A 230,686-nucleotide genomic window follows, 5' to 3' on the forward strand; every position below is an offset into this window, starting at 1 on the left:
AAACGGTTGTTAATCGACCAATTGTCGTCACCTGTAAGATGGGAAGAATCTGTTCGTCAAATGCTTGACTTAGGAGTAACGCAGTTCATCGAGTGTGGCCCCAGTAAGGTGTTGAGCGGGCTTGTTCGTAAAATCGATAGAAGTGCAACGGTTTGGCCAGTATACGATGAAGAGACACTGAATGCAGTCGTAGAAGCGTCGAAGGAGTGGTCATAATGGGGAAATTTACAGGGAAAACAGCGGTAGTGACAGGTGCTTCCAGAGGGATTGGACGTGAAGTTGCATTGTTACTGGCTCGTGAAGGAGCTAATGTGACGGTTAACTACAGCGGAAGTCAGGAACGAGCGGAGCAAGTAGTTCAAGAAATCGAAGCGAATGGTGGAAAAGCGATTGCATTCCAGGCGGATGTGACATCTGCTGATAGTGTCAAAGCTCTTATGGAACAAACCCTTGAAACATTCGGCTCGATTGATCTACTCGTCAATAACGCAGGAATTACGAAAGATAATTTGCTCATGCGGATGAAAGAAGACGAGTGGGATGCTGTTATTGATACGAATTTAAAAGGTGTTTTCTTATGTACAAAAGCGGTTTCCAGACAGATGATGAAGCAGCGTGCAGGGCGTATCGTGAATATGGCGTCAGTTGTAGGAATCGCAGGGAACCCAGGTCAAGCAAACTATGTAGCAGCGAAGGCTGGCGTGATCGGGCTTACGAAAACGACAGCAAAAGAACTTGCGTCTCGCGGAATCACGGTCAATGCAGTCGCACCGGGATTCATCACAACAGACATGACAGATGCATTAGGCGACGATATGAAAAATCAGTTGCTCAGTGGGATTCCGTTAGGATCGCTAGGACGTCCTGAAGACGTCGCAAAAGCCGTTGCCTTCTTCTTATCCGATGACGCGTCCTATGTAACTGGACAAGTGCTGAATGTAGATGGCGGCATGGTGATGTAAGTTGGACGTGTTTCAATATGTAGAATTGGAATTTTTCAACTTGAACCTAGTTTATTGAAGTGGAAGGTGGCGACTCCGGAGGGAAATGCGAAGATCGAAGACCCCGCAAGGAGCCATGCGACTGAGGAGGCTGATATCAAGCCCCTCGGAAAGCGTCCACCTGAAATGGAAATCAACGGCGGGCAGGGGCACGATCCAGCTCCGGTGGCCAGAGGCTCGGGGTCGCTTCGGAATATGAAAACAGGACAAAAAGCGTCCTGTTGTTCAATTCCTCCAGCGCCCGTCGCCTCTACCCGGCCACCTGCGCTTTTCTTATAATCCAGCTCCGGTGGCCAGAGGCTCGGGGTCGCTTCGGAATATGAAAACAGGACAAAAAGCGTCCTGTTGTTCAATTCCTCCAGCGCCCGTCGCCTCTACCCGGCCACCTGCGCTTTTCTCTTAATCCAGCTCCGGCAGCCAGGGGCTCGGGGTTGCTTCAGAGAAACCGACAAGGTAAAGAGCACCTTGACGGTTTCTCCTCCAGCACCCGTCGCCCCTAACCAGGCTGCCTGCGCTTTTTACTTGATCCAGCTTCGGTGGCCAGAGGCTCGGGGTCGCTTCGGAATATGAAAACAGGACAAAAAGCGTCCTGTTGTTCAATTCCTCCAGCGCCCGTCGCCTCTACCCGGCCACCTGCGCTTTTCTTATAATCCAGCTCCGGTGGCCAAAGGCTCGGGGTCGCTTCGGAATATGACAACAGGACAAAAAGCGTCCTGTTGTTCAATTCCTCCAGCGCTTGTCGCCTCTACCCGGCCACCTGCGCTTTTCTCTTAATCCAGCTGCGGCAGCCAGGGGCTCGGGGTTGCTTCAGAGAAACCGACAAGGTAAAGAGCACCTTGACGGTTTCTCCTCCAGCACCCGTCGCCCCTAACCAGGCTGCCTGCGCTTTTTACTTTGAAAGGAGGTGAAATACAGTGGCTACAGTCTTAGAGCGTGTTACAAAGGTAGTTGTCGACCGTTTGGGAGTCGATGAAAGTGAAGTGAAACCAGAAGCTTCTTTCACTGATGATCTTGGTGCAGACTCATTGGATGTTGTTGAATTAGTTATGGAACTAGAAGACGAATTCGACATGGAAATTTCTGATGATGATGCTGAAAAGATCAGTACAGTTGGAAGTGCTGTCTCATATATCGAAGAAAAAACTAAATGAGTTTAGCGCAGAGACTCTTTCGACCTTTCAAAAAGGTCGGGAGTGTCTCTTTTCCATTTTGCACTACGCTAGCAGACAGGGTAGAATAAAGAAGAACTTGTTATAGAAGGGCGGATTTAATGAATGACAACGAATAAAAAAGTAAACGATAAGCCGGCGAAGACCGTGTTACCAGTAGCGGTCCGGAAAAAGTTTGAGGAACTGCAAGAGCGACTTGAAGTGCGCTTTGAGAATGTATTCTTGCTGTACAATGCATTTACCCATTCATCTTATGTAAATGAGCATCGGGGTAAGAAATACTCGGACAATGAACGGTTGGAGTTTTTAGGAGATGCCGTCCTTGAACTGGCTGTGTCACAATATTTATTTGCAACTGAACCGAACAAAAGTGAAGGAGAACTAACGAAATTGCGGGCCGCTATAGTTTGTGAACCGTCTCTTGTGACATTCTCTACCGAACTTAACTTTGGAGAGTATATCCTTTTAGGAAAAGGCGAGGAGTTGACTGGTGGACGAACACGACCTGCCCTACTAGCAGATGTGTTTGAAGCATTCATCGGAGCCCTATATCTTGATCAAGGATTTGATGTGTCAATTGATTTTCTAGAACGTACGGTATTCCCGAAAATTGGACTTGGAGCTTTTTCGCATGTGATGGATTACAAAAGCCGATTACAAGAAATTGTCCAGCAGACAAATCATGGACAGCTTAATTATCGGATTGTAGAAGAATCAGGTCCTGCACATGCGAAAAAGTTTCTCACATACGTTCAACTTGGAGACAAAAAAATAGGTGAAGGTATCGGGAGATCGAAAAAAGAAGCAGAACAGGAAGCGGCTCGTCAGGCGATCCAGCAGTTACTGGATGAGCATACGAAAGAGGAGAGCTGAACGTGTTTTTAAAACGTCTTGAAATTATTGGATTTAAATCATTTGCCGAAAAAGTATCTATTGAATTTGTGCCAGGTGTCACAGCTGTTGTTGGACCAAATGGAAGCGGCAAAAGTAATATCATCGATGCTATTCGATGGGTACTAGGGGAGCAATCTGCCAAATCGCTGCGAGGAGCGAAAATGCAAGATGTCATTTTTGCTGGCAGTGATTCTAGAAAAGCTTTGAACTTTGCAGAAGTGACATTGATTCTAGACAACACAACAGGTCTGTTTCCGCTTGATTATACTGAAATCAGTGTAAGTAGAAGGGTCTTCCGGTCAGGCGAAAGTTCGTTTCAACTGAATGGGCAGGCATGTCGATTAAAAGATATTAACGATGTCTTCGTAGACTCGGGTCTAGGAAAAGAAGCTTTCTCAATCATCTCACAAGGACGAGTTGATGAAATTTTAAATAGTCGACCTGAAGATCGGCGAAGCATATTTGACGAAGCTGCTGGTGTTTTGAAGTATCGAATGCGCAAAAAGAAAGCCGAATTCAAGCTTATTGAAACAGACGATAATCTGGATCGAATTTTAGATATCTTGAAAGAATTGGATGACCGGATGGAACCACTCGCTGCTAATGCTCTCGCTGCTGAACGGCATGGGAAGCTTGTGACTGAACTAAGAGATTCCGATGTCCGTCTTCTTAACGTTGAAGCATCACAGTTGCAAACGGAACTGTTGAATAACAAGATAGATATGGAAAACAAGTCGAAACATAAAGTAGAGCTGGAAAAAGAAGCGAATACTGCTGAACAACAGGTCCAACAAGCTAAAGCCTTACTCACTTCACTAGATCAAAAGATATCAGAGCTTCAAGAACAACATGTAATATCAAGCTCTGAAGTTGAAAAGTGGGAAGGTCGACGACTTCTCTCGTTAGAAAAGCAACGAAATGTTAAAGATCGCTCCAAGCGTCTTACAGAGAATTTGGAAAGCTTGAAGCATACGCTTGGACAACTGGAAGCCAAAAGAACAGAACTCACACAACATAATCATGAAACGGAACTTCAATTATCAAGGAAGACGGAAGAAATGACGTCGATTTCTAGAAAGTTGAAACGCTCACTTGCAGAAACTGAACAAGAAATTGAAAATCTAAAATCGACTTATATTGAAGTCCTGAACGAAGAAGCCACCGTGCGCAATGAGTTGAAGCATATCGAAGAACGCCTAACAGGTGAGCAGTATTCATCTGAAAAGACAGATAAGCAAACTGAAACGCTGCGATCCAAACTGGATACACTTCATAAGTTGAGAGAACAGCAGACTGCTGAACTTGAAAAACTTAAGCGAAACATGGAAGAAGTGACGAAACAAGGAGCCGCGAATCGCACGCAACTTGAAAAAACAGAAACTCAGCTTGAAGAGACAAAAACAATGCATCAGCAAGCTGTTAATAAGCGCTATGAACTTCAAGGAAGACTGCGCGCTTTAAAAAGTATGGAAGCTGATTTCTCTGGATTTTATTCAGGTGTTAAAGAAGTACTTGTAGCAAAACAAGCCGGAACACTCCAAGGAATTGAAGGCGCTGTAGCCGAGTTGATTTCTATTGATAAAAAATATATCAAAGCGGTGGAGACAGCGCTCGGTGGGGCCATGCAACATATCATTGCGACAACGGAGCGGCATGCAAGAGCTGCCATCGGCTTTCTGAAAAAGAAGAATGCCGGTCGTGCAACATTTTTACCGCTCGATGTGATGAAGGCACGTTTTGTTCCGAAGGATGTTTTATCGAAAGTCAATCATCATCCTGACTTCGTTGGAACAGGTGACCAACTTGTAACGGTTCAACCAGCTTATCGAAATGTGACGGCAAATTTACTAGGGGCTTCCATTGTCGCAAAAACATTGAATGGTGCATCTGAGATCGCTAAACTTTCTGGCTATCGTTTCCGCATTGTCACTCTCGATGGCGACGTTGTGAATGCGGGGGGCTCGCTTACAGGCGGAGGTTCAAAAGTACAATCGACTGTATTCTCCCGAAAAGCAGAACTGGAAACATTGACGAGCCAACTTGACCAGTTGAATCATTCAATTGGTGCCGCTGAAGAAAAATTAAGTGCCATCAAACTGACGATTGCTGGTGAAATGCAAAAAACTTCCACTTCTGCGCAATATACGGATGAACTTCAGCTTGCGATTACTCGCCTGGACTCAAAACTTCGAGAGACTACCTTTGAGATCCGAACTGCTGAATCTGAACGAAAAACGATTGAAGCTGGACGAAAAGGTTCAGAGGACACGCGTAGTTCATTGCTTGAAAAACGAGAGGAACTTCATAAGCAACGTGAACGTTTGTCAGCACAACAAGAAGAAATTCAAACTTCTGTTGCTTCTCTGGAACGCCTCGCTGCAGATCGTCGCAACGAAGAGCAGGCGCTTCGAGAGCGCTATAGTGAACTACGTGAGGAAACAGCAATTTTACGTGAACAAGTTACCAATCGGTCTTCTCTAGCTACAACAGCAGAACAAGAACTTCAAGATGCAAAACGCAAATATGTTCAAACGGAAGATGAACTTCAATTTTTTGCTAGTCAAGAAGAAGGAGAAGTGCTAACCCCTGAAGAAATTGAACAGCGTATAGCTGCAGAGACAACTATCGTTACGGAAGTGAAATCAGAATTACTCACTAAACGCACAGAACGGGGTCAGCTTGCGCTCTCTTGTGACGAGCAAGAGGCCTCATTAAAAAAGACTTCTGACAAAATCCGGATTGTCACATCTGAACTTGGCAATTTGAATGTCGCGTTTTCAAGGAATGAAGTGAAACTGGAGTCTGTTCTTATGCGTTTGTTGGAAGACTATGGACTCCATCCTGATAATGAAGTACCTGAAGAGTTTAATGCGACGGAAGTTCGAGCTCGTGTGGAGCAGTTGAAACGAGAGGTAGAATCCTTAGGCCCAGTGAATCCAGGAGCAGTTGAAGAGTACAAGGAAGTACTCGAAAGACACACCTTCCTAGCAGACCAGCGAAACGACCTACTTGAAGCAAAAACAACGTTAGAAGAAGCGATGTCCGAAATGGATATGGAAATGAAGACGAGATTCATTTCTACATTTGACGCTGTACAACAACGGTTCCGTTCCGTTTTCAAGGAAATGTTTGGTGGTGGTGAAGCGGACCTAGTTCTAACAGACCCAGAGAACTTACTTGAAACAGGTGTGGATATCATCGCTCGTCCACCCGGGAAAAAACTACAGAATCTGAGCCTTCTTTCAGGAGGAGAACGTGCGTTAACTGCAATTACGTTACTGTTTTCCATTATCGAAGTCCGTCCAGTACCATTTTGTATATTGGACGAAGTCGAGGCTGCTTTGGACGAAGCGAATGTCATTCGTTACAGCCGTTATTTGAAGAAGTTTTCGGAGGATACGCAGTTCATTGTCATTACGCATCGAAAAGGAACGATGGAAGGTGCCGATGTCTTGTACGGTATTACAATGCAGGAATCTGGAGTTTCCCGCCTCATTTCCGTAAAAATGTCCGAAGTTCCTGAAACTGTGTTAAGTACACCATAATTTGATAAAGGAATGTGAGAATGATGTCTTTTTTTAAGAAGATGAAAGAGAAAATCACGGGCACGAATGATTCGGTCACTGGTAAATTCAAAGATGGTTTAACTAAAACGCGCGAATCATTCACATCTAAAGTGAATGATTTGGTAGCCCGCTTCCGTGAAATCGATGAAGAGTTTTTCGAAGAATTGGAAGAGGTATTGCTGCAAGCAGATGTTGGATTTGAGACAGTGATGGAATTGATTGACCTGCTAAAAGTCGAAGTCCAACGTAAGAATATTAAAGATACAGCTGGGATTCAGACAGTTATTTCTGAAAAACTCGTTGAAATCTATAATTCTCAAGGTGAAAGTGACAACAGTTTGAATATCCAAGAAGACGGAATTACTGTTCTACTCATGGTAGGAGTGAACGGAGTAGGAAAGACTACGACAATTGGTAAACTGGCATCTCGTTTGAAAGCTGAAGGAAAGACTGTCATGCTCGCAGCAGGTGATACATTCCGCGCCGGAGCAATTGACCAACTAGTCGTTTGGGGCGAACGTGCTGGAGTTGAAGTGATTCGCCAGTCCGAAGGTTCAGATCCTGCAGCCGTTATGTTTGACGCTGTTAATGCTGCAAAAAAACGTAATGTGGATGTACTGATTTGCGATACAGCGGGACGATTACAAAACAAAGTAAACCTGATGAACGAATTGCAAAAAGTACATCGCGTTATTGGCCGTGAAATCCCTGGAGCACCTCATGAAGTGCTACTCGCACTTGACGCGACAACAGGTCAAAATGCATTGGTCCAAGCAGAAACGTTCAAAGAAGCTACAGACGTGACTGGGATTGTTCTTACGAAGCTGGACGGTACTGCAAAAGGTGGAATCGTTCTCGCAATCCGGAACAAGTTGAACATCCCCGTTAAGTTTGTAGGGCTAGGTGAAGGCATCGATGATTTGCAGCCATTCGACCCAGAGAAATACGTGTACGGCCTTTTTGCGGACGGGTTGGAATTGGAAGCAGATCAGGAAGCTGAAAAGGAATAAGACAAGTAAAATGCCTTGACGGAGGTTGGAGCAACAGCTACTATTAAGAGAAGGTCTGAGGAGGAATTGTGCATGCTAGAGAAAACGACACGTGTTAACTTCCTCTTTGATTTTTATCAATCGTTGTTGACGGATAAGCAACGCATTTATATGGAACTGTATTACCTCGATGATTTGTCACTAGGCGAAATTGCGGAGGAATACGGAGTGTCCAGACAAGCTGTCTATGATAATGTCCGCAGAACAGAAGCGATGCTCGAAGACTATGAAGCAAAACTAGGGTTGTTCAATAAATTCCAAGAACGCTCAACGTTAATCGAACAGATCGAACAGCGACTTTCCACAGAAAAAGCGCTGACAGATGAAGTGCAGATGCTACTACAGCAAATTAAAGAACACGACTAAGGAGGCTCTATGCATGGCTTTTGAAGGATTAGCGCAGCGCCTGCAAGGGACGCTTCAAAAAATCACAGGCAAGGGTAAAATTAGTGAAGCTGATGTAAAAGAAATGATGAGAGAAGTCCGCTTTGCGTTAATTGAAGCGGATGTCAATTTGAAAGTCGTTAAAGAGTTTGTGAAAACAGTTAGCGAGCGTTCGATCGGTCAAGACGTCATGAAGAGTCTGACACCTGGTCAACAAGTTGTGAAAATTGTAAAAGATGAACTCACAAAGTTGATGGGGGAAGAGCAAACGGGTATTCAATTTGCTCGGAAGGCACCAACAGTCATTATGATGGTCGGGTTGCAAGGTGCTGGTAAAACAACAACTTCAGGGAAACTTGCAAATTCCTTACGAAAACGCAATAACAAGTCTCCGTTACTTGTCGCCGCAGATGTGTATCGACCAGCTGCGATCCAGCAACTTGAAACCATAGGGAAGCAATTAACGATCCCAGTTTTTTCAATGGGTACGGATGTTTCTCCTGTGGAAATTGTTCGTCAAGCACTTAAAAAGGCAGATGAGGATCATAATGACGTTGTTATTATTGATACTGCTGGACGTTTACACATTGATGAAAAACTGATGCAGGAATTGAAAGATATACGAGAACTCTCATCACCTGATGAAGTGTTCCTCGTTGTCGACTCGATGACCGGTCAAGACGCTGTAAACGTGGCGAAGAACTTTGACGATTCGATTGGTATTACAGGTGTCGCTCTAACAAAACTTGATGGCGATACCCGTGGCGGTGCAGCGCTTTCAATTCGTTCCGTTACTCAAAAGCCGATCAAGTATGTCGGTATGGGTGAAAAAATGGATGCGCTTGAGCCGTTCCACCCTGAACGTATGGCATCTCGAATTCTTGGTATGGGTGATGTCATGTCACTCATCGAAAGAGCCCAAGAAAATGTAGATGAGGACAAAGCGAAAGAACTCGAACAAAAGCTTCGTACTCAGACATTCACGTTAGATGATTTCCTTGATCAGTTACAGCAAGTGAAACAAATGGGCCCGCTTGATGAAATTTTGAAAATGATGCCAGGTTTCAATAAAATCAAAGGTCTGGACAATGCCAAAGTTGATGAAAGTCAAATGGGGAAAGTGGAAGCAGTCATCTACTCGATGACAACACAAGAGCGCGCTACCCCTGAGATGATTAATGCAAGCCGTAAAAAGAGAATTGCAAAAGGATCAGGGACTTCGATTCAGGAGGTCAACCGATTATTAAAGCAATTTGAAGAGATGAAAAAAATGATGAAACAAATGACAGGTGCACAGCAACGTGGTAAAAAGAAGATGAAAATGCCTGGAATGGATGCTTTTTTTAAGTAATTCATTGAAAAAAATAAGGTGTTAAGAAAAAACACTTTACAAACAACAAAAAGCTTGATAATATACTATCTTGTGTGAAACTATTCGGAGGTGCAACTAAAAATGTCAGTAAAAATTCGTCTTAAACGTATGGGTGCAAAGAAATCACCTTTCTATCGTATCGTAGTAGCAGATTCACGAGCTCCTCGTGATGGCCGTCAAATCGAAACAGTTGGAACTTACAACCCGCTTACAAAGCCGGCTGAAGTGAAAATTGATGAAGCAAAAGTTTTGGATTGGATGCAGAAAGGCGCAAAGCCATCTGATACAGTTCGTAACTTGTTCTCTGAACAAGGCATCATGGAGAAATTCCATAACGCAAAACTTAGCAAGTAATCAGGAGGTGCGCTAGTGGAGCAGCTGATTAAGACAATCGTAAAACCGTTAGTCGATTATCCCGAAGCGATTCACATCGAACAGGATGAACAAGCGAATCGGGTTGCCTACAAACTTTCGGTTCACCCAGAAGACATGGGGAAGATCATAGGGAAGCAAGGACGTGTCGCAGGTGCGATACGGACAATTGTTACATCAGCTGCAGGCAGCCACCGAGGTAAACGAGTTTACCTGGATATCGTTGACTAACACTGCGTAAAGGGAGGAGCCTCGGTTCCTCTCTTTTTCTATACCACTGAATTCCTCAGCCCTATAAACGAACAAAGGAAGTGAATGAACCATGCAATGGTATAACGTCGGACAACTCGTCAATACACATGGAGTGCAAGGAGAAGTACGTGTCACACCTCGGACAGACTTCCCAGAAGAGCGATTCGTAGTCGGTAGTGAACTATCCCTGTTCATGCCAAACGAAACAACACCCATCAAACTTAAAATCTCTGGAACGCGCCGTCACAAAAACTTCTACTTACTCACTTTTGAAGATCACTACAATCTTAGCCATGTAGAAAAATACAAAACGGGTATGCTAAAAATATCAGAAGAGCAACTTGGTGAACTTGAAGAGAACGAATTCTATTATCACGAAATCATCGGTTGCGATGTGGTCTCACTTGAAGGAGAAACAATCGGCACTGTTACAGACATATTGGAAACTGGCGCAAACGACGTTTGGACAGTCACGCCAGCTCAAGGCAAACCGCACTATATTCCCTATATTGAAGATATCGTCAAAGAGATTGATATCGAAAATAAGAAAATCACAATTGAAGTCATGGAAGGGCTTCTTTCATGATGAATATCAGTATTCTCTCGTTATTCCCGGAAATGTTCGAAGGGGTCCTTCATACTTCAATTTTAAAGAAGGCGCAAGAGAACAATGCTGTCTCATTTTCAGTAATTGATTTCAGAAATTACTCTGAGAACAAGCACCATAAAGTCGATGATTATCCTTATGGCGGTGGTGCGGGGATGGTATTAAAGCCAGAACCCCTCTTCAATGCAGTTGAAGCTGTCACAGAGGGTGCTGCTAAGCCACCGCGAGTCATTCTGATGTGTCCCCAGGGAGAACGCTTCAACCAGGCTAAAGCTGAGGAGTTGGCGTCAGAGGAGAATCTGGTTTTCATATGCGGGCATTATGAAGGATATGATGAACGAATCCGCGAGCATCTCGTGACAGATGAGCTGTCCATCGGTGACTTTGTATTAACAGGCGGTGAAATTGCGTCGATGGCGATCATAGATAGCGTTGTGCGCTTACTGCCTGGAGTGCTTGGGAATAACGTGTCGTCCGTGGAGGATTCTTTTTCAACAGGATTGCTTGAGCATCCACACTATACACGTCCAGCGACTTATAAAGGTCATTCTGTGCCGGATGTATTATTGTCAGGCAACCATGGTGAAATTGACAAGTGGCGCATGGAGCAATCGCTTAAGCGGACACTCGAACGTCGTCCCGACCTGTTAGATAAACTAACGTTAACGCCTGAGCAAGAAAAGACGTTGAAGCGACTGAAATCTAACCGATGAGTATTGCGCTTAATGCAATTTTATGGTACTATGATATATGTGCTTCTATGTAGGCACATACTAAACTGATGTTCCGCTGCGATTACATATCGCAAGAGCCTCTAAGGATAGGAGAGAAAAAGTTATGCAACAACTAATTGCAGATATTACAAAAGATCAGCTTAAAAGCGATCTACCGTCATTCCGTCCGGGAGACACAGTGCGTTTGCACGTAAAAATCGTTGAGGGAACGCGTGAGCGTATTCAGCTATTTGAAGGTGTCGTTATCAAGCGTCGTGGAGGCGGAATCAGTGAGTCATTCACAGTTCGCAAAATCTCTAACGGTGTTGGCGTGGAGCGTACATTCCCTGTACACACACCAAAAATCGTAAAATTAGAAGTGACTCGTCGTGGTAAAGTACGTCGTGCGAAGTTGTACTACCTTCGCAACCTACGCGGAAAAGCTGCACGTATCAAAGAACTTCGATAAGCATAGAAAGATCAGGAGACCGTTTATACGGCCTCCTTTCTTTTTGCCTCTAAGTCGAATTGAAGGTACAATAGGTTTAATAGACTACAGGGGGCAATGGCATGAACGAAAAGAACAAGAAAAATGAAACCTTTGAATGGGTGAAAGCGCTACTTATTGCATTTGGAATCGCAGCGGTCATTCGTGTTTTTCTCTTCACGCCGATTGTGGTAGATGGAGTCTCGATGATGCCGACACTCGAAAACGGTGACAAAATGATTGTGAACAAAATCAGTTATACGATAGGTAAGCCGGAACGTTTCGATATCGTTGTATTCCATGCACCAGAACAAAAAGACTATATTAAACGTGTCATTGGGCTTCCTGGAGATACCGTAGAATACAAAGATGATGTTCTTTATATAAATGATCAAGCGTATCCGGAACCTTATTTGGATGCGTATAAAAAAGAAATTACAGAAGGTACGTTGACTGAAGACTTTACGCTCGATGAGAAAATTCAACAAAAAACCGTACCCAAAGGACACGTATTTGTAATGGGAGATAATCGAAGAAAAAGTAATGACTCCCGTCACATTGGTGTAATCGACATAGATGAAATTATAGGCACGACAAAATTTGTTTTCTGGCCGTTGAATGATATCGGGCTAGTGGATTGAGAAAGTAGGGGGAGCAAATGACCATTCAGTGGTTTCCCGGTCACATGGCGAAAGCCCGAAGAGAAGTAACCGAACAGTTGAAACTTGTAGATATTGTATTTGAACTTGTAGATGCACGACTTCCATTATCCTCTCGGAACCCGATGATTGATGAAGTCATTCATCAAAAGCCGAGAATATTAATTTTGAATAAGATGGATTTGGCTGATGAGCATGAAACGGCTAAATGGATACGGTTTTTCGATGAGCAAGGTATTCGTGCAGTTGCAATTAACTCGTTCGAAGGAAAAGGGTTGCAGACGGTAACTAAAGTAGCGAAAGAAGTGCTAGCGCCTAAAATCGAGCGGATGAAAAAACGTGGAATTCGTCCTGGGGCGATTCGCGCAATGATCGTTGGTATTCCAAACGTTGGGAAGTCCACTCTGATCAATCGACTTGCCCATAAGAACATTGCGAAAACGGGAAATAAACCGGGGGTCACAAAAGCCCAGCAATGGATCAAGTATGAAAAAGAATTGGAACTACTCGATACTCCGGGAATTTTATGGCCTAAGTTTGAAGATCCGGAGACAGGCCAAAAGCTTGCGTTAACTGGGGCCATTAAAGATACGATTGTGAACATGGAAGAACTAGCGATGTATGGACTAACATTCTTATCGAATCGGTATTCCGATCGATTAAAAGAACGCTATGGCTTTGCTTCTATCGAGAACAATACAGCAGAATTGTTTGAAGCGGTAGGTGCTCGTCGTAAAGCCTATACGACTGGCGGAGAAATCGACTATGATAAAGTTGCAGAGCTAATCATCCAAGATGTCAGGAATGGAAACTTTGGAAGGTTGACATTCGACTGGACAGAAGAACAGGAGTGACCTAGCCGGAGCCGGCACCCGGCTTCGGCTTTTGCATATCTAAAAGTCTATGGAGTGACCGATAAAAGAAATATGGAATTGACGAGGAATGGAAGGTGAGCATGTGAAAACAATACAAGCAATTAAATTACAACTAAAAGAAACGAACGAGCCTGAACCATGGATGGTAGAGTTGACTAAGGATTCACGTAAAGGCGTCCAACAAGCGTTAAACAGCTGGACTCGTACTTATGACAAACGATGTGCTTTAAAGGCTAGCCACATAGAGAAACAGCAGTTTGATGCATCATTTGCACCATATGAAGGTGCTCAAGTTGCGGGGACAGATGAAGCTGGGAGAGGCCCTTTAGCGGGGCCAGTTGTAACAGCAGCTGTCATTTTACCACTTGAAGCAGACGAGTTGATCGGTTTGGATGACTCTAAACAGATCCCGAAGAAAGAACGGGAACGTCTTGCAGAGATCATCAAACGCATCTCAGTAGCTTGGTCCGTGCATGTACAATCTGCTAAGCGAATCGATGAAATCAATATCTACGCAGCGACACGCGAATCAATGGAACAGGCGATTTTGACATTGCCTGTTGAACCCGTCCAAGTTCTTGCGGATGCGATGACACTGACTGTAAACTGCCCGTCTGCCTCCATTGTAAAAGGAGATGCTCAAAGTTTAGCGATAGCTGCTGCTTCCATACTCGCGAAAACGACGCGAGATCAGTTGATGGACGACTTACACAAGGAATATCCCATGTACCGGTTTGATAATCACGCTGGCTATGGAACGCCCGAGCACTTAAAGGCTCTTGAAGAGTGCGGTCCATCCATCCACCATCGTAAGACATTTGAACCGATTAAAACAATGCTTGCAAGAAAGGGGGACACCTTATGAACAATCCCTCTATAACTCCGAACCTTAGCTCAGCTAATTTAGGAAATATACAAACCACACAGCCCGCTCAACTAAGAGAAGGGCAACTTTTCCACGGGACCATCAAACAGCTATACCCGGGTGAAATGGCGGAAGTTCAAATTGGCAACCAGAAGCTGAATGCAAAATTAGAAGTCCCTCTAAAAGCAGGAGACTCTTATTACTTTCAAGTGAAAGCGACTGAACCTGAATTGCAGTTAAAACTAGTCTCTGGACCGCACGCGCAAGGAGAAAGTCAAAGTACGAAAATAGGTAGTTTGCTCGATACATTACAACTTACTAAGACACCTGAAATGCGTAAACTTGTGGACTTTTTCATGAAGCAGCAAATTCCGATCACACGGGAATCATTAATAGCTGGTGAAACACTTCTGAAGGAAACTTCACCTGGACAACAGCAGGAAGCGCTGCAATCTTTAGGGAAGCTAGTATCCCTTAAGTTACCCATAACTCCCCAATTATTTCAAGCAATGATGGGCATTGAAACGAAAGCTGGACTTCAAGGTGTTCTTGATACACTTCAACAGGCAGTCAACACAGACACTAAAATACCAGCTACTCAAAAGATGGATATCCAAACAATTCTTCAACAAATAAAACAGCCGCTACTGGAAAAAAATGGCGGCAACCTGTTGGCACAAACTCTTTCGACTGCACTAGACAAATCAGCTCCTCCCGAACTTCGATTCCAAGCCGTCCAACTTTTGAAGACAGCAGGAATATTACCTGCGCAAACATCACTAGCTAATCTGCCAGCCGTTTTAGCGAAACTTGTCAGTTCATCTAAAACAAACTATGACCAACAGCCGACAGTTGAAAAACAAATGACACAACAAACCAATGCTACTTCGGGTGCTACTGTATCACTGGAAAATGGACCTAAAATGGACGCGAAGCAAGTGATAACATCTCTTCTACAAGCGACAAATGGGGCAACTAAGCTGTCTCTAGGAGATTCCGTAGAACTCCAACGAATCATTCAACAATCGGAATTGCCTACAGGCGTGAAAACTCAACTAACAAATTTCTTAACAGTCCATTCCCAATCAAATGAGACTGCAAGTGCATTACTAGCCAAATTTAGTGAGACATTATTCAGTGAAGCTACAAAGCAAATGCTACCTAGTCAAAATCCTGCTCAGTCTATAGTGAATACTGACCCGAATCCACGGAATAACTCAGCAGTTGTTCCAAGCGCAACACCGAATTCAGTGCAAACTGGGATGCCTGCTCTATTGCAAGCGATACTCGATGCTCAAGAAGGACCGGACAAACTCCCTGCACTTGTTAAGCAAGCGATGCAGTCGGAAGCGCCGGTCATTCACTCTTTCTTAGCTGCAGCAGAAGCTGCGACAAGTGAAGAACTCTCAGGGAGCACGGTTAAACAAGCCATTCAATCTATATTGGCAAAAATGGGCGTTCACTATGAAGCAAGTCTTGTATCAAAAGATCCTCATATTGCGCAAATTCAGGACTCTTTGAAACCGCAGCTAGTCGCACTTTTGCAAGAAGGAGTGGCAGGAGCTCCACTTCGCGAAGCGGCAGAAACAGCCGTTTCGAGACTGAATGGTCAACTTTTGCAATCCACTGAATCAGGCGTGCAACAGCAGATAATCATGCAAGTACCACTCCAGTTGCAAGGGAAAAGAATTGACGCAACGTTGGAATGGAACGGCCGGATGAAAGAAGATGGAAAAATTGATCCGAATCATGCACGTGTCTTGTTTTACCTGGATTTAGAATCCCTCAAAAAAACTGTTGTGGATATGCAAGTACAGAACAAAGTCGTTACGTTGACTATTTTCAATGAAGATCCAACTTTAAAAATGGTAGGGGAATTGCTTCAAGACAAGCTATCAGAAGGATTGGATGCAGAAGGATATCAGCTATCGGCTGTCCGATTCAAACCATTCCAAGAAGAATTGATTACTCCGACTAAGTCTAACTTATCCACAGATAGTGGAACACAAGGAGTCGATTTCCGGATATGAGTGAAAAGCGATATAAGCGCAGTGAAGCAGTCGCATTGACCTATTTACCTGAACTCAATGAAGCACCGAAAGTGACAGCTAAAGGAAAAGGTCAAATTGCGGAGAATATACTCGAAAAAGCGCGAGAACATGGTGTTCCCATACAAGAAGACCCGAGTCTAGTAGAATTACTCGGCCAACTAGAAGTGAATGAGACGATTCCTGACCAGCTTTATCAAGCTGTGTCAGAAGTTCTGGCGTATGTTTACAGGTTAGACCGTTCTAAAAGTAATAAGTAAACAGGTTAAGTCTGTAGTAGTACAGAAATTTCGCGCTTAACGAGTACAAATATGGACATAGTATGACAAGTTTACTACAATAGAGTACGCAGTAAAGAATAGTTATCAGTTTGATTGGAGGATATAAGATGAATATCCATGAATATCAAGGGAAACAACTGCTTCGTGATTATGGAGTTGCAGCTTCAAAAGGGATTGCAGCATTTTCTCCGGAAGAGGCAGTAAAAGCAGCGAAAGAACTTGGAACTGAAGTATTTGTCGTGAAAGCGCAAATTCATGCAGGTGGTCGCGGAAAAGCGGGCGGCGTCAAAATTGCAAAAAGTCTTGACGAAGTACGCGAATACGCAAAAGAGCTTCTTGGCAAAACGTTGGTAACACACCAAACAGGCCCAGAAGGAAAAGAAGTCAAGCGTTTACTTGTTGAAGAAGGCGCAGATATCAAAAAAGAATACTATATTAGTCTTGTTGTTGACCGGGCTACTGACCGCGTTACACTAATGGGATCTGAAGAAGGCGGAATGGATATTGAAGAAGTTGCAGAAGCGACTCCTGAAAAAATCTTCCACGAAGTGATTGACCCAGTTGCAGGATTGACTGGATTCCAAGCACGTCGTATGGCATTCAACATGAATATTCCTGCGCATCTCGTTAACAAAGCAGCTAAATTCATGACAGGTCTTTATCAAGTATTCATTGAAAAAGATGCTTCTATTGTAGAAATCAACCCACTCGTTGTCACTGGTGACGATCAGGTGCTTGCACTTGATGCTAAATTCAACTTTGACGACAACGCATTGTTCCGTCACAAGGACATTGTTGAGTTGCGCGACTTTGAAGAAGAAGATGCAAAAGAAATCGAAGCATCTAAGTACGACTTGAGCTATATTTCTCTAGACGGCAACATCGGCTGTATGGTCAATGGTGCTGGACTTGCTATGGCTACAATGGATACGATCAATTACTACGGCGGATCACCCGCAAACTTCCTTGACGTTGGGGGCGGCGCGACTGCTGAAAAAGTAACTGAAGCCTTCAAAATCATCCTTTCAGATGAACACGTGAAAGGGATTTTCGTCAACATCTTCGGAGGTATCATGAAGTGTGACGTTATCGCTGAAGGTGTTATCACTGCAGCGAAAGAAGTCGGTCTCCAAGTTCCACTTGTTGTTCGTTTAGAAGGAACAAATGTGGACAAAGGTAAGGCTTTGCTTAACGAGTCCGGACTGAATATCATTGCAGCTGGCTCAATGGCAGACGGCGCACAGAAGATTGTTGAAATCGTAGGCTAAGAAAGGCAGGGACAAACGATGAGTATTTATATCGATAAAAATACAAAAGTAGTCGTCCAAGGAATCACTGGCGGGACTGCAAAATTTCATACCCAGCAAATGCTTGAATACGGAACGAAAATCGTTGCAGGGGTAACACCAGGCAAAGGCGGCATAGACGTTGATGGCGTTCCTGTATTCAATACAATGGCGGAAGCTGTCAAAGAAACTGGCGCTAATGTTTCCGTTATCTACGTACCAGCACCTTTTGCAGCAGATGCAATCATGGAAGCGGTAGACGCAGACCTTGATATGGCCATCTGTATCACTGAGCACATCCCTGTTCTTGATATGGTCAAAGTAGTGCGTTACATGGAAGGCAAAAAGACGCGTCTTGTTGGACCGAACTGTCCAGGTGTCATCACGCCAGGAGAATGTAAAATCGGTATCATGCCAGGATACATTCATACAAAAGGCCACGTCGGCGTAATTTCACGTTCAGGGACTTTGACATATGAAGCGGTTCACCAACTTTCTGAAGCAGGTATTGGTCAGACAACAGCTGTTGGTATTGGTGGAGACCCTGTCAATGGCACAAACTTCATCGACGTGTTGAAGGAATTCAATGAAGACGAAGATACTTACGCTGTTGTTATGATTGGTGAGATCGGTGGAACTGCTGAAGAAGAAGCAGCTGAATGGATCAAAGCCAACATGAAGAAACCGGTAGTGGGATTCATCGGCGGACAAACAGCACCTCCAGGAAAGCGTATGGGCCATGCTGGTGCCATCATTTCCGGAGGTAAAGGAACTGCAGACGAAAAGATTAAAGCACTCAATAACGCTGGTGTAGAGGTTGCAGAGACGCCATCTGTTATCGGAGAGACATTAATCAAAGTAATTAAAGAAAAAGGGCTATACGAAAAGTGTAAAACCCACTAAGATAGAAGATGCAGCGTATTCAATGGATACGCTGCATCTTTTCTATATAATGAGGAGGTACGTAATGAAGCTATCCGCACGAGATCATGAGCTTTTGAAACTTCACTATGCGTGGCCAGTCCCTTATAACCAACTTGCTAGATTGCTTGGAAATAACAATGGACACAAATACTTGCAGAATTTATCACAAAAACAGCGCACAAACCTGAAGATGAAACTTGCCCAACTATCCCCGATTCCACTCTTAGACTTGCTACTCGAAAAAGGAATCATCCCCATTCCTTTTACACATCCTGACTATCCCGACCAACTAAAGCAGTTAATAGATCCACCGGCTGTCCTCTATACAAAAGGTGACCCGAGCTTGTTGAAAAAGCCAAATAAGGTAGCGATTATTGGTTCCCGAAAAGCTGGGGATTATTCGATTAACGCAATGGACATGGTTGTTCCACCACTCGTTCAGCATGGATGTGTAATTGTCTCAGGACTTGCGAAAGGAGCAGATACGATGGCACACCAAGCAGCCATAAGATTTGGTGGTCAGACAATAGCGGTACTTGGACATGGCTTCCTTCATTTATATCCAAAAGAAAATGCGGAACTTGCAGCAATAATGGCTAAAGAGCATCTTTTAATAACTGAGTATCCTCCATACCATCCACCTGCTAAATGGACGTTCCCGATGAGGAATCGGATTATAAGTGGTCTGTCTAACACCATTGTCATTACAGAATCAGCAGTGAAGAGCGGAACAATGAGTACAATTGAGCATGCACTTGATCATGGAAAAGAAATATTTGCAGTTCCAGGACCCATTGACTCACCATTGTCACTCGGACCGAACAAACTATTAGATGAAGGAGCCCGACCGATTTGGAATGGCTATCAGATCATTGAATCTCTTGTCGAATCTTGACGAGAGAAATGTCTTTTTACTAAAATAGTTGCTTTTCTATGGAAACTGTTATACATTTTGCAACAGATATTCTTTTAGATGAATAAATACAAAGAACCTCTTTAAGGAGGGCATATTAGAATGGCAGATTACCTAGTAATCGTGGAATCACCAGCAAAAGCAAAAACAATTGAACGATATTTAGGAAAGAAATACAAAGTGCGTGCGTCCCTTGGTCACTTGAGAGACTTGCCTCGCAGTCAAATGGGCGTCGACGTTGAAAACAACTATGAACCGAAGTATATTACTATTCGGGGAAAAGGCCCGATTTTGCAAGACTTGAAAAAAGAAGCCAAAAAAGCGAAAAAAATCTTCCTCGCGGCTGACCCCGACAGAGAAGGGGAAGCAATTGCCTGGCACCTTGCGCATCAGCTCGGAGTGGATGAACATTCGGATTGTCGAGTTGTCTTTAACGAAATTACAAAAGATGCAATTAAAGAATCATTTAAAAATCCACGTCCAATCAATACGGATTTAGTAGATGCCCAACAAGCTCGTCGTATTCTCGATCGACTCGTGGGTTATAACATCAGCCCGATTCTATGGAAGAAAGTCAAAAAAGGCCTGTCAGCTGGCCGGGTTCAATCAGTTGCACTAAAACTAATTATTGATCGGGAAGAAGAGATTGAATCATTCATACCTGAAGAGTACTGGTCAATCGGCGCAGGATTCATTAAAAAAGAAGGCAATTTTGAAGCCTCTTTCTATGGGACAGCTGGTAAGAAAGTTAAGTTAACTGACAAAAAACAAGTAGACAAGATTCTTTCAAACATGGACGGAGATGATTTTAACGTCCACAAAGTAGTAAAGAAAGAACGTAAACGCAATCCTGCTGTACCATTTACAACATCTTCTTTGCAGCAAGAAGCAGCACGTAAGTTAAACTTCCGAGCTAAAAAGACAATGATGATTGCCCAACAGTTATACGAAGGAATTACAATTGGTAAAGAAGGAATCGTTGGTCTGATTACCTATATGCGTACCGATTCGACGAGAACTTCTGAGACTGCTCAAGCTGAAGCTAAAACGCATATTGAGACAATGTATGGAGAAGAATTCACACGTAAAACAAAAGCGGTAAGCAAATCTACCGCAACGAAGACACAAGATGCACACGAAGCTGTACGTCCAACATCTGTCTTGCGTACACCTGAAGCGATGAAAGCGTTTTTATCAAAAGATCAATTGAAATTATACAAACTCATTTGGTCGCGTTTTCTTGCGAGTCAGATGGCTCCTGCAATCCTTGATACGGTCACTGTCGATTTACTAAACAATGATATACAGTTCAGAGCAACAGGATCACAAGTGAAGTTTCCAGGATTCATGAAAGTGTATATTGAAAGTCATGATGATAAAGAAGAAGAGAAGGATAATGTCCTTCCTCCTCTAACTGAAGGAGAAACGGTCAAGTGTGCATCCATTGATCCGAAACAACATTTCACGCAACCTCCTCCACGCTATTCGGAAGCACGTCTTGTGAAAACGTTGGAAGAACTAGGAATAGGTCGACCATCGACATACGCTCCGACATTGGACACTATCCAAAAAAGAGGGTATGTCACGTTAGATGCAAAGAGATTTGTACCTACTGAATTAGGTGGAATCGTAAATGCAGCGGTCAATCAATACTTCTCTGATATTACTAATGCGGAATTCACGGCTAAAATGGAACAAAGTCTTGACCATATCGAAGTGGGAGAAATTCCGTGGGTAGCGGTCATCGACGAGTTTTACAAAGACTTTGAAAAGCATTTGAAAGTCGCAGATGAAGAAATGGAAAAAATTGAAATTAAAGATGAACCTGCTGGAGAAGATTGTGAAAAGTGTGGATCTCCGATGGTTTATAAAATGGGGCGCTATGGAAAGTTCATGGCGTGCTCGAATTTCCCGGAATGCCGCAATACAAAAGCAATTATTAAACCAATTGGCGTCACGTGTCCGCTTTGTAAAGAAGGGGAAGTCGTCGAACGAAAGAGTAAGAAAAACAGAATCTTTTATGGTTGTGACCGGTACCCTGAGTGTGAATACATTTCGTGGGATAAGCCGATTTCCAGACCATGTCCGAAGTGTGAAAGCACTCTCGTTGAAAAACGTTTGAAAAAAGGTTTGCAAATCCAATGTACGGAATGTGACTATAAAGAAAAACCACAAGAATAATCTACAAGCAAGAGAGAAGGGTTCAATGTGACACCAATTGTAAATGTCATCGGTGCAGGACTTGCTGGGAGTGAAGCGGCTTGGCAAATTGCAAGTCGAGGGGTGCAGGTTCGTTTATACGAAATGCGACCTGTCCAGCAAACTCCAGCACACCATACAGACAAATTCGCAGAGCTCGTTTGCAGTAACTCCTTGCGTGCAAACTCACTGACGAATGCTGTAGGCGTCATTAAAGAAGAAATGCGACGTCTAGACTCGCTCATTATAGCAGCGGCGGATGCTTGCTCTGTTCCAGCTGGAGGGGCACTTGCTGTGGATCGTCATGAGTTCTCAGCACATGTAACGGACAAAGTAAGAAATCATCCACTAATCGAAGTAGTGAATGAAGAAGTGACAGAGATCCCTGGAGGCATCACATTGATTGCGACAGGTCCTCTAACGTCTCCAGCGCTTGCTGAAAAAGTACGCCTGCTTACTGGTGAAGAATACTTATACTTTTATGATGCGGCAGCACCTATCGTTGAGAAAGACTCCATTGATATGGAAAAAATATACTTGAAATCACGTTATGACAAAGGAGAAGCGGCATATCTCAATTGTCCGATGAATGATGAGGAATTCGCTGTCTTTTATGAGGCATTAGTGAACGCAGAAGTTGCGGAACTTAAAGAATTTGAAAAAGAAGTGTATTTCGAGAGCTGTATGCCGGTTGAAGTCCTTGCGGGTCGTGGAGATAAGACGTTGTTATTTGGTCCGATGAAGCCTGTAGGATTGGAAGATCCTAAAACAGGTAAACTTCCAAAAGCCGTTGTACAACTTCGCCAAGATGACGCAGCGGGGACCCTTTACAATATCGTCGGTTTCCAAACGCACATGAAATGGGGCGCTCAAAAAGAAGTCTTGCGCCTCATTCCTGGCCTTGAAAATGTTGAAATCGTACGTTACGGTGTGATGCATAGAAATACGTTCATCAATTCACCAAGAGTATTACAACCGACTTATCAGCTAAAAGCCAACCCGAATTTGTTCTTCGCGGGTCAAATGACCGGGGTTGAAGGATATGTCGAGTCTGCAGGATCAGGTTTGGTAGCAGGTATGAATGCTGCTCGTCTGGCTTTAGGGGAAGAACTTTATGTCCTGCCGAATCAGACCGCATTAGGAAGCTTGGCGAGGTATATTACTGAAGCCGATCCAAAGAACTTCCAGCCGATGAATGTGAACTTTGGTTTATTCCCTGATTTAGGAGAGCGTGTCCGTTCTAAACTGGAGAGAGCTGAACGACACTCAAACCGGGCACTCGAAGTACTAGATAAGTTTAAGTTAGAGAACCAACTATAAAGAAATGAGTAAAGAAGGAAGGTATTCCCTTTCTTCTTCTTTTTCATTGTGTAGATGTGAACTGTGTGTGAACTTTTAGTGGCAATGTTGAAAAAGAATAACTAGAGGTCTGACTTCCTAGTGGCTCATAGTTGAAGAAATACCTGTCAATCGTGTATAGTAAATCGTGGATGAATTTGAATTTAAGGAGTAGTCGGCATTTTCAATTATTTTGGATAATCGAATACGCTATTTGCAAAGCGTTAAAATGATGGTTATTTATTCGTTTTCGGGAGGTGTTTATAATGGATGAAAAGACGTTCCAAATTCGTAATGAGTATATTACGTACGTTCGTTTGGAAAAAAACTATTCAGTCCACACTGTAACGGAATATGAAAGAGATGTAGATGAATTCCTTGAGTTCTTAAAAACCGAAGGCATTCTTACGATAGAGACCATTACATATCAAGAAGCACGACTTTTTGCTTCGCGTCTGTATGATCGCGAATTATCGAGAGCAACTATTTCCAGAAAGATTTCCTCAGTTCGTTCATTCTTTCGGTTTGCCAATGCTCGCTATGATATTAATGACACAGCATTCCGTTTGCTGCATCACCCTAAAAAGGAAGAACGTCTTCCTGCTTTTTTTTATGTCGAGGAACTCGAAAAACTATTTGCTGCTTGCCTTGGAGAAAAACCAAGGGATCGTCGAGATCGGGCATTACTTGAACTTCTTTATGCAACAGGAATTCGAGTGAGTGAACTCACATCAATTTGTTTAAGCGATATTGACAACGATCTTGGGATTGTCCGTGTTATGGGGAAGGGCAGAAAAGAGCGTTACGTCCCATTCGGTAGCTTTGCGCAGTCGGCGATCGAGCAATATATGGAAACAAGTCGCCCTTTGCTAATGAAAGCAACGAAACATGACCGGTTATTTGTCAATTTACGAGGGGGTCCACTTACTGAACGTGGAGTTAGACATATTCTAGACGCCATTGTCGAGCGAGCTTCCATTCAATCGAACGTCTATCCCCATATGCTACGTCATACGTTTGCGACCCATTTATTATCTGCAGGTGCAGACATGCGAACTGTCCAAGAACTTTTAGGGCACAGTGATTTGTCTTCGACACAAATATATACCCATACAACGAAAGAGCATTTAAGAAGAACCTATATGAATACGCATCCGCGTGCTTAGGAGGAAATTTAAATGGAATTTCATGCAACTACGATTTTTGCCATTCGGCATAAGGGAGTTTGTGCAATGTCTGGTGATGGTCAAGTCACCATGGGAGAAAGTGTAGTTATGAAACACACCGCAAAAAAAGTCCGCAGATTATTTAACGGAAACGTACTCGCTGGATTTGCTGGGTCTGTTGCCGATGCATTTACGCTGTTTGATTTATTTGAAGACAAATTGACAGAGTACAACGGGAACTTACAACGGGCGTCTGTAGAACTTGCGAAGGAATGGAGAGGCGACCAGATTCTCCGTAAACTAGAGGCAATGCTTCTTGTAATGAATGAAGAAAGTCTTCTTCTCGTATCGGGAACAGGTGAAGTGATTGAACCTGATGATGGTATTCTTGCGATAGGGTCAGGTGGCAACTACGCATTAGCAGCTGGACGTTCACTTGCTAAATATGCGGGGGAATCGTTGACTGCTGAACAGATTGCTCGCGCAGCTCTTGAAACGGCTTCTGAAATTTGTGTGTTTACAAACGACAACATTATCGTGGAGGTGCTTGGGGAATGACTTCACAACAACTAACGCCAAAAGAAATGATTACGTTTTTAAACCGGTACATTGTCGGGCAAGACAAAGCGAAACGTGCAGTGGCTGTTGCCATTCGAAATCGTTACAGACGTAACTGCTTAACGGATGAGGAAAAAAGTGAAATCATCCCTAAGAATATTTTGATGATTGGACCAACAGGAGTAGGGAAAACGGAAATCGCGCGTCGTATTGCGAAACTCGTGGATGCACCTTTTGTAAAAGTCGAAGCAACGAAGTTTACAGAGGTTGGTTACGTTGGTCGAGACGTTGAATCCATGGTGAGGGACCTTGTTGAGACGGGCGTTCGAATTGTCAAAGAAAAACAGCGCACTCAAGTGAAAGACCAAGCAGCCGTTCAAGCAGAAGAACGCTTAGTGGAATTGCTCGTTCCTTCAAAGAAAAAGAAGGGATCCATGCAAAACCCGTTTGAAATGCTGTTTGGTGGGCAAAAGAATGAGAGTGACGCTGATGAACTAGAAGAAGTAACTGAGCTAACCCGAAAGAAAAGTGAAATCGCTGAATTACTCAAACAAGGTAAGCTAGAAGACGAACAAGTAACTGTTGAAGTCGCTTCCCAACAGCCTTCCATGTTCGATGCACTCCAAGGTTCTGGTATGGAACAGATGGGATCGAATATGCAAGATGCTCTGTCTTCACTTATGCCGAAAAAAACAACAACACGGAAACTTTCTGTAAAAGATGCAAGAAAAGTATTAGAAGCGGAAGAAGCGGACAAACTAATTGATCATGACGAAATTGCGCGCCAGGCTGTCCAGTTAACCGAGCAATCTGGAATTATTTTCATCGATGAAATGGACAAAATCGCAAGTAAGAGTGGTGGCTCTTCTAGCGCTGATGTTTCCCGTGAAGGGGTTCAACGTGATATTTTACCAATTGTAGAAGGTTCAACTGTGACTACAAAATATGGAGCGGTGAAAACCGATTATATTTTATTTATAGCTGCGGGTGCTTTCCATATGGCAAAACCGTCTGATATTATACCCGAGTTACAAGGAAGATTTCCGATTCGTGTTGAATTAGACAAATTATCCAAAGAGGATTTCGTCAGGATTTTGAAAGAACCAGACTTCTCTCTTATTCGACAATATGAGAAACTTCTAGCAACAGAAGACGTCCTGTTAGAGTTCACGGATGATGCGATCGATAGAATAGCTGAAATTGCATTCGAAGTGAATGATAATACTGAAAACATTGGTGCAAGAAGACTTCATACAATTGTTGAACGTCTACTTGAGGAACTTTCATTTGAGGCTTCCGATATTGGACCTACAAGCATTAAAATCACACCTGCTTATGTCGATGAAAAGTTGCAAGGTATCGTAAAAGACAAAGATCTGTCACATTTCATTCTTTAATGAAGACACATTAGTTTATTTAACAATTAAAAACCTTTAGAATATTCTTATCAGTTCCGAAATAATAAGGAGGAAAATATAATGACACTGTTAGACAAAACAAGAAAGATTAATGCAATGCTTCAAGAAACTGCAGGTAAGCAAGTGAACTTCAAACAAATGGCGGAGCAGCTTAGTGAAGTTATCGATTGTAACGCATTTATCGTAAGCCGAAAAGGGAAGTTACTTGGGCTTGAAATCCATCACCAGATTGAAAATGAACGTATGAAGCAAATGTTCGTGGATCGTAAATTCCCTGAAGCTTACACTAAACAGCTTTTTGAAATTCGCGAAACCTCACAAAACATTGGAATTGATAGTGAATATACAGTATTCCCTGTTGAAAACCAAGAACTATTTAAAAATGGATTAACAACAATCGTTCCAATCATCGGTGGTGGCGAGCGTCTTGGAACACTTATCCTTGCTCGTCTAAGTGATGATTTTAAAGAAGACGATCTCATTCTTGCGGAGTACGGAGCGACAGTAGTTGGTATGGAAATCCTTCGTGAAAAATCTGAAGAGATCGAAACTGAAGCTCGCAGCAAAGCGGTCGTTCAAATGGCTATCAACTCACTCTCTTACAGTGAACATGAAGCAATCGAGCATATCTTTAATGAGTTAGATGGAAATGAAGGACTTCTTGTTGCTTCTAAAATTGCTGACCGCGTTGGAATCACACGTTCAGTTATCGTCAACGCACTTCGTAAACTTGAAAGTGCTGGTGTTATTGAATCACGTTCACTAGGAATGAAAGGTACGTATATCAAAGTATTGAACAGCAAATTCCTAGAGGAACTTGAGAAACAAAAATCATAATATGTCAAGTGAAAAACTAAAGTAAAACGAGTTAAAAGCGATTATCGCTTTTAACTCGTTTTTTTTATATAAGTAATAGTTGAACCATTATTATTTTAAAAAAACAAATAAGCATAATATAAATAAATTCAATAAAACAATAAATGATTCGGACTTTTGTAGATTGATCAAACAGGTTAATACTGCCTACTAATACTGGAATTTACTGTGAACAAATGAGAATATATGAGGAATATTTCTTTCTTTTTTATATTATTTGTATAGACAAAATGGTTCAACTTCCGATACAATGAGTATTAATTGTTGATTTTTAAGAGAATATGTCGAATTTAATATAATTCTAATGTTTAAACGAAGGAGGAGATTGATATGGACCTTTATGGAGGAACGATTTCCGCTTTAGAAAAAGGACTCAATTTCTCAGCAGACAAATCGAAAGCGATTTCGCAAAACGTGGCGAATGTTGATACGCCAAACTATAAAGTGAAAACACTAGATTTCAAGAGTTACTTAAATGAAGCCAAAACGACTCAATTAGAAGCGTATCGTACAGATCAGCGTCATATACAGTTTGCTCCTACAACTTCCGGTTCTGGTACTCACACCTATTCAAACTTTAAATACAATCAAAATGGAAATGGTGTAGATATGGATAAAGAGCAGGCAGACTTAGCGGCAAATCAAATTTACTATAATGCACTTGCGGACCGAATCAGCAGTAAGTTCAACTCTCTTAATAATGTCATCAAAGGAGGACGTTAATCGTGTCAATCTTCCATAGCTTGAATTCTTCAGCTTCAGCTTTAACTGCACAACGTCTTCGGATGGATGTTATTTCTTCTAATATGGCAAATGTAGATACAACACGTGGCAAGCTGGTAGATGGCGAGTGGCAACCATACCAAAGAAAATCGGTTTCGTTTCAACCGAAACAAGGACAGTTTTCAAACTTCCTGAATGTTGCCATGGGTACACGGGATAGAGGAGCCATTGGAAACGGAGTTATGGTTTCAAAAATCCAAGAAGATACTGAAACACCCTTCAAACAAGTCTTTGATCCTACACACCCAGATGCAAATGCAGATGGATATGTAGAAATGCCTAATGTCGATCCATTACGAGAAACAATTGATATGATGTCTGCGACACGTTCATATGAAGCAAACATCACTGTGCTCAATTCCAACAAAGCTATGCTCATGAAAGCTCTTGAAATCGGAAAATAAGAGGAAGAAAGGATGACTACTAATGGCGATATCTTCAATTTTAGCTATGGCACCAGGTATATCACCTGATGTAACGAAAACTTCACCTACAACATTTGAATCTCAACAAAAGTTTGGTAGCTTTTTAAAAGATGCGATCCAAGACGTGAATGCTTCTCAAGTTCAGTCGGACGTTATGACTGAAAAGTTGGTTCGTGGTGAGAATGTAGATTTACATAATGTAATGATTTCTGCGCAAAAAGCTTCAATTGCATTGAATGCGACAATGGAAATACGTAATAAAGTAATAGAAGCCTATCAAGAAGTTATGCGTATGCCAGTGTAAGAAAAATATAGCGTTATTCATCAGAAATAGTACGGATGACGTTTGCCGACCGGAGGATCAGAATGAAAGAGAGATTGACAAAGATCAAAAACGACTTACAAGAGTTTTGGTCAAACCGGACAAAAAAGCAGAAAATCTTGTACGTTAGCATCGCTGCCTCAATTATACTTGTTGCAGCTCTTCTGACTTTCTTCCTATCTCGTACAACATATGTCCCCTTATACAAAGATCTATCTAGGTCAGATATTGGTAGAATAAAAGAAGAACTAGATGCGCAAGCTGTCCCAAACCAAATTGCACCAGGTGGTACTTCTATATTAGTACCTGAAGAACGAGTTGATGATTTGCTTGTATCTATAGAATCACAAGGACTTGCAAACTCAGGTAGAATTGATTACTCGTTTTTCTCTGAAAATGCTGGATTCGGTACAACAGATAATGAATTTAACATGATCAAGCTTGCGACAATGCAAAACGAACTTGCTAAATTGATCACTGGAATTGAAGGTGTACAAGACGCAAAAGTCATGATTACCCTTCCGACTCAAGGAGTATTCGTCAAGGAAGATGTACAAGCAGCGAGTGCATCCATCGTTCTGAAGACAGAACCCGGTCAGCAGTTCAGTGACCAACAGATAAAAGGGTTATATAATTTGATCTCAAAAAGTATTCCAAACTTAGCACCGGAAGACATCGTAGTAATGAATCAGTATTTTGAGTACTATGACTTGAACCACGAAAATAATCAGTTTGGCACCAATGTTGCTGACCAAATGATGATTAAGAAATCGATTGAACGCGATCTGCAACGTCAAGTCCAAATGATGTTGGGCTCCATGATGGGGCAGGACAAAGTGGTTGTTTCTGTTACAACAGATATCGACTTCAAACAGGAAAATCGAGAAGAAAACCTTGTCACACCAGTAGATGAAGAGAGTATGGAAGGAATCGCACTAAGTGTACAACGTATTACAGAAACATTTACTGGGGACGGTGCAGTCCCAGGAGGTATTCCTGAGGGAGAAGATCCAACGGATAACCGTACAACAATTGTTGAAGGCACAACAGGAAACGGAGATTATGAACGGGTTGAGGAGACGATTAATAACGAAGTGAATCGAATTCGTAAAAACATTGTCGAAAGTCCTTATAAAATTCGGGACATTGGTCTCCAAGTAATGGTTGAGCCTCCGACTGCAGATGATCCTGGATCATTAGCACCAGGCGTTGAAGATGACATCAAACAAATTCTTGAAACAATCGTACGAACATCGATTGATAAAGTTTCTGTTGGTGAATTGACCGAAGAGCAACTTGCGCAGAAGATTGCAGTTTCCATTCAGCCAATACGTGGTAAACAAACTGATTTCGATGCAGAACGAACAGTGATTCCTTGGTGGGTCTATGTGGTTGGTGGAGTCCTTCTGTTAGTGATTATTGCCGTCGTGATTTTCTTTGTTAGAAAACGACGTAAAGATGCAGCACTTGCATTAGAAGAAGCGCGTGTACTGGAAGAGCAAATGGAAGCCCTTGAAGTTAGCGACATTAATGGTGAAGTAGAAACTGAAGGTACGGTGCGTAGAAAACAATTGGAAAAAATGGCGAAAGAAAAACCGGAAGAATTCGCTAAATTGCTACGTACTTGGATAGCAGAGGACTAAGGAGAGGTCAGACATGGTGAAAAAAGATAAAGATATGTCCGGGAAGCAGAAGGCAGCCCTCCTTTTGATTTCTCTCGGTCCTGAGGTGTCCGCTGCGATTTATAAGCATTTGACGGAAGAGGAAATCGAGCGCTTAACACTCGAAATATCCGGCGTCCGTAAAGTGGAATCATCCGTCAAAGAAGAAATCATAGAAGAATTTCATAATATAGCACTTGCACAGGATTATATTTCTCAAGGCGGAATCGGATACGCGAAAACGGTTCTGGAGAAAGCATTGGGTAAAGAACACGCACAAGCGGTCATTAACCGCTTGACTTCTTCCCTTCAAGTGCGACCGTTTGATTTTGCTAGAAGGACTGAACCGAGCCAGATTTTAAATTTTATTCAAAATGAGCATCCACAAACGATTGCACTTATTTTGTCTTACTTGGAAGCAGAACAAGCAGGGATGATCCTTTCTTCATTGCCCCAAGAAGTCCAGGCGGATATTGCTAAGCGTATTGCAACGATGGAATCGACTTCACCTGAAGTCATCAGTGAAATTGAAGCAGTTCTGGAGCGAAAGCTTTCCTCTACTGTTACTCAAGATTATTCGGATACAGGTGGCGTAGATGCAGTAGTAGAAGTTCTTAATGGAGTGGATCGGGCTACAGAGAAAACAATTCTCGATGCACTCGAAATACAAGATCCAGAACTTGCAGAAGAAATCAAGAAACGGATGTTTGTCTTCGAAGATATTATTACGCTCGATAACCGTTCGATTCAGCGCGTTATCCGAGATTGTGAAAATGAAGATCTCATTCTATCTATGAAAGTATCTAGTGAAGAAGTTAAAGATATTCTCTTCAAAAATATGTCACAGCGTATGGCTGAATCGTTCAAAGAAGAGATGGATGTTATGGGACCAGTCAGACTGCGTGATGTTGAAGAAGCACAATCGAGGATCGTTGCAACAATCCGTCGCCTGGAAGACGCAGGAGAAATTATCATTGCACGTGGTGGAGGAGATGATGTGATTGTCTAATATCTACAGACCTGAAACGGACCAAGTGACAGGTGTGAAGAAGATTGGAATTCGCAATCTCCGAACAGTGTCTGAGCCGACAGCTGAAGCTTCGACGTCTACCCAATTGAATTTAGCTGACGTCATAATGGAACGAGATCGTCTCATGAACGAAGCTCGCACACAATTGGGAATTGAAAAGGCTGCAGTTGACCATATGCGGGAAACCGCAAACGAAGATATCGATGCAATGCGGAATGCTTGGGAAACTGAAAATGCAGAACTTCAGCAACGAGCTTATGAAGAAGCATTCCAAGTCGGTTATGAAGAAGGTACAAAAAAAAGTATTTCAGACATGCAAGAGACGATCAAACACGCCAATGACACGATTGAACTGGCACAAAGAAATGGACAATCCTACTTGGACAATCAAGAAAGGTTAATCTTGGAGATAGCGATGAAATCCTCTGAACGAATTCTCGGCCATGCATTGGAAGAAAATTCGGAGTTGTATTTATCTATTGTCAAACGTGGGCTGAAAGAAGTGCGTGAGATGAGACAAGTGAAAGTCTATGTATCGCCTGAGTACTATAAACTAGTTTCAGATAGTCGAGAAGAGCTAGGTTCCATCTTCCCGCCTGACGTACCCATGTTGCTATTTGTAAATGATGAATTCGAAGCCACGGAATGCTACATCGAAACGAACCACGGAAGAATCGTTGTCAGTATAGACGAACAGTTAAATGAGATGAAAGAGCGCCTTGTGGAATTACTGGAAAGCGAGGGCTGATCATGAAAAAAGCTGAAGAACTTTCGAATAAGATAGCCAGCGTTAAAACATTTAAGAAGTATGGGCGTGTTGCAAGAGTTGTCGGCTTAATGATTGAATCCAAAGGTCCTGAAAGTTCGATCGGTGATCTATGCATCATCCACTTAAATCCGACAAGTACATCAGAGTCGAAAATCTTGGCGGAAGTAGTTGGCTTCCGCGAAGAAATTGTCATGTTGATGCCTTTTACAAATGTAACGGAGATTTCAAGTGGCTGTTTAGTTGAAGGAACAGGAAAACCTCTTGAAGTGAAAGTAGGTATGAACTTAATTGGCAAAGTGCTAGACTCCATGGGCAATCCAATTGACCAGTCAATACTGCCGAAAGGACTTGCTACGGTTCGAACGGAGCAAAGTCCACCTAACGTTTTAACTCGTCCAACCATAAATGATAAATTAGCGGTGGGGGTCAAAGCGATTGACGGAATGCTGACGGTAGGAAGTGGTCAACGAGTAGGTATTTTTGCTGGTTCTGGAGTGGGTAAAAGTACTCTCCTTGGCATGATCGCTCGAAATACAACAGCTGATATAAATGTCATAGCGCTCATAGGTGAGCGTGGTAGGGAAGTTCGGGAATTTATCGATAGAGATTTAGGTCCTGAAGGGTTAAGTCGGACGATTGTCGTAGCTGCAACTTCTGATCAGCCTGCACTTATGCGGATAAAAGGCGCATTTACGGCGACAGCTATTGCCGAATACTTCAGAAATAAAGGCATGAATGTCATGCTCATGATGGATTCCGTAACACGGGTCGCGATGGCACAACGAGAAATTGGGCTTGCTGTAGGGGAACCCCCTGCAACCCGAGGATACACACCTTCAGTATTTGCAATTTTACCGAAGTTGCTTGAGAGAAGCGGCACAAACGAATTCGGAGCGATAACTGCGTTCTATACAGTATTGGTTGATGGTGATGATATGAACGAGCCCATTGCGGATGCGGTTCGAGGTATCTTGGATGGACATATTGTGTTAGATAGAACACTTGCAAACAAAGGACAATATCCGGCCATTAATGTATTGAAAAGTGTCAGTCGACTCATGAATCACATTGCGGAACCTGAACATGTGAAAGCAGCGGAGAAACTACGTGAATTGTACTATACGTATGATAAGTCTGAAGATCTTATTAATATTGGTGCCTACAAACGTGGGACTTCTAAAGAAATCGACCAAGCCATTGAATACGAACCGCTCATTACAAAATTCCTGAAACAAGGATACAAAGATAATATATCGATGGAAGAAAGTATTGAAGAACTGATTGCGCTCGCTACTGGGGGCAGTCAAACATGAAACCATACCACTATCGATTTGACAAAGTCCTTACGTTTCGCGAGCAGGAAAAGAATGAGACGGAATCTGCTTATAAGGAATCCATCGAGGCCTTTGAAATGATTGCTACTCAACTATATGACCTTTTGAAAAAGAAAGAGGATATTTTAGTGGAGCAACAGGAGAAAATGACAAATGGATTTGCGGTGAATGAAATTCATCACTATGCGAGATTCATAGAAAGCTTAGAAGCAAGAATCCATTCCTTACAACAAAAAGTTATCCAAGCACGTAGCAAAATGAATTGGTACGAAGAACGTTTGCTTGATAAAACAATTGAAGTGAAGAAATACGAAAAGATGCGGGAAAAAGATCGGGATGCTTATCAAGAAGAGATGGAGCATAAAGAAGCGGAACGATTGGATGAACTTTCTACACTTAAATTCCGCAAAAATGAAAATGGGTGGTAAGCCGGTGAAACGTAAAAAGAATAAGACGCCAGACTCCTATAAAGAAGAGCGCAAGGCAGGCGGTTTCTTCCAAATGTTACTCGCATGGTTTGTAATTCCGCTTATTTTTGCGATAGCTGTTCTGCTTATTATTGCAAAAGTTGCCGATGTAAATGTGGTGGATAAAGCGAAAGAATGGACAGCTTCAGTTCCTGCGTTTGAACAGAAAAAACAAGACTCTTCGACAAAAAAAGATAAAAAAGTATTGGAAGAGCGCGTTGTTGTGATGAAAGAAGAATTGAAACAAAAAGAACAACAACTCATGGATATCCAAGAAGACTTGAAAAAGTCCAATTCAAAAAATGAGGAGCTAACAATAGCACAAGAAAAGCTGCAAGCTGAAATTTTAGTACTGAAACGAACTAACGATGATTCAAAAAAAGAATTCGGACAGCTCGTCTCGACTTTTGAACAGATGTCTGCGAAATCTGCAGCTCCTGTAATTACAAAGATGGACGATGCCCAAGCACTCCAGCTCCTATCGCAAATGAAAGCAAATACGTTGGCAGCCGTTCTCGAGAAAATGTCTCCAGAAGATGCTGCTAAATATACTGCTCTTTTAGCAAAATGATGATATAATCATAAAGTAATAGATTTCAACTTAGGAGGTGAAAAAATGAACATTGATTCAGTCTCAGTAGCAATGACCTCACCAACTGCTTTATCTGGAGCTGCAGTTCAAACTTCACAGAACAAAGGAGGGATGTTTGGTTCAGTGCTTGCGGGGATGACGAAAAGTGTAGAAACAGCGAAAACGTCTGCTTTGGGCAATCAGTTAGGCTCAGTAACAGAAACTATGGATGATATTTTAACTGCATCAACTGTCAGTGATCTTGCTACAGCGTTGGCAGAACTGACTAAGATTCCTCAAGAAGATATTTTAAATAGTCTTGATAAGTTAGGACAAGCGAGTTCGATTAAAGAATGGGCGAATGCTTTAGAAATTGATCCGGCAGAGCTTATGGAAACAATCAGCACATTGTTAGAGGATGCTGGTGTTTCAAAAGAAGAACTGGCGGAAGTTATGTATTCCAACGATCTCTGGACGCTTTTAAGCGCTGTAAATGAGCATGCGCCCAAACTATCTAGTGCGCTTGAAGGAATGCTGAATAGTAAAGATCAACCTTCTCAACAGCAAGCGACAAACATTTTAGCTTTGCTGAAAACTGTTGAAACGGTGCTCCCGACAAAAGACTTACTCGGTTGGCAACAAACTAGTTTGACACAACTAAGTGAACATCTAGAAGGACTTCAACAATTTGTTGAATCTAAGAGTACAACCACTGAAATTAAGTTTGCAGCGTTATTGACAACTCAGGTACCACCATCTGTACAAGTTCCCCAAACTGCACAAAATGAAACAAAAATCGGGAATCAGTCATCAGATAGTCAATCTATTTTGGATGAAATCATCTCATATGTGACAAAAGGTAGTACAGAACAAGGTTCACAAGAAGGAAAAAGTGAGCAAAATCAATCACAACATCTTCAAAACACAGGTGTTCAGCCGATAGTATCTAGGAATGTTTTTTCATTAGAGACTCCAGAAACACGACCGACGAGTCAATCTGAAGCAATGCTGGAAAAGTTACAAGGACTTTTCAAACAAACAAATTTTGGTCAACAGGGTGGCACAAATCGTTTGTTAGTTAAGTTGAACCCAGAACAACTGGGTCAAATCCGTATTGAGCTTATTCAGATTAACGGGGTTATGACTGCAAGAATACTTGCTTCAACTGCACTTGGAAAAGAGATGCTTGATAGCCAACTGCATCAGTTGAGACAGTCATTTAACCAGCAAAACATTCAAGTGGAGCGGATTGACGTAACACAAGCTGTTCAAGATCCTGCGCGTAACGATCGCAGTCAGAACTTTAATCATCAGCAGTTTAAAGGGAATGACGACCAGCAAGAATCTCAAGAGAACGATCATGATGAACAGCAATCATTCCAAGAATTTTTGCTGGACGTGGAGGTGTAACGAATGATAGATGGACAAAAACCTATAACGGATTCCATGTATCTTGTGAATAACCAAAGGGATGAGCGGAAAACCGGACAAGGAACATTGGGCAAAGACGACTTCATGAAGTTGCTGATTGCACAGTTGCAAAACCAGGATCCTACGAACCCGATGAAAGATAATGAGTTCATTGCACAAATGGCGCAGTTCTCTGCTCTTGAACAGACTATGAATCTCACAAAAGCTTTTGAGAAGTTCGCAGAATCACAAAACCAGAGTCAATTGATCGAATACAATTCATTTGTAGGTAAAGAAATTAAGTGGCACCAAGTGGCTGAAAAACCTGACGAGGATGGCAAACCTATAGTAACAGAAGGAACTGGGAAAATATCATCCGTTAAATATGTCAATGGATCTGTAGTTTTTACAATGGAAGACGGTCAAGAACTATCACCAGGCAATATTTCTGAAGTACTATCAGGTGGAGTAAACTCTAATAGTCTAGTAGAAGCCAGTATGCTAATTGGAAAAACAGTCGGTTATCTAGATGGTGAAACTGAAAAGACAGGAACTGTTACATCGGTTTCCAATAAAGACGGAAAACTTTTGTACATTCTTGATAATGGAGAAAAAATCGAAGGTAACAAATTTACTTCAATAAGCAACTAACTAGTTAGAACGGAGCGATTGTATGGAACAGCTCAACATTCAGCGTCTCCAATCGCAGCCGCAACTACGACCCGGACAATTGAAACAGTCCGTCCCGAAACAGTCATTCGTCGAACAACTGAACAACGCACTAGCACCACAACCGCTGAAAGTCAGTAAGCATGCGACAGAACGTCTGACGGAACGGAATATCATGATTTCTGAAGCCGAATGGGCTCATGTCACGGACAAAGTAAACGAGGCAAAAGCGAAAGGAATTCGCGACTCACTCGTACTGATGGATCAAGCTGCACTCATCGTCAGCGCTAAAAACTCCACAGTCATTACAGCAATGGATCGTACAGAAGCTAAAGATCAGCTTTTCACGAACATTGATGGGACGATCATTTTAAGCTAAATCATTAGCAAACGGCAGGACCTTGAAGCAAGGATGCCATCGTACTGCCGACCGACAGAGGCAGATACACTTTACAATCCGAAAGGGGAAAACACATTATGTTACGCTCAATGTATGCAGGAATTTCAGGACTTAAAAACTTTCAAACGAAATTGGATGTAATTGGTAACAACATTGCAAACGTTAATACTTATGGCTTTAAAAAAGGACGTACTGTTTTTAAAGATTTGTACTCACAGACAGTTGCTGGTGCTAGTGGCCCGGGAGGGAATCGTGGTGGTGTTAACCCAAAACAAGTAGGTTTAGGTTCACAACTTGCGGCAATTGATACTCTTCATACTGCTGGTTCTACACAATTTACTGGGAATACACTTGACTTAGCTATAGAAGGTGATGGCTTTTTTGTAGTACAAAATGGAGCAAAAGGTGAAAATCAATTTACTAGAGCTGGGAACTTTTATTTGGACCAAAACGGATCTTTAGTAGATGGTGATGGAAGATTTGTAATGGTAGCGGATAAAAAAGCTGACGGAGTTACTACTGATACAGCAAAAGGTGACTTGAAACAGGTCGATATCCCGTTGACCGCTACAAGTTTATCTATTGGTCAGAATGGGGTTATTAGCTATGTAGAAGGCGGAGTTTTGAAAGAAGCAGGGGTAATTCAAATAGCTAAATTTAATAATCCAGGGGGACTTGAAAAAACAGGTGGAAATCTTTATGTAGACTCACCTAACTCCGGGACAGCAGTATTTAATGAGCCTCAAGTAAAAGGAAATGGTTCAATAAAATCAGGCTCTCTAGAAATGTCCAACGTAGACCTTTCCGAAGAATTCACAGAAATGATCGTCGCACAACGTGGTTTCCAAGCCAACACCCGTATCATCACAACATCCGATGAAATCCTTCAAGAACTCGTTAACTTGAAGCGTTAATATTATATTCAAGTAGTTTACAATTAAGCTAGTTGTTTGAAGTGAAAGACGGCGACTCCGGAGGGATCAGCGAAGATTGAAGACCCCACAGGCGCGAAGCAACGAGGAGGCTGAAATCGAGCCCCTCTGAGTCGCCGTCTGAAGCGGAAAACAACGACTGTAGCTTACCTTATCGCAACACATAATCTGCTCGTCAAAGGAGGGTCGGGCCGGCTCTTGTGCCTGGCCCTTTACATATGATTCAATTGACACGCCTAAACGGGGCTGCATTCCACTTGAATGCACTCTACATAGAAAAAGTAGAATCGTTTCCCGATACGACGATCACGTTAACGACAGGAACGAAATACGTCGTTCTAGATCCTATCGACACCGTGAACGAACGTATCGTTAACTTCTATCAATCTGTTCAACTGTTGTCGAACCCACATTTGCGAGGTGAAGAAGATGAAGAATAAAGTGTTAACCGTTTCTCTAATCATTTTAGTTTGTATTACCCTCGTTGGTGTCGTGGGACTCATCTTAATGTTGCAACTCAACAAAGATGACAAAGCTGAAAAAGATCCATCAATTGATGAAATTCTTGAATCATCCGTTGATATCCCAGAGATCACTACGAATTTGAGTGGACGTCAATTTATACGAATTTCTCTTAAAATCCAAACCAGCAACAAAAAAGCAGCTGAGGAACTAACGAAACGTGATTTCCAAGTGAATAACATCGTCATACAGGAACTGTCCGAGAAGACAGCGAAAGATTTCGAAGGAAAAACAGGGAAGCAAGCGTTTGAAGACGCCATAAAAGCTCAATTGAACCCACTTATGAAAGAAGGAAAGATTGAGAAAGTCTATATCGTTTCCTATATTATTCAGTAACAGTTCAACCAATTAAGAGTGAGAAGGAGGTGGCCTAATGTCGGGAGATATTTTATCTCAAAACGAGATAGACGCACTACTGTCCGCCATTTCAACAGGGGAAATGACTGCGGACGAAATAAAAAAAGAAGATGAAACCAAGAAAGTAAAAGTATATGACTTCAAACGGGCATTACGATTTTCAAAAGACCAAATTCGTAGTTTGACGAGAATTCATGAAAACTTCGCACGATTGCTCACTACTTACTTTTCAGCTAAATTACGCACGTATATTCAAATTAATGTAGCGTCCGTTGACCAAATTCCGTTCGAGGAATTCATTCGGTCGATCCCGAACATGACGCTCCTCAATATTTTTGAAGTCCCACCACTTGAAGGAAACATCATCATGGAAGTCAATCCGAATGTAGCATATTCCATGCTGGAACGACTGATGGGCGGCTATGGAGAGAGTTCAGGGAAAATTGATAATATGACAGAGATTGAAACGAAGATTCTCACAGGGTTGTTTGAGCGATCCTTTGACAACTTGCGTGAAGCTTGGGCGAATATCGCAGACATCGATCCTTTCCTTGCTGAAATGGAAGTGAATCCGCAATTCCTTCAGATGATCTCTCCGAATGAGACGGTTGTTGTCATTTCATTCAACATCGTCATTGGTGAATCGAGTGGGATGATCAACATTTGTATTCCACACGTTGTTCTGGAGCCAATCGTTCCAAACCTTTCTGTTAGATATTGGATGCAGACGAATAAGAAAGAACCGACACCTGAGCAAAGTATTGTATTGGAAAAAAGAATTAAGAAAGCAGATTTACCAGTTGTCGCAAACCTCGGCGGAGGAGCGATGACTATAGAAGACTTATTGTATTTACAACTCGGAGATGTTATCGAACTGGATACCGCGTATGACGCACCACTCACTATAGAGGTGAGCGGTATTCCAAAATTCACCGCACAACCTGGCCATTTAAGAAATCGCATGGCTGTTCAAATACTAGATACCCTGATTGGAGGGGATGACGAAGATGATGAGTGACAATATCCTTTCACAGGAAGAAATAGAAGCCCTGTTACGTGGAGAATCCATTGATACTGGTGCTGAAGCAGAACAGGAGACAAAAGGCATTTCAACAGACGATTATCTTGATGCAATGGAGCAAGATGCTCTAGGTGAAATCGGTAATATTTCATTTGGAAGTTCAGCGACAGCGTTATCAGGTTTACTAGGTCAAAAAGTCGAAATCACGACACCGACAATTTCAGTTATTGATCGTAATGACTTAGAAACAGAGTTTGTTCATCCGTATGTTGCAGTAGGTGTTGAATATACAGTAGGACTTAGCGGGACAAATTTACTCGTTATTAAGCAAAGTGATGCTGCCATTATCGCAGATCTCATGCTTGGAGGAGATGGACTTTCCCCAAATGCAGATTTAGGTGAGATCCACTTAAGTGCGGTTCAAGAAGCGATGAACCAAATGATGGGTTCCGCTGCGACTTCGATGTCAACAGTATTCAATAAAAAAGTAGATATTTCACCACCGACAATTGAGCTGTTAGACGTCCAAGAAGATAAAGGTACGGGCAGTATTCCAAATGAAAATCTTCTCATCCGTGTGTCGTTTAACTTAAAAGTTGGAACACTCATTGATTCAAATATTATGCAGTTATTCCCGCTTGGACTCGGTAAAGAACTCGTTTCATCATTAGTAGGAGATTCCGCTGCAGAAGCAGCACCAACAGTTGCCGAACCCGCTCCTAAAGTGGAACCTCAACAGGAACAGTATCAAGAGACTCAACAACTGCCACCTGCACAAAATTATCCACAAGGTGAGCAGCAACATTCTGGCTATAGTGAACCGCAACACTTGCCGCCAAGACAGCAACAAAATCAGCATGCAAATGTTCAACAAGCACAATTTGCAAGCTTCGAATCACCATCTTTAAGTCAAGCTGAGGCTTCTAACTTAAACTTGTTGCTTGATATACCACTGAAAGTTACAGTGGAGTTAGGCCGTACAAAGAGATCCGTTAAGGAAATATTGGAAATGTCGAGTGGTTCAATTATTGAACTGGACAAACTTGCAGGTGAACCAGTCGATATTCTCGTGAATAACAGACATATTGCAAAAGGTGAAGTTGTTGTTATTGACGAGAACTTCGGTGTACGGATTACGGATATCTTGAGTCAAACAGAACGGTTAAACAATTTACGATAAACCTTGGAGGTCATGGAAATGTCAAAACGTATTCTAATAGTGGATGATGCAGCATTTATGAGAATGATGGTAAAAGATATTCTATCTAAAAATAATTTTGAAGTAGTTGGGGAAGCTGCTGATGGTGCGCAAGCTGTTGAAAAGTATTTCGAACTAAAACCGGATCTTGTCACAATGGATATCACAATGCCTGAAATGGACGGAATTGCAGCACTAAAGGCAATCAAAGAAAGAGATCCAAATGCGACAATCATCATGTGTTCAGCGATGGGGCAGCAAGCAATGGTAATTGACGCGATTCAAGCAGGTGCAAAAGACTTTATTGTGAAGCCATTCCAGGCAGACCGGGTTGTAGAAGCAATTGAAAAAGCACTTAGCTAAATTTCAAACGTTTGCAGTCATCTCTATGCTGTTGCTCGTTACACTTAGCATAGTCGCTAGTGTAACTCCTTTGACTGTTCAAGCAAAAACAGATTCATCGGTAACGGACTATCTTAATAAAGATAATAAGCAAGATGAAACTCCTGCTAAAGAGAGCAAGACACCTGAAGAATCAGATTTAAATCGGGACCCTTCACCCGTTGGTTTAACTGCTTGGGATTATATAAAGACCCTTTTAGCTCTGGCGTTTGTCATAGCGTTGATCTATGGCATGGTGAAGTTCATCAATACGCGAAACCGTGTGACCCAAAATGGTAAGCTTATGCAAAACATGGGTGGGTTATCACTTGGACAGCAGAAATCGATTCAATTAGTGAAAATAGGGGAGCAGTACTTCCTAATTGGTGTTGGTGAAGATGTTCGGTTACTAAAAGAATTATCTAATCCAGAGGAGATTGCTCAACTAGCTGCCTATTATTCTGAAGAAGATCATATCCTTCAGCAAAGTTTGCTCATGAAACTAGTGAATGGTGTAAAAAAGCGAAAGACCAATCCCTATCAGAAACAAGAAGAACCAGAGGATTTCGGGAACCTATTTAAACATAAGTTGACTGAAATCGAGAACGAGAGGAAACGCCAGCTCAATAAGCTGACGGAGAAGGAGCGCAATCGGAATGAATGACTTTATGCAATTTTTTTCGGATAGTGATCCGGGTGCAGTCTCGACATCCGTAAAGATGCTTCTTCTATTGACCGTTCTATCCTTAGCTCCAGCGATTCTGATCCTGATGACATCGTTCGCCAGGATCATTATTGTTTTATCGTTTGTTCGTTCAGCGTTGGCAACCCAGCAAATGCCGCCAAACCAAGTTCTCGTGGGACTTGCGTTATTTTTAACCTTTTTCATCATGGCGCCGACTTTTCAACAAGTGAACGATGAAGCATTGAAACCGTTGTTTGCAGAAGAAATATCATTGGATGATGCCTATGAAAAAGCAAGTGTTCCTTTTAAAGAATTCATGGGGAAGCATACGCGACAAAAAGATTTGGAATTATTTTTAAGATATAACAACGCAGATCGTCCTGAGACGATGGAAGACATTCCATTAACCATGATGGTACCTGCTTTTGCGTTAAGTGAAATTAAGACAGCATTCCAGATGGGATTCATGATCTTTATTCCATTTCTCGTCATTGACATGATTGTCGCTAGTATTCTTATGTCTATGGGGATGATGATGTTACCACCGGTAATGATTTCATTGCCATTTAAGATCTTGTTATTCGTACTAGTGGACGGTTGGTACTTAATCGTTAAATCACTGCTGCAAAGCTTTTAGGAGGGGTTCAGATTGACAGGAGAAATGATCATTGCTGTCGCCGAGCGATCGGTGTGGGTGATTTTAATGACAGCAGGACCCCTACTAATTGTGGCGTTAGTGACCGGTTTAGCAGTTAGTATTTTTCAAGCAACTACTCAAATTCAAGAACAAACCCTTGCGTTTGTTCCGAAAATTGTTGCTGTACTCGTCGCGATTGTCTTTTTCGGACCGTGGATGTTATCGAAAGTTACAGCGTATGCGGCTGATATCTTTGATAATTTATCCCGGTATATAGGGTAATTCCAATGGAAGCATTCTTGCCGTACGTTGCGACCTATTTATTAGTTTTAACCCGGATTTCTGCATTTTTTGTTACGCTTCCGTTGTTTTCATACCGTGCAATTCCACCCGTGATGAGAATTGTATTTGCGGCTCTACTTGCATGGGTGCTCGTATTTACATTGAACGTACCAGACCTTGAAATCAATGCAGCCTATATCATGCTCGTCTTGAAAGAAGCATTAGTAGGATTATCAATTGGTATTATCGCGTTTATGGTCATGTCAGCGATTCAAGTTGCAGGGGGCCTCATTGACTTTCAAATGGGTTTCGCAATTGCTAACGTCATTGATCCTCAAACTGGGACGCAATCCCCTTTAATGGGCCAGTTTTTCAATTCATTAGCATTGCTATTGTTACTTGCAGTGAATGGGCATCATGTTTTGTTGGATGGAGTATTTTACAGTTATCAATTTATCCCTATAGATCAACTATGGCCATCATTTGGAAGTGAACGTGTCGCTGAACACGTCTTAAAAACGATGGCAGCTGTATTCGGGATTTCCTTTCAAATGGCGATTCCTATAGTAGCTACATTGTTCCTGGTGGATTTAGCTCTTGGTATTACTGCAAGGACAGTACCACAGCTTAATATTTTCGTAATTGGTTTCCCGATTAAGATCGGGGTAGGATTCCTTGTGCTCTTCATCATGGGAGGCGTCATTGTTGCGATGATGCAAAAGATATTTGAAGTGATGGCGGTGAGTATGAGGGACCTGATGGTGTTGTTAGGAGGGGGATAAGTACATGTTGCACTTGGATCTTCAATTTTTTGCGGGTGAGAAAACAGAAAAAGCGACACCGAAAAAACGGGAAGATTCTCGAAAAAAAGGTCAAGTCTTAAAGAGTCAAGACGTGACCAGTGCAATTGTACTGCTATCAGTATTCCTCTTTTTGTTTTTTGCAGCAGGATTCATGAAAGATCGTTTTTATAAGTTTTTCAAGGAAACATTTCATACATACATAACGATGGGGAAGTTAGACATCGATCAGACCATGATGATTTACATGGAAGTCATTAAAGAAATGGCATTCATCATGCTTCCTGTCATGCTGATTGCGATGGTGGCAGCAGTTGCCGGTAACTTAATACAATTCGGATTGCTGTTCACAGGAGAACCACTGAAATTCGACTTAAAGAAAATCGACCCGATTAAAGGTCTTAAACGAATTTTTTCTATAAAAGCTATCGTCGAGTTACTTAAATCATTGTTAAAGATTTCATTTATCGGTGGCGTTACTTCTATAATCCTTTATTTTAATATCGATAAAGTATTGAATTTAGCTTTTAAAACACCCTCAGCGGTCATGAAGACCGTCGGTGAACTTGTTGCTTTGATGGGAATAACAGCTTCTTTTGTCTTATTGTTCATTTCCGTCCTCGACTTTCTATACCAGAAGTTTGACTACGAAAAAAACTTGAAGATGTCGAAACAGGACATTAAAGATGAATATAAAAACTCCGAAGGCGATCCGTTGATTAAATCTAAGATCAAACAACGGCAGCGTGAAATGGCTATGCGAAGAATGATGCAGGAAGTTCCACAAGCTGACGTGGTCATTACAAACCCGACGCACTATGCGATCGCGATTAAGTATACAGATGGTGAAATGGATGCGCCGGAAGTCGTTGCAAAGGGTGTCGATTTCGTAGCACAAAAGATTAAACTCATCGCGAAAGAGAACAATATTGTAACTGTTGAAAATCGGCCGTTAGCTCGTGCTCTTTATGCAGATACAGAGATTGGGGATCGAATTCCTGATCAATTTTTTAAAGCAGTTGCTGAAGTACTGGCGTACGTGTACCGGATTCAGCGCAAAATTTAAATGAACAACAGAAAGTGGGGATGACATGCAGTTTAAAGATATCGGTGTACTCGCATCCGTAATTATGATTGTTGCGATGCTTGTCATTCCTTTGCCTCACTGGTTGCTTAGTTTCCTTATTATCATTAATATCACACTTGCGCTGTTAGTGCTTCTTACAGCTATGAATATGCAAGAAGCATTGCAGTTTTCAATCTTTCCTTCATTACTCCTTTTATTGACACTCTTTCGACTCGGTCTTAACGTCTCCACTACTCGTGCGATTTTGAGTGATGGAAGCGCAGGAGGGGTCGTTGACACGTTCGGTTCGTTCGTAACCGGTGGCAACGTCATTGTCGGACTTGTGGTGTTCGTGATTTTGATTATTATTCAATTCATCGTTATTACGAAAGGATCGGAGCGTGTTTCGGAAGTTGCCGCTCGATTCACATTGGATGCAATGCCAGGTAAGCAAATGAGTATAGATGCAGATTTGAACGCAGGAATGATTTCTGATACACAAGCACGAGAACGCCGTGAAAAAGTAGGTAACGAGGCGGACTTTTATGGTGCAATGGATGGTGCGACAAAGTTCGTTAAAGGAGACGCGATTGCCGGTATTATCATTGTTATGATCAACTTGCTTGTTGGGATGATCATCGGTGTTGTGCAACTCGGTCTACCTTTTGCAGAAGCGGCAACAACGTTTTCTAAACTGACAGTAGGTGACGGCATTGTATCCCAAATTCCAGCTTTGTTAATCTCTACAGCTACAGGAATCGTGGTTACACGTGCTGCTTCAGAAGGAAACTTAGGTACGGATATTACGAGTCAATTACTAGGGCAGCCGAAGTTATTATATGTAGCAGCCGTAACGATTCTCTTGTTAGGACTGGCCACGCCAATCAATGATATTTTGACGATTCCAATTGCACTTGCACTTGCGGTTAGTGCCTTTATGATGTCACGCCCTAAAGATGAAGATCCGGATGAATTACTGGAACTTGAAGAAAGCGAACAAACAGAAGGTTTGAAGAGTCCAGAAAATGTCGTGAACCTATTGAATGTAGATCCCGTAGAGTTTGAATTCGGCTATGGGCTCATCCCTCTTGTCGATGCTTCACAAGGGGGAGACTTGCTCGATCGCGTTGTTATGATAAGAAGACAGCTTGCTTTAGAACTGGGTCTCGTCATTCCAGTTGTGAGGATTCGGGATAACATTCAACTTCAGCCAAATGAGTATCGGATAAAAATCAAAGGTAGTGAAATGGCAAGAGGCGAGTTATTACTCGACCACTACCTAGCCATGAGTCCTGGTGGTGATGATTCAATACCAGGTATAGATACTGTTGAGCCATCATTTGGCCTTCCTGCAAAATGGATTACCGAAGAAGTGAAGGAGGATGCGGAAATCTTAGGATATACCGTAGTTGACCCTCCAAGTGTCGTTTCCACCCACTTGACAGAAATCATTCGTGCAAATGCAGCAGATTTGATTGGTCGTCAAGAGACCAAGCAACTAATCGATCATGTGCATGAGTCGTACCCGATTCTTGTGGATGAACTTACACCAACACCGTTATCTGTTGGAGAAATTCAAAAAGTACTGTCGAAGTTGTTAAGTGAGCATGTATCGATTCGTAATTTGCCAATTATTTTTGAAACACTTGCAGATTCTTCGAAATATACATCTGACGTTGATCTGTTAACGGAGTATGCTAGACAGTCACTTGCACGTCAAATTACTGAACAATATACGCCTCAAGGACAAGCATTGAAAGTCATGACTGTCTCCGGAAAAGTTGAAAAACTAATTGCAGATAGTGTTCAACAAACTGAACAGGGCAACTACTTAACGATTGATCCACAAAACTCGCAGGGAATCTTAGAATCCATTGCAAGTGAAGTGGAACGTGTTGCATTACTCGACCAATCGCCTGTCATACTTTGTTCACCAGCAGTTAGAATGTATCTGAGACAAATCACGGAACGCTATTTCCCGCAAATCCCAATCTTGTCTTATAATGAGTTGGAAGCATCTGTGGAAGTACAGAGTGTAGGGGTGGTGGATGTCGCATGAAGATGAAAAAATATACAGCAGATACAATGGTTCAAGCGATGGAGAAAATTCGTCAAGATTTTGGTGAGGATTCAGTCATAATGAGTTCGACTATTGTCCAATCCAAAGGATTTCTAGGACTCTTTAAAAAGAAGAGCGTGGAAGTCGTTGCTGGATACGACGAACCGATCACAGTAAAAGAGAAATCGATACCAGCAGTTAGTGCACAACCGGATCCAGATCTTAGACAAGACGTTGTGATCCATGAAATGAAAAAAGAAATGAAGGAAATGAAACAACTACTTAAGATGAATCATGCTCCACTTGAATTTAACCAATATCCAGACGAAATGCATCCATTGATGACGAGATTGAGTTCACAAGAGCTGAATAGTGAAACAATCCAAAAGATCGCCAGTGAGATTTTCACTCGTATGAAGGCTGAAAAAGTAGATTTCACAGCAGATGAACAGGTTAAAATCGCACGTGAAATTTTGAAAGAAGAGCTTGCAGATTTGCCATTCGGCGGTGTTCATTTTAAAAAGAAGTATGTGAACGTACTCGGTCCAACAGGAGTTGGAAAAACAACGACAATCGCCAAAATCGCAGCGCGTTCACTCATTGAGAATAAGCGCAAAGTTGGTTTCATAACGACAGATACTTATAGAATTGCCGCAATCGAGCAATTAAGAACCTATGCGAATTTGCTTCAGTCTCCAGTTGAAGTTGCTTATAATGATACCGACTTCAAAGAGGCATTAGTGAACCTGAATACGAAAGATGTTGTGTTCATAGACACAGCTGGTCGTAATTATAAAGAGAAGAAGTTTGTAAATGATTTGAAACAACTTATTGATTTTGAATTAGAAATGGAATCTTATTTAGTCCTTTCCACAACAACGAAAGAATCAGATATGCGGGCGATTGTGGAGCAATTCCTAGAATTTCCGATTTCTCAATTCATCTTTACAAAGTTGGATGAAACTGAAACCATTGGGCCTGTCTTCAACTTGTTGAAAGATTATCATATGGGAATTGCATACATGACAGCTGGTCAAGAAGTTCCAGAAGATCTAGAAGAAGCGACTGTTGAAAAGATATTGACTCTCTTACTTGAGGAGGGCTCACATGCGTGATCAGGCGGAAGCGCTTCGACTGAAAATGATGAAAGCGGAAGGAACGGCAGCTCGTTCTATTGCTGTGATAAGTGGTAAAGGCGGAGTTGGAAAAACGAATTTCACAACGAACTTTGCAAGCAGCCTACAAGCGCAAGGAAAAAGCGTCATCATCGTAGACATGGACATCGGTATGGGAAATGTCCATATCTTGCTTGGGGCAACTGCTCCATATGGCTTGAAAGAATACTTGACGGGCGACCGTACATTGGATGAGGTCATAACAGTAAGTCCTGATGGATTAAGTTTCATTTCTGGAGGATCTGGTTTGGAAACTGTATTGGAATGGACAGAAGGCCGCTTTGAACGGCTCATTGAAGCATTTGAATCGTTACAGCAACAATACGACTTTATATTGTTCGATATGGGGGCGGGAGCTTCTGAGAGTGCAATTGAACTGATCGTGGCGGTAGATGAAATCGTTGTGATTGCGACATCTGAACCGACATCTATTACCGATGCTTATTCAATGATGAAATTTATTTGTCTGAGAGATCCTGAAAAAAAGTTTTTTATTGTAAATAATCGGGTGCATCCAAAAGAGGATGAAAATGAAGCCATAACACGTTTGCAATTTGCAATGAGGAAGTTCTTGAATAAAGAAACAACTTTGTTAGGGGCACTTCCTGAAGATGTTGTTGTACACAAATCAGTTGTTGCACAACAACCATTCGTAAAACTCTACCCGAATGCCCCGATTTCTCGAAGAATGAATGCAATTGCTACTAACTATATTTCATCAGGAACCGATATAGATAGTAAAGAGGGCAGTACGTTTCTTGGACAACTCAAAAAAATATTTGCGAGGGGACGTGGGTAACTGTGGACGTGAACGTTTCCAAGAGAGTACTGATCGCAGATGACTCTGCATTTATGCGCAAATTAATATCTGAAATTATTTCCTCCCACCCATCCCTAGAGGTAGTCGGTACAGCGAGAAATGGACAAGAAGCCGTTGACAAGGCTCGTCTATTAAAGCCGGACGTGATGACTCTTGATATTGAAATGCCAGTCCTAGATGGTTTAGGAGCACTTCAACTTATTATGAAAGACAACCCGCTGCCAGTCGTTATGCTGTCGAGTACGACAAAAGAAGGTGCTGAAAATACCATCCGTGCGATGGAATATGGCGCAGTGGACTTCATAACAAAGCCTGGTGGTGCAATTTCACTTAATTTACGTGATAGTGAGAAAGTTATTATTGAAAAAGTGCTCGATGCATCAAAAATTGATATGTTAAAAATCTTCCCCCGCAGAGCGACTGCAACATCATCTATACCTTCTGTAGCAACGACTGGAGCAAAACTGACGGTTTCACCTAAACGTTCGATTGTTCCTCCTACTGAAGGAGCACTCCCACGCTCTGCGGTAAAACAATTCATAATTATAGGTACATCGACAGGGGGACCAAGAGCCCTCCAACAAGTGCTTGTCACTCTTCCGAAAGACATCGGTGTACCAATACTTATCGTTCAGCACATGCCCGCAGGCTTTACGAAATCACTTGCAGACCGCTTAAACAGCTTGTGTAAGATTTCAGTAAAAGAAGCTGAAAATGGAGATTTGATTGAAAAAAATACAGCTTATATTGCTCCAGGCGGTAAGCATATGAAAGTGGCTCGTGTAGGTGTAAGTTATGCCATACGTCTTGATGACCAAGATGCTCCGCGGATGGGCCATCGCCCTGCTGTAGATGTCTTGCTGGAGTCAGTTTCAGAGTTACCTGAACTGCAATTTGTGACAACAATTATGACGGGTATGGGTCACGATGGTTTGCAAGGGATGAAAATACTTAAAGAAAAAAGCAAGACGTTTACGATTGCTGAGTCTGAAGAAACGGCTGTCGTGTACGGCATGCCGAGAGCCATTCAAGAAGCAGGGCTAGCGGATGTGTCAGCAAATGTACAAGATATCGGTAAGTTACTTACAGAACATGTAAAGTATTAAGGAGGCTTTTTGATGGATACAAATCAGTACTTGGAAATGTTCCTGGAAGAGAGTAAAGAACATCTCCAGGCGTGTAATGAACAATTGCTAGAACTTGAAAAAAACCCTGATGATCTTGCGATTGTCAATGAGATATTCAGAGCTGCGCACACGCTGAAAGGCATGTCTGCAACAATGGGTTATGAGGATATCGCCAATCTAACACACAAGATGGAAAACGTACTAGATGCAATTCGGAATTCTAAAATACGCGTTACGTCTGAAATTTTAGATGTTGTGTTTGAGTCTTCTGATGCGTTAGAAGAAATGGTAATAGATATCGAAGAAGGCGGTACGGGGAAAAAAGACGTTGAGAAATTAGTGACGATGTTAAATCAGATTGAAGCTGGGAAATCTCCGCTTGAAGCGGTTGTTGAGAAGACTGAACAGACAGAAACTGTAGAGGAATCTGCTGGACTCGTTTACGATGACTTTGAACAAACGGTAGTTTCGCAGTCTATTGAACAAGGCTTTCATGCCTTTGAACTAAAGGTCATTCTCCGCGATGATTGCTTGCTTAAAGCAGCTCGTGTATTCATGGTATTCGAGATTCTTGAAAAAGCAGGAGAAATCATCAAGACGTTCCCAACGGTAGAACGGTTAGAAAATGAAGAATTCGATAATCAATTTACTGTTGTGATTGTCACAAAAGAAGAAGCGGAAGAGTTGCAAGCAAAGGTTCATAAAGTGTCAGAGCTTGAAAAAGCTGAAATTCGACCGGTCCAATTCCAGTCAGCTGCAATGGAGACTGCAGTAACAACAGAAACACAAATTGCTGCTCCTGTTTCAACGCCTGCAAAACAATCTGCAAAAAAAGAACCAGCTAAAACAGAAAATGGCGCAGCGAAACGCTCAAATAGTACTCATTCTGCAAACAAGACGATTCGTGTCAATATTGACCGTTTGGATGTACTTATGAATCTATTCGAAGAATTGGTCATTGACAGAGGACGCCTTCAGTCAATTGCAGCAGAACTTCAAAATCCGGAATTAAATGAAACAACGGAACGGATGACAAGAATTTCAGGAGATTTACAGAATATCATTCTAAATATGCGAATGGTTCCTGTAGAGACCGTGTTCAATCGATTCCCTAAAATGGTCCGCCAGTTAGCACGTGATCTCGATAAAAAAATCAATTTAGAAATCATCGGTGCAGAAACAGAATTGGACCGAACTGTCATTGATGAAATTGGAGACCCATTAGTTCATCTAATCCGGAATGCTCTGGATCATGGCGTGGAAAGCCCTGCAGAACGCATTGCAGCAGGTAAACCTGAAGAAGGAACAGTAACGTTGCGCGCTTATCATTCTGGGAACCATGTATTCATCGAATTAGAAGATGATGGTGCAGGGGTGAATCGTGCCCGTGTTCTTAAAAAGGCAATTGAACGCGGTATCGTTACCGATGAGATTGCAGAGACATTGACAGACAAGCAAGTTGCAGAACTTATTTTGTCATCAGGTTTTTCAACTGCTGAAAAATTGACTGACGTTTCTGGACGCGGTGTAGGTTTGGATGTTGTGAAGAGCACGATTGAATCACTAGGCGGCCATATTTCAATCGAATCAAAAGAAGGTCAAGGTTCGCTATTCCAAGTACAGCTACCGCTAACACTTTCGATTATTTCGGTTATGCTCGTACAAATGCAAAAAGAAATCTTTGCTGTGCCATTGTCCTCCATCATTGAAACTGCAATCATTCAAAATGCTGATATTTTGAATGCACACAATCAGCGGGTCATTGATTTCCGAGGTAAAATCGTTCCACTCGTTGATCTTCGTGAAATTTTCGATACAGGTCTTCCAGAAGAACAAGAAGAGCTCAAATCGGTCGTTATTGTTCGTAAAGGCGAGAACTTGGCAGCACTAGTCGTGGATTCTTTCATCGGTCAGCAAGAAATTGTATTGAAATCACTCGGTAACTACTTACAGAGCGTTTTCGCACTCTCGGGTGCTACAATCCTCGGAAACGGTCAAGTTGCTCTTATTGTTGATTGCAACGCGCTCATTAAATAAGTAGGAGGAAATCCAATGACAACAGAATTAGAAAATAAAGTGATGAAAACGATTGTTTTTCAATTGCTTGATAAAGAGTATGCTATCGAAGTGGATGTCGTCCAGTCCATTGAAAAATTATTGCTCATGACGATTACGCGAATTCCAGGCGTCCCGTCATATGTTAAAGGGGTCATTAATCTGCGTGGAATGGTCACACCTATCGTTGACTTACGAAATCGTTTTGACTTGCCCGAAATGGAATACAATGACAACACACGCATCATTATCGTAAACCTTGAAAACTTTGACGTTGGACTTATCGTAGATGATGCAAATGATGTAATTGATATTCCTGTCAACGCACTTGAATCACAACCAGAAGTCGTTGGTTCAGTGGAATCTGAATTTGTTGCAGGAGTTGCGAAAATTGAAAAGCGATTGCTCGTTATGCTCAACTTGGATCATGTGTTGCGTCCGATTAGGAACGTGAATGCAGATGAAAACTGAATTTAACATATCAGATATGCATTTAGATGTACTGAAAGAGATTGGAAACATTGGTGCGGCTCATGCGGCAACATCGCTCTCTGAATTACTTCAGCGCAAAATCGATATGCATGTCCCGAAAGTTGCGCTTGTTTCATTTGACGACATGTTCGAACTTGCGGGCGGCAGTGAAAACGTTGTGGTTGGGATCTTCTTGAGAATCGAAGGAGACTTATCTGGAAGCATGTTCTTTGTGCTTCCAATCGATTCTGCCAACCGCTTCATACGGCGCTTAATTGGCGATCCTCACTTTGACTTTTCTAATCCTGAGTCAATTGGTGAAATTGGGATCTCTGCGATGCAAGAATTAGGCAATATCTTGTCAGGCTCATACTTATCTGCGCTGTCTGATTTTACGGGACTGAAGATTTTTCCTACAGTCCCTTCGCTAAGTGTTGATATGGTCGGTGCTATTGTAAGCTTTGGACTAATTGAAGTGTCTCACTACAGTGATGAGGTCATTGTAATCGATACGAAAATTGTTGAAGAAGATGAAAACGATAAAAGTGTAGATGGTCACTTCTTTTTACTTCCAGATCCACCATCTTACATGACCATCTTCAAATCACTTGGTGTGATGTAATATGGAAATGGTGAAAACAGTTGTACGTGTTGGCATTGCAGATATGAATATTGTTCGAGAGCCAGACACTATCCGTACATCAGGACTCGGCTCATGCGTAGGTGTTGTCCTATATGATGAACGTCGTAAGGTGGCGGGGATGGTGCATGTCATGTTGCCGGATAGCTCTTTAGGCAAAGGTGATTCCATTAATGTTGCAAAGTTTGCGGATACGGGTATTTACTCCCTTATGGAACAACTGAAAGCAGAAGGCGTCCGTCCCATGTCATTAAAAGCGAAAATTGCAGGGGGATCACAAATGTTCCAATTTGGTTCAAGTGATACAGTACGTATTGGTCCCCGTAATGTGGAAGCTGTGAAAAAAGAGCTTGCTAGACTTTCCATCCCATTGATAGCAGAAGATACCGGAGGATCAAACGGACGAACAATCGAGTTCGATCCTGCGATCGGCACACTGCAAGTTCGTACGGTGAACGCTGGGACTAAGGGGATATAAATTGATGGTGCAGTGGTTTCAGTAAGTGAAACTACTGTTTTTTTGTATGAAAATATAATAGATGTTCACTGTCTTTACTACCTAAACTTTGATATAATGACTAGTATGATAGTGTCGAAATATACATTGTTGCACGGAAGCGAGGGATTCTATGTCGAAAAAAGACATGTCGGAGGAGACATATTGGGACTTATGGTTAAACAAGCGAGATCCTGACGCAGGAGATGCGCTCGTCCGAAAATATATGCCGCTCGTAAATTATCACGTCCAGCGCATCGGTTCTGGATTACCGCGTAATGTTTCCAGAGATGACGTGAAAAGTCTAGGATACCAAGGGTTATTTGATGCGCTTACTAAATTTGATCCAAGTAGAGATTTAAAGTTTGATACATATGCTTCGTTTCGGATCCGTGGCAGCATCCTTGATGGATTAAGGAAGGAAGACTGGCTACCTCGGTCGTCTAGGGAAAAGTCGAAAAAGTTAGAAGAACAAATCAGTAAGTTGGAACAGAAACTGATGCGGACAGCATCACCTGAAGAAATCGCCGAACATACAGGTTTGAATGTGGCGGAAGTTTATCAGACTGTGCAAGAACATTATTTTTCAAGTGTACTTTCAATCGATGAACGGATGAATGATGATGAAGAGGATTCAGGGAAAAGTTTTGTGTTGAAAGATGAAAAAACAGTGACACCTGAACAGCACTCTGTAAAACGTGAACTATTGGGTGAGATGGTCCAGAAAATCAAAGACTTGAATGACAACGAACAACTTGTACTGAGTTTGTTTTATTCTGATGAAATGACGCTTACTGAAATTGGAGAGATCCTGAACTTATCGACTTCACGAATTTCACAAATTCATTCCAAAGCACTCTTTAAGCTAAGGAAGTTATTGTTGCCTGAAGTGCTGGATCGGGGTGTATTATGAGTTTAAAGTCTATAGAACTTCAAATTGCAATCCCAAAAACTTTTGATGCAGGAAAACTTACAGAACAAAAGAATCAGCAGTCTATGCTAAATCATCAGCAAGCAGCAGCTCAAACTGATCAACAAGTAGTTAAACAACGTAAAACAGTAATCGAGTCGGCAGAGTCTGAAAAAACCAAGAACACAAGAAACTCCTCGAATGATGAGAAGTCAGAGGATGAGGGTCAACAGGAAGAAACTAAACAAAAGGATCATAAAAACGCAAACCACCCTTATAAAGGTGGCTTCGTAGACTATACAGGGTGATGAAATGACAGCATTTTGGATTGCAGCTCTTTGCGTATTGCAGATTGGCGGATTTTATATGATCGCTTTGTTGTACGTACGAATTTCGAAATTGGACAAAACTGAAAAGAACCAACAGCAACTCATGAAAGAAATGGAAGATAGTTTGGCACTCTATATTACTGAAGTCAAAGAAGAAAACGATCGGTTAATCGACCAATTTATAAAAATTCAGCAAAACCAACAAACAACTGAAATGAAAGACGAAGCAAAAAGGTCACCCATCTTGCAAGAGGATGAAGTGGCTGCAACAGCTGTTTATTTTAACCCTTTGCCACCCACTTCGAAAGTTTTGGATTCCTACCGTACTCAGCAACAAGCAAGCGTAACAAATACTGTAGAGCCCATCATGGAACCGAAACAAGAAACTGAATTTGAAACGGTATACCGATTACAGAGTGAAGGATTGTCAATCGGGGCAATCGCAAGTCGACTTAAAAAAGGTAAAACAGAAGTAGAACTCATCTTGAAATTCAAAAGATAACTGTTGCGCACGCGCGTAGGCTTGTGTTATATTAGAAAGTGGTATTACTACACACGTGTATGGACGTTTAGAGATGGTGCCGAAAGGTCGCTCGGCGGATGAAGTATGCGGAGGAATCCAACCAAACAGGAGGAAATAATTATGTCAGTAATTTCAATGAAACAATTGCTTGAAGCTGGTGTGCACTTTGGACACCAAACACGTCGCTGGAACCCTAAAATGAAGAAATTCATTTTTGTTGAGCGTAACGGAATTTACATCATCGATCTTCAAAAAACAGTTAAAAAGCTTGAAGAAGCTTATAACTTCATGCGCCAAGTCGGTGCTGATGGTGGGAAAGTACTTTTCGTTGGTACAAAGAAACAAGCACAAGATGCTATCAAAGAAGAAGCTGAACGTGCAGGCATGTACTACATTAACCAACGTTGGTTGGGTGGTACTTTAACAAACTTCGGTACAATCCAGAAGCGAATCAGCCGTATGAAACAAATTGAGAAAATGGAAGAAGACGGTACTTTTGATGTTCTTCCTAAGAAAGAAGTTTCTCAACTTAAAAAACAACACGAACGTCTTGTCAAGTTCCTTGGCGGTATTCGTGATATGAAATCGATCCCAGACGTAATCTACGTAGTAGATCCACGTAAAGAGCGCATCGCTGTTGCGGAAGCGCATAAATTGAATATTCCACTCGTTGGTATCGTTGATACAAATTGCGATCCAGATGAGATTGACTACGTTATCCCTGCAAACGACGATGCAATCCGTGCGGTACGCCTTTTGACTAGTAAAATGGCGGATGCTTTGCTTGAGTCTAGACAAGGTGAAGACGAAGAAGCTGCTCAAGTAGAACAAACAGAAGCAGTTGCTGCAGAGTAACTGAAAAATCAAAGACGATAAGCGGCCAATCCCCTTATCGTCTTTTTTAGAGAAACAAACCAAAATCGAACGTTTTATAGGAGGAATATTTCATGGCAGTTACAGCTCAAATGGTAAAAGAACTTCGTGAAAAAACAGGCGCTGGTATGATGGATTGTAAAAAAGCGCTAACTGAAGTGAATGGTGATATGGATGCAGCACTAGACTTCTTGCGTGAAAAAGGTCTTTCTAGCGCGGCTAAAAAAGCAGACCGTATTGCTGCTGAAGGAACTACAACAATTGAAGTTTCTGGAAACGAAGCAATTATCCTTGAAATCAATGCTGAAACTGACTTTGTTGCTAAAAACGAAGGGTTCCAAACGTTGGTTAAAGAAATTTCAGAACACCTACTTACTACAAAGCCAGCAACTGTTGAAGAAGCATTAGCTTCAACTATGACTAATGGACTTGTTGTAGCAGACTATATTTCAAATGCGATTGCAAAAATTGGTGAGAAGATTAGTCTTCGCCGTTTTGAAATCCGTACTAAAACAGATAATGACGCTTTCGGTGCTTATCTTCACATGGGTGGACGTATTTCCGTTCTTACAGTACTTGAAGGTTCTACTGACGCTGAAGCTGCAAAAGACGTAGCAATGCACATCGCTGCTATGAACCCTAAATACGTTTCACATGATCAGATTTCTGAAGACGAAGTTGAGCACGAGCGTAAAGTTCTTACTGAACAAGCTCTTAACGAAGGCAAGCCTGAAAATATCGTTGCTAAAATGGTTGAAGGACGTCTACGTAAGTATTTCGAAGAAATTTGTGTACTTGATCAGCCATTCGTTAAAAACTCTGATCAAAAAGTTGGAGAATTCGTTACTTCCACTGGTGGAAAGCTAACAGAATTCATTCGTTACGAAGTGGGCGAAGGAATCGAAAAGCGCGAAGACAACTTTGCTGATGAAGTAATGAGCCAAGTGAACAAAGGGTAATTGATTTAACTCATACTAATGGTAGGGGACACATTTTGTGTTCCCTATTTTTAAGAAAACCAAGAAGATGGGGGATACATATGAACACACCTAACTATAAGCGGATCGTGTTGAAACTGAGCGGGGAAGCTCTCGCTGGAAAACAAGGATTTGGTCTTTCCCCAGAAATTATTAAATCCGTTGCGATTCAAGTCAAAGAAGTGCTGGATCTTGGCGTTGAAGTAACAGTCGTAGTCGGTGGCGGAAATATTTGGCGCGGCAAAGTCGGCAGTGAGATGGGGATGGATCGGACAACTGCAGACTATATGGGAATGTTAGCTACGGTCATGAACGCATTAGCACTTCAAGACGCAATTGAAAAGTTAGGTGCAGAGTCTCGTGTCATGTCCTCAATCGACATGCGTCAAGTAGCAGAACCGTATATCCGTAGGAAAGCCATTCGACATCTTGAAAAGAAACGCGTCGTCATTTTTGCGGCAGGTACCGGAAATCCATATTTCTCAACAGATACTACAGCAGCACTTCGTGCAGCTGAAATCGAAGCAGATGTAATTTTAATGGGTAAAAACAATGTAGATGGTGTTTATTCTGCAGATCCAATGATCGATAAAACTGCTGTGAAATATGATCAGTTGACCTACCTAGAGGTAATTAGCAAAGGTCTGCAAGTGATGGATGCGACAGCTTCTACACTTTGTATGGACAATGATATTCCACTCGTAGTATTCTCGATTATGGAAGAAGGAAATATAAAAAAGGCTGTATGTGGAGTAACCATCGGTACAGTCGTCGGGAGGAACTAAACATGCCAAAAGCAGTTATGGAACAAACTACCGAAAGAATGGATAAAGCAATCAGTTCACTTGGAAGAGAACTTGCTTCAATTCGTGCAGGGCGGGCAAATGCTTCGTTACTAGATCGTATTTCAGTTGAGTATTACGGTGCACCAACACCACTTAATCAAATGGCTGGAATTTCTGTACCGGAAGCTCGCCTTATGGTTATTCAACCATACGACAAGTCAACTTTAGGCGATATCGAAAAAGCAATTTTGAAGTCGGATATCGGAATTACACCTACTAACGACGGAAATGTTATTCGCTTAGCAGTACCCGCGTTGACTGAAGAGCGCCGTAAAGATCTTGTGAAAGAAGTTAAAAAAGACGCTGAAGAGTCAAAAATAGCAATTCGCAATATTCGTCGAGATGCCAATGAAGAGTTGAAAAAACTCGAGAAAGATGGCGAAATTACGGAAGATGAATTACGTCGTCATAACGATGATGTCCAAAAGCTAACCGATACGTACATCTCTAAAATCGATAGCGTTGCAGAGGGCAAAGAAAACGAAATTATGGAAATCTAAACATGAACTTTCTTTTTCGAAGGACGTCCTAATTTCAGGACGTCCTTTTTAACATGCAAATTTCCCTGTGTTTTGTTAGGATAAAGAGGATGAATGATTTGAAACGTCGTCGAGTGGAGGAAAAATGATGTTCGATAAACTACTACGAAAGAAGACGACGGCTGTCCCGTCGACATTACAAGAACGGCTCGCCATTGCCAAAGAGAAGCCGATGCCTGCACATGTCGCCATTATTATGGATGGGAACGGGAGATGGGCGAAGCAACGGAAACTTCCTAGAATTGCAGGTCACCACGAAGGTATGAAAACCGTTAGGAAGACCACTCTTTTTGCCAACGAACTAGGCATTCGGGTATTGACGTTATATGCATTTTCAACAGAAAACTGGAAACGCCCTAAACTTGAAATTGATTTCTTGATGAAGCTACCAGGTGAATTTTTAAACACGTATTTACCGGAGTTAGTCGAAAATAACGTAAAAGTAGAAATGATTGGTAGTGCTGAGTTATTGCCGACCCATACAAAAGAAGCAATTCAAAAAGCGATGGAGGCTACTGCACATAACGATGGGATGATTCTCAATTTTGCGATGAACTATGGAAGTCGTTTTGAAATCGCCGAAGCTGTAAAAAAATTAGCCCATCAGCTTTCAGAAAACACAATTCAACTCGATGAACTTACTGAAGAAACGGTATCCGGCGCAATGATGACATCTCATCTTCCAGATCCAGATCTTCTCATCCGAACGAGTGGTGAAGTTCGTTTATCCAATTTCATGCTCTGGCAATTAGCATACGCAGAGCTTGCATTTACTGACGTACTTTGGCCAGACTTTAATGAGGCGAGTATGCTTGGTGTTATAGAAGATTATCAAAAACGGAGTAGACGGTTTGGAAGTATTGAAGGGGATGAAATCAAGTGAAACAACGGATACTAACTGCTATTATAGCAGCTGCAGTATTCATTCCATTTGTTGTTGTTGGAGGGATTCCATTTACCATTTTGGTCTATGCAATGGCAACAATCGGACTGTATGAACTGTTGAAAATGCAATCAATCAAATTACTTTCTATTGAAGGCGCACTAGCATGGTTATTGTCAGCCATTCTATTATTGCCTAACCAAATTTCACTAAAATGGCTAGGGGCAGTCGGTTATACTAAATTAGAAGCCGCTTTTATCATTATATTGCTCTTATTGATCTATACTGTTCTTGTGAAGAATCGTTTTACGTTTGCTCATGCGTCTTTTTTAGTGATGTCAGCCTTTTATGTAGGTATGGGTTTTTACTATCTCACAGCTACTCGTGATGCTGGTTTAGTGTTCATAATCTATGCTCTTGTCATTGTATGGACAACAGATTCAGGCGCGTATTTCATTGGTCGTAAACTAGGAAAGAATAAGTTGTGGCCAGATATTTCACCGAACAAGACAGTGGAAGGTTTTGTAGGAGGAATTTTGAGTGCTGTCGTTTTTGCAGCAATTTTACAACGTATACAACCTGTCGCATCATCATTCTTAATTTTGATTGCTGTCACAATCGTTGCGTCCGTCATTGGTCAACTTGGAGATCTTGTTGAATCGGCGGTGAAGCGAAATTATAACGTGAAGGATTCGGGGAGTTTGCTTCCTGGACACGGTGGCATTTTAGATCGTTTTGACAGTTTGTTATTTGTTTTGCCGCTTCTTCATTTATTGCACTTTGTTAGTTAATGGAAAGGGATGTTTCTGATGAAAAAAAAGATCAGCCTTCTTGGCGCTACAGGTTCTATTGGGTTACAAACACTCGAAGTAATTGCAGCTCACCCAAATCAGTTTGAACTTGTAGCGTTTTCTGCTGGGCGTAATATTGAGAAAGTTAGAGAAATTGCCGCTTTCCATAAGCCGCCACTTATTTCAGTAATGGAAAAAATAGATGCAGAAACTCTGCAAGTTGAGTTTCCGGAGATAAGATTCCTTTATGGAGCATATGGATTGGAGGAAGTTGCAGCAAACACAGGTGCAGATGTCCTCTTAAATTCTGTGATTGGAAGTGTAGGATTAAAGCCGACACTTGCAGCCATACGTCAAGGAATCACGATTGCCATAGCAAATAAAGAAACACTAGTGGCTGCCGGCGATATTGTAATGTCTGAAGCAAAACGATGCGGTGTGTCTATTTTACCTGTCGATAGTGAACATTCTGCGATTTTCCAAGCGTTGAATGGTGAGCGATCCAAATCGATCAGCCGGCTCATTTTGACTGCTTCTGGAGGTAGCTTCAGAGATTTAACTCGCGATCAGCTGACTGGAGTTACATTGGAACAAGCGCTCGCTCATCCGAACTGGTCTATGGGGAATAAGTTGACCATTGACTCGGCGACAATGTTTAATAAAGGACTCGAAGTGATTGAAGCTCACCACCTTTTTAATATGCCTTATGACCAAATCGATTGTCTTTTACACAAAGAAAGTATTATCCACTCCATGATTGAGTTTGAAGATACAAGTGTCATGGCGCAATTAGGTTCGCCTGATATGCGTGTGCCGATTCAGTACGCATTGTCTTATCCAGAGAGAATTCCTATGAAAGATCCTCAACGCCTTAAATTGGAAGACATCGGTACGCTACATTTCGAGAAAATGGATCTAAGTCGTTTTAAAGCTCTTGCTCTGGCATATGAAGCGGGACGAATAGGCGGTACAATGCCGACAGCAATGAATGCTGCAAACGAAATGGCTGTCAGCCAATTCATGGCAGGACATATCCCATTCGTACAAATCGATGAATTTGTTGAAAGGGCAATGGAACAGCATCAACCAGTTTTAAAACCCAATTTGGAAGCAATACTGGAGACGGATATGCAAACTCGTAAAATCGTCTATTCCATGATAAAATAAGTTATTAAGTACAATAGCCAAGTAAGCTAAAAAGGTGGGTATAAATGGCGACGACAGTTATCTCGTTTATAATTATTTTCGGCTCATTAGTCTTTTTCCATGAGTTCGGACACTTTCTTTTTGCAAAAAGAGCTGGCATCATGGTTCGGGAATTTGCAATAGGAATGGGACCAAAGATAATCGGTATTCAAAAAGGTGAAACACTTTACACAATACGGTTACTACCGCTTGGCGGATATGTACGGATGGCAGGCGAAGATTTTGATACTGTGGAATTGTTACCTGGCTATCGTGTAGGGTTAATTTTAAATCCACAAGATGAAGTGACTAAGATTTATTTGAATTCAAATGTGTCGAATCCCGATGTGCTATTTCTTGAAACCGAAGAAGCGGATCTAAATGATAAATTGTTCATTAAAGGATACGATGATGAAGGAAGTCTTGTTCGTTTTCCAGTATCTAGAACTGCGGTTATATACGAAAAAGGGCAGAAGACCCTTATTGCTCCGAAAGATCGCCAATTCGACTCTAAACCTCTAATGGGAAGATTCCTTACGATTTTAGCGGGACCGGTCTTTAACTTCATATTAGCTTTTTTTGTGTTTCTTGCACTCGGCTTACTGAATGGCGTTCCGACAAACGAACCTATAATTACTGATGTTCAAGCAAACAGTCCAGCTCAAGCCGCTGGTATTGAAAAAGGTGACTTTGTAAAATCTTCTAATGGTGTTGAGGTAAATACATGGAATGAGTTTACAGAAACTATTCAAGATAACGCAGGGCAATTGATAAATCTAGAAGTTGAACGTAATGGAGAACTCGTCACTTTACAAGTAACCCCAAAGGTAACGGAAGAGGCGGGACAAAAACAAGGCCAGATCGGAGTGCTCTACACAAGTCCAGTGGAGAAAAACCCTCTGAAAGCCATTGTGTATGGTGCACAACAAACTTGGTTCTGGATAGCGAAAATTTTTGAACTGCTCGGTATGCTGGTAACAGGTAAATTCACATTGGATGCATTATCCGGCCCCGTAGGGATTTACAAGGCAACAGAGCAAGTCGCGCAGTATGGGGTTTTCAATCTTATGAATTGGGCTGCGGTATTGAGCATTAACTTAGGAATTATGAACCTTCTGCCACTCCCTGCACTTGATGGGGGACGGTTGTTGTTCTTCGTATTTGAAGCATTACGTGGGAAACCGATTGATCGTAAAAAAGAAGGTATGGTTCACTTTGTAGGAATTATGCTACTCATGTTACTCATGCTTGTCGTAACATGGAACGACATCCAAAAATTCTTTTTCTAGAAATCACGATCTTATCGATCAGAGAGTAATGGAGGCGACGCACGATGAAACAATCAGGAGTATTCATACCTGCGGCTGAAACTTCAAATAACTGTCTGGCAGATCAGCTTCTCACTCAATCTGGCTATGTTCAAGAAACATCGGAAGGGATGTACGCATACTTCCCATTAGCAGGTAAAGTTTTGGAAAATATTAAACGTGTGATTCGTGAGGAAATGGAATCAGCACGTGTTCTTGAAGTGGATCTCCCCTATGAACAATTTGAACATGCGACCGGAAAATCAGATGAAATGATTTTACTTTCGTTCATTGCACAAGAAGTCATTAGCTCTGAACAATTACCGATCTCTGTGTTTCATATAAAACAGAACGTCAGGCACGCTCGGAATCCCATTCAAGATTCAGGTCTTCTTTATGCAAAAGAGTATTCGTTGATAAGTGGATACTCTTTCCATACAGACACTATTGAAGCGAAAGAAAATGGAGAGGCTCTTTTATCGGTCTTTTCAACAATCGCGAATAGAATCGGAATCCCTTATCAGGTAATTAAATCAGAAAACGAAAAAGGAAGAACTGAATACGAATTTATTGCATTTTCCGAGTGTGGCAAAGAAACATTTGCACACAGTACGAATTCGTCTTATGTGTCAAAAGCAAACCTTGCAGAAGCAGTCCGGGAAGAACTTGAAGAATCCAAAAAACTGAAAAAAGCTGAGAAAATTAGTGGACATGGTAAAGGAATTGGTCCCCTTGCTGACTCACTTGGATTAGACTGCTCACAAACCATCCAAGCATTTCTTTATGACATTAATTCGGAGCCTGTCCTCATTCTTATCCGAGGAGATCACGAGCTGAACGAGCTGAAATTGGAGAAAGTATTTGGTACTTCAACGATCATTTTATTGGATTCAAAAGACATGAAAAAAATGTTAGGCGTTGAACTGAAAACAATAGGACCGGTACAATTACCATTTGGTCTACCGGTTTATGCTGATTTTGGTGTATCGTCTATTGTGAATGGAATTTGTGGAGCAAACGAAAAAGATACATTCTTACTGAATGTTAATCCCGATCGCGATTTTGCAGTCGATCATTACGTAGACATCCGACTTGTGAAAGAGGGAGAGTCTTCGCCTGATGGAAATGGTACGCTTACGTTTCGCCAAGGTGTCACATTTGCGCGCATTATTGAACCTGAACCAGTATTTAATAAAATCAACGTGCCCAACAAGGAATCCCTTGAAATCTTAACGGGATATTATTATATGGACTTGACACGTCTATTTGCAGCTACTGCTGAACATTTTAGTGATTCACTTGGTTTGAAATGGCCCATTCAACTTGCCCCCTATGACATACATTTATTGATTGAAGACACTAGGGATGAACATCAGCAGCAGCTAGCTGATGAAATTCACTCTGTCATGAATGGGTATCGGTATCGTGTGCTATTTGACGATCGGAATGTAAGTCCTGACAGTAAACGTAAAACCTCAAATCAGTTAGGTGTTCCTGTGAAAATAGTGGTTGGTGATGAAGCTGCTAACGGAATGGTCGAAGTGACTTATCGAATGATGGGCGAGGCCGTCAGCATGCGAAAAGAAGAAGTGACAGAAAAACTTCAGGAATTTTTCAGAACAGAGTAAAGACAAGGGAAGGCCGACTTACGGTCCTTCCCTTCTTTTTACGGAAAGGAGATACGTATGGACGCAAAAACTAAGATGTCAATGTTGCTGCAACAAATCGGATTAACGGAAGATGCATTTGTCATCCACTTTCAAAATGCTGAACTGGAACGGGTGGATATCTACAAAAAATCGAGAGTATGGCAATTCACCGCAACCCTTGAAAAACCATTGCCGTTCGACGTGTTTCAACTATTCCGTAAACGGGTCGAGCAGACTTTTGCTAATATCGCTGCAATACGTTTGCAGATTAGTACTAAAACAGAAGTACATGAGGCTGAAACGATACTTGCCTACTGGCCCGCGATTATGGATGAGTTAGGAGAAGTTTCCCCACCTATCCGTGAAGCACTTACATCACAAAAACCGGTTTTAACTGGAGAGAAAATTACAGTTTCTTGTGTGAATGATGTCCAACAACGGACATTGAAAAATAAGTATGGTCACCTAATTTCAAGTGCCTATGAGTCCTTTGGATTTCCAAGAGTCTATCCAGAGTTTACAATTTCCGATGCACCAGTTGAGGAAGAACAAGCACGTGTTGCATTCTTCGAAGAGCGTAAAGCAGAAGAGGTCGCATATGCTCAAAAAGCATTAGAGGCAATGCAACAGCGGGAAACTACTAAGAAAGATGGGGGTAGCGCACCGACCGGGCCGATTTCTTTTGGTACGCCAATACGTGCAGATGAACCACTTCTAGAAATCCGACAAATTCAGGATGAAGAGCGTCGTGTGACAATCGAAGGGTATGTTTTTGATGCGGAAGTGAGAGAGCTACGTAGCGGACGGTCATTGCTAACATTAAAAGTGACGGACTACACCGATTCCATCCTTGTGAAAATGTTCTCCCGTGACAACGAAGATGCGGATCTTATGAAAGCACTTACCAAAGGTAAGTGGGTGAGAGCTCGCGGTAGTATTCAAAACGATACATTCGTTCGGGACTTAATCATGATGGCGCAAGATATTATGGAAGTGGCCCCCGTTGTAAAGAAAGACAAGGCACCTGAAGGGCGAAAACGTGTTGAACTACATACACATACGAAACTCAGTCAGATGGATGGAGTCTCTTCTGCCGGTGCACTCGTTGCACAAGCAGCAAAATGGGGTCATCCCGCCATTGCAATTACAGACCACGCGAACGTGCAAGCTTTTCCGGATGCCTATAATGCAGGAAAGAAGCACGGCATTAAAGTGTTGTTTGGCTTGGAAGCGAATCTTGTAGATGATGGAGTTCCAATCGTGTATAACGAACAGCATCGGTTGCTGGAAGAAGATACGTATGTTGTCTTTGACGTTGAGACAACAGGGTTATCCGCTGTTTATGATACGGTAATTGAACTTGCCGCAGTTCGTGTCAAGAACGGTGAAATTATTGACACGTTTGAACGTTTTTCTAATCCTCATCATCCTTTATCGTCTATAACGACAGATTTGACAGGAATTACAGATGATATGGTGAAAGACGCGCCAGAAGTTTCAGAAGTGATGATTGACTTCATTGAGTTCATTGGTGATTCCATTCTTGTTGCACACAATGCTTCGTTTGATATGGGCTTCTTTTACGAGTCCTGTAAGAAAGCGGGAATTGAAACAGCAGATTATCCAACAATCGATACATTGGAATTAGCACGTCTTTTGTACCCTGATCTCAGAAATCATCGTTTGAATACATTAGCAAAAAAGTTCGATATCGATTTGACTCAGCATCACCGAGCAATTTACGATACCGAAGCGACTGCACATCTGTTTGTCAGACTGATGAAAGATGCAACTGAAAAAGGGATTACTTGGTTGGATGACTTCAACAAAAACGTTGGTGAAGGAGACGCATATAAGCGTTCAAGACCGAATCATTGTACGTTGCTCGCAACGAGTGATGAAGGTTTGAAAAACTTATTTAAGCTCGTTTCTTTCTCGCATATGGATTATTTCTATAGAGTGCCAAGAATTCCTCGGTCATTACTCGTAAAATACCGAAAAGGGTTACTTGTCGGTTCAGGCTGTGACAAAGGTGAAGTATTTGAAGCGCTTATGCAAAAGTCGATTGAAGAGGCGGAAGAAGTCGCTGGATTCTATGATTACTTAGAACTTCATCCGAAACCTGTATACAATCATCTGATTGAACTGGATCTCATTCGAGATGAATGGAATCTAGAAGATATTATGCGTAAAATGATCAAACTTGGGAAAAAGACAGGGCTTCCCGTAGTGGCAACGGGAAATGTACATTATATCGAAGAAACGGATGCTGCCTATCGTCAAGTATTAGTTCGTTCTATGGGTGGGGCAAATCCGATGAACCGTCATGAACTGCCTGCTGTCCATTTCCGGACGACGGATGAAATGCTTGAGGAGTTTGCATTTTTAGGTCCTGAAACGGCTGAACAAATCGTTATCGATAATCCTCTCGCTATTGTCGATCGAGTTGGGGACGTTAAGCCGATCAAAGACGATCTATACCCACCTGAAATTGAAGGTGCTGATGAAGAAGTACGTCAACTGACGTATACAATGGCGCATGAAATCTATGGGGAAACGTTACCGGACATAATAGAAGCTCGTATCGATAAAGAATTGAAATCAATTATCGGAAATGGATTTGCGGTTATTTATTTAATCTCCCATAAGCTAGTTAAGAAATCATTAGACGATGGATATTTAGTAGGTTCGCGTGGTTCGGTAGGTTCTTCACTTGTTGCAACGATGATGGAGATTACTGAAGTGAATCCCATGCCTCCGCATTATGTTTGTCCATCGTGTAAGCAATCCGAGTTTTTCTCAGATGGTTCTGTCAGTTCAGGATTTGACTTACCGAACAAAAATTGCCCGACTTGCGATGTCCCTTATACAAAAGATGGCCATGACATCCCTTTTGAAACATTTCTGGGGTTTAACGGCGATAAGGTACCCGATATTGACTTGAACTTCAGTGGTGAATATCAGTCGAAAGCCCATAACTATACGAAAGAGCTTTTTGGTGAGGACTATGTGTACAGGGCAGGTACGATCGGTACTGTTGCAGAGAAAACGGCTTACGGGTATGTCCGTGGCTATATGAATGATAATGATATCAATTTACGAGGTGCCGAAATTGACCGGCTCGTTCAAGGATGTACAGGTGTTAAACGAAACACCGGTCAACACCCAGGCGGTATCATAGTAGTTCCTGATAATATGGAAATCTATGACTTTACACCGATTCAGTTCCCTGCAGATGACGTAGGATCTAGTTGGAAAACGACTCACTTTGACTTCCACTCCATTGATAATAACTTATTGAAGCTCGATATTTTAGGACATGATGATCCAACGATGATTAAGATGTTGGAAGATTTGTCTGGGATGGATCCTAAAACGATTCCGCCTGACGATCCTGGTGTTATGGCGCTGTTCAGTGGAACAGAATCACTCGGCGTAACAGAAGAGCAAATTAACTGTAAAACCGGAACACTGGGTGTGCCTGAGTTCGGTACTCGTTTCGTCCGACAGATGCTTGAAGAGACGAAGCCTTCCACGTTTTCAGAGCTCATTCAAATTTCGGGATTATCTCATGGAACCGACGTTTGGCTAGGCAACGCCCAGGAATTGATTCAGAACAAAACGTGTGTGTTAGCAGAAGTAATCGGTTGTCGTGACGATATTATGGTGTATTTAATCTATCAAGGGCTGGAACCGGCCATTGCATTTAAGATTATGGAGTCTGTACGTAAAGGGAAGGGACTAACACCTGAATTTGAAGAAGAAATGATGAAAAATAAAGTTCCAGCATGGTACATTGCGTCCTGTAAAAAGATCAAGTATATGTTCCCGAAGGCACACGCAGCGGCATATGTTCTTATGGCACTTCGTATTGCTTATTTTAAAGTGCATCATCCAATTATGTATTACGCCACGTATTTCACAGTACGTGCGACTGATTATGATTTGGGAACGATGATAAAAGGACCGGCGTCCATCCGAGTGAAAGCAAAAGAAATCTATGACAAAGGTTTGGATGCTTCCCCAAAAGAAAAAAGTTTGGTGACTGTCTTAGAAATTGCATTGGAGATGTGTGAACGCGGATTTACATTTGCAAAACCCGACTTGTATAAATCATCCGCTACTGAATTCATCATCGAAGGCAATGCACTAATTCCGCCATTCAATGCCATCCCATCACTAGGTACAAACGTTGCGAACACAATTGTCGAGGTAAGAGATGATGGCGAATTCCTTTCAAAAGAAGATCTCCAGCGCCGGGGACGTGTGTCCAAAACAATAACGGAGTACATGGACTCACTTGGCTGTTTGGAAGGTTTACCGGAAATGAATCAGCTTTCGTTGTTCTAAATAATGAGAATTACGTTGATAGATATGTGCCTGAATTGAATGAGATACATTTGGATAATTTGCGCAGGCAATGAACGTATGGTATAATTGAAACAACTTTTGCTATAGTCTTACGCGAAAAGAGTGGGATTCCCCGCTCTTTTCTGTTGTCTGCCATTATTATGCAATCAAATTACAACCTGCAAGGGAGGGGTAAGATGAGTAAAATTACAGAAGAAGTAGAAACGTTAGTGCTCCCGATTGTCAATGAGTTAGCGCTTGAACTAGTCGACATTGAGTTTTTGAAAGAAGGAAGAGATTGGTTCTTACGCGTGTACATTGATACGCAGGAAGGGAACATCGACATACTTCAATGTGCACAAGTAAGTGAACGTTTAAGTGAAGAACTGGATCGTACGGATCCGATTCCACAAAACTACTTTTTGGAAGTATCATCTCCAGGGGCAGAGCGACCACTTAAAAGAGAACAAGATTACGAAAAAGCGGTTGGTCAGTACATTTACGTGAAAACTTATGAGCCGGTAAAAGATATGAAAGAATTCGAAGGACATCTTTTAGTCAATGAACCAGATGTTATTGAACTTCAAGTTCGTATTAAAACACGCACATTGACAGTCAGAATCGATAAGCAAAAGATTGCAGTTGCAAGATACGCAATCGACTTTTCTGCATAATTGAATAATCAGGAGTGATGAACATGAGTAGTGATCTTCTCGATGCGTTGACAGCATTGGAAAAGCAAAAAGGCATATCTAGAGAGGTACTAGTGGACGCTATTGAAGCGGCACTCGTAACTGCGTACAAACGAAACTTTAATCAAGCTCAAAACGTCCGCGTAGACTTGAATTTAGGAGTAGGAACTATTAAAGTCTATTCACGTAAAGATGTAGTACCAGAAGAAGTGGAAGAGAGTCTTCTACAAATTTCACTTGAAGATGCATTGCTTATTAACCCAGCATATGAAGTAGGGGACATCGTTGAGCAAGAAGTAACGCCACGCGACTTTGGTCGGATTGCTGCGCAAACCGCGAAGCAAGTCGTTACACAACGTGTACGCGAAGCCGAACGCGGACTGATCTATGAAGAGTATATTGATCGAGAAGACGATATCGTTAATGGAATAGTAGAGCGCTTTGACGCTCGTAATCTGTATGTTGGCTTAGGGAAAGTAGAAGCCGTACTTCCAATGACAGAGCAAATTGTATCTGAAAAGTATAATCCTCATGAACGCATCAAAGTGTACATTACAAAAGTGGAGCGCACTTCACGCGGACCACAAGTATTTGTATCCCGCACACACCCTGGACTTTTACGCCGTCTATTTGAAATGGAAGTTCCTGAAATCTTTGAAGGAATTGTAGAAATCAAATCGATTGCAAGAGAAGCTGGTGATCGTTCGAAGATCTCAGTCTTTACAACAAATGATGAAGTAGATCCTGTTGGTTCTTGTGTTGGTGCTCGTGGTGCTCGTGTTCAATCCATTTCAAATGAGCTGAATGGTGAAAAAGTGGATATCGTTGAATGGTCAGAAGATCCAGTTGTCTTTGTTGCTAACGCACTAAGCCCTTCAAAAGTCTTGGACGTTCAAGTTAAGGAAGAAGATCGTTCAACAACTGTTGTCGTACCAGATTATCAATTGTCATTAGCGATTGGTAAACGCGGTCAAAATGCACGATTAGCTGCAAAATTGACTGGTTGGAAGATCGACATCAAAAGTGAAACGGATGCACGTGAACTAGGAATCTTTCCGCGGATAGAAGAAGAAGTGGAAGTGGAGCACGGTGATGAGTCTGAGCAAGTGGATGTATATTCAGATGAAGAAACGACACTTGATTCTACTGAAGAGTCTGAAGAAATTACTTCAGATTCGATCGACTTGTATGCTGACGAACATCAATAAGTAGTTACGAAAGGGTGCATACGCATGGCAGTCAATAATCGAAAAGTGCCGTTGCGCAAGTGTGCAGCTACCGGCCAAATGTTTCCTAAGAAAGACATGATCCGCGTTGTCCGCACTAAAGAAGGCGAGGTATCAGTCGATTTGACTGGTAAGAAATCCGGACGTGGAACATATGTATCGAAATCTGAAGCAGCAGTAGAAAAAGCTCAAGCGACTCGTGCACTTGAGAGTCAACTGAGCAGTGCTGTTCCAGAACAAGTGTATGCTGATCTTTTGCATGCAATTCGGAGAGAGGCCATTAAATGATTTCAAATGAAACTAAAATTTTTCAATTGCTAGGGCTAGCAGCACGAGCAAGGAAACTTACAACAGGTGAAGAGCTCGTAGTCTCCGAAGTTCGAGCACAGAAAGCAAAACTTGTTATACTATCAGAAGACGCATCTGACAATACGAAAAAGAAACTGTCGGATAAATGTAATAGCTACAACGTTGAGAAGCATGTTTTTGGGAGCCGCGAAGCACTCGGGCATGCAATCGGTAAAGAGTCGCGGGTCGTCCTCGCGGTAACGGACAGCGGTTTTGCTAAAAAGCTGTCCTCGCTCCTCAACGAATTATAACGGGGGTGGGCTAATGACGAAAATACGTGTACATGAATACGCGAAGAAGGTTAACAAATCTAGCAAAGAAGTCATTGAAGAACTAGGTAAAATGAATGTGGATGTTACCAACCATATGTCGATGATCGATACTGGCTCTGCAGAAAAATTGGATAAGAAGTTTTCATCTACGAAAAGTGCTCCATCCAACAATCAAAATGCTCCTCGTCCACAAGGGCAAGGCGGTAATCGTCCACAAGGTCAAACTGGAACTCGTCCTCAGGGACAAGGCGGTAATCGTCCACAAGGCCAAACAGGCAACCGTCCTCAGGGTCAAGGTGGTAATCGTCCACAAGGCCAAGCGGCAACTCGCCCTCAGGGACAAGGCGGTAATCGTCCACAAGGCCAAACAGGCAGCCGTCCACAACAAGGACAAAGTACTACTCGTCCACAAAGCCAAACAGGAACTCGCCCACAAGGCCAATCTGCTACTCGTCCTCAAGGTCAATCTAGCGCACGTCCGGCAAGTGGCGGTCAAAACACAGCTTCGACAGGACAAAACCGTCCTAACCAAGGGCCATCTTCTCAAAACCGCCAAGGCGGTGGAGGAGGAAACCGTCGTGGCGGCCGTCCACCAGCACGAGGAATTAACCAAGGGCGCCGTAGACACCGTCCTGCGAACCCGATGCCTAAAGTGGAAAAGCCGTTACCGGAAAAAATCACATTTTATGAATCTGCCTCTGTTGGAGAACTTGCGAACAAGCTAGGTAGGGAACCTTCTGAAATCATTAAAAAGTTATTCCTTCTTGGTGTAATGGCGACTATTAACCAAGAGCTTGATAAAGATGCTATTGAATTAATCTGTGCAGAGTACGATGTGGAAGTGGAAGAGGAAATTCGCATTGATGTAACGGACCTTGAAATTTATTTTGAAGATCCTGAGACAGATGACGACGTAACTGAATCCGGAACTGGAGCAATCGAACGTCCACCTGTTGTTACAATCATGGGACACGTTGACCATGGTAAAACGACGTTACTCGATTCGATTCGGGATACGAAAGTTACTCAAGGTGAAGCTGGAGGAATCACTCAGCACATCGGAGCATACCAAATTAATTCCAATGGGAAAAAGATTACGTTCCTCGATACACCAGGACACGCAGCGTTTACAACAATGCGTGCACGTGGTGCGAAAGTTACTGATCTGACTATTCTGGTCGTTGCTGCAGATGATGGTGTTATGCCACAAACTGTTGAAGCGATTAACCACGCTAAAGCAGCAGAAGTTCCTATTATTGTTGCTGTCAACAAAATGGATAAACCTTCTGCCAACCCGGAACGCGTGATGCAAGAATTAACTGAACACGGTTTGGTTTCTGAGGCTTGGGGTGGAGATACAATCTTTGTTGAAATTTCCGCACTCAAAGGCGAAGGAATTGACCAGTTGATTGAAATGATTCTCCTTGTTGCCGAAGTTGCTGAATTGAAGGCGGATCCAGGCATCCGTGCTAAAGGAACAGTTATTGAAGCTCAACTCGACCGTGGTCGTGGTGCAGTTGCTTCACTACTCGTTCAAGATGGTACACTTCGCGTTGGTGATCCGGTTGTAGTCGGAAATACATTTGGACGTGTACGTGCGATGATTAATGATGTTGGCCGTCGCGTTAAAGACGCGGGTCCATCTGCTCCTGTTGAAATTACAGGTCTTAGTAATGTTCCTCAAGCAGGTGATCGTTTCGTAGTCTTTAAAGATGAGAAAACAGCCCGTCAAATTGGTGAGAGCCGTGCAGGAGAAGCGATCCAAGAACAGCGTACTGAAAAAACACGCGTTACGTTGGATAACTTGTTCGATCAGATGAAGGAAGGCCAAATGAAGGAATTGAATCTGATTGTCAAAGCTGACGTTCAAGGTACAGTGGAAGCAATGGCAGCTTCTCTCATGAAGATTGATGTAGAAGGTGTCAATGTGAAAATCATTCACACTGGTGCCGGAGCAATCAATGAATCTGATATTTCCTTAGCTGCTGCTTCAAACGCAATTGTTATCGGATTCAACGTACGTCCAGATGTCAATGCAAAGCGTGCTGCTGATGAAGAAGGCGTAGACATTCGTCTGCACCGCGTTATCTATAAAGTTGTAGAAGAAATTGAATCTGCAATGAAGGGGATGCTTGATCCTGAATTTGAAGAAAAAGTAATCGGTCAAGTAGAAGTCCGTGAAACTTTCAAAGTTACTAAAATAGGTACAATTGCCGGAAGTTATGTAACAGACGGTAAGATCACAAGAGATTCTAGCGTTCGTATTTACCGAGACAACATTGTTATTTTTGAAGGGGAACTCGATACATTGAAACGCTTCAAAGATGATGCAAAAGAAGTTGCAAAGGGATATGAATGTGGAATCACGATTAAGAACTTCAATGATGTTAAAGAAGGCGACATCATCGAACCTTACATCATGCAGGAAATTAAGCGCGTGTGATTGTCTACGCAGAGTGTTCGTTCATCATTCCAATGGCGGCTTCTCTGAAAGATAAACGCTCAGTACTTAAACGTATGATGGATCGTGTTAAAAATGGGTATAATGTTTCTATAGCCGAATTGGATCATCAAGATTTATGGCAAAGGACAACGCTAGGAGTTGTCGCAATTGCTTCATCAACTGAAGCCGCTGAGCGTGAAATTTATCGCGTTCAGCGATTTCTTGAGTCCAATCCGGAATGGGAACTAACTGAAATACAGATTGACTATCCAGGATAGTGAAGCGGGGTGAAACTCCATGTCAATGCGTGTTAATCGAGTCGCAGAACAAATGAAAAAAGAACTTGGTGATATAATCGGCCAACGTTTGAAAGACCCTCGTATTGGTTTCGTCACAGTGACCGATGTGGAAGTAACAGGTGACCTCCAACAAGCGATGATCTATATTTCTGTTCTTGGGAAAGACTCAGAGAAAGAAGCCTCTCTTGAAGGGCTTAAAAAAGCAAAAGGATTCATCCGCTCAGAAATCGGAAAACGGATCCGTTTGAGAAAAACACCAGAGATCGATTTCGCGTTTGATGAATCCGTCGCATACGGCAACCGAATCGAATCACTTCTACGTGAAGTGAAGGACGACGAGTCGGACAATTAAACAAAAGGGATCGGTATCCAATTGGATTTCCGATCCCTTTTGCTTTTTACATAGCTTTTGAATTGACATATAAAAGGAGGCGATGAAATGGATGGGATCCTGCCGCTGTGGAAAGAAAAAGGGATGACCTCACATGATTGTGTATTTAAATTACGTAAAATCCTTCGTACGAAAAAAGTAGGACATACAGGAACGCTTGACCCGAATGTAGAAGGGGTTCTTCCGATTTGTATTGGTGCAGCCACTAAAGTTGCTACATACATTACAGATTCAGGAAAAGAATACATCGCTGAGGTGTCAATCGGGACTGCGACTGAAACTGAAGACGCTGACGGAGCGGTCGTTGAGAATGATTTATCGAATAAGGTTATCACCCGTGAACAAGTACTACAGATTTTAGATTCTTTAACAGGTCAAATAACACAAATTCCTCCCATGTATTCTGCAGTTAAAGTGAATGGAAGAAAACTTTACGAGTATGCCAGGAAAGGAATTGAAGTGGATCGCCCAGAACGCAGCGTACACATCTATAAAATCGATTTAATGAGTGAAGACGAGCAATTCCAAGGAATCGAACCCCGATTTACTATAAGGGTATCATGTGGGAAAGGGACGTACATTCGGACACTTGCAGTTCAAATCGGAGAACAACTTGGATATCCTGCACATATGTCCCATTTAGTCAGGACGGCTTCCGGATCGTTTACGCAAAATGACTGCCGTACACTTGAAGAGGTACGCCACATGCAGGACTCAGGAATCCTTGAATCGTTTTTAAGACCTTTGGAATCAGCTTTAGACGGGATTGTTGAGGTACAATTAGGTGACAATGAGGAGTTGCTGACGAAAATTTTAAACGGTCAAGTACTTCCCATTCACCCGATATTCGAATCAGAACCTGAAGCACTATTTGTTGAACATGGTAGAGCTTTGGCTCTCTATGCACCACATCCGGAAAAAGCAGGACTGATGAAACCTGTAAAAATGTTCCTTGCTAATCGAGCAGAGGAGGGGAAAAACGATGGAAACAATTGAGTTGCGAGTTGATCGTGGCATTACGAAGATCATAGACAAAGAATTCTCGATAGCCATCGGTTTCTTCGATGGACTGCACAAAGGTCATCAGACAGTCATACAACAAGCGATTAGCACATCACAGAAGCTAGATATTTTACCAGCAGTGATGACGTTCAATCCACATCCATCTCATTTGTTCTCAGGTGAAATTGGAAAGATTGGTTACATCACTCCTTTGGAAGAAAAACAGAGGATCTTGAGCGAAATGGGGATCGATACTTTATTTATCGTTGAATTCGATCATAACCTTGCTAGCTTGACTCCAGAGGAATTCGTGGATCAAGTGTTAAGAAACTTGAATGTGCGCCATGTAACAGCTGGATTCGATTTCACATTCGGTGCAAAAGGTAAAGGCAATATGGAACAGATGGCTTCCTTAGCAAATGGAGATTATGGAACGACAATCGTCGAAAAAGTAGCTGAAGAAGATGATAAAATTTCATCCACACGCATTCGTAAGTTACTTGCGGACGGAGAAGTAGCGAAAACTGCATCATTACTCGGTCGGCCATTTCGTTCTATCGGCACAGTAATCGATGGGGATAAGCGCGGAAGACTACTTGGTTTTCCAACCGCTAATATTGTTCCAGGTACTGAGCTCATAGTTCCACAAAACGGAGTCTATGCAGTGCGGTTCACGGTAGATGGTATTCGTTATGATGGTGTTTGTAACATTGGCGTCAAGCCAACTTTTGATCATCGGGATGAAGCACGTAAAACGATTGAAGTGAATGTCTTTGATTTTGATGGGGATCTATATGGCAAAAAGGCGATTGTTGATTGGATAGATCATATCAGGCCAGAACAGAAATTCGATTCAATCGATATGCTGATCAATCAGATTGCCGAAGACAAGGAAACGGCAAAAAAGATTCTTTCTAAAAAAGACTGAAGGTTGCAGTCGTAAGATGTGCATGATATGATAGTCAAGTGTACAGTGTACACGAACCTTTCCTTGGCATGACGATTCACCAACGTATGCTTGGGACTTGGGGATATTACAGAATGGGAGGTGACTAGGATGGCTATTACACAAGAGCGTAAACATGAATTGATCAACGAATTCAAAACTCATGAAAACGACACAGGGTCTGCAGATGTTCAGATCGCTATCCTTACTGAAGAGATCAACAACTTGAACGAGCACTTGCGTTCACACAAGAAGGATAACCACTCACGCCGCGGTCTTTATAAGATGGTCGGTACACGTCGTCGTCTTTTGAAGTACTTGCGTGAAACAGAAGTTGCACGTTACCGTGATCTAATCGCTAAACTCGGCTTGCGCCGTTAATATTGACAACCGAAAAAGCGGGCTTTGCCCGCTTTTTTCTATGCAAACGGACAGTAATTCAAACGTTCGGAACTCCTAAATCCCATTACCTAATGAAATATTTCGCAAACCATTGCTTAATTTGATACACTATTACGTAATACATACTACGTATTCAAAGGATGTAAATCGAGAGGAGATCAATCATGACAGAACACAAAAAGTTTACAATGGATTGGGCTGGCAGAGAGCTCACCATCGAAACAGGACAACTCGCTAAGCAGGCAAACGGGGCTGTTCTTGTACGCTACGGAGAAACGACAGTACTCTCCACTGCAACGGCTTCTAAAAAGCCGAAAGCATTAGATTTCTTTCCACTTACAGTAAATTATGAAGAACGACTTTATTCAGTAGGTAAAATTCCAGGTGGATTTATCAAACGTGAAGGACGTCCATCTGAAAAAGCGATTTTGACGAGCCGTTTAATTGACCGTCCAATCCGACCACTATTCCCGGAAGGATTCCGTAATGACTTGCAAGTAATTTCGCTTGTAATGTCAGTTGACCAAGACTGTTCATCAGAAATGGCAGCCATGATAGGTTCATCGCTTGCGATTTCCATTTCAGATATCCCATTTGATGGTCCTATTGCTGGCGTTCAAATAGGACGTCTAAATGGAGAATTCATCGTCAATCCGACAACAGAACAGCTTGCAGCAAGTGAACTTGATCTTGTAGTAGCTGGAACCAAAGATGCAATCAATATGGTAGAAGCAGGCGCGAAAGAAGTGTCTGAAGATATTATGTTGGAAGCGATCATGTTCGGTCATGAAGAGATCAAAAAACTCGTTGCATTCCAAGAAAAAATCATTTCAGAAGTCGGTAAAGAAAAGATGGAGATCGAATTATTCCAACTCGATCAAGATCTCGTTGCAACGATTAAAGAGAGCTGTAACAGCGACTTAGTCCAAGCAATCCAGACGGAAGAAAAGCATGCACGTGAAGAAGCGATCACTGCTGTTAAAAACGAAGTGATTGCTCGATACGAAGAAAGTGAAGCAGATGATGCGACAATGAAACAAGTTCGTAACGTCTTGGAAAAACTTGTGAAAGACGAAGTACGTCGTCTAATTACAGACGAAAAAGTACGTCCTGATGGTCGTGGTCTTGAAGAAATCCGTCCACTATCTTCAGAAACAGGTATTCTTCCTAGAGCGCATGGTTCAGGTCTATTTACACGCGGACAAACTCAAGCTCTTAGTGTATGTACGCTAGGTGCCCTTGGTGAAGTTCAAATTATCGATGGTCTTGGATTAGAAGAAACAAAACGATTCATGCATCACTATAACTTCCCGAACTTCAGTGTTGGAGAAACGGGTCCAATTCGTGCTCCAGGACGTCGTGAAATTGGTCATGGTGCGTTGGGTGAACGTGCATTATCCACAATTATCCCAAATGAAAAGGATTTCCCATATACAATTCGTCTTGTTGCGGAAGTACTCGAGTCGAACGGTTCTTCATCTCAAGCGTCAATTTGTGCATCGACAATGGCAATGATGAACGCAGGTGTCCCGATCAAAGCACCGGTTGCGGGTATTGCAATGGGTCTAGTGAAAAAAGGGGACAACTACTCAGTACTGTCTGATATCCAAGGAATGGAAGATCACTTGGGAGACATGGACTTTAAAGTAGCAGGTACTGCAGAAGGCATAACTGCTCTTCAAATGGACATTAAAATTGACGGTCTTTCTCGTCAAATTTTGGAAGAAGCATTAGCTCAAGCGAAAATTGGTCGTATGAAGATTCTTGGTCATATGCTTGAAACAATCGCTCAGCCAGCTGAAGAACTTTCAAAATATGCTCCTAAAATCATTATGATCCACATCAATCCAGACAAAATCCGCGATGTTATTGGACCTGGCGGAAAAGTCATCAATAAAATCATTGAAGCAACTGGCGTGAAAATCGATACAGAACAAGATGGAACTATCTATATTTCTTCTCCCGATTCAGAGATGAATGACAAAGCTAAGAAGATGATTGAAAACATCGTTCGCGAGGCTAAAGTCGGAGAATACTACATGGCAAAAGTGAAACGTATTGAAAAGTTTGGTGCTTTCCTAGAGCTATTCCCAGGAAAAGACGGATTGCTTCATATTTCTGAGATTCAAGAAGAGCGCACGAAGGCTGTTGAAGATGTCATGAAATTGGATGACGAACTCTTTGTTAAAGTCATCGAAATCGACAATCAAGGCCGCGTAAACTTGTCACGTAAAGTTGTCATGAAAGAAGAAAAAGAAAAAGCAGAACAAAAAGGCGAGTAATCTAAATCGCAAGAAGCCTCCCTCCCACAGTTGTGAGAGCGAGGCTTTTTTGTTTACGTACAATAGGGAGGCACAACCATGATAACCATTCAAACACTAGAAAATGGCGTGACGGTCGTTAGTGAACCAATTTCTCACGCCCGTTCCGTATCTCTTGGGATATGGGTCAAAGTAGGATCCGCTGAAGAGTTGACCGGTGAGGAAGGCATCGCGCATTTCATAGAGCACATGCTCTTTAAAGGTACTACGTCCCTGACTGCAAAAGAAATTGCACAACAATTTGACCGCTTTGGTGGAGACATCAATGCTTTCACGACGAAAGAAGCGACTTGTTTCTATGCAACCGTATTAGAAGATCGCGCTGAAGATGCAGCTCGCATTTTAGCGGATATGCTATTGAATTCAAAATTAGATGAAACGGAAATGGCGAAAGAAAAATCCGTCATTATTGACGAACTGGCATCCGTTGAAGACTCGCCTGAAGAAGATGCGGATGAACGCTTATGGGCACTTATGTATCCTAATCACCCCATAGGCAGTCCAATTGGAGGCACACCTGAACGGGTCCAGTCCTTTACAAGGCAGAACTTAATCTCATTCATGGATCGCTTTTATACACCGGATAGGATTGTCATTTCGGTTGCAGGGAATTTTGACAATTCCTTGTTACCAGCGATTGAACAACTATTTGGTTCGTTTAGTAAACCCATTTCAAATGAGTCTCGGCCAGTGTTGGAACCGGCTATCTTCATAAGTGGAAAAGGAAGAAAAGCAAAAGATATCGAGCAATCACACCTTTTCCTAGGCTATCCTGGTCTACCTCTTAAGCATCCCGAAATATATAGCTTAGCGCTGCTCGATAGTATTCTAGGAGGTACGATGTCATCACGATTGTTCCAGGAAGTGAGAGAAGAAAAAGGGTTGGCGTACTCGGTATACTCTTACTACGCTTCTCATGCAGAAGAAGGGGCATTCGTCATCGGGTGTGCAGCATCTCCAGAGAACGAAATACAGTTATTTGACACTGTTCAATCCGTTATACACGAAATTATAGAGCACGGAGTTACTGCTGAAGAGCTTCGAAACGCAAAAGAACAAATGCGAGGAAGTTACTTAATTGGTTTAGAGAGTACAGAAGCAAGAATGCACCGTAATGGCAATAACGAATTGATCCTTGGAGAACACCGGTCAGAGGAAGAAATTATTGCTAAAATCCAAGCAGTGACGTCTAAGGATGTAGCAGATATGGCCAACAAGTTGTTAGGAAATGCACCTGCAGTCTCCATCCTTTCTCCAAATCAAGACTAATTAATTGGTTTGTCAGCTTTTCACTTGCTCAATCATAGACTAGTGGTAAAGAGACAAGGAGGAATGCATGTGTTGTTGTCTGAACTCGCTCAAAAAGAGTTGATTCAAGTGGAAGAGGGCATCCGGTACGGTTTTTTAGCGGATACAGATTTGTTATTCGATCGCTCCAGCGGTGCAATTATTGGATTTGAAATTCGTGATAAAACGAGTAAAATACCATTTCTGCAAAAGAAAGAAGCATCAAAGCAATATATTCCATGGAGCGAAATCGTATTGATTGGCGAACACCGTATTTTGTTTGGGCGTACTCACTTCCTGGATGGGGCAGAGTTTGATGAGTGAAATACGGTGGTTATTGATCGGTTCTGATCGTCGAATAGAAGAATGTGCAGATGTGTTCAAAGAAGAAGGTTTGAATGTTGCTGTTCACTTATATGATGAGGTTACAGATGAACTTACTAACAAGATTTCAGAAATTCATCCCACTCATATCGTGTTGCCGGTACAAGGGGTGCAGGGAAGACTCAACTCAAAGCTATTTTCACCAGGGACTGTATTTTTTACAGGCATTATTTCCGAATTGCAGAGAACAGAGTTAGAATCGGAAGGTCATATTGTATCTAGCTATTTAAGTGATGAACGATTTGTTTGGAATAATGCTCTTCTCACCGCAGAAGGTTTTGTGAAAGAATTTTATCTGGAAACGAACGCGCCGATTGCACGAACACATTTTCAAATAGCAGGTTTTGGGAGAGTCGGAAGAATGCTTGCGCATGTACTTGCGGCAGCGGGGGCGAAACTGACGATTTTTGCAAGATCAGAAGCTCAACTTGGAGAAGCGGAAGCACTTGGATTTGCAGTGGAAAAGTTATCTTCGGATGTTGAATTCAAATCGGGTTATTTGATCAATACCATCCCATCACAATGGCTATCTTTACAGTCAGAAGATTCTCTGCGTGTGTTCGATCTGGCATCTAAGCCCGGGTGCCTAAAGCCCGGAATGTCCTCTGCATACTATACGTTACACCTCGGACTGCCGGGAAAACATTTCCCTCAAAGAGCTGCAAGCTATTTGGCAGATACAATTTTGAGGATGTGCAGAGGAAAGGAGTAAAAAAATGCTTGAAAACAAACGTATTGGATTGGGGATTACAGCCTCCCATTGTACGTACGAAGAATTGATACCGATGATTACAAAACTTCAAGACGCAGGTGCAACGGTCGTGCCTGTCATTACTCATTCCGTCCTTACAGCTGCTACACGTTTTGGTACAGGAGAAGAATGGATTGAAAAGATTGAGGGGGCAACTGGAGAAAAAGTGATTTCTTCGATTGCAGGTGCTGAACCTTTTGGTCCATCCACGCCCGTCGATTGTATGATTATCGCTCCACTCACAGGGAATTCGATGAGCCGTTTTGCGAACGCTGCCACCGATTCTCCTGTTCTTATGGCCGCGAAAGCCACCTTGCGTAATTATTCCCCTGTACTTCTCGGGATTTCAACGAATGACGCACTAGGCTTGAATGCGGCAAATCTAGTCAAACTTTTGAATATGAAAAATGTGTTCTTTATCCCTTTTGGTCAAGACGATCCTTATAAAAAACCCAACTCCCTCATTAGCGACTTTTCATTAATTGTTGAAGCAGCAGCAGCGGCCATTGAAAAGGAACAGCTCCAGCCTCTATTAATACTTCATTCTTCTGATAAATAAAACTACCGACTATTCCTTGTTATGGTATAATTCCTGCAATACGAATTATCGGTACCCTCACTTTGTGTAGGGCACCGTGTTGGAGAAGGAGAATCATTATGCAGACTTATACGGTTGCGATTGTTGGTGCGACAGGTGCAGTTGGCGCCAAAATTCTTGATAAACTTATTGAGCGAAAGTTTCCATTTCGTTCAGTAAAGCTGTTAGCTTCTTCCCGATCAGCAGGTACGGTTATTCAAGCGGGTGGAAGATTATTCACTATCGAAGAAGCGAAACCAGAGTCATTCAATGGCGTCGATTTTGCTTTTTTCAGTGCGGGAGGAGCTATTTCAGAGCAACTAGCACCTGAAGCTACTCGTCGAGGAACTATTGTGATCGATAATACGAGCGCGTTTAGAATGGATGTGGAAGTTCCACTCGTCGTTCCTGAAGTAAATCCAAAGGCATTGAATACCCATAATGGGCTAATTGCAAACCCAAACTGTTCAACGATTCAGATGGTCGTTGCACTGAATCCTATAAAAGAAGCATTTGGCATTAAGAAAATCCTCGTATCGACCTACCAAGCGGTTTCTGGTGCAGGAGCAGATGCGATTTTAGAGTTGAAATCTCAAAGTGGACAATTTGACAGCAGAGCGGAAAATTCAGCGTCACAGCTACCGAGTGCTGGTGCTGATCGGCATTATCCAATAGCGTTTAATGCCATTCCACAAATCGATGCTTTTGATGATATGGGCTATACAAAAGAAGAGTGGAAAATGATCAATGAAACGAAAAAAATATTCAATGATCCTTCCATCGCAGTTTCTGCAACATGCGTAAGGTTGCCAGTCGTCACGGGCCATTCGGAATCGGTATACGTGGAGATTGATAAAGAGGGCATTACAGTAGAGGAATTTAGTCGGGCGATTGCAAGAGCACCGGGTGTAGTCGTTCAAGATAATCCAGCAACACAAACGTATCCAATGCCACTTTTTGCAGAAAACAAGGACGATGTCTATGTTGGACGGATTCGGAAAGATCCAGATCATCCAAGAGGCTTTCACTTGTGGGTTGTCGCGGATAACTTGCTGAAGGGCGCTGCGCTAAATTCTGTTCAAATTGCAGAGCAGCTTCTTAAGAATCGCGACACACAAAACAACTAGATAACTGAAAAGGAAGGGTGCGAATGAAGTTAGGTTCGGTTGGTACAGCGATGGTTACACCGTTTAACGATAAGGGTGAGATTGACTATGAAGTGACAACACTTCTAATTAATCACTTAATCGAAAACGGAACAGATTCGCTTATTGTCAATGGAACGACTGGAGAATCACCTACTTTATCAGAAGAAGAAAAAGAGCAATTGCTCGCTCATTCGATTTCGATTGCAGATGGGAGAATATCTGTCATTGCGGGTACAGGAAGTAATGATACCCAAGCTTCCATACGAGCGACAATACGGGCAGAGCAACTTGGTGCAGATGGTGTAATGCTTGTCGTGCCTTATTATAATAAGCCCGATCAAAACGGGATGTACGAACATTTTAAAACAATTGCAGAAAATACATCACTCCCGGTTTTGCTGTATAATATTCCCGGAAGATCTGGAGTGAATTTGTCCGCAGAAACAGTAATTCGATTATCGAAAATAACGAACATTGTAGCTGTGAAAGAAGCGAGCGGAGATTTGGCACAAATGGCTGCAATTATTGAAGGAACAGACGATGGATTCAGTGTCTACAGTGGTGATGATGCGTTAACATTACCGTTATTGGCAATCGGTGGTTCAGGAGTTATCTCCGTATCTTCACATATTGTCGGACTCGAGATGCAACGCATGATCTATGATTTTCATAACGGAAACACCGCCAATGCCGCAATGCTACATCTTAAACTTATGCCACTCTTTCAAGCTGTATTTTCAAAACCCAATCCAGTACCAATTAAATATTTCTTGAAAATGGCTGGGCTTCCGGTGGGAGATGTACGTCTGCCTCTTGTCGGAATTTCAGATGTGAATTCTTATTTGGACCTTACAATGCAAACGTTTAAACAGCAATTTGATTTGAAAATGGAGTAGCCGGCGAGACTGCCGGCTTTTTTTGTTTGTGCAGAACTGCTCTGTCAAGTATAATGAGAACTAGTCGTTTAGCGCGGGAATTTTATATAGGAGGAAACAATGTGACTATAGTCAAAAACGAAGTAATTAAAGTCATTCCGCTTGGCGGAGTGGGGGAATTAGGGAAATCGATGTATGTGGTAGAGATCGATGATGAATTATTTGTTGTCGATGCGGGTCTGATGTTCCCAGAGGAAGAAATGTTGGGAATTGATTTCGTAATTCCGGATATGACATATCTTGAAGAAAACAAAGATCGTGTCAAAGGAATATTTTTAACACACGGTCATGAGGATGCAATTGGAGCAATTGCGTATTTACTACAAAAAGTACAAGCTCCAGTTTACGGGTCAAAACTAACGCTTGCTCTTGCTAAAGAGCATTTGAAACTAATGCCTGCCCCAACAAATGTGAAGTTCTTCGAAGTATCTACGAAGAGTCGTATGAATTTTAAACGTACATACGTGACGTTTTTCAATACGACACATAGTATTCCAGATGCACTGGGTATTGTGTTTCATACAAGTGAAGGAGCCATCGTTCACACAGGGGAGTTCAAGTTTGATCAGGCAGCTAAAGGGCCTTACAAACCTGACCTTGGAAAAATGGCAGCTCTTGGTGAAGAGGGCGTATTTATATTAATGTCTGATTCAACTGAAGCTGAGCGTCCTGGGTATACTACGTCAGAAACTGTAGTCGAAACTCAACTATCAAAAACTTTCTATGGCGCAGAAGGAAGAATTCTAGTGGCAGTCTATGCTTCGAACTTCCTTCGGATTCAGCAAGTTTTAGACAAAGCTGCTGAGACGGGTAAGAAAGTGGCAGTTGTCGGCAAGAGTTTGGAAAGTTACTTTGAAGTCGGCGTAAAACTTGGCTATTTGACTGTTGGCGAGGGTATCGTCATTTCTGTTAAAGATATTGGGAACTACGATGATAGTGAAGTCGTTATTATTTTGACAGGGAACCAAGGCGAGCCTCTTGAAGCACTTGAAAAGATCGTACGTAAACATCATCGGGACATTCGTATTAAAGACACAGATACGGTATTGATCACTGTTACACCGTCACCGGGATCAGAGGTCTCTGTATATTCAATGATGAACGAACTTGCAAAAGCAGGTGCAACGGTTTTAACGTCTGCCCGAAATGTGCATGTGTCTGGACATGGTAGTCAAGAAGATTTAAAAATGATGCTTAATCTTATGCAACCTAAAAACTTTATCCCGGTAACGGGTGAATACAGAATGCTGATTGCTCACTCAAAACTTGCACAAGAGATCGGTATGCGCAAAAACCAAATCTTCATTGCAGATAAAGGCGATATCGTTGAATACAAGAGTGGTAAGATCCGGATGAGTGGTCGCGTTGCAGCAGGAAATATTTTGATAGATGGAATTGGTGTTGGAGACGTTGGAAATATCGTCTTACGTGACCGTAAACTCCTCTCTCAAGACGGGATCTTTACAATCGTCATTACATTAAGCCGTAAGCAAAAGAAAATCGCAGCAGGTCCTGAGATTGTCTCACGCGGATTTGTCTACGTTCGTGAATCAGAAGAGTTGCTAGAAGAAGCATCTAATCTCATCCGTAAAATTGTAGAAAAATATGTGAATAAAGAAACGTTTGAATGGACAAACATAAAACAAGAGATCCGAGACACGCTCAGCTCTTATTTGTATCAGCAAACGAAGAGACGACCAATGATCATTCCTATTATTATGGAGTACTGATCGAAAGATTCTTCTTAAGGATTTCCTTGCCGTCAGGCAGGAAATCCTTTTTTCGCAAAAAGGAGGTACAGCATGTCCAAGAAAGTATCAAAAAAGAAAAAGAAACGGGCACCTAATAAGAAAAAGGGGAAATCCCCAATAAATCCGCTTTTATTTGAAGTGATCGGTTTGACGATGCTTGCACTTGCAGTCATCATGATCTTCGAATTCGGCGTTGTGGGCAGAGGTCTAGGTTCACTTAGTCGATTCCTTTTCGGTAACTGGCATGTAGCTTTGCCATTCATCCTAATTGTTCAAGCGCTCCTATTTATGGTGAAACGAGGAGAACTTGGTTGGAAAAACCGAATTGTCGGGGGAAGTCTATGCATACTCGCAAGTTTGCTCTTATTCAGCCATATTTTATTATTCAAAGAGCTGTCTGCTAGTCGTGTCCTAATGTCGGATTCTGCACTAAAGGAAACTTGGAAAGTACTCATCTCAAATGGGGGGATTAGTACAAGAGCTGGGACGCTTGGCGGCGGCATGATCGGAGCCGTCCTTTTTGCAATGTTCTATTCGCTATTCGATTCTGCAGGTGCAGCTGTTGCGGGTGTCTTACTTTTAGTGACAGGGCTGATTCTTGTGACTGGGAAGGCTTTGGCTCCATATCTAGCTGAGTGGTTCCCGACAGCTTTTTCAACCGTTAAACAGAAGTTTAAAAGCATCAATTTACGGACTGCACCTAAAGCAGTTCAGGAAAAGAAGCCCAAATCGACTCGTACGACACGCTCAAGCAAGCATCAGAAGGAGTCTGATGAGGAAAAGAGTACTGCCTTACAACTTACGAATGTTAAAGTAGGTCCTGAAGAAGAGGAACCCTATGTCCAACCGATTATATCAGCATTTAATGAGCGGAATGATAAAATCGAAATGCCTACTCAAAAAGATTCAGAACCTGCACCACGTGTAGATACTAATGAGTCTGATTCAACTGAAGCACCTAAAGATCCCTATCAAGGTGTTTCAGGAGAAGAGGAGAACGAATCCTATCAGTTACCATCGTTTAACTTATTGAAACAGCCTCCTGAAAACGACCAATCAGGAGAGTACAATGCAATCCAAGCAAACGCGCAAAAACTGGAACGGACATTTCACAGTTTTGGTGTGAAAGCACGCGTTACACAAGTCCATTTAGGACCTGCAGTAACTAAATACGAAGTACTTCCAGATACCGGAGTAAAAGTGAGTAGAATCGTCAGTTTAGCAGATGATATTGCGCTAGCTCTGGCGGCGAGTGGAATTCGGATTGAAGCACCAATTCCAGGGAAATCCGCGGTGGGGATAGAAGTACCTAATAACACGGTTGCAATAGTAAGTTTGCGTGAAGTGCTAGAAGCAAAAGAGAATAACCGCCCTGATTCCAAACTGCTTATTGCATTAGGTAGAGATGTGACAGGAGAGGCAATGCTCTCGGAATTGAACAAGATGCCTCACGTGCTGATTGCTGGAGCCACTGGTAGTGGTAAGAGTGTCTGCGTAAATGGCATCATTATTAGTATTATTATGAGAGCTAAGCCGCATGAAGTTAAAATGATGATGATTGATCCTAAAATGGTCGAATTGAATGTCTACAATGGGATTCCTCATTTGTTGGCACCGGTCGTTACAGATCCAAGGAAAGCAGCACAAGCTTTGAAGAAAGTCGTATCGGAAATGGAAAGACGCTATGAGCTATTTTCCCATACAGGCACACGGAATATCGAGGGCTATAACGGTCATATCGACATTTGGAACGAAGAGAATGATGAAAAGCATCCTAAAATGCCTTATATCGTAGTCATTGTAGACGAGCTAGCGGATTTAATGATGGTCGCATCCAACGAAGTGGAAGATGCAATTACGCGCCTTGCTCAAATGGCTAGAGCTGCTGGAATCCATTTAATAATTGCAACACAGCGACCTAGTGTAGATGTCATCACTGGTATCATCAAGGCAAACATTCCATCTAGAATTGCATTTGCAGTCTCTTCTTCAATCGATTCCCGAACAATTTTAGATAGTGGTGGCGCAGAAAAACTACTGGGTCGAGGAGATATGTTGTTCCTTCCAGCAGGAGCTTCCAAACCTACACGGGTTCAAGGGGCTTTTGTTTCTGATCGTGAAGTGGAATCCGTTGTGGACTTTGTCATTCAACAACAAAAAGCACAATATCAGGAAGAGATGATTCCTACAGAAATCGAAGAAGTCCACCAGTATGACGAAACAGATGAGCTTTATGACGATGCAGTCCAATTAGTCGTCGAGATGCAAACTGCATCAGTTTCATTACTACAAAGGCGTTTTCGTGTAGGCTATTCACGAGCAGCACGCATTGTTGATCAAATGGAAATGCGTGGAGTCGTAGGTCCCCCAGAGGGAAGTAAGCCGAGACAAGTATTAGTAGGGAAAGATTCCACAGACATGTAACATAGGAATTTGTCCGATTTAGAACAAGATGCAAGTGTAGAAAATTATTTTTTTGAAACGATGTTTATTTTCTCTTCGTTAAATGTTATAGTATGGGTGAATCGATCGATGTTAAACATCAGAGGTCTGACCTCGGCCGGAGGGAGATGGGTTGATGATAAAGGCAGACCAAAGACATCTATATGTCCAAGTCATCGAGCATATTAAGCAGGACATTGAAGCCGGCGTTTTTAAAGAAAATGAAAAGTTCCCTTCGGAGTTCGAATTAGCTAGGACACTAGGAGTAAGTCGGGCGACATTGCGCGAAGCACTCCGTGTTTTAGAAGAAGAGAAAATAATTGTTCGAAAACATGGAGTAGGGACATTTTTGAAAGCGCGTCCATTGTTCACTTCAGGCATCGAAGAACTATCAAGTGTATCTTCAATGATACGGAATGCGGGTATGGAGCCAGGAACGATTTTTCTTGAAGTTTCAGACGCACTTGCAACGGATGAGAGTATTGAAAAGTTCGGTTGCAACCAAGAGGACTCCATTGTTACAATTAAAAGGGTTAGAACAGCAGACGGGGAACCCGTTGTATATTGTGTTGACCAAGTAAACGAGAAGAATCTTCAAACGGAAGCGTCAACTCTAATGAAGAATTCGATTTTTGATGCGCTAGAAAAAGATGGAGCCATCCATATTACCCAAGCGATAGCGCATATTGAACCTGTAGGATACGATCATGAAGCATCATCCATACTTAGGTGTGGTATGGATGTCCCGCTGCTTGTATTGCTACAAAAACACTACACGGAAACTGGTGAGATGGTCTTATTTTCTAAGAACTATTTTCGCGCAGACAAATTTAGCTTCCATGTAGTTCGTAAACGGGTATAAGGCGATTCTCGCCATAATCATACCAACATATAAATAGGGAGGTCACAAAATGAGTAAACGCAGATTTGGTCTTGCACTGTCCCTTGTACTTGCTGCAGGTACAGTTTTGGGAGCTTGTGGTTCAGACAAAGAAGATAGCAAGGGTAGTGACAAAGGTTCATCTTCTGACGGCGGCAATACATCTGAATTCTCAGTAGGAATGGTAACGGATGTCGGCGGTATCGACGACAAATCGTTCAACCAATCCGCTTGGAAAGGAATTCAGGAGTTTGGTGAAGGAAACAGCTTGAAAAAAGGCGACGGAGGATTTGATTATTTGCAATCACAAAGTGATGCAGATTATACAACAAATCTGAACGCGCTAGCTCGACGTGATTTCAACTTGATTTTTGGTGTTGGATTCCTAATGGAAGATGCAATTGATACAATTGCTCAACAACAAAAAGATACTGAATTCGCAATTATTGATGGTGTTGTTGAACAGCCAAACGTTGCAAGTGTGCTCTTTAAAGAACAAGAGGGAGCTTACCTTGCAGGTGTTGCTGCAGCTCTAATGACTAAATCCGATAAAATCGGTTTTGTTGGTGGTATGGAAATTCCAGTAATCGAACGTTTTGAAGTTGGTTTCCTTGCTGGTGTTAAAGCAGTTAAGCCGGACCTCAAAGTAGATGTTCAATATACAGGTGCATTTGATAAAGCAGAACTTGGTAAAGCAGCTGCTAACCGTATGTACTCTTCAGGCGTAGATATTATCTTCCACGCAGCTGGGGGAACTGGTAACGGAGTATTCAGTGAAGCAAAAGAACGTAAATCAGCAGACAAAGATGCATATGTATGGGTAATCGGAGTTGACTCTGACCAGTACGACGAAGGTCAAGTTGGAGACGACAACGTAACATTAACTTCAATGTTGAAGCGTGTTGACAACGCAGTAAACGATATTGCTAAGTTGTCTAAGGAAGGTAAATTCCCTGGCGGCGAAACAAAAGTTTACGGTTTACATGACGAAGGTGTAGCACTTGCAGATTCTCACGGTGCGATTCCTGAAGACGTACTTGCACAAATCGAGGAGTATGACAAAAAGATTTCCGAAGGTGAAATCGAAGTTCCAGGTGAAAAGTAAGAGAACTCTCTAAAAGAATAATGAGGGCCGGTTCATACCGGCCTTCGTTGTTTTTGTATACATAGTCAGACATCTGGAAATATAAATTGCCAGACTAAAAGGTTCTAGAAAGAATCTTTTATTGTGTCAATTTAACAAACAAAATTAGTGGAAACTATAAGCAAGGAAGTGAAATCAGTGGAATACGTCATCGAGATGCTGAATATTAAAAAGAAATTCGGCACTTTCTATGCGAATAACAATATCACTCTTCAGTTGGAAAAAGGCGAGATTCATGCGCTCCTCGGTGAGAATGGTGCAGGTAAGTCAACATTGATGAACGTATTATTCGGACTATATCAGCCAGATGGCGGTGAGATTCGAGTCAAAGGCAAAAAAGTCAACATCACAGATCCTAACGTAGCAAACGACTTGGGAATCGGAATGGTTCACCAACACTTTATGCTTGTTGAGAATTTAACAGTTACTGAAAATATTATCCTAGGTAGCGAACCTACTAAGATGGGGATGCTTAACATCAAGGATTCTGCAAAGAAAGTAGCGGAAATCTCTAAGCTGTATGGCTTGGATGTAGACCCATATGCGAAGATAGAAGACATATCAGTTGGAATGCAACAACGTGTGGAAATTCTGAAAACGCTTTATCGTGGTGCGGAAATTCTGATATTTGATGAGCCAACAGCTTCTCTAACACCACAGGAAATCGACGAATTAATCAGAATCATGCATAAGTTAATTGAAGAAGGAAAGTCAATCATACTTATCACTCATAAACTGCAAGAAATTATGTCAGTTTCAGATCGTGTAACTGTCATTCGTAAAGGGGAAGGGATAGGAACTGTTACAACAGCTGAATCGAATCCAGAAGAGCTTGCAACGCTCATGGTAGGGCGTCAAGTTACGTTTAAAACAGAGAAAGGTCCGTCCCATCCCACAGAAGAAATATTGAAGATTGAAAACCTAGTCGTGGCTGATTATCGTGGTATTGAAAAAGTGAAAAGCCTGAATCTATCTGTACGTCGAGGTGAAATTGTTGGTCTCGCTGGGATTGATGGCAATGGTCAGTCTGAATTAATCGAAGCGATTACAGGACTGCGCAAAGTGAAATCCGGTAAAATCATTATGGGTGACAAAGACGTTACGAATAAGAACCCTAGGCAAATTACAGAAAATGGATTGGGTCATATTCCACAAGACCGTCATAAACATGGTCTTGTCTTAGATTTTAGTGTCGGATATAATGCGGCATTGCAGTCCTATTACCAAAAACCTTTTTCTTCTAATGGTCTTATGAACTACAAGGAAGTAACGAAACATGCGAACAAGCTAATTGAGGACTTTGATGTTCGGACACAAGGTGAACACGAGCCAGCTCGTGCTCTATCTGGAGGAAATCAACAGAAACTTATTATCGGTCGTGAAGTAGACCGGAATCCGGATCTACTGATTGCGGCACTACCTACTAGAGGTCTTGACGTGGGCGCTATTGAATTTATCCACAAACGACTCATTGAACAGCGTGATCAGGGGAAAGCAGTCCTCTTAATTTCGTTCGAGCTTGATGAAGTAATGAACGTTTCCGATCAGATTGCTGTTATTTATGATGGAGCGATTGTTGATACGGTCATCCCTGCGGAAACGAGTGAACAAGAACTCGGTCTGTTCATGGCTGGGCATAACAAAAATGAAATTGTTGAAGGCAGTGACGGTGCTGTATTGAAAGAAGGTGAGGACGACCATGTCTAATCGATTAATAAACGTGCTCGTTCCTGTGATTTCAATTATCCTTGGATTACTAGTCGGAGCAGTTGTTATGCTTGTAAGTGGCTACGATCCAGTTGCAGGTTATACAGCACTTTGGAACGGTATATTTGGGGATTCATATGCGATTGGAGAAACCATTCGCCAAATCAGTCCTTATATTCTTGCGGGACTAGCGGTTGCATTTGCTTTCAGAACAGGTCTATTCAATATTGGAGTTGAAGGCCAGTTAATCGTCGGTTGGTTCGCAGCAGCTTACGTAGGGATGGCATTTGAATTACCGAAAATCATTCACTTGCCGCTTGCATTGTTAGCAGCAGCAGCAGCAGGAGCACTTTGGGGTCTGATTCCAGGTTTACTGAAAGCAACGTTGAAAGTCCACGAAGTAATTGTCACGATCATGATGAACTATATTGCATTACATCTTGTCAATGCGCTCATTAAAGTGGTGTCTAAAGGTGGATTTAAAACGGATAAAATTCATGATACTGCTTCATTACGTTCCGATTTCCTATCGGAGATAACAGATTTCTCAACGCTTCACTATGGAATCTTTGTCGCGCTCTTCATGGTGTTCATCATGTGGTTTATCCTGGAAAGAATGAAGCTAGGATACGAGCTGAAATCAGTAGGATTTAACGAAAATGCTGCACAATATGCTGGCATGAATGTTAAGAAAAATATAATCATGGCAATGGTCATTTCGGGTGCCTTTGCTGGTCTAGGTGGGGCAATGGAAGCTCTCGGGACATTTGGTAACATGTCTACACGAGCTGGATTTACTGGAATCGGATTCGACGGAATCGCGGTTGCCTTGTTAGGCGCAAATACTCCACTCGGTGTAGTTTTCGGAGCGAGTTTGTTTGGTTCGCTAAAATATGGAGCAAACAATATGCCGAATGCTGCTAATATACCGATTGAAATTGTATCAATTGTCATTGCTTTAATTATTTTCTTTGTAGCATCTGGTTATATCATCCGTGTTGGATTAAAACGAATTGGCAAGAAAAAGGAGGCGAAGTAAGATGGGTGGCTTTCTCGATATACTATATTTCATCGTGCCAATATCGATTGCTTACGCTGCGCCTCTAATTTTCACCGCAATTGGCGGTGTGTTCTCTGAACGCTCAGGTGTCATTAACATTGGACTCGAAGGACTTATGGTTATGGGTGCGTTCGTAGGAATTGTCTTCAATCTATTTTTTGTAGATACTTTCGGTGCTTGGACGCCATGGGTTTCAATTTTAGCAGCCATGCTTGTTTCTGCAATCTTCTCACTCATGCACGCAGTTGCATCGATTACGTTTCGTGCCGATCAGGTTGTTTCGGGTGTTGCAATTAACTTGCTAGGGATTGCAATTGCTTTGTTCTTAGTGAAAATGATTTATGGAAAAGGACAGACCGACTTTATCCAGGAAAAAATTCCTCGGTTCAACATTCCTTTTCTGCAAGACATCCCGGTACTTGGACCCATGTTCTTTAAATCGGTTTATGGATCCTCTATCTTAGCGATTGCAATTGCAATCCTTGCGTGGTTCATCATCTATAAGACCCCATTTGGCTTGCGTCTTCGATCAGTAGGGGAGCACCCGATGGCTGCGGATACTATGGGGATTAAAGTTAATCGGATACGTTATATTGCAGTTATCATTTCTGGTGGTCTTGCTGGAATGGGTGGTGCTGTCTATGCACAAACTATGACGAATGATTTTGGTCATGCAACAATTAATGGTCAAGGATTTATGGCATTAGCTGCGATGATCTTCGGAAAGTGGCATCCAATTGGGGCGATGGGAGCGGCGTTATTCTTCGGCTTCGCTCAAGCGCTCGCTATCAGTTCTTCAGGAATTCCATTCATGGAAAATGTTCCTTCTGTATATTTATATATTCTGCCATACGCACTAACGATTATTGCCCTTGCTGGGTTTATCGGAAAAGCGAATGGACCGAAAGCTCTCGGCGATCCATACGTCAAAGGATCTCGATAATCATTTACTGCCCGAAATGTCCTGATATGGACACTTCGGGCAGTTTTTCGTTGAAACCGTTCACTTGTATGAGTACGTTTGGAAATGTATAGTGAAGTTGGAAAGAAGCATACTAAATGAACACGCGATATGCGTGAGAATGTCAGCACATACTTATCCTATAGATTGAGGTGTTTTTTACATGTTCCTTAAAACCGAACTTCAATCTGGCGTGAATTTGTATACACGTCAGACTGCACAGTTTAAAACTGTGAGTGTTGCAATTAAATTCACGGCTCCTTTGACAGAAGAAAACGCAGCGTCGCGTACGGTGCTTGCCAATGTGTTAGAAGATTCATCTGCACAGTACCCAACCCGCACAAAGTTGCGACAAGCGTTGGAAGAGTTATATGGCGCTGTGTACTATGCAGACACAGGTAAAAGAGGAAATGAGCATATCTTTACGATTTATGCTGAAAGCGTCAACGAAGAGTATTTACGCAATCCTGAAGTGCCTGTTTTTGAGCAACTTCTAGCACTTGTCACAGAAAGCTTGTTTAAGCCCAATTTGACAGATGGCGTTTTTGACGAAGCGATAGTAGAGAGAGAAAAGCAAACGGTTATTGACCGGATCGGATCTGTTTATAATGATAAAACCCGATTTGCGAACAAGCGGATGCTTGAACTCATCCGTTCAGGTCAGCCCGCTTCTCAATCCGCTTCTGGAACAGAAAAAGCGCTATCTGCTATAACTAAAGAGTCGCTGAAAGCAACGTACGATCAGATGTTGAGTGAGGATACAATTGATATCTATATTCTCGGAGATGTCGATACGGATCAGCTGACAAATCGTGCGGAAACATTATTCCCTTTCACAAAAGAAATACGTAATTCTATACCTGTTACAGCAACGACAACGAGTGGGAAAGCCCCAACTGCAAAACATATCCGTGAAAGACAAGATATGAAGCAAGGTAAGCTGAATATGGCATTCAGTACGCCAGTCGGTTTTAATCATCCTGATTACCCGAAAATGCAAATGATGAACGGAGTATTAGGTGGATTTGCCCATAGTAAGTTGTTTATCAATGTACGTGAGAAAGAAAGCCTCGCTTATTATTGTTCAAGCTCGTATGCATCTCATTATGGATTGCTTTATATCATGTCTGGAATTGATGCAGAACAAGAAGAGAAAACAGCTGCGCTTATCAATCAGCAAATAGAAGCACTGCGGAATGGAGATATTTCTGATTTGGAAATTCGACAAACGCTTGCGCTATTATCAAATAGCATCCGGAGTTCATTCGATTCTGCAAAAGGGCAAATCGAAATATATGACCAATATAAATTATTGGATGAAAACTTTTCAGCAGACAAACTCATTAGAAATTGGGAGCGTGTGACGAAAGAGGATATCCAGGAGATGGCTACGTTATTGACGAAGGAAATCACGTATCTTCTTTCTGGAAGGGAGGCAATGGACCATGAATAAAATTCACTTTGACCAACTACAAGAAACGCTTTACCACAAGAAACTGGATAACGGACTCAATGTATATGTCCTCCCTAAAAAAGGTTTTTCAAAAACATATGTGACATTTACAACAAAATACGGTTCAGTGGATCGGACCTTCATTCCCCGTGGTGGGAATGAATTAGTAACCGTGCCAGACGGGATTGCACACTTCCTAGAGCATAAAATGTTTGAAAAAGAAGACGGGGATGTGTTCCAACAGTTTAGTGAAAACGCGGCTGCAGCGAATGCATTCACTTCTTTCACACGGACATCGTATTTGTTTTCTTCAACATCCGAATTATATGAAAACACAAAAACACTGCTCGATTTTGTTCAACAACCGTACTTCACTGAAAAAACAGTAGAGAAAGAAAAAGGAATTATCGCCCAAGAGATTACGATGTATGACGACCAGGCAGATTGGCGTCAATACTTTGGAACCATCGAGAACTTGTTTGAAAATCATCCAGTTCGAATTGACATTGCGGGAACAGTAGAAACGATTCAAGATATTACAGCGGAGCATCTGTATGAGTGTTATGAAACGTTTTACCATCCATCCAACATGGTGTTCTTTGCGGTAGGGAATGTAGACCCTGAAGAAATGCTGAGATTTGTGGAGCAAGATCAGCAAGAGAAGACGTTTGAGGCACCAGAACCTGTAGTTCGTAATTTCCCAGACGAGCCAGACTACGCTGCAAAAAAACGAGATGAGTTATATATGGATGTTTCCAAGCCTAAATTGATGGTAGGGACAAAGTGCCGCAACACGGATATGTCAGGAAAAGAAATGCTTAGCAGGGAATTGGCATCAGATGTAACCCTGGATATATTGTTCGGTAGATCTTCTGAATTTTTCACCCAGGCTTATAATGATGGGTTAATTGATGAATCGTTCTCTTATGAGTTCAATCTGGAAAACGGATTTGGGTTTGCGGCAATCGGATCGGATACTGAAAAACCTGAAGAACTGGAAAAACTGATAAAAAGTGTTCTAGATAACGCGAAAAATAATTGGTCAATTAGTGATGATCAGCTTGAGCGAATACGTAAAAAGAGAATCGGCTTATTTATGAGAGCTTTGAATTCGCCTGAGTATATTGCGAATCAGTTCACCCATTACAATTTCAACGACATGAATTTGTTCGACGTTGTGCCAGTGTTAGAAGGATTAACTACAGACCAATTGAAGGCAGCGTTTGATGATCTTTATTATGAAGACGGTCAAACCATCATGACAATCTATCCTTCGGAGCAAGCTAAGTGAGTACTGAACGCCGTGCACTTGTGCTCGGAGCGTCTGGTGGAATTGGTGAAGCCATTTGCAAGAAGTTAGCATCTGAAGGCTGGTCATTATATATGCATTACAACAGTGGACAACAGGCAGTAAAAAAGATTCAAATGGAACTCAGCGAGAATTATTCTTCTGCTGAGTTCAAATGTGTTCAAATGGATTTTGGTCAACTTGGTGCAGCTGAACGGTTAGCGGCTAAGTTGACTAGTATTCAAGCTATTGTAGTAGCGAACGGGCAATCGATGTTGAAACTTTTAACAGAAACAACCGAAGAAGAGATGGAATCATTATGGCGCGTACATGTACAAAACCCAGTACGCTTAATTAGCTTACTTTCTGCAGGCTTACGTTCCTATGCTTCTTCGTATGTTGTCTTTATCGGTTCAATATGGGGGAATACCGGAGCTGCTGGTGAAGTCATGTACTCAAGTGTCAAAGGAGCACAGCATGCGTTTGTTAAAGCTTATGCGAAGGAAGCTGCATATGGAGGTATCCGTGTCAATGCCATTGCGCCTGGATGGATTGAAACAAGGATGAATGAAGAAATTCCGAAAGATGAAAGGCAAATGGTGATGGAAGAAATTCCACTTATGATTCCTGGAAGACCTGCAGAAGTAGCTGATCTTGTCGACTTTTTAACGAGTGGTAAAGCCGATTATATGACCGGGGAGATTCTAAAGTTGAACGGCGGCTGGTATATCTAACCGGTTCGTTGCCGATTGGGTCTCCTTGTTTTAGTTTTTCGCTTTCACTCAAGCACTAATTCAGCTATTATAGAAACTAAGCTGTTGGTTTTTGCGTCCTATCCAATGAGTGGTGAACAGACGAAGGAGGGATTCCATTGGGTGAGTGGTATCTGGAATACAAATTGCAAGTGAATCGTCCCGGTCTCTTGGGGGATATTGCTACATTGCTAGGGATGCTCCGAGTCAACATTGTCACCATCAACGGAGTAGATGGCGATACACGTGGTATGCTTGTACGGACAGATGATGATGACCAAATTAGACGGTTTGAGCTAATTGCATCAACGATGGAACAAATTGAAATCCGTAAAATCAGAGAACCGAAACTAAGGGACGTTCTCGCTGTAAGACACGGACGATATATCCAGCGAACAGTTGATGATCGGAAAACATTCCGATTCCTTCGTAGTGAGTTGGGGGTCTTAGTCGACTTTATGGCAGAGATCTTTAAAACAGAGGGACATAAGCTAGTCGGGATTCGCGGGATGCCGCGAGTTGGGAAAACTGAATCTGTTGTCGCAGCAAGTGTTTGTGCAAACAAAAAGTGGATTTTTCTTTCGTCAACGATGATTAAACAGACGGTCCGCAACAGTTTAATGGGTGATGAATTTTCAAAAGATAATATTTTCATCTTAGATGGGATTGTTACGAGGAAGGCTGAAGATGAACGTCATATGCAATTAGTTCGTGAAATGATGCGACTCCCTTCGACTAAAGTTGTGGAGCATCCTGATATGTTCGTCCAACACTCCGAATATTCAATCGAAGACTTTGATTATATTATCGAACTGAGAACCACACACGATCAAGAGATTACATATGAGGTCATCCAAAACAATGGAATGATTTCTGGCCGTGATGGCGCGGGTGGTTTTGGGATGTTCAATTTTTAAAACAGGCAGGTGATAAAGTTGTCCGATTTAGGCAATCGTCTGAAAGAGGCGAGAAAAGCAAAAGGATATACCTTGGATGACTTACAAGCAATTACTAAGATTCAGAAACGGTATTTGGCTGGAATTGAAAACGAAGACTACAGTATGATGCCAGGTTCATTTTATGTCAGGGCTTTTATTAAGCAATACGCTGAAGCAGTGGGACTCGATGCGCAAGAAATGTTGTCTTTGTATCGCGAGAACGAATCCTCAGAACAAATGAAAGAAGAGGAAATTCAACGAAGTGCTCCCCAGCTATCACAAAAAGCAGGCTTTATGAAATCAGGTAGAATGAATGAAGTGCTCCCTAAAATCATAGCAGCCTTGTTCATCATCGTCATTCTTGCAGTCGTTATATTCCTTTATAAACACCAGGCAAATTCGCAGAAATCTGATGAAGTGGAAACATCCGACGAGATTACAGTAGATAAACACAAACAAGATGAGTCTAAAACAGAAGAAAAAAAAGGTGAGGATGGAAAAGATGCAGATTCTAAAGAAGATGCAGATAAACCAAACGAACCTGAAGAGGAGCCAGAAGAAGAACCAGCTCCTGAACAGACGCTTACACAAGGCGCTATAAACGGTGAAACAACATCGTTCACGCTGGAAAATGCAGACACCTTCAATTTATCCGTCAAAGTGAAAGATGGAGGCGAATCATGGATTGGAGTGACCAATCAAAATGGAGAAGAACTTCTTCCTAAAGGTGCAAGAGTAGTGAAAAATGGGGAAGAAGCTGAACTTGATTTAACGAACCAACAATCTGCCAGAATTCGTGTAGGGCGTACTCAATTTACAGAAATTCTTGTAAATGGTCAACCTCTTGCATATCCGAACGATGGGATAACCCAAAATATTGTGATTGAATATAAAAAATAAAAATAGTCATCTGCGAAGATGGCTTTTTTCTTTAAGCTCTGCTGAATGGCAGGGCTTTTCAAAGAGTAAAACTTAAGAAAAGAGGGTGCATTTTCCTGTGAATTTGCCAAATAAAATAACTGTTTCACGCGTCTTGCTGATTCCTGTTTTTATCGTGTTCATGCTAGTTGACTTTGGAATGGGTCATCTTACAATCGGTGGAGCTACACTTTCTACCGAACAATTCATTGGCGGTCTAATATTCATATTTGCTTCTGCAACAGATTGGCTGGATGGATACATTGCGCGGAAAAACAACTTAGTTACTAATATGGGGAAGTTTTTGGATCCTCTAGCAGACAAATTACTTGTATCTGCAGCGTTTATTATATTGGTTGAATTCGGATTAGCGCCTTCATGGGTAGTTATTATTATCATTAGCCGTGAATTTGCTGTTACCGGATTACGGCTTCTATTAGCAGGTGAAGGGGAAGTTGTGGCTGCCAATCAATTAGGGAAAATTAAAACAGTCACTCAAATTTTGGCGATTTCATCTTTACTACTGAATAATATTTTCTTTGAAGCGATTAACGTTCCATTTGGCACAATCATGTTATATATTTGTCTCTTCTTTACAATTTGGTCGGGCTTAGATTATTTTATGAAAAACAAGCATGTTCTTACGAAATCTATGTAAAAGGGGAGATCGTTCATGCGTGCAGAAATTATAGCGGTTGGATCAGAGTTATTGTTAGGTCAGATAACAAATACAAACGCGAAATTCATGTCATCACAGCTTGCTGTAATTGGAATCGATGTTTATTATCAGACGGTGGTCGGGGATAATCCTGCACGACTAGAAGAGGTAATCCAGATTGCAGAAGGTAGAGCGGATTTGCTAATCTTCTCAGGTGGATTGGGACCGACTAAAGATGATTTAACAAAAGAGACCATTGCCAGACACATAGGGGTTGAACTTGAATCCAACAATCAGGCGTTACTGTCAATTCAAGCGTACTTTGAACGGACGGGAAGGCCAATGACAGAAAACAATAAAAAACAAGCTTTAGTTCTCAAAGGATCGACTGTATTAGAAAATCGATTCGGGATGGCACCTGGAATGGCTCTTGCAGTAAACAATAGAACGTATATGCTTCTGCCGGGTCCGCCGCATGAAATGGAACCTATGTTTAGAGATGAAGCCCTACCTTGTTTACAGAGCCTCTCAGGCAGCCAAGAAGTAATTGTTTCTACTGTCGTAAAGTTTTTTGGGATTGGAGAAGCAGAGCTTGAATATAAAGTGCGTGACTTATTGGAAGCACAAACAAATCCAACCATTGCGCCTCTCGCTTCAAAAGACGCTGTTACACTTCGGATCACCGCTAAAGCCCAATCAGCGGAAGCTGCACACAGTTTGATAGAGCCTGTACTATCTGAACTGCACAAGCAAGTAGGTGAGTATATTTATGGAACTGATGAGGATACGTTGTCTTCCAAAGCAGCGTCATTACTAATCAGTGCGGGTCTATCAATTTCAGCAGCTGAAAGTTTAACCGCGGGACTTTTCACCGGATTGCTTGCAGAAGAACCTGGCATTAGTGCGTCATTAAGAGGCGGTATGACGGTTTATGATGTACAAGCGAAAACAGAACAGCTTGGACTAGATCCAAAACTAATCGAAACTTACGGTACGGTTAGCGCGCAATGTGCGGAAGGATTAGCAGAAAAAATCCGAGAATATTTCCAAACAGATATAGGAATAGGTTTAACTGGAGCTGCGGGCCCGGATACACATGATGGAAAACCTGCTGGGACAGTTTGGATAGGTCTTGCATTCAAAGATAGAACGAAAACGTATCAGCTTCGGTTATCCGGATCTCGTAATACCAATCGTTTGCGTGCAGCGAACTTCGCTCTATATTATCTTATTCGCGAGTTGGAGTGGGCCAAGAGTCAAAATTAAATTTTGCTTCGTATTCTCAATTAAAATTCAAATATAGGCTTTATTCTCAATTAAAATGAGAATATCCAATAAAAAGTAGAATGCTCGTTCGCTTTTTTCTTGTTTATTTTTCTCGTAAGGAGTATAGTAGAGACAGATAGAAAACACCTTGAAGGAGGAATTTTTTTTGAGCGACCGTAAAGCGGCTTTAGATCAAGCACTTAAACAAATAGAGAAACAATTTGGTAAAGGTTCAGTTATGAAACTTGGTGAGAAGACTGATATACAGATGCAAACATCTTCTACTGGTTCACTTGCACTTGATTCTGCACTTGGAGTTGGCGGTTATCCACGCGGTCGTGTTATTGAAATCTATGGACCTGAAAGTTCAGGTAAAACGACTGTTGCCCTTCATGCTATTGCAGAAGTACAAGCTGCAGGCGGAACTGCTGCATTTATCGATGCTGAGCATGCATTAGATCCTGTCTATGCTCAGAAGCTGGGTGTGGATATTGACGAGCTACTATTGTCACAACCAGATACAGGCGAGCAAGCACTTGAAATAGCTGAAGCGCTCGTACGAAGTGGAGCAGTCGAAATGATTGTTATTGACTCTGTAGCGGCACTCGTACCAAAAGCGGAAATCGAAGGGGAAATGGGTGACTCACACGTTGGTTTGCAAGCACGTTTGATGTCACAGGCTTTACGTAAGCTATCAGGCGCTATCAACAAATCGAAAACGATTGCGATCTTCATCAACCAAATTCGAGAAAAAGTTGGCGTCATGTTCGGAAACCCGGAAGTAACGCCAGGTGGACGTGCATTAAAATTCTATGCATCTGTACGTCTTGAAGTACGTCGTGGTGAAGCGATTAAGCACGGCACTGATATAATGGGTAATAAGACTAGAATCCGTGTTGTGAAAAATAAAGTTGCGCCACCGTTCCGTACAGCGGAAGTAGATATTATGTATGGAGAAGGTATATCTAAAGAAGGCGAAATTGTCGATTTGGGCGTTGAAGTAGAAGTAGTCCAAAAAAGTGGCGCTTGGTATTCTTATGAAGGGGAACGTATGGGACAAGGTCGTGAAAACGCGAAGCAATTCTTGAAAGAGAATCCATCGATCCGTTCTGAAATCTCCGATAAAATAAGAAGCAGTTATGGATTAACAAGTGAAAATTATGTAATTGCAGCGCACGACTCAGATGATGAAGAAGAATTAGAATTATTTGACGAGAAAGAATAAGTATAGGTCGCAATTCCAAATCGGACTTCCTCATACAGAGGAGGTCCGATTTTTCGATTTTGTTTTCTTGAGGAATGTATGCGTACGGACCGTTGTAGAATCATAGTCTCATCATCTCTCCCGTCTTGACATGGGAATATGACACCGATACAATTAGAGTTGTATAATTCTCACCATTTGAAATGAATTTGGCAGTATATTAAAAGTTGATGTACAAGCCAACTAAAAATGAAAAAATAAGCAAGAGGAGGTGACCTGAATGGGTACTACTATCATCTCCGCTTTGCTCGGTCTCATCGTCGGTGCAGTTGTTATGTATTTGTATAACAAAAACGTGAATGAATCAAAAGTGACAGGTGCAAAGCACTCCGCCGCAACAATCGTTGAAGAGGCGAAGCGCGAAGCGGAGGCATTAAAAAAAGAAGCACTTCTTGAAGCGAAAGATGAAAATCACAAATTGCGCGTTGAGGCAGAAACGGATATCCGTGAACGAAGATCAGAACTTCAGAAACAGGAAAACCGTCTCCTGCAGCGGGAAGAAAATATGGACCGCAAAGATGATTCACTCAACAAGCGAGAAGCAAGTCTGGAGCGCAAAGACGATGCGCTATCCGGCAGACAACAGCATATTGAAGAGATGGAACGCAAAGCGGAAGAACTAGTTGCCACGCAGCAGACAGAGCTTGAAAAAATTTCAGCTTTGACCCGTGATGAGGCAAAACGTTTGATCCTCGATGATGTAGAAAGAGAACTTTCTACAGATATCGCCGTGATGACAAAAGAGTCCGAACAACGTGCAAAAGAAGAATCAGAAAAGAAAGCACGAGAAATCCTATCCCTTGCTGTCCAAAGATTTGCAGCAGATCATGTGGCTGAAACGACAGTATCAGTCGTCAATTTGCCAAATGATGAAATGAAAGGGCGTATCATTGGAAGAGAAGGACGGAATATCCGTACACTCGAAACTCTAACCGGAATCGATCTTATCATTGACGATACACCTGAAGCTGTCATTCTTTCTGGTTTTGATCCAGTACGACGCGAGATTGCAAGACTGGCACTCGAAAAACTTGTAGCTGACGGAAGAATTCACCCAGCGCGAATTGAAGAGATGGTGGACAAGGCTAGACGTGAAGTCGATGAGCTAATCCGTGAAACCGGAGAGCAGACAACCTTCGACATCGGTGTCCATAATTTACATCCAGATCTTATTAAAATTTTGGGTCGTTTGAAGTTCCGTACTAGTTATGGGCAAAATGTTCTGAAGCACTCAACAGAGGTTGCCTATCTTGCTGGATTATTAGCAGCTGAACTAGGTGAAGATGTTACATTAGCACGACGTGCAGGTTTGCTTCATGACATCGGAAAAGCGATTGATCATGAAGTTGAAGGCAGCCACGTGCAAATTGGTAAAGAACTTGCAGTCAAGTACAAAGAACACCCCGTTGTCATTAACAGTATCGCTTCTCACCACGGTGACGAAGAAGCGACATCCGTTATTGCGGTACTTGTTGCAGCAGCAGATGCATTATCCGCAGCGCGACCAGGTGCACGGAGTGAAACACTTGAAAACTACATCAGACGTCTGCAGAAACTCGAGGAAATCTCTGAGTCTTATGAAGGCGTTGAAAAATCGTTCGCGATTCAAGCAGGTCGTGAGGTTCGAATTATTGTACGTCCAGATATCATTGATGATATTACAGCACATCGTCTTGCTCGTGACATTCGGAAACGGATTGAAGAAGAACTGGACTACCCAGGACATATTAAAATTACCGTTCTTCGGGAAACACGATCGGTCGAGTACGCAAAATAAGGGAAAAGGCTTCCTGCTCAATCCTGGAAGCCTTTTTCTTTTTGGAAATGAGGAATAGAAATGAAAGTGTTATTTATTGGAGATATCGTCGGTTCACCAGGGAGAGATATGGTCTTTGACTACCTTCCTCGTTTGAAACGAAAATACGAACCGGATGCAGTCATTGTAAACGGTGAAAATGCAGCTTCCGGAAGAGGGATTACGAAAGCTATTTTTGATGATTTGCTTCGTGCTGGAGTAGATGTCGTAACGATGGGGAATCATACGTGGGATCACAAAGAGATTTATGATTTCATCGACGAAACGGATTCATTGATCCGTCCTGCCAACTTTTCAGAGGAAGCCCCTGGTCAAGGAATGACATACATCGAACGCGGAGGCGTCACAATGGCAGTCCTAAATTTGCACGGACGAACATTTTTGCCACCTCATGATGATCCATTTAAAAAAGCTGACGATCTTATTAAAGAGGCGAAAGAAAGAACCCCTCTTGTTTTCGTCGATTTCCATGCTGAGGCAACGAGTGAAAAAATTGCAATGGGCTGGCATCTTGATGGCCGTGCATCTGCTGTTGTTGGAACACATACGCATGTGCAAACTGCTGATAGCCGGATTTTACCCGAAGGAACGGCTTATATTACAGATGTCGGCATGACCGGTCCGTATGATGCGATTTTAGGCATGAAGAAAGAGGACGTCATTTATCGATTCCAAACAAATATGCCTGTCCGTTTCCAGGTGCCAAAACAAGGTAGAACCCAATTGAACGGCGTCATCATTGACATTGACAATCAGACTGGCCGCGCACTTTCGATAGAACGATTGATGATCAATGAAGATTCGCCGTTTCAGTCATGAATTGAGCGTCTAATTGTTCCTTCACCTTCATAGGATAGTGCATGGAGAACTGCATTCCATACACTTTTTCTTACAAGGAGGAAATACCATGAATCCATTAAAAGTTTCATCTCGCTCAAATCCTAATTCAGTTGCAGGCGCTCTCGTTGCAGTCATTAGAGATCAGGGATATGCTGAAATGCAGGCTGTAGGTGCAGGTGCCTTAAACCAAGCGGTGAAAGCAGTTGCGATTGCACGCGGCTTTGTTGCTCCAAGTGGGAGTGATTTGATATGTGCACCGGCTTTTGCAGATATTGAAATTAATGGAGAAGGCCGGACTGCCTTAAAATTATTCGTTGAGAAAAGAACACGACAGCAATCATTATGAAACCGAAACTGTGGAGAACTTTCCTCCACAGTTTTTTTCTGTGACAAATGGGGGACAATCCCTTATGCTCGTATACAGACGTCAATCCCTTCAGTATAATGAGGGTACCTACTGTTTGGTTTCGACTAGATGAACAGAATCAAGAGAGGGGCTCATTACATGAATGAAGAACAACGGCTCGCAGGACAAGCACCTACGACACAAGAAAAAGACTACAGTCAATATTTCCAATCCGTTTATACGCCGCCATCACTAAAGGATGCTAAAAAACGTGGCAAAGAAGTTATCTCCTATCATGATGATTTTGAGATTGATGAACAATTTCGCGAAATGGGAATTGGACGCAAATTTTACATAAGGACATACGGCTGTCAGATGAACGAACACGATACCGAAGTTATTGCAGGTATTTTCGTGGGCCTTGGTTATGAACCAACAGACACTGTCAAAGACGCGGATGTCGTTCTACTGAATACGTGTGCAATTAGAGAAAATGCTGAAAATAAGGTTTTTGGAGAACTTGGGCATTTGAAATCTCTTAAACGAGAACGGCCGGATCTACTGATTGGTGTATGTGGATGTATGTCACAAGAAGAATCGGTAGTAAAAAAGATATTGAAAACCTACGACCAAGTTGATATGGTATTCGGAACGCACAATATCCACCGGTTGCCTGCAATTTTACGGGAAGCGTACTTATCAAAAGAAATGGTCGTTGAGGTATGGTCAAAAGAAGGCGATATTATAGAAAACCTTCCTAGAGTGCGAAAAGGCAATATTAAAGGCTGGGTCAATATTATGTATGGCTGTGATAAATTCTGCACGTACTGCATTGTGCCATACACTCGCGGGAAAGAACGCAGCCGTCGTCCAGAAGATATTATTTTGGAAGTCCGTCAACTAGCTGCTGCTGGCTATCAGGAAATCACATTGCTCGGACAGAATGTCAATGCTTACGGAAAAGACTTTGAAGGTGAGAACTATCGATTAGGAGATCTGATGGATGAGCTCCGCAAAATCGATATTCCACGGATCCGTTTTACGACAAGTCATCCACGTGATTTTGATGATCATCTCATTGAAGTACTCGCAAAAGGCGGTAACTTAGTAAATCACATTCATTTACCGGTTCAATCCGGCTCCAGTGAAATCTTGAAATTGATGTCTAGAAAATATACACGTGAGCACTTCTTAGAGCTCGTTTCTAAAATCAAACGAGCAATTCCGAATGTCACAATGACAACGGATATTATTGTCGGTTTTCCAAATGAAACGGAAGAACAATTCCAAGAAACCATTTCGTTGTATAATGAAGTTGGATTTGACATGGCCTTCACATACATCTATTCTCCTAGAGAAGGAACTCCAGCTGCAAAGATGACAGATAATGTGCCAATGGAAGTGAAAAAGGACAGACTTCAAAGATTAAACAAAGTCGTCAATGACTTCTCAGCAGCTGGCATGAAGCCTTATCAAGACAAAGTAGTGAATGTATTGGTCGAAGGAGAAAGTAAACGGAATAAGGAAGTGCTCTCTGGATATACCGAAAAAAGTAAATTGGTGAATTTTCGAGCACCTGCGAATGTAATCGGTAAAATTGTTCAAGTTCGTATTACAGAAGCAAAATCTTGGTCACTTGACGGAGAATATATCGGAATAAAAGAAGAGGAAAAGGTGATGTTATAATGGAAAAGATGTATACAAAAGAAGATATCATAGAAAAATCAAGAGAACTTGCACACATGGTTGCCAATACGGAGCAAGTGGAATTATTCAAAAAAACTGAAGCACACATCAATGAAAACAAAAAAGTACGTGAAAAAATTGCGAGCTTAAAGTCATTGCAGAAGCAAGCCGTTAATTTCCAAGAGTACGACAAGGAACGTGCACTTGGCATAATAGAAAAGAAAATTGAGCAAATCGAAAATGAAATTGACGATATTCCTTTAGTCCAAGAATTCAAGCAATCTCAAAATGATGTGAATGATTTACTGCAACTGATTTCTAATACGATTTCCAATCGGGTAACAGATGAAATTATCGAGTCAACGGGTGGAGATGTACTAAAAGGTCAGACAGGTTCTTACGTACAAAGCACGCAGCATAAGCCTTTATCCTAACTTACAAGTCGGGGGAGAAAAATTCTCCTCCGATTTTTTCACTTTCTGGGCTCCTGTTGCATAGGATGTAAAGAAGTCCACGAAGGAGGAAGAAAACTGAAGAATCTACGACAAGTCGTTACGAAGGCAGTGATTGCAAAAGGGAAGCAGCGTACAGAAAAGGAAGTCACGCTTCTCCCGCCTAACCGCCCTTCCAGTATTCTTGGTTGCTGGGTCATCAACCACACCCATAGCGCCAAGAAAACTGGTAAATCTATTGAAGTATCCGGTAAATTTGATGTCAACGTCTGGTACTCTCACCACGATCATTCTAAAACTTCAGTATTCACAGAGACAGTGACGTACAAAGACATAATTCGTCTGCGGTATCGGGATGAACCCTCTTCATCCAAAGAAGAAATTCGCGTAGAAGTGGTGCAACAGCCAAACTGTACAGAAGCGATCATTTCTGAGTGTAAAGAAAAATTCCTAATTAAGGTAGAACGCGAGCTCGTGGCGGAGGTCATCGGAGAAACAAAGGTCATGATTACAGTGCATCCAAATGATTTTGAAGAAGAGTGGTCATTCGATGATGAGTCTTCACATCATCAGAGTCATACAAATGAAGGCAGTTCGAGAGTAGGGAAAGATAATTCACAGTTTTAAAAGCCGAAGCATGTTTTCGGCTTTTTTTCTTTTTTATGGAATGGAAACAACAACGCTTTCGTAAACGATTGTAGCCATCTTCTGTTATACTTAAGGAATACTATTTAGGTTGTGAGGGAAATAGAATGACAACACATACACCAATGATGCAACAATACTTACAAATAAAATCTCAATACGAAGATGCCTTTCTCTTTTTTAGATTAGGTGACTTTTATGAAATGTTTTTTACTGATGCGACAGAAGCATCTCATATACTTGAAATTACATTGACGAGCCGTGAAGGTGGAGAGTCTGGGAGAATTCCCATGTGTGGCGTTCCTTACCATTCTGCGCAAGGTTACATAGAAACACTTGTCGGCAAAGGATATAAAGTTGCGATTTGTGAACAAACGGAAGACCCGAGACACGTAAAAGGAATCGTCAAACGGGAAGTTGTAAAAGTCATCACACCAGGGACCATCACTGAAGGTAAAAATATCGATGGCCATTCCAATCATTTCATAGGATCATTCGATCGAATTTCCGAAAGTCTATGTGCGTTTGCGTATGTGGACCTGGCAACTGGTGAGGGCACGGTGGAACACATTCAAGGGGACGAAAGTGCGCTTGCTGCTGCAGTAGAATCTCTCGGAATGAAAGAAGCCGTAGTGGATGAACAAATGCAGCTCATGCTTGGTGATATTAGCCACAATAAGGGCATTGTGTTATCCATTTGTGACCGTGATTTATATCAACCCCATGGAAGAGAACTTTTCAGAGCTATTCCAGAAATGACAACCGGTGCATGTGAGAGGCTTGTCGCCTATTTGCAACAAACACAGAAGACGAGCTTAGAACATTTGCAGCCATTTAATTTTTTGTCTCGGGAAGCTAAACTGACGATTGACGCAAACTCTATGCGTAATTTGGAGCTCGTGCAATCGATTCGTTCGGGTGGAAAAGAAGGAACGTTATTTTGGTTACTTGATGAAACCAATACCGCTATGGGCGCACGAAAATTGAAAACTTGGATTCGCCAACCACTCGCAGACCGTCTAGAAATCGAGCATAGATTGGGTACAGTTTCTGAACTGATGGATGCATACTTTTTACGGGAGGACCTGAAATCAGCGCTACGTGAAGTCTATGATTTGGAGCGATTAGCTGGACGGATTTCAATGGGGAGTGCAAGTGCACGTGATCTTGCGCAGTTACGTAATTCGCTCCGAACAGTTCCTGCATTGAAGCAACAGCTTGCTGAATCAGATAAGCCAACTTTAATGGAGTTTTCAAAACGGATCGATCCGTGTGGAGACCAATGTGCAGTACTAGAAAAGTCTATTGCGGAGTCACCGCCTCTTTCCGCAAAAGAAGGAGGCGTCATTAAAGATGGATACAATGAAAAGTTGGACACATATCGGGATGCTTCAAGAAACGGAAAGATATGGCTTGCTGAACTAGAACAGAAAGAGCGTCAGAAAACCGGGATTAAAGGATTAAAAATCGGCTACAATCGAATCTTCGGATACTTTATCGAGATAACAAGATCTAACTTACACCTGGCAGACCTGACACGCTATGAGCGTAAGCAGACCTTGGCAAACGCTGAGCGTTACATAACGCCTGAGCTGAAAGAAAAAGAAGAGCTGATTCTTAGTGCGGAGTCTGAGAGCCTGGAACTAGAGTACACATTATTTGCGGAAGTCCGGGAACAAATGAAACAGGGAATCAAAAAAATCCAGCAACTTGCTTCCGTGCTTAGTGAATTGGACGTTTTGCTCGCGTTTGCTGAGATCTCTGAATCACAAAGTTATGTAAAGCCTATATTTACGGAAGATAAGTCACTCGATATCCGAAACGGCCGACATCCAGTTGTTGAAAAAATGATGGACCACTCCCTTTATGTCCCGAACAGCTGTAAGTTAGCAACTGATGCTAATATGCTATTAATCACTGGCCCAAATATGTCCGGTAAAAGTACATACATGCGTCAGGTGGCATTGACAGTAGTCATGGCACAAATTGGTTGTTACGTTCCTTGTGAGTTTGCATCGCTACCGATTACAGACCAAATCTTCACGAGAATTGGTGCGGCGGACGACTTAGCATCAGGTCAAAGTACATTTATGATGGAAATGTTGGAATCCCAGCAAGCAATTGCGCATGCCACAGATCGAAGCCTTCTATTGTTTGATGAAATCGGGCGGGGAACGTCCACGTATGATGGCATGTCTTTAGCGCAAGCGATGATGGAATACATCCATGACCAAATCGGAGCAAATACGCTATTTTCAACTCACTACCATGAATTGACCGATCTCGATGAACAGTTGGAGCGACTTATGAATGTCCACGTAGCAGCTATGGAACAAGAAGGGAAAGTCGTATTCCTTCATAAAGTGATGGCAGGGCCAGCGGATAAAAGTTATGGAATTCACGTTGCAGAACTCGCAGGCTTACCGACTGAATTACTGCAACGGGCTAGGGAGCTATTGGAAGGATTCGAGAATCAGAAAACTTCTGAAGAAATTCAGCTTCCATCGAGTGAACAAATTAGTTTCTTTGACCTACAATCCGAAGAACCTGCTTCTGTGCAGCCAACTGAAGAAACCGAAATCCTTGAACATTTGAAAGCTATAGACTTAGCGAATACAACACCCCTACAAGGGTTGCAGCTATTATTTGAACTAAAAGCAAAACTGAAGTAAGAAAGGAGCGAAACGATGGATATCATTAAGGTAATGGACGAACCTTTAGCAAATAAAATTGCGGCTGGAGAAGTTGTAGAACGACCTGCATCCATCGTGAAAGAGCTAGTAGAGAACGCAATTGATGCCGGAAGTACTTCAATTGAAATCACACTTGAAGAAGCAGGGCTAACGAGTATCCGTATAACAGACAATGGGAATGGCATGACGACGACAGACGCTGTTCGAGCATTTGAGCGCCATGCGACAAGTAAGATCGTCAATGAGCATGACTTGTTCCGAATTCGTACCCTGGGATTCCGCGGAGAAGCACTAGCGAGTATTGCAGCCGTTTCTAAAGTGCACCTTTGGACGTCAGACGGAACGAGTGGAACCGAAGTGGATATCGAAGGTGGAAAGGTGATCACTCACCGTGCTGCAGCACTTCGCCAAGGAACGGATATCACGGTTTCACAAGTGTTCTTTAACACACCTGCAAGGTTGAAATATATGAAGACGATCCAAACGGAAATCGGCCATACAATTGACTTAGTCAATCGGCTTGCAATCAGTCATCCAACTATTTCATTTCGTTTAGCTCACGGTCAGCAAGTGTTGCTGAAAACGTCAGGATCTGGTGATTTACTTCGCGTGCTATCTGATGTCTATGGAATTGCAGTTGCAAAAAAAATGATCCCATTCCAAGGTGAAAATGCAGACTACAAAGTTAGCGGTTATGTAACTTTACCCGAAATGACACGGGCCTCTAAAAACTACATGACTGTGCTGATCAATGGAAGATGGGTGAAAAGTTATCCTGTAAACAAAGCCGTATTGGAAGCGTTACATACGTATTTGCCCATTGGTCGGTTTCCAATCATTGTCGTTCAGGTAGAAGCGGATCCTTACCTAACCGACGTCAACGTCCATCCTTCCAAGCAGTACATCAAAGTGAGCAAAGAAGGTGAACTTCTAGCAGCCGTCCGCGAAGGTGTTCATGCTGCAGTAAAGAAAGCGATCATTGTTCCGGACGCGATCTTGAAAGAAAAGAAAAAACCTAGTATACCCGGAGTACAAGAATCATTTTGGAAACATCCAGAACGCAGTGCGAAACCAGTGCAAAGTTTTCAAACGACAAGTGACTATCCTCCTCACCAAAAGACCGCTTGGACGGTTGAAGAGCTTTCGCCAAATGAAAATTCAAACGTCGATTCAAACAGCCAGTCGCAACCTGTTGAGACAACCGAAACCATCGAAACTTCTAACTCTGATTATGGCTTTGCGTCATTCATTACCCAAGAAGAGCTTGCTGAACCTGTTGAACAATCCGAACCGAAAGCATCATTCCCGAAGCTATTACCAGTCGGACAAGTCCACGGGACCTATATCGTGGCACAAAATGAGGATGGCTTTTATATGATCGACCAGCATGCTGCCCAGGAGCGCATTAAGTATGAGTATTTCAGGACAAAAATCGCAGAAGTGGATCATGAGGAACGACAAATGTTGTTAATGCCTTTGATTTTCCATTACTCTGCAGATGAGCAACTCAAGATTGAAGAACGACTCGATGCGCTAGAGGAAGTAGGCATTTATCTTGAACAATTCGGTCCCTCATCTTACACCGTAAAAGAATATCCTTCTTGGTTTCCTGCTGCAGAAGCCTCTTCGATTATAGAAGAAATGATTGAACAAGTTTTGCATACTCGTCAAGTGAATATTGCAAAACTTCGCGAAGACTCAGCAATAATGATGAGCTGCAAGAAATCTATCAAAGCAAATCATTACTTAACGATGGAAGATATGAATCAACTGTTGAATGACCTAGGAAAGGCAGAAAATCCGTATACATGCCCCCACGGTCGACCTGTACTAATCCACTTCACAACGTATGAACTTGAAAAAATGTTCAAACGTGTAATGTAAGGAAGGAGGAATGGAAATGAAAGAAGAGTTACTTACAATGTCAGACGGTGTTATACTCGATTCCTATTTCATGGAACCACCAGGGACACCACGTGGACACATCCACCTCGTACATGGCATGGCCGAGCATATAGGGCGATATGAAGAAGTAATGAACGACCTTTCACATGCAGGCTACGTTGTAACTGGTTTTAATCAGCGCGGACACGGACAGCGGTCTCTGGATCAGAACCAGCTTGGAGACTTCGGAGAGGGTGTAACGTTTGATAGACTGGTTGAAGATGTGCGGGAAGTGATGGATGCTTTCAAAATAGAGCATCCCAACCTACCTCGTATTTTGTTTGGACATAGTATGGGATCGTTCGTTGTCCGTCGTTTTTCTCAAAAATACGGTGCGGAAATAGATGCGCTCATCTGTTCAGGAACGGCTGGAAAACCCGGCCTGACAAGAGTAGGTGGAAGTCTATTAGCTTCCATTTTATCCATCAAGGATGGCCCACATGCACCGAGTGTAGTTCTCGATACGCTTGGTTTTGGTGGCTATAACAAAACAATTTCACATCCGAAAACGAAGTTCGATTGGCTTTCAACAGATCGACAGATAGTGCATAATTATATTGAGGATCCCCTTTGTGGTACAGTTTCCACAAATAGTTTTTTCCATGTTTTATTTGATGGATTAAAAGTAATCAGTACGACATCTAACTATGAATCTGTTCCTAAGAAATTGCCTATCCTTTTATTTGCAGGCACAGAAGATCCTGTAGGGAATATGGGCAGTGGGATTTTTGAAGCAGCGGAAATATATAGGGATGCGGGCGTGGAAAATGCTACCGTATATCTCTTTGAAGGTGTAAGACACGAATCCTTACAAGGACCTTCTAGAGAACCTGTCCTGAATATGATGAAGCAGTGGGTGGCGAACCTATGAATCAGTCAGCAGAAGTACTAGCAATTGCTGGTCCGACAGCTTCAGGAAAAACAGCCCTTGCAGTAGGAATCGCCCATTGTCTTAATGGAGAAGTCATTAATGGGGATGCGATGCAAGTGTATCGGGGTCTTGATATTGGGACAGCGAAGATTACTGTTGATGAGATGGAAGGGATTCCTCATCACTTATTTGATATTAAATCCCCAACGGAATCGTTTTCAGCAGCGGAATATCAGCAACTTGTCCGGGAAAAGATTTCTGAGATCCAATCTCGTGGGAAACTCCCTATACTGGCAGGGGGCACCGGATTATATATGCAGTCTGTACTATTTGATTACCGGTTTACGGAAGCAGCCGCAAACTTGGAAGTACGAAGTCGTCTAGAAAGTGAGCTTAGCACTCTAGGTGCCCCTGTACTATACGAACGGCTACTTCAACAAGACCCTGTGAGCGCGGAAAAAATTCATCCTAATAATCACCGCCGACTCGTTAGGGCGTTAGAAATCCTTGAAGTGAGTGGTGAGACAAAAGCCAATCACGAAGCGGACCAAGGGTCAACTCCGATGTACCATTCTTATATTATCGGACTTGAACTGCCAAGGGAGCTTCTTTACGAGAAGATTGACCGTCGTGTCGACCTCATGATGGACAAAGGATTACATGGTGAAGTTAAAGAGTTATGGGAACAAGGAATCCGCAACGTCCAGTCTGTTCAAGCGATTGGATACAAAGAACTGTACCAAGCAATTGATGGTACTCTGCCTGTAGAGGAAGCAGTTGAACTTATCAAAAAGAATACACGTCACTATGCAAAGCGTCAGATGACGTACTTCCGCAACAAGCTTGAAGTCAATTGGTACGATGCAACAACGGAGAAAAATCAGCTAGTTCAGAAAATATGTGACGAAGTAAAGGGATTTCAGTTGCATGTAGCGAATACAAAAAGTAGGCATTAATTGCGAATAAGAACTGTAGGGGGAAATGAGATGGCAAATGCCAATATGCAGGATACGTTCCTGAATTCACTCAGAAAGAATAACACGTTTGTAACTGTATTTTTAACAAATGGTTTTCAGCTAAAAGGGTTGATTAAGTCTTATGATAACTATACAGTTCTTTTAGAATCAGACGGTAAACAGCAACTCATTTATAAGCATGCGATCTCTACGTATGTTCCAGCAAAACCGGTTATCCTGAAAGACGAGCAATAAAAAAAAAGGCCATGATTGGCCTTTTTATTTTGTCAATAAAGAGCGCTGAGGCAGTTGCCAGTGAAACTTAATCGATAACATACGTAAAGCCGCTGTAACAATTAGTAGAATATAAAGGGCAGCATCATGTATATACGTATCGAATCCAACGATCAAGCCAGCGAGGGCAGCCCATACTGCATAGATATCACTTTTAAAGACCAAGGGCTGACGTCCAGCGAGTAAGTCGCGGATGACTCCTCCTCCAGCACCTGTTAGAACCGCAGCCGCCACTATAGCGAACAGAGACATCTCCATTTCAACGGCCATTAAGGCACCTTGAATTGCAAATGCGGCTAATCCGACAGCATCAAAATATGCTCCCCAACGATTCCATGTCTTCAGTAAGTATCCCGAAAAGAAAAAGATTACTGCTATAAGAACTGAAGCAACTGTGAAAAACAGTTCTTGTCCCCAAAGGACTGAAACAGGCACTCCGATGAACACGTTGCGTACCGCACCCCCACCAAACGCAGTTACCATTCCTAATATATAGACTCCAAACATATCAAAGTCTTCTTCCATCGCAACAATCGCACCGGATATTGCAAATGCGGCTGTGCCGATCAGACTAAATACATCCCATGTCACTTCCAACTTCCTCCGTTCAACACGTTTTAAGATTATCCGGATGTGTCATCCGTTTACCGAAAGCGTTCTACCTGCTAAAATGAGCTAAGAACCTAAGGTACAGATTGGAGCATCCTGAATGAGTATACAGCAATTAAACGATGAAATCTTAAATCGTGCAGAAAAAATCGAAATTGAACTACAACCTTTTGCAAAAGCTACAGAACGAATTGCTTTCCTCAATCAAAAGAAAGTATTGGCGGCATTCAGAAAAAACCGAGTAAGTGACTTTCATTTAACTGGTTCCACTGGTTATGGATATGATGATGCTGGAAGAGAAGTGCTGGAACAATTATATGCCGACGTTTTTGGTGCTGAAGCAAGTTTAGTGCGCGTACAAATCATATCAGGAACACACGCGATTGCGATTAGCCTTTTCGGGATATTGCGACCCGGAGACGAATTGCTTTATATAACGGGAAAGCCATATGACACATTAGAATCCATCGTTTCAGGAGGAAATCAAGATACAGGCTCCTTACAAGATTTTAATATCGGCTACCACCACGTTGATTTATTGGAAGATGGAACTGTCGACTATGAAGAGGTAGAACGTCAAATTAATCCCAACACTAAAATGATTGGTATTCAGCGTTCAAGAGGGTACGCAGATCGACCATCCTTCACAGTTGCAGAAATTGCGGACATGGTGAAGAGCATAAAAGCAAATCATCCCGATATTATTATATTCACCGATAACTGTTATGGTGAATTTGTCGAAGAGCAAGAGCCGACGGATGTAGGTGTAGATCTTATGGCGGGTTCATTGATCAAAAACCCAGGAGGCGGTCTCGCTCGTACGGGTGGCTATATTGCAGGGAGAAAAGATTTAATTGAGAAATGTGGATACCGCATGACGTCACCTGGTTTAGGTGCTGAAGCGGGAGCATCACTCGATACGTTACGTGAAATGTACCAGGGCTTTTTCCTAGCACCACATACCGTAAGCCAGGCCGTAAAAGGTGCACAATTTACTGCTGGGATGCTTGAATCCTATGGACTTGTAACATCACCCCATTATTCTGCAGCGCGAACAGATCTAATACAATCGGTGTCATTCCAAAATGCCGAGCAAATGGTTGCATTCTGCCAAATGATCCAAGCAAATTCACCAATTGATGCACATGTAAGCCCAGTGCCATCATATATGCCAGGCTATGCAGACGATGTCATCATGGCGGCAGGAACCTTCATCCAAGGATCCAGCATCGAGTTGACAGCAGATGGCCCAATTCGTCCACCATACACAGCCTACATCCAAGGCGGTCTCACCTACGAACATGTGAAAGTAGCGATCCTCTCTTCTGTCGAGCGACTGATCGAACTTAAATTGATTAAACCTTACAATTGAAGGATGGTGTGTGATTGTTAAGCGGGAGGAATTGCTCATAAACCTTGAAAAGTGATCATAAAGCTAGGAAAGAGCTCATAAACCTTGAAAAGTGATCATAAAGCTAGGAAAGAGCTCATAACACACATAAAATGCCCATCTAATCAACCAAACCTTTCAAATTACAATCCCATATCCCCACCAACTCAAAAAAAACTGCGTACCCATCATTAGCTATGATGGGTACGCAGTTTTTATATACATAATTAATGAATTGTCCGGTAAACTCCGACCACTTTACCAAGAATCGATACATTTTCAATAATAATAGGATCCATCGAAGAGTTTTCAGGCTGCAACCGGAAGAAATCTTTTTCTTTAAAGAATCGCTTCACTGTTGCTTCATCTTCATCCGTCATCGCAACGACAATTTCTCCATTGCTCGCAGTATGTTGCTGTTTCACAACTACGCGATCACCATTTAAAATACCAGCCTCAATCATACTATCCCCAACGATTTCCAACATGTACAGGTTATCCTCCGAAGTCCCGAAAGTATCCGGGATAGGAAAGTACTCTTCAATATTTTCGATTGCAGTGATAGGAATTCCGGCTGTAACTTTTCCGACTAGCGGAACATGGAGGACGCCTGTTTTTAACTCGTCCATTCCATCGTGGTCCAAAACTTCGATAGCACGGGGTTTAGTAGGGTCACGTCTAATGAGACCTTTGCTTTCGAGTCTTGCCAGATGCCCATGAACAGTGGAGCTGGAAGCAAGTCCGACAGCTTCACCAATTTCCCTTACAGAAGGCGGGTATCCCTTTTTTTGAACTTCATCTTTAATGAAAGTCAGGATATCCTCCTGTCTTTTGGAGATCTTTTTCACTATGTTCACCTCATCACTATATTTGCAGCAGACATCGCTCTGCAATGTGTTTCTATGAAAATAGTATAACAGGTGTTCGTACACATGGCAAACAAAGGTTCTAATTTTTAGTGTTGACATACAAACCCTTGTTCGCATATAATTGAAATACAAACCGAACGTACATTCTGAGAGGGGAAATCATTCATGACACTTATCCGTAAAAATAAAAATCTTATAGTAGCATTCTCATTATTTGCAGTCTTAACAGTCGTCCTTATTCATAAACTTTCTGTTCCTCAAAATATTATTGAAGTGACAATCGTCGAAGGAGATACACTTTCGCAGCTAGCCGAACGCTATGCAGGCGATGTGTCTACTGACCGCTGGATCAGAGAAGTGGCGACACTGAATAATTTACCTGATTCTGCTATTATTGCAGGTGAAGAGCTCAAGTTGCCTTCTTACTTTGAGTCGGAGGTTGACGACACTCGGCTCGTCCTTGCAGAGGAGGGGGAATAATGGCGAATCGAGGCAAATGCGTATTGTACTGTAGAGTGAGTACTGAAAAAAATACACAGGAGCTATCACTCACACGCCAATACGAAGAACTGACGTCGTTAGCGGGATCATTGGATTTCAACATTGCTGCATCATTTACTGACAAACATAGTGGCTATGAATTGGACAGGGAAGGTCTATTGGATCTTCTTGATTATATCAAGGTAGAATCCGTTGATGCTGTCCTAATTCAAGATGAAACACGTCTAGGTAGAGGAAATGCGCGAGTCGCAGTTTTACACTTGCTCGCGAAAACAAATACTTCCGTTTTTACGAATCATGACAGCGGTCCTTTAGAGTTGAACGAAATGGACTCCATGCTTCTTGAAATACTTGCTATAGTGGAGGAATACCAGCGGAAGTTACATAATGCTAAAATCAGAAGAGGGATGAAACGTGCAGTTGAGGCAGGATACCAACCAGAACGCAACTTACGCAATCAAGGTAATGCCGAAGGAAGAGAACGGGTGGAGGCACCTGTCCAAGAAATTGTTTCTTTACGGGAAAAAGGACTGACATTCGAGGAGATTACTTCTGTACTTAAAGGACTTGGTCATGACGTGAGTAAGGCGACTGTCCATAGACGCTACCAAGAACATATTGCAGAGCAGGAAGGCTAATTGGTTGCACTTCTGTTCGTTTTTGTTTACCTTCTTAATAATGAATGCGAACTGGAGGGAACGTTATGCTAGAAGAAAATAAGATAAACCGTATTAATGAGCTTGCAAAAAAAGCAAAAACATCAGGTCTTTCCATTGAAGAAGCAAAAGAGCAATCCCAGTTGCGTAGTGAGTATTTGAAGACTTTTCGTTCGACAATGAGGGATACCATCGAAAATGTTAAAGTTGTGGACCCTGATGGAAATGACGTAACACCTGAAAAAGTAAAAGATGCTCAAAACAAAAAGTTTTTAAATTAAGAATCTCCCTATTGGTCTGACCGCAGTTTGTATTCCTGCGGTTTTTTCATTACAATGAATAAGGAATCTAGTTAAAATAAGAGAATGTGAAAGGGTGTAATTACCGATGACCAACACTATTGATCAATTGGCGATTAATACGATCCGTACGTTGTCGATCGACGCTATCGAAAAAGCAAATTCGGGCCACCCAGGCCTTCCTATGGGTGCTGCGCCAATGGCGTATGTACTTTGGACACAGCATATGCACCATAACCCATCAAACCCATCGTGGTTTAACCGGGATCGCTTTGTATTATCTGCAGGTCATGGTTCTATGCTGCTATACAGCATGCTCCATTTAAGTGGCTACGATCTACCGATGGACGAACTGAAAAACTTCCGTCAGTGGGGATCTAAAACACCGGGACATCCTGAATACGGTCATACAGCTGGAGTCGAAGCGACAACTGGCCCACTAGGACAAGGTATTGGAATGGCTGTCGGAATGGCGATGGCTGAAAAGCACCTTGCTGCAACGTATAATAAGCCAGGTTTTGATGTTGTTGACCATTACACATATGCGTTATGTGGTGATGGAGACTTAATGGAGGGTGTGGCAGCTGAAGCTATATCACTCGCAGGTCACCTAGAATTGGATAAGCTAATTGTTTTATACGACAGCAATGACATCTCTCTAGACGGTGAATTGGATATGTCTTTCACAGAGAAAATTCAAAAACGGTTTGAATCATATGGCTGGAATTACATTCACGTAGGTGACGGTAACGACACCGCTCATTTGTCTCAAGCTATTGAACAAGCTAAAGAAAATACAGGTGGCCCTACAATAATTGAAGTGAAAACTGTGATTGGATATGGCTCACCTAACAAATCCGGTAAATCGGATGCTCATGGAGCACCTCTTGGTGAAGATGAGATGAAACTGACAAAAGAAGCGTACAAGTGGACTTTTGATAGAGATTTCCATGTCCCTGAAGAAGTGTATGAAACGTTCAAAACGTCAGTACAAAAACTCGGTGTGGACAGTGAGTCTGAATGGAACAAATTGTTCGGCGCTTATGAAAAAGAACACGGGGAACTTGCTTCGCAATTGAAAAATGCTATTGATGGAACAGATAAAGCCGCAGTCGAAGCACAGTTGCCTATTTATGAAGCAGGAAAGTCCATTGCAACACGGTCGGCTTCTGGCGATTCAATTAATGCAATTGCGAAAGCTCTTCCATCATTCTTTGGTGGTAGTGCAGACCTTGCCGGTTCTAATAAAACAGCAATCAAAGGAGCAGGAGATTTTCTTCCTGGCAGCTTTGATGGTCGCAATATATGGTTTGGTGTGCGCGAATTCGCGATGGGGGCTGCTTTGAACGGAATGACCCTACACGGTGGACTGAATGTATTTGGTGGAACGTTCTTCGTCTTTAGCGACTATGTACGTCCTGCAATCCGTCTATCCGCATTAATGGGTATTCCTGTAACCTATGTATTCACTCACGACAGTATCGCTGTAGGAGAAGATGGTCCCACACATGAGCCAGTTGAACACTTAGCTGCTCTTCGCGCAATGCCTGGCCTTTCTGTAATCCGTCCCGCTGACGGTAACGAAACATCGGCTGCATGGAATTTAGCTGTAACTTCAACGAACAAACCGACAGTTCTTGTATTGTCACGTCAAAACTTGCCAGTACTTGAAAAGTCAGCAGAACTTGCATCAGCAGGAGTCAGCAAAGGTGCGTATATTGTATCTCCTTCAAAAGCAGATCAGCCTGAAGCCATCTTAATTGCGACAGGTTCTGAGGTTAGTCTTGCCGTCGAGGCACAAACGGAACTGAATGGAAGAGGAATCGATGTAGCAGTCGTCTCCATGCCTTCTTGGGATCGTTTTGAAGGGCAAGATGCAGCTTACAAAGAACAAGTGCTTCCTAAAGCTGTTACAACACGTCTTTCACTCGAAATGGGTTCATCACTCGGGTGGCATAAATATGTCGGAAATGACGGTGACGTCCTTTCAATCGATACATTCGGTGCAAGTGCTCCAGGAGAAACTGTTATGAAAGAGTACGGTTTCAGTGTTGGAAATGTAGTCTCAAAAGTATCTACTATGCTAGGTAAATAATTTATAAGTAATAAAAGCAGGGGCGAACATAGCCTCTGCTTTTATTATTTATAAGCCTTTTCATCCTCCGCCAGCATAACATTCATAGATTTTAATATATATCTAACTATTTTGACATTTCGACATAAATAGTGATGTTCTATTCCGTGAAGTGACAGCCTTTGCGAAATACCTCCTGTACGATAATGTAAAGGAGTGGTCATACATGAGAACATACGGAATTTATAAAATCAAAGAAATGTATCAGACATTTGTCCTTGGACGTGAAAGACTGCTATATGATTTATTGAAAGCAGATGGACGCGAGAATCATTTACAGGAAGTTCGATACTTATGCGACCAATTAGAAATCAGCAGTGTCGAACAGGCAATTATGAGCGAACTCGGAAAGAATTTTCATACAATAGAAGCAGGAGATATGAAATATACATTGACCCATCCTTTGAAGGGCACAATCGATATCGGATTTTCCTCCCATGCCTTGCATGCAGCGTGTCATGGGTCACGAATGCTCGATCTAGACTTGTTCGTAGCACTTTCCAGTGTGGAAGACCGTTACTTTGCAATTATGGATGAAGCAGGCGAGTGGGGTTGGCTAAAGCCTGTCAGGCACACATCTTATCCCTTAGAACCCCAATATGTATTCGTTTGAATAATAGCTTGTTGAGAAATAGTAAGTGAAACGTACTGATCGTGCCGAGGAAAACGTGAATCTGATAACTGAGACGTTGCGTACTAGGGTTCGGATGCTGTATAATCCTTCTTGGTGGAAACACTTGGACTATTGCAGTAGGGGAGGTAGTACGTATGACTGTTTGGTGGATCGTTGGAATTATTGTTGCACTCGCAGCAGGAGTTGCCCTTGGTTTCTTCTTAGCTCGTCAATATATGATGAAGTATTTGAAAGATAACCCGCCGATTAATGAAGATATGCTTCGAATGATGATGATGCAAATGGGGCAGAAACCTTCTCAAAAGAAAATTAATCAAATGATGTCTCAAATGTCTAAAGCATCTGAAAAAGATGCTAAGAAAAAGAAAGAAAAGCGTTGATATAATTCGTATTTACGGCACTATGAATGATAAAAATAACAAGACCCGTTCAATGTATTGACATCGAACGGGATTTTTTAATTCGAAAAACCATATTTCCTCAAGAATCTCTTAACCGTAGCCTCATACTCTTCCGGATTTTCATTGAAAGATCGGGCATGTGCACCTTTTGGGAAAAGTTTAATAGATTTAGCTCCGTTTTTATGATCATACAATTCCTCTGTCATCTCGGGTAGGATAAAATCATCTTCCAAACTATGAATAAAAAGCATAGGATGGGCAACTTGTGCAATTACTTGTTTTGGTGAAACTAAAGAAGTTGTATAACCGTCGCGTATCTTCAAAAAAATATTAGCAATTCGAATGACCTTAGGCGTACGAAGTGGCGTGGTCGTTTTCAGTATATGAAAAACCTGATCGGTAAAATCCGAAAAAGGGCAATCGGCTACATAAAAATCGGCTTCTTCTGGATAGGTCCCCGCTGTCAAAATCATCGTTGCTGCACCCATTGATTCGCCATGAATCCCAAGTAGGGCTCGCCGACCAATCCGCTCACGGACGGCCTGAATGATTACACGCAGGTCCATTTTTTCATAAAAGCCAAAGCTGGTCGTTTTTCCACCAGACTCTCCGTGGCGGCGATGATCGTATACGACAGAGTTAAATCCGAGTCGTTCGAACATACGGGCAAACTTCATTGAATTTATTTTGTTTTCTGTGACCCCGTGGCAAATAATTACTGTTCTCGTAGTATCGAGAGGTCGTAGATAGATTGCATGCAACAAATAGCCGTTTGGTGATTGAATGCGCATTGTCGTTTTCGGAACGGTCTCATACCAGTGCGCATCGAACCGCCTTGCGATAGATTCTCGTTTTAATACAACTTCTGCATCTTTAATTTTGAGAAACATTAGCCGGTTAGTAACAAGGATGCCAAACACTGTTACCACAGCAGTCGCAATGAATGTGACCCCACCCGTAATTGCAAGCAGACGTTTTCTCAATAGTTTCAGCTCCTTAAATCCTTCCGTTTTCAAACAAACGGTACATGCCGGTCTCGATAGGACGCGACACATGTGGAGCAATTTTTTCAACTGCTTCACATAACTGCTTAACGTCTATACCTGTTGAGATTGCTAACGAATCGAGCATGTTGACTACATCTTCTGTCGCAACATTTCCTGTGGCCCCGTCAGCAAATGGGCATCCACCCAAGCCGCCAGCTGCCGTATCGAATCGATCTACGCCTGCTTGTAATGAGGCAAAAATATTTGCGAGTGCCATTTTTCTAGTGTCATGGAAATGAGCAGTTAACAGTACCGAAGGAAATGATTGTCGAAGGCGAGTGAAAAGCTCATAGCTCTCGACAGGATTGGCCATACCAATCGTATCTGCCACACTAAGTTCGTCTACACCTAATGCCACAAACCGTCTGCAGAGTTCGATACAATCATCTATGCCAATCTTTCCTTCATAGGGACAGTAAAACGCAGTAGAAATGCAAGCGCGTACATATACATCATCTTCTTTTAGCTTGAGAATTATGGGAGCAAGCGCTTCTATACTCTCATCAGTCGTTCGGTTTATATTTTTTTGATTGAATGTATTACTTACCCCTACAAATACCGCAATACTTTTAGCGCCTGCTTCTTGAGCAAGTGCAACACCTTTAGCATTGGGTGCAAGAACAATTGAGCGTTCCACTAAATCCGCATGTTCCATAATTTCTTTCGCATCTTTCATTTGGGGAACCCATTTTGGGGACACGAAGGAGGTGAGCTCCATTTCCGTTACTCCTGACTTTTTCAATAGGTGGATAAATTCGAGTTTCACATCTGTTTCAACCTGGTTCTTCTCGTTCTGCAATCCATCACGTGGTCCAACCTCGATAATTGTCACTTTTTTTGGTAAACTAAACATGCAATCCCTCCTACAGCTTATTCTAACGGACTGTGGCAGATGCAGGCAATTCATATGAGGGAATGTTCTGTATTTCAAAAATTGAAATGTCTCACCAACATACATAGGGGGAATCACAATGTCAGAACAAATCGTAATTGCTAGTGCTGTTAGAACACCGATCGGCTCATTTTTAGGCGCATTGAAAAATGTGAGTGCGACCGATTTAGGAGCTCTTGTTATCAAAGAGGCAGTTAAACGGGCTGGCCTTACAGGGACAGATGTGGATGAAGTCATTATGGGGAATGTCCTTCAAGCGGGTCTTGGACAAAATCCGGCTCGTCAGGCATCAATGAAAGCAGGACTTCCTGAACAGGTTCCAGCAATGACAATTAATAAAGTATGTGGCTCGGGATTGAAAGCTGTCCAACTTGCACGGCAAGCGATTCTATCAGGCGATGCAGAAGTAATCGTTGCGGGTGGTATGGAAAGCATGAGTCAGGCGCCATATGTCCTGAATAATGCAAGAGAAGGATTTAAAATGGGTGATCAAAAAATGGTGGATACTATGATTTCAGATGGCCTTTGGTGTGCATTTAATGATTATCATATGGGGGTCACTGCTGAAAATCTATGTGAACGATATGAATTATCTCGTGATGAACAAGATGAATTCGCAGCCAACTCCCAGAAGAAAGCATCAGCAGCACGCGCAGCTGGAAAGTTTACTGATGAAATAGTTCCCGTTGAAATTCCAGTACGTAAAGGCGAACCAATCGTATTCAAGGAAGACGAATATATTAAAGAAGGTACAACAGCAGATAAATTGGCGAAGCTTCGTCCTGCATTTAAAAAGGATGGAAGTGTGACTGCTGGAAACTCTTCGGGATTGAACGATGGAGCTGCTGCATTAGTCATCATGTCTAAATCTAAGGCAGATGCGCTTGGTATCACGCCCCTTGCAACCATTACTGCGAATGCAAATGCAGGTGTCGATCCAGCAGTTATGGGAATAGGTCCTGTACAAGCAGTTTCAACTGTATTGAAACGTGCCAATCTTACTTTAGAAGACATGGACTTGATTGAAGCGAACGAAGCATTTGCGGCTCAATCGCTCGCAGTCGATCGTGAGTTGAAATTCGACGCTGAAAAACTGAATGTCAATGGCGGTGCCATTGCCCTTGGACACCCAATAGGTGCTAGTGGTGCGCGAATTCTCGTGACCCTGTTATACGAAATGAAACGACGTGATGCAAAACGTGGTTTAGCTACATTATGCATTGGCGGCGGTCAAGGTGTAGCAACGATTGTCGAGCGTCCGTAAGTAGAAAAGAGGAGAACAACTCGTGGCTAAAAAAAGAAATCAGCAACGTACAGAAAGTAAACCGAAAGATGATGGAGCACTCCGACTCTCAGATGCACTAGGGGAGGATGTTCTTTCTAAACTAAAAGAAGCGAAGCTAGTACTTTCGCAAGCAGAAGCGAAAGCGGAAGATGCACGTAAGGAGCAAGTAATTAAAGAAAAGAAAGAGCGCGAAGCAAATAAGAGTTTCGCTGAACTGTTAGACGAATACGACGGGAAGACACGGAAATACTAACGAACAAAACCGCATGTGTTTCTCACATGCGGTTTTGTCCATGAAGAAAGGAAAGATGTAATGATAATTCGTGATGTCATCATTCGAAAACTGGAAATGACGATGAAAAATTCATTTTCAACAAGCTTCGGAACGATGAAAACCCGCCAATTTCTCATAATAGAAGTAGTGGATGAAAAGGGAAATAAAGGTTATGGAGAAGGTGTGGCATTCTCCATTCCTTGGTATACAGAGGAGACTACAGAAACTTCATTACATATGATCCGTGATTTTTTAGTACCAATGCTCAAAGGAAAGACTATCCAACATCCTGATGAGGTTAACGAAATCTTTAAATCCATTCGGAAAAATAATATGGCAAAAGCTGCAGTTGAGTGTGCCGTATGGGATTGTTGGGCAAAACGCCAAGGGCTTACGCTAGCTGAAGCGATAGGTGGTAAGAAAGAAAAAATAGATGTAGGAATCAGCATCGGTCTTCAGGCTGATTTCGAAACGCTAACTGAACGGATTAACCAGAGCTTGAAATCAGGGTTTAAACGAATAAAAGTCAAAATCAAGCCTGGACATGATATTATGTTACTTTCACAAATCCGTGAACGATTTCCTGAGGTTCCACTCATGGCAGACGCCAATTCGGCTTACACTTTAGACGATTTGGAACTATTAAAACAACTTGATCAGTTTAACTTAACAATGATAGAACAGCCGCTAGCATCTGATGACATTGTGGATCATGCAACATTACAACAGCAAATCCAAACACCAATTTGTTTAGATGAAAGCATCCTCTCAGCTGAAGATGCACGAAGAGCAATTCAGCTTGGAAGTTGTCGTGTCATAAATGTTAAAATAGGCCGCGTTGGGGGTATGACGGAAGCGAAGAAAATTCATGATGTATGTCAACGAGCTGGTATTCCAGTCTGGTGCGGTGGAATGTTGGAAGCCGGTATCGGGAGAGCACATAATATCGCACTTACTACGTTACCGAACTTCGCGTTTCCTGGAGATACGGCTGGGTCAAATTCGTATTGGGAACGCGATATCATATCACCTGAAGTCATAGTACAAGATGGAACAATTATGGTCTCTAAATTGAATGGAATGGGCTATGATGTGGATTTAAGTGAAGTAGATCACCATACGACACGGCGAATTGAAATTAAACTTTAAAAGAAAACACATATTTTTTCTATTTTTGTCCATACTGTCTGTAAACAGATATGGAGGAGAGAGATATGAAAAAATTTTGGATGGTTTTCGCTGCTTGCCTGCTGATGTTATCGCTTGCTGCGTGTGGGAAAAAAGATAAAGAAGTGGAGAATAAGACGAACGACACTGGTGTTGTGGAGGATAAAAATGATACAACGACAGACATGGATGGAACTGATGATGACAAGGCAGATGACAAAGCGGATGACACTGCCGGTGACAATGCGACACACGACCAAAAAGTTGAAAATGCTGACGATATTGCAGATGCTGTCTCAAGCCTGGAAGAAGTCGATCACGCAAGGGTTCTAAAGATGAACAACAGTGCATATGTTGGCGTGACTCTTAAAGACGGAACGACCTCGTCCAAAGAATTAGACGATAAAATTGCGGATAAAGCCAAAGAAGCAGGTGCGGATACTGACAAAGTATATGTATCCACAAATCCTGACTTTGCAAAACAAATTGATGATTACAGCGACAAGGCACGAGATGGTGAACCAGTAGAAGGCTTCTTCGATGAAGTCGGAAATGCAATGAAACGAATGTTCCCAGATGCCCATTAATCTATAAAACAAAACCCGACACTAGTGTGTCGGGTTTTTTAGGGTCCATTTATTTTACAGATGATGACGAAAGTTCTGTTACCCAATGAAGCGAATCTTCTTCATCGCCTACCTGAATTTTAGTTAACGTATCATATAATTTCTTAGAAAGGGTACCTGTTTTTCCGTCATTGACGGTCATGATTTCACCATTCCAGTTCAATTCGCCAACTGGAGAAATCACAGCTGCTGTACCCGTTCCGAAAACTTCTTCTAGTTTCCCAGATACATGTGCTTCGGCTATTTCTTCCATTGAAATTTTACGTTCAGTCACTGGAGTACCCCAATGTGCCAGGAGTTCGATTATGGATTTTCGTGTAATCCCTTCTAGGATACTCCCGTTAATAGCAGGAGTAATAATCTCACCGTTGATCTTAAAGAAAATATTCATACTGCCGACTTCTTCAACATACTTTCGCTCTACGCCATCGAGCCACATCACTTGTGAATAGCCTTTTGCACTTGCAGTTTCTTGTGCTTTCAATGCAGAAGCGTAGTTTCCAGCAGTTTTCGCACCACCGGTTCCACCTTTTACAGCACGGACAAATTCATTTTCCACTAGGATTTTAACCGGATGAATTCCTTCTTCATAGTAAGATCCAACAGGAGATAGGATAATGTAAAATTGGTAAGTGGTAGCTGGTGCAACACCTAAAAAAGCTTCCGTTGCAATCACGAATGGACGAATATATAAGGAATTTCCTTCTAATTTCGGAACCCATTCTTCATCTACTTTCAATAATTCAAGAAGTCCTTTGATTGCTTTTTCTTCGTCCACTTGTGGCATACATAGTCTGTCTAATGAACGATTCAACCGTTTAAAGTTCTCTTCAGGACGGAATAGACGGATGGAATCATCTTTTGCACGATATGCTTTCAATCCTTCGAATACTGTCTGACCGTAGTGGAACACGATGGCTGCAGGATCCAGTGAAATGGGTGCGTACGGAACAATACGATGGTTTTGCCAACCAATTCCTTTTACATAGTCTGCAATGAACATATGGTCTGTGAAATGTCGACCAAATGCAAGATTCTCTTCATTCGGTTTTTCTTTACGGGAATCGGTAAGGTTGAAATCAATCTTAGATGTCGTCATGGCTTATTTCCCCTTTTCAATTAGAAATCACTTGCAATTGATATATCGAATACTGCAATTATACGCCAATCTTCTCAAAAAGAAAGAATAGTTAGCTTATTAATTTTATTACAATTTTGAAAACGGTTGCAGAGTCCGTGGTTTGAGGAATGTTAGTGACCGTTGTACACTGTTAGTGTGAAAAGGAGGGATCTTAGTTGGAGCATATCGTTATTATAGGATCCGGTATTTTAGGTTCATCCGCAGCGTACGAACTTGCAAAACGCGGTGTTTCTGTAACGGTGATTGACCGAAATGATCCTGGAAGTGCAACGCGAGCCGCTGCTGGAATTATTTGTCCCTGGTTATCACAGCGCAGAAATCAGGACTGGTACAAACTTGTCCGAAATGGTGCTAAGCATTATAAAACACTCATTCCAGAACTTGAAGCCCTCGGTGAGTCTGAAACAGGTTATCGTCAAGTAGGTGCAATCAGTTTGTTTGCAGATGATGCTAAACTTGAAAAAGCATTTGAGCGTGCGATCACAAGAAGAGAGCAAGCACCTGAAATTGGTGAAATTGAAAAGTTGACTGAATCACAAACTAAGCAGTATTATCCTCCGATTGCTGATGGATATCAATCGATATACATATCCGGAGCTGCACGAGTCGATGGACGTCAACTTCAACAAGCTCTGATTCGTTCTGCGAAGCATTATGGCGCTGTATTTCTCAAAGGGAGTGCGTCACTTCAAAAAGACGAAGAAAATAAAATTCAAGTAGTTTGTGAAAAACAATGGTTCCTCGCAGACAAGATTATAATGACAACAGGTGCCTGGTCGCCTGATTTGAGCCCACTCAACATTCGCCTAAACGTTAGAGGCCAGAAAGCTCAAATTGTCCATATGGATCCAACCGATGAAAATAGTTTAAATTGGCCAGTCGTAATCCCTCCAGGTGACCAATATTTACTCTCTCTCGATGACGGTCGAGTAATCGCAGGGGCTACTCATGAAGACGAAGATGTTTTTCAACCAACGGTCACAGTTGGTGGGGTTAAAGAAGTGTTGACGAAAGCATTGAATGTGGCGTCTGGCTTAGAAGGTGCTGAATTGTTGGAAGTACGGACGGGAGTAAGGCCGTTCACTCCTGGATTTCTACCGGTCATTGGCTCGTTACCAGAACATCCATCTATTTTCGTAGCAAACGGATTAGGGGCATCTGGACTCACGGCTGGGCCATACTTAGGGAAGTTGCTAGCTCAGTTAACCGTAGGGGAAAAGGTAGATCTCGACCTTTACCCATATTCGGTAGAGCAAGCTGTTGAACTTCTCTAAAAGAATCCGCTTACATTTTTCTGGATTTAGAAAAGGTCTTGTTTTCTTGATCGAGCATGCTATACTAAAGTCAAAATCGAATACATTCACTCATATAATAGCGGAGATATGGTCCGCAAGTTTCTACCGGTTTGCCGTAAACAAACTGACTATGAGGGCAACGGACTTGAGGGAATCTGAAGAATTACAACAGATTTCCGCTTGTTTCCATCTGGTGAATTCTAAGCCGTGATGACCTTTGCTCCACTCATAGATATGATTGGATGCGCGGATCATACGGCTTTTTTGTATGTCCGCCATATCATTGAGGAGGAAGTGCCATGCAACTGTTAAAAGATAAGATTATGAAAGAAGGAAACGTATTACCAGGAGATGTCCTGAAAGTCGATTCCTTTTTGAATCACCAAATTGATGCAGAACTCATGCAAGCCGTTGGAAATGAGTTTGCGGAAAAATTTGCAGATGCAGGCATCACAAAGATTTTAACGTTGGAATCATCAGGGATTGCACCATCAGTTATGGCGGCCCTTCAACTGAAAGTTCCAGTTGTATTTGCACGAAAGCGTAAGTCATTGACGCAAAACAGCAATCTTTACAGCGCTTCTGTTTATTCTTATACAAAACAAGAATCGAATGAAATATCGGTATCTGAAGCGCACCTTTGTTCAGAAGATACATTGTTGATTATCGATGACTTTCTTGCAAATGGACAAGCAGTTCTAGGCTTGTTGGAAATTGCAGAACAAGCCGGCGCAAAAACGGCTGGCATTGGAATTGTCATTGAAAAAGGATTCCAACCAGGCGGAGCGATGTTACGTGAAAAAGGTCTTCGTGTAGAATCATTGGCAATTATTGAATCACTTGAGAACCTACAAATCACCTTCAAGGAGGCTGTCGAAAAATGAAAACGACGCTTCTAGGAATCCAACATCTGTTAGCCATGTATGCCGGTGCAGTTCTAGTCCCCCTCATAGTGGGTGGTGCGATAGGACTTTCACCTAAACAGCTCACGTATCTTGTTTCTGTCGATATTTTGATGTGTGGTGTGGCAACACTTCTGCAAATAATGACAAATCGTTATTTTGGTATTGGACTTCCTGTTGTGCTCGGTTGTACGTTTACGGCTGTAGGACCGATGATTGCAATCGGTACAAAGTTTGGTTTATCTGATATTTATGGATCTGTCATTGCCTCAGGTGTGATTATCGTGCTCATCAGTGGATTCTTTGGGAAGCTGGTCAAGTTTTTCCCACCGGTCGTCACAGGTTCAGTTGTGACAATTATTGGAATCACACTAATCCCTGTTGCGATTAACAACATGGGTGGAGGAGAAGGGGCTGCTGATTTCGGCTCACTTACTAATATCTTTTTGTCTTTTGGAACACTTGCTTTAATCGTTCTCGTATACCGCTTTTCGACAGGATTCATACGAGCGATTGCAATCTTAATCGGATTGGTTGGTGGAACGGTTGCTGCCATGTTCATGGGAGTGGTTGACTTCTCAGCTGTAACTGAAGCATCCGTGTTTCATGTCGCTCAACCGTTCTTCATCGCAACACCGACATTTCATTGGCAGCCAATTCTAATCATGACAATTGTTGCAATGGTATCTCTCGTCGAGTCTACAGGCGTATATTTTGCACTTGGGGATATTTGTGAAAAAGACATTAAATCCAAGGATCTTGAAAAAGGGTATCGTTCAGAAGGTCTTGCATCCGTTATTGGAGGAATCTTCAACGCATTTCCCTATACGACGTTCTCTCAAAACGTCGGCCTTATACAAATGTCCGGTGTGAAATCGAGAAAAGTACTCGTAATTACAGCAGGCATGCTCATTGGACTCGGTTTCATGCCAAAAGTTGCTGCACTCGCTACAGTTATTCCTTACGCTGTTCTCGGCGGAGCGATGGTAGCAATGTTCGGAATGGTCGTTTCCCAAGGCATCAAAATGCTTAGCACGGTAGTTAAATCACAAGATAATGCAATGATTATTGCGTGTTCAGTAGGAATAGGACTTGGTGTATCCGTCGTGCCTGAATTGTTCGCAAAACTTCCTGTAAGCATTCAACTCCTTACGAGTAACGGAATCGTCGCAGGTAGCATCATGGCGATTACGCTTAATATTATCTTCAATATGCTACCAAAGCGAAAGCGCAAAGAAGCAGTTGTGTTAACGGAACAAGAAGCATGAAAAAGAGAGTGGGGGCTAATTTCAGCCACCCACTCTCTTTTATGTTTCATATACGATTCTCAGATCCTGTGCTGCTCATATTGGTTCAAAGCGAGAAACTTAGTCAGAGCCTCCAACGACTCATTACTAACGGGTGTCTCATAGGCGTGAACGGAATCCATCAACTGTTGTCGCGTACGTGCTCCAACCAACGTAGTTGCCACAGCATCATTACGAAGGCAAAAATGAATCGCAGTCGCATGTAGATTTTTCGTATTTGCTGTAAGTTTCTTTACAGTTTCACCTAGTGTAGGTTGCTCATACTTAACAAATGAGTCAGTCAGAGCCGCTCTTTTCTCACCCTCAGCTGTAAGAAGACCTTTCGCTAATGTTCCTCGCACGACAACAGAGGCGTTGTTGTCTGCAATCATCTGAAACCATTCTTCAGGGCGGCGATCGAGCATGTTGTATTGCATCATAATCGAAACAGCGCTGCTTTCATTCAAAAACCGCTGAATTACATTCGGCCGGATGGATGAAATTCCATATTGACGTATTACACCTTCATCTTTTAACCGCTCAAACGCTTCAACCACTTCTTCAAAATTATCATCCATCGTTCCACCGTGCAGCTGATACAAATCGATATAATTAGTGCCCAGTCTCTTTAAACTCGCTTTAACCCCTTCGATGATATGTTCTTTCGAGGAATCCCAGTGCCATGTTTTTCCGTCTGGGTTCATCTTATTGCCGACTTTAGTGGATAGGATGATTTCCTCTCTTCGATTGCGGATCGCATGTCCGACAACTTCTTCATTCTCCCCGCCTTCGTACAAATCAGCAGTATCAAAGAAAGTAATGCCTGCGTCTAGTGCAGCGGATACGATGCCGTCTACCTCATTACGATTAGTTGGCAGTGACATACATCCAAGTCCTAGCTCAGAAACAGAAATACCACTTTTACCGAGTTCTCTTGTCTTCACGCAAACACCTCCATTATCCCCATGGTATACTGGTCGAAACAAGAAGGGAAGTGGGGGACCTTATGAAAAAATTCGAAGAACGAACAGTGGCAAGTGAAACTTTATTCAAAGGGAAGATTATTGAACTACGTGTCGACGAAGTTGAACTACCTGACGGCAAACGGGCAAAACGAGAGCTCATCAAACACCCAGGTGCAGTTGCAATTATCGCCATTACGGATCAAAACGAAATTGTTCTCGTTGAACAATTCAGGAAAGCCTTAGAACGGTCCATCATCGAAATTCCTGCAGGGAAAATTGAGCCTGGGGAAGATCCTGAGAAAACTGCGATTCGGGAGTTGGAGGAAGAAACGGGATATCGAGCGAACGAATTTACTTATGTTCAATCTTTTGCAACCTCTCCTGGATTTGCAGATGAAATTATTCATCTGTATTTAGCGAAATCACTAGAAAAAGTCGAGAACCCAGCTGCAGGAGATGATGACGAATTCATCAATCTTCAAGAATGCACGGTTGAAGAAGCAGAGGAAATGATGAAAGACGGACGGATTTATGATGCGAAAACAGCCTTCGCTGTGCTGTATATTAAAGAACTCCTGAAAAATTGAACTAATTATAACCGGACAAGCATAGAGTAGTACAAACTATTCGGAGGTGCTTGTCTATGGTTCGTTCATTATCGTTTTTGCAGTTGTTTGTCATACTCGCAGTAGGTTACATAGGCGGCGTGCTACTCTATCGAGGCATTCCTGATGCGGATTTCTCTTTTATCGTTCAGATTTACGATAGCCAGGCTGCGCAAAACAGTTCTAGTTCTTTACTCATTCAACTCGCAACAGTCCTTTCTTTTTACGTTGTGGCCATGGTTTTGTCATTCTCGAAGAGAACTAGATGGTTCGTAATGCTCGTAGGCGCGCTGAAGGCTGTATTATTCGGTCTCGCCTCTGCTCACATTCTCGCGAGTGGAGTGAACATGCTCTCCTATACAGGATGGTGGTTTCCGTTTAAATTGCTAGGAACATTCCTTGTATTGCTATATTGTTGGACACTTTCGCCTCCTTTTTTCACCCGTAAATCGGTGAAAAGAACCAGCAATAACAAACTTCCTCTTATGATTGCTGGCGTTGGACTGGTCCTTTTCTTCGCAGACAAAGCCGTATACAATCTCTTAGGAGGTTAAAAGCTCTATAGGGCGCTTTCCTTTCTATTGTCATAACGATTGGCGGTTTGCTATAATAGAATCATTCTTGAGGGGGGCGTCCTATGGAAAGCCGAATTGAACGCATAAAAAAACAATTACATGGGGCCAGCTATAAATTGACGCCTCAACGGGAAGCTACAGTCATGGTGCTTTTGGAAAACGAGGCAGACCATTTAAGCGCAGAAGATGTGTTTTTGCTCGTTAAAGATAAAGCTCCAGAAATTGGTCTTGCTACTGTTTACAGAACACTAGAATTGTTAACTGAATTGAAAGTCGTAAACAAAATTAATTTTGGAGATGGAGTGGCTCGTTACGATTTACGTAAAGAAGGAGCTGCAAGGTTCCACCATCATCTAATATGTATTGAATGCGGAGCAGTCGATGAAATTCAAGAAGATCTTCTCGGTGAGGTAGAAAAAGTCGTTGAAAAACGATTTGGATTTACAGTCAAGGATCATTGGCTCACCTTCCACGGGATTTGCAAACGTTGTAAATCCGAAGGAGACACAAAGGGAAAGTAAAAGAGGGCGGCAGCATGCTGTCCTTTTTTAGCGTTTATGTTGGTAAGGGAGGGAAGGGGTCTGTGTTTGCAGCATAATGTTGTTTAACTAGACGTCCGTAACATATGACAGACTTGCAATTCGCTCTTCAGGATTACTTACATTTTTTAAAAGTTGAGCGACAGCTGGCAGACAATACAATCTCTTCTTACAAACGGGACTTAACCGCATATACAAGCTGGCTGTCTTCCAACACAACGCCTACAGATACGATAGACCAATCTAAGATTACAAACTATTTGCACCAATTGAAAGAACAAGGAAAATCATCCAGAACCATCTCAAGGCACATCTCATCCATCCGGTCCTTTCATCAGTTTATGCTACGGGACAAAGTATCAGACACGGATCCTACGGTTCACCTAGAACTGCCTAAACTGGAAAAGAAATTGCCGCGCGTTCTTTCGGTATCTGATATTGATAAGCTCATCAATGCAATTGGCACAACTACTCCTCAGCGTATCCGGGACACTGCCATCTTTGAATTGTTATATGGAACCGGAATGCGGGTAAGTGAGCTAATAGGGATGAATGCAGATGACATCAATTTAACAATGGGTTTTGTTCGCGTGTTCGGTAAAGGAAGTAAAGAACGGATTATTCCTTTAGGAAACACTGCAGTGAAAGCGTGTACAAGTTATCTTGAAGTTGTACGTCCCGAGTTCGTTGCCACTGGTTCAGGGAAAGACGCACTGTTCTTAAATGCAAGAGGAGGACGTTTAACACGACAAAGCATTTGGAGTCTTTTGCAAGAAGTCTCTAAAAATGCGGGAGTTACTCAAAAACTAACCCCACACATGTTGCGTCATTCTTTTGCAACACATCTTGTTGAAAACGGTGCGGATCTCCGGGCTGTGCAGGAAATGCTTGGGCATGCTGATATCTCAACTACCCAAATTTACACACATGTTAGTCGAACGCGACTAAAAGATGTATATAGTCAGTTTCACCCAAGAGCATAATCATATTATTTTTAGGAGGCAATTCAAATGAGTACACAACCATTTAAAAGAATTCATTTAGTCGTTCTAGATTCTGTCGGGATTGGTGAAGCTCCGGACGCCCATTTGTTTGGAGATGAAGGCGCTGACACACTTGGCCATATTGGAGAACATATGGAGAACGGTCTACAAATGCCGAATTTAGCTCGAATGGGCTTATCCAATATTAAAAAAATCCAAGGTATTCCTGAAGAGCAATTTCCGATTGGACTCTACGGTAAAATGCAAGAAGCGTCTGTTGGTAAAGATACAATGACAGGGCATTGGGAAATGATGGGACTTAATATCGATAAACCATTTAAAGTGTATCCAAATGGATTTCCTATTGAACTGATTGAAGAGTTGGAAAAACGGACAGGCCGTAAAGTAATTTGTAACAAACCGGCAAGCGGTACTGCGGTTATTGAAGAGTACGGAAAAGAGCATATGGAAACTGGAGCGCTCATTGTCTACACATCTGCGGATCCGGTCCTACAAATTGCAGCGCATGAAGATATCATTCCGATTGAAGAACAATACCGTATATGTGAAATTGCTCGTGAACTGACGCTAGAGCCGGAATATTTAGTAGGACGTATCATTGCACGTCCGTTTATCGGCGAACCAGGAAGCTTTGTCCGTACTTCAAATCGACATGATTATGCACTTAAACCGTTTTCTCCAACGGTCATGAATGCATTACAAGACATCGGACGAGATGTAGTAGCTGTAGGGAAAATTTCTGACATCTTTAATAATGAAGGCGTCACAAAAGCTGTTCGGACAAAGAGCAATATGGATGGTGTGGATAAGTTGCTCATCGAAATGGACACGGAATTCGAAGGATTGAGTTTTACAAACCTTGTAGACTTCGATGCACTCTTCGGACACCGTCGTGATCCTGAAGGTTATGGAGTAGCATTGCAAGAATTCGATGCGCGCATGCCTGAAATAATGAGTCGTTTGAAACAGGACGATTTATTAATCATCACAGCGGATCACGGGAACGATCCCATTCATGAAGGTACGGACCATACACGTGAATTCGTTCCTTTGCTCATATATTCCCCTCGCTTTGCAAGTGGTGGAACACTTCCACTTCGCAAAACATTCGCAGATATCGGGGCAACGATTGCAGAGAACTTTGAAGCAAAAGCACCGGAATTCGGAGAGAGCTTTTTACAATCATTAATTGAAAAGGCACGGTGATCAGAATGAGAATGGTTGATGTGATCCAGAAAAAAAGAGATGGAAAGACATTGTCTGAAGAAGAAATTCGTTTCTTTGTAAATGGCTATACGAATGGCTCTATTACGGATTATCAGGCGAGTGCTTTTCTGATGGCTACGTATTTTTCTGACATGGATGCAGAAGAACAAGGCTATTTAACGATGGCCATGGTAGATTCAGGTGACCAGATCGATTTATCGGCAATCGAAGGTATTAAGGTTGATAAGCATTCTACTGGAGGCGTGGGAGATACAACGACGCTTATACTTGCCCCACTCGTAGCGGCATGTGGGGTACCTGTTGCGAAAATGAGTGGAAGAGGACTTGGTCATACAGGTGGGACACTTGATAAGTTAGAAGCAATTGAAGGCTTTCATGTTGAAATCTCTGAAGAACAGTTCGTGAAACAAGTGAACGATTTAAAATTAGCGGTTATTGGACAGAGTGGTAACCTAACACCTGCCGATAAAAAGCTATATGCACTCCGTGATGTTACAGCGACAGTAGACAGCATTCCGCTCATTGCTAGCTCCATTATGAGTAAAAAGATTGCAGCGGGTGCGGACGCGATCGTGTTGGACGTGAAGACTGGTGACGGGGCTTTCATGAAAACTACTGAAGATGCAGAGGCACTTGCCCAATCGATGGTAGCGATTGGGAAGGAAGTAGGTCGCAATACGATGGCTGTTATTTCTGATATGAGCCAGCCCCTAGGATATGCGATTGGCAATGCTTTGGAAGTGAAAGAAGCGATTGATACGCTGAACGGCAATGGACCGGATGATTTAACAGAGTTGTGTCTTGTCCTAGGAAGTAAAATGCTAATTGCAGGTAAAAAAGCTAAAAATACAAAAGACGCTCGAAATCAGCTGAACCAGGTTATTCAAGATGGTTCTGCGCTAGAATTATTTGCTAAGTTCCTTGAAGCGCAAGGTGGGAATCCAGCTATTGTGAAAAATCCGGAATTATTGCCGCAAGCTGCTTATCAAATCGAAGTAAAGTCGACAACAACTGGTTTTATAACGAGGATGGAAGCAGATGAAATCGGCGTTGCTGCTATGCTTCTCGGCGCAGGAAGAGCGACAAAAGAAGACGATATCGATTTGTCGGTCGGCATAGTCCTTAAGAAAAAAATCGGGGATGCTGTTAAATCGGGAGAGGCAATTGCTGTCGTCCACTCGAATACTGAAAACATCTTACAGACTGAAAGCTTGCTACTTCAGCACATTCACATTTCACAACATGCTCCGAAACGTCCTAAACTGATTCATAAAGTTATGGAATAACATAAAACTTATAAGAGCAAAGCACCATTCACGATTGTCGTGAATGGTGCTTTTTTGATGTCAATAAAAGAATTGTTGTCTAAAAAAAATTCTTTTCGGACATACTGTGAGCAAGTTCTGATGTCGGTTCATGTAACGTTAACACTAGTTTTGTCATGAAGAAGGATTCCACTTTCCCTCCGTTGAATAGTGGGCGAGAAGGAGGGATTAACGATGACAGATATAGCAATTACAAAAAATGGCATCATTGTTGTGACGTTACGCGGAGAATTAGGAAATCATGAAGCCAATCGCATTCGAACACAAATTTCATCGGAGATCTTTAGTGGAAAAGTACATGGGGTTATATGGGATCTGACACATCTTGGATTTATGGATAGTTCAGGAATTGGTTTGATTTTAGGAAGAATGAGAGATCTTTCACCACAAAATGGGGAGACTCTCATTCTGAATCCCTCTTCCACGATGGAAAAGATTTTTCAGTTCTCAGGTCTTGGTGAAGTGGTGAGGCATTGCAACGTAGAAAAAGCTATAGGTGAAATCGGAGGGGTTTTACATGAACAATGAGATGACATTGTCATTTGTCGCAATCGAGGAGAACGAAGCATTAGCTAGAATGACGATGACGTGTTTCATATCACCTTTAGATCCGACGATTGAAGAGTTATCCGAGTTTAAAACGATAGTTTCTGAAGCTGTGACGAATGCAATTATTCATGGCTATGACTGTGACGGAAAAAGAGAAGTGACCATTCATGCAAAAATTGAAGATAGCAAAGTGACGATGACTGTTACGGACGAAGGAAATGGGATTTTCGATGTGGACCAGGCGATGGAACCGATGTTTACAACGAAACCATTGCTGGAGCGATCTGGTATGGGTTTCACAATCATGGAAAGCTTTGCGGACAATTTGTCGGTTGAATCCGCAATTGGACAAGGGACTGTCGTGCGGTTTGAAAAAGCATTTTCTCCGGTCACGGAAAAAAGCAGAATGAGGTGACCTATGGAAATGTCTGTTGAAAAAAATGGAGCGCTTCTATCCCAAGAGGAAATGCGCATGCTGATTCAACAGTCTCAATCAGGCGATAAGGAATCCCGCAGACGCATGGTGGAAGGGAATACACGCCTCGTCTGGTCAATTGTTCAGCGGTTCGCTTCGCGTGGTGCAGACTTGGAGGATCTGTTTCAAATTGGCTGTATCGGCCTTATGAAATCGATTGATAAGTTCGATTTATCCTATGAAGTAAAGTTCTCGACATATGCAGTTCCGATGATTGTAGGAGAAATACAACGTTTTCTTCGAGATGACGGTATGGTGAAGGTGAGCCGTTCCATTCGTGAACTAAGTTTTAAAATTAGACATGCGACAGATAGTTATGTGAAGGAGCATGGAACTTCACCTTCCATCTCTGAGCTCGCAAAAACACTCGAAGTTACGGTAGACGAGATTATATTAGCATCTGATGCATTAAGAGATCCTGCATCTTTACATGAACAGCTGTACGACACTGATGGAGATAGTTTGACACTGATGGATCAGCTCAAAGATGATCGATCTACGCGACTGTTTGACCATATTCCGCTACGGGATGTTGTCTCAAAACTAAACAAACGAGATCAGACCATTATATACATGCGCTACTATTTAGACTGTACTCAAAGTGACATTGCAGAACGGATTGGAATTTCTCAAGTCCAAGTATCGCGATTAGAAAAGAAAATACTTGCCCAACTGAAAACATGGATGGGTGCTAGTGTAGACGAGACGTTGGACAAAGCGAGGGCTGATCGGTAAATGAATCCATTATTTACATCTAAGACGGAAGCAGAAGCGTGGTTTGTTAATAAATTTGGAACAGGGGAAACGTATGATGCTGTTACACGGGAAATTCATTTATGGGAAATGCCGGTTCTACTTCTATACATCAACGGCCTTGTAGATGGACAGACAATCACAACGTTATTGACTGAAATGCAAGATGCAAGTAGAGGAAGTGAAGCTTCTCACCATTCAGGTGAGAAGCTACTTTCCTACTTCCCATATCACGCAGTAGAGCAACCGAAAAGCCGGGACGAATTTTTAACATCTCTTTTGAGTGGACTTGCAGGGTTCGTGACTGAAGATGGTTTCACATTCCTAATAGACATTAGAAGTTACCCAGGGAGACAACCAGAAGAGCCCGATAATGAAAAAGTAATAAGAGGGTCAAGGGATGGGTTTACTGAAAATATTCTTCAAAACACTACATTGATAAGAAGAAGATTACGAACACCTAAACTCCGATTCGAAATGCATAAGGTATCTGCAATTGGCAAAACCGATGTGGCGATTGCCTATATCAAAGGGGCAGCCAATAACGAGATGCTGGATGGAATTCGTAAAAGAATGGGAGAAATTGAAACAGACGGTCTCACAATGACGGATAAGTCCCTAGAAGAGTACCTATTCAAGCAAAGATTTAATCCGATGCCATTTGTTCGATACACCGAACGACCGGACATTTGTGCTGCGAACCTATTAGAAGGTCGTATTGCCTTGATTGTCGACACCTCACCATCTGCTATCCTCGTGCCGACTACCATCTTCGATCATTTGCAGCATGCTGAAGAATACCGACAGACGCCCTTTATTGGGACGTTCATCCGGATGATTAGAATGATAGGTGCCCTCTTTAGTCTTTTCTTGCTGCCTTTTTGGTATCTGCTTGCAACAAAAACGCAATACATTCCTCAATTTATGCATTACATCGGACCGGATGACCCTGGAGCAGTACCGCTATTTGTCCAATTGTTATTAGCCGATTTAGGGATCGAAGTATTACGAATGGCCGCCATTCATACACCAACACCGATGACGACCGCCATGGGGTTAGTTGCAGCAATTGTTATTGGGCAAGTAGCAATTGATGTAGGTCTCTTTACTCCTGAAGTAGTATTGTATGTTGCTGTTAGTGCGATTTTAACATTTGCTATTCCTTCTTATGAATTGAGTATTACCACCAAGATATTTAGAATCGCTTTACTAATTGGTGCGGCAGTAGCTGGAGCACCAGGTTTTTTCATTATGCTTGCTCTGTTGTTCTATTACTTAAGTTCGATGAAGCCTTTAAATGTTCCCTATTTATGGCCGGCACTGCCATTTTTCCCAATAGCGATGTTGCGTGTCATCCTGCGCCAACCGATGACACACGATTCTCCACGACCGTTTATTGTGGAATCACCAGATCGTGATCGAATGCCGTAAACAATTGCCTGTCCTCAAAAGTTGTGATAAATTTGTCCATAGACAACTTCACCTTCATGAACATCTGCAGGGGGAGATTTATCGCAATTAATGGAGTGGAGGCGTACCCTATGGACTTATACGGAACTCAAAAGGTGAACGACAAAGGGCATTTAGTCATTGGAGGGACAGATTCCATTGACCTTGCTCATGTTTATGGCACACCGCTCGTCGTCTACGATACTGCATTATTTCGGATGCGAGCTGCAGGATTTCAAGAAACATTTAAAAAGATGGGGATCCGAGCTCAAGTCGCCTATGCGAGCAAGGCGTTTTCTTCAATTGCCATTTATGAACTGGCAGCAAAAGAAGGATTATCATTGGACGTTGTTTCGGGCGGAGAATTGTTTACTGCGGCAAAAGCCAATTTCCCTAGAGAACGTATCCATTTCCACGGTAATAACAAAAGTTACACGGAATTGAACTATGCTTTTGATGAAAAAATAGGCTGTATTGTCGTCGATAACTTTTTAGAGCTGTCCATGGTGAAAGAAATTGCATCTACTCGAAAACAACATATGAAAATTTTGTTGAGAGTCACACCTGGTGTTGAAGCACACACACACGAATTCATTACAACTGGACAAGAAGATTCTAAATTCGGATTTGACTTGAAAAACGGTCAAACAGACAAAGCATTTGAACTTGCCTTTCGTGCGCCCTATCTTCAATTGTTGGGTCTCCATTGTCATATTGGTTCACAGATTTTTGAGACGGATGCATTTACCCATGCCGCACAAGCATTGATGGAAAAAATGCAAGTGTGGAAAGAAAGCCATTCGTTTGTTTGCACAGTCCTGAATTTAGGCGGAGGATTCGGCATCCGGTATACGGAAGAAGATCATCCGTTGGAACCTTCTCAATATGTAGAAAAAATGGCGGAAGTAGTTCTTGAACTTTCAAAGAGTTGGAACTATCCTCTTCCTGAAATCTGGATAGAGCCAGGTCGTTCACTTGTAGGGGATGCAGGAACAACACTCTACACAGCTGGCAGTGTAAAAGAAGTTCCGGGAGTACGCACATATATTGCAGTTGATGGCGGCATGTCGGATAATATACGGCCCGCACTATATGACGCGAATTATACAGCGGCTGTCGCGAATCGGATGTCAAGCCCACACGATACTACTGTTACGATCGCGGGTAAATGTTGCGAATCCGGAGATAAACTCATTGTAGATGCAAAACTTGCTGACGTTACGGAAGGTGATATCCTCGCTGTGTTTTGTACAGGTGCGTATACGTATTCCATGGCGGGAAATTATAATAGACTTCCTAGACCTGCTGTCATTTTTGCAGAAGAGGGGCACCATCAGCTCGTCATCAGACGAGAGACATATGAAGACATTACTCGATTAGACCTTTCCTTGCAACAGAAGGTGAGGAAAGAATCGTAATGAAAAAGCGTAACCTACTTTTGTTTTTAGGAATTGTTATCATGGCATTAGTATGGGGAGCGGTCTATTGGTATATTGTTGTACCAATTATCGATCCCCGTTAAAGCTTAGTTGATAAATGATGGACAATCCTGTAAAATCGAGCAGATAGTATTAGTGAAAGAGAAGGGATCCCCATGAAACTTGTTCGTTACAAGAAAGCGTATCAAAAAATAGCGATGGGATTTCTTTCATACAGTTCCGGTGATCAGCCTGTCAAACAACTACAAGAAACCATGACACGTTATGAGACAGATGACAAATGGGAAATGTATTTGGTGAAGGAACAAGAAGATCTCATTGGAATTGTCGGTGCTGAAGTTGCAGATCAATCCTTTGTCGTTCAGCATCTTTCCATCAATCCTTCTTTTAGAGGGGAAGGAATCGGGAAAGAGATGGTAACCAAACTGCAAGAGGAATTTCCAGACAAAACTCCCTATGGGAATGAATATACGGATGCATTTGTCAGTAAATGTGTTCTGGAAGAAACAAGAGCGGAACGCTAACGTCCGCTCTTCTTCTTTTCGTTGCGAAGTTTTAGAATATCACTTCTGTCACGTTGCATATGTTTATGAATAACCTCATCGCTGCCTGCTGTCAGTAAGATAAGGTTTTGTGCGGTTGTTTGAACTAACTCATTTAGTTGCTGAGATTGAATACCGATTTCCATTGCGCGGAATGAATGCTCTATTGAGATTTCTTTTTTTGCATTTACGACGTCTTGAATGAGTCGATCAAAGTCAACGACTTCTTTATATTCATCGTAAATAGGTGGAAGAGAGGTGAATCGCTGAAGTGCTTTGTTGATAGTTCGGAAAGCTCCAGGCAGATTTCCACGTCTCCAATGATACATCCCTGTAGACAGTAATATATACGCAGTGAGAGGGTGAGACTTTGAGTACCCGGGAATTGACTTCCAATATTCTTCTAATACTTCATGTCCCTCGAAATAATCTTGATTGTCATTAAAATATACAAGGAACTCCACGAAGAGCGGATGATAATAAGGATGCATACAGTCACTCCTTTCTATTAACCCATCTGCTGTGAGCAGAAAAGGTGAAAAAATGTCTTATAATGTAAAACTAGAAGCGTTCGAAGGTCCACTTGATCTATTGCTGCACTTAATCAACCGATTGGAAATTGATATTTATGACATTCCAATGGCGGAGCTGACAAACCAATACATAGAACACTTGCATGCAATGCGTGTACTCGAACTTGATGAGCTAAGTGAATACTTAGTTCTTGCCGCCACATTGATAGAAATCAAAAGCAAAATGCTGCTCCCTGTCCATGAAGGAGATGTATTCGATGACGAAGGGCAAGAGTTCGACATGGAAGAAGATCCTCGTGAGGAACTGATCGCAAGAATTCTTGAATACAAAAAGTACAAAGAAGCAGCAGTTCAACTGAAAGAATCAGCTGATGAACGCGCTGTCCACTTCACGAAGCCACCCACTGAGGTAGAAGCATATGGAGGCGTGACACCAATAGATTCGGGTGATGAACTCAACGTATTCGATCTTATCGGTGCTTTCCAGCGGATGCTACAGCGTAGGAGATTAAAAGCACCTATGTCTGCAAGTATAACAAATAATGAAATCTCTGTCGGTGATAAGATGGATGAAATCATGAGTCAAGTAGAACGCAAGGGTGGCACTTGTGATTTTGAAGAGTTGTTTGAAGAAGGAGATATGAGTGGTTTAATCATCACTTTTCTGTCAATTCTAGAACTGATGAAACGAAGCGATATCATTGTAGAACAACACGGGAATTTTAATAGATTACAGATTCGAATGCAATTGGAGGAACAAGCGCATGAATGAACGTGACATCCTAGCAGCTACGATAGAAAGTCTTCTCTTTGTTGCAGGTGAGGAAGGACTTACGTTAAAACAACTTGCTGCATTGACTGTCTCGACTGAAGGTGAAGTGACACAAGCTTTAGAACAGCTGCTTGTAGGATATGAAGAGCGGACCACAAGTGGGATTACATTGCGCCAGTATGGTGGAGTCTTTCAACTAGTTACAAAAGCGGAATATGCAGAGGATATCAAACGATTGTTTGAAAACCCTCCATCCAAAATGATGACGCAGGCAGCACTTGAAGTATTGGCGATAATAGCGTACAAACAGCCAGTCACTCGCATTGAGGTCGATGATGTTCGGGGAGTGAAATCCGAACGAGCCATCCAGACGTTAGCTTCTAAAGGCTTCATCATGGAAAAAGGACGTTTAGAAGCGAGCGGACGTCCAATTCTATATGCGACAACGTCGTATTTCTTAGATCGCTTCGGTCTGAATTCGATAGAAGACTTACCACCGCTTCTTCAAGAAACAGAAGATGATGAAGACACGGACTTATTTTTAACGAAGTTTCAGGACATATTAGAAGCACAGGAAGAAGGAGGAAACAGTGTTTGAAAAAAGTGCTGGCTATACTAATGCTATGTGCTTCAATGATCCTCATGCCCGTATCATTAGCTACTGCTGCTGTAAACTCATCGTGGGTGGTCATCGATGCTGACACAGGTAGAATATTAGATGGAGCCAATCCGCACGATCAGTTGCCAATTGCGAGCTTAACAAAAATTTGGACGGCACTAACATTTATCGAATCAGGAACAGCTCAGGAAAAAACCGTGATTTCTCCGCGAGCGGCATCAGCAGAAGGTTCATCCATATACTTGGAGCCCGGTAGTACGGTCTCTACTGATGAGTTACTTCATGGTCTCATGCTGCGTTCGGGAAATGATGCGGCTATGGCGCTTGCTGAGCATGCAGGGGGCTCTGAAGAAGGGTTTGTTCAACTAATGAATGAACAAGCGGACCTTTATGGACTAAAGGATACGCACTTTACCAATCCTTCAGGTCTTCATGATGAAGAGCATTTGTCTAGCGCATATGATACTGCGATGATGCTTTACTTTGGGATGAAAAATAAAGAATTTAAAAAGATTGCTTCTACGGAGCAATACACAAGGACGGGTAAGCAACCAGGTGTATGGGAAAATAAACATCGCCTGATTACGTCAGACACAGATGCGGTCGCCGGTAAAACTGGCTTTACAAAGGCGGCGGGAAGAACATTAGCGACTTATTTTGAGAAAAATGGTAAGAAAGTGATTGTCGTGACGCTGAACAGTGGAAATGATTGGAACATTCACAAATCACTTTCTTCTAAGGTCTTTAACGAATACTCAATTGTAACAGTCGCTAAAAAAGGAGAATATGCAGTACTTCCGGGGATTACAGCACATCTCAAGAAACCGATAAAAGTGTTGCTCAATCCTGAAGAGAAGAGTAAAGTTAGTTCAGTCATGCGGATTCCGCGGAGTGAAACGCAATTATCAAATGGCCAATGGACAGTCTCACTGGACCAGGAGCCGTTGGTAACTTCGGAAGTTGAACTTAAACGTGATTAAGATCTTTTGTCTAAAAAGATAACTGAGAACGTTGAAAACTTTTGCAACAGAGGACTAATTTAAGCCTCTGTTTTTTCTTTTTTATGAAAGAGTAGCTCATCCAATGGAAAGAGATTGAATTCTTTGATGTTAAGCCGTTTTTAGGCGGTCTTCTTTTCATTTGTATTAAAATATGACATAATTTTTGAGACTGAAGAATGAGGTGACGGAAATGGAAAGACTACAAAAAGTAATAGCACGTGCTGGTGTTGCATCCCGGAGAAAAGCCGAGGGGTTAATTCTGGAAGGCAAAGTTAAAGTGAACGGTTCCGTTGTAACAGAACTTGGAACCAAGGTATCAGGTGCAGATCGAGTAGAAGTAGAAGGAATACAAGTTGTGAAAGAAAACTTCGTCTATTATTTACTTTATAAGCCAAGAGGCTATATCTCGACCGTACACGATGAGAAAGGGCGGAAAACGGTATTGGATCTTCTTCCGGGTGTAGAACAGCGGATTTTCCCTGTTGGACGTCTTGATTATGATACGTCGGGTGTAATCGTAATGACGAATGATGGCGACTTTTCCTACACAATGACACATCCGAAGTTTGGAATCCGAAAGCAATATATAGCAAAAGTGAAAGGCGTTCCAACTCGGGAGGCACTTAAGAAACTTGAGAATGGTATCCAATTAGAAGATGGCTTAACCGCCCCAGCAAACGTAAAAATGCGATCAATGGATAAAAAAGCTCAAACTGCTCTTATTGAGATTACAATATCCGAAGGGAAAAACCGTCAAGTGCGTCGTATGTTTGACGCAATAGGATGTCCAGTTGTGAAATTACGTAGGGAATCATTTGCTAGCCTAACAACAGTAGGTTTGAATGCAGGTGAAGCACGGGAGTTGACTACTCATGAAGTGAAACAACTACGTGTTCTCGCGGAAACCGGTAAAATCGGCTGATTTGTGACACAAATGTTTCACAAAACACTCATGATTGAAGCCGAAAAAAAAACACATCTTTGTTATAATTAAGGGTGGTATGTACGATTCGAATTATTGAGGTTAGGAGGTGAGTGAGATGGCAAAGATGGATAAAAAGAAAAAGCGCTTAATGATTAGAGGAGCGATCTTACTAATCATGATGGCAGCCATTATCTTTGCACTTACTTCTAAGAAAGAAACAAAAGTACTTGCTGTCGGAGATAAGGCGCCGAACTTTGAATTGCTAGACATGAATGGAGAGAAAGTAAAGCTCTCAGATTATGAAGGACAAGGTGTGTTTTTGAATTTCTGGGGAACGTGGTGCCCTCCTTGTAAAAAAGAAATGCCGTATATTGAAGAGCATTCCAAAGAATTCACCAAGAAAGGGGTTCAAGTCCTTTCTGTGAATATAGGAGAATCCGAATTTAAAGTGGATACGTTTATTAACCAATATGGATTAACCTTCCCTGTTATGATTGATAAAAACAAAAGTGTTAGCCGGAATAGTTATAATGTGGTCCCCCTTCCAACAACAATGCTGATTGACAAAAATGGCATTATCAAAAAAATTGTAACTCGAGAAATGAGCGAAGCTGAAATTGTGTCTCTTATGGAGAGCATTCAACCCGAATAAGGAGCATGGTATCCAATGAGCAAATTTAAATGCCAGTGCGGTCACGAAAATCCTTTTGGAACCGTCCTTTGCGAAAAGTGCGGTCGACCGCTAACAGATGAAGCACAGAAAAGTGAAATGGTCGACATGCGTTATGAAGGATCTGCTAGACGTTCACAAACATATAAAAAAACTATAATCGATAAGATTTGGAACTTCTTTTCTAGTGTCAAAGTCGGTGTCAGTATTATTATTGCGGTTTTATCGACATCATCAATTGGTACAATCTTCCCTCAAAAGTTTTATGTGCCTGTGAGTGGGAATGATCCTTCAGAATACCTGGAGTATTATGAGCGCCTCTATGGGACTGTCGGGAAATTGTACTATCAGCTTGGATTTTATGATATGTACAATAGCTGGTGGTTCAAAATTTTAATTGGCATGCTAGGAACGTCAATTATTATTGCCAGTTTGGACCGTGTCATCCCACTTTATAAATCACTCAAAAAACAACGGACGAAACGTCATCCTTCTTTCATGAAGCGTCAACGCATTTATGGTGAAAGTGATATCGCAGATTCTGATGAATCCCTTGAAAAAGCTCAAAAAGCTCTAAAGGACTTACATTATAAAGTAAAGGTCGAAGATGGGGCGATTCTTGCTGAGAAAAACCGGTTCGGTCGTTGGGGCCCGTACATTAACCACATTGGACTAATCATATTTTTATTAGGTGTGTTAATGCGGGGGATTCCAGGATTTTACGTGGATGAAACCATGTGGATCCGTGAAGGGGAAACCCGGGAAATTCCAGGTGCACCCGGATATTTACTTGAGAACATAGACTTCTCTGTAGAAACCTATTCGAAAGAAGAATCAAATGCAGTTTTCGGGGAAGCAATTGAAAAAAATGGTTCCATTGTGAAAGAATTTAAATCCGATGTGAAACTGTATAAAGAAAAAGAAGGTTCTTTACCGGGTTCTGCAGATGTTGAATTCTTGAAAGAATACCCGATCATTGTCAACAAACCGTTGAAATTTGACGGATACAGCATTTTTCAAATGGATTATAAAATTGGTGAATTGAAAACAATGAAGTTCACGTTAATGAACAAAAAAACCGAAAAGTCCTTAGGCGAATTCACAATCGATCTTAACGAACCAGCTAAAGACTATGATCTCGGTAATGGATCTTCAATTGAACTCATGGAATATTACGCTGATTATGATGGCATTGTAGATGGACAACCTTCTTCAAAATCTCCAATCCCTAATAACCCGGCCTTCATATTCAATATGAAGACACCTGACCATCCAGATGGCGAGAAAAGTTTCGTTGCCATTCGTCAAACACTAGAAGTCGAACCGAATGACTACGAAGCCAAATTCATGTCTGCTGAAACTAGAGATGCATCAGGACTCACGATTCGTAAAGATAAAACACTTTATATTCTTTTGTTAGGTGGAATCGTCTTTATGATTGGAGTTATCCAGGGATCCTATTGGCAACATAGAAGAATTTGGATCCAAAAAGGAACTGGCTCTGAAATGCTTATTGCAGCTCATACTAACAAGAACTGGTATACACTTAAAAAAGATTTGGATAAAGTGAAAGAAGTAGCTGCTCTTCCAACGTATACCGATAAGCAGGACAAAGACGCTGTCATTGATACGACGGAAGGAGAGACAAACTAATGGATTACGCGGCATTAAGTGCGAACTTGCTACTCATATCATTTATCGCCTACCTGGTCGGCACCTTCTTTTTCGGAGGTGCAGTTAAGGTTTCTAAAACAGAAAAAACCTACAAAGATAGTATGTGGGGGAAAATCGGGATTGTCGTTACAATCATCGGATTTGTTACTCAACTTGGATATTTCATTACCCGTTGGATAGCAGCGGGGCATGCACCTGTTAGTAACATGTTTGAATTTACGACTGCATTCAGCATGATGCTTGTCGGTTCATTCATTCTCATTTTCTTTATCTACAAAACACCTTCGCTTGGGTTGTTCGCGCTTCCGATTGCGATTGTTATTATTGCATATGCAAGTATGTTCCCTAGAGAAATTACACCATTAATTCCAGCACTGAAGAGTTATTGGTTAACTGTACACGTTATTACAGCAGCGCTTGGTGAATCAATACTTGCCATTAGTGCTGTCGCTGGACTAATTTATCTTGCTAAAAATGTGGACGTGACGAAGAAGTCTAAAGAACTTTTTTGGCTGGAAGCCGTCATGTTTACCCTCGTTTTAGTTATAGGATTTGTTGTCTCTTCTACAGCGTTCAGCCTTTCGGGGTATGAAGCGGATTTCAATTACGTTGACAAAAATGGGAAAGCTTCTGAAATGACGTATAACATGCCACCCTTGTTTGGCATGAGTGAGTACGAACAAGTCACAACAGATACGATGAAACCATGGTTCGAAATGCCAGCAATCGTCAATGCAAAAACACTGACAACATTTGTCTGGTCATTAGCGACAGGTATTGTGCTGTATCTTCTACTTAGGCTTATCTTTAGACGACCAATTGCTGCTCTCTTGCAGCCATTCGCAAAAAAGGCTAATTCACAACTAATGGATGAAATCGGTTATCGTTCCGTGCTTATTGGCTTTCCAGTCTTCACTCTTGGAGCCCTCATCTTTGCTATGATTTGGGCACATGAAGCTTGGTCACGGTTATGGGGATGGGATCCGAAAGAAGTATGGGCGCTCATCACGTGGCTCTTCTACGCCGCATTCTTGCACCTTCGGCTCTCGCAAGGGTGGGAAGGTAAGAAATCGGCATGGCTTGCTGTTGCTGGATTCGTCATCATCATGTTCAACCTAATAGCCGTCAACCTGATCATCGCCGGTCTACACTCATACGCGTAACAAATGCTGTGCAGCAAACCCGCTGCACAGTCTTTTTTGATTTTATTTACATTTAGTAGTTAAAATCCCTTAAAGTGTCCCACGTTCTATATGGTACTAGTGACAAATAGGTGTACTAGTTTCTTTTTTCACGTTGTACAAGTACAATGAAAGAAGTAGTTTTGAAAGGAGCAATCGTCAATGGATGAAAACGTAAAATTGCTCGTCGTGGACGACGAAGACCGAATTAGACGACTTCTTACCATGTATCTCTCTCGTGAGGGTTATGAAATGGATGAAGCGTGTGACGGCGCAGAAGCGCTTGTGAAAATTGAAGAAAACCATTATGACTGCATCTTACTTGATGTCATGATGCCTGAAAAAGACGGAATGGAAGTTTTGGAAGAACTAAGAATAGCTGAAAACCAAACACCGATAATTCTATTGACTGCAAAAGGTGAAGAATCCGACAGAGTCACAGGGTTCGAATCTGGAGCTGATGACTATATAGTCAAACCATTCAGTCCTCGTGAAGTAGTATTGCGTGTGAAAGCGCTATTGCGACGTACTGGCTCTTTTAACGGGGCTCCAAACACAGCAACGTCAAAGGACCTAGTTGTTTTCCCGCAGCTTACAATCGATCACGACGCGCATCGGGTCACTGCTGAAGGTAAAGAGGTCAGCTTGACACCAAAAGAATACGAACTTTTGTATTTCCTTGCCAAAGCACCAGACAAGGTATTTGACCGTGAGCAACTGTTAAAGGAAGTCTGGCATTACGAATTTTTTGGAGACCTAAGAACGGTTGATACCCATGTAAAACGCTTAAGGGAAAAACTGAACAGAGTCTCTGAACGTGCTGCTAAAATGATTGTAACCGTATGGGGGGTCGGCTATAAGTTTGAGGTGCCGAATGAATGAATAGAATATGGAATTCAATCGTCGGGAAGCTATGGGCAACCATATTGCTTCTCGTTTCATTTGTCCTGTTTATTGTTACGGCACTTTTATTAGAGTTTTTCGATAACTTCCACACGCGACAAGCTGAAGAAACTCTTACACGCGAGTCGAAAACTGTTGGAAGTATTATCATTGATCACGAAAATGAATCTGCAATGAAGCTTGTCGTCAACGATATATTGAACAACGGGACTCATGCCATGGTTGTCGATGACAACGGGGAAGTGGCTTACTCATTCCATGAAGGAGTGGCGAATGTTCAATCGGTTGAAGAGAAGATTTTAAGTGATAAGTTATTCAGCGAACGAAATGATGAAAATTCCTCGAAACAAATGATTCTACCTTCCTTAACTGAAAAAGGAGTTTCAGAACGCTATATTGTATCAGCTACTCCATTACCAAATGAGAGTGAAGGCTACGTTGTTTTATACCAAAGTTTTGAAGCCATTCATGATACGACCAAATGGACAACCCATATTGTATTGCTATCTGCATTTATCGCGTTCATATTGACGACATTTTTTGCTTTCTTCCTTTCGACTCGTATAACGAGGCCTTTACGTCAAATGAAAGAAGCTGCGTTTGAGTTATCTAAAGGAAATTTCGATGCTAGAATACCGGTAAAACAAAATGATGAAATTGGTCAGCTCTCCACAGCATTTAACCAAATGGGTCGACAGTTGAAGTACAACGTGGAACTCATTAAGCAGGATAAAGAACAACTATCGAGTATTTTAACTTCCATGACGGATGCAGTAATTACGTTTAATCGGGATAATACCATCCTGCTCAGTAATCCTCAAGCGGAGAAAGTTTTGCAAAAATGGTCTTTCATCAACCAAGATTCAAAAGAACTTCTGCCACCAGAAATTATTCATATGTTGGAGCATGCTGTCATGTTTGCAGAAGAAGTCGATGCGGAGTTAGAACTAGGAAAACGATTTTTTGTTGTTAAAATCAGTCCGTTGTACAGCAAAAATAGTATCCGTGGTGCAGTAGCGGTCCTTCGGGATATGACTGAACAGCATCAACTTGACAAATTGCGCTCGGACTTCATCGCAAATGTATCACACGAACTTAGAACACCGATTTCCATGCTTCAAGGATATAGTGAGGCGATATTGGATGGTGTTCCAGAGACGGCTGAAGAGAATAGTGAAATGGTGAAAATCATTCATGATGAGTCTCAGCGGATGGGACGATTGGTGACTGATTTGCTTGACCTTGCACGTATGGAATCGGGACATATGCGTCTATACAAATCAGAAATGGCAGTTATTCCATTTTTAGAACGGATGCGTAACAAATTCATGCAAGTTGCAAAAGATGCAAACGTTGATCTTGAAGTCGAGTCGAACGGTTCTGAAACACTACATTTACAAGCAGATGAAGACCGTATTGAACAAGTATTTACTAATTTAATCGACAATGCAATTCGTCATACACCTGACGGCGGAGGCGTGAAATTATCTGTTGAAAAGTATCCTAAATCGGTTGCAATCTCTGTTATTGATACAGGAAGTGGTATACCTGAAGAAGATTTACCATTCGTTTTTGAGCGTTTTTACAAAGCTGACAAGGCTCGAACACGGGGGAAAAGTGGTACAGGTCTTGGTCTTGCAATTGCTAAAAATATTGCGGAGTCTCATGGAGGGAGTATTAGTGCCAAAAGAGGTGACAAAGAAGGTACGATTTTCACATGCATGTTACCTCTTGAGTAACTTCCCATGTAACTTAACTGAGATTTAACCGTCAACTTTTATGAACGAGGAGGATTATTATGGACGACTCCGTATTTCATCATCTATATGAAACGTATCATCATGATGTATTTAACTTCTTGACATACTTGACGAAAGATCGTCAGCTTGCAGAAGATTTATCACATGAAGTATACGTGAAAGCGATTCGTGCCTATTCCTCGTTCGAGGGACGGAGCAGCGAAAAAACTTGGTTATTTGCAATTGCTAAGAATGTATCAATCGATTATTTTCGGAAAACGAAAGTACGCAGTAAATATGACGCAACACTTTTCGATTGGGAAAAAGAAGACTTGAAATCAACTGACAAGACGCCTGAGCAACAATCGGTTGATAATGAAGATGTGCGTTCGATTCTTGAAATACTTGACTTATGTACATTGGATCAGCGCCTTGTAATTATTATGCGTTATTTTAATGACCTTTCAATTGCAGATACAGCAGAAGTGCTTGGTTGGTCTGAAGGAAAAGTGAAAACAACGCAACATCGTGCGCTGAAAAGCTTAAGAGCAAAAGTGAATTTAGCAGAATTAGAGAGGGGGGAGCCGAGTGGATCACGAACGAAAAGATGACGATTTGGAAAAGCTCCTTCACTCTATGCCGAAAATAAAAGATACTCGAACTGAAGAAGAAATACTGGAGCGTCTGAAGAAGGATGACCGACTTTCTAAAACGCCGGTAACCCCGTTGCGTAAGAAAAGACGCATAGTTCCCTTAGTAGCAGCAGTAGCAGCAGTCTTACTAGTTGCGATACTGATTCCTTCTTTCATGAACTCTATGGATGCTGGGAAACAATCCGCAGATGAGTCGTCAACCCAAGAGGACTCAGAGGGGGTGCCAGCAACTGCAAGAGACCACAAACAAATAGAGAATTTTTCAGACAACGCTACTTCGGAATCCTCCAACTTTATGAGCGCGCTTTCTCAATATGCAGTTTATCCAAGCGAGCTGAATGGGGGTCGGATATTGCATTTGGGGTTACAGGATGCTCAGGCTGTCAGTATTCCAGTTTCCTTTCTTTTGACCAAAGAGCAATTAGAGGCCAAAGGGTTAACGGGAACGTCGACAGAACTGGAACTATACGAGGCATTTGCTGGAGAGTTAGATGAGCAAGCATTAGGCTTTGAGCCGAGATCCCCACTAAATGCCACATTTAATGAAAAGGGAGATCAGCTTAACGTTCTACTTAATGATACACATGAGTATGATCTGTCATCTGCTACACAGGAAATGTTCCTTCAGTCCCTTATGCAGACGTTTCCATCTTATCGTGAGATTCATCTACTGGATGAATCAGGGAACCCGGCGGAGTTTGACCAAGTTGGTCAGCTTGAGCCGATTCGTAGCCAAGGAGTACAGGCGCATACGCCATATTACGTCTTTATACAAGAAAATGGTCAAGAGTTGCTTTCACCGAACTTCATGCAACAAGCTAAGTCATATGAAGAAGCACTACATCTCATGCAAATAGCACCAAATGATCTATTTACTCCTTCGATTCCGAAAGAGTTGGGTTTCACGGTGACTGTTAAGGATGGAGTGGCAGAAGTCGCCTTCGACGAAGTTGTACAACTTGAGTCAATGGAAATGAATGAAGCAAGTCGATTGGTTGATGTGCTTGCGTTAACGGCAGCAAGTTTTGACGTCAAGCTAAAACTGACTAATGTCGAACCAATGGATTGGAATAGCTTGAACTTTAGTGAACCATTGCCACGTGCTCTTGGGGCAAATCCTCTGCCATTTGTTATTAAGTAATGTACAGTCTGTAAACATACAAGTTTACAGACTGTTTTTTTTTCTGTATACTAATGATGTAACAAAATATTGATTCATCTTCGGGGCAGGGTGTAATTCCCGACCGGCGGAAATAGGAGCGAAAGCTTTTTAGCCCGCGAGCTTAACAGCTGATTCCAGTGAGATTCTGGAGCCGACAGTATAGTCTGGATGGGAGAAGGTGAAGGCGAAGCCGTCTTTTTGTCTGTAAAACAACGGCTTATTTAAGTGCGAGTATTCAGTTGAATGCTTGTGTCTTATTTAAACACGTCTACACACTCCCTTTAGCTTGTATTTGCTAGAGGGCGTTTTTGTGAAGACAGACGAAAGATTAGGCAGATCCTTTCCTCTTTGTGAAGTGAATCGCAAAAGGAGAGAGTTGTATGACCAGCAAGAAATTACGGGTGATGATTTTAGTCGCCATCCTAGGTAGCATTTCCACAGTCCTTATGCAGTTTAACTTCCCGCTACCTGCGTTACCGGGATTTCTGAAAATCGACTTCAGTGAAATTCCTGCTGTATTAGCGGTGATGACACTAGGACCGGTCGCAGGGATTCTCGTAGAGTTACTGAAGAACGTTCTTCATTGGTTCTTATCAGGAAGTCCGACGGGTGTGCCGGTTGGGGAAATCGCAAACTTTGTGACAGGCATATTATTCATCATGCCGATATACCTCATTTTCAACAAGTTCCGTAACTCACGTGGCTTGACGGTAGGTCTTATCTCAGGCACCGTTTCTATGGCAGTTGGCATGAGCCTCTTAAATTATTTAGTCTTCTTGCCAGCGTACACGTATTTCTTAAATGCACCACCAGTAACAGGGGATGGACTATACAAAATGATCGTCCTAGGCATTTTGCCTTTTAACCTCATCAAGGGCGCTATTTTAATGGCAATTTCTCTACTGCTATTTAAAAGTATGCAGAACTGGATTTCTCAACAACATCGTAAGTTATCGGTGTGAGAATAGAAAAACAGGCTACCCGCTAATGTGGGCAGCCTGTTTTTTAGTCTTCATATTTAAGTGGATCGCCTTCGAATGCATCATCTGCGATTTTAATGGAGTCTGTTGGACAGCCATCAAATGCGTCTTCAAGGTCCTCCAGCAGTTCTTCTGGAACTTCAGTATTCCCCGTGTTATCATCGAGAATAACAAACGCAATTCCTTCATCATCGTAATCATAAATATCAGGCGCTGCAGCTCCGCACGCTCCGCAAGCGATACATGTGTCCTGATCTACGATAGTAAACTTTCGAGTAGACATGTTCGTTCTCTCCTCTTTTCTTCGCACTAGCAACTAGGTACTTCATCCATTCTAAAACGGTTTTCTACAGTTTTCAACCTTTAACCACTAGAAAGTAGGGATTCTTCGTGAAGTTGAGTTCAATAATATTAAAGATCGCGGAAAAAATGGACGGACAAAGGTCTTTGAATGCGAGTTTGCATGTCCTACGTGGAAAACGTTCTGGTCAAACACTCCAAGACGTCGATTATTTTTCTGTTAAACCTTATTTCTCGATACTCCCTAAACTAGGAGATTCCACTTTTGCAGAAGCTGTCAGTTCCCTTCACCATGCAGGGATGATAAGTGAGAGTGAAGGAATTGTAACAGTCTCTGAAAAAGGAAAGAGAAAGGCAAAGGAATTACCACCATTTCAGTTCGATGGGTGGCATTATAGAGGCCGTGAAGAGATCTTCTTTTTACGAATGGTATTACTTGTTCAAACGCTATCTCAGTTACGAAACTCTCAAAACTCTTTTCATCCGATTACTAATGATCGTAAAATTCAGCAATTTGTCAAAGAAGTCTTACGTAGTCTCCAAGATACACGACCAAATAGTGCTCGTTTCTTCGCTGATGAGTTACTGCTAGCTTTAAAAATGACCGGTATTTCTGACCTTCAGGCAGCTGTATTGTGTCATCGCTTAACCGGAGTATCCGCTTCCGGATGGACATGGGAGCAATTAGAGGAATCTACTGGCGAGACAGTTGCTAGCTTGCAACTTGAATATTTAGAAGCGCTTCATAGATTGATTACTGTATCAGAAAGTACTGATGCTGAAGAAAGGCTACCGATATTACATATGCTAGTAAAGGATATTCGTATCAAAACACCTCTCACAGACTCAACAGCTATTACAAAGAAATTGTTTGATCAAGGGTTGCCTATTGATGAGATTGCAATTGTCCGGCAGCTGAAAGTGAACACGATTGAGGATCATATTACTGAAATTGCAACGAATGATCGTAACTTCCCCATTTTACGATTTGTGGGACGTGATGATCAGCTAGCGGTCCAACATGAAGTCAGAAGGAATGATGTGAAACGACTACGCTTTTTAAAAGAAAAGTTTCCTCATTTATCTTATTTTCAGTTACGACTTATTTTAAGTACAACGAAAGGAGAACTCGTATAATGGATCTTCGTCAGGAACTCAAAGAACGATTCGGATTCAATGAATTCCGTCCAGGTCAAGAGGACGTCATTCGCTCTATATTGAAACGGGATGACACGATCGCTATACTGCCGACAGGGATGGGGAAGTCGTTATGCTATCAGCTACCCGGTGAAATGCTGGATGGTCTGGTCCTTGTCATATCACCACTGGTTTCGCTAATGGAAGACCAAGTGGCTAGTATTCGTAAGCGTGGTGAAAAACGCGTTGCCGCAGTTAACTCCTTTCTATCAACAGAACAACGGAAATACATATTTGATGAAATCCATACGATAAAATTCCTTTTCATCTCTCCTGAAATGATTAGTCGTCCTGATATGACGAATTTTTTAATAAGATTACCCATTTCAATTCTTGTGGTGGATGAAGCCCATTGTATTTCCCAGTGGGGATTCGACTTTCGCCCAGATTATTTGCGGTTAGGAGAGTTCATCCGCTTAGCTGGAAAACCTCCAGTTCTCGCGTTGACTGCCACTGCGGATGCGCGAGTAGAAGCAGATATCATCTCTTACTTACATATGTCTAATCCGAATGTAATCCGCCAGTCCTTGGATCGTCCTAATCTAACGTATACAGTTCAACCACTAGAAACGGAAGCTGATAAAACAACTTGGCTGAAGGAACGTTTAAAAACTACAAAAGGGCCAGGAATTATCTATGTTGCTTCGAGAAAACGTGCGGAAGAACTGACACGAATACTTCAGCAAGAAGGAATTACGATAGCTTCGTATCACGCGGGGAAAGAAGCCGGGGACCGGAGTATTATTCAGCAACAATTTCTGACAGGGGAGATTTCTTGGATTTGTGCAACGAATGCTTTTGGAATGGGCGTACACAAAGATGATATCCGCCAAGTCATCCATGACCAAATGCCGGCATCCGCAGCTGCGTATGTTCAAGAGGCGGGTCGAGGGGGGAGAGATGGAGAACGTTCTGCTGCAGTCTTGTTATATGTTACAGATGATGAGCAGAAAGTTCGTTTCATAGTCCAACGCGACTTGCCTGACGAACCACAGGTCAGGCACTTTGTGGCAATGCGCGCATCTGGTCAGTCGATAGAATCTTCAGCAGAACTAGCGGGTATTTCTGAAACGGGCTCCAGGGTTGTTCAGTATTATCTAGAAACTCTATCTTTAGAAAATATACTTAAAACGTTCACAAAGTTAAAGTACGACAAAGAAGAGAAGTTAAGGCAAATGATTGCCTATGTCCATTCGAAAACTTGTTTGCGAGAGCAACTACTCTCCTATTTCGATGAAACATCTCAAGCTAAGCATGATTTCTGCTGTTCTGTTTGTGGCACGGCTAAATACGATTGGCTTTTGAGCAACGAGAGGTTAGGAAATCGAAGGAGACTCTTACAATGGGAAGAGAGAATTCGACTATTGCTATGTTAGTAGACTGGATTGCCGTTTACTTTTACGACAAAATTCGTCATAATGAAGATATAGTAATAGGGGATAGGAGAATGCCACTATGACAAAAAGTGATTATAACTCAGAGTTCGAAGAAAATAGAAAAGAAATCGACTTAGGGGAGAATACCAATGACGATCTTCCCTCTCGCGTTAAATTACGTCAGAATAAGAATGCGACTCCTAAGCGGGATAAGAAAGAATCACGCAAAGGGCTCACCCTCATAAACATTATACTTGTGCTATTTACATTAATTCCGATTGGAATATTTGTGTATGTTCTTTCGGATTTGTATAATCCTAAAGATGATAATACCGTCAATTTTGACACATCAGACATGACATTTGAACTTGGTTCAAGTCAATCACCAAATTCTTCGAGCGAAGTGCCGGTTAATGCTGATGAAAATAAAAAAGATGATGACTCAAAATCGGATGAAGACAGTAAAAAAGACAAAAAACCAGAACCGGCTAAGCCAGAGAAGAAGCCTGAAGTCACACAGAAACCAGATCCAAAACCGGAAGTGAAACCGAATCCAAAACCAGATCCAAAACCCGAAGTGAAACCGGATCCAAAACCCGAAGTGAAACCAGACCCAAAACCAGATCCAAAGCCCGAAGTGAAGCCGTCTGGAAAGTCACATACCGTACAACCGAATGAAACGCTATATCGAATCTCGGTCAATTATTATGGTTCGGGTAGCGGAGTTGAAAAAATTAAAGCGGCAAATGGCTTATCATCAAATTCAATCAGCGTTGGACAGACGCTGGTCATTCCTTAATTACAAATCTCTAAAAGGCAAAGTACGCTGACTTTGCCTTTTTCATATGGTAGGTGGAAGTGTGAAAATTTTTTGGATTGGAATTCGTGTGCTACTCGCGTGTTTAAGCTTGTTGTTTGGAGGTATGTTTTATAGTGCACATCGGACTTCTTTGAAGACTCACCGTATGAAAGCGAAATCTCCCTCAACAGCTAATGCGGAGCTTACTGTGTTTTTTATTAGTGATGTGCATAGGAGAAGGGTTCCTGAAAAATTGTTAAACAAAGTCCGATCGCATTTCGGTTCAGTCGACCTCGTTATTATAGGTGGCGATGTGGCTGAAAAAGGGGTCCCGTTAGAACGAGTGAAAAACAATGTTGAGAAACTAGCTACCTTGGGACCGGTTTACTATATATGGGGGAATAACGATAGGGAAATAGGGGAATCCAACGTTCGGGAAATTATCGCAGATGTCGGTGGAACGATTCTTGACAATGGCAGTGTACGTATCCCAATGCACCCTGATTGGATTATTAGTGGTGCGGATGATCCATCTAGTGGAAATACCAACTTACAAAAAGCAGTATCTTTTGAAGAAGACTATACGTATCAACTTGTCGCAGTCCATAATCCTTCGTTGTTCAACAAAATTATGAAAATTTCTAAACCTGTTCTACTCGTAGGGGGGCATACTCACGGAGGACAAATTCGTTTCGGACCTTTCGGAATGCAACCGAAAGGGGAATTCAAGGATGATGATGATGAATGTGCCCAACTGATTAGCAATGGGTTCGGAACCACGTTAGTCCCATTACGTTTCGGTGCTCCCCCTGAAACGCATTTAATCACAGTTCGGTATAAAAAAAGGAGTGGAACCATTTAAGATGCTTAAAACAGATGCCATTATTATAGGTGCAGGTCCTTGCGGATTATCTGCTGCTATCCATTTAAAACGTTTAGGTCTTGATGTGTTGCTTATTGAAAAGGGGAGTATTGTGAACTCCATCCATCGCTATCCAACCCATCAGACATTTTTTAGCTCCAGCATGAAATTATCAATCGGTAATATTCCATTTATCACCGCGAAAGATAAACCTCAACGTAATGATGCGCTTGTTTACTATCGAACAGTTGCTGAACTCGAACAATTGGCGATAAACAGTGATGAAACAGTACGGTCTGTTGAAAAAACAGAGGAGGTGTTTCATCTCACAACGGATAAAGCGATGTACGAAGCTTCCTATGTTGTAGTTGCGACAGGCTATTATGACCAACCAAATCGCCTTGAAATTGTAGGTGCAGACTTACCTCACGTCCACCACTATTTTAAGGAAGCACACCCATACTTCCGGAAGAATGTAGTAGTCATCGGAGGAAAAAACTCTGCAGTAGATGCTGCACTGGAACTTGAACGAGCGGGTGCTAACGTTACAGTCGTTTATCGCGGTTCTTCCTACTCCCCCAGTGTAAAGCCATGGATTTTACCTGGATTTGAAAGTTTGGTCAACAACGGGAAAATAAGAATGATCTTCGAATCCGCTGTGAAAGAAATTACGAACGATGTAGTAATGGTCCATACGGATTCAGGTGTTGAAGAAATTCAGGCAGATGCAGTGTTCGCTATGATTGGTTACCATCCTGACTACACCTTCCTAGAAAGTATAGGAATTCAGTTGGAACAAGAAAGCGGATGCCCGTTGTGCAACGAAGAAACGATGGAAACATCCGTGGAGGGTCTTTATATTGCCGGTGTAATAGCAGCAGGTAATAACGCGAATTCAATCTTTATTGAGAATGGTCGGCACCATGGAGAAGCAATTGCATGTTCGATATCCGAAAAAATGCAAGAGAATTATTAACAGAATAGGTAATTGTTTCTGCATTTGTGATATAATCACCCTGATTGGGGGTGCGTAGCTTGATAATTTTGTTTACAGTTGCAATCGCTCCGTCATTGGCATTATTCAGCTATCTCTACTTGAGAAAAGAAATTTCAAGAGAACCTTCGCGCACTCTTTTTCAAGCATTTGTCTTCGGAGCAGTTATGACGTTTCCGATTCTGTTCATTCAACATGTTTTTGACGAGGAACGAGTCTTCGCAAATGAATTTTTACAGAATACTGTATTTACAGGTGCTTTGGAAGAATTTTTCAAGTGGCTAATTTTATTAGTCTTTGTTTATAAAAATATTGAGTTTGATGATGCTTATGACGGAATTCTTTTCGGAGCCAGTGTATCATTAGGATTCGCTACTGTTGAAAATATTTTGTTTTTGTTTACATTTGGCCTAGATACGGCATTCATTCGTGCTTTGTTGCCGGTTTCCAGCCATGCATTGTTTGGTGTGGTGATGGGATACTATTTTGGAAGGTCGAAATTTGCAGTGGCGGATAGAAAGAAATTGCATCTTTTAATTGCCCTGTTATTTCCATTTATATTGCATGTTACCTACAACGCAATCTTGGAAATCCATGATTTATGGGTATATTTAATGATCCCATTCATGCTGTTTTTATGGTGGTTCGGGCTCACTAGGGTGAAATATGCACATGTTTTTGCAATGAGACAATTTCAAAAAAGATCGCGATAAATCCATCCGTCTCCATTGGATGGTTTTTTTGTGCGAAAAAAACAACTCGTCATAAATCCAGTAAATTGGGACAGTCTACTAGTACAAGAAGAACGACTGGAGGAAATGACATGAACAAAACGTTGCGTACGATGTTGATTGGCTTTTTCTTTTTTGTAGGTATTCAATTGTCACTTTCGACTGACTCCCACGCCTTTACAGATCGTGAGTTAGCAAAAGGGACAAAAGGAGATGATGTCATTGAACTACAAGCTAGGCTGCAATATATCGGATTCTTCAAAGGCAAAATAGACGGGAATTTTGGCTATCAAACATATTGGGCACTGCGCGAGTTTCAGGAAAAGTATGGAATGCCGATTGATGGGATAGCGGGTTCTAAAACGAAGAAAAAGTTGACTTCAGTTTCCTCCTATGACAAAAAATTTGTCATGGACAATATAAACAGCGGTAAGGAATTTACCCACTATGGCGGGAAACCTTTATCTTCCCAAGTCAAGGGTGGTACAGGTGGGACAACTGTAAAAAAAACGAATACACAAGTCCCGCCTAAATATAGTGAGGACGACGTAAAGCTAATAGCAAATGCTGTGTATGGTGAATCTAGAGGAGAACCTTATGAAGGCCAAGTTGCTGTAGCGGCCGTTATCTTAAATCGTATTGAGAATCCTGATTTCCCAAATACGGTGGGTGGTGTAATTTTTCAACCTGGAGCTTTTACTGCGGTTTCTGATGGTCAAATATGGCTAACTCCCAATGATCGGGCAAAAGAAGCTGTCATAGACGCGATGAATGGTTGGGACCCTTCTGAGAATGCAATTTATTACTTTAATCCTGTAACGGCAACAAGTAAATGGATTTGGTCTCGTCCGCAAATCAAGAAAATAGGAATGCATATTTTTTGTAACTAACATATAACTTTTTTCTTTTCCCGCAACTATAACTTCAACAGAAAGCAGGTGCAGTACGTACTTATGAAAAAAATAGTGTTTCTCGCTGTATTCGCGATTGTTTCTTTATCTGCGTACTCCTATACGACAGCTACACAAAACAAGGACTTGCAAAATGCATTATCCGTTCAGTATGCAAAAAATATTTCCGATGCTTCTTCAAAGTTACAAGAACTCGATGTAGCCGTGAAGAAGACGTTGCTATTCGATGAAGGTCAAGGAGACCTTGAGGCGCGCGAGGATATATGGCGGTTGTCTTCAGATATTCAGCAATCCGTCGCATCTCTTCCTCTCGACCAACAGTTTTCAACGATGTGGATGAACTATTTGGGAAGGTTAGGTAAGTTTTCGAAAGAGGGAGATGAACGGACTGATGCTACAGAGTTTCACAAAGTCATGGACCGTGCATCTCAAAACATTGAGAGCCTTTCTGACCAATGGTCGATTGCAACTGCAGATATGGCAAGCGGTAATCTTTCGATGACAGAATGGCAAGAACGATTGGATGGCGAGAAAGCTACTTTTGACTGGAAAGGGTTAAGTGCATCTATTCAACAATATACCGAAAGTGATTTCCCCCTCACAGCAAGTGAATCTGATGCATTGAAGAAAAAAGAACTAAAACATATCAAAGATCCAAAAGTAACAAAAGAGGAAGCACTTTCCAAGTTCAAGAAGTTGTTTCCAGATGTGTCTAACCAAGTGATTGACACTACAGATAGTAAACCAGGGGCGGCGTATCCTTTTTACCATATCCGATTTGCTGATCAGGACTCTATCGGGTATATCGATATTACGCAAAAAGGAGGACACATCCTATCCTTCCTAACAGAACGACCAGCAGGGGGAGGAACTATGGAATTGGAAAGTGTCCGTAAAAGGGTAGAAACATTTTTGAAGGATTCAGGATACACGGATGTTGTATATGAGGAAGTAAGGGAAAACGATACAGCATTTCATTTTGTATATACGCGAGTGGAACCAATGCATAAAGCGAAAGTGCTGTCAGATACAATCCAAATCAAGGCTGCTAAAGAAGATGGTCGTATACTTGGACTTAACGCTGCAGAGTATATTCGTAAAGAGCAACTCAAAGATCAGCCGATGATTAAAATTAATTGGGGAACGTTTTTTCATAACAACGTAAAAGTAAATAATCAAGAACTTGTTTACGTTGAAAATGAACATGGTATTCAGCGACTCGCCTATTCTTTAACGGTAACCTTAGAAGAAAACGGTGAAATTGGGACGTACATCGTCTTAGTGGATACTGAAACAAAAGATGTTATCCGGACGGAGAAGCAAGCTTAAAATAGTGATTGGATAATCCGGGAAATCATGTCATACTAGTTAGTATGAATCATGACAGGTGGCGATTTTATGAAGCTTGTACTAGGAACTTCAATCACAATAGACAAAGATTATACTGAAGAGGGGGAAAAATTTAGAAGTCGTGTCGTGGATATCGGGAAAGACTGTGTAATGATCGATTATCCCACTCATCTTGAAACAGGAAAAACTGCATTCTTCATCGATGGTACCCAACTTCTTGTCTCTTTCGTTGACGAGTTAAAAATGGCGTACGTCTTTAAGACGGAAGTAATGGGAAGACTGAATCGGGGAATCCCGATGCTTCAAGTTAGCTACCCAGGTGACACTGAATTGATTAAAATCCAGCGTCGCGAATTTGTCCGTGTAGATTCCCCCTTAGATGTTGCAGTGGACAAAGACGGCGTCATCCATCAACTTGTTGCTGAGGATATTAGTGCAGGTGGGATGGCAGTCAATTTAGCGAGATCGAATTTTGAAGAAGATGATATTGTGAAGCTCACAATTGTCCTACCATACGCAAATAATTCGATTAAATATATCCGGGTGAATGCGAGAATTATCCGGATTTGGGAAAAGGATGGCCGTCGAGTCGCTTCGTTGCAGTTCGATCAAATCGATCCCGAATCTCGTCAGCAAGTTATTCGACTCTGTTTTGAACGCCAATTGAAAAAAAGGAACGAATAGGAAAAGGTCTTTATGAATAAGACTTTTTCCTTTTCGCTATGGTACAATGTTTTCGAATTGAGTACGGGGGTAATAGAAATGGAAAAGGGAATACAAATTGCAATAGATGGACCTGCGGCGGCAGGTAAAAGTACAATCGCAAAAATAACTGCAAATAAGTTGGGTTACACATACATCGATACAGGTGCCATGTACCGGGCTCTGACATATAAGGCGTTGAAAGAGCATATAGATGTATATGACGATGACTCACTCTCTCGTTTGTTGGAACGAATCGTCATTGAGTTATCGCCCACAGAAGAAGGACAAATTGTATGGGTTGATGGTGAAGATGTTACGGAAGCTATTCGTTCACAAGAAGTGACGTCAAACGTGTCTGCTACGGCGGCCCAACCTCAAGTCAGAGAGCTGATGGTAGAAAAGCAACGAAGTTTGGCAACGACTAAAGGCGTGGTCATGGACGGTAGAGATATCGGGACAGCGGTGTTACCGAATGCGGAACTCAAGATTTTCATGACTGCATCTGTGGAAGAACGGGCTACAAGGCGGTTTGCGGAGAATTCTAAAAGAGGCATTGATCGTCCCATGGAAGAACTATGCCAAGATATCGCGAGTCGGGACAAGGCAGATACAGAACGGATCGCATCCCCATTGAAACAAGCGAGTGATGCGATTTTTATCGATACTACATCGATGAGTATTGAACAAGTCGCGGATACAATCATTCAATATGCAGAAAAGAGGAGACATCTATGAATCTATATCCTCTTGGAAAAGCACTATGCACAGTAGTGTTAAAACCGTTTTATCGAATCAAGGTACTAGGTTTAGAGAATTTCCCTAAAGATAAAGGTGTTCTATTATGTACGAATCACATCGACAACTTAGATCCCCCGGTCGTCGGGTTGACAGCACCACGACCCGTGCATTTCATGGCAAAAGAAGAACTTTTTCAACTGCCTATTTTGAAATCTGTTTTGCCTAATGTGAACGCATTTCCAGTGAAACGTGGTCTTAGTGACCGTCAGGCAATTCGTAAAGCACTTGAATTACTTCGCTCTGGACAAGTTGTAGGAATGTTCCCAGAAGGGACGAGGAGTAAAACTGGTGAATTAGGGAAAGGATTAACTGGGGCAGGTTTTTTTGCATTAAAAGGGGATGCATACGTCATGCCATGTGCAATTATCGGCTCTTATCGCCCATTTAAACAGCTAAGGGTAATATACGGGGAACCAATTGATATGACCCCCTTACGTGAACGCAAAGCTTCTGCGGAAGAAGCTACAGAAGTGATTATGAGTGCAATACAACAGTTATTAGAAAAAAATCGTTGACACGCAAGTTCAATTTTTTGTTTTTATGGGTATATTCCAATAGTATAGAACTATGATCATTATGGAGGAGGACTACATATGACTGAAGAGATGAATGTAGAAGCAATGGACGGATATAACGAAGGAGATCGCGTGACAGGTAAAGTAACAAAGATTGAAGATAAATCTGTCACTGTAGAAATTTCTGGAGCACCATTTGACGGCGTGATTCCAATCAGTGAATTATCTAGCCTTCACATTGAAACAGCATCGGATGCAGTAAAAGAAGGCGATGAACTTGAGCTTTCTATCATTAAAGTTGAGGATGATGCTTTCGTATTATCGAAACGAAAAGTAGATGCTGAAGATGCTTGGGATACATTGGAAGAACAATTCAATAATGCTGTCACGATTACAACGGAAGTGAAGGACGTCGTAAAAGGCGGTTTAGTCGTTGACCTAGGAGTGCGTGGATTCATCCCAGCATCGCTAGTCGAAGACCACTTCGTTGAATCATTTGAAGATTACAAAGGGCGCACTATGGACTTCAAGATTGTAGAAATGGATAAAGAGAAAAACCGTTTAATCCTTTCTCATCGTGCTGTTATTCAAGAAGAGAAATCTTCTAAAAAAGAAGAGATTCTAGCAGATCTCCACGAAGGTCAAGTTCTTGAAGGCACAGTCCAGCGTATCGCTTCATTCGGTGCATTTGTCGATTTAGGTGGTGTGGATGGTTTAGTACACATTTCGCAAATTGCTCATGGGCACGTTGAAAAAGTTTCAGATGTATTAAAAGAAGGCGACAAAGTAGAAGTGAAGATTTTGGCTGTGGATCGCGATTCTGAACGAATTAGCTTATCTATCAAAGATACGCTAGATGGACCATGGGAAGGCATCGAAGACAAAGCCCCTAAAGGTGCAGTGCTACAAGGAACTGTAAAACGTCTTGTTTCTTACGGAGCTTTTGTAGAAGTGTTCCCAGGAGTCGAAGGCCTTGTCCACATTTCAAGAATTTCCCATGACCACATTGGTACTCCGAATGACGTATTATCTGAAGGACAGAGTGTGGAAGTGAAAGTATTGGATGTCAATCCAAATGACAAACGTCTTTCTCTAAGTATTAAAGATCTGACTGAAAAAGAAGAGGACGCGTATGATGGCTATGAAATGCCTGAAGAACCGTCTGGTTTCTCAATCAGTGATGTAATTGGAGATCAGTTAAAAAAGTTCTCTAACTAACAAGGTTCGTGAACCTGTAACAACTGTATTGAAGGAGATGGCTCTTTTTAGAGCGCCATCTCTTTTTTTTGTGTATAATATGCAGAAGATAGCTTGGAAGGATGAATGACTAATGAGTAAACCAACAGTAGCCATCGTAGGACGTCCGAATGTCGGTAAGTCCACGATTTTTAACAGAATTGTCGGAGAACGTATTTCGATTGTAGAAGACGTTTCTGGCGTGACGCGTGATAGAATTTACAGTGCAGCAGATTGGCTGTCTCATGAATTTAATTTGATTGACACAGGTGGAATTGATATAGGAGATGAACCATTTCTAGTTCAAATTCGTTTGCAAGCTGAAATTGCAATCGAGGAAGCAGATGTGATCATCTTCCTGACAAACGGTAGAGAAGGCGTTACCGATGCTGATGAACAGGTAGCAAAAATCTTGTATAAAACGAAAAAACCAGTAGTTCTTGCTGTTAATAAGGTAGATAACCCTGAGATGAAGGATATGATTTATGATTTCTATTCACTCGGTTTCGGTGATCCTCATCCTATTTCGGGATCACATGGTTTAGGTCTAGGAGATCTTTTGGATACCGTTGCAGAGAGCTTCCCGGATCCGTCAGAGGAAGAAATTGAAGAGGATGTTATTCGTTTTTCTTTGATTGGGCGACCGAATGTTGGGAAATCATCGCTTGTCAATGCGTTACTAGGTGAAGAACGCGTTATCGTAAGTGAAGTTGCGGGAACAACAACAGATGCAATTGACTCTTCGTATGAATTTGAAGGACAGAAATTTAAAATTATTGATACAGCGGGAATGCGCAAAAAAGGTAAAGTGTACGAAAATACAGAAAAGTATAGTGTGCTCCGTGCGCTCAAAGCAATCGATCGCTCTGATGTAGTGCTAATCGTCATTAATGGTGAAGAAGGTATTCGCGAGCAAGATAAGCGGATTGCCGGTTATGCAGAAGAAGCGGGTAAGGGAATTCTATTCGTTGTAAACAAGTGGGATGCCCTTGAAAAAGATGAAAAGACGATGAATCGTTTTAACGAAGATATTCGCAAAAACTTCTTATTCTTGGATTACGCACCGATTGCGTATGTATCTGCAAAAACAAAGCAGCGTGTTCGCTCATTGTTCGACTTGATCATCACGATTAGTGAAAATCATTCGATGCGTATTCAGTCAAGTGTCCTGAACGAAGTGATCGAGGATGCAATCGCCAGAAATCCAGCCCCTTCAGATAAAGGGAAACGTCTCCGCATTTATTATTCAACACAAGTTGCTGTAAGACCACCAGCTTTTGTTGTATTTGTGAATGACACGGAATTAATGCACTTTTCTTATGAACGTTTCCTGCGCAATCGTTTGCGTGAGTCTTTCGGATTTGAAGGAACTCCGATTCGTATTATCACTCGGGCTAGAAGTTAAACAAACTGTGGGAAAGGATGAGGAATCGTGAAAAAAGTCTCTGTACTTGGTGCAGGAAGTTGGGGAACTGCCCTTGCATTTGTTCTTGCTGAAAATGGACATGACTGTCTGATTTGGGGGAGAAGACAAGAGCAGACTGCTGAGATCAACGATCAGCACACTAACCAAGCCTACTTGAAAAACTGTCGACTGCCTGAATCACTGAAAGCTAGTTCAAATCTTGAGCAAGTTGTTGAACATGCGGACATACTCATAGTTGCTGTCCCTACAAAAGGTATGCGGGAAATAGGATCACAATTGAATGACTTGATCCGACAACCGAAACTCATTGTACATGTGTCAAAAGGGATCGAACCGGACACTCTCAAGCGAATTACCGAAATGCTTGCAGAAGAAATCCGTCCTGAAGCGCGTAAAGGACTTGTAGTGCTTTCTGGGCCGTCCCATGCTGAAGAAGTAGTACTTCGTCATCCTACGACTGTAACAGTGGCTTCAGAGGATACAAGTGCAGCAGAAGAGATTCAAACCCTATTCATGAACTCTTTCTTCCGTGTGTATACCAACGAAGACGTTCTTGGCGTTGAGCTAGGCGGTGCATTGAAGAATGTCATTGCATTAGCTGCGGGGATTACTGACGGTTTAGACTACGGAGACAATGCTAAAGCAGCATTAATTACACGGGGATTAGCAGAAATTACACGTCTTGGTGTCAAAATGGGTGCAAACCCTGTAACGTTTGCGGGTTTAGCTGGAATGGGCGACTTAATCGTTACAGCGAATAGTGTGCATTCACGCAACTGGAAAGCAGGAAATATGCTTGGAAAAGGTCATTCGTTGGAAGAAGTGACAGAAGGTATGGGGATGGTGATTGAAGGCGTCCGTACAACCAAGGCCGCTCATCAGTTGGCAAAGCAGTACGACGTTTCAATGCCGTTAACAGAAGCCTTATATTCCGTCTTATTTGAAGGTCATGAACCTAAGGAAGCAGTAGACTGGTTAATGAATCGTGGGAAAAAGAAGGAAACTGACGATTTCTCTAATTGATCCAGCACGTTTTTTCCTCAAAGGATCCTTTGTTTACCGCATAAATTTACGATTGGAAGGAATGACGTACTTTGTCCTCGTTGGATAAAATGTGGCTATCTTTTTACGCCATGGGATTCATGATGATCTCAATGGGACTCATTCATGTGAGCCGGACCAAACTAACAAACAAACTCCTAAAGATAGTATTTGCAATCATTGCCTATGGTTTACTGATTTTTTCATTCTTTGCAATGATCTATCTCGTCTTTAACGGACCTACAGGAGGCGCGTAATCTATGAAAAGAGTGCTACTTCTTCCTATAGTGACGATAATTTCAGTTCTTTTGTCAGGATGCATGTACCCACAAGGTGAAATGGAGAGTAAGCTGAAGCCTTATGAGGATCAGCTGGAGACCGTGCAAAAAGCTGTCGATACGTATCAGGAACAATCAGATGGTTTATTGCCCATCAAAACAAGGGATATGTCTATTGATCAATATATTAAGTATCCGATCGACTTCACTAAAATTGTTCCATCATTAACAGAGAAAATCCCATCAAATGCGTATGAACAAGGCGGAATTTATCAATATGTTTTAATGGATGTGGAAGAAAATCCAACAGTTAAACTTGTAGATCTGCGTGTAGCAGAACGGATTCGGGAACTCATCTTACGCAAAACGGTCAATGGAGTACTTCCATTCAAGGATCCTGTACAAGAAGGTGCAAATGTCTATGAAGTGGACTATGAAAAATTAGGGCTTAAGAAACCATTAACTGTAGAAAGTCCTTATTCTGATGCTCATTTACCCATCGTTGTCGGAGGGGATGGAAAATTCTATATTGATTATGCCATTGACCTAAACCGGATTTTGGAGAAGGAAAAGCCGTCAGTAAAGCCTGGAGACGACATTCGTTCCTTGCTTTCAGACAATTATCCGATACTCCCTGCCTATTCGTTACCTTACACCGTGAACGAAAACAATGAACCAGTTTTCATGAAATCGTCTAACTGAACAAAAACGTTTCGTGCTTTTATGCATGAAACGTTTTTTGTTTTCATAAACTACTATGCGTAGAAAAGGAGGACGATGGAAATGAAAGAAGAACTATATGAAAACTTAGCGAGACGAACAGATGGCGATATTTATATCGGAGTGGTAGGTCCTGTTCGTGTCGGAAAATCCACTTTTGTTAAACGTGTCATGGAAGAAGTAGTTATCCCCAATATGAGTGATCAGGCAGACAGGACTCGCGCACAGGATGAGCTTCCACAAAGCTCTCCAGGCCCAGTTATAATGACTGCTGAACCAAAATTTGTCCCTGCGCAAGGAACTGCAGTTTCGATTGGAGATGGGGAACTCTCTTTTCAAATTCGACTGGCAGACTGTGTAGGATATGTCATCGATGGTGTGAAAGGCTACGAGGACGAAGATGGACCTAAGTATGTCCACACCCCGTGGCATAATGAACCGATTCCCTTTGAAGAGGCAGCCCGTATCGGGACCGACAAAGTTATTCGGGACCATTCAACCATCGGTATCTTGCTGACGACAGATGGAACAGTGAATAATATTCCAAGAGCTTCTGCGGAAGCTGCGGAAACTGAAATCGTCTCTAAACTTAAGGAAATTGGTAAGCCGTTCGTTATCGTGCTGAACTCGAAAATGCCCGCGCATGAGAAAACGGTTCAGCTGAAACAACGATTACAAGAAGAACACGGTGTCCCTGTCATTGCGATTAGTGCCGACCAATTGAATGCACAGGAAATCCAATTAATATTAAAGGAAGCCCTTTATGAATTCCCAATTACTCATATCGATCTTCAAAAGCCGGACTGGATGGATGTGTTAGGCTCAGAGCATTATTTGAATGCGAATATTGATGAAATAATCAATGAAGGGTTTCTGGAAGCGTCCAAAATCCGTAAAGTCCAACAACTCGCAGAGCGGTTGAATGAAGAGGATTATATTAGATCCGCCGATGTCATCGAGGTAGATGCAGGGAAAGGAAGAGCCATCCTAGACTTAAAGATTGACGAACAAACGTATTTGGGTGTTTGTGAGTCGTATATGGATACTGAGATGAAAACAAAAAAAGATTGGCTGTTGTTCATCCAAGAAGCGGTCAAGGCGAAAAAATCCTATGATATGTTCGCCGAGGCAATTGAGACTGCCAAACAGGATGGATATGGTGTGGCACTTCCAACTATTGCAGATTTCCAGCCGACTCAGCCTGAACTTATCAAGCAAGACTCATTTTATGGGGTCCGTATGAAAGCGACAGCTCCAGCGTTACATGTCATTCGAATTGATATGGAAGCGGAATTTGCGCCACTCATCGGTTCTGAATTCCATAGCCATCACTTATTGAAGGAACTGAAAAATGCTTATTTACACGATCGTGATGCGCTTTGGGAAACACAATTATTTGGAACGCCACTTCATGAAGTAATGAAAGAGAGCATTCGATTTAAGACATCTGCAGTGCCTTCTAGCGCTCGTCGAAGACTGCGTGAAACCATTGAAAAAATGGTGAATGAAGGAAATAAAGGCATGGTAACGTTCATCGTCTAATGCGTAAAGATCCGTCTATAGCGGGTCTTTTTTCTGTTTTTGGAGTAACTCAGCAGAACAAGGGTTACAATATTGTTGCACGGTAGAAATGGTTATGTTACTCTTTTTACAGTGTTAAAGAGGTTTTATAAACGTTTGAGAGGAGGTGAACGAGATGAACAAAACTGAATTGATCAACTCCGTTGCAGAAGCATCAGGTCTTTCTAAGAAAGATGCAACAAAAGCTGTTGAAACTGTTTTCGAAACAATCCAAGACGCTCTTTCAAAGGGTGAGAAGGTACAATTGATTGGCTTCGGTAACTTCGAAGTACGCGAGCGTGCTGCTCGTAAAGGCCGTAACCCTCAATCTGGAGAAGAAATTGAAATCGCAGCTAGCAAAGTTCCTGCATTCAAAGCAGGTAAAGCATTGAAAGATGCTGTTAAGTGAGTTCAATTACATAGGAGCCCGTCAGTTGTCCATAACGGATAAGCTGGCGGGCTTCTTTCCGTTTTACGTGTAAAAATATCCGAGCCCTCAACTGTACTGTATGCCAGGAGTATGCTACTATTTTGAAAGACTAGATGTGCATCAGAGGAGGTTCCATCGATGGAAGAAGTAGATTTTGGGAAAATTGAACAAGCGGTCACGATGATCCTCGAAGCGATCGGTGAAGATCCAGAACGAGAAGGATTGTTGGAAACACCAAAGCGAGTAGCAAAAATGTATGCTGAAGTATTCGAGGGACTGAATCATGATCCCCGTATGTACTTTGAAACCGTTTTTCATGAGCAACATGAAGAAGTAGTGCTAGTAAAAGATATTCCTTTTTATTCAATGTGTGAGCACCATCTCGTTCCATTTTTTGGTGTTGCTCATATTGCATACATACCCCGTGACGGAGTGGTGGCTGGACTTAGTAAATTAGCGAGAGCTGTGGAAACTACGGCGAAACGCCCCCAATTACAAGAACGAATTACGACAACTGTTGCAGATATCATGATGGAAATGTTGAAGCCACTTGGCGTTTACGTCATCATCGAAGCGGAGCATATGTGTATGACGATGAGAGGGATAAAAAAACCAGGGTCGAAAACAGTTACAACTGCCGCTAGAGGAATTTACGAGCACGATGATGTGAAACGATCAGAAATACTTTCACTCGTAAAGTAAGGTCGTGTGGTCCTTTGCGGAACGCCGTTTAACTATGATATGATAGGTGAGATATGAAAGACGGGAGAGGGAACTATGGCTGCACCAGATTACATCGTCATTAAAGCAAAAGAAGATGGTGTCAGTGTTATCGGGTTAACCCGTGGAAACGACACTAAATTCCATCATACGGAAAAACTTGACTGCGGAGAAGTGATGATTGCCCAGTTTACGGAACACACATCCGCTATGAAAATCCGTGGGAGTGCAGAGATAACAACTGCACACGGGGTTGTCTCCAGTGAAGAGAGAGCGTAACAGCAACCTGCATCGTTCACTTGTTAGATGCCTTGGAATGGAGAAACGGTGATGAACAAAAACGAATTGAATTCAATTGTAGAAAATTATATAAACGACTTACAATGCGCTCTCCGGGAACCCATCCTCAAACGGGTAATCGGACACTTTCCGGTTGACTCCATAAAAGCTTTTTTTCTTTTACTTCCCATTGTGAACGAAGAAATTAAAGAGGACAAACTTAGAAAGATTACATTGTCCCTTGGAGCGATTCACGCTGCGTTTGATGTTCACGATCGCATTGAAAGTGCTCAAGCGACTTCTGCTGAACAACAATTGACTGTCCTTGCGGGAGATCACTTTAGTGGAATCCACTATAGGATTTTAGCTGAAATTGGCGAGTTCGCATTTATTCGAGAATTGTCTCAAACGATTGCCCATATTAACGAACAAAAAACATCTTTGCACCATGAGCGACGTATAACTGGTCCAGTTTTACTGGAAAGGTTAAGAGTCATCGAGTCGGGGTGTATTGCTACTTTTTATAAATCATACGGATTTGACAGTTATCTTGAGCTGATGGAAACAGTGCTAACGTTTGTTCGACTGGATAGAATGGCTACTTCAGCCGAACAACAAGCATTCCGGATAGACGAATCCATTATTCAACAGGCAATGGATTTGCTCCTACCAAAGCTTAATCAAGAGCTTGAACAGATAAGTTCGTTGCATCCGGCGCTTCAACAGGTGATTCAAGAACTTGTAAACCCGTTGACATCGCTTAGCTGACAATGAAAAGAGGAGATACCACGTGAGTGAATCTAAAGAACAGAAAGTCCATTCTGTATTCGAATCTATATCAACAGACTATGACAAAATGAATTCTGTCATCAGTTTTAACCTGCACAAAAAATGGCGTGCGGACATCATGGATCGTATGAACGTAAAGGTTGGTTCCAAGGCATTGGACGTCTGTTGCGGAACAGCTGACTGGACCATCTCTTTGGCACAATCAGTGGGAAGATCAGGAGAAGTAACCGGGTTGGATTTTAGCAATGCCATGTTGTCTTCAGCTGCTCCTAAAACGGACAAGTATCCTAACATCACCCTGATCCAAGGGAATGCGATGGACCTACCATTTGAAGATCATACATTTGACTATGTGACAATCGGTTTTGGCTTACGGAATGTGCCTAATTATGAAACAGCATTGAAAGAGATGTTTCGAGTCGTTAAACCTGGAGGGATTGTTGCGTGTTTGGAGACGTCTCAATCAGAGATTCCTGGATATCGTCAATTGTTTAGATTGTATTTTAATTACATTATGCCTGTATTCGGAAAAATGTTCGCGAAGAGTTATAATGAGTATTCTTGGCTTCAAGAATCTGCTGATGAGTTCCCGGGTCGTGAGGAATTAGCTCAGCTATTTAAGTCTGCTGGATTTACTCGAGTCGATTATCGTCCATATAGTGGCGGGGTAGCTGCCGGACATATCGCGATCAAATAATAAGCAGGCGGGAGAAGGGAATCATTTTGGAAAAGTTGAAGGCAATGGCATTATATACCGATTTCCGAAAGGAACTCATCTATATTGAGAAAGAGCTTGAGAATGCCGTTCAATCGGATTCTCCGCTTATTCAGCAAGCATCCATGCATTTGCTGAGAGCTGGAGGAAAGAGGATCCGTCCAATTTTCGTATTTCTTTCTTCCAAGTTCGGAAATTATTCAATGGAAACCACTGCGAAAGTCGCAGTCTCATTGGAACTCGTTCATATGGCCTCTCTTGTACATGATGATGTCATTGATGATTCAAATATGAGAAGAGGGCGCAAAACCGTAAAAGCAAAGTGGGATAATCGAATTGCAATGTACACTGGCGATTTCATTTTTTCAAGAGCGCTCACATCAATTGGTGAAATTGAACTGGCTTCTGTGCATCGATTACTAGCGGAAACGATGCTCGAAATCTGTAAAGGTGAGATCATCCAATTCGATTATCAAAGAAGAACGGATCAATCGTTTCGAGACTACTTGCGTCGCATCAAGCGGAAAACGGCGCTGCTCCTTTCCTCCAGCTGTGAGCTGGGTGCACTAATCTCTAATGCCGATGATGAAGTGGTAAAAAGACTAAGGAACTTTGGATATTATGCAGGTATGGCATTCCAAATTGTCGACGATATTCTAGATCTGACCTCGTCGGATAAACAGTTAGGAAAACCTGCTGGTTCGGATCTCTTAAATGGTCATCTGACGTTACCTATATTGTACATACGAAACGAACCCGGGTTCCAACCCTACTTGACGAAAGCGTTCGATGGAACGTTATCAGAAAAGGAACGTTCAGACATGTTGAGATATATACGAGATAGCGGTGCGATCGAAAAAGCCCATGAGGTGAGTGACTTATATTTGGAGAAGGCAACAGCTGAGATACGGTCTTTACCGAATAGCGATGCGAAAAAAGCGTTCGAACAAGTGGCAGATTTTCTCGCCAAACGAACTTTTTAAATTCTCGCGGAAAAAGAAAAAATTGAAAGATTGCTTGACCTTTGGTACGATCAGTAAGGGTAATCCCGACTTGTCACTATGAAGGAGTGTAATTGAATTATGGAAAAAACATTTTTAATGGTAAAACCTGACGGCGTTCAACGTGGTCTAATCGGTGAAATCGTAAACCGTTTCGAAAGCAAAGGATATCAGCTAGTTGGAGGGAAATTGATGACAATTTCTCAAGAGCTTGCAGAGCAACATTACGGTGAGCACAAAGAGCGCCCATTCTTCGGCGAGCTTGTTGACTTCATTACATCTGGTCCTGTATTTGCTATGGTATGGGAAGGCGAAAACGTCATCCCTACAGCACGCCTTATGATGGGTGCTACAAACCCTAAAGAATCAGCACCAGGCACAATTCGCGGTGATTTCGCAGTCACTGTTGCTAAGAACATCATTCACGGTTCAGATTCACCAGAATCTGCAGAGCGTGAAATCGGTTTGTTCTTTAAAGAAGAAGAACTTTCTTCATACGAAAAAGCAGTAAACAGCTGGATCAACTAATACAAAGCAAAAACAGCCTAGCGGATTCCGCCGGCTGTTTTTGTTATACATAATTGCTGGATGGATGGAGGTCAACAATTGTCCGATTACACGAAATTTATCGCCAGTGTCAAACAAAAGACAGGAATCGACCTATCTCTTTATAAAGAAGCGCAAATGAAAAGACGCCTTACATCGCTTTATGAAAAACGAGGATGTAAAAATTTCACTGAGTACTTTGAGTTGATCCGCAATGATCGTTCGATGATGGATGAATTTCTGGACCGAATGACGATAAATGTGTCTGAATTTTACAGGAACTCACAAAGGTGGGATGTTTTAGACAAAAAGATTCTTCCGCAACTCTTGCAGAAAACCAACAAGTTGAAATGTTGGAGTGCTGCTTGTTCTACCGGAGAAGAACCTTATTCGATGGCGATGGTTCTGTCCAATCATCTTCCTATGAGAGAAATTACGATTTCAGCGACTGATTTGGATAATGGAGTACTTGAAAAAGCTAAGGTAGGTCTATATCCGGAACGTTCTTTGAAAGAAGTGCCTACTGTTGTCAAACAAAAGTATTTTAATCAAGAAGGGCAGTTCTTCCAAGTAACAGATGAAGTAAAGAAAACTGTCCTATTCAAACAGCACAACTTGCTCGATGATGCGTATGGAAAAGACTTTGATTTAATCGTCTGCAGAAATGTCATGATCTATTTTACAGAAGAAGCGAAAGATCAAATTTACACGAACTTTTCAAAAGCGTTGAAACCTGGAGGGATTCTTTTTGTAGGGAGTACAGAGCAGATTTTCAGTCCTGAACGCTATGGTCTGGAATCGGAAGACACCTTCTTTTATAAGAAAATATGAAAAATCCGGACTTTTCCGGGTTTTTTTGTTTAAACAAGTAGTCAACTTTGCTGTAGTTTGGTAAAGTGCTAACAATGGTTGTATTTCAGCACGTATTAAAAGGGGGATTTCAAGATGAGAGTATTGACCGCAGGGGAATCGCATGGTCCTGAATTGACCGCAATTATTGAAGGATTACCAGCACAATTGCCGTTGACAGCTGAAATGATTACCAGAGAATTGTCGCGTCGCCAAGGCGGACATGGTAGAGGTCGCAGGATGCAAATCGAAAAGGATCAGGTAGTTATTTCTTCTGGTGTCCGCCACGGAAAAACTCTAGGTTCGCCTGTGACGTTGACTGTCGTCAACGATGATTGGAAGCATTGGACATCTATTATGGGTATTGAACCACTTCCTGAGGACGTTCGACCGGAGGATATTAAGCGACAGATCACACGTCCGCGACCTGGTCATGCAGACTTAGTTGGAGGTATTAAATATGGACATCGGGATCTAAGAAATGTACTAGAACGCTCATCAGCACGTGAAACAACGATGCGTGTAGCTGCAGGGGCTGTTGCGAAACAATTCTTACGTGAACTCGGTATCCATACGATTGCACATGTTGTCGAAATCGGGGGCATTGTCGCTGATTCTGCTTCGACTGCTGAACTCACTATGGAAGAGATCCGTGAACGAGTGGAAGCTGATCCTGTATACTGTGCGGATCCTGACGTTTCACAAACCATGGTAGAAGCAATCGATGATGCAAAAGGTCGCGGTGATACTCTAGGTGGAGTCGTCGAAGTCGTGATTGAAGGGTGTCCGCCAGGTATGGGGAGCTATGCTCAATTTGACCGTAAGCTTGAAGGCCGACTTGCAGCTGCAATGATGTCTATCAACGCATTCAAAGGTGTTGAGTTCGGAATCGGCTTTGAGATGGCAAAACGATTCGGAAGTGAAGTGCATGATGAAATAGCGTGGTCAAAAGAGAAAGGCTATTACAGAAAATCCAATCGTCTGGGCGGTTTGGAAGGCGGTATGTCAACGGGTATGCCGATTATCATTCGAGGAGTGATGAAACCAATTCCGACGTTGTATAAGCCGCTGGAAAGTGTAGATATTGACACGAAAGAGCCATTTACTGCAACTATCGAGCGGTCAGACCCTTGTGCTGTGCCAGCAGCATCAGTAGTTGCAGAGCATGTGATTGCTACCGAGTTAGCCAAAGTGATCATCGAAGAATTTCGTTCGTTTGAAATGGATGGGCTGAAAGCAGACCTTGAGCAATACCGTCTTTACGCAAAGGAGTTTTAATAGATGGAACAACTCACCGTCAAAACTAAGAGCACTTCATATACCGTCCACATTGGCGAAGAGGTATACGACCTCTTTGCCACTGAATACAAAGATTTACTCAAGAATGCAGATAAAGTCGGGGTTTTTGCAGATGAGACAGCTGCCTTCTATCACTTTGAAAAACTTGAAAACGCGTTAAAGGCTGTCGGGATTGACTTCGAGCTACATATACTCCCACCAGGTGAAGAGAGTAAAACCCCAACAAGTTTCATGAGTTGCCACTCATTTTTACTGCAGCATAACTTCACCAGACAATCGGTACTGATTGCATTCGGTGGAGGAGCTTGTGGGGATGTGACGGGATTTGTGGCTGCAACCTTTATGAGGGGGATTGCTTTTCTGCAATGCCCGACAACCATTCTTGCTCACGATAGCGCTGTAGGTGGAAAAACAGCGATTAACATGCCTGAAGGTAAAAATATGGTCGGATCCTTTCATCAGCCGGCAGGTGTTCTGTTCCAGCCTGACCTATTTACAACACTACCGGAACGGGAAGTACGTTCAGGTATGGCGGAACTCATAAAGCACGCAATGATTTCAGATGCGGATTGGACGGAGTCATTGCTGTTAAATTCTGACTTCCCAAACTTTTCTGCTGAAGCGTTGACGACTGAGCTACTTAAAGGAATCCGGGTAAAGGCTAATATTGTTGAACAGGACGAATTTGAACAAGGTATACGTAAGTTTTTAAACTTCGGTCATACTCTTGGCCATGCTGTGGAAGCCTATTTTGGATTTGGAAAAGTAAGTCATGGAGAGTGTGTCATGATTGGTATGGCGTATAGCTTTCTGCTAAGTGAGTCATATGGCGATATTTCTCCTGAATTGACAAAGCGATTCATCCGTTTTGCCGATGTTGCGGGTTATCCAATACAAGCTATTTTGGAAGTTGAGTTTGATGCGCTATTACACTATTTGAAAAAGGATAAGAAGGTAACTTCAGGTGACCTAGTATTCGTCTTGCTTTACAATCTAGGAAATCCATTTACCCAAAAAGTGTCTGAGAAACATTGTGAAGAGGCGTACTACGAATTGATTGCACGTATAAAGGAGGAAGTGTTATATGACAGTAAGAGGAGTAAGGGGAGCGACAACCGTAAGTAAGGATGAACAACACTCTGTTTTAGAAGCAACCGAGCACTTAGTTCAAACAATGGCGCTTGAGAATAACTTGATAGCTGATGATATCGTTTCTGTACTCATTTCTACAACTATCGACGTTCAGTCCGCATTCCCTGCAAAAGCGGTCCGTACACTCGAAGGATGGACTTATGTGCCGGTGATGTGTATGCATGAAATGGATGTGCCTGGTGGAATGCCACTTTGTATACGGGTACTCATGCACGTCAATACAGAAGTTCCACAACGAGAAATCATCCATATTTATCAAAATGACGCAGTTCAGCTAAGACCAGATCTTAAGAAATAGTTCAGCATATAGGAGGAGTTCACAGATGAATTGGAAACCAGCACTAGCAACTATGAAACCTTACAAACCAGGTCGATCTATTGATGATGCCCAAAAGGAATTTGACTTAGCAGAAATTGTAAAGCTTGCATCTAACGAAAACCCTTATGGCTGTTCGCCTTTGGTTCAGAAGATTTTAGCGAACCCAGACGTTCAGATTGAAATGTATCCTGAAACATCTACTCCTCCATTAAGAACGAAGCTTGCAAAGAAATTAGGCGTGGATGAGTCGAATCTCATCCTCGGCAACGGTTCAGATGATATCATCACCATCATTTGTAGGGCACTCCTAAATCGGGAGTCGAACACATTGATGCCAACTCCATCATTTCCCCAATACGCACACAATGCAAAAATTGAAGGAGCCGAAGTCCGTGAAATTCCACTAGTGGACGGACAACACGATCTTGATTGTTTCTTACAAGAAATCGATTCCTCAACAGCAGTTATTTGGATCTGTAGCCCTAATAATCCTACGGGTGACCTAATCCCATCGAAACGTCTAAAGAAGTTTTTGGATGCAGTACCATCTACGACTTTGACTGTTTTAGATGAAGCATATTTTGAATACATAACCGAGGAAAGTTATGATAACCCTATTCAATGGCTTTCAGAATATCCGAATCTCATGATTTTAAGGACATTCTCAAAGGCTTACGGTCTTGCATCATTCCGTGTAGGATATGGAGTCGCTTCGTCTGAAGTTATTGCAGAACTTAACAAAGTGAGAAATCCGTTCAATACTGGTTCTCTTGCTCTCCTCGCTGCCGAGCATGCATTAGCAGACCAGGCATTCATCGACGAATGTCGCATTGCGAATGAAAAACAACGGAAACGTTTTAAACAGTTTGCAGAAATACACAATTTGCATATCAACCCATCTGAAGCGAATTTTGTCCTTATTGAAGTGCCTATGGATGCCGATGAAGCGACAGATAAGTTACTGCAGCAAGGGTTTATCGTAAGAAGTGGTAATTTACTAGGTACTCCTAATCGGATTCGGGTCACCATCGGTTCCGAAGAACAAAATAACGGGTTCTTCAAAGCATTCGAATCACTTATGACAAATAGAGGTTAAAGTTATGACAACTAACGTATCAATTATTGGTCTAGGTCTAATTGGCGGTTCTCTAGCATTAGCATTGAAACGCAATCCTGAAATCCTGGTAACAGGATTTGATCGTTCCTATAAGTCTGCAGATGAAGCATATCGGAGAGGAATTATTGATTCTGTTGCCCCATCCGTCAAAGCAGCAGCAAAAGAGGCGGATTACGTTATATTCGCTGTTCCTGTTGCAGCAACTGCACAACTGTTACAGGAAGCTGTATCATGGGATATGAAACCGTCTGTAATTATCAGCGATACAGGTAGTACCAAACAACCGATCATGAGTGCTGCAGAGGGTTTGATCGACAGAGGGATCACTTTTATTGGCGGACATCCGATGGCAGGGTCACATAAAAGTGGAATCTCCGCAGCCATTGAGCATTTGTTTGAAAATGCTTATTACGTGCTAACTCCTTCAGATAGGTGTCGTCCAGATGACCTCGAACGTATGAAGGTTCTATTATCCGTGACACAAGGAAAGTTAGCCGTGCTAGATGCATCAGAGCATGATCAGATGACTGCCGTGGTAAGTCATTTCCCCCATATAATCGCATCTTCTCTTGTGAACTTACTCGCTTCTCAAGAGCGGAGACAGCCCTTTGTAAGAAGGTTAGCTGCAGGAGGATTCCGTGATCTTACACGGATCGCATCCGCAGATCCAGTTATGTGGAGAGATATCACTGTTCAGAATAAGGAAGAGTTGGTAGGACAGCTTGATAGATGGCTAATTGAAATGCAGACAGTACGAGAAATGCTCAATGATAATGATCCTAGTTCAATTCAACAGTTTTTCGATGAGGCGAAACAGTTTCGTGACCAACTCCCCTCAGTCACACAAGATGAAGCTCAAGGTGCACTGTATATGCAATTTGATCTTCATATAGATGTCCCCGATCATCCTGGGGTCATTTCTGAGATCACACGGATCTTAGCTTTCAAGGAGATTAGTTTGACGAATATACGAATCGTTGAAACACGAACAGATGTATATGGGATTCTCGTGATCAGCTTCCGTTCTGCAACAGAAAGAAACCATGCTGCGCGCGTACTCGAGAAAGAAACCGAGTATTCTATGCAAATACTTTGACGGAGGTGCTTTTTATGGAGAAAATAGACATGATTACAGCTTCTTTTGAAGGAACCGCTTTGTCTGGAACGATACGAGTTCCAGGAGACAAATCAATATCTCATCGTGCTGTCATGCTCGGCGCAATTGCAAAAGGTACAACCACTATTAGTGGTTTTCTCCAAGGAGAAGATTGTCTTTCAACGATCCAGATTTTCTCTCAGCTCGGAGTGAACATTGAAAGAAGTGGAACAAATGTAACCGTTGAAAGTCCCGGAATCGATGGATGGAAAAACCCGGAAGTAGCATTGGATGCTGGGAATTCAGGAACGACAGCTAGACTATTGCTTGGCATTCTCGCAGGATCCACTGTTACTGCTGAAATTACGGGTGACCGTTATTTATGTAAACGACCCATGCGTCGTGTTACAACGCCGTTAACTGAAATGGGTGCTGAATTTAAGAGCGACCATCAAACAGGGACGTTACCATTGACAGTGAAAGGCACCCCGCTTAAAGCGATGTCATATGATATGCCTATTGCTAGTGCACAAGTGAAATCTGCTATATTGTTTGCTGGTTTTTCCGCGAAAGGAACGACAGTTGTAACTGAAAAAGCTGCTTCGCGTGACCATACAGAGCGAATGCTTCAACAGTTTGGGGCGGAAGTCCAGTCAGAAGTAAACACCGTCTCAATCGTTGGTGGACAGTCTTTACAAGCGTGTGACGTAAAAGTGCCTGGCGATATTTCTTCAGCTGCATTTTTCATGTGTGCAGCTGCTATGGTTTCCGGTAGTACGATTACTTTTACGGATGTCGGGCTTAATCCAACTCGGACCGGGATTATTGATGTCTTGAAAGAGATGGGCGCAAAAGTTTCCATTAAACAGAAGGTTGAAGGAGAAGGCGAACCGTATGGCGAGTTAACGGTAGAATCCTCTGACTTACATGCAGTTGAAATTAGTGGTGCTCTAATTCCAAGGTTGATTGACGAATTGCCTGTGATAGCATTACTCGCGACCCAAGCAACAGGAACAACGGTCATTAAAGATGCTGAGGAACTTCGGGTGAAAGAGACAGACAGGATTGAAGCGGTTTGTTCAGAATTACAAAAGTTAGGTGCATCCATCGAGCCGACGCCTGACGGAATGCGCATTACGGGTCCAACTCAGTTGAAAGGTGCAACGCTAAGCTCTCATGGCGATCATCGATTGGGAATGATGGCTGCCATTGCTTCGGTAGTGACTGATGGACCTGTACAGATTGAAGATGCTTCCTGTATCAATGTTTCCTACCCTGGATTTTTTGAACATCTCAATTTATTATCCCAAACGAAACACTAAAGGATTTTTGTATACAACGTGTTAAAAAAGGAGAAACTATGGAGCAGGTACAACAGTTAGAAAACATGATTATGAATGGCAATCTTCAAGCAATTGAACAGAAGGTTGAGCAACTCACAACAAGCACGGAGTTTGACACAATTTATGACAGTGCAACTCTTCTGATGGAATACGGACTCGTTCCTCAAGCGGATCAGTTGTATGATGTATTACTCGCCCATATGCCGGATGCGGGTCAATTGAAAATTGATCGGGCGGAAGCCATGATGGCGTTAGGAAGAGAAGACGAAGCCCTGTTACTCTTGACGGATATCGACTCTGAGGAAGAAGAATATCTCCAAGCGCTTTTGATGTTAGCTGATTATTATCAAACCATTGGAATGGCAGAGGTGGCACTATCAAAAATTGATGAAGCGTCGGAGCTTGCTCCGGAAGAACCGGTAATTCGTTTTGCAAAAGCAGAACTTCTGCTTGAAAGTGGTAAATATTCAGAAGCTGTCCGTCTCTATTTGCAGCTGAGAGAACGCGGATTGGATGAAGTGGGGGGCATCTCTCTAGAATCGCGGATTGCAGAAGCTTATAGTGCAGGAGCTGCTTACGAAGAGGCTGTCCCGTATTATGAAGCCTTGCTGAAGCAAGGGAGCGTTCTACCTGATACGCTATTCGGGGCAGCCTACAGCCAGTATCAAAGTGGGAACCCGCAACCTGCCTTGAGTCATTTAAATCAGTTAATTGATATGGATCCTGATTATTTCTCCGCATATATGCTAGCAGGTCAGGCAAGTCTGTTAATGGACGAAAATGAAGAAGCCTTATCTTTCTTCACAGAAGGAATACGAAGGGACGAATTCGACAAAGAACTGCATCTTGCAGCTGGTAAAGTCGCTCTGAAGCTAGGGCGACCTGAAGATGCAGGGCGTTATTTGGGAGATGCACTCGCTTTAGATCCCGAATATGTAGAAGCACGTATTTCGCTTGCATCATTGTTTGAGCAACGAAAGCAGTACGAGAACCTACTTGAACTCCTTCAGGATACACCTGAAGAACAGTTGGAGATCCCTTTACTCGCTGCGTTCAAAGCATATGCACAAGAGAACCTGGAACGTTACGCGGAGGCATACGATTCTTACGTTCTCGCATACACTGGCATGAAGGAAGATCCGGAATTTCTGGAAAGATACGCGAAATTCTTGCTAGAAGAAGGGAAACGATCAGAAGCGGTGAACATTGTAAAGGAACTGGTGACACTCGTGCCGGATCATCCTGAATGGACATCATTTCTAGAGGATCAGGAAGAAGAGGAGGCGTAAGATGGAAGCCATGATTCCTGTCGCTGCCAAAAAAGATTTCATTAGGTGGTTTTTAAAGCGCTATCGTTTAAAGCGCCGGGAATGTGTCTGGATTTTGAATTACTTACTAAGCCACGAAAAGATTTTGAGGAATGTTCATTTTACAGACGACGCACATTTTTGTCCGCGGGCGATGGTGATATCGACAACAGATTCGAATGGTGTACCTTTCAGGTTTTACAAGGGGAGTCTGATGACAACGGATGCGGAAAAATCGTTTCATGATCTACGGTTGCATCCAGATGAAAAAATGTTCATTCAACTTAACTTCCTGAAGAGCAATAGTTCGCCACATTATGCGAGCGTTCTAGAAGAGAATCCGTATTTTCCAATGGATCAGCAAGTCAGCGAACGGGATCGTCAAATTGCGCAACAGTTGTTGAATGAAAGTGTAACTACGATGACTAAAGAAACACTGATGAAGCATGTGGATGAAGCCCTTGATGCCAATGATGAAAAACAATTTTTGGCTCTATCCGCCATGCTGAATGAATTGAAAGTATTTGAAGAACGCTGACTCCATCTAATGCGATGGAGTCATTCTTCTCTATGAAAGGTTGGATACGATGAATTGGAATGCGTCTGATATGAATTTGTTTTTACAACAAAAAGAGTACATAGATACATTGGTCATCCCTCTTATTAAAGTGGAGACTGTTGAAGAGAGAATGAAAGCAAGTGCATCTGCCACAGATTTTCTGATGAATTTAGTTGACTATATTGAATTACAATTCAAGGGTAGAATTATGGTTGCACCCCCTTTTGCATATACACCGTCAATGGAACTTCAGCAATTTGGTGAAAGGTTATCAGGAGACCTCTCGAAATCGCCTTTTAAACATGTTTTTTATCTTACGACGGATTCTGAATGGACAAGCATAGAAATTCGTGGGAATGTATTATGGTTGCCTTCTATTCCAATCGAAAATATGGATGATCGGCTAAAACAATCCATTTTAGAAGATCAGCTGAAGCAGTTGTTACCCCGGTTGACAGAGGAATGGAGAAAATAGATAATTATGTAGAAGGAATTGTGAATTTTAATTGAGAAAAATTCATTATTTGTTCACAAACAGAAAACGCACACAAATGCAACATTGAATTTCAAGTGGTGGTAGGATATTATAGATATGTCCTAGTATTAATAATTAGCAAAAGTATGTCCGTTGGACTGACTTTGGAGTAAGAGGAGGGAAATGAATGAGCAGCAAAGTGTCTAGACGCCAATTCCTTAACTACACATTGATGGGTGTCGGCGGATTCATGGTTTCAGCAGCAGCAATGCCGATGATTCGCTTTGCAATTGACCCAGTATTAGCATCATCAGAAGGTGGCGACTATGTCCCAACCGACCAAAAAGCGGATGAACTGACAGAAACACCAGTTCGTGTCGATTATACGATCAAAGACCGTAAAGATGCTTGGTACAAATCTGACGTTTCAAACACTGCTTGGGTCTATAAAGATGGCGATAAAGTTATCGCATTATCCCCGGTATGTAAACACTTAGGTTGTACAGTGAGCTGGGCAGCGGATGATTCTCATCCTGATCAGTATTTCTGTCCTTGTCATGGGGGTCGCTATGAAAAGAACGGAAAGAACATTCCCGGCACTCCACCAACTGGTCCACTTGACCAGTATGAAGTTGAAGTTATTGACGGTCTCATCCACCTCGGTAAAACAATGCCGAACACACTAGTCTAATTAGTCAGGGGGTACAATCAAATTGATGAACAAAATTTATGATTGGGTCGATGAACGGCTTGATATCACCCCGATTTGGCGCGATATCGCTGATCATGAAGTACCCGAACACGTAAACCCCGCACATCATTTTTCTGCATTCATCTATTGTTTCGGAGGATTGACATTCTTCGTCACGGTAATCCAAATCTTATCTGGTATGTTCCTTACAATGTATTACACACCGGATATTGAAAATGCTTGGAAATCCGTTTATTATCTTCAAAATGAAGTTGCATACGGAGAAATCGTGCGTGGTATGCACCACTGGGGAGCCTCTCTCGTAATTGTAATGATGTTCCTACATACATTACGTGTATTCTTTACAGGTGCTTATAAGAAACCTCGTGAATTGAATTGGGTTGTCGGCGTTCTATTGTTCGTTGTCATCTTAGGTCTTGGATTCACAGGATACTTATTGCCATGGGATATGAAAGCTCTATTTGCTACAAAAGTAGGAATTGAGATTGCAGGTTCTGTTCCGTTTATAGGCGAGTGGATTAAGATCCTTCTTGCAGGGGACGCTACGATCCTTGGAGCTCAAACGCTAACGCGATTCTTTGCGATCCACGTTTTCTTCCTGCCCGCAGCACTTCTTGGATTGCTCGCAGCACACTTTATCATGATCAGAAGACAAGGTATTTCCGGACCATTGTAAAACATGGAAATCCTTGATTTCTCACTAAGGAGGGAACAAGATGCAGCACGGAAAAGGTATGAAATTCGTTGGAGATTCACGTATTAAATCGAATAGAATGTCCAACACACCTAAAGACTATTCCGAATATCCGGGTAAGACGGAAGCCTTCTGGCCAAACTTCCTTTTGAAAGAGTGGATGATTGGAGCAATCTTCTTAACTGGGTATTTGATTATTACACTTGCACATCCATCTCCGCTTGAGCGTCAAGCGGATCCTACGGATACGACCTACATTCCTCTTCCAGACTGGTACTTCCTATTTATGTATCAGTTGCTGAAGTATGAATTTGCGTCAGGTCCATTTAACGTAATTGGAGCAATTGTTGTCCCAGGACTAGCAGTTGGTGCGTTAATGCTCGTTCCTTTCATGGATACTTCGAAAGAGCGTAGTCCTTGGAAACGTCCATTGCCAACAGGCTTTATGCTTCTGGCATTTGCGGCAATGTTCTATCTCACATGGGAATCTGTAGTGAACCATGACTGGGACAAAGCGGCAGCTCAAGGAGCTATCGTTGAAGAAGTTGAATTTGATGAAACTGCTCCAGGCTATGAGCTTTACAAAGGTTCCAGCTGTATCGGTTGTCACGGTGATCAGTTCCAAGGTGGATTGGGTCTTCCGCTAACCGATACTGGACTTTCACCGGAAGAAATCGAGAAAATCGCCCATGAAGGTAGAGGTTCGATGCCTGCAGGTCAATGGGATGGTTCTGATGAAGATTTAGCGACTATGGCAGATTTCATCTCGAATCTAGGAAAAGAATAACAAAAAGGAGTCAGGAAACTGACTCCTTTTTTTATACATAGAATCACATACTGTAGTGCATGGAGTGATAAGTTTGCAACTAGCTATAACTTGGATACGTATGACCTTATTTCATAAATGGTTCCTATGGATTCTTTTGTTCATTAATATCATCGGAACGGTCTATGGTTATGACTGGTACATGTGGCAACTGGAAATTACAAAACCGATTTTTTGGATATTCGTACCAGATAGCCCAACGGCTAGTCTGTTCTTCTGTTTTGTCATCATTGGCTGGTTGTTGAACACGAATTTCAGACTCTTCGAAGCGCTTGCGCTCATCACCCTTGTGAAGTATGGGGTATGGGCAGTTGTCATGAACTTACTCACACTGAATGAAGTGGGTTCAATCGGGGCAGCAGGCTGGATGCTTGTAATTTCCCACGGTGCTATGGCTCTACAGGGAGTGCTATATTGGAGTAAGTATAAATTTGGGGTCATTTCGATTATGATAGCAGCTCTTTGGACGATACATAATGACATCATAGATTATGTATTTGGACAAATGCCTATTTACGGTGATCTCATGAAGATTATGGACAAGATCGGCTACTTCACTTTCTGGTTATCAATTGCTTGTATAATACTTGCGGTATGGAATTGGAAGCGTCGTCATAAAATTGTAACAGAGCCTACTCAACCAGTATCTTAAAAGTTGCTAGTCACTTTCCAGCACCTTAAAATAGAGAGTAGAGAAAGGGTGAGAAATCGTTGAATTTCTTAGTGTATTTAGGCATCATTATTTTGTTGCCATTGTATGCACAGTTCAAAGTTAAAAGTACGTATAACAAGTATTCAAAAGTTCGTTCCACATCTGGGATGACAGGTGCTCAAGTCGCTCGTCTAATTTTGGATCACAATGGCTTGCAAGATGTTAAGGTCGTTGAAACTCAAGGGGTTTTAAGCGATCACTACAATCCAGTAACTAAAATTGTGGCATTATCGAGCCAGAACTATCATGAAGCATCTGTCGCAGGGACGGCTGTAGCTGCTCACGAAGTAGGACACGCGATTCAGGACAAAGAAGCGTATTCGTTCCTAAGATTTAGACACCGTCTTGCTCCTGTAGCAGGATTCACTTCTAACGCTAGTTGGTTCTTTATCATGGCGGGTATAATCTTCTGGAGCATGAACAGTTTACTAGGAATCGGGATTATCATGATGGCAGTTGGAGTTGTTTTCCAGATTGTCACACTACCCGTTGAATTTAATGCATCTAGCAGAGCAATGACACAAATTGTAGAGCTTGGGATCATTCGGAACGAAGAAGAGCCTCATGCGAAAAAAGTATTAAGTGCAGCCGCAATGACATATGTTGCAGCAACAGCTGTAGCAGTACTTGAATTACTTCGTCTAGTTACGATTTTTCTTAATCGGGACTAAAAAATGCCCAACGCTAAGGTTTCTGCGTTGGGCGTTTTTTTATCTAGGAATTGGCTGTTTCTTATCATCTAATGTAAAGCCTTCCCCCATGACATCATGGACATCAGAAACGGAGACGAAAGCATGTGGGTCTATTGAGGTGATGATATTTTTCATTCTCATAATTTCATTTTTCGCGATGACGCAGTACAAAATACTGCGGTCCGCTTTTGTGAAATGGCCGTATCCTTTGAACACGGTCACACCACGATCCATTTCAAGTGCGATTTTCGTTGCAATGGCATCTTGATGATCCGAGATGATGAATGCGCCCCTTGCAGCATAGGCACCTTCTTGTACGAAGTCAATGACACGGGCACCAACAAACAATGCAACAAGTGTGTACATAACAGAACGGTGATCGAGATAGACGTACCAAGAGACTAGAATAACCGCTGCATCGAACATGAACATCGTTTTCCCGATGCTCCAACCCCAATGGATTTGTGCAAGACGTGCGATAATATCTACACCACCCGTAGTACCTCCGAACCTGAAGATAATTCCAAGTCCAACTCCCACAAAGACACCTGCAAATAACGAAACGAGAAACATATCCCCTTCAAGATGGATATCAATCTGATACTTCATGAACACCTTTAGAAAAACAGAAACTGCGACTGTCCCTACAACAGTATAGGTGAATACACGTTTTCCTAGCATACGCCAACCAATGATGAACATAGGAATGTTGAGCACTAAGTTCATAATGGCAGGATCCCATTTGAATGCGAAAAATAGAATCAACGTAATTCCTGTAAATCCGCCTTCTGCTAACTCGTTTTGAATATTGAAATGAACGAGCCCGAAGCTGAAAATGGCAGAACCGAGCACGATGAAAAACAAATTTTTGAACTTAATATCCTTGAACATTTCCTTGAACATCCCATCACTCTCCTAAAAGCACTAGTGTTATTATCAGCCATCCAATATATTTTGACAATAGGAAGATGAATGAATACGATAAAGAAAGAAAGGTGTGAGCGAGTTGAGTGAATTGAAAACGATGACCACGATGCAAAAAGAAGTGGATGCCTACATTTCGGGTTTTGAAGAAGGGTATTTTCCACCTATGGAGCTTATTGCCCGTTTGACAGAAGAACTAGGCGAACTATCACGAGAAGTTCAACACGTACATGGCATGAAGAAAAAGAAGAGTTCTGAAAGCGCGAGCACCTTAACTGAAGAGACAGGTGATTTGTTATTTGTACTCATTTGTTTTGCGAACGCTCAAGGGATTGAGTTGACCGAGGCATTGGATACTGTTCTTAATAAGTTTAAAACGCGTGACGCAGACCGCTGGACTAAAAAGGGGGTAATTGAATGACAATCCGTGTTGCAATCGCAGGTGCCCGTGGTCGAATGGGAAGTACAGCAGCAGCAGCAATCACTGAAGCACCTGACATGGAGTTTGTAGGTGCTCTTGACTATAAATACGATGGTTGGTACATACATGAAGGAACACTTAGAGAGCAGTCAGAAGGAGTTCGGGTGTATACTTCTATTGCCGAACTTGCAAAAGCGGAACAACCCGATGTACTTCTTGATCTTACGGACCCTGAAGCCGTATTTCCAAATGCTCAAAAAGCAATTACACTCGGCATACGTCCTGTTATCGGGACGTCAGGTCTGACACTGGAAGAAACTGACCATTTGAAAATGATGAGTGAACAAAAAGGGATATCTTGTATTTTGGCTCCTAACTTCTCAATCGGTGCAGTTTTGATGATGAAGTTTGCCACACAAGCAGCACATTATCTTGGGGATGTTGAGATTATTGAAATGCATCATGATCGGAAGTTGGATGCTCCGTCAGGTACAGCAGTTAAAACAGCCGATATGATCTCAAAAGTACGAACGCCACATTTACAAGGACACCCTGATGAGCAAGTTAACGCATATGGCACAAGAGGGGCAGATGTACAAGGAATGAAAATCCATAGTGTTCGTTTACCAGGATTGCTTGCGCACCAGCAAGTGTTACTCGGTGGAGAAGGCGAGTTGCTCACGATTAGACACGATTCTTTTGACCGTAAAAGTTTCATGCCAGGGGTTCTTCTAGCTGTGCGTGAATCTGTGAGTCACCAACAATTTATCAATGGGTTAGAACAACTTATCTAAGTAAGAAAATTTATAAAGTAAGGGATGATGGGATGGAACGATTAAAAATAGGTGTTATTTGTTATCCATCCTTAGGAGGATCAGGAGTAGTAGCAACAGAGCTCGCTATTAAGATGGCGGAAAAAGGTCATGAAATTCACTTCATTACATCGAGTCTGCCATTTCGATATAATGAGCCGCATGAAAATATCCACTTTCACGAAGTAAGAATAGATGGGTACGCAGTATTCAAGTATCCGCCTTATGATATTGCACTCGCGAATCGTATTGGCCAAGTTGTAGAGGAACAACACTTGGATCTACTTCACGTCCACTATGCAGTGCCACATGCAGTCTCAGCAGTATTGGCGAAAGATATGATCCAATCGGATATTGGAATTATTACTACCTTGCATGGAACAGATGTGACGATTCTGGGTCATGATCCTGCTCTTCGTAACACAGTCAAATATGGAATCGATAAATCGGATATCACAACAGCGGTTTCCAACTCCCTTAGGAAAGAGACGATTGAGCTGATTGAACCGGTTAAGGACATCATGACAATCTACAACTTCATTGATGAAGAAACGTATCACCCTGTAGAATCTGAATCATTACGCGAGGATTTCGATATTAAGAAAGATGAAAAAGTAGTCATTCATATTTCGAATTTCAGAAGCGTCAAGCGAATACCAGATTTAATTCGGGCATTCGCGAAAATCACAGAAAAAGTTCCTGCTAAGCTTTTATTGGTAGGAGAAGGTCCTGAAATGCCTAGGATCCGGAGGTTGGTTGACATGCTCGGTGTTACCGATGAAGTGTTATTCACAGGTAGACGTGATGATTTGCCGGACCTATTATCAATCAGTGATGTCATGGTGCTCCCTTCTGAAAAAGAGGCATTCGGGCTCGTAATATTAGAAGGGTTTGCATGCGGTGTACCTGCAGTAGGTACAACGGCTGGCGGTATTCCTGAAGTGATTGAAGACGGCGTTAATGGACACATAGTACCTATTGGAGATCCAGACGCGATTGCAGAAAAAACGCTTCGGATTTTATGTGACAGCGACGTTCATCAAATGATGAAAGAGAATGCGTTGGAAACTGTGAAAGGGAAGTTCGCATCCGACCATATTGTAGCTCAATATGAAAAGCTTTATTATGATTTGAAAAAGAAGGAATGCTAATATGTTTGGAACTCGTCAAAGTCGTACAGTGATTACCCGTTTGAATGAAGCGGGTTATGAAGCAGTTTTTGTAGGAGGAGCCGTTAGAGATTACCTGCTTGGAAAAGAACCAACGGATATCGACATCGCCACTTCTGCAACACCTGCACAAGTTAAATCGGTATTCTCGAATACAATCGATCTAGGAACCGAGCATGGTACGGTACTGGTCATTGAATCAGGCGAACCGATTGAAGTGACAACTTACCGGACTGAAGGGACCTATTCAGATAATCGGAGACCCGATGAAGTCCATTTTGTTACTTCGCTGGAAGAAGATCTGAAGAGACGTGATTTTACGATCAATGCACTCGCACTTCGGATTGGTGGGGAAGTGGTTGACCCATTTCGAGGGAGAGAAGATTTATCAAAGAAAACAATCCGGGCAGTAGGAAATCCGAGTGAACGATTTAGTGAGGACGCGCTTCGAATGATTCGAGCAGTCCGATTTGTGTCTGTGTTAGGATTTGAATTGGAATCCTCAACGAAAGCATCGATTACTGCACTTGGCAGTTCCATTAAAACTCTCTCTGTTGAGCGAGTTAAACAAGAGTTCGATAAACTGTTTAATGGCTTGTTTGCTCACGAAGCCTTGGAGTTACTAGAAGATACAAAGTTGTCAGAGGCGCTTCCTTTATATCCTACTCAGCAGGATTCATGGTTACAGTGTGCCCCTTTCCAGAACTCACTTGACGGATGGGCATCATTAATGATTGCAGGAGACTTCGATGCATCTGAAGTGGTAAAAGCATATAAATTATCCAATAAGGAACGATTGTTTTTACAGTCGGTACAGAAGTTCTATTCAATCAGACTCATTCGATCTTATACAATCATGGATTATTACGGTGCAGAGTGTTCGACATTGATGTCTGTTGAAAAATTGATTGCGACCTTAACCACTCGACTACCAATCGATGAAAATACGATCAGGAATGCGATGGACCTATTGCCCATCCATACCAAGCAAGAGTTGGCGGTAAAAGGTGAACAGCTAATGGAGTGGACCGGCAGAAGTGGTGGGCGATGGCTAGGAGAAGCAATTCAAGCTATTGAGCATGCTGTACTATATCAAGTAACTCCGAACGACCACAATTCGATAAAGGAATGGTTTTTACATGAATACGAATGTAAAGAGTGAGTTACTTAAACGGATGTCTGCAGGAAAAGACAATCCAGTGTCAGGACAACAATTGGCGGATGAGTATGGTATATCCAGAACGGCCATCTGGAAATATGTTAAAGAACTTGAAAGTGAAGGGTATGAAATCGGTACGATCCGAAAAAGAGGGTATTATTTAATCGCCTCACCAGATACAGTAGTTCCAGCTGCGATCCAACAGTTTTTGCAAACAAAAAACTATGGACGTACCATCCGTCACGTTGAATCATGCCCATCCACACAGTTGCTTGCGCACGAAGAAGCGCAGAGTGGAGCGCCGGATGGATTAGTCATCATTGCTGATGAGCAAACGGCAGGCAAAGGTAGATTGTCACGTCCTTGGTCCTCTGTTGCTGGAAAAGGAATTTGGATGAGTGTCATTACCCGACCAGAGCTAACCCCACAGCAAGCGCCTCAAATGACCCTAGTCGCTGCAGTGGCCATTGTACGTGCTATTGAAGAGCTGACAGACGTAATACCTACTATAAAATGGCCGAATGACATCTTAGTAGAAGGTCGTAAGCTAACGGGGATCCTGACAGAGCTACAAGCAGATCCCGATCGAGTCAAATCGATCATCCTTGGTATCGGCATGAACGTTAACCAGCAGTTGAAAGACTTCCCTGAAGAGATTCGTACAATCGCCACATCTCTTAGCATTGAAGAAGGAAAGCCTGTTAGCCGTGCAAAGTTGACAGCAAAAGTCTTGGACTACTTGGAGCTATACGTTACGCTATATGTTGAAAAAGGATTCGCTCCCATTAAACTCCTTTGGGAAAGCTACGCAGACTCCATCGGCAAACGTGTTCGTATCTCGACCTTGCAAGACACTTACGAAGCGACTGCTAGAGGTATCTCAGAAGACGGGCGTTTAGAAGTAGTGCTTGACGATGGAACTGTAAAAGGAATTTATTCAGCTGATATCCACATTATCTGAACAATGAAAAATCATTTGGCAAGTACCTGCATTGGGTGTTATAGTGAGTGAGTGGGCGATATCCTATTGAATCGCACCTGTAAAATGAGTACATGAACACAATTGAATAAATCTGCCTTGATCATATTGACAGGGACGGAGGAAACCTATGACGATATCCTACACAACCCTTCTGTCTTTTTATGACTGGAAGGGTTTTTATGTTTTGGTTTTCTCCTGATAAGGAGAGGAGAAGAACAATGAAAACAATTACTGACTTGAAACGGATGAAAACTGAGGGCAACAAAATTGTGATGATGACAGCATATGATTACCCAACAGCCGTTTTTGCTGAAAACTCGAATGTTGATATTTTGCTAGTAGGGGATTCTCTTGGAATGGTCGTTCTGGGCTACCCATCGACCGTATATGTGACTTCGGATGACATGGTTCATCACGGAAAAGCAGTTAGACGTGGTGCTAAGGATACGTTTCTAGTCGTTGATCTGCCTTTCGGTACGTTTAGGGGGTCACAAGATCGAATCTTGAACGAAGCTATCCGGGTCTTCCAAGAAACGGGAGCAGATGCGCTTAAAGTCGAAGGAGCTGATGAAGTACTGGATACGATTCAGCTTCTTACGAATACAGGTATTCCAGTCGTTGCACATTTAGGATTACTCCCTCAATCGGCATCTGTTAGTGGAGGCTACAAAGTACAAGGAAAGACAGCGGATGCTGCACGTAAATTGTTAAATGACGCGACGTTGTGTGAACAAGCAGGTGCATGTATGATTGTTGTCGAATGTATCCCCCACCAGTTGACGTCACAATTATCCCAAGAAGTCAGCATACCGATCATCGGGATAGGCGCAGGGTCAGAAGCAGACGGCCAAGTACTAGTTTTCCATGATCTTGTAAAGTATGGAAACCATCGTCTACCGAAATTCGCGGAGAGCTTCAGTGATGCTGGAGTAGTTATTCAAGATGGCATTACATCATTTACAAATGCGGTGCGAACGGGGACGTTTCCGGCAACGAAACATCAGTTTACGATGAAGGAAGAAGAATTGGTGAGCTTGTATGGAGGCGGAAACCAGTGACTGAGACAACTCCTATGCAATCCACAACCTCAATTTCAAAAATGATCAAATGGCAGCAAGATATGAAGGCATCAAGACGGAAAATCGGTTTTGTTCCAACGATGGGATTTCTTCATGAAGGTCACGTAGCGTTGATAAAGGAAGCGAAAAAGAACAATGACTGTGTGGCAGTTAGCATATTCGTAAATCCTACTCAATTTGGGCCGGGCGAGGACTATCAAGCGTATCCTCGCGACTTGGATGCTGATGTATTACTTGCTTCACAAGCGGGTGCGGACATTGTATTTTGTCCGGAGGTTGAGGAAATGTATCCTACAGACGGCGGTATTCGTATAGTGCCAGGTCCTCTGGCCGAACAATTATGCGGTGCATCCCGACCAGGACACTTTGACGGCGTGTTGAAAGTGGTGCTGAAGCTTGTAAATATCGTGCAGCCGGATACTGTGTTCTTTGGCATGAAAGACGCCCAACAACTTGCGATTATTGAAACATTTTTCCGTGACTTCAACTGCCCAGTAACCGTTGTTCGTGTTCCGACAGTTAGGGAGCTAGATGGACTGGCAAAAAGCTCGAGGAATGTGAATCTTTCCGTCCAAGAGCGAAACGAAGCACCAGCAATATACAATGCGATCCAACAGGCGGTAGTTTTAGTCCGCGAAGGAGTCACAATGGAAGTGGTCAAACAATTTGTCGCGGACGCGCTTATGGAAAAGACATCGGGTGCGGTGGACTATATATCCATACTAACCTATCCACAATTGGAAGAACCGACCGATGTGTCGAAAGACTTGATCATCGCATGCGCTATACAATTTTCAAAAGCCCGTTTGATCGATAATATTATTTTTAAGAGGGAAGGCTGAAATTATGTTCCGTACCATGCTCACAAGTAAGCTACACCGGGCTACAGTCACAGAAGCCAATTTGAATTATGTAGGAAGTATTACGATCGATGCAGACTTACTAGATGAAGCCAATATCCTCGTAAACGAAAAAGTACAGATCGTTAACAACAACAACGGTGAACGATTTGAAACGTATACTATTCCAGGAAAAAGAGGGAGCGGTATGATTTGCGTAAACGGTGCTGCCGCAAGACTCGTCCAACCTGGAGACATCGTCATCATACTGGCATATGCTCTTATGTCAGACGAAGAAGCACAGCAACATGCTCCAACGGTCCTACTCATGGATGAACACAACAAAATTGAACAAGTCATCCAAGAATCCCATGGCGTCATTGTTTGACAAACGTATTCTTATAAAGGTTGTACAATTTGGCCTTACCAGAGATTCTCCTATCCATTCTTAATTAAAATTAAATGGCTTTCCTGAAAGTCAGTCTCTATTGACTTTCGGGATAGCTTTTTTATTTTTTTGCAGGTTTGCACCCTTCCTTTAGAGACTACACTGAATATATGGTACAATCTGCAGTAGGAAACCGATACAGGAAGTTGATGAATCCATGGAAAATCTAAAATTTGCAGTAGTCGATTTGGAGACAACCGGTCATTCCCCTGAAAAAGGCGACCGGATTATTCAAATTGCCATCATGTTCATTGAAGACGGCGTCCTCACAAACGAGTATGTCCGCTTTGTCAATCCAGGTCAAAAAATCCCTGTTTTTATTCAAGAACTAACTGATATTACAAACACTGAGGTAAACGATGCACCGTTATTTGAAGAAATCGCGCAAGAAGTGAGAGACTTATTAGAGGGGTGGATGTTTGCTGCTCATAATACCAACTTCGATTTAACTTTTCTTCAAAAAGAATTTCGACGTTGTGGGATTCCTCAGTGGCAGGGAAAGCAGATCGACACAGTCGAATTCTCGAAAATCATGTATCCTTCTGCTGTTAGCTATCGTCTAAAGGAATTGACTGAGGAACTTGGTATCGAACTATCTGCTGCGCATCGTGCTGACGATGATGCAAGGGCGACAGCGTATTTACTATTAATGTGCATGGGAAAAGTTAAATATCTGCCAGAACAAACTCTAATACGTTTACATAAGCGCTCTTTTTCTCTGAAAACTGATCTATCCGTGATCTTCTATTTAGCGTTAGTAGAGACACGTCGAAAAACATCTAACTCGCATCTCTCACAATTTCGTGGCATTCCTTTCCGTCAAACTGAAATCATTCGAAACCTAGAAACGCGTGAAATTGACTATCCAACCAGTCAAGACGAAAAAGACCAGTTGCTCATTCAAGCTTATCCCTCCTACGAATCCAGGAGTGCTCAATTGCAATTCATGGATGCTACTTGGAATTCTTTGCGTACTGGCAAGGAAATTATGGTGGAGGTCCCTACAGGAATCGGGAAGACAGTATCTTATTTACTGCCGGCAGCGATACGTGCAGTAGAAACTAAACAAGCCGTCATTGTAAGTACGTACACAAATCATTTAGCGGATAAAATTATGGCCGAAGAAATCGGCATCGTCTCAAAAGCATTATCTATTCCTGTTCAAGCTACAGTGTTGAAGGGGCGTTCAAATTATATCTCGCTATCGAAGTTTGCGGAACTGTTGTTAAGTGGTGAGTCGAGTTATGACAATATATTCACTGAAATGCAGCTCCTGGTCTGGCTGACTGAAACCATGACTGGAGATGTGAATGAGCTCAATCTTTCAGGTGGTGGTATGCTGTATATCGATCGTATCCGCAAACGTTCTTCAGTTCTAGCGGAAGATGAGCAAGGTGTGGATTATCATCAAGTCGCATTAGAAAATTGCCGTCATGCAGATATCGTCATTACGAACCATGCATTACTTCTTAGTGAGGGATCTAGTAAGGAACAAATTATCGAGGAGTCTTGCGGTCTCGTTGTCGATGAAGCCCATCAATTTATTCATGCGGCCTTTAAAACAAATGAAATCATCTTTTCCTATACGAATTGGAAATATGTAATGGGGCAAATCAGTTCAGAGGCAGATGACCAAGTGAGTCGTCGCATCGAAGAAATCCTAGTTCGGAAGAGGTTAAATCGTTCACGTGAGCGTTCCAACCTTCTGTCGACATTTGAAAAGTTCTCTACGGCCTTTGATGTAGCTATCCATGAATTGATAGGGGCAGAATCAGTTAAAAGAGGTCATGTGAAGGGGAGTCGACTTCATGTCGCTTTGGAGGACATCTCTGTTGATCGGATTGTATTTGAAACTATGTTCCAATCGATGAATGACTTCGTTGGAAATGCTTCCTCATATGTCAAACGGTTGGACCAAGAAGTGGAAAGCCTTTCTGACAAAGAACAAGCAATTCTTGCAGAATGGCATTATTGGATAGATGAACTTCGTGTGAAAATCGGAGAATGGGTAGAATTATTCCTTGATCAGGAACCGGGTGGAACCATTTGGATTGAGCAAGACCAAAGGAGTATTCCGGGAAGTCTAACCGTCATCAAGAGTCCAATTGACAGCGCACCTGTGATCCGTAACACACTGAAGTCACTTTTCACTAACGAAAAAGGCGTGATATGGACGTCAGGAACACTATCTGTGAAAAGTGATGAGCACTTTGTAGCACGCCAACTAGGTGTTGGACCTGAAGTGTCAGTTATGAAGTTGCTTGCTCCTGAACATTTCTATACGGGAGCACAAATCTTTCTCATTGATGATATGCCGAACATTCAGCAAGTCGCTCAACAAGAATATGTAGAAGAAGTGGCAGAGGCGATTGTACAAACGGTAATGGTAACTGAGGGAAGACTTTTTGTTCTCTTTACATCGCAAGATATGCTAAATCAAACCCATGAACTTATTTCAGACAGCGGGTTGTTGGAAGACTATGCACTCATCGCCCAAGGAATTAGCTCAGGCAGCAGATATCGGTTGTTAAAATCATTCCGGCAATATGAAAAAGCAGTGTTGTTCGGTACGAATAGTTTCTGGGAAGGGGTTGACGTTCCTGGAAACTCATTATCCGCAATCATCATTGTACGTTTACCGTTTTCTTCTCCGTCTGAACCTGTGTTTAAAGCCAAGACAGCTCAACTGAACAAGATGGGAAAAAACGCTTTCACTGCGTATGCATTACCTGAAGCTATTCTAAGACTGCGTCAAGGTTTTGGGAGGCTCATTCGCTCATCAACAGATACTGGCTTTTTCATCATCTTGGATCGACGAATTGAAACGAAATCATACGGCAAGAAGTTCCTGGAAGCATTGCCGGATGTGCCTGTTAAAAAAGTGTCACTTGCACGTATGGTAGATGAACTTAATAATTGTTATAATAAATGAGTGTATCTGACTTGAACGTTGGCGAATAGGTTTGCCCGTCCAAGTCTTTAGAAACCCATTTGGAGTGGGATGTGAAAACGTGATTAACTGGATAAAATTTTTCATCATTTTTCTCTTCACACTTGCACTGGTGATGACGGCATTTGTTTTTTACAAAGCCTACGAACCAGCTTCTATCCTTAAAGAGAATGCGACCAACCAAGTATTGGACGTTGGCCTTTTAGCGGAAGTAGATCGTGCGGAAGTTTATAACGGAACAACCTCACTTACAGTCGTCTATGGAAAAGATGACAAGGGAGTTGCAAAAGCCGTTTTTGTAAACGAGAAAGCAAAGTCTGACGAGGATTCAAAAGTGGTTGTCCTTGCAAAAGGGACCTCTGCAAAACAAGCAGTATCTGCCGTCAAACGTGAAATGGACGTCAACAAACTCATCCATGTTAAACTAGGAGTGGAAGACGATGATGCTGTTTGGGAAGTTGCATTCAAAAATGAGGCAAACAAACTGAATTACGTCTACATCTCATTTTCAGACGGAGTGTGGCAAAAGCGGATTTTAAACTTATAGGAAGTGCATGAATGCACTGGTAAAGGGAGCGATGGACTTGGCGAAGCAATTAGCATCCAGAGTATCTACACTTTCACCTTCAACAACTTTAGCGATTACTGCTAAGGCAAAGGAAATGAAAGAATCTGGTATTGATGTAATTGGTCTTGGTGCGGGAGAGCCTGATTACAATACACCTGAACCTATACTAGAAGCAGCATGGCGTTCTATGAAGGAAGGCAAGACAAAGTACACACCATCTGGTGGGCTACCTGCTTTAAAGGACGCAGTCATTGGGAAGCTAGAAAGAGATCAAGGCTTAACGTATACACGTACTGAAGTCATGATCGGGATTGGTGCAAAACATGTGTTGTACACGTTGTTCCAAACGATTCTAGATCCAACTGATGAAGTGATTATTCCTGCACCATATTGGGTGAGCTATCCCGAGCAAGTTAAACTTGCAGGGGGAGTACCCGTAGTCGTTCAGGCAACTGCAGAAGCAGAGTTCAAAGTGACGGCCAGTCAAATTGAGGTAGCCATCACATCTAAAACAAAAGCGCTCATTCTGAACTCTCCAGGTAATCCTACTGGAATGGTGTATACGGAAGAAGAACTAAAGGCGATCGCAGAAGTTTGTAAAGCGCGTGATATTTGGATCATATCAGATGAAATTTACGAAAAGCTTGTCTATGGAACAGCGAAGCATGTTTCAATTGCAACGCTCTCTGATGACGCGAAAACACGGACATTCATCATTAATGGCGTTTCAAAATCGCATTCGATGACAGGATGGCGTATCGGATTCATTGCAGGAAATGAGGAAGTCGTAAAAGCGATGACAAACCTTGCAAGTCATTCGACATCTAATCCTGTAACTACTTCACAATATGCAGCAATTGAAGCGTATAATGGTTCCCAGGATGCTGTTGAGATGATGAGAAAAAGTTTCAGCTCCCGTTTAGAGCGCATTTATCCTCAAATCCAAGCAATTCCCGGTTTTAACACGGTGAAACCACAAGGTGCATTTTATCTACTTCCGGACGTTTCAGAAGCTGTAAAACATACGGGATATGAAAACGTCGATGCTTTTGCAAAAGCATTGTTGGAAGAAGCAAATGTGGCGGTCATTCCGGGAAGCGGATTTGGTTCTGAAGAAACAATTCGATTATCCTATGCAACTTCGATCGATTTGTTAGAAGAAGCGGTACATCGTATTGACCAATTTGTGAAGTCTAAATGGAACGATTGATTGAAAACTGATTAGGTAGTTCAATTACCTAGAAAAATTTGGAGGCTCTTATGAAAACGATTATGATTCACGAAATGCCTGATCATGAAGGTGAAACAGTACGTATGGGAGCATGGCTTGCCAACAAGCGCTCAAGTGGTAAGATAGCATTTTTACAATTGCGTGACGGCTCCGGATTCGTTCAAGGAGTTGTTGTAAAAGAAGATGCTGGTGAAGAACTTTTTGCAACTGCAAAAGGGTTAACTCAAGAGACTTCATTATATGTAACGGGTGAGGTCACAGTAGACGAGCGCTCAAGTTTCGGTTTTGAGTTGCAGGTCAAAGGGATTGAAGTGATTAAAGTTGCAGAGGACTATCCAATTACACCCAAGGAACACGGAACAGAATTCCTCATGGATCACCGTCATCTCTGGTTACGTTCTCGTAAGCAACATGCAGTGATGAAAATCCGTGACGAAATCATTCGTGCGACATATGAATTTTTCCATATGAACGGGTTCATTAAAATTGACCCGCCAATTTTGACAGGATCTTCTCCTGAAGGAACTTCAGAGCTATTCCATACGAAATACTTTGATGAGGATGCTTATCTTTCACAATCTGGTCAGCTATATATGGAAGCAGCTGCAATGGCTCTAGGTAAAGTATTTTCGTTCGGACCAACATTCCGTGCTGAAAAGTCGAAAACTCGTCGTCACTTAATCGAGTTCTGGATGATCGAGCCTGAAATGGCGTTCGTAGAACATGCGCAAAGCTTAGAAGTACAAGAGCAATATGTCTCACACGTTGTTCAATCCGTACTTCAAAACTGCAAACTTGAGCTAGAACGTCTAGATCGGGATACATCGAAATTGGAAAAAATCCAAGCGCCTTTCCCACGCATCAGTTATGACGATGCAATCGAGTTCCTTCACAAAGAAGGGTTTGATGATATTCAATGGGGAGACGATTTTGGAGCACCTCATGAGTCCGCAATTGCAGAAAGTTATGATTTACCCGTTTTCATCATGAATTATCCTATCGGCATTAAGCCATTCTACATGCAGCCACATCCTGATCGTGATGATGTCGTGCTATGTGCAGACTTGATCGCTCCTGAAGGATATGGAGAAATTATTGGTGGTTCTGAACGTATTCATGATTATGATCTCATGAAACAACGGATCGAAGAACACCAGTTGGATGCTTCTGCATATGAATGGTATTTGGATTTAAGTAAGTATGGCGCAGTGCCACACTCTGGTTTCGGTCTAGGGTTAGAGCGTACTGTCGCTTGGATTTCAGGGGTCGAGCACGTACGGGAATCGATTCCGTTCCCACGTCTTCTCAACCGTTTGTATCCTTAATAATGTAACAAGGAAGGAGTTCGCCATATGCAACAAGATGAACGGCTCCGGATGTGGATTGAGCAGGGGAATGTTACTATTCCCCAGCTTTTTTTTAACTCTTATAAAAAACTAGGTATCCAAGATTCAGATGCCATGCTCATTTTACAAATGGAAGCCTACCATGCTCAACAGATTGAGTTTCCCACACCCTCCGATTTTTCATCACGGATGAACCTCACAGAAAATGAGGTATCCAAAGTCTTGCAGCGACTCATGCAAAAGGGATATCTGAAAATTGACCAAGCTAGTGATTCCAATGGAGTGCTGTTTGAACAATTTTCGCTACATCCTTTGTGGGAAGCGGTTTTGGAATGTGAAATCGGGAGTCAGCATAAAACAGTTGAAGCGAAAGAAAAGGAAGACGAAGGACAAATATTCAACATTTTTGAACAAGAATTTGGACGACTGCTTTCTCCGATGGAATGTGAAACGATTGCGATGTGGATTGACCAAGATCATCACGAGATCGCTATTATAAAAGCGGCTTTAAAAGAAGCGGTCATAGCTCAAAAACTAAGTATGCGTTATATCGATCGTATTTTGTTTGAGTGGAAAAAGAAGAACGTGACGACATTGGCAGATGTTGAAAAACAAACAAAAGCCTTCCGTTCCCCTACACAATCCCTGAAACAGGGAAAAGAACAAGGAACTGTGAAACGGGTTCCGCTATATAACTGGCTTGAACAGCGGGATGGGTGAGTGGAATGTTAACTAAAACCGAGTGGAACTATTGCTTAGAGGAAATAGATAAGATGTTTCCAGATGCGCATTGTGAACTTGTGCACGAAAATGCATTTGAATTGGTCATCGCGACCCTTTTATCCGCACAATGTACGGATGTGCTAGTGAATCGTGTAACTGCGGAGTTGTTTCAGAAGTATAAAACACCAGGAGATTATTTAGAAGTTCCTATCGAAGAATTGCAGCAGGACATTCGTTTCATCGGTCTGTATCGTAACAAGGCAAAAAATATCCAAGCATTGTCGCTCATGCTTCTCACTCAATTCGGTGGGGAAGTTCCCGAAGATCGCGACGTGCTGACAACACTTCCAGGAGTCGGTAGGAAGACTGCGAATGTTGTCGTTTCCAATGCGTTTGGTGTTCCTGCACTTGCCGTCGATACACACGTTGAGCGAGTTGCAAAGCGATTGGCAATGAATCGATGGAAGGACTCTGTGTTGGCAGTTGAAGAAAAAATCATGAGGTGGACACCAAGAGAACGTTGGACACAGACGCATCATCAACTTATTTTCTTCGGTAGATATCACTGCAAAGCCCAAAAACCGAACTGTCCGGAATGTCCACTGCTTTCCATATGTCGAGAAGGAAAGAAGAGGATGAAGCTAAATGGATAATTCAAAACCTACCGTAACGAAAGACCAAATAATGCCTTACTTTGATAAATGGGAGTCTTTGAAACCCGAAATACAACAGCTTTATGACCTAAAGCAACCCAATGCTTCTGAGTGGATGATAATTGCTATAGCAAATTACGAAGAATTACTTCAAGCATGCGCACCTGTGGGTGGTTCTGACCGTCGGACAAAAATGGAACCATTAAATGGGGAGGAGCGCCTTCAATTCATCAAGGATAAATTGATAAGCCCTTTTGCGCTCATTCAGTTAAGTTTGCTCTATACGGAATTGAGGAAGAAGGTTTCCCGATTTATCACCAATTAAAAAAACAGCGACTTCGTTTATACGAAGTCGCTGTTTTTTAGGTTCATTTATCGTCTGTAACTGTTGGTTCCTCCGGTTTAGTTGCAGAAGGTTTCGTAGAACTGGCGGTATTTGAGCTCGATTTTTTTGGAGGGGTGCTACTGACGTCACCGGAGCCGTCATCGCCGTTACCATCTCCATTATCTTCTGAGTTATTTCCGTCAGACCCATTCCCGTTATTTCCAGAGTTGTTGCCATTGTTTCCATTGTTATTGCCGTTATTCCCATTGTTGCCGTTATTATTGTTATTATTGTTGTTGTTGTTGTTGTTGTTGTTGTTGTTGCCATTATTGTTGTTCCCGTTATTATCCCCATTGTTGGAGCCGTCATTTTGATCGTCATCTCCATTGTCCTGATCTGAGTCACCTTGGTCTTGGTCATCAGGACTTTCCTCAGGCTCTTCTTCAGTAGCCTGAATCATAAGTGTTGTAGAAGCAGGGGAACTAACGAGACTACCTGCTTTGGCTATAACGGAGAATGTGTACGTATGGCCAGGTTCCACATTGCCGAATGTGAAGGAATCGTCATTTGTTTCTGTAAGTGATTGGGAGACTCCACCATCTACAGAAACTGAAACTGCAAATGAGACATCTCCATCAAAATCATCAGAATCAGGCTCTTTGTGATTCCAACTCAAGTCTATTTCCTGATTATCAGCATCATACTCTGCACGTAGATCAGTAGGCGCTTCAAGTTCAGTCACTTCTTCCTCAGGCTCAGGTTCTACATATGTGCGCTCAGGAAGGGTTCCGCGAACAAATAGTTCATCCTGCTTCAAGTTACTCGGTGTACTATTGGTTGCCAACTGAAGTGGTTGTGATCCAGCGACAATCGTAGCCTCCTCAACTGAGCTAGGCTTTTTGAATTTTTTCGGATTGTTACCAGAAGTGATATCGCTCATTACTTGACGGAATAGCACCTTAGGCATATCACGGCCGCCAGGGAACCCAACAATCGGTTCCTTGCGTTTTTCATGACCACCCCAAACGGCGATCGTATAGTCGGTTGTATACCCAGCAAACCATGAATCAGGGACACTCTCATTTTTGATGTTGTTATCCTGTTTTTCTTTTGTTGTGTAGTTTGTTGTACCCGTTTTCCCTGCAATGTCCATGCCGGGAATATTTGCTTTTGACCCTGTTCCATTTGGTTTTGTCATAACATCACGAAGCATATCTGTCACCATATAAGCGGTTGAATCCTTCATGGCGGAAACTGGATCTGGAGAAAGATTGATTTCAGTTTTACCATCTCGTAAAATAATTTTCTTCACTGCATGGGGTGCATTGTAGATTCCTTCGTTTCCGAATGCTGCAAATGCGCCAGCCATCTGAAGAGTAGAGAAGTCATTTCCACCTCCGCCAATCGCATCTGACGGGTTTAGTTTTTTAATTGGTAAGCCAAGCGAATTTGCAAATTCTTTAGCATTGTTAGTGCCGACTTCGTTGAATGTTTTAATAGCTGGGATATTACGTGACTCATAAACTGCATGTCTCATCGTAATTGGACCCTTAAATCTACCATCGACATTATTTGCATTTATCCCTTTTGTTTTTTCATCTACGATTGTTTGACCAGTCGACCAGTTCAAGTATTCAATGGCTGGGCCATAGTCAAGAATCGGCTTAATGGAAGACCCAGGTTGACGTTTTTGGTCGCTTGCATAGTTGTGGTTAAATAACTTGTAATTACGTCCTCCACCAACTGCTACAATCTCACCTGTTTTTGTATCGACCACTGTCATACCAGCTTGAATCGTATCAGATTCAAAGTTACTTGCATCTGCAAGTGCTTTTTCGACAGAGAGCTGAGCGTCAGGTTTGAGCGCTGTTTGGATGGTTACGCCTTCAGCTAGAATATCTTTGTATCCTGCTTTTTGAAGCTCATCCATTACAGTGTCAATATAAGCTTGATATTTAGTGCCAGTCGTTTTTTCACGTTGATCTTCGGGTAGAAGAGCAGCCATGACTGGAACTGATTTTGCATTTTCCATTTCATCTTTAGTGATTTTTCCGTGTTGGTTCATAAGTTTAAGAACAATGTCACGACGTTTTTGAGCACGTTCAGGATGTTTAAATGGATTGTAAGCATTTGGAGATTGAGGCATACCAGCAAGCATTGCCATTTCAGGTAATCCCAATTCACTTGGTTCTTTTCCGAAGAAATACTCTGAACCTGTGCCGAAACCATATTTATTACCTGACATTAGAACTTTGTTGAAATACATTTCAAAAATCTCTTCTTTTGAATAATTACGCTCTAATTTAAAAGCAAGCCACGCTTCTTGTGCTTTACGTTTTAATGTCTTTTCATTTTTCAAGAACGAGTTTTTAATGACTTGCTGTGTTAATGTAGAAGCTCCTTGAGAGCCAAAACCACTTCTGAAGTTTGCAATGATCGCCCCACCAAGTCGCCAAAAGTCGATGCCGTGGTGTTTATAGAATCTGGCGTCTTCTGTCGCTAGAATTGCAGCTTCCAATTCTTTTGGTATTTCGTCATATGGCACGAATTCACGTTTTTCAGTGCCGGGTTGGTAAATAACATTGCCCTCTGCATCTACTACATTGGAAGACAGTGGGTCTTTTAAAAGACTTTCGTCTAACTCAGGTGCTGTACTTGCGTAGTACGCAAATAATCCTCCGCCTGCTACTAAGAATAGTAATCCGATAATGACTATTGTCTTAAATATGGTCTTAATGAGACCTTTTTTCTTTTTGGGTGTTTTTTTATGTTTACGTGACGTTTTCTGTTCCGCCTCTGCTTGATGTCTGCGTGCGGTCCTTGAATTTGGAGTATTATTGTCCATTAGGATTCCTGCCTTTCGGTTCGTTCGTCGGTTGATTGTTCAACCATGCCGGTTATCGCTTGTAAATAATCTAGACGCGGATGATAGCCTGGCTGTATTTCAACTGACATTTCTTCGATTTCTTCAAGTGTAATTGATTTTCTGCCACCATCTATCATGCGTGTCCATTTTTTGATAAAGTTCTTAAAGGGTACTACGAAATAACGATCTAAAAGAGAAAAGCGTATAATTAGAAATGCAATCCCACCTTGCTTATGTACTTGGGACATATGCTCAACCTGATGATCATGTATATTTTGTAAAGGAAAAGAAGTTTTGTTTTTCGTCTCCTTTGCTTCGAAATCGACATAATTCCCATGCCACACACCGTTATAGTCAGTTGTGGAAGCAGTTTTAAAATAGGCTTCTGTAATAACTGCTGCACTTCTTGCTGGATAGCGCACGTTGACAATTTGAATAGGTACGGGTTTTTTATGAATGACTGCAATCCCTCTACTAGTATAGTACTCGTTGCTTTCATTCAATTCATCTTCCAACGTTTTCCCTCGATTACTGAAAGTTAAAGAAGTTGGTTTGGCAACTGAATTCGTCGTAGTAGGTATATATTTTTTGCCATTTGGATAGCGTATCGCCAATATACTCACCTCACATCATCAGTGTATCATACCACAATATTGAGACGTTAAAACGTTGATTAGGTTGCAAATTACAAAATACAAACCATTTGAAAGAAGAATACACGTTCGACAATGTTGGAACTGAACGCTCTAATTTGATAAACTTAAAATAGAGGTAGTAGAAAGGTGACAAGTAGTATGAGGTTACAACAGTTAACAGAACAATTACTTGAAGTATGTGATGAATGCTTAGTTCGGCATAGCGACATGAGAAAAGAAATGCGTGAACCCGACTTTTATAAAGAAGTTAAACCGTATGCCGACCGCACGCATCAGATGATAGATGAATGGGACCAACTAATAAAACAGTGGATTCGGACTAACCGTCCTAAATACGTACGACCTATTCAAATTTCAACGTTGAACGATCTGATGAAACAATTCACCGTACAATCCTTTTATCAAAAGACAGGGAAGAAGCGTTTTGTTCAATCGATTCAATCTGCAAGTTATACTCTGAATACTGTAAGGATTGCATTGGAAAAAGAAGAGGAGGAAGGCGGGGATGGCAACTAACACAAATATCCAGTCATTTATTGACGAGTTAAGACAAGATCCGGAATTCGCGACGAATGTGAAGCATTACAAAGTGACAGAAGGAAAAGATGCCATCTATGCTACATTTCCCGACAAATTGCATCCTTCATTAAAAAAGGCTCTTTCGCAAAAAGGGATACATCAATTATATAGCCACCAACGGAAAGCATTTGACTTCGCTCAACAAAAGAAATCTTATACAGCTGTTACTCCAACGGCTTCTGGTAAATCTCTTTGTTATCATTTACCTGTACTTCAAAGCATATTGGAGAACGAAGCATCGCGAGCTTTGTATCTCTTTCCTACAAAGGCGCTTGCGCAAGATCAATTAGCTGATCTACATGAACTGATTGAAGCGAGTGGAGAATCGATTCTAAGTTATACGTATGACGGAGATACCGCACCAGGTCTTAGAACAAAGGTTCGGAAATCAGGTCATATCGTGTTAACGAATCCAGATATGCTGCATTCCGGAATTTTACCTCATCATACAAAATGGGTTTCACTTTTTGAAAACTTGAAGTATATCGTGATTGATGAATTGCATACGTATAAGGGAGTGTTTGGTACACATGTTGCCCATGTGTTAAGACGCTTAAAAAGAATTTGTGCATATTATGGAAGCGATCCGGTGTTCATCTGTACTTCGGCAACTATAGCGAACCCTCAGCAACTGGCGGAAAACCTGACAAATTCTTCAATGGAGCTCATTTCGGATAACGGGGCGCCTGCTGGCAAAAAGCACTTCTTGTTTTACAATCCACCTGTTGTTCATGAAACGTTCGGAATTCGAAGGAGTGCTGTCTTGGAAGTTCGGGATATCGCTTCCCGTCTTTACCGGGAAGGGATTCAAACCATCATTTTTGCAAAAAGTAGAGTGCGCGTAGAAATGCTCGTAACGTATATGAAAGAGCTCACAAAAAAGAAATTGATGGATGAGACGATCATGGGGTACCGAGGCGGTTATCTTCCTTCAGAGCGTCGTAAAATTGAAAAAGGTCTTCGAAATGGAGCGATTAAGACGGTAGTCAGCACAAATGCACTGGAACTTGGCATCGATATCGGTCAACTCCAAGCATGTGTGATGACAGGTTACCCGGGAAATATCGCAAGTGCGTTGCAACAAGCAGGACGTGCGGGAAGACGACAAGATGATGCACTCATTATATATGTCGCGCAGTCCATGGCGTTGGACCAGTACATTATTGAGCACCCTGATTACTTATTAGGCGGATCTCCAGAAGAAGCGCATATTCACCCTGACAATATTGTCATTCTCATGGATCATTTACGTTGTGCCTCATTTGAACTCCCTTTTTCGGTAAACGACCAGTACGCTGAGTTCGATGTCCAACAGCTATTGGAGTTTTTAGCTGCTGAAGGAGTTCTTGTTTTGGCAGGAGAACACTGGCATTGGATGACAGAACGTTTCCCTGCGAGTGAAGTAAGTTTACGTTCGGCTTCACAAGAAAATGTTGTGATTATTGATAAAACCAGACCTAAAGAAACAACGGTCATTGGGGAAATGGATCGATTCAGTGCAATGACACTGCTACATGAAGAAGCAATCTATTTGCACCAAGGTACACAATTCCAAGTTGAAATGCTAGATTGGGAAGAAAAGAAGGCGTATGTGACAGAAGTGGATGTTGATTACTTCACAGACGCCAATTTAGCTGTTGAGCTAAAAGTAATCAGCGAAGATAAAAAGCAGAAGCAGAATTCCTGGACGGTGGCTTTCGGAGATTTAGCCGTTCTTGCGATCCCGACAATTTTTAAGAAGATCCGGTTCGATTCTCATGACAATATCGGTTCGGGACCTATTTATTTGCCAGCTGAAGAGCTCCATACAGCATCTACATGGTTCGCATTTGATGTTCCTGAAGGATGGACAGAGGCTACCTTGACTGACGCGATGACAGGGGCCGCCCATGCGATGCAATCTTTCATTCCTTTGTTTGTACAATGCGATAGAACCGATATTCATGTAGTCCCCCAAGTGAAAGCAGTCCATACAGAAAAGCCGACGTTTTTCATCTATGATAGTTATCCCGGAGGAATCGGATTAAGCGAAAAGATGTATGACCTATGGAATCCGTTGCTTTGCCAAGCTGCTTCTCATGTTCGTTCATGTGAATGTGAAGCGGGATGCCCAATTTGTACAGGTCCACCGGAATCTGATATGAATCTGAAACTAGGTGCTGCAGAGCTTTTGAAGAGTTTAGCAGGCGGTGACGCGCGTGTCTTATGAACAAAATCTCATGAAAATGAAAGGTATGTTAAAAAAATCGAAAGCAGATTCCTCAAAGCCTAAAGAAACTTCCAAGATTGTTCAAGCGTCATCCCCTAGTTACGAATCCCAGTGGCTAGCGGCAGGCCTCGAAAAAGAGATCAATCAATATGGGACCGTCTATAAGAAGATTGTGGATTATGATGAATCCTATACACATGGGAAATATCAATTGACCGAGTTGACGTCCTCCTTGCAAAAATGGAAGAGTTCAGGGGAAATCCATCCGTTAGCACCAGATCCAGATAAACGACTCCTTTTTTTTGACACGGAAACAACGGGGTTAAAGGGGACTGGAACTCTTATTTTCTTAATAGGTTTAATCGAACAATATGGAAATGGCTTCAGAATGACTCAATATGTCCTACCTGGTCCGGCGCATGAAGCCGCGTTCCTTTATGCAACGGGGTTATGGGAAAAGCCGGTTACATTAGTTATGTATAATGGTAAGAGTTTCGATATGCCCCAATTGGATACCAGATGGACAATGAATCGGAACGTACTACCCAAATTACCTAAGCACGATCAGATCGACTTGCTCCACGGTTCCAGACGCATTTGGAAACATGAAATGGAGTCGTTCAAACTGCCCGCAGTCGAAGAAGAACAGCTTGGATTTGTGCGCAAAGACGATATGCCGGGTCACATGGCTCCCATCATCTATCAAGATGCCGTGAAAAATGGTCGTGCAGAAATGCTGATGGAGATATTGCTCCATAATGAGTACGATATTTTATCACTTGTTACCCTGTATATACGTTCAACTGATCTTCTTTTGCAAGAGGAGTTATCAGGAACTGCAATCAGTCAGACGAATATCGGTAAATGGTATGCTGATTTGAAGTCACATAATCGTGCAACTGCCGTCTTAGAGCAAGTGATCGAGGAATATGGGACTCAACATCCGACAACTCACTTTCATTTTGGGTTTCTTTTAAAAAAGAATGGGGAATATAATGAGTCACTAGAAGCGTTTGGTGTTTGTATGACAAAGTCCACGGGGCGTGAACGGATTATTGCTCTTGAGGAAATGGCGAAAATTCATGAGCACAAAAACAAAGACTGCACAAAAGCCTTGCAACTTTGTGGAGTTGCAAAGGGTCTGCTGGCACGTGATTCCTCTTTAACTGATTCATTTTCTAAGCGCATGATTGCAGAGTTCACAAAACGGGAAATGAGACTGAAAAGAAAATTATTTCCCGGGCAAGCGCAGGACTCGACAAAATAACACTTCTAATCTTGACGTAAGAAGACAGAATTGGACAGGATATGCTATACTTATAGCAGTTACCACTGACGGAAGGACGTTGTTGAATGGAGATTAAATTGGATTCAAAAACGATTCTTGAAAAAGAGTTTAAAACAGGTATGCGCGGTTATAACCAGGAAGAAGTCGATTTGTTTTTAGATAGTGTAATTCATGATTACGAAAGTTTTAAAAAACGGATCGCTGAACTAGAACGCGAAAACGGAGAACTTCAAAACGAATTATCTACTGTCCAGAAACGACCGGCATCAAGCGCCCCTGGGACAACAAACTTTGACTTGTTGAAACGTATTTCTAATTTAGAAAAAGCTGTTTTTGGAAGTAAACTTTCAGGAAACGAATAAGTAGAACCCCACTTCCTCTTGCGGAAAGTGGGGTTCTGCTGTATACTAAGCAAGCCATGACGGAAATTCAGGTAATTGCTGCAGTGCTAGACACTGGAGAGGAAAGTCCATGCTCACACGGTACTGAGATGTCCGTAGTGTTCGTGCCCGGCCAAAAAATAAGCCGGGGCGCTGTTTACTCAGCTGACGGCGGAAATAATTCCTAAGTCCTTTTAGGATATGGAAGACGTTTCCTGAAAAGTGCCACAGTGACGGAGCTGTATCGGAAACGGTACAGGTGGAACGAGGTAAACCCCGCGAGTGAGAAACCCAAATTATGGTAGGGGCGCTCTTCCGAAGGAAATGAACGGAGGAAGGGACAGACAATCGTCTGTAGATAGATGATTACCACCCTGAGTACGAGGTGTAAACCGTTTGAGTACAAGGGAACAAAACATGGCTTACGAATTTCCTGATGGTACTTACATGTATACATTCGTGCTCTCCTGTATTTATGGAGAGCATTTCTGCGTTAGAAAATAGGTTTGTTCATATATAGTACGTACATAAAGTGATACAACAGTAGAGAGGAAGTGTGCAATTAATGAAAGAATACAAATTAGTAGCGACTGCAGCGATGGGGCTTGAGGGACTCGTTGCAGAAGAAGTGAAAGCACTAGGATATGAAACAATGACCGAGAATGGAAAAGTTTACTTCTCCGGCGATGCCCATGCAATTGCAAAAGCGAATATGTGGTTGAGAATTGCAGACCGCGTGCGGATTATCGTAGGGGAATTTAAAGCGACTACTTTCGACGAACTATTCGAAAAGACGAAAGAGTTACCGTGGGAAGATTATCTTCCTGTGGATGCCACATTCCCGGTTGCGGGGAAATCCGTCAAATCGATTTTATACAGTGTGCCTGATTGCCAAGCAATTGTGAAAAAATCGATTGCTGAAAAACTTAAAACTGTTCATGGCCGTGTTGGATTTTTAGATGAAACGGGTCCCTTATTCAAATTGGAAGTATCAATTTTAAAAGATAAGGTGACACTAACAATCGATTCGAGTGGTGCGGGTCTTCACAAACGAGGATATCGCATAGGACAAGGGGATGCCCCGTTAAAAGAAACGTTAGCTGCTGCTCTTGTTAAAGTGACAAAGTGGAACCCAGATCGACCATTTGTAGATCCATTCTGTGGATCAGGTACAATTCCGATTGAAGCTGCGATGTTAGGACAAAATTTAGCACCAGGCTATAATCGGGAGTTTTTATGTGAACAGTGGCCTTGGATGGCAGAATCCGTTTGGGATCGTGTTCGTGAAGAAGTGGAAGACGTCGCAGATTATGATCGCAAACTAATGATCACAGGATCTGACTGGGATCCAGCAATGATAAAAATCGCAGAAAAAAATGCTGCCGAAGCAGGCTTTTTAGATATCATTAATTGGAATGTTTGCAACGTTGCAGATCTATCACTTGAAGGGGAAAACGGCGTTTTAGTCGGAAACCCACCGTACGGAGAACGTCTTGGAGAACTTGAGGAAGCTGAAGATATCACAGCTACACTCGGGAACGTTATGAAGCCTTATCCATCATGGTCTGTCTACATGCTTTCTTCACTTGAAAACTTTGAGACGATGTATGGTAAAAGAGCCACTAAGAAACGTAAACTCTTCAATGGGTTCATCCGAACAGACCTTTACCAGTTCTGGGGCAAACGTAGCTAAACTGATTAGATCAAAAAGAGAGGATACTCCTCTCTTTTCTTATGTACTAGAAAGGGGTTCACTATGACTGGAAAGTTACCATTTGCACTTACACGCGACAAAACATTCTACGAATCACTTAATGAGTGGATCGGAGATACTTTATATGATGAGCTCACCGAAAAAGGATTCGACTGTAGAGATGAACAAATCTACATGTCTTTCCAAATCGAGCAAGCACTTCGTCAAAAAGAAGTATTATTTGCTGAGGCTGGCGTCGGGACGGGTAAAACAATTGCTTATCTACTTCCTGCCATCGCCTATGCACGCTATACAGGCAAACCAGCGCTAATCTCTTGTGCAGACGAAACGTTAATTGATCAGCTCGTGAAAGAAGAAGGCGATATCCGTAAACTCGGTGAAGCACTAGAGCTCACAATCGATGTGCGACTTGCAAAATCACGTGACCAATATCTTTGCCTGAAGCGTTTAGAAGAAATGAATCGTGCAGACGAAGACTACGCCGGAGAAGTAGAAGACACCCTCCCGGAATTCGTATACGGGCCAGCTTCATTATCTGAAGTGTATCCATACGGAGAACGTTCTTCCTATCCGGATCTAAGTGATGGCGAATGGGAAACAATCAATTATCATCCAATCCAACAATGCGGCGGCTGTGACTTACGGAACCGATGTGGTCAAACGATACACCGTAGTGAATATCGGAAAGCATCAGATCTGATCATCTGCTCTCATGATTTCTTTATGGAACACTTGTGGACGAAAGAGTCTAGGAAACGACAGGGGCAACTTCCTTTATTACCTGAGGTTTCAATGGCTGTTTTCGATGAAGGACATCTACTGGAATACGCAGCGCAGCGAGCCCTAACTTATGAAGTACAAGATAGCACGCTACTAGGTCTACTTGAGCGAGTCATGACAGATGGTGTTCGTGAGCAAACGCTTCAACTGATGGAACAACTGATGGAATGCCATGAACTGTTCTTCGATTACCTATCTGAATGCGCCCAAGAAGATGGTGAGGAACGACTTGCCATTTCAAAAACTACCGAACTCGTGAACACAGCACGTCAAGCAGTTCGACTATCGAATGCATTACTCGAGGAATTTGTCTTTGATAGTGAGCTCTATGTGATACCTGAGTATGACTTAAGAATGGTAGAAGAATATCTCGAACAATATATATTCTCGTTAGAATTGTTCTCGGACAATGAGGAAGCTGTCGATTGGGCAGAAGATCGGGAAGGTGAACTGACACTTGTTATCATGCCAAGATTAGTGACGGATGTTTTACAAGAAAGGCTGTTTTCAGAAAAGCTACCCATTATTTTCTCATCAGCTACTTTATCCGTGCAAAATGATTTTTCGTTTATCGCGAATAGTCTAGGCATTGAACACTCAGTTTCCTTTTCAATTGAATCCCCATATGATTACGATGAAGTCATGGATCTCAACATAGAATCATTACCTGAAGGTGGGAAAATGAAACGACTTGTTGAGTTGTTAAATGACGGTGAACAGACACTTGTACTGTTTAAGTCAAAACAATCCATGGAAAACTTCCGCGCACAATTGCCGGAAGGACGACTTCCTTTTACAGCGTTTGAGGGAGACCGCGAACTTTCTTCTATTGTTAAAGAATTCCAAGCGAAAAAATGGTCTGCATTTTGCTCCTATCATCTATGGGAAGGATTGGATATTCCTCATGATGCGTTAACAAGAGTAGTCATTTATGATTTACCAATACCTCCTGCGGATCCGTTATTCAATGCGAAGCGGAGTCACGCGGCATCTCCATTTGAAGAAGTGGATTTACCGTACATGCTATTACGTTTACGACAAGGTGTGGGCCGACTTATCCGGACTGCAACAGATTCAGGATCTGTTCATATCTTGTTGAACCCTGAAGAATCTAAATTGGTCCCTACTTTCGATTCGATTTTTCCTGTTGCTCCAAAAGTGAAATCCTGATTGAAATGCAAATAGAACAAAACAAAAAGCAACAAGGCATCTGCCTTGCTGCTTTTTGTTTTATCCTGATAATACAAAGAACTTTCAACAAAATTCTAGTCAAGCCTCATCGATAGTGAGCAACACGTTTGAAAGTGGAGCGTTATTAAAGTTTAACGGTAATTTAAAGGCCTGTTGGAAACCGTAGAACTTCGTTTCACCTGTTAAAACTGTTGGTGGAGAGATATCCAGTGTAAGAGCGTCTTTTTCTAGTAAGGTACACAGAGTTCCTGCAACCATATTTCCGAGTTCACCCGTAAACGATTCGATCATTTCGCCTTCTATCGACATTCCGAACATGGCCTCACCAATTTGGGAAATTGTCGATTCGTTCGTATCTATTATGAGTCGTCCACGAACATCGCCAAGCAATGCGATGAGTACGCTTAGTTCTTTTTGTTCATAGGGCTGTGTAGTAAGCGATGGTGGAAGAACGTCGAATTTAATAGGGATAACAGTAGTTAGAGCTTGAATAGTACTATTCAATATATGCTGGATCGTTTTTGAATCAGTCATTTAGACACCTCTTTAGCTGGTAATAATAGTACAATGATACCACCTGGATCATCAATTGTATAGAGTATTTCTATAATTAAAGACCTGGAATATATGAATAGAGTGTGAACGATATATAATGGTATGATAGACAAAGCTATAGGAGAAGGGATCGAAGTGTTTATGACTCAACATAAAGATTTTTTAGACGAAACCGCTATACTTGGTTTGCTTTGTAAAGAAGATGGGGATCAGGAACGTTATGAAAAAGCAACAATGCTTGCACAGAAACTCGTGAAAGATGACTATACCATTGCATTTGCAGGTCACTTTTCAGCAGGGAAATCATCAATGATCAATGCGCTAACAGGAGAGGATCTGTTGCCTTCGAGTCCTATTCCGACAAGTGCAAATATCGTTAAAATACATAGAGATATCGAAGACTTTGCTATCGTTCATCGCCAAGATGGGACTTCCGTTAAAGTTATTGGAGAAGGGTTCGCACAAGCTGTTAAAAAGATGAGCAAAGAAGGAGCATCCATTGCTTCGCTGGAAATTGGACATACCGCATCAAAACTACCCAAAGGGATTTCCGTGATGGACACACCGGGTGTTGACTCAACTGATGATGCCCATCGGCTCTCTACAGAATCTGCACTTCATTTAGCAGATGTAGTGTTTTATACGATGGATTACAATCATGTACAGTCTGAATTGAATTTCCGGTTCACTAAAGAACTGATGCGTTATAACCCAAATGTCTATTTAATCGTCAACCAAATTGACAAACATCGTTCAAATGAGCTGTCTTTCGACGAATTCAAGGAATCTGTCAAGCACTCATTTTCTCTTTGGGGTGTAGAGCCGAAAGGGATCTTTTTCACGTCACTCAAACAGCGAGATTTAGAAGATAACGACTTTGACTCGGTGAAAGAAATTGTGAATGGCTCGATTAAGCACCGTGATGAGCACTTTGATCGCAATGCTCAAAATGCGCTCGCACAGTTAACTGCAGAGCATGTCAACTTTTTAAAAGAAGAGATTAAAGAGACAATAGATACTCATCCGGAAGTTTCTGAAGAAGAATGGTCTGAACCAAATGAACTTGAAAAAGAAACTGAAGAACTTCAAATGCGCCTATCACTCATACATGGAGATGCATTCCATCTGCACTTCGAGAAAGAGCGAAAAGAACTTTTACAGAGTGCTACCCTGACTCCTTATGAAACGAGAGAGTTGCTAAAAGAGTATTTAGAGTCGCAAACGAGTCATTTTAAAGTGGGTCTTTTCTTCAGTTCCAAAAAGACCCAGGAAGAACGGGATCGGAGATTTCAAACACTCAGTGAATCGTTGGAAAAGTTAGCCCATGCCCAAATTGAAATTCACCTTCGTTCACTTATGAAAAATGTATTGAAACAAGCAGGCTTGTTAACTGACGAACGTTCATTGGAAATTGATGAAATGGATTTGGCATTCCGTTTTAGCGAGATTGCATCTACTTTGACAACGCCAGATATTTTGACTGGCGAGCTGATTTTAAATGCAGCAAGTCAAATGCGTGAAGCAGTTTTGAATGTTTATAAACGAAAAACGGATGATTGGAAAGTCCGGGTTTCAGATGTGGCAAAACGTGAAGGCCAACATGCTTCAGAAAGACTTCAAAAGGAATTTAACGATTTAGAGCTGAAGTTAGCTGCAATCCGTTTAGTCCAATCACGTACTGCACATCTTCAATTATTTGAATCCGACCAACAACATGAATGGTCGAAAGAAGAACTCGCGCTATTGGATCAATTAAAAGAGGAATGGAAAGCCCAATCCGATCCTGAAATTCTTGATGTACAACAGCAGCAAGAATCTGAAGTGAGCCAGGAGCAAATTAAAAAGAATCTATCTGTCCAAGAACAACCCGAGGAAATGTTTAATGGGAATCATGAAGTCATCGTCGAGCGCGCGAAACAAGTGGCAGATGAAGTGATTCAAATTCCGGGATTCAAAGACCTTTCTGTCTACTTGCAATCAAAAGCAAAAAGACTGGAACAGCAAGAGTTTACGGTCGCATTGTTCGGAGCGTTCAGTGCAGGGAAATCATCTTTTTCAAATGCGTTGCTTGGTGAAGCGGTATTGCCTGTTTCTCCAAATCCGACCACCGCAGCCATTAACCGGATTCGACCGACCTCCGACGTACATGCTGACGGAACCGCGGATATTCACTTTAAAGCGCCTGAACAATTGACTCAAGATACGGTAGATGCGTATGCAATGCTGGGCCTATCGATTTCATCACTTGAAGAAGCATTTGAGCGTGCCGAAGAAGCATTGAAACTAGAACTAGTTGAAGAATCACTTCATATCCATAAATCGTTCATACGTGCATTTCAAGCAGGCTATCCCACTTATCGTAATATGCTTGGCACCGTATTGACCGCTGAGCGGGATGAATTCGTCCGATTTGTAGCGCAAGAGGAGCGGAGTTGTTTTGTCGAGTCGATCGACTTATATTATGACTGCGAACTGACACGCCAAGGAATTACTTTAGTAGATACCCCAGGCGCAGACTCGATAAATGCCCGACATACAGACGTAGCGTTTGAGTATATAAAAAATGCGGATGCGATTTTGTTTATCACCTATTATAATCATGCATTTTCACGTGCGGATCGTGAATTTTTAATTCAACTTGGTCGTGTGAAAGATGCGTTTGAAATGGACAAGATGTTCTTCGTCGTCAATGCCATTGACTTGGCTGCGAATGAGGAAGAAGCACACGAAGTGAAAGGTTTTGTAGCAGAAGAACTTGTGAAGTTCGGAATACGAAATCCCCGCGTTCACGGAATCTCCAGTTTACAAGCACTTGAAGCCAAGCAAATCGGCCAAACTGACTCTAAAATGGATGATTTTGAAACCCGTTTTTATTCGTTCTTAGAAAATGATTTAAATGCATTAGCCGTTCAAGCGTTGGATGAAGAAACTACGAAAACGATCGAACGTCTATCTGATCTCATTGAACGGACTGAGAAAAACCGTGAGCGGAAAGCAGAGAGAATGGCAGAACTTGCTAGTTTCGAACAACGCGTACGGGAACACTATAGTGCGAGTTTTGCACCAGTTCTTAAAAAGTCGGTTCAAGAAGAATTGAGAGAACTAATTTTCTACATTCATCAACGAGTATTTCTTAGATTTCCGGATTTCTTCAAGGAAGGCTATACACCGTCACTATTTGTTCGTCACCAAGCTTCAGAAGCACTTCGTCTAGCACTAGAAGAAACCATAGGAATGACAGGTTTCGATTTTGCTCAAGAACTGAAAGTGACAAATTTACGGATGCTGACCTTCATGAAGAAACAAGTAGAGGCACGTCAACGGACAGAACAGCGTTGGCTAGCTGAAATGGATAGCGCGCTGTCGCCCTCTCCATTCGATTCAAAGGATGCAGAAATGCTTAAATTTGGTGCCCCATTCCAGCAGATAGAACGCTACAGTGCAGTGAACCGCCACTTTAAAAATGCGAAATCGTTCTTTGAAAGAGGGGACCGGAACTCGCTTCAAGAACAGCTGACAGAGCTACTAAAGAAAGATGCTACAGCCTATTTAGAGCTAGAGCGCCAGCGTTTAGGAGAATGGACAAACCATTGGATTGACGATTCTGCAACTGCCATGACTGATCATTTATTAACAGAAACGTTGGCACAACTAGAAGCTGAACGAAGTCTATTGGAAAGTCATGAGCAACTGACAGAGTGGCGCATGATCTATAGACAACTACAACGGAAGGAGCTGGTTTAGGTGAACGTATTCAAATCTATGGTGGCACAAAATAGTAACCAATCACGTAAATGGATTGACGCACGATTCTCTCTGCAAGATCCTGAAGCAGGGGCAAAGCTCTATGGGCAAAGTCATATTCAACATGCAGTCCATTGGGATCTGGAAAAAGATTTGTCGGATATGGAGAAAGGTGGCGGACGTCATCCAATGCCTGATCACGACACAGTAACTGAGTTATACCGTAAAAGTGGTCTCCAATTGGATGATGAAATCATTATTTACGATAATGGAGGAGAACCATTTGCCGCCCGTGCCTGGTGGATGTTGCAATACGGTGGATTTAAAAATGTGTTCATTTCTCTGGAAGGGTATGAAGAGCTTGTAAAACATGGCTTTTCAACAGATGCAAAAGTTGTAGCTCCTGACCGTTCATCAGTAGAGCCAGAGTGGAATGAATCCATCCTTGCTACAAAAGACGATGTGAAGAAGTTGGTCGAAGCAAAAGGCGAGAACTTACTGCTAGATGCAAGAGCAGCCGCACGTTATCGTGGCGAGCATGAACCACTGGATGCGATAGCTGGCCACATTCCTTGCGCGCAAAACTTTGACTGGGCTCAGCTATCTAAGAATGGACGCTTTGAAACATCGGGTGAGTCGATCAGTCGTTTGGAAAGATTGGCTGATCTAGAACAACCAATCACCGTTTATTGTGGAAGTGGTGTGACTGCTGCACCTCTTTACGCCATGCTCACTGAAAAAGGGTATTCGAATGTCAGACTGTACGCAGGTAGCTATAGTGACTGGATTGCTGGCGGGGACCTACCGGTTGAAACCGGAGTTTGTAAACAGGATGATTCACTATGAAGGTAGCATTTATAAGTGATATCCATTCCTCATTAGATGAATTGAAAATGGTACTTGAACAAATTGAAAAGGTAGCGCCAGATGCAAAAATAGTTGGTGTCGGAGATTTGTTCGAATGTACAATCGGTAAGAAAAAACTGGATGGCACGACCTATCCGCTACTTAGCGAGGTCATGCTCAATCCAGTTGGGTTCGAACAACTTCTTGACTTTCCATCGATTAGAGGGAATCAGGAAGAGCGGATTCTCCTCATCTCCAGGTCATCTGACCCATTATTGCAAAGGATTTCTGAATTACAGGAACAGATGCGGGTCGGTGATGCTTTGCTAATTCACGGACACCAGTGGCCATACAATGAGTTGCCCCCAGAACAGGTGACACAAGGAGAACCTCTAGTGATACATGGTCATACGCACAAATCGTCTTGGGCTGTAGAGGGGGAGGAGGAACAGTTCCAATTCCATAAACCGTTCAAGCTTCCGAAGAACTCCGTGACGGTTAACGTAGGTTCGGTTGTCGATAACAAAGAATGGGTGTTATATGATTGCAGTGAGCGGATAGTGACATTTATGAAAGTAGATGAGGTTTAAATCTATTGCTGCTTATGGATCGCTTGGCGAGCGAGTGCATCTGCCGCCCGATTCGTATCATCTGCAATCCACTTGATGAAAAAGTACTCGAAGTTCTTTGTAAGCTCTAGAATTCTTTTTAAGTGTGGTTTGTACAGGTCACTTTTCACAAATTCTTTTTCAACCGCTTGCACCACGAGTTGTGAATCGCTTCTGACAGAAAGAATTTCAGATGTTAGTAGCGTAGCTTCCTCAAGGCCTCTTATGAGTGCTAGAAACTCTGCTGTATGGTTATCACATGGTTGAATCGGTTCTGAAATTTTAAGAGAGTGCCCTTCACCAGTAATATAAATTCCAATCCCGCTTTTTCCGGGGTTTCCTGCACTTGCGCCATCTGTATATAATTCAATCATATGCATGTGCCTCCTGTTTAGTTGCATCCTTCCGTAAGACAACTTACAATTACCTTAAAGGTCTGATGGGAGGGGCTTATGAAAAAACCTACTGTTATTTCTGAAATTGATGAACTCCTCGATATGTATTGTGAAGGATGTCTAGTGAAAAAGCATTTGACAGAAGAGCGCGGCAAGACAGAAGCACACAAGTTTTGCATACGTGAATGCACTGTGGGCGACCAACTTCGCTTTCTTGGGTCTGAAATGAATAAATTAATGAAATAAGATCCCACTGATTGAATCAGAGGGATCTTTACGTTTTATGACAAATTATCATTGATCGGCTGTAGAAACATTTGCCGCTTGAGGACCACGATTACCTTCTATAATTTCAAAAGACACATTTTGTCCCTCATCCAGCGTTTTAAAACCATCTGCTGTAATACCTGTGAAATGGACGAAAACATCTTGTCCGTCATCGGCTTCAATGAAACCGTACCCTTTTTCATTACTGAACCATTTGACTTTACCGTGGTACATAATTATTCCTCCTCGGCGTTAGATGTCTTCCCACTTGAACCATGGTTAAGTTTACTATACCCCAACCTTTTATGAAGGTCAAACGCACTAACAGGTTTTTGGGAAATATAGAAAAGGAGCGATATAGAAAATGACATACAGTGAACAGTGTGCGTCAATAACGAAAGAAATATACGAGAAATTTGATGCTAGTCATGATTTTGATCATATTTTACGGGTCTTGCAAAATGCCTATCAAATTATGGAAGGGATGGACGGGGTAGATCGAACTACGGTTGAGTTGGCTGTCTATCTTCATGATGTTGACGATCCAAAGTATGCAGAAGTCTCCGGAATCTCCGCTGCAGCAATTTTAAAGGAATTAGCTGTACCGCAAGATCTTGCGCATCACGTGTTGGCTACAATTGACTCCGTATCTTTTAGCGGGGGCAATTCCAAAGACATTGAATCTCCTGAAGGTGCTATCGTTCGGGATGCAGATCGATTGGATGCCATTGGTGCTATCGGGATTGCACGTACTTTTGCATATGGGGGTGCAAAAGGTCGGAAATTATACGACCCAAAAGAAAGTATACGCTCGGTCATGTCAGAACATGACTATCGATCGAAAAAAACGGCTTCCGTTACACACTTCCATGAAAAATTATTCTTGCTGAAAGAATTAATGATAACAGAACGAGGAAAACAACTTGCAGAAGATCGCCATCAATTCATGAAACAGTTTGTTCGACAATTGGAAATTGAAACAGGACAATCGTTATAAGACTGACTGCATGAAAAAGCAGGCATCACTCCACGAGGATGCCTGCTTTTCGTAATGCTTCTATCGCTTGGTCGATCTGTTTTACATGATCCGCCATCACAGTATGTAAATGCGTATGGTCTTCAGATAGTGCAGAAAGGTATACAGCATTGGCTGCAGCAATCTTTTTGAGGAATTCTTTTACCTCCATTCGATTCGCAACCATAATAGATGCAGTCAAATCTCCATAGACAGGATGTTCTACCCGCACGTCTTTAACCGTCACGCCGTGGTCCACAAAAATTGTCAGTTCCTCTTCAGTTTGGTTCGCAGAATGCTGACACACCACGATTCTTTCGATTTGACTAGAAACAATTTGTTCACTCATGTACAAGTACCCTCTACTTGTTGCAACAATTGGTTCATCCACCGCTTTCAACAAATTAATGTCACCAACTACAATTTGTCTACTTACTCCTGTCCGTTCGCCAATCTCTTTTCCTGTCAAAGGCGCATCTGCCTGTTTCAGTAGCTCAAGAATTTGTACTCTACGCGCTTCGCTTGCTGTAAGATTTGTTGCCATTAGTCCGTCATCTCCTTTTACCTGTCGTTCACTTCTTCGTTCTGAAATCTCTTAAACGTTCATAAATCGCAGCTGTTTTTTTCTCCTCACCCGCTAAAACTGGGGTATAAAATTGCAGGTTGGCTATTGAATCGGGTAAATAGGATTGGTTCACCCACCCACCAAAGGAACCGATGGGATGATCATGGGGATAGACGTACCCTTCATGTCCTAACCTTTCAGCACCAGCATAGTGTGTATCACGTAAATGCATGGGAATGTCACCAGTTTTTCCTTGGTGAATTGCTGCAATAGCAGCATCTAATGCTTTGTAAGCAGAGTTGGATTTGGAAGCAAGGCACATTTCGATAACAGCGTTCGCAAGTGGAATTCGCGCTTCAGGCATTCCTAACCGGATGGCAGCATCCGTTGCGGCAGCTACATGTGAACCGACTTCTGGTGCTGCAAGCCCGACATCTTCATAGGCCATGACGAGCAGCCTACGATTGACAGCGACCAAATCTCCAACTTCGAGTAAATGTGCTAGATAATAGAGAGCCGCATCCGTATCACTGCCTCTGACCGATTTTTGTAAAGCAGATAATAGATTATAATGATGAGAACCGTTTTTATCACCAAATACCCCTATTCGTCCAATCAAGTTCTCGATCAGCCAATCTTCGATAATGACTTTACCATCCTCTTCGTCCGAAGCAGAAATAAGTGATTCGAGTAAAGTTAATGCTTTACGAGCATCTCCATTGACTCCTTCAGCAATTTTCCCGATTTGGTCATCTGAGATTACAATTTGCTGTTTCCCTAGACCGCGAGTCTCATCGTTAAGCGCTCTATTCAGCAATACGAGTAAATCTGCTTTTTCAAGCCTTTCTAGCTGTAGAATTTCACCACATCTGGAACGGATGGCTGGGTTTACATCATGAAATGGATTTTCCGTTGTAGCGCCAATCAATACAACAGATCCGTTTTCTACATGTGGCAAGAGAGTATCTTGCTGAAGTTTGTTGAAACGATGGATTTCATCTAAAAACAGAATGACTTTCCCTGAAATGCGTGCTTCGTCTACGACGCGTTCAATATCTTTTTTTCCTGAAGTCGTTGCATTTAAAGGAATAAATGTTAAATTCGTAGAACCGGCAATTGCATAGGCGAGAGAAGTTTTTCCAATACCGGGTTCCCCGTAAAGTAACATGGACGGCACGTGGCCATTTTTGATCATCCGATAGAGCGCCGTATCTTGACCGATAACGTGCTTTTGACCAGCAATTTCGTCAATCGTATGCGGTCGCATTCTAAATGCTAGAGGTTCGTTGTGCATGGTATCCCTGCTTCCATTCAAAATGTTCTGTAGGGATAAGTATACATGTGCAGTCGCTTGAAGTCATTTCAAGGAAGCCGAGTGTTCGAATATGATATACTATCGGAAGCAATTTCAAAAAAGGGACGATGGCTTATGAGAATATCAACAAAAGGAAGATACGGATTAACCATTATTGTAGAACTTGGCAAAAGGTACGGAGAAGGTCCAGTTCCGTTACGGAAAATCGCGGAAGAACAGACGCTGTCAGAGGCGTATTTGGAACAACTGATCCCATTGCTTCGAAATGGTGGTCTGGTGAAGAGTATTAGAGGTGCGTATGGCGGGTACAAACTGTCAAAAGAACCTTGTGAAATGACTGCAGGGGACGTCATCCGTCTTCTGGAGGGACCTATCCAGCTCGTAGAAGGACTTGAAGAAACTGATATTCCTCAACAGTCACTGTGGCTGAAAATAAGCGAAGCTGTTCGGGTAGTGCTGGATACAACAACCATTGAAGACTTGATCCAATCAGAGCGGAACCAACCTCAATCAGACGGCTATATGTTTTATATTTAAAGGAGTTAAAAGCATGAAGACACCTATCTATTTAGATCACGCAGCGACAACGCCTATTCGACCTGAAGTCGCAGAGGTATATATGGAAACGATGAAAACCGTCCCTGGAAACCCTTCCAGCGTTCACAGTCATGGGAGAGCTGCAAGAAAAAGTGTGGACGATGCGCGGCAACAACTTGCACGCTCCATTCATGCTGAACCGAGTGAAATCATTTTAACATCAGGTGGGACAGAAGCAGATAACTTGGCGGTCACTGGAACCGTGATGAGCAGAAGTCATCTCGGAAAACATATCATCACGACAACGATTGAACACCATGCGGTTTTAACGACGTGTGAAGCGCTTGAAAAAAATGGGTTTGACGTGACGTATTTGCCAGTGGACCGAAATGGACGAGTGACTGTTCAACAAGTAGTTGAAGCACTTCGAGAGGATACGATCCTCGTTACAATTATGTATGGCAATAACGAAGTGGGAACGGTCCAACCAATCGAAGAAATTGGGCAACTGTTAAAAGGCCATCAGACACTTTTCCACACAGATGCTGTCCAAGCTTACGGTGTACTTCCTCTCAACGTGAACGAGTTACATGTTGACTTACTTTCTGTTTCATCTCACAAAGTGAACGGTCCGAAAGGGGTGGGCTTCCTTTATCAGCGTAAAGGGATCGACCTTTTTCCGATTATGCATGGTGGTTCGCAGGAACGAAAACGTAGAGCGGGAACTGAAAACGTTCCTGCAATCGTTGCGTTTGCAAAGGCTGTCCAAATCTCTGCTAACGAACAACTTGAAAAGGCCGTACGCTATTCATTGTTTCAAACGATTATGAAAGATGAGTTCCAGCAAGAAAAGGTTGAATATGAACAGACTGTTGAAGAGGGGGTCCCTGTACTCCCACACATCTTTAATGTGTACTTTCCGGGAACAGATATTGAGTCTTTGCTTGTCAATTTAGATCTAGACGGCGTATCCGTCTCTAGTGGATCTGCTTGTACAGCGGGTTCATTAGATCCATCTCACGTATTGCTAGCAATGTTCGGTGAAAAATCAGCACGGCTTAGAAGCTCTGTCCGGTTCAGTTTCGGATATGGCTTAACAGAAGATGACGTACAACAAGCGGCAAAACGAATTGCACATATCGTCAAACGCACCGTGAAATAACACCACAAAGGAATGAATCATAAATGAGAATCGATAAAGCAAAAAAAGATACCAGAGTCGTCGTTGGGATGTCGGGTGGCGTTGACTCCTCTGTCGCAGCCTATTTGTTAAAGAAAGAAGGCTATGAAGTCATCGGGATTTTTATGAAAAACTGGGATGACACGGATGAGTTCGGTGTTTGCACAGCAACCGAGGATTACGAAGATGTCATTAGCGTATGCAACCAAATCGGAATCCCTTATTATGCTGTGAATTTTGAACAGCAATATTGGGATAAAGTATTTACGTACTTTTTGGATGAATACAAAGCAGGTAGAACGCCAAATCCAGATGTCATGTGTAACAAAGAAATCAAATTCAAAGCATTTTTAGAGCATGCGATGAATCTTGGAGCAGACTTCCTTGCAACAGGTCACTACGCAAGAATTGCTGAAACAGAAGATGGTGTTTCAATGCTTCGTGGAGTTGACACTAATAAGGATCAGACGTATTTCTTGAACCAACTGAACCAAGAACAACTGTCTAAAGTCATGTTTCCAATCGGGGATATGGAAAAAAGTCGTGTCCGTGAAATCGCAGAAGAGGCAGGTCTTGCTACGGCTAAGAAAAAAGACTCTACTGGTATTTGTTTCATCGGGGAACGAAACTTCAAAGATTTCCTCTCTAATTATTTACCAGCCCAACAAGGTGATATGAAAACGATGACAGGTGAAAAACAAGGTCGTCATGACGGATTGATGTATTATACAATAGGACAGCGTCATGGATTAGGAATCGGTGGTTCAGGCGAGCCTTGGTTTGTGATTGGGAAAGATCTCAAAACTAATACGTTATTGGTTGG

General features: G+C 42.2%; 236 protein-coding genes, 1 other RNA gene and 2 riboswitches (2 of these 239 cut by a window edge). Of the genes, 221 read left to right on the forward strand and 16 right to left on the reverse strand.

The window, feature by feature from the left end; translation table 11 throughout:
- From fabD to hfq, 114 genes are all read left to right on the forward strand, one after another.
- A protein-coding gene (gene fabD / locus DVB69_RS02635) for an ACP S-malonyltransferase (protein WP_116016280.1) crosses the window boundary here: on the forward strand, positions 1-216 show its end. 726 nt of this gene lie to the left of the window's left edge; only the last 216 of its 942 coding nucleotides appear in the window; the start codon falls outside the window, past its left edge; the stop codon is at positions 214-216.
- On the forward strand, positions 216-962 hold the full coding sequence (fabG, locus tag DVB69_RS02640) for a 3-oxoacyl-[acyl-carrier-protein] reductase (protein WP_116016282.1): 747 nt from the start codon (positions 216-218) through the stop codon (positions 960-962). Before fabD ends, fabG begins: the two co-directional genes overlap by 1 nt.
- Positions 963-1,915: 953 nt before the next feature.
- Positions 1,916-2,152 (forward strand): acyl carrier protein, encoded by a 237-nt coding sequence (locus DVB69_RS02655; RefSeq protein ID WP_025785086.1) that lies wholly within the window; start codon positions 1,916-1,918, stop codon positions 2,150-2,152.
- Between the two features lie 123 nt (positions 2,153-2,275).
- Positions 2,276-3,043: a ribonuclease III gene (gene rnc / locus DVB69_RS02660; RefSeq protein WP_116016288.1), complete on the forward strand. Its 768-nt coding sequence runs from the start codon at positions 2,276-2,278 to the stop codon at positions 3,041-3,043.
- Positions 3,044-3,045: 2 nt separating this feature from the next.
- Complete coding sequence (gene smc, locus DVB69_RS02665) at positions 3,046-6,609, forward strand: chromosome segregation protein SMC (protein ID WP_116016290.1); 3,564 nt, start codon at positions 3,046-3,048, stop codon at positions 6,607-6,609.
- A gap of 23 nt (positions 6,610-6,632) precedes the next feature.
- Positions 6,633-7,640, forward strand: coding sequence for a signal recognition particle-docking protein FtsY (gene ftsY, locus DVB69_RS02670; protein ID WP_116016292.1), 1,008 nt, complete (start codon positions 6,633-6,635; stop codon positions 7,638-7,640).
- Positions 7,641-7,712: 72 nt separating this feature from the next.
- The gene (locus DVB69_RS02675; protein WP_116016294.1) at positions 7,713-8,045 is read left to right on the forward strand and encodes a putative DNA-binding protein; all 333 of its coding nucleotides are present in this window, start codon (positions 7,713-7,715) and stop codon (positions 8,043-8,045) included.
- 13 nt (positions 8,046-8,058) lie between these two features.
- Positions 8,059-9,414 (forward strand): signal recognition particle protein, encoded by a 1,356-nt coding sequence (ffh, locus tag DVB69_RS02680; protein ID WP_116016296.1) that lies wholly within the window; start codon positions 8,059-8,061, stop codon positions 9,412-9,414.
- A 102-nt stretch (positions 9,415-9,516) separates the two neighbouring features.
- Positions 9,517-9,789 (forward strand): 30S ribosomal protein S16, encoded by a 273-nt coding sequence (gene rpsP / locus DVB69_RS02685; RefSeq protein ID WP_039041903.1) that lies wholly within the window; start codon positions 9,517-9,519, stop codon positions 9,787-9,789.
- Positions 9,790-9,804: 15 nt separating this feature from the next.
- Positions 9,805-10,038 (forward strand): KH domain-containing protein, encoded by a 234-nt coding sequence (locus DVB69_RS02690; RefSeq protein WP_116016298.1) that lies wholly within the window; start codon positions 9,805-9,807, stop codon positions 10,036-10,038.
- A 91-nt stretch (positions 10,039-10,129) separates the two neighbouring features.
- Entirely contained in the window at positions 10,130-10,645 is a 516-nt protein-coding gene (rimM, locus tag DVB69_RS02695) for a ribosome maturation factor RimM (RefSeq protein ID WP_116016300.1), read from the forward strand.
- Entirely contained in the window at positions 10,645-11,379 is a 735-nt protein-coding gene (gene trmD, locus DVB69_RS02700; RefSeq protein WP_116017156.1) for a tRNA (guanosine(37)-N1)-methyltransferase TrmD, read from the forward strand. The genes rimM and trmD overlap by 1 nt, the downstream gene beginning before the upstream one ends.
- Before the next feature lie 124 nt (positions 11,380-11,503).
- A complete protein-coding gene (gene rplS / locus DVB69_RS02705; RefSeq protein WP_116016302.1) occupies positions 11,504-11,848 on the forward strand; it encodes a 50S ribosomal protein L19 in 345 nt (114 codons plus the stop codon).
- Positions 11,849-11,949: 101 nt separating this feature from the next.
- On the forward strand, positions 11,950-12,507 hold the full coding sequence (gene lepB, locus DVB69_RS02710; protein ID WP_116016304.1) for a signal peptidase I: 558 nt from the start codon (positions 11,950-11,952) through the stop codon (positions 12,505-12,507).
- A 17-nt stretch (positions 12,508-12,524) separates the two neighbouring features.
- Positions 12,525-13,379 (forward strand): ribosome biogenesis GTPase YlqF, encoded by an 855-nt coding sequence (ylqF, locus tag DVB69_RS02715; protein ID WP_116016306.1) that lies wholly within the window; start codon positions 12,525-12,527, stop codon positions 13,377-13,379.
- 103 nt (positions 13,380-13,482) lie between these two features.
- A complete protein-coding gene (locus DVB69_RS02720; RefSeq protein WP_116017158.1) occupies positions 13,483-14,265 on the forward strand; it encodes a ribonuclease HII in 783 nt (260 codons plus the stop codon).
- Entirely contained in the window at positions 14,262-16,295 is a 2,034-nt protein-coding gene (locus DVB69_RS02725) for a hypothetical protein (RefSeq protein ID WP_116016308.1), read from the forward strand. Before DVB69_RS02720 ends, DVB69_RS02725 begins: the two co-directional genes overlap by 4 nt.
- A complete protein-coding gene (locus DVB69_RS02730; RefSeq protein ID WP_116016310.1) occupies positions 16,292-16,573 on the forward strand; it encodes an EscU/YscU/HrcU family type III secretion system export apparatus switch protein in 282 nt (93 codons plus the stop codon). The genes DVB69_RS02725 and DVB69_RS02730 overlap by 4 nt, the downstream gene beginning before the upstream one ends.
- A 128-nt stretch (positions 16,574-16,701) precedes the next feature.
- The gene (gene sucC / locus DVB69_RS02735; RefSeq protein ID WP_116016312.1) at positions 16,702-17,862 is read left to right on the forward strand and encodes an ADP-forming succinate--CoA ligase subunit beta; all 1,161 of its coding nucleotides are present in this window, start codon (positions 16,702-16,704) and stop codon (positions 17,860-17,862) included.
- An 18-nt stretch (positions 17,863-17,880) separates the two neighbouring features.
- A complete protein-coding gene (sucD, locus tag DVB69_RS02740; RefSeq protein ID WP_116016314.1) occupies positions 17,881-18,783 on the forward strand; it encodes a succinate--CoA ligase subunit alpha in 903 nt (300 codons plus the stop codon).
- Positions 18,784-18,847: 64 nt separating this feature from the next.
- Entirely contained in the window at positions 18,848-19,699 is an 852-nt protein-coding gene (gene dprA / locus DVB69_RS02745; RefSeq protein ID WP_116016316.1) for a DNA-processing protein DprA, read from the forward strand.
- A gap of 120 nt (positions 19,700-19,819) precedes the next feature.
- Positions 19,820-21,898, forward strand: a complete 2,079-nt coding sequence (gene topA / locus DVB69_RS02750) for a type I DNA topoisomerase (protein ID WP_116016318.1) — start codon at positions 19,820-19,822, stop codon at positions 21,896-21,898.
- Positions 21,899-21,925: 27 nt separating this feature from the next.
- Positions 21,926-23,236 (forward strand): FADH(2)-oxidizing methylenetetrahydrofolate--tRNA-(uracil(54)-C(5))-methyltransferase TrmFO, encoded by a 1,311-nt coding sequence (gene trmFO / locus DVB69_RS02755; RefSeq protein ID WP_116016320.1) that lies wholly within the window; start codon positions 21,926-21,928, stop codon positions 23,234-23,236.
- 284 nt (positions 23,237-23,520) lie between these two features.
- Entirely contained in the window at positions 23,521-24,420 is a 900-nt protein-coding gene (gene xerC, locus DVB69_RS02760) for a tyrosine recombinase XerC (RefSeq protein ID WP_116016322.1), read from the forward strand.
- A 12-nt stretch (positions 24,421-24,432) separates the two neighbouring features.
- Entirely contained in the window at positions 24,433-24,978 is a 546-nt protein-coding gene (gene hslV, locus DVB69_RS02765; RefSeq protein WP_116016324.1) for an ATP-dependent protease subunit HslV, read from the forward strand.
- On the forward strand, positions 24,975-26,375 hold the full coding sequence (gene hslU, locus DVB69_RS02770) for an ATP-dependent protease ATPase subunit HslU (RefSeq protein WP_116016326.1): 1,401 nt from the start codon (positions 24,975-24,977) through the stop codon (positions 26,373-26,375). Before hslV ends, hslU begins: the two co-directional genes overlap by 4 nt.
- An 81-nt stretch (positions 26,376-26,456) precedes the next feature.
- Entirely contained in the window at positions 26,457-27,233 is a 777-nt protein-coding gene (codY, locus tag DVB69_RS02775) for a GTP-sensing pleiotropic transcriptional regulator CodY (protein ID WP_116016328.1), read from the forward strand.
- Positions 27,234-27,602: 369 nt separating this feature from the next.
- Positions 27,603-27,995 (forward strand): flagellar basal body rod protein FlgB, encoded by a 393-nt coding sequence (gene flgB / locus DVB69_RS02780; protein ID WP_116016330.1) that lies wholly within the window; start codon positions 27,603-27,605, stop codon positions 27,993-27,995.
- A gap of 2 nt (positions 27,996-27,997) precedes the next feature.
- Complete coding sequence (gene flgC, locus DVB69_RS02785; RefSeq protein WP_116016332.1) at positions 27,998-28,459, forward strand: flagellar basal body rod protein FlgC; 462 nt, start codon at positions 27,998-28,000, stop codon at positions 28,457-28,459.
- Positions 28,460-28,505: 46 nt separating this feature from the next.
- Complete coding sequence (gene fliE, locus DVB69_RS02790) at positions 28,506-28,784, forward strand: flagellar hook-basal body complex protein FliE (protein ID WP_233505319.1); 279 nt, start codon at positions 28,506-28,508, stop codon at positions 28,782-28,784.
- A gap of 62 nt (positions 28,785-28,846) precedes the next feature.
- A complete protein-coding gene (gene fliF / locus DVB69_RS02795; protein WP_116016336.1) occupies positions 28,847-30,445 on the forward strand; it encodes a flagellar basal-body MS-ring/collar protein FliF in 1,599 nt (532 codons plus the stop codon).
- 13 nt (positions 30,446-30,458) lie between these two features.
- Positions 30,459-31,472, forward strand: coding sequence for a flagellar motor switch protein FliG (gene fliG / locus DVB69_RS02800; RefSeq protein WP_116016338.1), 1,014 nt, complete (start codon positions 30,459-30,461; stop codon positions 31,470-31,472).
- Positions 31,465-32,241 (forward strand): flagellar assembly protein FliH, encoded by a 777-nt coding sequence (gene fliH, locus DVB69_RS02805; protein WP_116016340.1) that lies wholly within the window; start codon positions 31,465-31,467, stop codon positions 32,239-32,241. Before fliG ends, fliH begins: the two co-directional genes overlap by 8 nt.
- A 2-nt stretch (positions 32,242-32,243) precedes the next feature.
- Complete coding sequence (fliI, locus tag DVB69_RS02810) at positions 32,244-33,575, forward strand: flagellar protein export ATPase FliI (protein ID WP_116016342.1); 1,332 nt, start codon at positions 32,244-32,246, stop codon at positions 33,573-33,575.
- Positions 33,572-34,024: a flagellar export protein FliJ gene (fliJ, locus tag DVB69_RS02815; RefSeq protein ID WP_116016344.1), complete on the forward strand. Its 453-nt coding sequence runs from the start codon at positions 33,572-33,574 to the stop codon at positions 34,022-34,024. Before fliI ends, fliJ begins: the two co-directional genes overlap by 4 nt.
- A gap of 4 nt (positions 34,025-34,028) precedes the next feature.
- The gene (locus DVB69_RS02820; protein ID WP_158541011.1) at positions 34,029-34,634 is read left to right on the forward strand and encodes a MotE family protein; all 606 of its coding nucleotides are present in this window, start codon (positions 34,029-34,031) and stop codon (positions 34,632-34,634) included.
- A gap of 45 nt (positions 34,635-34,679) precedes the next feature.
- Positions 34,680-36,044: a flagellar hook-length control protein FliK gene (locus DVB69_RS02825; protein WP_116016348.1), complete on the forward strand. Its 1,365-nt coding sequence runs from the start codon at positions 34,680-34,682 to the stop codon at positions 36,042-36,044.
- A gap of 3 nt (positions 36,045-36,047) precedes the next feature.
- A complete protein-coding gene (gene flgD / locus DVB69_RS02830; protein WP_116016350.1) occupies positions 36,048-36,695 on the forward strand; it encodes a flagellar hook assembly protein FlgD in 648 nt (215 codons plus the stop codon).
- Positions 36,696-36,717: 22 nt separating this feature from the next.
- The gene (locus DVB69_RS02835) at positions 36,718-37,092 is read left to right on the forward strand and encodes a TIGR02530 family flagellar biosynthesis protein (RefSeq protein ID WP_116016352.1); all 375 of its coding nucleotides are present in this window, start codon (positions 36,718-36,720) and stop codon (positions 37,090-37,092) included.
- A gap of 98 nt (positions 37,093-37,190) precedes the next feature.
- Positions 37,191-38,027 carry a flagellar basal body rod protein FlgG gene (gene flgG, locus DVB69_RS02840; protein WP_116016354.1) on the forward strand — a complete coding sequence of 279 codons (837 nt, stop codon included), beginning with the start codon at positions 37,191-37,193 and terminating at the stop codon, positions 38,025-38,027.
- 236 nt (positions 38,028-38,263) lie between these two features.
- On the forward strand, positions 38,264-38,485 hold the full coding sequence (locus DVB69_RS02845) for a flagellar FlbD family protein (protein WP_116016356.1): 222 nt from the start codon (positions 38,264-38,266) through the stop codon (positions 38,483-38,485).
- Positions 38,475-38,903 (forward strand): flagellar basal body-associated protein FliL, encoded by a 429-nt coding sequence (gene fliL / locus DVB69_RS02850; protein ID WP_116016358.1) that lies wholly within the window; start codon positions 38,475-38,477, stop codon positions 38,901-38,903. Before DVB69_RS02845 ends, fliL begins: the two co-directional genes overlap by 11 nt.
- A 37-nt stretch (positions 38,904-38,940) precedes the next feature.
- Positions 38,941-39,942 carry a flagellar motor switch protein FliM gene (gene fliM / locus DVB69_RS02855; protein ID WP_116016360.1) on the forward strand — a complete coding sequence of 334 codons (1,002 nt, stop codon included), beginning with the start codon at positions 38,941-38,943 and terminating at the stop codon, positions 39,940-39,942.
- The gene (gene fliY / locus DVB69_RS02860; RefSeq protein ID WP_116017159.1) at positions 39,935-41,125 is read left to right on the forward strand and encodes a flagellar motor switch phosphatase FliY; all 1,191 of its coding nucleotides are present in this window, start codon (positions 39,935-39,937) and stop codon (positions 41,123-41,125) included. Before fliM ends, fliY begins: the two co-directional genes overlap by 8 nt.
- Before the next feature lie 18 nt (positions 41,126-41,143).
- On the forward strand, positions 41,144-41,506 hold the full coding sequence (locus DVB69_RS02865; RefSeq protein WP_116016362.1) for a response regulator: 363 nt from the start codon (positions 41,144-41,146) through the stop codon (positions 41,504-41,506).
- Complete coding sequence (locus DVB69_RS02870) at positions 41,487-42,188, forward strand: flagellar biosynthetic protein FliO (protein ID WP_116016364.1); 702 nt, start codon at positions 41,487-41,489, stop codon at positions 42,186-42,188. Before DVB69_RS02865 ends, DVB69_RS02870 begins: the two co-directional genes overlap by 20 nt.
- On the forward strand, positions 42,181-42,846 hold the full coding sequence (gene fliP / locus DVB69_RS02875; protein WP_116016366.1) for a flagellar type III secretion system pore protein FliP: 666 nt from the start codon (positions 42,181-42,183) through the stop codon (positions 42,844-42,846). The genes DVB69_RS02870 and fliP overlap by 8 nt, the downstream gene beginning before the upstream one ends.
- A 12-nt stretch (positions 42,847-42,858) precedes the next feature.
- Positions 42,859-43,128 carry a flagellar biosynthesis protein FliQ gene (gene fliQ, locus DVB69_RS02880; RefSeq protein WP_116016368.1) on the forward strand — a complete coding sequence of 90 codons (270 nt, stop codon included), beginning with the start codon at positions 42,859-42,861 and terminating at the stop codon, positions 43,126-43,128.
- Between the two features lie 5 nt (positions 43,129-43,133).
- Complete coding sequence (fliR, locus tag DVB69_RS02885) at positions 43,134-43,910, forward strand: flagellar biosynthetic protein FliR (RefSeq protein ID WP_116016370.1); 777 nt, start codon at positions 43,134-43,136, stop codon at positions 43,908-43,910.
- 4 nt (positions 43,911-43,914) lie between these two features.
- The gene (gene flhB, locus DVB69_RS02890; protein WP_116016372.1) at positions 43,915-44,994 is read left to right on the forward strand and encodes a flagellar biosynthesis protein FlhB; all 1,080 of its coding nucleotides are present in this window, start codon (positions 43,915-43,917) and stop codon (positions 44,992-44,994) included.
- A 25-nt stretch (positions 44,995-45,019) separates the two neighbouring features.
- A complete protein-coding gene (gene flhA / locus DVB69_RS02895; protein ID WP_116016374.1) occupies positions 45,020-47,053 on the forward strand; it encodes a flagellar biosynthesis protein FlhA in 2,034 nt (677 codons plus the stop codon).
- Positions 47,050-48,168, forward strand: a complete 1,119-nt coding sequence (gene flhF, locus DVB69_RS02900; RefSeq protein WP_116016376.1) for a flagellar biosynthesis GTPase FlhF — start codon at positions 47,050-47,052, stop codon at positions 48,166-48,168. The genes flhA and flhF overlap by 4 nt, the downstream gene beginning before the upstream one ends.
- A complete protein-coding gene (locus DVB69_RS02905) occupies positions 48,161-49,027 on the forward strand; it encodes a MinD/ParA family protein (RefSeq protein WP_116016378.1) in 867 nt (288 codons plus the stop codon). The genes flhF and DVB69_RS02905 overlap by 8 nt, the downstream gene beginning before the upstream one ends.
- A gap of 8 nt (positions 49,028-49,035) precedes the next feature.
- Positions 49,036-50,154, forward strand: a complete 1,119-nt coding sequence (locus DVB69_RS02910; protein WP_116017161.1) for a protein-glutamate methylesterase/protein-glutamine glutaminase — start codon at positions 49,036-49,038, stop codon at positions 50,152-50,154.
- A 12-nt stretch (positions 50,155-50,166) separates the two neighbouring features.
- Positions 50,167-52,212 carry a chemotaxis protein CheA gene (locus DVB69_RS02915; RefSeq protein WP_116016380.1) on the forward strand — a complete coding sequence of 682 codons (2,046 nt, stop codon included), beginning with the start codon at positions 50,167-50,169 and terminating at the stop codon, positions 52,210-52,212.
- Positions 52,213-52,227: 15 nt separating this feature from the next.
- Positions 52,228-52,701 carry a chemotaxis protein CheW gene (locus DVB69_RS02920; RefSeq protein WP_116016382.1) on the forward strand — a complete coding sequence of 158 codons (474 nt, stop codon included), beginning with the start codon at positions 52,228-52,230 and terminating at the stop codon, positions 52,699-52,701.
- A complete protein-coding gene (locus tag DVB69_RS02925; protein ID WP_116016384.1) occupies positions 52,691-53,323 on the forward strand; it encodes a chemotaxis protein CheC in 633 nt (210 codons plus the stop codon). Before DVB69_RS02920 ends, DVB69_RS02925 begins: the two co-directional genes overlap by 11 nt.
- 1 nt (position 53,324) lies before the next feature.
- Entirely contained in the window at positions 53,325-53,819 is a 495-nt protein-coding gene (locus DVB69_RS02930) for a chemotaxis protein CheD (RefSeq protein ID WP_233505307.1), read from the forward strand.
- A gap of 151 nt (positions 53,820-53,970) precedes the next feature.
- Entirely contained in the window at positions 53,971-54,750 is a 780-nt protein-coding gene (locus DVB69_RS02935) for a FliA/WhiG family RNA polymerase sigma factor (protein ID WP_116016386.1), read from the forward strand.
- Entirely contained in the window at positions 54,747-55,055 is a 309-nt protein-coding gene (locus DVB69_RS02940; RefSeq protein WP_116016388.1) for a hypothetical protein, read from the forward strand. The genes DVB69_RS02935 and DVB69_RS02940 overlap by 4 nt, the downstream gene beginning before the upstream one ends.
- 4 nt (positions 55,056-55,059) lie before the next feature.
- Positions 55,060-55,578, forward strand: a complete 519-nt coding sequence (locus tag DVB69_RS02945) for a hypothetical protein (protein ID WP_116016390.1) — start codon at positions 55,060-55,062, stop codon at positions 55,576-55,578.
- Between the two features lie 141 nt (positions 55,579-55,719).
- Positions 55,720-56,454, forward strand: coding sequence for a 30S ribosomal protein S2 (gene rpsB, locus DVB69_RS02950; RefSeq protein WP_116016392.1), 735 nt, complete (start codon positions 55,720-55,722; stop codon positions 56,452-56,454).
- 92 nt (positions 56,455-56,546) lie between these two features.
- On the forward strand, positions 56,547-57,431 hold the full coding sequence (gene tsf / locus DVB69_RS02955; protein WP_116016394.1) for a translation elongation factor Ts: 885 nt from the start codon (positions 56,547-56,549) through the stop codon (positions 57,429-57,431).
- Positions 57,432-57,511: 80 nt separating this feature from the next.
- Positions 57,512-58,234, forward strand: coding sequence for a UMP kinase (pyrH, locus tag DVB69_RS02960; protein ID WP_116016396.1), 723 nt, complete (start codon positions 57,512-57,514; stop codon positions 58,232-58,234).
- A gap of 2 nt (positions 58,235-58,236) precedes the next feature.
- Positions 58,237-58,794: a ribosome recycling factor gene (gene frr / locus DVB69_RS02965; RefSeq protein ID WP_116016398.1), complete on the forward strand. Its 558-nt coding sequence runs from the start codon at positions 58,237-58,239 to the stop codon at positions 58,792-58,794.
- A 127-nt stretch (positions 58,795-58,921) separates the two neighbouring features.
- A complete protein-coding gene (locus DVB69_RS02970) occupies positions 58,922-59,716 on the forward strand; it encodes an undecaprenyl pyrophosphate synthase (protein ID WP_116016400.1) in 795 nt (264 codons plus the stop codon).
- Positions 59,713-60,507, forward strand: a complete 795-nt coding sequence (locus tag DVB69_RS02975) for a phosphatidate cytidylyltransferase (RefSeq protein WP_116016402.1) — start codon at positions 59,713-59,715, stop codon at positions 60,505-60,507. Before DVB69_RS02970 ends, DVB69_RS02975 begins: the two co-directional genes overlap by 4 nt.
- Before the next feature lie 18 nt (positions 60,508-60,525).
- Positions 60,526-61,674, forward strand: coding sequence for a 1-deoxy-D-xylulose-5-phosphate reductoisomerase (locus DVB69_RS02980; RefSeq protein WP_116016404.1), 1,149 nt, complete (start codon positions 60,526-60,528; stop codon positions 61,672-61,674).
- Positions 61,675-61,718: 44 nt separating this feature from the next.
- Complete coding sequence (rseP, locus tag DVB69_RS02985; RefSeq protein ID WP_116016406.1) at positions 61,719-62,981, forward strand: RIP metalloprotease RseP; 1,263 nt, start codon at positions 61,719-61,721, stop codon at positions 62,979-62,981.
- 44 nt (positions 62,982-63,025) lie between these two features.
- Positions 63,026-64,627 (forward strand): proline--tRNA ligase, encoded by a 1,602-nt coding sequence (locus DVB69_RS02990; protein ID WP_116016408.1) that lies wholly within the window; start codon positions 63,026-63,028, stop codon positions 64,625-64,627.
- 57 nt (positions 64,628-64,684) lie between these two features.
- Positions 64,685-68,998 carry a PolC-type DNA polymerase III gene (locus DVB69_RS02995; protein WP_116016410.1) on the forward strand — a complete coding sequence of 1,438 codons (4,314 nt, stop codon included), beginning with the start codon at positions 64,685-64,687 and terminating at the stop codon, positions 68,996-68,998.
- 197 nt (positions 68,999-69,195) lie between these two features.
- On the forward strand, positions 69,196-69,672 hold the full coding sequence (rimP, locus tag DVB69_RS03000) for a ribosome maturation factor RimP (protein ID WP_116016412.1): 477 nt from the start codon (positions 69,196-69,198) through the stop codon (positions 69,670-69,672).
- 23 nt (positions 69,673-69,695) lie between these two features.
- Positions 69,696-70,898 (forward strand): transcription termination factor NusA, encoded by a 1,203-nt coding sequence (gene nusA / locus DVB69_RS03005; RefSeq protein ID WP_116016414.1) that lies wholly within the window; start codon positions 69,696-69,698, stop codon positions 70,896-70,898.
- A 24-nt stretch (positions 70,899-70,922) separates the two neighbouring features.
- Positions 70,923-71,204 (forward strand): RNase P modulator RnpM, encoded by a 282-nt coding sequence (gene rnpM, locus DVB69_RS03010; protein WP_116016416.1) that lies wholly within the window; start codon positions 70,923-70,925, stop codon positions 71,202-71,204.
- Positions 71,201-71,515, forward strand: coding sequence for a YlxQ family RNA-binding protein (locus tag DVB69_RS03015; RefSeq protein ID WP_039041954.1), 315 nt, complete (start codon positions 71,201-71,203; stop codon positions 71,513-71,515). Before rnpM ends, DVB69_RS03015 begins: the two co-directional genes overlap by 4 nt.
- Before the next feature lie 13 nt (positions 71,516-71,528).
- Positions 71,529-73,979: a translation initiation factor IF-2 gene (infB, locus tag DVB69_RS03020; RefSeq protein ID WP_116016418.1), complete on the forward strand. Its 2,451-nt coding sequence runs from the start codon at positions 71,529-71,531 to the stop codon at positions 73,977-73,979.
- The gene (locus DVB69_RS03025) at positions 73,976-74,257 is read left to right on the forward strand and encodes a DUF503 domain-containing protein (protein ID WP_116016420.1); all 282 of its coding nucleotides are present in this window, start codon (positions 73,976-73,978) and stop codon (positions 74,255-74,257) included. The genes infB and DVB69_RS03025 overlap by 4 nt, the downstream gene beginning before the upstream one ends.
- 19 nt (positions 74,258-74,276) lie before the next feature.
- Positions 74,277-74,630, forward strand: a complete 354-nt coding sequence (rbfA, locus tag DVB69_RS03030; protein ID WP_116016422.1) for a 30S ribosome-binding factor RbfA — start codon at positions 74,277-74,279, stop codon at positions 74,628-74,630.
- Between the two features lie 87 nt (positions 74,631-74,717).
- Positions 74,718-75,665 (forward strand): tRNA pseudouridine(55) synthase TruB, encoded by a 948-nt coding sequence (gene truB, locus DVB69_RS03035; RefSeq protein ID WP_116016424.1) that lies wholly within the window; start codon positions 74,718-74,720, stop codon positions 75,663-75,665.
- On the forward strand, positions 75,652-76,599 hold the full coding sequence (locus DVB69_RS03040) for a bifunctional riboflavin kinase/FAD synthetase (protein WP_116016426.1): 948 nt from the start codon (positions 75,652-75,654) through the stop codon (positions 76,597-76,599). The genes truB and DVB69_RS03040 overlap by 14 nt, the downstream gene beginning before the upstream one ends.
- Before the next feature lie 129 nt (positions 76,600-76,728).
- Complete coding sequence (rpsO, locus tag DVB69_RS03045; protein WP_025785002.1) at positions 76,729-76,998, forward strand: 30S ribosomal protein S15; 270 nt, start codon at positions 76,729-76,731, stop codon at positions 76,996-76,998.
- Positions 76,999-77,183: 185 nt separating this feature from the next.
- On the forward strand, positions 77,184-79,301 hold the full coding sequence (pnp, locus tag DVB69_RS03050; protein WP_116016428.1) for a polyribonucleotide nucleotidyltransferase: 2,118 nt from the start codon (positions 77,184-77,186) through the stop codon (positions 79,299-79,301).
- Positions 79,302-79,379: 78 nt separating this feature from the next.
- Entirely contained in the window at positions 79,380-80,609 is a 1,230-nt protein-coding gene (locus DVB69_RS03055; RefSeq protein WP_116016431.1) for a M16 family metallopeptidase, read from the forward strand.
- A 63-nt stretch (positions 80,610-80,672) separates the two neighbouring features.
- Entirely contained in the window at positions 80,673-80,951 is a 279-nt protein-coding gene (locus tag DVB69_RS03060; protein ID WP_370452908.1) for a YlmC/YmxH family sporulation protein, read from the forward strand.
- The gene (locus tag DVB69_RS03065) at positions 80,944-81,723 is read left to right on the forward strand and encodes a hypothetical protein (protein ID WP_116016435.1); all 780 of its coding nucleotides are present in this window, start codon (positions 80,944-80,946) and stop codon (positions 81,721-81,723) included. Before DVB69_RS03060 ends, DVB69_RS03065 begins: the two co-directional genes overlap by 8 nt.
- A 4-nt stretch (positions 81,724-81,727) precedes the next feature.
- Complete coding sequence (locus DVB69_RS03070) at positions 81,728-82,321, forward strand: dipicolinate synthase subunit B (RefSeq protein WP_116016437.1); 594 nt, start codon at positions 81,728-81,730, stop codon at positions 82,319-82,321.
- Between the two features lie 98 nt (positions 82,322-82,419).
- Positions 82,420-83,466 (forward strand): aspartate-semialdehyde dehydrogenase, encoded by a 1,047-nt coding sequence (locus DVB69_RS03075; RefSeq protein WP_116016439.1) that lies wholly within the window; start codon positions 82,420-82,422, stop codon positions 83,464-83,466.
- 23 nt (positions 83,467-83,489) lie between these two features.
- Positions 83,490-84,383, forward strand: coding sequence for a 4-hydroxy-tetrahydrodipicolinate synthase (gene dapA / locus DVB69_RS03080; RefSeq protein ID WP_116016441.1), 894 nt, complete (start codon positions 83,490-83,492; stop codon positions 84,381-84,383).
- A 101-nt stretch (positions 84,384-84,484) separates the two neighbouring features.
- A complete protein-coding gene (locus DVB69_RS03085) occupies positions 84,485-86,152 on the forward strand; it encodes a ribonuclease J (protein ID WP_116016443.1) in 1,668 nt (555 codons plus the stop codon).
- 72 nt (positions 86,153-86,224) lie between these two features.
- Entirely contained in the window at positions 86,225-88,597 is a 2,373-nt protein-coding gene (locus tag DVB69_RS03090) for an FtsK/SpoIIIE family DNA translocase (RefSeq protein WP_116016445.1), read from the forward strand.
- A 151-nt stretch (positions 88,598-88,748) separates the two neighbouring features.
- Complete coding sequence (locus tag DVB69_RS03095) at positions 88,749-89,477, forward strand: GntR family transcriptional regulator (RefSeq protein ID WP_116016447.1); 729 nt, start codon at positions 88,749-88,751, stop codon at positions 89,475-89,477.
- A gap of 49 nt (positions 89,478-89,526) precedes the next feature.
- Complete coding sequence (locus DVB69_RS03100) at positions 89,527-90,600, forward strand: BMP family lipoprotein (protein ID WP_116016449.1); 1,074 nt, start codon at positions 89,527-89,529, stop codon at positions 90,598-90,600.
- A gap of 177 nt (positions 90,601-90,777) precedes the next feature.
- On the forward strand, positions 90,778-92,346 hold the full coding sequence (locus DVB69_RS03105) for an ABC transporter ATP-binding protein (RefSeq protein WP_116016451.1): 1,569 nt from the start codon (positions 90,778-90,780) through the stop codon (positions 92,344-92,346).
- On the forward strand, positions 92,339-93,385 hold the full coding sequence (locus DVB69_RS03110) for an ABC transporter permease (protein ID WP_116016453.1): 1,047 nt from the start codon (positions 92,339-92,341) through the stop codon (positions 93,383-93,385). Before DVB69_RS03105 ends, DVB69_RS03110 begins: the two co-directional genes overlap by 8 nt.
- Before the next feature lies 1 nt (position 93,386).
- Positions 93,387-94,349, forward strand: a complete 963-nt coding sequence (locus DVB69_RS03115; RefSeq protein ID WP_116016455.1) for an ABC transporter permease — start codon at positions 93,387-93,389, stop codon at positions 94,347-94,349.
- A gap of 181 nt (positions 94,350-94,530) precedes the next feature.
- Complete coding sequence (gene yfmF, locus DVB69_RS03120; protein WP_116016457.1) at positions 94,531-95,820, forward strand: EF-P 5-aminopentanol modification-associated protein YfmF; 1,290 nt, start codon at positions 94,531-94,533, stop codon at positions 95,818-95,820.
- Positions 95,813-97,111: an EF-P 5-aminopentanol modification-associated protein YfmH gene (yfmH, locus tag DVB69_RS03125; RefSeq protein ID WP_116016459.1), complete on the forward strand. Its 1,299-nt coding sequence runs from the start codon at positions 95,813-95,815 to the stop codon at positions 97,109-97,111. Before yfmF ends, yfmH begins: the two co-directional genes overlap by 8 nt.
- Positions 97,108-97,842 (forward strand): elongation factor P 5-aminopentanone reductase, encoded by a 735-nt coding sequence (gene ymfI, locus DVB69_RS03130; protein WP_116016461.1) that lies wholly within the window; start codon positions 97,108-97,110, stop codon positions 97,840-97,842. The genes yfmH and ymfI overlap by 4 nt, the downstream gene beginning before the upstream one ends.
- A gap of 137 nt (positions 97,843-97,979) precedes the next feature.
- Entirely contained in the window at positions 97,980-98,777 is a 798-nt protein-coding gene (locus DVB69_RS03135; protein WP_116016463.1) for a DUF3388 domain-containing protein, read from the forward strand.
- 18 nt (positions 98,778-98,795) lie between these two features.
- On the forward strand, positions 98,796-99,698 hold the full coding sequence (locus DVB69_RS03140; protein ID WP_158541012.1) for a helix-turn-helix domain-containing protein: 903 nt from the start codon (positions 98,796-98,798) through the stop codon (positions 99,696-99,698).
- A gap of 97 nt (positions 99,699-99,795) precedes the next feature.
- Positions 99,796-100,374, forward strand: a complete 579-nt coding sequence (gene pgsA / locus DVB69_RS03145) for a CDP-diacylglycerol--glycerol-3-phosphate 3-phosphatidyltransferase (protein WP_116016467.1) — start codon at positions 99,796-99,798, stop codon at positions 100,372-100,374.
- Positions 100,375-100,389: 15 nt separating this feature from the next.
- Complete coding sequence (locus tag DVB69_RS03150; RefSeq protein WP_116016469.1) at positions 100,390-101,640, forward strand: competence/damage-inducible protein A; 1,251 nt, start codon at positions 100,390-100,392, stop codon at positions 101,638-101,640.
- A gap of 166 nt (positions 101,641-101,806) precedes the next feature.
- A complete protein-coding gene (recA, locus tag DVB69_RS03155; protein ID WP_116016471.1) occupies positions 101,807-102,865 on the forward strand; it encodes a recombinase RecA in 1,059 nt (352 codons plus the stop codon).
- A 259-nt stretch (positions 102,866-103,124) separates the two neighbouring features.
- Positions 103,125-104,681 carry a ribonuclease Y gene (rny, locus tag DVB69_RS03160; protein ID WP_116016473.1) on the forward strand — a complete coding sequence of 519 codons (1,557 nt, stop codon included), beginning with the start codon at positions 103,125-103,127 and terminating at the stop codon, positions 104,679-104,681.
- A gap of 60 nt (positions 104,682-104,741) precedes the next feature.
- The gene (locus DVB69_RS03165) at positions 104,742-105,539 is read left to right on the forward strand and encodes a TIGR00282 family metallophosphoesterase (protein ID WP_116016475.1); all 798 of its coding nucleotides are present in this window, start codon (positions 104,742-104,744) and stop codon (positions 105,537-105,539) included.
- 88 nt (positions 105,540-105,627) lie between these two features.
- The gene (locus DVB69_RS03170) at positions 105,628-105,906 is read left to right on the forward strand and encodes a stage V sporulation protein S (protein WP_116016477.1); all 279 of its coding nucleotides are present in this window, start codon (positions 105,628-105,630) and stop codon (positions 105,904-105,906) included.
- Between the two features lie 159 nt (positions 105,907-106,065).
- Positions 106,066-107,592, forward strand: coding sequence for a tRNA (N6-isopentenyl adenosine(37)-C2)-methylthiotransferase MiaB (gene miaB, locus DVB69_RS03175; RefSeq protein ID WP_116016479.1), 1,527 nt, complete (start codon positions 106,066-106,068; stop codon positions 107,590-107,592).
- On the forward strand, positions 107,592-108,026 hold the full coding sequence (locus DVB69_RS03180) for a YlbF/YmcA family competence regulator (protein ID WP_199562793.1): 435 nt from the start codon (positions 107,592-107,594) through the stop codon (positions 108,024-108,026). The genes miaB and DVB69_RS03180 overlap by 1 nt, the downstream gene beginning before the upstream one ends.
- 96 nt (positions 108,027-108,122) lie before the next feature.
- The gene (cotE, locus tag DVB69_RS03185; RefSeq protein WP_116016483.1) at positions 108,123-108,671 is read left to right on the forward strand and encodes an outer spore coat protein CotE; all 549 of its coding nucleotides are present in this window, start codon (positions 108,123-108,125) and stop codon (positions 108,669-108,671) included.
- Between the two features lie 125 nt (positions 108,672-108,796).
- On the forward strand, positions 108,797-111,361 hold the full coding sequence (gene mutS, locus DVB69_RS03190; RefSeq protein WP_116016485.1) for a DNA mismatch repair protein MutS: 2,565 nt from the start codon (positions 108,797-108,799) through the stop codon (positions 111,359-111,361).
- A 15-nt stretch (positions 111,362-111,376) separates the two neighbouring features.
- Positions 111,377-113,266, forward strand: coding sequence for a DNA mismatch repair endonuclease MutL (gene mutL / locus DVB69_RS03195; protein WP_116016487.1), 1,890 nt, complete (start codon positions 111,377-111,379; stop codon positions 113,264-113,266).
- Positions 113,267-113,282: 16 nt separating this feature from the next.
- Positions 113,283-114,197, forward strand: a complete 915-nt coding sequence (locus tag DVB69_RS03200; RefSeq protein WP_158541013.1) for an alpha/beta fold hydrolase — start codon at positions 113,283-113,285, stop codon at positions 114,195-114,197.
- Complete coding sequence (gene miaA / locus DVB69_RS03205; RefSeq protein ID WP_116016491.1) at positions 114,194-115,153, forward strand: tRNA (adenosine(37)-N6)-dimethylallyltransferase MiaA; 960 nt, start codon at positions 114,194-114,196, stop codon at positions 115,151-115,153. Before DVB69_RS03200 ends, miaA begins: the two co-directional genes overlap by 4 nt.
- A 30-nt stretch (positions 115,154-115,183) precedes the next feature.
- Positions 115,184-115,408, forward strand: coding sequence for an RNA chaperone Hfq (hfq, locus tag DVB69_RS03210; protein ID WP_116016493.1), 225 nt, complete (start codon positions 115,184-115,186; stop codon positions 115,406-115,408).
- A gap of 24 nt (positions 115,409-115,432) precedes the next feature.
- Here hfq and DVB69_RS03215 read toward each other — a convergent pair whose 3' ends face one another.
- Positions 115,433-116,038, reverse strand: coding sequence for a trimeric intracellular cation channel family protein (locus tag DVB69_RS03215; RefSeq protein ID WP_116016495.1), 606 nt, complete (start codon positions 116,036-116,038; stop codon positions 115,433-115,435).
- Between the two features lie 118 nt (positions 116,039-116,156).
- On the opposite strand from DVB69_RS03215, the gene DVB69_RS03220 reads away from it, so the two are divergent.
- Positions 116,157-117,428, forward strand: coding sequence for a methionine gamma-lyase family protein (locus DVB69_RS03220; protein ID WP_116016497.1), 1,272 nt, complete (start codon positions 116,157-116,159; stop codon positions 117,426-117,428).
- A gap of 245 nt (positions 117,429-117,673) precedes the next feature.
- Here DVB69_RS03220 and lexA read toward each other — a convergent pair whose 3' ends face one another.
- Positions 117,674-118,294 carry a transcriptional repressor LexA gene (gene lexA, locus DVB69_RS03225; RefSeq protein ID WP_116016499.1) on the reverse strand — a complete coding sequence of 207 codons (621 nt, stop codon included), beginning with the start codon at positions 118,292-118,294 and terminating at the stop codon, positions 117,674-117,676.
- Positions 118,295-118,480: 186 nt separating this feature from the next.
- Between lexA and yneA the strand changes: the two genes are divergently transcribed.
- The 6 genes from yneA (at position 118,481) to DVB69_RS03255 (ending at position 122,919) form a co-directional block, all read left to right on the forward strand.
- Positions 118,481-118,795, forward strand: a complete 315-nt coding sequence (yneA, locus tag DVB69_RS03230) for a cell division suppressor protein YneA (RefSeq protein WP_116016501.1) — start codon at positions 118,481-118,483, stop codon at positions 118,793-118,795.
- Complete coding sequence (locus DVB69_RS03235) at positions 118,795-119,454, forward strand: YneB family resolvase-like protein (protein WP_116016503.1); 660 nt, start codon at positions 118,795-118,797, stop codon at positions 119,452-119,454. The genes yneA and DVB69_RS03235 overlap by 1 nt, the downstream gene beginning before the upstream one ends.
- A gap of 65 nt (positions 119,455-119,519) precedes the next feature.
- Entirely contained in the window at positions 119,520-119,753 is a 234-nt protein-coding gene (locus tag DVB69_RS03240; RefSeq protein WP_116016505.1) for a DUF896 domain-containing protein, read from the forward strand.
- Positions 119,754-119,859: 106 nt separating this feature from the next.
- On the forward strand, positions 119,860-121,866 hold the full coding sequence (gene tkt, locus DVB69_RS03245) for a transketolase (RefSeq protein WP_116016507.1): 2,007 nt from the start codon (positions 119,860-119,862) through the stop codon (positions 121,864-121,866).
- Between the two features lie 205 nt (positions 121,867-122,071).
- Entirely contained in the window at positions 122,072-122,518 is a 447-nt protein-coding gene (sirA, locus tag DVB69_RS03250; protein WP_116016509.1) for a sporulation inhibitor of replication protein SirA, read from the forward strand.
- 155 nt (positions 122,519-122,673) lie between these two features.
- A complete protein-coding gene (locus tag DVB69_RS03255) occupies positions 122,674-122,919 on the forward strand; it encodes a YneF family protein (protein ID WP_116016511.1) in 246 nt (81 codons plus the stop codon).
- Between the two features lie 77 nt (positions 122,920-122,996).
- Here DVB69_RS03255 and DVB69_RS03260 read toward each other — a convergent pair whose 3' ends face one another.
- Positions 122,997-123,923 (reverse strand): alpha/beta hydrolase, encoded by a 927-nt coding sequence (locus tag DVB69_RS03260; protein ID WP_116016513.1) that lies wholly within the window; start codon positions 123,921-123,923, stop codon positions 122,997-122,999.
- A 13-nt stretch (positions 123,924-123,936) separates the two neighbouring features.
- Positions 123,937-124,839: a hydroxymethylglutaryl-CoA lyase gene (locus tag DVB69_RS03265; protein ID WP_116016515.1), complete on the reverse strand. Its 903-nt coding sequence runs from the start codon at positions 124,837-124,839 to the stop codon at positions 123,937-123,939.
- 118 nt (positions 124,840-124,957) lie between these two features.
- Here DVB69_RS03265 and DVB69_RS03270 point away from each other — a divergent pair, with 118 nt between their 5' ends.
- From DVB69_RS03270 to DVB69_RS03285, 4 genes are all read left to right on the forward strand, one after another.
- Positions 124,958-126,142: an acetyl-CoA C-acetyltransferase gene (locus tag DVB69_RS03270; RefSeq protein WP_116016517.1), complete on the forward strand. Its 1,185-nt coding sequence runs from the start codon at positions 124,958-124,960 to the stop codon at positions 126,140-126,142.
- Positions 126,143-126,164: 22 nt separating this feature from the next.
- A complete protein-coding gene (locus DVB69_RS03275) occupies positions 126,165-126,416 on the forward strand; it encodes a YqkE family protein (protein WP_116016519.1) in 252 nt (83 codons plus the stop codon).
- Between the two features lie 60 nt (positions 126,417-126,476).
- Positions 126,477-127,586 carry an o-succinylbenzoate synthase gene (menC, locus tag DVB69_RS03280; protein WP_116016521.1) on the forward strand — a complete coding sequence of 370 codons (1,110 nt, stop codon included), beginning with the start codon at positions 126,477-126,479 and terminating at the stop codon, positions 127,584-127,586.
- A 65-nt stretch (positions 127,587-127,651) separates the two neighbouring features.
- Positions 127,652-128,191 carry a YhcN/YlaJ family sporulation lipoprotein gene (locus DVB69_RS03285; protein ID WP_158541014.1) on the forward strand — a complete coding sequence of 180 codons (540 nt, stop codon included), beginning with the start codon at positions 127,652-127,654 and terminating at the stop codon, positions 128,189-128,191.
- Between the two features lie 49 nt (positions 128,192-128,240).
- Here DVB69_RS03285 and DVB69_RS03290 read toward each other — a convergent pair whose 3' ends face one another.
- Positions 128,241-129,329 (reverse strand): branched-chain amino acid aminotransferase, encoded by a 1,089-nt coding sequence (locus DVB69_RS03290; protein ID WP_116016525.1) that lies wholly within the window; start codon positions 129,327-129,329, stop codon positions 128,241-128,243.
- Between the two features lie 197 nt (positions 129,330-129,526).
- Here DVB69_RS03290 and DVB69_RS03295 point away from each other — a divergent pair, with 197 nt between their 5' ends.
- The 3 genes from DVB69_RS03295 (at position 129,527) to DVB69_RS03305 (ending at position 132,836) form a co-directional block, all read left to right on the forward strand.
- Entirely contained in the window at positions 129,527-130,645 is a 1,119-nt protein-coding gene (locus DVB69_RS03295; protein ID WP_116016527.1) for an NAD(P)/FAD-dependent oxidoreductase, read from the forward strand.
- A gap of 70 nt (positions 130,646-130,715) precedes the next feature.
- Positions 130,716-130,817: riboswitch (purine riboswitch) on the forward strand.
- Positions 130,818-130,965: 148 nt separating this feature from the next.
- A complete protein-coding gene (locus DVB69_RS03300; protein WP_116016529.1) occupies positions 130,966-131,550 on the forward strand; it encodes a xanthine phosphoribosyltransferase in 585 nt (194 codons plus the stop codon).
- Positions 131,547-132,836: a nucleobase:cation symporter-2 family protein gene (locus DVB69_RS03305; RefSeq protein WP_116016531.1), complete on the forward strand. Its 1,290-nt coding sequence runs from the start codon at positions 131,547-131,549 to the stop codon at positions 132,834-132,836. Before DVB69_RS03300 ends, DVB69_RS03305 begins: the two co-directional genes overlap by 4 nt.
- A 59-nt stretch (positions 132,837-132,895) precedes the next feature.
- Here the strand turns inward: DVB69_RS03305 and DVB69_RS03310 are convergent, their stop codons facing one another.
- Entirely contained in the window at positions 132,896-133,798 is a 903-nt protein-coding gene (locus DVB69_RS03310) for an aldo/keto reductase (protein ID WP_116016533.1), read from the reverse strand.
- Between the two features lie 62 nt (positions 133,799-133,860).
- Here DVB69_RS03310 and DVB69_RS03315 point away from each other — a divergent pair, with 62 nt between their 5' ends.
- The 12 genes from DVB69_RS03315 (at position 133,861) to DVB69_RS03370 (ending at position 144,283) form a co-directional block, all read left to right on the forward strand.
- Positions 133,861-134,406, forward strand: coding sequence for an NUDIX hydrolase (locus DVB69_RS03315; protein ID WP_116016535.1), 546 nt, complete (start codon positions 133,861-133,863; stop codon positions 134,404-134,406).
- A gap of 56 nt (positions 134,407-134,462) precedes the next feature.
- A complete protein-coding gene (locus tag DVB69_RS03320; RefSeq protein ID WP_116016537.1) occupies positions 134,463-134,978 on the forward strand; it encodes a hypothetical protein in 516 nt (171 codons plus the stop codon).
- 83 nt (positions 134,979-135,061) lie between these two features.
- The gene (gene fur / locus DVB69_RS03325) at positions 135,062-135,520 is read left to right on the forward strand and encodes a ferric iron uptake transcriptional regulator (protein ID WP_116016539.1); all 459 of its coding nucleotides are present in this window, start codon (positions 135,062-135,064) and stop codon (positions 135,518-135,520) included.
- Between the two features lie 104 nt (positions 135,521-135,624).
- Positions 135,625-136,521, forward strand: coding sequence for a site-specific tyrosine recombinase XerD (xerD, locus tag DVB69_RS03330; protein WP_116016541.1), 897 nt, complete (start codon positions 135,625-135,627; stop codon positions 136,519-136,521).
- Between the two features lie 27 nt (positions 136,522-136,548).
- Entirely contained in the window at positions 136,549-137,748 is a 1,200-nt protein-coding gene (gene deoB / locus DVB69_RS03335; RefSeq protein ID WP_116016543.1) for a phosphopentomutase, read from the forward strand.
- Positions 137,749-137,753: 5 nt separating this feature from the next.
- Entirely contained in the window at positions 137,754-139,055 is a 1,302-nt protein-coding gene (locus DVB69_RS03340) for a pyrimidine-nucleoside phosphorylase (RefSeq protein ID WP_116016545.1), read from the forward strand.
- A gap of 213 nt (positions 139,056-139,268) precedes the next feature.
- Positions 139,269-139,622, forward strand: coding sequence for an anti-sigma factor antagonist (locus DVB69_RS03345; RefSeq protein WP_116016547.1), 354 nt, complete (start codon positions 139,269-139,271; stop codon positions 139,620-139,622).
- Entirely contained in the window at positions 139,612-140,058 is a 447-nt protein-coding gene (gene spoIIAB, locus DVB69_RS03350; RefSeq protein ID WP_116016549.1) for an anti-sigma F factor, read from the forward strand. Before DVB69_RS03345 ends, spoIIAB begins: the two co-directional genes overlap by 11 nt.
- A 3-nt stretch (positions 140,059-140,061) precedes the next feature.
- Positions 140,062-140,853 carry a SigF/SigG family RNA polymerase sporulation sigma factor gene (locus DVB69_RS03355; protein ID WP_116016551.1) on the forward strand — a complete coding sequence of 264 codons (792 nt, stop codon included), beginning with the start codon at positions 140,062-140,064 and terminating at the stop codon, positions 140,851-140,853.
- Positions 140,854-142,302 (forward strand): spore germination protein, encoded by a 1,449-nt coding sequence (locus tag DVB69_RS03360; RefSeq protein ID WP_116016553.1) that lies wholly within the window; start codon positions 140,854-140,856, stop codon positions 142,300-142,302. It begins immediately after the preceding gene.
- A 110-nt stretch (positions 142,303-142,412) separates the two neighbouring features.
- Positions 142,413-143,738: a diaminopimelate decarboxylase gene (gene lysA, locus DVB69_RS03365; RefSeq protein WP_116016555.1), complete on the forward strand. Its 1,326-nt coding sequence runs from the start codon at positions 142,413-142,415 to the stop codon at positions 143,736-143,738.
- A 176-nt stretch (positions 143,739-143,914) separates the two neighbouring features.
- Positions 143,915-144,283, forward strand: coding sequence for a GNAT family N-acetyltransferase (locus tag DVB69_RS03370; RefSeq protein WP_116016557.1), 369 nt, complete (start codon positions 143,915-143,917; stop codon positions 144,281-144,283).
- On the opposite strand, the gene DVB69_RS03375 is transcribed toward DVB69_RS03370, so the two are convergent.
- Complete coding sequence (locus DVB69_RS03375) at positions 144,280-144,792, reverse strand: DUF309 domain-containing protein (RefSeq protein ID WP_116016559.1); 513 nt, start codon at positions 144,790-144,792, stop codon at positions 144,280-144,282. The two genes, DVB69_RS03370 and DVB69_RS03375, sit on opposite strands and share 4 nt — an antisense overlap.
- Before the next feature lie 52 nt (positions 144,793-144,844).
- On the opposite strand from DVB69_RS03375, the gene DVB69_RS03380 reads away from it, so the two are divergent.
- From DVB69_RS03380 to DVB69_RS03435, 12 genes are all read left to right on the forward strand, one after another.
- Positions 144,845-145,606 carry a segregation/condensation protein A gene (locus DVB69_RS03380; protein WP_116016561.1) on the forward strand — a complete coding sequence of 254 codons (762 nt, stop codon included), beginning with the start codon at positions 144,845-144,847 and terminating at the stop codon, positions 145,604-145,606.
- A complete protein-coding gene (gene scpB / locus DVB69_RS03385; protein WP_116016563.1) occupies positions 145,599-146,204 on the forward strand; it encodes an SMC-Scp complex subunit ScpB in 606 nt (201 codons plus the stop codon). The genes DVB69_RS03380 and scpB overlap by 8 nt, the downstream gene beginning before the upstream one ends.
- 5 nt (positions 146,205-146,209) lie before the next feature.
- Positions 146,210-147,205: a D-alanyl-D-alanine carboxypeptidase family protein gene (locus DVB69_RS03390; RefSeq protein WP_233505321.1), complete on the forward strand. Its 996-nt coding sequence runs from the start codon at positions 146,210-146,212 to the stop codon at positions 147,203-147,205.
- A 211-nt stretch (positions 147,206-147,416) separates the two neighbouring features.
- Positions 147,417-148,148, forward strand: a complete 732-nt coding sequence (locus DVB69_RS03395; protein ID WP_116016565.1) for a pseudouridine synthase — start codon at positions 147,417-147,419, stop codon at positions 148,146-148,148.
- A gap of 118 nt (positions 148,149-148,266) precedes the next feature.
- Entirely contained in the window at positions 148,267-148,803 is a 537-nt protein-coding gene (resA, locus tag DVB69_RS03400; protein ID WP_370452910.1) for a thiol-disulfide oxidoreductase ResA, read from the forward strand.
- A 15-nt stretch (positions 148,804-148,818) separates the two neighbouring features.
- A complete protein-coding gene (gene resB, locus DVB69_RS03405) occupies positions 148,819-150,474 on the forward strand; it encodes a cytochrome c biogenesis protein ResB (RefSeq protein WP_116016567.1) in 1,656 nt (551 codons plus the stop codon).
- Positions 150,474-151,658: a c-type cytochrome biogenesis protein CcsB gene (ccsB, locus tag DVB69_RS03410; protein ID WP_116016569.1), complete on the forward strand. Its 1,185-nt coding sequence runs from the start codon at positions 150,474-150,476 to the stop codon at positions 151,656-151,658. Before resB ends, ccsB begins: the two co-directional genes overlap by 1 nt.
- 180 nt (positions 151,659-151,838) lie before the next feature.
- Positions 151,839-152,558, forward strand: a complete 720-nt coding sequence (locus DVB69_RS03415; protein WP_116016571.1) for a response regulator transcription factor — start codon at positions 151,839-151,841, stop codon at positions 152,556-152,558.
- Positions 152,555-154,318 carry an ATP-binding protein gene (locus tag DVB69_RS03420; RefSeq protein ID WP_116016573.1) on the forward strand — a complete coding sequence of 588 codons (1,764 nt, stop codon included), beginning with the start codon at positions 152,555-152,557 and terminating at the stop codon, positions 154,316-154,318. The genes DVB69_RS03415 and DVB69_RS03420 overlap by 4 nt, the downstream gene beginning before the upstream one ends.
- A gap of 59 nt (positions 154,319-154,377) precedes the next feature.
- Positions 154,378-154,929 (forward strand): sigma-70 family RNA polymerase sigma factor, encoded by a 552-nt coding sequence (locus DVB69_RS03425; RefSeq protein WP_116016575.1) that lies wholly within the window; start codon positions 154,378-154,380, stop codon positions 154,927-154,929.
- Positions 154,907-156,112 (forward strand): hypothetical protein, encoded by a 1,206-nt coding sequence (locus DVB69_RS03430; RefSeq protein ID WP_116016577.1) that lies wholly within the window; start codon positions 154,907-154,909, stop codon positions 156,110-156,112. Before DVB69_RS03425 ends, DVB69_RS03430 begins: the two co-directional genes overlap by 23 nt.
- A 72-nt stretch (positions 156,113-156,184) precedes the next feature.
- A riboswitch (FMN riboswitch) is annotated at positions 156,185-156,317 on the forward strand.
- Positions 156,318-156,513: 196 nt separating this feature from the next.
- Positions 156,514-157,095 carry an ECF transporter S component gene (locus DVB69_RS03435; protein ID WP_116016579.1) on the forward strand — a complete coding sequence of 194 codons (582 nt, stop codon included), beginning with the start codon at positions 156,514-156,516 and terminating at the stop codon, positions 157,093-157,095.
- Positions 157,096-157,138: 43 nt separating this feature from the next.
- On the opposite strand, the gene DVB69_RS03440 is transcribed toward DVB69_RS03435, so the two are convergent.
- Entirely contained in the window at positions 157,139-157,396 is a 258-nt protein-coding gene (locus tag DVB69_RS03440; protein ID WP_116016581.1) for a ferredoxin, read from the reverse strand.
- A gap of 107 nt (positions 157,397-157,503) precedes the next feature.
- Between DVB69_RS03440 and DVB69_RS03445 the strand changes: the two genes are divergently transcribed.
- From DVB69_RS03445 to DVB69_RS03635, 39 genes are all read left to right on the forward strand, one after another.
- Complete coding sequence (locus DVB69_RS03445) at positions 157,504-158,550, forward strand: YpbB family protein (protein WP_116016583.1); 1,047 nt, start codon at positions 157,504-157,506, stop codon at positions 158,548-158,550.
- Positions 158,550-159,986 (forward strand): RecQ family ATP-dependent DNA helicase, encoded by a 1,437-nt coding sequence (locus tag DVB69_RS03450; protein ID WP_116016585.1) that lies wholly within the window; start codon positions 158,550-158,552, stop codon positions 159,984-159,986. Before DVB69_RS03445 ends, DVB69_RS03450 begins: the two co-directional genes overlap by 1 nt.
- Positions 159,987-160,065: 79 nt before the next feature.
- On the forward strand, positions 160,066-160,785 hold the full coding sequence (locus DVB69_RS03455) for a LysM peptidoglycan-binding domain-containing protein (protein WP_116016587.1): 720 nt from the start codon (positions 160,066-160,068) through the stop codon (positions 160,783-160,785).
- Between the two features lie 61 nt (positions 160,786-160,846).
- The gene (locus tag DVB69_RS03460; protein ID WP_158541015.1) at positions 160,847-161,647 is read left to right on the forward strand and encodes a metallophosphoesterase; all 801 of its coding nucleotides are present in this window, start codon (positions 160,847-160,849) and stop codon (positions 161,645-161,647) included.
- Position 161,648: 1 nt separating this feature from the next.
- Positions 161,649-162,623 carry a YpdA family putative bacillithiol disulfide reductase gene (locus DVB69_RS03465; protein WP_116016591.1) on the forward strand — a complete coding sequence of 325 codons (975 nt, stop codon included), beginning with the start codon at positions 161,649-161,651 and terminating at the stop codon, positions 162,621-162,623.
- Positions 162,624-162,682: 59 nt separating this feature from the next.
- A complete protein-coding gene (prsW, locus tag DVB69_RS03470; protein ID WP_116016593.1) occupies positions 162,683-163,354 on the forward strand; it encodes a glutamic-type intramembrane protease PrsW in 672 nt (223 codons plus the stop codon).
- A gap of 110 nt (positions 163,355-163,464) precedes the next feature.
- Positions 163,465-164,262, forward strand: coding sequence for a spore cortex-lytic enzyme (gene sleB / locus DVB69_RS03475; RefSeq protein ID WP_370452911.1), 798 nt, complete (start codon positions 163,465-163,467; stop codon positions 164,260-164,262).
- Positions 164,263-164,325: 63 nt separating this feature from the next.
- Entirely contained in the window at positions 164,326-165,612 is a 1,287-nt protein-coding gene (locus tag DVB69_RS03480) for a PepSY1/2 domain-containing protein (RefSeq protein WP_116016595.1), read from the forward strand.
- 69 nt (positions 165,613-165,681) lie between these two features.
- Positions 165,682-166,317, forward strand: coding sequence for a flagellar brake protein (locus DVB69_RS03485; RefSeq protein ID WP_158541016.1), 636 nt, complete (start codon positions 165,682-165,684; stop codon positions 166,315-166,317).
- A gap of 78 nt (positions 166,318-166,395) precedes the next feature.
- Positions 166,396-167,073, forward strand: a complete 678-nt coding sequence (gene cmk, locus DVB69_RS03490) for a (d)CMP kinase (RefSeq protein WP_116016599.1) — start codon at positions 166,396-166,398, stop codon at positions 167,071-167,073.
- A complete protein-coding gene (locus tag DVB69_RS03495; RefSeq protein ID WP_116016601.1) occupies positions 167,070-167,651 on the forward strand; it encodes a lysophospholipid acyltransferase family protein in 582 nt (193 codons plus the stop codon). Before cmk ends, DVB69_RS03495 begins: the two co-directional genes overlap by 4 nt.
- A gap of 78 nt (positions 167,652-167,729) precedes the next feature.
- On the forward strand, positions 167,730-168,869 hold the full coding sequence (rpsA, locus tag DVB69_RS03500) for a 30S ribosomal protein S1 (RefSeq protein WP_116016603.1): 1,140 nt from the start codon (positions 167,730-167,732) through the stop codon (positions 168,867-168,869).
- A gap of 112 nt (positions 168,870-168,981) precedes the next feature.
- Complete coding sequence (gene der, locus DVB69_RS03505) at positions 168,982-170,292, forward strand: ribosome biogenesis GTPase Der (protein WP_116016605.1); 1,311 nt, start codon at positions 168,982-168,984, stop codon at positions 170,290-170,292.
- Between the two features lie 27 nt (positions 170,293-170,319).
- On the forward strand, positions 170,320-171,336 hold the full coding sequence (locus tag DVB69_RS03510; RefSeq protein ID WP_116016607.1) for an NAD(P)H-dependent glycerol-3-phosphate dehydrogenase: 1,017 nt from the start codon (positions 170,320-170,322) through the stop codon (positions 171,334-171,336).
- A 71-nt stretch (positions 171,337-171,407) separates the two neighbouring features.
- Positions 171,408-171,611, forward strand: coding sequence for a DUF2768 domain-containing protein (locus DVB69_RS03515; protein ID WP_116016609.1), 204 nt, complete (start codon positions 171,408-171,410; stop codon positions 171,609-171,611).
- Positions 171,612-171,614: 3 nt separating this feature from the next.
- Positions 171,615-172,334: a hypothetical protein gene (locus DVB69_RS03520; RefSeq protein WP_116016611.1), complete on the forward strand. Its 720-nt coding sequence runs from the start codon at positions 171,615-171,617 to the stop codon at positions 172,332-172,334.
- An 81-nt stretch (positions 172,335-172,415) separates the two neighbouring features.
- The gene (gene spoIVA, locus DVB69_RS03525; protein WP_116016613.1) at positions 172,416-173,894 is read left to right on the forward strand and encodes a stage IV sporulation protein A; all 1,479 of its coding nucleotides are present in this window, start codon (positions 172,416-172,418) and stop codon (positions 173,892-173,894) included.
- Between the two features lie 154 nt (positions 173,895-174,048).
- Positions 174,049-174,321 (forward strand): HU family DNA-binding protein, encoded by a 273-nt coding sequence (locus tag DVB69_RS03530; protein ID WP_116016615.1) that lies wholly within the window; start codon positions 174,049-174,051, stop codon positions 174,319-174,321.
- A gap of 159 nt (positions 174,322-174,480) precedes the next feature.
- The gene (folE, locus tag DVB69_RS03535) at positions 174,481-175,044 is read left to right on the forward strand and encodes a GTP cyclohydrolase I FolE (protein WP_116016617.1); all 564 of its coding nucleotides are present in this window, start codon (positions 174,481-174,483) and stop codon (positions 175,042-175,044) included.
- A 75-nt stretch (positions 175,045-175,119) separates the two neighbouring features.
- Positions 175,120-175,341: a trp RNA-binding attenuation protein MtrB gene (gene mtrB / locus DVB69_RS03540; RefSeq protein ID WP_116016619.1), complete on the forward strand. Its 222-nt coding sequence runs from the start codon at positions 175,120-175,122 to the stop codon at positions 175,339-175,341.
- A 51-nt stretch (positions 175,342-175,392) separates the two neighbouring features.
- Positions 175,393-176,109: a heptaprenyl diphosphate synthase component 1 gene (locus tag DVB69_RS03545; RefSeq protein WP_158541017.1), complete on the forward strand. Its 717-nt coding sequence runs from the start codon at positions 175,393-175,395 to the stop codon at positions 176,107-176,109.
- A 22-nt stretch (positions 176,110-176,131) separates the two neighbouring features.
- Positions 176,132-176,827, forward strand: coding sequence for a demethylmenaquinone methyltransferase (locus DVB69_RS03550; protein WP_116016623.1), 696 nt, complete (start codon positions 176,132-176,134; stop codon positions 176,825-176,827).
- Between the two features lie 26 nt (positions 176,828-176,853).
- Positions 176,854-177,828, forward strand: a complete 975-nt coding sequence (locus DVB69_RS03555) for a polyprenyl synthetase family protein (RefSeq protein WP_116016625.1) — start codon at positions 176,854-176,856, stop codon at positions 177,826-177,828.
- A 99-nt stretch (positions 177,829-177,927) separates the two neighbouring features.
- The gene (gene ndk / locus DVB69_RS03560) at positions 177,928-178,374 is read left to right on the forward strand and encodes a nucleoside-diphosphate kinase (RefSeq protein WP_116016627.1); all 447 of its coding nucleotides are present in this window, start codon (positions 177,928-177,930) and stop codon (positions 178,372-178,374) included.
- Between the two features lie 78 nt (positions 178,375-178,452).
- Positions 178,453-179,223, forward strand: coding sequence for a CheR family methyltransferase (locus DVB69_RS03565; protein ID WP_116016629.1), 771 nt, complete (start codon positions 178,453-178,455; stop codon positions 179,221-179,223).
- Positions 179,224-179,337: 114 nt separating this feature from the next.
- Positions 179,338-180,519, forward strand: a complete 1,182-nt coding sequence (aroC, locus tag DVB69_RS03570) for a chorismate synthase (RefSeq protein WP_116016631.1) — start codon at positions 179,338-179,340, stop codon at positions 180,517-180,519.
- 3 nt (positions 180,520-180,522) lie between these two features.
- Entirely contained in the window at positions 180,523-181,665 is a 1,143-nt protein-coding gene (gene aroB / locus DVB69_RS03575; RefSeq protein WP_116016633.1) for a 3-dehydroquinate synthase, read from the forward strand.
- Complete coding sequence (gene aroH / locus DVB69_RS03580; RefSeq protein WP_116016635.1) at positions 181,625-181,990, forward strand: chorismate mutase; 366 nt, start codon at positions 181,625-181,627, stop codon at positions 181,988-181,990. The genes aroB and aroH overlap by 41 nt, the downstream gene beginning before the upstream one ends.
- A gap of 25 nt (positions 181,991-182,015) precedes the next feature.
- A complete protein-coding gene (gene hisC / locus DVB69_RS03585; RefSeq protein ID WP_116016637.1) occupies positions 182,016-183,107 on the forward strand; it encodes a histidinol-phosphate transaminase in 1,092 nt (363 codons plus the stop codon).
- A gap of 4 nt (positions 183,108-183,111) precedes the next feature.
- Positions 183,112-184,224, forward strand: a complete 1,113-nt coding sequence (locus DVB69_RS03590; RefSeq protein WP_116016639.1) for a prephenate dehydrogenase — start codon at positions 183,112-183,114, stop codon at positions 184,222-184,224.
- Positions 184,225-184,238: 14 nt separating this feature from the next.
- Entirely contained in the window at positions 184,239-185,546 is a 1,308-nt protein-coding gene (gene aroA, locus DVB69_RS03595; protein ID WP_233505308.1) for a 3-phosphoshikimate 1-carboxyvinyltransferase, read from the forward strand.
- A 38-nt stretch (positions 185,547-185,584) separates the two neighbouring features.
- Complete coding sequence (locus DVB69_RS03600) at positions 185,585-186,856, forward strand: tetratricopeptide repeat protein (protein ID WP_116016641.1); 1,272 nt, start codon at positions 185,585-185,587, stop codon at positions 186,854-186,856.
- A 1-nt stretch (position 186,857) separates the two neighbouring features.
- Positions 186,858-187,412 carry a ReoY family proteolytic degradation factor gene (locus tag DVB69_RS03605; RefSeq protein ID WP_116016643.1) on the forward strand — a complete coding sequence of 185 codons (555 nt, stop codon included), beginning with the start codon at positions 186,858-186,860 and terminating at the stop codon, positions 187,410-187,412.
- 49 nt (positions 187,413-187,461) lie between these two features.
- Positions 187,462-187,908 (forward strand): DUF2487 family protein, encoded by a 447-nt coding sequence (locus DVB69_RS03610; protein ID WP_116016645.1) that lies wholly within the window; start codon positions 187,462-187,464, stop codon positions 187,906-187,908.
- A 187-nt stretch (positions 187,909-188,095) separates the two neighbouring features.
- On the forward strand, positions 188,096-188,599 hold the full coding sequence (locus DVB69_RS03615; protein WP_116016647.1) for a QcrA and Rieske domain-containing protein: 504 nt from the start codon (positions 188,096-188,098) through the stop codon (positions 188,597-188,599).
- A gap of 22 nt (positions 188,600-188,621) precedes the next feature.
- Entirely contained in the window at positions 188,622-189,296 is a 675-nt protein-coding gene (qcrB, locus tag DVB69_RS03620) for a menaquinol-cytochrome c reductase cytochrome b subunit (protein ID WP_025784873.1), read from the forward strand.
- A 40-nt stretch (positions 189,297-189,336) separates the two neighbouring features.
- Positions 189,337-190,101: a menaquinol-cytochrome c reductase cytochrome b/c subunit gene (locus tag DVB69_RS03625; protein ID WP_116016649.1), complete on the forward strand. Its 765-nt coding sequence runs from the start codon at positions 189,337-189,339 to the stop codon at positions 190,099-190,101.
- A gap of 73 nt (positions 190,102-190,174) precedes the next feature.
- Positions 190,175-190,792 (forward strand): lipoprotein heptaprenylglyceryl N-acetyltransferase LhaT, encoded by a 618-nt coding sequence (gene lhaT / locus DVB69_RS03630; RefSeq protein ID WP_370452912.1) that lies wholly within the window; start codon positions 190,175-190,177, stop codon positions 190,790-190,792.
- A gap of 59 nt (positions 190,793-190,851) precedes the next feature.
- Entirely contained in the window at positions 190,852-191,523 is a 672-nt protein-coding gene (locus tag DVB69_RS03635) for a zinc metallopeptidase (RefSeq protein ID WP_116016651.1), read from the forward strand.
- Positions 191,524-191,562: 39 nt separating this feature from the next.
- Here DVB69_RS03635 and DVB69_RS03640 read toward each other — a convergent pair whose 3' ends face one another.
- Positions 191,563-192,435, reverse strand: a complete 873-nt coding sequence (locus DVB69_RS03640) for a YitT family protein (RefSeq protein WP_116017175.1) — start codon at positions 192,433-192,435, stop codon at positions 191,563-191,565.
- A gap of 115 nt (positions 192,436-192,550) precedes the next feature.
- On the opposite strand from DVB69_RS03640, the gene DVB69_RS03645 reads away from it, so the two are divergent.
- The 15 genes from DVB69_RS03645 (at position 192,551) to DVB69_RS03715 (ending at position 207,173) form a co-directional block, all read left to right on the forward strand.
- A complete protein-coding gene (locus DVB69_RS03645; RefSeq protein ID WP_233505309.1) occupies positions 192,551-192,889 on the forward strand; it encodes a nucleotide pyrophosphohydrolase in 339 nt (112 codons plus the stop codon).
- Entirely contained in the window at positions 192,886-193,683 is a 798-nt protein-coding gene (gene dapB, locus DVB69_RS03650; protein WP_116016653.1) for a 4-hydroxy-tetrahydrodipicolinate reductase, read from the forward strand. Before DVB69_RS03645 ends, dapB begins: the two co-directional genes overlap by 4 nt.
- 32 nt (positions 193,684-193,715) lie before the next feature.
- Positions 193,716-194,852, forward strand: a complete 1,137-nt coding sequence (bshA, locus tag DVB69_RS03655) for an N-acetyl-alpha-D-glucosaminyl L-malate synthase BshA (RefSeq protein ID WP_116016655.1) — start codon at positions 193,716-193,718, stop codon at positions 194,850-194,852.
- Position 194,853: 1 nt separating this feature from the next.
- Positions 194,854-196,032: a CCA tRNA nucleotidyltransferase gene (locus tag DVB69_RS03660; RefSeq protein WP_116016657.1), complete on the forward strand. Its 1,179-nt coding sequence runs from the start codon at positions 194,854-194,856 to the stop codon at positions 196,030-196,032.
- Entirely contained in the window at positions 196,010-196,990 is a 981-nt protein-coding gene (locus tag DVB69_RS03665; protein WP_116016659.1) for a biotin--[acetyl-CoA-carboxylase] ligase, read from the forward strand. The genes DVB69_RS03660 and DVB69_RS03665 overlap by 23 nt, the downstream gene beginning before the upstream one ends.
- A gap of 239 nt (positions 196,991-197,229) precedes the next feature.
- On the forward strand, positions 197,230-198,069 hold the full coding sequence (panB, locus tag DVB69_RS03670; RefSeq protein ID WP_116016661.1) for a 3-methyl-2-oxobutanoate hydroxymethyltransferase: 840 nt from the start codon (positions 197,230-197,232) through the stop codon (positions 198,067-198,069).
- Positions 198,066-198,932 carry a pantoate--beta-alanine ligase gene (gene panC, locus DVB69_RS03675; RefSeq protein ID WP_370452913.1) on the forward strand — a complete coding sequence of 289 codons (867 nt, stop codon included), beginning with the start codon at positions 198,066-198,068 and terminating at the stop codon, positions 198,930-198,932. Before panB ends, panC begins: the two co-directional genes overlap by 4 nt.
- Positions 198,933-198,936: 4 nt before the next feature.
- Positions 198,937-199,317 (forward strand): aspartate 1-decarboxylase, encoded by a 381-nt coding sequence (gene panD, locus DVB69_RS03680; protein ID WP_116016663.1) that lies wholly within the window; start codon positions 198,937-198,939, stop codon positions 199,315-199,317.
- A gap of 217 nt (positions 199,318-199,534) precedes the next feature.
- A complete protein-coding gene (gene dinG, locus DVB69_RS03685) occupies positions 199,535-202,309 on the forward strand; it encodes an ATP-dependent DNA helicase DinG (protein ID WP_116016665.1) in 2,775 nt (924 codons plus the stop codon).
- A 79-nt stretch (positions 202,310-202,388) separates the two neighbouring features.
- Positions 202,389-202,874 carry a cell wall elongation regulator TseB-like domain-containing protein gene (locus DVB69_RS03690; protein ID WP_116016667.1) on the forward strand — a complete coding sequence of 162 codons (486 nt, stop codon included), beginning with the start codon at positions 202,389-202,391 and terminating at the stop codon, positions 202,872-202,874.
- 31 nt (positions 202,875-202,905) lie between these two features.
- Entirely contained in the window at positions 202,906-204,105 is a 1,200-nt protein-coding gene (locus DVB69_RS03695) for a pyridoxal phosphate-dependent aminotransferase (protein WP_116017181.1), read from the forward strand.
- A 50-nt stretch (positions 204,106-204,155) separates the two neighbouring features.
- Positions 204,156-205,451: an asparagine--tRNA ligase gene (gene asnS, locus DVB69_RS03700; protein ID WP_116016669.1), complete on the forward strand. Its 1,296-nt coding sequence runs from the start codon at positions 204,156-204,158 to the stop codon at positions 205,449-205,451.
- Between the two features lie 27 nt (positions 205,452-205,478).
- Entirely contained in the window at positions 205,479-206,192 is a 714-nt protein-coding gene (locus tag DVB69_RS03705; RefSeq protein WP_116016671.1) for a DnaD domain-containing protein, read from the forward strand.
- Between the two features lie 5 nt (positions 206,193-206,197).
- A complete protein-coding gene (gene nth, locus DVB69_RS03710; RefSeq protein WP_116016673.1) occupies positions 206,198-206,848 on the forward strand; it encodes an endonuclease III in 651 nt (216 codons plus the stop codon).
- The gene (locus DVB69_RS03715) at positions 206,841-207,173 is read left to right on the forward strand and encodes a YpoC family protein (protein ID WP_116016675.1); all 333 of its coding nucleotides are present in this window, start codon (positions 206,841-206,843) and stop codon (positions 207,171-207,173) included. The genes nth and DVB69_RS03715 overlap by 8 nt, the downstream gene beginning before the upstream one ends.
- 43 nt (positions 207,174-207,216) lie before the next feature.
- On the opposite strand, the gene DVB69_RS03720 is transcribed toward DVB69_RS03715, so the two are convergent.
- Together DVB69_RS03720 and recU are read right to left on the reverse strand one after the other, a co-directional pair.
- Positions 207,217-210,018, reverse strand: coding sequence for a PBP1A family penicillin-binding protein (locus tag DVB69_RS03720; protein WP_116016677.1), 2,802 nt, complete (start codon positions 210,016-210,018; stop codon positions 207,217-207,219).
- Complete coding sequence (recU, locus tag DVB69_RS03725; protein WP_116016679.1) at positions 210,018-210,653, reverse strand: Holliday junction resolvase RecU; 636 nt, start codon at positions 210,651-210,653, stop codon at positions 210,018-210,020. Before recU ends, DVB69_RS03720 begins: the two co-directional genes overlap by 1 nt.
- Positions 210,654-210,833: 180 nt before the next feature.
- Between recU and DVB69_RS03730 the strand changes: the two genes are divergently transcribed.
- From DVB69_RS03730 to DVB69_RS03760, 7 genes are all read left to right on the forward strand, one after another.
- Positions 210,834-211,211, forward strand: coding sequence for a YppE family protein (locus DVB69_RS03730; protein WP_116016681.1), 378 nt, complete (start codon positions 210,834-210,836; stop codon positions 211,209-211,211).
- Positions 211,201-213,483 carry a DEAD/DEAH box helicase gene (locus DVB69_RS03735; protein WP_116016683.1) on the forward strand — a complete coding sequence of 761 codons (2,283 nt, stop codon included), beginning with the start codon at positions 211,201-211,203 and terminating at the stop codon, positions 213,481-213,483. The genes DVB69_RS03730 and DVB69_RS03735 overlap by 11 nt, the downstream gene beginning before the upstream one ends.
- On the forward strand, positions 213,473-214,750 hold the full coding sequence (locus tag DVB69_RS03740; protein WP_116016685.1) for a ribonuclease H-like domain-containing protein: 1,278 nt from the start codon (positions 213,473-213,475) through the stop codon (positions 214,748-214,750). The genes DVB69_RS03735 and DVB69_RS03740 overlap by 11 nt, the downstream gene beginning before the upstream one ends.
- Before the next feature lie 86 nt (positions 214,751-214,836).
- Positions 214,837-215,133 (forward strand): cell division regulator GpsB, encoded by a 297-nt coding sequence (gene gpsB / locus DVB69_RS03745; protein WP_116016687.1) that lies wholly within the window; start codon positions 214,837-214,839, stop codon positions 215,131-215,133.
- A 63-nt stretch (positions 215,134-215,196) separates the two neighbouring features.
- Positions 215,197-215,580: RNase P RNA component class B (gene rnpB / locus DVB69_RS03750), an RNA gene on the forward strand.
- Positions 215,581-215,716: 136 nt separating this feature from the next.
- Positions 215,717-216,844 (forward strand): THUMP domain-containing class I SAM-dependent RNA methyltransferase, encoded by a 1,128-nt coding sequence (locus DVB69_RS03755; RefSeq protein WP_116016689.1) that lies wholly within the window; start codon positions 215,717-215,719, stop codon positions 216,842-216,844.
- A gap of 63 nt (positions 216,845-216,907) precedes the next feature.
- Complete coding sequence (locus DVB69_RS03760; protein WP_116016691.1) at positions 216,908-218,815, forward strand: ATP-dependent DNA helicase; 1,908 nt, start codon at positions 216,908-216,910, stop codon at positions 218,813-218,815.
- 99 nt (positions 218,816-218,914) lie between these two features.
- Here DVB69_RS03760 and DVB69_RS03765 read toward each other — a convergent pair whose 3' ends face one another.
- Entirely contained in the window at positions 218,915-219,370 is a 456-nt protein-coding gene (locus tag DVB69_RS03765; protein WP_116016693.1) for a chemotaxis protein CheX, read from the reverse strand.
- A 162-nt stretch (positions 219,371-219,532) separates the two neighbouring features.
- Here DVB69_RS03765 and DVB69_RS03770 point away from each other — a divergent pair, with 162 nt between their 5' ends.
- The 3 genes from DVB69_RS03770 to DVB69_RS03780 are packed head-to-tail and all read left to right on the forward strand — an operon-like array spanning position 219,533 to position 224,571.
- Positions 219,533-223,135, forward strand: a complete 3,603-nt coding sequence (locus tag DVB69_RS03770) for a dynamin family protein (protein ID WP_116017183.1) — start codon at positions 219,533-219,535, stop codon at positions 223,133-223,135.
- Positions 223,136-223,981 carry a sulfurtransferase gene (locus DVB69_RS03775; protein WP_233505310.1) on the forward strand — a complete coding sequence of 282 codons (846 nt, stop codon included), beginning with the start codon at positions 223,136-223,138 and terminating at the stop codon, positions 223,979-223,981.
- Entirely contained in the window at positions 223,978-224,571 is a 594-nt protein-coding gene (locus tag DVB69_RS03780) for a metallophosphoesterase family protein (RefSeq protein WP_116016695.1), read from the forward strand. The genes DVB69_RS03775 and DVB69_RS03780 overlap by 4 nt, the downstream gene beginning before the upstream one ends.
- Before the next feature lie 2 nt (positions 224,572-224,573).
- On the opposite strand, the gene DVB69_RS03785 is transcribed toward DVB69_RS03780, so the two are convergent.
- On the reverse strand, positions 224,574-224,963 hold the full coding sequence (locus tag DVB69_RS03785) for a ribonuclease HI family protein (RefSeq protein ID WP_116016697.1): 390 nt from the start codon (positions 224,961-224,963) through the stop codon (positions 224,574-224,576).
- Between the two features lie 78 nt (positions 224,964-225,041).
- Here DVB69_RS03785 and DVB69_RS03790 point away from each other — a divergent pair, with 78 nt between their 5' ends.
- Positions 225,042-225,230, forward strand: coding sequence for a zinc-finger domain-containing protein (locus tag DVB69_RS03790; RefSeq protein ID WP_116016699.1), 189 nt, complete (start codon positions 225,042-225,044; stop codon positions 225,228-225,230).
- A 48-nt stretch (positions 225,231-225,278) separates the two neighbouring features.
- Here the strand turns inward: DVB69_RS03790 and DVB69_RS03795 are convergent, their stop codons facing one another.
- Entirely contained in the window at positions 225,279-225,485 is a 207-nt protein-coding gene (locus DVB69_RS03795) for a cold-shock protein (RefSeq protein ID WP_116016701.1), read from the reverse strand.
- Between the two features lie 130 nt (positions 225,486-225,615).
- Between DVB69_RS03795 and DVB69_RS03800 the strand changes: the two genes are divergently transcribed.
- Positions 225,616-226,248, forward strand: a complete 633-nt coding sequence (locus tag DVB69_RS03800; RefSeq protein WP_116016703.1) for an HD domain-containing protein — start codon at positions 225,616-225,618, stop codon at positions 226,246-226,248.
- 25 nt (positions 226,249-226,273) lie between these two features.
- On the opposite strand, the gene DVB69_RS03805 is transcribed toward DVB69_RS03800, so the two are convergent.
- Together DVB69_RS03805 and DVB69_RS03810 are read right to left on the reverse strand one after the other, a co-directional pair.
- Complete coding sequence (locus DVB69_RS03805) at positions 226,274-226,810, reverse strand: transcription repressor NadR (protein WP_116016705.1); 537 nt, start codon at positions 226,808-226,810, stop codon at positions 226,274-226,276.
- A gap of 28 nt (positions 226,811-226,838) precedes the next feature.
- A complete protein-coding gene (locus DVB69_RS03810; RefSeq protein WP_116016707.1) occupies positions 226,839-228,125 on the reverse strand; it encodes a replication-associated recombination protein A in 1,287 nt (428 codons plus the stop codon).
- Between the two features lie 135 nt (positions 228,126-228,260).
- Between DVB69_RS03810 and cymR the strand changes: the two genes are divergently transcribed.
- The 3 genes in view from cymR to mnmA are tightly spaced (at most 29 nt apart) and all read left to right on the forward strand, a layout consistent with a single transcriptional unit that may run on beyond the window.
- Positions 228,261-228,683: a cysteine metabolism transcriptional regulator CymR gene (gene cymR, locus DVB69_RS03815; protein WP_116017188.1), complete on the forward strand. Its 423-nt coding sequence runs from the start codon at positions 228,261-228,263 to the stop codon at positions 228,681-228,683.
- 13 nt (positions 228,684-228,696) lie between these two features.
- Positions 228,697-229,845 carry a cysteine desulfurase family protein gene (locus DVB69_RS03820; RefSeq protein WP_116016709.1) on the forward strand — a complete coding sequence of 383 codons (1,149 nt, stop codon included), beginning with the start codon at positions 228,697-228,699 and terminating at the stop codon, positions 229,843-229,845.
- Between the two features lie 29 nt (positions 229,846-229,874).
- Positions 229,875-230,686, forward strand: the 5' portion of a protein-coding gene (gene mnmA, locus DVB69_RS03825) for a tRNA 2-thiouridine(34) synthase MnmA (protein WP_199562801.1). The gene runs 304 nt beyond the window's last position; 812 of the gene's 1,116 nt are visible here — the first part of the coding sequence; the start codon lies at positions 229,875-229,877; its stop codon lies off the right edge, out of view.

The organism is Sporosarcina sp. BI001-red (genome assembly GCF_003384035.1).
Lineage (GTDB): Bacteria > Bacillota > Bacilli > Bacillales_A > Planococcaceae > Sporosarcina.

Bases quoted from the DNA above. Each gene is read 5' to 3' on its own strand.
- DVB69_RS03495 (WP_116016601.1), top strand. From the start codon at position 167,070: ATGAATCTATATCCTCTTGGAAAAGCACTATGCACAGTAGTGTTAAAA.
- flhF (WP_116016376.1), top strand. From the start codon at position 47,050: ATGAAGATGAAAAAATATACAGCAGATACAATGGTTCAAGCGATGGAG.
- DVB69_RS03785 (WP_116016697.1), bottom strand. From the start codon at position 224,963: ATGATTGAATTATATACAGATGGCGCAAGTGCAGGAAACCCCGGAAAA.
- fliG (WP_116016338.1), top strand. From the start codon at position 30,459: ATGGTGAAAAAAGATAAAGATATGTCCGGGAAGCAGAAGGCAGCCCTC.
- spoIIAB (WP_116016549.1), top strand. From the start codon at position 139,612: ATGAACAATGAGATGACATTGTCATTTGTCGCAATCGAGGAGAACGAA.
- DVB69_RS03770 (WP_116017183.1), top strand. From the start codon at position 219,533: ATGACTCAACATAAAGATTTTTTAGACGAAACCGCTATACTTGGTTTG.
- DVB69_RS03640 (WP_116017175.1), bottom strand. From the start codon at position 192,435: ATGTTCAAGGATATTAAGTTCAAAAATTTGTTTTTCATCGTGCTCGGT.
- hisC (WP_116016637.1), top strand. From the start codon at position 182,016: ATGAATTGGAAACCAGCACTAGCAACTATGAAACCTTACAAACCAGGT.
- fliM (WP_116016360.1), top strand. From the start codon at position 38,941: ATGTCGGGAGATATTTTATCTCAAAACGAGATAGACGCACTACTGTCC.
- flhA (WP_116016374.1), top strand. From the start codon at position 45,020: ATGCAGTTTAAAGATATCGGTGTACTCGCATCCGTAATTATGATTGTT.
- DVB69_RS03015 (WP_039041954.1), top strand. From the start codon at position 71,201: ATGATTTCAAATGAAACTAAAATTTTTCAATTGCTAGGGCTAGCAGCA.
- DVB69_RS03520 (WP_116016611.1), top strand. From the start codon at position 171,615: ATGAAAAGAGTGCTACTTCTTCCTATAGTGACGATAATTTCAGTTCTT.
- folE (WP_116016617.1), top strand. From the start codon at position 174,481: ATGGAAGAAGTAGATTTTGGGAAAATTGAACAAGCGGTCACGATGATC.
- DVB69_RS03040 (WP_116016426.1), top strand. From the start codon at position 75,652: ATGGAAACAATTGAGTTGCGAGTTGATCGTGGCATTACGAAGATCATA.
- DVB69_RS03115 (WP_116016455.1), top strand. From the start codon at position 93,387: ATGGGTGGCTTTCTCGATATACTATATTTCATCGTGCCAATATCGATT.
- rpsP (WP_039041903.1), top strand. From the start codon at position 9,517: ATGTCAGTAAAAATTCGTCTTAAACGTATGGGTGCAAAGAAATCACCT.
- DVB69_RS02920 (WP_116016382.1), top strand. From the start codon at position 52,228: ATGACAACAGAATTAGAAAATAAAGTGATGAAAACGATTGTTTTTCAA.
- ftsY (WP_116016292.1), top strand. From the start codon at position 6,633: ATGTCTTTTTTTAAGAAGATGAAAGAGAAAATCACGGGCACGAATGAT.
- DVB69_RS03800 (WP_116016703.1), top strand. From the start codon at position 225,616: ATGACATACAGTGAACAGTGTGCGTCAATAACGAAAGAAATATACGAG.
- tsf (WP_116016394.1), top strand. From the start codon at position 56,547: ATGGCAGTTACAGCTCAAATGGTAAAAGAACTTCGTGAAAAAACAGGC.
- miaA (WP_116016491.1), top strand. From the start codon at position 114,194: ATGAATCAGTCAGCAGAAGTACTAGCAATTGCTGGTCCGACAGCTTCA.
- DVB69_RS03705 (WP_116016671.1), top strand. From the start codon at position 205,479: ATGCAACAAGATGAACGGCTCCGGATGTGGATTGAGCAGGGGAATGTT.
- mutL (WP_116016487.1), top strand. From the start codon at position 111,377: ATGGATATCATTAAGGTAATGGACGAACCTTTAGCAAATAAAATTGCG.
- DVB69_RS03380 (WP_116016561.1), top strand. From the start codon at position 144,845: ATGTCTTATAATGTAAAACTAGAAGCGTTCGAAGGTCCACTTGATCTA.
- fliY (WP_116017159.1), top strand. From the start codon at position 39,935: ATGAGTGACAATATCCTTTCACAGGAAGAAATAGAAGCCCTGTTACGT.
- DVB69_RS03320 (WP_116016537.1), top strand. From the start codon at position 134,463: ATGGTTCGTTCATTATCGTTTTTGCAGTTGTTTGTCATACTCGCAGTA.
- DVB69_RS02730 (WP_116016310.1), top strand. From the start codon at position 16,292: ATGAGTGAAAAGCGATATAAGCGCAGTGAAGCAGTCGCATTGACCTAT.
- DVB69_RS03265 (WP_116016515.1), bottom strand. From the start codon at position 124,839: ATGTTTAGTTTACCAAAAAAAGTGACAATTATCGAGGTTGGACCACGT.
- DVB69_RS02935 (WP_116016386.1), top strand. From the start codon at position 53,971: ATGTCGAAAAAAGACATGTCGGAGGAGACATATTGGGACTTATGGTTA.
- miaB (WP_116016479.1), top strand. From the start codon at position 106,066: ATGAATGAAGAACAACGGCTCGCAGGACAAGCACCTACGACACAAGAA.
- spoIVA (WP_116016613.1), top strand. From the start codon at position 172,416: ATGAAAGAAGAACTATATGAAAACTTAGCGAGACGAACAGATGGCGAT.
- DVB69_RS03730 (WP_116016681.1), top strand. From the start codon at position 210,834: ATGAGGTTACAACAGTTAACAGAACAATTACTTGAAGTATGTGATGAA.
- rnc (WP_116016288.1), top strand. From the start codon at position 2,276: ATGACAACGAATAAAAAAGTAAACGATAAGCCGGCGAAGACCGTGTTA.
- panD (WP_116016663.1), top strand. From the start codon at position 198,937: ATGTTCCGTACCATGCTCACAAGTAAGCTACACCGGGCTACAGTCACA.
- scpB (WP_116016563.1), top strand. From the start codon at position 145,599: ATGAATGAACGTGACATCCTAGCAGCTACGATAGAAAGTCTTCTCTTT.
- rny (WP_116016473.1), top strand. From the start codon at position 103,125: ATGGGTACTACTATCATCTCCGCTTTGCTCGGTCTCATCGTCGGTGCA.
- sucC (WP_116016312.1), top strand. From the start codon at position 16,702: ATGAATATCCATGAATATCAAGGGAAACAACTGCTTCGTGATTATGGA.
- infB (WP_116016418.1), top strand. From the start codon at position 71,529: ATGACGAAAATACGTGTACATGAATACGCGAAGAAGGTTAACAAATCT.
- DVB69_RS02915 (WP_116016380.1), top strand. From the start codon at position 50,167: ATGGATACAAATCAGTACTTGGAAATGTTCCTGGAAGAGAGTAAAGAA.
- DVB69_RS02980 (WP_116016404.1), top strand. From the start codon at position 60,526: ATGAAAAAAAAGATCAGCCTTCTTGGCGCTACAGGTTCTATTGGGTTA.
- DVB69_RS03545 (WP_158541017.1), top strand. From the start codon at position 175,393: ATGAACAAAAACGAATTGAATTCAATTGTAGAAAATTATATAAACGAC.
- DVB69_RS03735 (WP_116016683.1), top strand. From the start codon at position 211,201: ATGGCAACTAACACAAATATCCAGTCATTTATTGACGAGTTAAGACAA.
- DVB69_RS03255 (WP_116016511.1), top strand. From the start codon at position 122,674: ATGACTGTTTGGTGGATCGTTGGAATTATTGTTGCACTCGCAGCAGGA.
- DVB69_RS03375 (WP_116016559.1), bottom strand. From the start codon at position 144,792: ATGCATCCTTATTATCATCCGCTCTTCGTGGAGTTCCTTGTATATTTT.
- DVB69_RS03415 (WP_116016571.1), top strand. From the start codon at position 151,839: ATGGATGAAAACGTAAAATTGCTCGTCGTGGACGACGAAGACCGAATT.
- aroA (WP_233505308.1), top strand. From the start codon at position 184,239: ATGGAGAAAATAGACATGATTACAGCTTCTTTTGAAGGAACCGCTTTG.
- rpsO (WP_025785002.1), top strand. From the start codon at position 76,729: ATGGCTATTACACAAGAGCGTAAACATGAATTGATCAACGAATTCAAA.
- yfmH (WP_116016459.1), top strand. From the start codon at position 95,813: ATGAATAAAATTCACTTTGACCAACTACAAGAAACGCTTTACCACAAG.
- DVB69_RS03440 (WP_116016581.1), bottom strand. From the start codon at position 157,396: ATGTCTACTCGAAAGTTTACTATCGTAGATCAGGACACATGTATCGCT.
- DVB69_RS03150 (WP_116016469.1), top strand. From the start codon at position 100,390: ATGCGTGCAGAAATTATAGCGGTTGGATCAGAGTTATTGTTAGGTCAG.
- DVB69_RS03450 (WP_116016585.1), top strand. From the start codon at position 158,550: ATGGATCTTCGTCAGGAACTCAAAGAACGATTCGGATTCAATGAATTC.
- DVB69_RS03170 (WP_116016477.1), top strand. From the start codon at position 105,628: ATGAATCCATTAAAAGTTTCATCTCGCTCAAATCCTAATTCAGTTGCA.
- DVB69_RS03235 (WP_116016503.1), top strand. From the start codon at position 118,795: ATGGCGAATCGAGGCAAATGCGTATTGTACTGTAGAGTGAGTACTGAA.
- DVB69_RS03615 (WP_116016647.1), top strand. From the start codon at position 188,096: ATGAGCAGCAAAGTGTCTAGACGCCAATTCCTTAACTACACATTGATG.
- DVB69_RS03480 (WP_116016595.1), top strand. From the start codon at position 164,326: ATGAAAAAAATAGTGTTTCTCGCTGTATTCGCGATTGTTTCTTTATCT.
- DVB69_RS02940 (WP_116016388.1), top strand. From the start codon at position 54,747: ATGAGTTTAAAGTCTATAGAACTTCAAATTGCAATCCCAAAAACTTTT.
- fliJ (WP_116016344.1), top strand. From the start codon at position 33,572: ATGAAACCATACCACTATCGATTTGACAAAGTCCTTACGTTTCGCGAG.
- DVB69_RS03290 (WP_116016525.1), bottom strand. From the start codon at position 129,329: ATGACGACATCTAAGATTGATTTCAACCTTACCGATTCCCGTAAAGAA.
- DVB69_RS03425 (WP_116016575.1), top strand. From the start codon at position 154,378: ATGGACGACTCCGTATTTCATCATCTATATGAAACGTATCATCATGAT.
- DVB69_RS03660 (WP_116016657.1), top strand. From the start codon at position 194,854: ATGTTTGGAACTCGTCAAAGTCGTACAGTGATTACCCGTTTGAATGAA.
- flhB (WP_116016372.1), top strand. From the start codon at position 43,915: ATGTTGCACTTGGATCTTCAATTTTTTGCGGGTGAGAAAACAGAAAAA.
- aroB (WP_116016633.1), top strand. From the start codon at position 180,523: ATGGAACAACTCACCGTCAAAACTAAGAGCACTTCATATACCGTCCAC.
- DVB69_RS03530 (WP_116016615.1), top strand. From the start codon at position 174,049: ATGAACAAAACTGAATTGATCAACTCCGTTGCAGAAGCATCAGGTCTT.
- DVB69_RS03590 (WP_116016639.1), top strand. From the start codon at position 183,112: ATGACAACTAACGTATCAATTATTGGTCTAGGTCTAATTGGCGGTTCT.
- DVB69_RS03820 (WP_116016709.1), top strand. From the start codon at position 228,697: ATGAAGACACCTATCTATTTAGATCACGCAGCGACAACGCCTATTCGA.
- DVB69_RS03420 (WP_116016573.1), top strand. From the start codon at position 152,555: ATGAATAGAATATGGAATTCAATCGTCGGGAAGCTATGGGCAACCATA.
- deoB (WP_116016543.1), top strand. From the start codon at position 136,549: ATGAGTACACAACCATTTAAAAGAATTCATTTAGTCGTTCTAGATTCT.
- cmk (WP_116016599.1), top strand. From the start codon at position 166,396: ATGGAAAAGGGAATACAAATTGCAATAGATGGACCTGCGGCGGCAGGT.
- DVB69_RS03340 (WP_116016545.1), top strand. From the start codon at position 137,754: ATGAGAATGGTTGATGTGATCCAGAAAAAAAGAGATGGAAAGACATTG.
- xerC (WP_116016322.1), top strand. From the start codon at position 23,521: ATGGATGAAAAGACGTTCCAAATTCGTAATGAGTATATTACGTACGTT.
- DVB69_RS03610 (WP_116016645.1), top strand. From the start codon at position 187,462: ATGAATTGGAATGCGTCTGATATGAATTTGTTTTTACAACAAAAAGAG.
- ndk (WP_116016627.1), top strand. From the start codon at position 177,928: ATGGAAAAAACATTTTTAATGGTAAAACCTGACGGCGTTCAACGTGGT.
- DVB69_RS03370 (WP_116016557.1), top strand. From the start codon at position 143,915: ATGAAACTTGTTCGTTACAAGAAAGCGTATCAAAAAATAGCGATGGGA.
- DVB69_RS03270 (WP_116016517.1), top strand. From the start codon at position 124,958: ATGTCAGAACAAATCGTAATTGCTAGTGCTGTTAGAACACCGATCGGC.
- DVB69_RS03305 (WP_116016531.1), top strand. From the start codon at position 131,547: ATGAAAACGACGCTTCTAGGAATCCAACATCTGTTAGCCATGTATGCC.
- dinG (WP_116016665.1), top strand. From the start codon at position 199,535: ATGGAAAATCTAAAATTTGCAGTAGTCGATTTGGAGACAACCGGTCAT.
- DVB69_RS03200 (WP_158541013.1), top strand. From the start codon at position 113,283: ATGAAAGAAGAGTTACTTACAATGTCAGACGGTGTTATACTCGATTCC.
- mutS (WP_116016485.1), top strand. From the start codon at position 108,797: ATGACAACACATACACCAATGATGCAACAATACTTACAAATAAAATCT.
- DVB69_RS02930 (WP_233505307.1), top strand. From the start codon at position 53,325: ATGGAAATGGTGAAAACAGTTGTACGTGTTGGCATTGCAGATATGAAT.
- DVB69_RS02990 (WP_116016408.1), top strand. From the start codon at position 63,026: ATGAAACAATCAGGAGTATTCATACCTGCGGCTGAAACTTCAAATAAC.
- DVB69_RS02675 (WP_116016294.1), top strand. From the start codon at position 7,713: ATGCTAGAGAAAACGACACGTGTTAACTTCCTCTTTGATTTTTATCAA.
- sucD (WP_116016314.1), top strand. From the start codon at position 17,881: ATGAGTATTTATATCGATAAAAATACAAAAGTAGTCGTCCAAGGAATC.
- DVB69_RS03755 (WP_116016689.1), top strand. From the start codon at position 215,717: ATGAAAGAATACAAATTAGTAGCGACTGCAGCGATGGGGCTTGAGGGA.
- lepB (WP_116016304.1), top strand. From the start codon at position 11,950: ATGAACGAAAAGAACAAGAAAAATGAAACCTTTGAATGGGTGAAAGCG.
- sleB (WP_370452911.1), top strand. From the start codon at position 163,465: ATGAACAAAACGTTGCGTACGATGTTGATTGGCTTTTTCTTTTTTGTA.
- DVB69_RS03060 (WP_370452908.1), top strand. From the start codon at position 80,673: ATGCATGTGTTGTTGTCTGAACTCGCTCAAAAAGAGTTGATTCAAGTG.
- sirA (WP_116016509.1), top strand. From the start codon at position 122,072: ATGAGAACATACGGAATTTATAAAATCAAAGAAATGTATCAGACATTT.
- DVB69_RS03110 (WP_116016453.1), top strand. From the start codon at position 92,339: ATGTCTAATCGATTAATAAACGTGCTCGTTCCTGTGATTTCAATTATC.
- rplS (WP_116016302.1), top strand. From the start codon at position 11,504: ATGCAACAACTAATTGCAGATATTACAAAAGATCAGCTTAAAAGCGAT.
- DVB69_RS03165 (WP_116016475.1), top strand. From the start codon at position 104,742: ATGAAAGTGTTATTTATTGGAGATATCGTCGGTTCACCAGGGAGAGAT.
- DVB69_RS03285 (WP_158541014.1), top strand. From the start codon at position 127,652: ATGAAAAAATTTTGGATGGTTTTCGCTGCTTGCCTGCTGATGTTATCG.
- rbfA (WP_116016422.1), top strand. From the start codon at position 74,277: ATGTCAATGCGTGTTAATCGAGTCGCAGAACAAATGAAAAAAGAACTT.
- rpsA (WP_116016603.1), top strand. From the start codon at position 167,730: ATGACTGAAGAGATGAATGTAGAAGCAATGGACGGATATAACGAAGGA.
- resB (WP_116016567.1), top strand. From the start codon at position 148,819: ATGAGCAAATTTAAATGCCAGTGCGGTCACGAAAATCCTTTTGGAACC.
- DVB69_RS03625 (WP_116016649.1), top strand. From the start codon at position 189,337: ATGCAGCACGGAAAAGGTATGAAATTCGTTGGAGATTCACGTATTAAA.
- xerD (WP_116016541.1), top strand. From the start codon at position 135,625: ATGACAGACTTGCAATTCGCTCTTCAGGATTACTTACATTTTTTAAAA.
- DVB69_RS03665 (WP_116016659.1), top strand. From the start codon at position 196,010: ATGAATACGAATGTAAAGAGTGAGTTACTTAAACGGATGTCTGCAGGA.
- frr (WP_116016398.1), top strand. From the start codon at position 58,237: ATGCCAAAAGCAGTTATGGAACAAACTACCGAAAGAATGGATAAAGCA.
- fliP (WP_116016366.1), top strand. From the start codon at position 42,181: ATGAATGACTTTATGCAATTTTTTTCGGATAGTGATCCGGGTGCAGTC.
- bshA (WP_116016655.1), top strand. From the start codon at position 193,716: ATGGAACGATTAAAAATAGGTGTTATTTGTTATCCATCCTTAGGAGGA.
- dapA (WP_116016441.1), top strand. From the start codon at position 83,490: ATGAAGTTAGGTTCGGTTGGTACAGCGATGGTTACACCGTTTAACGAT.
- DVB69_RS03055 (WP_116016431.1), top strand. From the start codon at position 79,380: ATGATAACCATTCAAACACTAGAAAATGGCGTGACGGTCGTTAGTGAA.
- menC (WP_116016521.1), top strand. From the start codon at position 126,477: ATGATAATTCGTGATGTCATCATTCGAAAACTGGAAATGACGATGAAA.
- resA (WP_370452910.1), top strand. From the start codon at position 148,267: ATGGCAAAGATGGATAAAAAGAAAAAGCGCTTAATGATTAGAGGAGCG.
- dprA (WP_116016316.1), top strand. From the start codon at position 18,848: ATGAAGCTATCCGCACGAGATCATGAGCTTTTGAAACTTCACTATGCG.
- DVB69_RS03780 (WP_116016695.1), top strand. From the start codon at position 223,978: ATGAAGGTAGCATTTATAAGTGATATCCATTCCTCATTAGATGAATTG.
- nusA (WP_116016414.1), top strand. From the start codon at position 69,696: ATGAGTAGTGATCTTCTCGATGCGTTGACAGCATTGGAAAAGCAAAAA.
- panB (WP_116016661.1), top strand. From the start codon at position 197,230: ATGAAAACAATTACTGACTTGAAACGGATGAAAACTGAGGGCAACAAA.
- DVB69_RS02725 (WP_116016308.1), top strand. From the start codon at position 14,262: ATGAACAATCCCTCTATAACTCCGAACCTTAGCTCAGCTAATTTAGGA.
- fur (WP_116016539.1), top strand. From the start codon at position 135,062: ATGGAAAGCCGAATTGAACGCATAAAAAAACAATTACATGGGGCCAGC.
- trmD (WP_116017156.1), top strand. From the start codon at position 10,645: ATGAATATCAGTATTCTCTCGTTATTCCCGGAAATGTTCGAAGGGGTC.
- cymR (WP_116017188.1), top strand. From the start codon at position 228,261: ATGAGAATATCAACAAAAGGAAGATACGGATTAACCATTATTGTAGAA.
- ffh (WP_116016296.1), top strand. From the start codon at position 8,059: ATGGCTTTTGAAGGATTAGCGCAGCGCCTGCAAGGGACGCTTCAAAAA.
- DVB69_RS02945 (WP_116016390.1), top strand. From the start codon at position 55,060: ATGACAGCATTTTGGATTGCAGCTCTTTGCGTATTGCAGATTGGCGGA.
- hslV (WP_116016324.1), top strand. From the start codon at position 24,433: ATGGAATTTCATGCAACTACGATTTTTGCCATTCGGCATAAGGGAGTT.
- ylqF (WP_116016306.1), top strand. From the start codon at position 12,525: ATGACCATTCAGTGGTTTCCCGGTCACATGGCGAAAGCCCGAAGAGAA.
- DVB69_RS03465 (WP_116016591.1), top strand. From the start codon at position 161,649: ATGCTTAAAACAGATGCCATTATTATAGGTGCAGGTCCTTGCGGATTA.
- DVB69_RS03065 (WP_116016435.1), top strand. From the start codon at position 80,944: ATGAGTGAAATACGGTGGTTATTGATCGGTTCTGATCGTCGAATAGAA.
- DVB69_RS03090 (WP_116016445.1), top strand. From the start codon at position 86,225: ATGTCCAAGAAAGTATCAAAAAAGAAAAAGAAACGGGCACCTAATAAG.
- DVB69_RS03765 (WP_116016693.1), bottom strand. From the start codon at position 219,370: ATGACTGATTCAAAAACGATCCAGCATATATTGAATAGTACTATTCAA.
- lysA (WP_116016555.1), top strand. From the start codon at position 142,413: ATGGACTTATACGGAACTCAAAAGGTGAACGACAAAGGGCATTTAGTC.
- DVB69_RS03220 (WP_116016497.1), top strand. From the start codon at position 116,157: ATGAGTATACAGCAATTAAACGATGAAATCTTAAATCGTGCAGAAAAA.
- DVB69_RS03810 (WP_116016707.1), bottom strand. From the start codon at position 228,125: ATGCACAACGAACCTCTAGCATTTAGAATGCGACCGCATACGATTGAC.
- DVB69_RS03075 (WP_116016439.1), top strand. From the start codon at position 82,420: ATGCAGACTTATACGGTTGCGATTGTTGGTGCGACAGGTGCAGTTGGC.
- DVB69_RS03435 (WP_116016579.1), top strand. From the start codon at position 156,514: ATGACCAGCAAGAAATTACGGGTGATGATTTTAGTCGCCATCCTAGGT.
- hfq (WP_116016493.1), top strand. From the start codon at position 115,184: ATGGCAAATGCCAATATGCAGGATACGTTCCTGAATTCACTCAGAAAG.
- mtrB (WP_116016619.1), top strand. From the start codon at position 175,120: ATGGCTGCACCAGATTACATCGTCATTAAAGCAAAAGAAGATGGTGTC.
- yfmF (WP_116016457.1), top strand. From the start codon at position 94,531: ATGTTCCTTAAAACCGAACTTCAATCTGGCGTGAATTTGTATACACGT.
- flgG (WP_116016354.1), top strand. From the start codon at position 37,191: ATGTTACGCTCAATGTATGCAGGAATTTCAGGACTTAAAAACTTTCAA.
- rimP (WP_116016412.1), top strand. From the start codon at position 69,196: ATGAGTAAAATTACAGAAGAAGTAGAAACGTTAGTGCTCCCGATTGTC.
- DVB69_RS03345 (WP_116016547.1), top strand. From the start codon at position 139,269: ATGACAGATATAGCAATTACAAAAAATGGCATCATTGTTGTGACGTTA.
- fliR (WP_116016370.1), top strand. From the start codon at position 43,134: ATGGAAGCATTCTTGCCGTACGTTGCGACCTATTTATTAGTTTTAACC.
- DVB69_RS03455 (WP_116016587.1), top strand. From the start codon at position 160,066: ATGACAAAAAGTGATTATAACTCAGAGTTCGAAGAAAATAGAAAAGAA.
- fabG (WP_116016282.1), top strand. From the start codon at position 216: ATGGGGAAATTTACAGGGAAAACAGCGGTAGTGACAGGTGCTTCCAGA.
- gpsB (WP_116016687.1), top strand. From the start codon at position 214,837: ATGGAGATTAAATTGGATTCAAAAACGATTCTTGAAAAAGAGTTTAAA.
- codY (WP_116016328.1), top strand. From the start codon at position 26,457: ATGACACTGTTAGACAAAACAAGAAAGATTAATGCAATGCTTCAAGAA.
- DVB69_RS03240 (WP_116016505.1), top strand. From the start codon at position 119,520: ATGCTAGAAGAAAATAAGATAAACCGTATTAATGAGCTTGCAAAAAAA.
- topA (WP_116016318.1), top strand. From the start codon at position 19,820: ATGGCAGATTACCTAGTAATCGTGGAATCACCAGCAAAAGCAAAAACA.
- hslU (WP_116016326.1), top strand. From the start codon at position 24,975: ATGACTTCACAACAACTAACGCCAAAAGAAATGATTACGTTTTTAAAC.
- DVB69_RS02835 (WP_116016352.1), top strand. From the start codon at position 36,718: ATGGAACAGCTCAACATTCAGCGTCTCCAATCGCAGCCGCAACTACGA.
- aroH (WP_116016635.1), top strand. From the start codon at position 181,625: ATGACAGTAAGAGGAGTAAGGGGAGCGACAACCGTAAGTAAGGATGAA.
- DVB69_RS02995 (WP_116016410.1), top strand. From the start codon at position 64,685: ATGGACGCAAAAACTAAGATGTCAATGTTGCTGCAACAAATCGGATTA.
- fliL (WP_116016358.1), top strand. From the start codon at position 38,475: ATGAAGAATAAAGTGTTAACCGTTTCTCTAATCATTTTAGTTTGTATT.
- aroC (WP_116016631.1), top strand. From the start codon at position 179,338: ATGAGAGTATTGACCGCAGGGGAATCGCATGGTCCTGAATTGACCGCA.
- DVB69_RS03605 (WP_116016643.1), top strand. From the start codon at position 186,858: ATGGAAGCCATGATTCCTGTCGCTGCCAAAAAAGATTTCATTAGGTGG.
- asnS (WP_116016669.1), top strand. From the start codon at position 204,156: ATGAAAACGATTATGATTCACGAAATGCCTGATCATGAAGGTGAAACA.
- rnpM (WP_116016416.1), top strand. From the start codon at position 70,923: ATGGCAGTCAATAATCGAAAAGTGCCGTTGCGCAAGTGTGCAGCTACC.
- flgD (WP_116016350.1), top strand. From the start codon at position 36,048: ATGATAGATGGACAAAAACCTATAACGGATTCCATGTATCTTGTGAAT.
- ccsB (WP_116016569.1), top strand. From the start codon at position 150,474: ATGGATTACGCGGCATTAAGTGCGAACTTGCTACTCATATCATTTATC.
- pyrH (WP_116016396.1), top strand. From the start codon at position 57,512: ATGAACACACCTAACTATAAGCGGATCGTGTTGAAACTGAGCGGGGAA.
- DVB69_RS03790 (WP_116016699.1), top strand. From the start codon at position 225,042: ATGAAAAAACCTACTGTTATTTCTGAAATTGATGAACTCCTCGATATG.
- tkt (WP_116016507.1), top strand. From the start codon at position 119,860: ATGACCAACACTATTGATCAATTGGCGATTAATACGATCCGTACGTTG.
- dapB (WP_116016653.1), top strand. From the start codon at position 192,886: ATGACAATCCGTGTTGCAATCGCAGGTGCCCGTGGTCGAATGGGAAGT.
- der (WP_116016605.1), top strand. From the start codon at position 168,982: ATGAGTAAACCAACAGTAGCCATCGTAGGACGTCCGAATGTCGGTAAG.
- fliE (WP_233505319.1), top strand. From the start codon at position 28,506: ATGGCACCAGGTATATCACCTGATGTAACGAAAACTTCACCTACAACA.
- DVB69_RS02905 (WP_116016378.1), top strand. From the start codon at position 48,161: ATGCGTGATCAGGCGGAAGCGCTTCGACTGAAAATGATGAAAGCGGAA.
- DVB69_RS03485 (WP_158541016.1), top strand. From the start codon at position 165,682: ATGAAGCTTGTACTAGGAACTTCAATCACAATAGACAAAGATTATACT.
- DVB69_RS03600 (WP_116016641.1), top strand. From the start codon at position 185,585: ATGGAGCAGGTACAACAGTTAGAAAACATGATTATGAATGGCAATCTT.
- pnp (WP_116016428.1), top strand. From the start codon at position 77,184: ATGACAGAACACAAAAAGTTTACAATGGATTGGGCTGGCAGAGAGCTC.
- rseP (WP_116016406.1), top strand. From the start codon at position 61,719: ATGGCGACGACAGTTATCTCGTTTATAATTATTTTCGGCTCATTAGTC.
- DVB69_RS03805 (WP_116016705.1), bottom strand. From the start codon at position 226,810: ATGGCAACAAATCTTACAGCAAGCGAAGCGCGTAGAGTACAAATTCTT.
- DVB69_RS02970 (WP_116016400.1), top strand. From the start codon at position 58,922: ATGTTCGATAAACTACTACGAAAGAAGACGACGGCTGTCCCGTCGACA.
- DVB69_RS03355 (WP_116016551.1), top strand. From the start codon at position 140,062: ATGGAAATGTCTGTTGAAAAAAATGGAGCGCTTCTATCCCAAGAGGAA.
- DVB69_RS02825 (WP_116016348.1), top strand. From the start codon at position 34,680: ATGAACATTGATTCAGTCTCAGTAGCAATGACCTCACCAACTGCTTTA.
- DVB69_RS03100 (WP_116016449.1), top strand. From the start codon at position 89,527: ATGAGTAAACGCAGATTTGGTCTTGCACTGTCCCTTGTACTTGCTGCA.
- DVB69_RS02925 (WP_116016384.1), top strand. From the start codon at position 52,691: ATGAAAACTGAATTTAACATATCAGATATGCATTTAGATGTACTGAAA.
- DVB69_RS03720 (WP_116016677.1), bottom strand. From the start codon at position 210,018: ATGGACAATAATACTCCAAATTCAAGGACCGCACGCAGACATCAAGCA.
- DVB69_RS03315 (WP_116016535.1), top strand. From the start codon at position 133,861: ATGAAAAAATTCGAAGAACGAACAGTGGCAAGTGAAACTTTATTCAAA.
- rimM (WP_116016300.1), top strand. From the start codon at position 10,130: ATGCAATGGTATAACGTCGGACAACTCGTCAATACACATGGAGTGCAA.
- DVB69_RS02845 (WP_116016356.1), top strand. From the start codon at position 38,264: ATGATTCAATTGACACGCCTAAACGGGGCTGCATTCCACTTGAATGCA.
- DVB69_RS03760 (WP_116016691.1), top strand. From the start codon at position 216,908: ATGACTGGAAAGTTACCATTTGCACTTACACGCGACAAAACATTCTAC.
- DVB69_RS03070 (WP_116016437.1), top strand. From the start codon at position 81,728: ATGCTTGAAAACAAACGTATTGGATTGGGGATTACAGCCTCCCATTGT.
- flgB (WP_116016330.1), top strand. From the start codon at position 27,603: ATGGACCTTTATGGAGGAACGATTTCCGCTTTAGAAAAAGGACTCAAT.
- DVB69_RS02865 (WP_116016362.1), top strand. From the start codon at position 41,144: ATGTCAAAACGTATTCTAATAGTGGATGATGCAGCATTTATGAGAATG.
- DVB69_RS03180 (WP_199562793.1), top strand. From the start codon at position 107,592: ATGGAAAAGATGTATACAAAAGAAGATATCATAGAAAAATCAAGAGAA.
- DVB69_RS03715 (WP_116016675.1), top strand. From the start codon at position 206,841: ATGGATAATTCAAAACCTACCGTAACGAAAGACCAAATAATGCCTTAC.
- rpsB (WP_116016392.1), top strand. From the start codon at position 55,720: ATGTCAGTAATTTCAATGAAACAATTGCTTGAAGCTGGTGTGCACTTT.
- DVB69_RS03300 (WP_116016529.1), top strand. From the start codon at position 130,966: ATGCAACTGTTAAAAGATAAGATTATGAAAGAAGGAAACGTATTACCA.
- DVB69_RS03795 (WP_116016701.1), bottom strand. From the start codon at position 225,485: ATGTACCACGGTAAAGTCAAATGGTTCAGTAATGAAAAAGGGTACGGT.
- truB (WP_116016424.1), top strand. From the start codon at position 74,718: ATGGATGGGATCCTGCCGCTGTGGAAAGAAAAAGGGATGACCTCACAT.
- fliF (WP_116016336.1), top strand. From the start codon at position 28,847: ATGAAAGAGAGATTGACAAAGATCAAAAACGACTTACAAGAGTTTTGG.
- nth (WP_116016673.1), top strand. From the start codon at position 206,198: ATGTTAACTAAAACCGAGTGGAACTATTGCTTAGAGGAAATAGATAAG.
- yneA (WP_116016501.1), top strand. From the start codon at position 118,481: ATGACACTTATCCGTAAAAATAAAAATCTTATAGTAGCATTCTCATTA.
- DVB69_RS03695 (WP_116017181.1), top strand. From the start codon at position 202,906: ATGGACTTGGCGAAGCAATTAGCATCCAGAGTATCTACACTTTCACCT.
- fliI (WP_116016342.1), top strand. From the start codon at position 32,244: ATGAAAAAAGCTGAAGAACTTTCGAATAAGATAGCCAGCGTTAAAACA.
- DVB69_RS03360 (WP_116016553.1), top strand. From the start codon at position 140,854: ATGAATCCATTATTTACATCTAAGACGGAAGCAGAAGCGTGGTTTGTT.
- DVB69_RS03395 (WP_116016565.1), top strand. From the start codon at position 147,417: ATGGAAAGACTACAAAAAGTAATAGCACGTGCTGGTGTTGCATCCCGG.